The following is a 222,890-nucleotide window of genomic DNA, read 5'->3' on the forward strand; positions in this document are numbered from 1 at the left end:
TTGCCGATCCGTGGTGGTTCTTCCATGCCGGGTTTGAGCCGGTAGTGCAGGGTAAAATAGAGAATTCCCGATGATTCCTGCTCCTCTGAAAAGTGGGCCGATTCCTCCTTGATCTGATCGATCAGGAATCCGCTCTTGCCGGAACAATCGATAATGACGTCCGCTTCCAGCACAATTTGCTCACCACCGCACTCACCTGAAACCCCGCGCACATCGACAACGCCATCTTCCGAGATCTCGGTCACGAGGCGCCGCACCAGAAAATCCGGGCGGATTGTCACGTTTGGCAGCGTTCCGACATATCGGCGCATCACCAGTTCGAGCGTGGTTCGCCGGCTCGTAATGATGGTTAGTTCGGCATCACCGGCATCCGGCCGATAGGATCCGAGTTGCGCTTCCGTCAGCATCGACTCAAATGGCAGCTCGCGGACACCTGAAGCGAGCAGGTCTTCAAGCAATTGCGGGTGATCCCGTTTGAACATCTTTCTCATGCGGGCAAGGAAGGCATGACTTTGGCGCAACTGACCGACGCCCGTATGGCGCCAATCCTGAAACACGACATCAGGATCATCACCCGGCGGCGGCCCGTCGCGCTCCAGAAGGGTGATGGCTCGCCCTGTTGGCGCCAAAGTCAGCGCCGTACAAAGACCTCCAATACCTGCGCCAACAACAAGGACCGTCTCGCTCATCCGTCCAACTCTTCAAGGAAGGAAAGCATGAGATCGTTGACCGCCTCCGGTGCTTCCTGCTGGGTCCAGTGACCGATATTCGGGATCAGCTCATTCATCCGCAGGTCGGTGACAAAGTGTGGCATGATCTTGATTGCCTCCTGAGCCATCATGACAACACCATCATTGTCGCCCGCGATAAAGAACGCAGGCTGCGAAATCGTTTGCGGAGCGTCTTTGGTGAGCTCCCAGGTCAGGTCATGGTTACGATAGTAATTGAGCGGACCGCGCATACCCGAACGCCTGAACTCCCCCTCATAGAAATCGAGGTCCGCCTCTGTCACCCATTCAGGTAATTCATCCGGCTCAGGCAAATTGGAGAACATGTCATCGCCTTCCTGCTTGGCTGGAAGCGCAGACAGATCTGTCTCTCCCCCCGCCATGACGAGGAACTTCTTCAAGGCCATGCGTATGTCCGCTTCAAACTCTGCCTCGGCCACGCCCGGCTCGTAAAAGTACAGCTGGTAGAAGAACTGCCCCTTGAACATTTCGCGCAACAGCGACATTGGCGGCACGGGCGAACGCGGCATGAAGGGCACAGACAATCCCCCAACAGCGCGCACCACACCCGGATGATTCAAGGCACAGGCCCAGGCCGTGGGCGCGCCCCAGTCATGCCCGACCACGACGGCCGTTTCTTTTCCAAGTGCCGGAATCAGCCCGATGATATCATTGACGACCTCCACCTGGTTATAGGCTTCAATCTCCGCAGGCTTGTCGCTCTTGCCATAGCCGCGCATGTCGGGCGCAACGACGTGATAGCCCGCATCCGCAAGCGGCTTGAACTGATGGCGCCAGGAATACCAGGATTCTGGAAACCCGTGCAGCAGCAAGACGAGCGGCCCTTCCCCGGCTTCCGCAATGTTCAGCTCAATGCCATTGGTCGCGATACGCCGCTCGGTGACACCCGGCCAGCTCATGCGGCAACCTTCCGGTCTTCAGCACCGGGAAGAATTTCACCGCATGTTTCCTTGTACCCGTCTACAGCTGTCCAGGCCACGCCACCGCCAACGATGACTGTTTCCACACCGTGGGAATCGCGGACGTAGCGATATCCCTCACCGGGAACGTCATTGACAAACTTCTCTTCGCCGCGCTTCACGGTCGCAGGATCAAAGACCGTGATATCGGCGACGTAGCCGGCCTGAAGCAATCCACGCTCAGGGATTCCCCAAATGGCGGCCGTGTCAGACGTGATTTTCTTCACGGCAGATTCAAGGCTCATGGCCTTCACATCACGGACGAAGTGGGAGAATAGGTATCCCGTATCCCCATATGTGGAGAAGGACAGGATGTGCGCGCCCCCATCGCTCGCGCCGATATGGACGTGCGGATGGTTGAGAAGACCGCCGACGGCGTCTGAGTCATTGTGCCCCATGCTGGACGCCAGGAAGTGGGCATCCAGTTCTTCTTCGAGTGACAGGTCGATCATGGCATCAACGGGTGTGGTTCCGCGCTGCTTGGCGATTTCAGCCAGCGTCTGGCCAATATATTTCTGGTTCGCGTCCGTTTTCGCATGCCGGAAAACAAGGTTCGGCCACAGTGGCGCAAGCGCTTCTGCTTCCTGGATCAGTTTCTTGCGATTTTCCGTGTCCGCAAAGGCCGCCATGATCTCCTTCGGCGTGCCGAACCGCATGATGTGATACCAGGACGGGAACCGAATGAACAACAGGCTTGGAACGGCAAAGCTGAAACTGATGTCGATCGGCCGGGTCTGAACCTGGGGCCACACGCGGGCGCCCCGGGCGAACTGTTCATCAACCCTTTTCATTACCCGTGCAACAGCATCAACATTGTCCGCATTGAGGAAAAGGGGCGAGAAAGTCGTCGGGATATTGTATTTGAGCGAGGTTTCCGCCAGCTGGTCAAGCCGTGCGATCGTCAGGTCGGCATCGTAGAATTCAGGAACGATCTGCAGCACACGGCCATATTCGCCCAGGACGCTTGCCAGCGCATCGACTTCCCTGGCATCCGCAAAACGGCTCGGTACCGGCTGCAGGCGCTCATCCATGTCGACATAGCTGGTCGACAGGCCGACCGCACCCGCTTCGAGGCATTCACGCAGCACGCCCTGCATCTCGGCAATCTCCGCGTCGGTCGCGGTGCGCTCCATGGCAGCGTCATTCATGACCCAGAGGCGGATCACGCTGTGGCCGACAAGCGGCGCCACATTGATGGCCAGGCCCTTGCGGATGCGCGAGATGTATTCGCTGAACGTCTCCCAGTCCCACACGACGCCTTCCTTGAAGGCCTTCAGCGGCATCTCCTCGATCTGGTTGAACATCCCGACCAGTTTCATCCTGTGCTTGGCCTTGAGCGGCGCGAGCGACAGCGAACAGTTTCCTGAAACGATCGTGGTAACGCCATGCGACAGGGCCGGCTTGGCACATCCGTCCCACAGCAATTGCGCATCGAAATGCGTATGCGGATCGATGAATCCCGGTGCAACCACCTTACCCGCCGCGTCGATCTCTTCTCGCGCAGCGCCGGCTACAGTGCCGATTTCGACAATCCGGTTTCCCTTGACCGCCACATCTGCCTTGTAGGCAGGTGCGCCTGAACCGTCGACAATATTTCCGTTTCTGATGACAAGATCATACATTGTCATATCCTTCTCTCACTGATCATTTGAATTGGAATTCATGAATCTGTTCGAGGACGCTTCAAGCGCATCGCGCACGTGTCCCCACCCTTTCCCGACCAGCTGGTCGGGGTGCTCCACGCGGCAAGATTCCATCAGGACCCGTACCGCATGCTCGTCCAGCGCGACGGGCGACTCGCCGCCATTCTCGAAGCGCAGCGTCACCGTGAGTTCGGCTTCGCCATCATGGGCTGCGGCAAGCTGAACACGACTGATGACGGCGCCGCTCATCCGTTTGCGAGCGGCGGCTCGACGAAGATCACGTCGCTGGGGAGAATTGGATTGGCCGAGCCGGCCCGTCCCATCCCCGCGGCGGCGCGCATGAAGACGTGCAGGTTCCAGCTCTGCAGCTTTGACACCGCCTCATCCTCGGCGACACCGGGCAGCTCCTGGCCCGCAATTTCAGCCCAGGTGTCCCCCTCGGAAGGGAGTATCGATTTTCGAACCCGTGAAAGGCTTTCGACCGGCATGACTATTCCTCCAGATTATTATTCTTGTAACTCGAATTAGAACGCGTTCTAATTTTGTTGCAAGGCGTTCCCTTGCGGAACGGCCCGAAAAATTCCGAGGCCATCCCGGTCAGAGAATGGCCCACTGTCCATGGCGGAACGCGTGCGGTGGATGAGGGACACATACCGCCACACCGTTGACGCAGCAGGCCAGCCCATGTCCACTGGCGTGCGTTCCTCGCCCCCCACTCCTGCCGCCAATGGACCTGTTCATGACCCGACACACCTCGCTTCCCGGCCTTCCCCCGCAACCGAAAGCAACGCCATGGCCAACAGCGGACTGGCCGGTCGCGGATCTCTCTGACACGGTTGACGCGGCCGGGCTTGACGACCTGCTTGGTCTCGCCTTCAGCGACCCGGCCCCGGACATCATGGGCGAAACCCACGCCTTCCTTGCCGTCCACAAAGGCCGTATCGTCAGCGAGCGCTATTGGCGCGACCTGTCAGCCGAGAGCACTTTCCCGTCATGGTCGCAAGCCAAGAGCATCACGCACGCACTGATCGGCATCCTCGCACGCGACGGCCGGATCGACGTGAATGCGCCCGCCAATGTGCCCGAATGGCAGGACGAGGATGATCCGCGCCGCCACATTACACTCGACCAGCTTCTTCGCATGTCCAGCGGCCTGAAATTCACGGAAGTCTATGTCGAAGATAGCGGCTCGGATGTCGTCGAGATGCTGTTCGGCGCAGGCAAGACGGACGTGGCCGGCTTCGCCGCAAACTGTCCGCTCGAGCATGAACCCGGCACAACCTGGAGCTATGCAAGTGGAACCACGAACATCATCGCCCGCTGCGCGGCGCAAGCGGTCGGCGCCACCGGGGCTGCGTTCCGGTCCTGGATGTTCGACGCCCTGTTCCACCCCATCGGTGTTCGGTCGGCCCTGCCGAAATTCGACGCGCAGGGAACCTTCATCGGGTCATCCTTCTGCTACGCGACGGCGCGTGACTTCGCACGCTTCGGCCTGCTCTACATGCGTGACGGCGCATGGGACGGACAGCGCATCCTGCCCGAAGGCTGGGTAGACTATGCCCGCACACCGACTGAAACGCCGCCAGAGGAGACACTTGGCTATGGCGCGCACTGGTGGCTCGGCATGTGCGGACCAGGAAGTTTCTCGGCCAATGGCTTCAAGGGCCAGTACACGGTCCTTGTGCCGGAACTGGACCTCATCCTCGTGCGCCATGGCAATTCAGTGGATGAGCAAGGCGATGAAGTCAGGCGCTGGCTGGCCCAGGTCGCAGAGTGTTTCCGCTAGTCCCGGTCACGAACGGCCACTCGCCATCTCGCGCGACACCTTATCGGCAATCATGATCGTGGGCGTATTCGTATTCCCTGACACGATGGTCGGCATCACCGATGCGTCGATGACGCGCAAACCGTCAACGCCGTGGACTTTCAGGTTCACGTCAACCACCGCCATCGGATCATCGGCCTTGCCCATCCGCGCAGTACCGACCGGGTGAAAAATCGTCGTGCCGATATCGCCGGCTGCCTTTGCCAGGGCCACATCGTCATCGTCGACTGCGGGGCCGGGCAGAAACTCGTCTGGATGAAAGCGCGCCAGTGCGCGCTGCGACATCAGCCTGCGCGTCAGCCGGATCGCATCCGCTGCAACGGACCGGTCCTGCGCCGTCGCCAGGTAATTCGGACTGATCCGGGGCTTCTCGTCCACGGCAGGCGAAACAATCGCGACTTCCCCGCGAGACGTTGGCCGCAAGTTGCAGGCGCTGGCCGTTATCGCTGGAAAGCGGTGCAGCGGGTCTCCGAATTTGTCCAGTGACAGGGGCTGAATATGGAATTCAAGATTGGGCCTGTCCTGTCCTGCATCAGACCGCGCAAAAATGCCTAGTTGCGATGGCGCCATGGTCAGCGCCCCGCGCCGCCGGGCAACGTAGTCCAGCCCCATCCCGATACGTCCGATCAGGGAATGATAGGTTTCGTTGAGTGTCCTGGATCCGGTCACGCGAAAGACCGCGCGTTGCTGCAAATGGTCCTGCAGGTTTCTGCCGACACCTTGCCGGTCAATCACCGCCACCACGCCAGCGGCTGCCAGCCATTGTGACGGCCCGATGCCCGAGCGATGAAGAATCTGAACCGATCCGATTGCCCCGGCGCAAAGGATCACCTCGCCTTTGGCCATCGCGAGTTGCGGGCTCCCGTTCCGCAAATAGGCGACAGCTGTTGCGCGCCCATTCGCCATGACCAGACGATCCACAAGGCACCCGGTTTCGATACGCAGGTTCGGCCTGCGCGCTACCGGCTCCAGGAAGCCGCGCGCCGCTGACCATCGAAGGCCACGCTTCTGGTTGACGTGGAAATACCCCGCGCCCTCATTATCGCCGGTATTGAAATCATCCGTTGCCGGAACGCCCATCTGTGCGGCCGCCTCGCGCACGGCGTCCAGAATGTCCCAGCGCACACGCGGATACTCGACACGCCATTCGCCGCCTGCGCCATGATGGTCCGTTTCACCAAGGAAATGATCCTCAATTCGCCTGAACACAGGCAGAACGTCAGACCAGCCCCAGCCGGGCAGGCCCAGGTCCTGCCAGTGATCGTAATCCGCAGCCTGTCCCCGCATCGAGATCATCGCATTGATCGCTGACGAGCCGCCAAGCACCTTGCCACGCGGATAGGACAGCTTGCGCCCATTCAGGCCCGGCTCCTCGACAGTCTCAAACATCCAGTCGGCACGCGGATTGCCAATCGCGAACAGGTATCCGACCGGGATGTGAAACCAGATCCAGTTGTCTTTCCCGCCAGCCTCCAGCAGCAGAACGCGCTTGCGCGGATCGGCTGAGAGGCGGTTAGCGACGACACATCCGGCAGATCCCGCCCCGATGACAATGTAGTCGTATTCGCCGTCAATCAGGTCGGGTGCAGACAAGGCCATAGTCCTCAATGGTGGACGACCTGCCTACATCACGCGTCCGCCCGGCACCAGACGCACAACAGGTCAGCTCGCAATCCGCCCGGCCAGCCGCGCATCGGCGCGCATCCGGTTCAGCACGACGCCAATCACGCGTCCGCCCCGGCTCTCGATGGCAAATTGCGCCTCTGCAACCTCCTCAGCCCTGGTCACTTCAGCCTGCACAACCAGCACAACGCCATCCACTTCGCTTGCCACATCAAGCGCCACGTCAGAACGGTCCAGCGCCGGTGAATCCACGACAATCCAGTCGGTTGACCGTCGCAAGGCCTTCCACCAGCCAGGCTCAGAGCGCAGGTGCGCGCGCTGGCCCGCCGCGAGTCGCTCTGTCCGAAACCTTGTGACCAGCAGGCGCGTCCCCGTCACAGGACATGCCGTCAGCAACTTGGCACTGCCACCAACGCCTGCAGGCTGTAACGCATAGATCGGCGCGCATCCGAGCGACGCATCATAGGCTCGCCCCGGCCGCGCCAGTTTGCCCACAAAACCCCTGTCGAAGGACTGATGCGCCGCGTTGTGCATCAGGTCGAGGTCCACCAGCCAGGCCGTGCGCGTGACATGCTCTGCGGCCATCAGCGCAAAGGAGGCCGCCATGCTGCTGGTGCCTTCTCCCGAGCGCGCCGCGACGAACATGATGCTGCGGGCGCCCTGCGCCGGGCGCAACCGCGTCGCAACACTCCACAGCGTGGCCAGATCCGCTCGCAGATCACGCATCCCGGGTCAAACCTCCCGAACCGTCGCAAGCACGGGAAGGTCAAGCGTGCGCTCAACCGACCGCCGCGTCGCAAAGCCCGTGCGCGTCAGCGCCTTCATCAATCCGGCAATCAGCGCCGCAAGACAAGCCAGCACGAAGGCCAGTCCTGCCATGATCGACTGTGTCGGCACGGGCTCAACCGGAAGGCTCGCCGGTTCCAGAACCTTGATTCCGTCAGGGCGCTCCGCCCCCGGCACTTCGCCCCGCCCGGCAGCAACCAGCAGTTCGCCTTCCAATACGTCGCGTTTACGCATCAGCTCGCCATAGCGCGGCGCGAGACCGGCCAGTTCGGCCTGACGCGCCTTAAGGCCTGCAATCTGCTGCACCAGGCCGGCCTGCCTGTCCTTCAGCGCCGCCGCCTGCGCCCGCAACCCGTCGATCATCGACAATATCTGCTCGTAGCGTGGGTTGGGTCCGGTCCGCACGGTCCCCACGGGGCCGTCCAGCGTCGCTATGAAGGCCTCAACGCGTTCGATGCGCCGGTCCATGTCCTGCACTTCCTGCGATCCCGGATAATGATCCACGAGCATGGCTTCCCGCTGCAGTTTCAGGTCAAGCAGCGTTTGCGCGGTGGAATCCTCGACGAACAATTCCTGTTGAGGCCGGATTGACTTCAATTGCGTGCGATACGCCGTCAACTGGCTCTCAACCTGCTGCAATTGTGACCCGGCTTCCTGCAGGTCATGGCGAGCCGCCTGGTGAAGCGCGTTCACGGTTTCGCGCTCGGACTCAAGGTGTCCGATCTGCTGTGTTTCAAGGAATTTGCCCAGGGCCGTTTCGGCTTCCAGCAACCGCATTTCCAGACCCGTCCGGTCAATCTCGGGCGCAACCGCCTCCGGCGTCGCGAGCAGTTGCGTGCGATAGGCAAGATAGGCGCCGATCAGCGCGTTCAGCACTTCCGCCGATGTCTCTGCATCCTCATTCCGGTAACGCACGGCAATGACCGGCGCGCGCGAGGAGGCCGAGGCGCGAAAATCGCGTTCCATGGCCTCGATGCACAGTTGGCGGCACTCCGCCGCGAGCCGCCGAAGCCGCTCGGCATCCCCCCGAACGGCACGGCTGCGCGTCTCGCAGGCCGCGTTTATCTCAGGATACAGCCGTGACATCGGAAACCGGTCGAGAACGCGCTCGATAACCACCGGGCTGTGCAGGAATGCCAGTTCGGGCTGCACGAGCATGTCATTGTTTGCCGCCCCGGCCGGCGCAACCATCAGGCGCGCGCGCGATTCGAACTGGACGGGCCGCGACAGGGCCGCAGCCAGGCCCAGCGCCAATACCGGCACGAACACCAGCAGCATTAGCCACTTGGCCCGCCAGAACTGCACAATCAGGTCCGCGGTCCCCAGGCGTGGCCGCGATGCGGATACCCGCATCATGCCATGTCCCGCCGGTTCTCGGTTGGGGGCCTCGGAAACGGGCATGTCGATTGCGGCTCCTCACAGCGCGTGAAGTATCAGGATCGCATGCCGGCGTTTGATAATTCCTTAAGCTTAACAGCCCACCGGGACGGACGCATCCGCCCCTGGTCCGGCCGCAATGGCCTAGTTCATCAGCTTGAGCCATTCACGCGCCGACTGGAGCGCCTGTTTGACTTCATCCGAGCTCATCATGTCGGCCAGTTCAGCGCGCTGTATCTTGGCGTCGTCCGAACCGCGCAGCGCGGCCAGGTTGAACCATTTGTGCGCGGCAATCAGGTCCACGTCCACATTCAGTCCGGTCGCATAGACCAGTCCTGCCTGGTAAAGCTCCTCCGGGGCCGAATCCGGTCCCAGCATGGCTGCGAGGTCGATAGCGTAATCTGCAAAGGGCATTGTCTTGTTCCTGTTTCACCTTGCCGTCGCATGCCGGGATCATTCCCGTGTCCTGCTCTGGCAACCACCACCCGCCGTGTCCGGCGATGGATGCAGAGTGCCGTCAGAGATTTGCGTTATGGTTAACACCAGCCCCTCCCAAGAGGCAGAGCGTTAACGCGCGGACGGCCCAGGTTAACCTGCGATGGAAGGCCGGGCCAAAATGCCGTAGAGTCCCTAAATCCGCATCCGGGACACTGGAGCGCAGCGGGCCTCGGCTGAAATGCCTTTTCGCTCCGTCCGCAATCTGGCAAAACATTTCCATGACCGATTATTTCAAACCGATCCCTTACGCGCTCTGGCGCACTGACAAGGCCGCCTTTGCCGAAGCGCTGGGACAATCCTTCCGCGAGACAGGCTTCGCCGTGATCTCAGGCCACCCTGTTGACCAGCGCGTCATCGACGAAAACCTACGTGTCACCAAGGCCTTTTTCGCCATGCCCGACATTGCGAAAATGGCCTATGACGGCCGCGACGGCGGCGGCCAGCGCGGCTACACCGCCTTCGCCACCGAGAATGCCAAGGGCGCGGCGAAGGCCGACCTCAAGGAATTCTGGCACACGGGCCGACTCCTGCCGCCGGGCTCGCCTTATCGCGAGACCATGGCCGACACGCCGAGCGTCGAGGAAATCCCGGATTTCGATCAGGCTACCCGCGCGCTCTACGATGCGCTGGACGAAATGGGCCGAAATCTCCTGCGCGCGATCGCCCTTCATCTCGATCTCGATGAGCTCTGGTTCGAAGACCGCGTCGAGATGGGCAACTCCATCCTCCGCCTCCTCCACTACCCGCCGCAGCAAAACCCGCCGCCGGAAGGCACCGTCCGCGCAGGCGCGCATGAAGACATCAACGTCATCACCCTCCTGCTCGGCGCCGAGGAGGCTGGCCTTGAGGTCAAGCACCGCTCCGGCGAATGGCTTGCGGTCAACCCGCCGCCCGATGCCCTGGTCATCAATTGCGGCGACATGCTGCAGCGCCTCACCGCCGGCGTGCTGCCCTCGACCACCCACCGCGTCATCAACCCGTCGCCCGAACGCGCCAAGTTCCCGCGCTACTCGACGCCCTTCTTCCTGCACTTCAACCAGGATGTCGTGATCGAAGCCCTGCCAGGCTGCGTGGCCGAAGGCGGCGAACCTGAACCACCCATCACCGCGCAGGACTATCTCATGGAACGCCTCCGCGAGATCGGCCTCGTAAAGGCCTGACCCCGCGCCACCCCTTGCCTCGCCGCCGCATTGCGCCTGAATAGGCGCCACAGCTCGCCAGAAGCTGGCGACAAGGCAGGAGGAACGCATGTTCAACAATAATGAATGGCTCGCACAGGTCCGCGAAGAGGTCATCGACCCAGACCGCGAGATTATCGACCCCCACCATCACCTCTGGCCGAAACCCCACCTCAGCTATGACCTTGAGGAGCTCTGGTCCGACACTGAAGACGGCCACAATGTCACCCAGACCGTGTTCATGGAGTGCGGCTCCGCCTATCGCACGGACGGGCCCGACCGCCTGAAACCCATCGGCGAAACGGAATTCGTCGCAGCCGCTGCCGCCCGCTCTGCCGCAGACCCGGGCAAGGCGACCATTGCAGGCATTATCGGCCATGCCGACTTGCGCGGCGCCAGCCTCGACGAAGTTCTCGACGCGCATGTCGCGGCCGGCAACGGCCTGTTCCGCGGCATCCGCCACGCGGGCTCTTTTGATCCCCACAAGGACATCTTCTCAATCCCCGGCCGGGCGCCGGAGGGCCTCTATCGCGACACTGATTTCCGCCGCGGCGTCGCGCGCCTTGGCCAGCGCAATTTCACCTATGACACCTGGAATTATCATCACCAGATCCTCGATTTCGCCGATCTCGCCCGAGCCGTTCCGGAAACAACAATGGTGCTCGATCATTTCGGCACACCCATCGGCGTCGGCCCCTATGCCGGCAAGCGCGAAGAGATTTTCGCCCAGTGGAAAGACGATATCGCCGTCGTCGCCGAAAACAGGAACGTCTTCGCCAAGCTTGGCGGCCTGGCAATGCCCGACAATGGCTTTGGCTGGAATACGCGCGCCACACCGCCCACGTCCGACGAATTCGTCGCGGCGCAGGCCCGCTACTATCACCATGCCATCAAGTGTTTCGGCCCGGAGCGCTGCATGTTCGAAAGCAACTTCCCCGTCGACCGCCTGTCGATCAGCTATCATGTCCTCTGGAACGGCCTGAAGAAAATCGCCGCTGACTATTCCGACGCCGACCAGACCGCAATGTTCAGCGGCACGGCGCGTAAGGTCTACCGGCTGGGGGCCTGAAGCCAGTCTGACGCGCCCTCGCCAGCTGCCTTGCCGGTCGCCAGGCAGGCAGTGATGAGATAGCCGCCCGTGGGCGCGTCCCAGTCAATCATCTCGCCGGCGCAGAACACGCCCGGCACTTCGCGCACCATCAACCCATCATTCAGCGCCGCCCACGCCACACCGCCGGTCGTCGAGATCGCCTCGTCCAGCGGTGCCGTACCGCTAATCCGGATCGGCACGGCCTTGATCAGCCACGCCAGCGCCTCTGGCTCGCTGGGCAGTGCCCCGTCGGCTGTCTCATGCAGCAGCGCCAGCTTCACGCCTGACAGGCCCAGGCTCTTGCGCAAATGATTGGCCATGGACTGCTTGCCCCGTGGCCGCACCAGATTCGCAGCAATCGCTGGCAAGTCCGTATCTGGCAACAGGTCCACGAACAGCGTCGCCGTGCCTGCCCGCTGCAGCTCATCCACCAGCGCCGCTGACAGCGTGTAGATGCCGCCGCTCTCAACCCCGCGCTGCGTAATCACGAATTCGGATCGCGTCTCTACCCCGTCTGCCCACAGACGAACAGACTTGACCGGAGCCCCGGCAAACTTCTCCCGAATGTGATCAGACCATTCGACATGGAAACCGCAATTCGATGGCCCGAACGGCGCCACATCAATCCCCTTCGCGGCCAGAACAGACGCCCACGCACCATCCGATCCAAGACGTTTCCAGCTCGCCCCGCCCAGCGCCAGAATTGTCACATCGGGACTTGCCGTCACTTCCCCGACCGGCGTCCCGAACACTAGCGCCCCGTTTCCATCCCATCCCTGCCAGCGATGGCGGGCATGCAGCACCGCTCCCGATTCCTGCAATTGCACCAGCCACGCGCGCAGCAGCGGCGAGGCCTTCATCATTTCCGGAAATACCCGCCCCGTCGGCCCCGTATGCGCGGCAATGCCCAGCCTCGCCATCCAGTCCACAATCTCCGCCGACCCGAACGCCCGCACCATATCCTGCAGTAGCGCATTGCCCCGATAACGCGACAGGAACACGCCACGCTCTTCTGCATGGCTGATATTCAGCCCGCTCTTGCCCGCCATCAGGAACTTGCGTCCGAAGCTCGGCATCGCGTCATAAATGTCGACATCCACGCCCCGCGCGGTCAGCGTCTCAGCCGCCATCAGCCCGGCCGGTCCCGCGCCAATGACGGCAGCGCGCAACTAGATCAGCCCGGCGAGAGGGCTGCTCGGATCGGCATACATCTTTTTCGGCATGCGTCCCGCAAGGTACCCCTCGCGCCCGGCAATCACGGCATGCTTCATCGCGCTCGCCATGAGGATCGGGTCCCTGGCCGCCGCAATCGCAGTGTTCATCAGCACGCCATCACAGCCAAGCTCCATCGCGACGGCTGCATCGGATGGCGTACCCACACCCGCGTCCACGATCACCGGCACGCGCGTCTGCTCAACGATCAGCCGGATGTTCACCGGGTTCATGATGCCAAGGCCCGATCCGATCAGGCTGCCCAGCGGCATGATCGCGCAACAGCCGGCGTCTTCCAGCATTTTCGCGTAAACCGGATCATCCGAGCAGTAGACCATCACCTCGAACCCGTCCGCGATCAGCGCCTTTGCGGCGGTCAGCGTCTCCGGCATGTTCGGATAGAGCGTCTTCTGGTCGGCCAGCACTTCGAGCTTCACCAGGTTCCATCCGCCCGCTTCCCGCGCCAGCCGCAGCGTCCGCACGGCCTCGTCGGCCGTGTAGCAGCCAGCCGTGTTGGGCAAATAAGTGAACTCATCCGGCTTGACGAAATCGGTCAGGATTTCCTTGCCCGGGTCCGACAGGTTCACCCGGCGCAGCGCCACAGTGACAATCTCTGCCCCCGCTGCCCGTGCCGCATCGGCATTCTGCTGGTAATTGGCATACTTGCCCGTGCCCACGATAAGGCGGGAGGAATAGGATTTTCCGGCAATCGTCAAAGGTGTGTCAGTCATGTCCGCAGATCTGGCCGCCTTGTCCCCGTCCGTCAACTCCCCGTCCCTGTCAGCCCCCCCCCACAAACTGCACTAGCTCCAGCTGGTCGCCTTCTTCCAGCACGGTAAAGGCATGTTCGGACTTCGGAACGATCTCCAGATTGCGCTCCACGGCGATCCCGCGCGGGTCGCGGCCCGTGGCCTCGGACAACTCTTCCAGCAGCATTGACAGGGTCGTGCCCTGGTTAACCTGCCGTGCCTCACCATTCAGTGTGATCTGCATGTCTGCGGCCTCCAATTCAAAGCCCCTTGCCTTGCCGGGCGTTCCAGAGCAAGACGGGGCCCATGTCTAGACCGATATATGTTCTCGGTGGGCCAAACCTCAACCTGCTCGGTACGCGCGAGCCGGAGATTTATGGCCACGAAACACTCGAAGATATCCATGCCCGCCTGCGCACACTCTGCGGCAGCGTGCCCCTCGAGGCGCGCCAGACCAATCATGAGGGCGAACTGGTGGATTGGGTACAGGAAGCCTCCCGGGAAGGGTCGTCCCTTATCCTCAATGCGGGCGCCTATACACATACATCTGTGGCCTTGCATGACGCCCTGCGGGCCTGCAAGGTGCCAGTGATTGAGGTGCACTTGTCGAATCCGGCGGCGCGCGAGGCTTTCCGCCATGTGAATTATGTTGCACCTGTTGCAAAAGCTACGATTGCGGGCCTCGGCGCGTATGGTTATGAGCTTGCACTTCTGGCAGCCAAGTCCCTGACGGGCCAAGGAGATAATTAGCGTCCCATGAGTACTGCAAAGACAAAACTCGACACCGGCCTTGTCCGGGAACTGGCTGCCATCCTGCGGGAAGCCGATCTCGGCGAAGTCGAAATCGAACATGAAGGCCTGCGCATCCGCGTCAGCAAACCTGCGGCTCCTGTGATGCAGACGGCCCAGTATGCCGCCGCCCCGGCCCCTGTAGCCGCCGCAGCACCAGCTGCAACCGCCGCCGCTGCAGCCGCCCCCGCCGCGCCTGCCGTATCCGACAATGCCATCAAGTCGCCCATGGTCGGAACCGTCTATCTCGCCCCCGAGCCCGGCGCGAAACAGTTCTTCAATATCGGTGACAAGGTCAAAAAGGGCGACACGCTCATGCTGGTCGAGGCCATGAAGACCTTCAACCCGGTCGAGGCCGACCGCGCCGGTACGCTGACAGCGCTTTACGTCACCGATTCCCAGCCGGTGGAATTTGGTGAGCCGCTGGCCCTGATCGAATAGTCATGGCCGAGCAACGCACGATCAAGAAGGTGCTGATCGCCAATCGCGGCGAGATTGCCCTGCGCATTCACCGCGCCTGCAAGGAAATGGGCCTCTCGACGGTCGTCGTCCATTCGACCGCAGACCGCGACGCCATGGCTGTGCGCCTTGCTGACGAAAGCGTCTGCATCGGCCCTCCGCCCTCGTCTGAAAGCTACCTGAAGAAATCCCAGATCCTGGCCGCCGCCGAAATCACGGGCGCTGACGCGATCCATCCCGGCTATGGCTTCCTGTCGGAGAACGCCCAGTTCGCCGAAATGGTCGAGGCACACGGCCTCGCCTTCATCGGCCCGACGGCTGAACATATCCGCATCATGGGCGACAAGATCGCTGCCAAGGTGGCGATGATCGAGGCTGGCGTCCCCTGTGTGCCCGGCTCCGAGGGCGCCCTGTCATCCATTGCCGAGGCCAAGAAGGCCGCCAAGAAGATCGGCTTCCCGGTCCTTGTGAAAGCCTCCGCTGGCGGCGGTGGACGCGGGATGAAACTCGCGCGTACTGAGGCCGATCTCGAAAACGCGGTAAAAACCGCCAAGACCGAAGCAAAGGCGGCCTTTGGTGACGATGCCGTCTATCTCGAGAAATATCTCGAAGGCCCGCGCCATATCGAAATCCAGATCATCGCCGACACCCATGGCAACGTGGCCCATCTCTGGGAGCGTGACTGCTCACTCCAGCGCCGCAACCAGAAAGTCCTCGAAGAGGCGCCCTCCCCGGCCCTCAACCAGGCCCAGCGCGAAGACATCGGCGGCATCTGCGCCCGCGCCATGCAAAAGCTCGGCTATCGCGGCGCAGGCACGATCGAATTCCTCTACGAGGACGGCAAGTTCTACTTCATCGAAATGAACACCCGCCTTCAGGTCGAACACCCGGTCACCGAAATGATCACCGGTATCGACCTCGTGCGCGAGCAGATCCGCATCGCCGAAGGCAAGACCCTGTCCTTCCGTCAGGAAGACGTCATGCTTGTCGGCCATGCCATCGAGTGCCGGATCAATGCCGAACATCCCGAGACGTTCGTGCCATCCCCCGGCCTGATCTCCGATTTCCACGCGCCGGGCGGCCCGGATGTGCGCCTCGACAGCGCTGCCTATGCCGGATACCGAATCCCGCCCCATTACGACTCGCTGATCGGCAAGCTCATCGTGCACGGGCGCACGCGCCGCGAATGCATCATGCGCCTGCGCCGCGCACTGGCAGAGATGGTTGTCGGCGGCGTTTTCACCACGCTAGACCTGCATCGCCGCCTGGTCGAAAACGAGGACGTTCTGGCTGGAAATTACAATATCCACTGGCTCGAAAAATTCCTCGCGGAAAACAAGATCACCGTCGAATAGGCCGCAAGCCTTCTTCAAAACCCTTGTCGCCTGCCCCATGGACAGGCGCGCCGACGAGATTCATATTCAGCTGATGTCGTCCCGCTTTGGAACCCAGGATCTGCTTGCCTGCTATCAGCGGGGCGTGTTCCCCATGGCCGATGCGCGCGATGATCCGAACCTCTTTCTCGTCGATCCCGACATGCGCGGCATCCTTCCTCTGGATGCATTCCACATTCCACGCCGCCTGAAACGGACCGTCATCCGTGAGCCCTACCGCGTCACCGCCGACACCGCCTTCACGCGGGTCATGGAATACTGCGCAGAGGAAACAAGCGGCCGGGAAAGCACCTGGATCAATTCCGCCATCCTCAACCTTTACAGCGCGCTGCACCGTGAAGGCCATGCGCATTCTGTGGAATGCTGGGACGGCGACCAACTGGTTGGCGGGCTTTACGGGGTGGCGCTGGGAGGCGCTTTCTTCGGTGAAAGCATGTTTTCGCGAGCCACGGACGCATCAAAGATCGCGCTGGTCCATCTGGCCGCCCGCCTCATCGAGGGCGGGTTCACGCTGCTCGACGCGCAATTCCACAATCCACATCTGGAACAATTCGGCCTGATCGAAATCACCCGCGCTCAGTTCAAGGAACGCCTGCGCAAAGCCCTGACAGTCGAGGCGAACTTCTATTCCGGCGTTGGCTCTGTATCGAGCGATGGCGGCACGTCGTCCAGCATCGGCTCATCGTCCGGCGTCGTGACGGGCGCAGGCAGCTTCACCGGATCGGGCGCCGTGCAGCGGATCACCCAGATATCATAGACCGGGTGCTCAAGGGCGCTCAGGCCCGGCGACGAGGCATACATCCAGCCGGAGAACAGTTCCGGGTTCGCTTCATTGACCGTTTCGACACCTTCTGCTGACACGGCGGCTTCCATCGTCTCAACCGCCACGGGCTGGGTCGAATGGATCTTGAGGAAAGCGGCGCTTTCGGGCGCCTCTTCAGGCGGCGTCTGGTAGCAGGTTTTCAGTTCCACTTTCAGCGACCCGAATACAACCGGCTCACCGACTTTGACATCGATATCGGTCGACCGCCCGGTGATCTTGTCCAGGGCCCGCAGGGTTGCTGTGTCCTTCTGCGCGAATGTCGCCGCGTGTGCGCCGCCAAACAGGCTCAGGCCAATAATAGTTGCAGCCAGCAGTCGGATCATTGGCCATCATCTCCGGCAGGATCGGGATCGTCCACCGGATAGGGGTCCGCAGCCGGGGGCGTATCCGTGGCCTCAGGTTCAGCAGGCGTCTCGGTGACATCGGGCTCAGGCGTCACGACAGGCTGTGGCGCAGGCTCGGCAGGCTTCTTCACCTCCGGCTTTTTCGGCGCCACAGGCTCGGGTGCAGGCGCAGATGCAGGTTCGCCTACGGGTTCGTCAGCCGGTTGCACCTCTGCCGATGCGGCATCGCCGCCACCACCGCCCGCAAAGGAGGCGAACAGGGTCAACAGGTCAACGCTGCCGCGCGTATACATGATTTCGCCGGTGCCATCCTGGGCAATCGTGTCAAATCCGCCGCCCGGCTCCAACGCAATATAGGACCCGCCCAGAAGGCCATCGGTCGAAATGCGCGCGTCCGTATCGTCCGGAAGTTCCCATTTCTTGTCGAGCGACAGGGTCAGCATCGCTTCGAACCGATCCGGATCGCCCTCGATAGACTTCACCACACCTGCCTTGACGCCCGCGATGCGCACATCGGAGCCGCGGGAAATGCCTGACACATTATTGAAGCGCGCCAGCACACTGTACTGGTCACCCTTGACCTCGCCGTCCCCGCCAACCGCCAGCGCAAACCAGAGGAATATACCGGCAACAAGGATAACCAGACCGCCTACGAGGGTTTCAAAGACAGACTCACGCATCGGGGGTCCACGCCTCGTAATCATCATCAGATTTCTGGCGTGTTCCGCCGCTCGACATGCTGCCTTTCGGCTTCACCGCATAGGGTGTTCCCGTCATGTTGGGCATGTGATCCGTTTCCCAGTCGCGCCGCTCCAGCGGCATGTGCGTCGGCGGCTCGTTCACCGTATGGTGCAGCCAGCCATGCCAGTCAGCAGGTACTTTCGACGGTTCGGCCAGGCCCTTGTAGATAACGTACCGGCGACGACGGCCCTCGATGGAGGCTTTGCGGTCCTCGAAATAGCGATTGCCGTATTCATCGGTGCCGACATAGCCACTGCGCCGCTTGATATCGAAAGAGGCGCCCACGGTAATACCGCTCCACCAGGTGAAAATCTGATTCAGCATTGTTTGCCCGTCCTGACGTGACTTGATGGCCGCAATATGGCGTTACTCGGGCTGTTAATCCAGACCGCGCAGGCAGGCAATGCACGACATCGGCCGGATGCAGACTTTCGCCCCGGAATGACAGGCAGATCGGGCTGACTCGGCCGCCTTTCTCGCCTAGCATCTGCCTCTACACGCTCTGGCAAAGGACAGTATCGCATGATCGTGAACGACAGATGCGCGGCGTTCGCCCTCCTCTTCGCCACCAGCGCAGGCGCACATGCCCAGTCTCAGGTCCGGCCGGAATCGCCCCCGCCGCCGCAACACTTTCAGGTCTCGCCATGGTTCTATGTTGACGCGTTCGACACGGAAACCGTCCGGGCAGACAGTGCCACAGTGCAGAATGGACAGCCCGCTCCTGCATCCCTCAACAATGGCGCGGGTCAATTCACGCTGGCAGGTGGGCCGGAAGGCGATCCGATCAATGCCGCCCTCGCCGACATGGACGGCGACAGCGCCCCGGACCTCGTCATCTCCCGGCGTTCAGGCGCAAGCCTGTTTATGCGCGGCAACGGAATCGGGGGATTTTACCTCGCGACGCCCCTGCCCGGCACCGAATCGGGCGCTGTCAGCATCGCCGCCGCCGATATTGACGCCGATGGTGACACGGATATCGCCCTCGGCGGCATGGACGGGCAGGACAGCCTCGTCCTCCTGAACAATGGCTGGGGGGAATTCACGCCGCTCCCGGTCACTGGCAGCGCCGGAACCTATGTACAGATCGGCCTTGATGACTTCACCGGCGACGGGCAGATCGATATCGCGCTTTATGCCGCCGGCGGTGACAGCCGCCTCTTTGCCGGCAACGGCGCCGGCCAGTTCACGCAAAAAGGCTCACTCGCGGCCATGACCGAATTTGTTGACATCACCGGCATGGCCCACCCGTCAGACGGCCCGGACTTCATGGGCGAAGCCCCCTATGACCTCCCCTTTCGCATCCTGATCGAGCCCGTTTCCGGCTATGGCCCGGAATTCTCGGTCGGGCTGGCTCTCAGTGATGCCAACGGGGACGGCACGGCCGACCTGATCGCAAGCGAATCCGGCAATGAATGACGCGAAACCCGCCTTCCGGCCATAATAAACCGCGCAAGACAGTTGAAGCCGCCCCGCTCACCCGTCACGCTCTGCGTGAGTGATTCGCGAAGGAGCCGCTTATGCCTGACCAGAGCCGGGACGAAATCCTGATCGCCGCCGAATCCGACGGCCTCCTCTCACCTGAAATCCCGTTCGGCATCCTCTGCCGCGCCGCCGGTTACATGCCGGGTGACATGACGCCTGTCGCGTTGGACCACCTCGCCGCTGCGGCCTCCGCCGCCAGCCTGCAAAGCGTCTCGCAACTCGCCCTCGCCGAGATGCTAGAGCGCCTCGGCCCCGCCCCGCGCAATGCCGACCTGGCCGAGGCGCTAGCCGCCGGCCTGCCGCAGGACTTGCTGGAAGAGGCGCTCCGCCTGCCCGGCGGCATCCTGCGCACCGCAGACGCCCTGCGCGCTGCCGCGGTCGACACCCCTGCCCCTCCCCCGGCTGTCTTTGCGGCCCGCCCCCTCGATATCGCGCTGGAACCCTCCCTGCTCGCAGCCCTCAAGGAAGGCGGCGAAATCTACTTCCTGCAGGATGCCCTGCCCGCCGGCGATGCGCCTGCCCGCCTCGTCGACCTGTCACAGGCCGTCAGCCCGGATGGCTTTCAGGACGGCTTCCTCGTCTCGGCCATCGAAACCGCTGCAGCCGGCATGAAGGACGGCGTATTCCTTCTCTCGGGCCTTGGCGCCGCCGTCATGGCGCTTGGTCTCGACTATGCTTCCGACGCAGGCATCGCAGCGGGCGCAGCGCTTTCGGCGCTCGTGCGCTCGGCCGCGACCGGCACGGCCTTCAGCGCCGCCCATTCCCGGGCCCTGAACATCGAGCCGCGCAAGACGGGCAGCAAACGCGCCTGCCGCGTCCTGATCCTGCCGGTATCCGATCCCATGCTGGCCCTGCCCGATTGTGACAGCGACGGCGCAGCCCCGGTGCGCGCCGTACTCACCTATGGCGACGACGCGCCCAGCCTGTCGCGTGCCGCGCGTATCGGTCTCGCATCCCGCTCGCCTGAATCCCTGCCCCTTGTCCTCGACCGGATCGCCAATTCCGGCGTGCAGGATCTCGAAAGCTCGCTCGGCCGGGAACGCCTGCGCGATCGCGGCTTCACCGAAGCGGCGCTCGACCGGGTCAGCCGGGCACTCGGCGAAGGTCTGCCCCTCAACGCCGCCTTCTCCCGCTGGGTACTGGGCGACGAGATCATCTCGCATGACCTGAAACTGACGCCCGAGAATTTCGATGCCGACGGACGCGGCGTCCTCTCCGCCATGGGCTTCTCGCGCGCCGACATTGCCAGGGCGGAAGCCGCCATTGATGGCGCTGGCGAAGCCATTGCCGCCCGCGCGCTGGTCGAATGCGGCTTCATCGTGGATATCAGCCCGGACGATGAAATCCGTTTCGCGGCGGCGTGCAACAAGGCGCTCGGCGGCGGTGTGGTCGTTTCCGTCGGTGCGCGCGCCGGGCTCGACATGGCCGAAGCCGCCATCGCAGACGGCCTCTCCGCCCACCTCGTTGGCCACCGCGCGCCACCACCTGATGAGGTCCGCGACCGGATGGAGCATATTCTCGTCCTCGCTGAAGAACTCGCCGAAGAAGCCCATACGCCCATGGCTTCGCCTGAATTCGTCGAGCCGCGCTTTGCCGCGCGCACGCGCCTGCCGGACAGGCGCAAGGGATATATCCAGAAAGCCACCGTTGGCGGCCACAAGGTCTACCTGCACACAGGCGAATTCGACGATGGCAATCTTGGCGAAATCTTCCTCGACATGCACAAGGAAGGCGCCGCCTTCCGCAGCCTGATGAACAATTTCGCCATCGCCACATCCATCGGCCTGCAATACGGCGTGCCGCTGGAAGAATATGTCGACGCCTTCGTCTTCACCCGGTTCGAACCGGCCGGCCAGGTCACGGGCAATGACCGGATCACCCGCGCCACCTCGATCCTCGACTACATCTTTCGCGAACTCGCCGTCTCGTATCTCGGCCGCGACGATCTCGCCGAAGTCGACGTCACGCATGACGGTCTCGGCCGGGGCGCAGGCGACGCCACACGCGAGCCTGCCGAGTTCACCGAGGAAGCCGCCCAGATCATCTCGCGCGGCTTCTCACGCGGCCACCTGCCGGACAATATCGTCATCCTCGACAAGCGCCGCGCCGAAAAGCAGGCTGAAGCCGAACTCGACGCCGAAACCGAGGAACTCGAATCGCCCGCCTATCTCGAACAGGGCTGTGAATCCTGCGGCAGCTTCACGGTCTTTTCGATCAGCGACGAGGGCGACACGGCGTGTGACACATGTGGCGAAGAAGGGCGTGTCTCCAAATAATCGCAGTGGATTGACAGGCAAACACGCCGGCTCCCCCAAGGGAAAGCGTGCGCGGCAGTTTGGCAACACTTGTGGCTCTTATGCAGTTGTTACGGTTTGTTCAGTATAGCTGCATAAGACAACGCGATATTCCGGGGACATGACTGGTATGCCTCTTCGCCTGAACGTGCTTGCCGTGATCGCGCTGATTGGCGTGTCCATGACGGCTTTTGCGCAGAGCAAACCTGTCGCATGGCAACCCGGCTATGTTGGCTCGTGCGGGGGATGCAATCTCGCCGGCCGCAATATGTCCGGCTGGACCCTCAGCGGCGCGGACTATGCAGACGCCAATCTCGAATTCGCCTTCATGCGCGGCATTCAGGCTACCAGCACCAATTTTGAACGTGCCAACGCGGCCGGGGTCGATCTGCGCAGCGCCATGCTGAATTCCGCCCGGTTCTCAGACGCGATCCTCTCCAATGCCCGCCTCATGGGCATCCAGGCGTCTGGCGCAGATTTCCGCGAATCCATTATGCGCGGGGCAAACCTGCAGGGCGCGCTGATGGTCGGTGCCAATTTCTCGAATGCCGACCTCGGCGAGACCCAGCTTGATGAAGCAGACCTCTCGGGCGCCAATCTCACGGACGTGAAATTCGACAAGGCCGTGATGAAGGCCACCATCCTGAATGGTGCCAACATGACCGGCGTCATCATGACCGGCTCGGATGTTGCCGGTGCCTCGTTCCGCGATGTGCGCTTCATTCGTGCAGACCTGTCAGGCATGCACCATCATGACATGGCAGATTTCGACGGCGCCTGCAGCTCGATCGACACATTGATGCCGTCGGGCCTGCTGCTCCCGCTTTGCACCGAAGTCCTCCTCGCCACCAACGCCCCGAAACGCTAGTTCCGCTTCCCAAAGAGGATCATGCGCAGAAGCAACCCTCAGGTTTTCGCCTGAGGCGCGAGCCGGATGTTCAATTCCTTAAGTTGACGATCATCCACAGGGCTCGGTGCACCCATCAACAGGTCACGCGCCTGCTGGTTCATCGGGAACAGGATCACGTCGCGCAGGTTCTCGACCTCTGCCAGCAGCATCACGATCCGGTCCACGCCCGGCGCAATCCCGCCATGCGGCGGCGCGCCGTAGCGGAACGCGTTCAGCATGCCGCCAAACTTCTCTTCAACCACTTCGGGGCCATATCCGGCCAGTTCGAACGCCTTCAGCATCAATTCCGGCCGGTGGTTCCGGATCGCGCCGGAAGACAGTTCGATACCGTTGCACACGATGTCATACTGGTAGGCCTTGATCTCCAGCTGCTTCTCGACCGTGTCGGCCGCCAGCAGCTTCTCCATCCCGCCCTGCGGCATCGAGAACGGGTTATGGCTGAAGTCCACCTTCTTGTTGTCCTCGTCCCACTCGTACATCGGGAAGTCGACAATCCAGCAGAAGCGGAAGATGCCCGGCTCGATCAGGCCCAGCTCCTCACCCACGCGCGTGCGCGCCGCGCCGGCCAGCTTCACGGCCGCCGTCTTGTCGCCTGCCGAGAAGAACAGTGCGTCGCCAGCCTTCACACCCGCTGTGTCGGCCAGCGCCTGGAGGGCTTCCGGCGCGAAGAATTTGGCAATCGGGCCGGTGCCCACCAGCCTGCCGTCCTCGTCCACAAAGCGGATATAGCCAAGCCCGGGAGCCTGCATTTCCTTCTTTGCCCACGCGTCCATCTTGTCGAAGAAGCTGCGCGGCTGCTCGGCCGTGTTTGGCGCCGGGATGGCGCGCACGATGCCGCCGCCATCGACGATCTTCCTGAATACGCCCAGCGTCACATCCTCGCGCGTCGCAATGTCAGACACGTCGGAAATGATGATCGGGTTGCGCAGGTCCGGCTTGTCGGAGCCATATTTCAGCATCGCCTCGGCGAACGGGATATGCACGAAAGGCTCGTCCGGCACGGTGCGCCCCTTGCCGTCCCAATCGGCAAACTCCTCGAACACGCCGCGCAGCACGGGCTCAATCGCGTTGAACACGTCTTCCTGCGTGACAAAGCTCATTTCGATATCGAGCTGGTAGAACTCGCCCGGCGAGCGGTCGGCCCGCGCATCCTCGTCGCGGAAGCAAGGGGCGATCTGGAAATAGCGGTCAAAGCCCGACACCATCAACAGCTGCTTGAACTGCTGCGGCGCCTGCGGCAGCGCATAGAACTCGCCCGGATGAATACGGCTCGGCACCAGGAAGTCGCGCGCGCCTTCGGGGCTCGAGGCCGTCAGGATCGGCGTCTGGTATTCAGTAAAGCCCTCGGCCACCATGCGGCGGCGCAGGCTCGTGATCACGTTCGAGCGCAGGATCATGTTCTTGTGCAACGTCTCGCGGCGCAGGTCCAGGTAGCGGTGCTTCAGGCGGATGTCTTCCGGATAGTCCGGCTCGCCAAACACCGGCAGCGGCAGCTCGGCCGCCTCTGACAGCACCTCAACCGCCCCGGCAACCACCTCGATCTCGCCGGTGCCAAGGTTTGCATTCACAAGGCTCGAATCACGCGCCACGACCTTGCCCTCGATGGACACGACGCTCTCCGTGCGCAGGCGCTCCACGGTTTCAAAGCCAGGCGCACCCGGATTGAACACGACCTGTGTCAGGCCGTAATGGTCGCGCAGGTCAATGAACATGACCCCGCCATGGTCCCGGCGGCGGTGCAGCCAGCCCGAAAGCTTTACAGATTCGCCCACATGGGACGTGCGAAGTTCACCGCAGGAATGGGTGCGATAGGCGTGCATCGGATCGTTTCTCCGCAAAGACGGTCATTAGAAATCAGGGGCGCAAGGGCATTTAAGCCCTTTCACTTGTCAAGGGCCTGCGATACGCAACCCCACGATGACTGACAACACCTTGACTCCCATTACTGAGCAGTCGGCGCTCGAAGACCTGTGCGGCAAACTCGCCGAATCGGACTTCATCTGCGTCGATACCGAATTCCATCGGGAAACCACCTACTGGCCGGAACTCTGCCTTGTGCAGGCCTCTGCGCCAGGTGTGGAAGGCCTGATCGACCCTCTGGCCGAGGATCTGGACATCGGTCCCTTCCTCGACCTGATCGCGGCCGATAACCGGGTGAAGGTGTTCCACGCGGCCCGGCAGGACATCGAAATCTTCAATCGCCTCATCGGCCACCCCCCCGGCCCGATCTTTGACACGCAGATCGCCGCCATGGCGCTCGGCTTCGGCGATTCGATCTCCTACGACAATCTCGTCCAGCGCGTCGTGCGCCGCCAGATCGACAAGTCCAGCCAGTTCACAGACTGGATGCGCCGCCCGCTCAGCCAGAAACAGCTCATCTACGCCCTCGGCGACGTCACCCACCTGCGCGACATCTACCTGATCATGCGCGAGGAACTGGAAAAGACCGGCCGCATGGGCTGGGTCCGCGAGGAAATGGCCGATCTCGAGGATCCGGTGAAGTATGACACCGACCCGATGAATGCCTGGCAGCGCCTGAAACTGCGCAAGCCCAAGAAGGACTATGCCGCCGTGGTGGTCGCCGTCGCTGCCTGGCGCGAACGCCTCGCCCAGGACCTCGACAAGCCGCGCCGCCGCATCCTCAAGGATGACGCGATCCAGGAAATCGCCGCCCAGAAGCCCCGGTCAGAGAATGACTATGGCCAGCTGCGCGCCGTTCCCGGCGGCTTTATCCGCTCCAAGCATGGCCAGAGCCTGATGGAAGCGGTGCTGGAAGCCATCGACAATCCGGACAAGTTCGCCCCCGAACTGGAACCGCGTGTCCAGAACGCCCAGATCCCCGCCGGCGCGCCGGAACTGCTCAAGGTCCTGCTCAAGCATGTCAGCGACGAGCACAATGTCGTGCCGCGCCTGATCGCAAATGCCGCCGACATCGACCGCATCGCCCGCGGCGAGACCAGCGACGATATCGCCGCCATGACCGGCTGGCGATATGACATGTTCGGCAAGAAGGCCCAGGCCCTGCTTAGCGGCCAACTCGCCGTCTCCTTTGAAGGCGGCGAAATCCGCCTGTTTGACGTCTGAAGAGTTCCGATCCCGGATACTCGAACAGCGCTCATCCTGAGCGAAGTCGAGGGGCGGGCGCCTACCCCACCACGACCCTCGGTTTCAGGTGCAGCTGGTTCGCCGATTGCGTCAGGCGCCGCACCACCGTGTCCGACACCATCGGCGCGTCCACCTTCAGCACGTGCAGCTCCAGGTTCTCTCCATTCCGTGCCAGGCTGGCCCGCTGGAGGATCGGCCCTGACCGGCCGGAAAACACCGCGCCCAGCCGCATCGCGCTGCCCAGTTGCTTCGCCCGGTCAGCCTGCTCGTCCGTGGTCAAGCCAAGATAGTCGCCCGGTCGCTTGAAATCCTTCTCGTACCGGCAGCCGACGGCATAGGCGATGATCGCCCGCTCGGCATGACTGACGCCAGCATAGGGTGCCCGCAGCGCCTGTTCATAGGCCAGCAGCGCCCTGTGGTCGGGGTGGAACCGCCCGGCACTGTCGGCCATCATGCAGGCCGCCTTCTCGATCCGCGCATCGGCCGCGGGCGACCCCAGCAGGTCCGGCTCCGGCCCAAAGGCCGGGCTGACGAACTCATGCAAGGCCTGCCCGAACGCGATCTGGTTATGGTCCAGCCGCCCGAACGCAATCACGCCGTCCAGCAGCGGGTCGGTCACCGCCGCACCCGTGAGGTCGCGCAGCACGCCCTCGCGCACGCCAGCCGACGAAATCGTCACGCCTTCCAGCGGGCTGATCTGCAGCAGTTCCTCAAGGATGATCGCCGCAATCGGCAGGTGTTTCGCCCGGCGCCGGTCGATCTTCTCGATCATGGTCCGCGCAGTGGGATTGGTCACGCTGTCGAGGCAGAGCTTTGCCGCCCGCGCAACCTGTCCCTCGGTCATCTGGTATCCCTGCAGCACGTGCAGTGGATAATCCTCCACCGCCATGTTCAGGCGCGCAAACGAGCGCCACGCGCCGCCCACGGCGTAGAACCGCCCCGTCGATCCCGGCAGCACTTTTGATGTCTTCAGCTCGGCCCGCACCTTCTTGCGCAGCTCGCGCAGGTCATCTGCCTGTTCGGCCAGCGACAGCGGCCCAAGCAACAGGCTCTCGCCCTTTGACTTGCCAGACCCGATGCGCTGGAACTCGAGGCTCGACCCGCCAAGGTCGCCCATCACGCCCTTTGGCTGATGGAAGCTCGCCTCGACACCCAGGGATGACAGGCGCGCCTCGTCAGGGCCCGACAGCACGGTCACCGGCCGCCCGAGGACGCGCCCGGCCTTCCTGACGAAATCCGGCCCGTCGCTCGCCTCGCGCACCGCCGCCGTGGCAACGGCCGTATAGTTTCGCAGATTGAGCGCCCGCAGGATCGCGCGATACCGGCTCAAGGCATTCAGCGCCGACTCCCGCCCCGTGGGCGACAGGGTTCCGCGCTTGATCAGACCTTCGCCCAGCCCCGCCATGACCTTCTCGTTGAACGTCTGCAGGATAGACGCCCCCAGCACATCATAGATCACCAGGCGAACGGAGTTTGACCCGATATCGATGATGCCCGCGCGCTCTGATTTCGGGAACATCATGCGAGCTTGTCAGTGCGGTGCGACAGTCTCGGCGGCAGGGTGACTTCCAGTGCGCTGCCCCGACCCGACAGGCTGGGATTGTCCATGAAATACTGGTGCGCTTCGAACGCTGACTCCGGTTTTTCCGGCTTCACGCGGCGATAGGAGCCATTCTCCACCATTACCCAGCTTTGCAGCTCGTCATTCAGGTTCGCCACCATGATCTGGTTCAGGATCTGCCGGTGCACTGTCGGATTCTCGATCGGCACGAGCGCCTCCACCCGGCGCGTCAGGTTGCGCGGCATCCAGTCGGCAGACGAAATGAACACTTTCGCATTGGCAGATGGCAGCGCCTCGCCATTCGCAAAGCAAACGATCCGCGAGTGTTCCAGGAACCGCCCGACAATGCTCTTGACCGTGATGTTCTCCGACATGCCCGGCACACCCGGCCGCAGGCAGCATATGCCGCGCACAACCAGCGTGATCGGCACACCGACCTGGCTCGCCCGGTACAGCGCGTCGATGACTTCGCCATCCACCAGCGAATTCATCTTCGCCCAGATGCCGCTCGGCTGGCCTTTCTTTGCCGCCGCCGCTTCTGCCTCGATCATCTCGATCAGGTCGTGCTTGAGGCTAAGGGGCGACATGGAAATCTTTTCCAGTGCCGGCCCGACATCCGGCGGCTCGCGATAGGCGGTCACGAAATTGAACAGGCGGTTGGCATCACGCCCCAGAGCGGCGTCGGCCGTGAACAGTGACAGGTCCGTATAGATACGCGCATTGATCGGATGGTAGTTCCCGGTCCCGAAGTGCGTGTACGAACGAAGGTCCCCGCCCTCGCGTCTCACGACCAGCGATACCTTGGCGTGCGTCTTGTACTCAATATAGCCGTAAACGACCTGCACGCCTGCCCGCTCCAGGTCGCGCGCCAGCCGCAGATTGGCTTCCTCGTCAAACCGCGCCTTGATCTCAACCAGCGCTGTCACGTTCTTGCCGGACTCTGCCGCCTCGATCAGCGCCGCCACGACAGGTGAGTTGGATGTGGTCCGGTACAGCGTCTGCTTGATCGCCACCACGGCAGGGTCGGCTGCCGCCTGCCGGATGAATTGCACGACAACGTCAAAACTTTCGAACGGGTGATGAACCAGGATATCCTTCGCCCGGATTGCCGCGAAGCAATCACCGCCCATCTCGCGGATACGTTCAGGATAGCGAGGCTCATAGGGCGGGAACTGCAGGTCCAGCCGCTCGTCGACGATCAGTTCGGACAATTGCGCCATACCCAGGATACCGTCATAGAGAACGGTGTCGGCCTGCTCCGCGCCAATCTCGCGCGTGATGAATTCCCGCAATTTCTGCGGCGCACTCGACTGCATTCTCAGCCGCACGATCCGGCCCCGGCGGCGCTGCTTCAGCATCACCTCGAATTCGCGGATCAGGTCCTCGGCTTCTTCCTCGATCTCGATATCGCTGTCACGCACCACGCGGAACAGGCACCGGTCCTTTTCCTTGAAACCCGGAAACAGGTCTTCCAGGAACAGGCCGATCACGTCTTCCAGCGCGATGAACCGCAAATGCCCCTTGGCTGATTTCGGCAGGCGGATGAAGCGCCGCACAAAGGCGGGCAGCGGCACGATTCCGACATGCCCCTCACCGCCTGAATTCGACACGAGGTCAATGGCAATCGAAAAGCCGAGATTCGGAATAAAGGGGAATGGGTGGGCCGGGTCCACGGCCAGCGGCGTCAGGACAGGAAAGATATTGCTCTGATAGAACGCCTCAAGTTCGGCGCGGTCTTTCCTGGTCAGCGCCTCGGCGGAAAGGACGTGGATATTCTCCGCCGCCATCTCTTCCTTCAGCTTGCGCCATCGTTCCTGCTGGCCGGCGATCAGTTTCAGCGAGGCCGTCTCGATCTTCTCGACCTGTTCGAACGGCTTCAGCCCGTCCTGGCCCGGCCGCACGATGCCCGCCCGCACCTGCTCGCGCAGGCCCGCATAGCGGACCATCTCGAACTCATCGAGGTTGCTGGCCGAAATCGACAGGAACCTCAGGCGCTCCAGCAGCGGATGAGCAGGATTGGCCGATTCCTCCAGGACACGCTGGTTGAACTCCAGCCAGGACAATTCCCGGTTCAGAAAACGGTCCGGCGACGCCATCAGCGCCTTGTTAACTCGTCCTGTTCCATCCGCCATATCAGCCCCGTCCGCTTGTTCAGTACATCAGTCCGGCTTTGCCCGGTCTTCGGCGTCTGCTTCCATCGCATCCAGCACCTCCTTGACCAGCGGCACGCTCGGCGCCCGGCCCATGTCGGTCACGCCATCGCTCAACCGTTCAGCAAAGGTCTCAACGGCCTCATAGGAGAGATCAAGCCGCGGAACCAGATATTTGAGGACATCCGGCTCCAGTTTGAGGAAATGCCGCACCGCTGCAGCTTTCAGGCGGCCCAGCATCATCGCCTCGTCCGGCGCATATATCTCTGCCACAGGCATGGAATTGAGGCGTGACTTCAGGTCTGGCGACGGGGCCTGCCAATGGGGTGGCGGCCGGTTTGCCGTCAGCAGCAGGCGGCCCGCACCGGCCGACACAAGGTTGATCAGCGACAACAGGCGGTCCCCGGCCGGCACCCGGTCTGCGCCATCAATCGCGGTATAGGTGGCCGCGCGCGCATCTACGTCGCGCCCCCTGGCCGCTGCGAAGGCTCTCGCCTCGAAGACGTCACCACCAAACTTGCGTGCCCAGGCATGCGCAATCACAGTCAGGCCAGACTTGGGCGGCCCGACAAGGCACAGCACCGGGGTCGGCCAGTTTTCGGGCCGCTGCACGATCGCCAGTGCGCTCTCATTGACCGGCGAGTTGACAAGGTCGTCAAAGCCGAGCCCCGGGGCCGGAAATCCGAAACTCAGCTGATCTGGCATAGCGGGCCTGACAATGTCGCGCGCTACTGCCTCACCGCAGCCGACACAGCCGAGCGTATCACCAGCCCCTCGACATCCGGTGCAGCACCCAGCGAAACGCCGCGCTGAAGCAGGTCATTCTGTAGCCTCGGCTCATCGCCCGCATAGGAGAAGTTGACCAGCGCACCATCGCGGGCAATGGCCGTGATCTTGAAATCGGATACGAGCGGAGATCGCGCCAGCGCCGTGCGCAGCGTGTTCCACTCGGCCAGTGATGTGTAGCGCACGCTGGCGCTTGTCGCCGTGCGGGCGCCCTCGCGAATGATCGAGCGGCGCTTCCAGTCTTCATCCATGAATGCTGCCGCAGCCTCTGCTGCGCCCGCCAGGGAGGCTGCAGACCCCGTCGTGCCAAGCAATTCCGTGCCCGCGACCGTCACTGTCGACAGGGTCACCCGATAGGCACCATTGCTGCCGGACAGTTCGGCCAGAACGCCCCGGCGCGCACCCACGGTCGCGGCCTCAGCCGAAAAGGCTGACCAGTCGGAATAGGCAGTATATCCCGGATCGGACGCCGTCACGTATGGCGCCAGGGCATTGGCATTGCGAGCGCCCAGCGCGGTCCGCCAGGCTTCCTGTGTCTGGTAATCCCTCGCCAGCGGCACGATCAGGCTCGTCGGCCCCTGTGTATCGACATAGGGCACACCCAGCCCGTCCAGATGTGCGCGGACCATCAACGGGTTCAGCACCACCGAGAGTACGCCGCGATACCGCCCCGCACCCGCCGTCTCCTCCTGGACGTCCACGGCGGCCGACAGGCGCTCGGCCAGCGCATAGTCCACCGGCAAGCCACCCGCCGCGGCGCGGTCATCCGACAATGTGATCTTGGTCAACAGTGCCCGCGCGGCCTTCTGGCGTGCCACAGACATCGCCTTGTCGCGCGCTTCAATGACGCTCGCCGCCTGTTCATCCACTTCGATATCGCGCACCGTGTAGACCTCCCGCGTATCAGCGAAAGCGGGCAGCGTAGCCATGCAGGCAAGGATAACCGAAGCGAGAAGCAAGCGAATCATGGTCAACGACCTCCGTGTCAGCCTTCCTTGTAGCAAGCTGATGCGGTGGCTGGAACCGCAAGCAGCACTGGATAAGGCGATTTCCCCATGCTAACGCGCGAGACATCATGACCGAAACGCCTAAAACGCCCCTTTCTTACCGTGACGCTGGTGTCGATATTGAGGCAGGTGAACGCCTCGTCGGCGCCATCGGCCCCATGGCAAAAGCCACAGCCCGCGCCGGCGTGATGGGCGGCCTCGGCGGCTTCGGTGCCTTGTTTGACTTGAAGAAAGCAGGCTACGAAGACCCTATCCTCGTCTCCGGCACGGATGGCGTCGGCACCAAGCTGATGCTCGCCTTCGAGGCCGGAATGCACAGCACGGTCGGCATAGACCTCGTCGCCATGTGCGCCAATGACGTGCTCGCCCAGGGTGCCGAGCCGCTTTTCTTTCTCGACTATTTTGCCACCGGAAAACTCGAAGGCGGCATCGCCGAAGCCGTCATTTCCGGCATTGCCGAAGGCTGCCGCCAGTCAGGCTGCGCCCTTGTCGGCGGCGAAACGGCCGAAATGCCCGGGATGTACCCGCCCGGCCATTATGACCTTGCCGGCTTCGTCGTCGGCGCGGTAGACCGCGACAAGGTGCTGCCCCGCATGGACGACATGGTCGAGGGTGACGTGTTGATCGGCATCGCCTCCTCCGGCCCGCATTCCAACGGCTATTCCCTCATCCGCCGCATCGTCGAGCGCGAGGGCCTCACCTATGCCTCGCCCTCGCCCTTCAGCAACCAGACGCTCGGCGAAGCCCTGCTTACCCCGACCCGCCTCTACGCCGACCTCGCCCTGCCGCTGATCCGCACAGGCCTCGTCAAAGGCCTCGCCCACATTACCGGCGGCGGCATCACCGAGAACACGCCGCGCATGGTGCCCGGCCACCTCAAACCGGTCGTTGACCGCGCCGCCTGGACGCCCCTCCCGGTCTTCCAGTGGCTGCAAAAGGCCGGCAATATTACCGAGGACGAGATGCACCGCACATTCAACATGGGTATCGGCCTTATCTTCGCCGTCGCAGCCGAAGACGCCGACGCCGCCATAGCGCAGCTCTCCGAAACAGGCGAAACTCCCGTCCGCCTCGGCCATCTCGCCGCGAAATGAGCCGCCTCAACCTCGCGATCCTGATCTCTGGCCGCGGCTCGAACATGGAGGCGCTGATCAAGGCGGCCACCGCGCCGGACTATCCGGCCCGCCCCGTCCTCGTCCTCTCCAACCGCCCCGACGCCCTCGGCCTCGAAACCGCCCTCGCATCCGGCGTGCAGACCGTGGCCATCGACCACAAACACTATGGCAAGGACCGCGAAGCCTTCGAGCGCGCCATGGACACAGCCCTTATCGGCGCAGGCACCGAGATCATCGCGTTGGCCGGTTTCATGCGCGTGCTGACGCCTTGGTTCGTGAACAGGTGGCAGGGCCGGATGATCAATATCCACCCCTCGCTCCTCCCCAAATACAAGGGCCTCAATACCCACCAGCGCGCCATCGACGCGGGCGACACTGAGGCGGGCGCCAGCGTCCACTGGGTCAGCCCCGGCGTCGATGATGGCGAAATCATCCAGCAGGCCAGCCTTCCCATCCTTCCCGGCGACACCGCCGAAACCCTCGCCGCCCGCCTCCTGCCCGTGGAGCATGAACTCTACCCAGCCGCGCTGGCAAAGGCGTGCGCGGTCGTGGCCTCGGTGGGCTGAGCCACCCGAGACACCCGGACTTACGTCCTTGTTGATGGCGGCAGATGCGGTATGATCTTCTGATTGAGCCGGAGATTTTATGTCCCGATAATATTGGCGCGCATGGTGCGGCCAAAACAAGTTGCAGAAGATCAGTCTCGCCGTGCCTCGCAACGCCGAGCGCTTTGACTTGACCCACAAAATCCCAAAAACACGCGCCCGGCATTCGCCGGGCTGCAAACCATGAAAGAGGTCTCTGACAATGATCAGGCCCTATACTGACCACGATGCTGACGCCGTAGTGTCTATCTGGCGTGCTGCCAGCGAGCGCGCCCATCCGTTTCTGTCCATACCGTTTCTGGACAGCGAGGCGGAGAATGTGAGGAACGTTTATCCACAGTTCGCTGAAATATGGGTGCTGGAAGACGCTGACCAGCCCATCGGATTCATCGCGCTACTGGGTGCAGAAGTCGGCGCTATCTTCCTCCGCCCGGAACATCATGGGCAGGGCCACGGCCGCGCCTTGATGGATTTCGCGGTGGCGAAGAAGGGCGCCGTGACGCTGGACGTGTTCAAGGCTAATGCCATCGGTCGTGCCTTCTATGACCGTTACGGCTTCAGGCAGGTCGGTGAATACGTTCACGAAGCCTCCGGGCAGGAAACGCTGAAACTGGCATTCGCGCCCGCAGAAGGCTGACAAATCCGGGGCGCCGCTTTCGGGCGACGCCCCACCTACCCACAGCAAGCGTCCACCAGCACAGGCAGAGGAAGGCGTCTTCCCCTCCCGTTACCCAGCACCCATGATCCCTCCCACTTACCCAATTCAACCGCACCCGCCGCCATGCCATACTCCCCGTGCTGCCCGGCACCGTGTTGTCATCGGGGCGGCAGCAAGCGGGAAGGCCGGGTCGCAACCTGTCTACCCAAAACACCTTCAATGCCAGCGGCCCCGTTTGCCCCGCTCGCTTGCAACGCAAATAACCGGAGAGCATTCGCCCGTCCGGTTTCTGGTGCTGACTTGCTCCGCGCAAAATTTACTTCAGCTCACGCCGGGCAGCACGCCGTGAACCGCAGGCACACGGTCACTTGCGCGCGGCGGCACTCGCTTCCCGCAAGCCCTTGAACTCGGACGTCGGCTTCAGCTCCGGCCACTCTGTCGAATTGGCCAGATCGCGGGTCATGTCGAGGAACAGTTCCACATCCTGCGCGGCGCCCCGCAAGTCCCAGTCAGCATCCCAGGCATCGTTCTGATTGTGGTAGCGGTTGTCGATAAATCCCTTTACCCACGCGTCGCCTGCTTCGCGTCCGCCATCCTTGAGGTCAGACCCGCCGGCGATCCCCATGATCAGGAGCACTGGCACCCCGCGGCGGGCAAGTGAGAAATGATCGGCGCGATAGAACAGGCCATTCTCCGGCAGGCCTTCCGGTGAAACGGTTCTGCCCTGCGCTGCGGCCGCCGCCGCCATCAGCTCTTCAAGGTCGCTTTGCCCCTCGCCAACCTGAATCACATCATTGGCCGGCCCCGCCGTCTGCAGGATATCCAGCGTAAAATTGGCAACAGTTGTCTCAAGCGGATAGACCGGATCCTGCGCATAGGCTTCAGAGCCGAGCAGGCCGCTCTCCTCGCCTGTCCAGGCGGCAAAAACCACGGTGCGTTCCGGCGCAGGCCCGGCTTTGAGGTTGCGCGCGATCTCCATGATCCCGGCCAGGCCGAGGGCATCATCATTCGCGCCCGGCATCACAACCCGTCCCTGCGCATCGGGCTCGCCGATGCCATAGGCATCCCAGTGGCCTGACAGCATGATCGTCTCATCGGGCCGTGTCGTACCGGAAATCTTGCCAAGCACATTCTGGCTCTCGACCGTTTCAACACTCAGCGCCAGGTCCGCATTGAAGCGCAGGTCGCCCAGCGTGAAGGCTGTGAAATCCCGCGTCCGGGCCGCCGTCCGCAAATCATCCAGCTCATAGCCGGCCTGCGCGACCCATTGCCGGGCCATGTCCTCATGCAGCCAGCCCTGCAGGTCAACCGACGCTTTCGACTTGTTGCCGGCCACGGCATAATTCTCGCCTGGCGACGAGGCAGCGACATTCCAGCCATACCCGGCTGCCTTTGTCTCGTGGATCACGAGGGCCGCGACAGCGCCCCGGCGCGCCGCTTCTTCGAATTTGTAGGCCCAGCGACCATAATATGTCATCCGACGTCCACCGAAGAGGCCGCTGACGGCATGGTCTTCCGCCACGCCAAAATCTGGATCATTGACCAGGAACAGCGCGACCTTCCCCTTCAGGTCGATATCGCCGAAATCATCCCAATCCCGCTCCGGCGCGCTGACGCCAAAACCCACGAACACGACCGGCGCATCTTCAACCCTGATCACACCGCGCGCATTGGCCGAGCTGATCTCGATATCGCGGCCCTGCGCCATTTCGATCGCATGGCCATCCTGGTTTGCACTCAATGTACGAACATCCGTGATGACAGAATGCTTCATCGTGACAGCGTCCGTCCACGCACCATTGCGCCCGCCGGGCTCAAGGCCGAGTTCTGTGTAACGCGTGATCAGGTAATCAACCGTCTTCGTTTCCCCCTCGGTTCCCGGCGCGCGGCCCATGAATTCATCGGAGGCCATGATCCTGACGGTTTCCGACATTGTCGCCATGTTGATGGGAGACCCATCATCGCCTGCGACCGGGGCGGTCTGGCAAGCCGCCAGCACCATTCCTGCGCTCATCCATGCCGAGAGTGTCTTGATCATTGTTTTGTTCCCTATTCTGCTTGCGGCAGCACAACCGTTGCCCCCGTTGTAACTGAATTTCCCTGATTACCTATGATTGTTGCAGTGTGCGGGCTTGTCCACAGCCGGGCTCATGGCTTTTGCACGGCATTCTCCCATCGCCGCGCCCAGAACGCCGTACGATTGATGCGCAACCTTATCGCGGGCCATTTGTTACCCTCATGATGAACCAGCCAACCGCCCCGCCCGAAGATGGCAGTGACGACCATATCTCCGCCGAGGAACAGGTCGAAGCCAAGGAGCTGACGCGCCTGAAGTCGCGCGTCGTCTACGAAATCATCCGCCAGGAGGGCGAATCCGAACTCAGGCGCCCGCAATCTGCCATCTGGTGGTCCGGCATTGCAGCTGGCGGCGGCATCACGCTCTCCCTGATGACCGAAGCCATGTTCCGCACCTATCTGCCGGACGCGCCCTGGCGCCCGCTGGTGGAGAATTTCGGCTACACGGCGGGCTTCCTCCTGGTGATGCTGTCGCGCATGCAGCTCTTCACCGAAAACACGATCACAACCGTCCTGCCCAGCCTCGCCGAGCCGTGCAGGCGCACGCTCGTCGGCACGTCCCGGCTGTGGGTCACGGTCTTCGCGGCGAACATGATCGGCACATTCCTGGCCGCCTTGCTCATCGCCCATGGTGGCATCCTGACGCCGGACGTGACCGCCTCGGCCGTCGAAATCAGCCGCCATGTCGCCGGGTGGAGCGCCTCGGAAACATTCCTCAAGGCGATTCCGGCTGGCTTCCTGATCGCCGCCATCGTCTGGATGTTGCCGAGCGCCGAGGGCAGCGAATTCTGGGTCATCGGCTTCTTTACCTATATCATCGCCCTCGGCGACATGGCCCACGTCGTCGTCGGCTCGGCCGAGCTGTTCCTCCTCGCCATCATCGGCGAGGAAAACATCTTCAAGCTCGTCACCGTTAACCTCCTGCCCGCCCTCCTCGGCAACATACTCGGCGGCACCGGCCTATTTGCCCTGCTCGCCTGGGGCCAGGTCAGCAATGAAATGAGCGAAGACAAACACTAGCGCCGGTGCCGGGACGCACACCTTGCATCAGCCCCTTGCAGATCCGCACGTCCCGCGTTCTATTTACGGGCACAAGCCGGCACGCGCAGGCGCGATAACCGAAAACGGGGGAGGCCCGTCACATGACAGTCTTCCGCGTCTTCCTCATCGCCGCAGCGCTCCTGCTGCTGGCCCTCTTTGTAATCGCCCTGCTGGCAATGGCCGAGACACGGCAGAGGGTCGCCGCTCTGGAGGCAGAGCGGTCCACCGCCGACACCCGGCACGGCCCCATCGAATATGTCAGCTGGGGCGAAGGGCCACCTGTACTCGTCGTCCACGGCGCGGGCGGCGGGTTCGATCAGGGCCGCATCCTGGCGAGGGCCATTGGCGGCGACGGGTACAGATGGATTTCCGTTTCGCGCTTCGGCTATTTAGGCAGCGCTCTGCCCGAAACACCCTCGACAGCGGCGCAAGCAGAGGCCTTCGCCGATCTCCTCGATACGCTGAACATTGGCCGCGTCAGCATCCTCGCCATGTCGGGCGGCGTGCCCCCCTCCCTCCAGTTTGCCGCCATGCATCCCGAACGGACCGACCGCATGATGCTGCTGTCGCCAGCCCCGTTCACGCCCTTTTCGCCCGAAGTGGGAGACCGGCCGATCCCGACCTGGGCCTATTCGGCGCTGCTCGGCAATGACGTGATCTACTGGACGCTCACCAAACTGGCGCGCCGCCAGCTAGAGGCCGCCTTCGATGCCCGCGCCGACCTGCGCGAGGGCCTCACGGACGAGGAGGCGCTGTTCGTTCGCGATCTGATCGACGCCTTCCTTCCGGCCTCGCGCCGCCTCGCGGGGGTCAACAATGAGGGCGCGGCCGTCGATCCGTCAGCCACCTACAATCTGGAAGCCATCCGCGCCAACGTTCTGATCGTGCATGCGCGCGACGACCGGCTGAACCCGTTCGCCGTCGGATCAACCCTTGCCGCCCGTATCCCTCAGAGCCGCTTCCTGCCCCTGGATCGCGGCGGTCACCTCCTCCTCGGCCACCACGCCGACCTGCGCAGTGAATTCCACCAGCTGCTAGCTGAATGATGTGGGATTGGTGGTGCGACGCACCGGGGCCGGAGCGCAACGGACCCAATGACAAGCAGAAAGTCATTTTACGCGAACTGAACGGACGACGGCAACTGGCACAGAAGCAGTCAAAGGAAACGACACGTTATGCAGGCGGCCTTTCTGGATCCTGAAAGTCGGGTCTCCACTTGCGCCGGTCCAAACCAATTCTGCGAGACATGGTGATGATCACTGGCCTCCGCTAAAGGGCCGACGTCTCCGAAAAGCGACATCACGCGATAGCCGTGTTCGAAGCGCATGGTAGAACGTGCAGATCACAACGGCGACGACGGGCATTGAAAGAAAGAGCGGTGTCCTCAAAGCTGCTGGCAGCACGTGGTTATTGCCGAAGAAGAAGATGCCTGTGGCGAGGAAAAATGAAAACCCCAGACGCCAAGCGTGCCGTGTGATGCGACGCTGGTCGCTTGGTGTTCTTGTGAGGCAGAAAACAAGATCATAGTAACAAAGCAGGCAGCCGATCCCGGCGATCAAGTAAAACGCGGCTGGCGGCAGGCCATTCAGCGCGCCTCCCGTTGTCCCTGCCGCCTTTAGCCCCCCCAGAATTGCCCCTGTCGTCATCGCGCCTGCGGAAAACCCTGAGGCTTGCGTGATAGTCCTGGCAATCCTGCGCTGCAGCGCGGCTGCAGCCCAGCCGGTGACAAAGGCGTGAAGGGCAATCGCCGAGAGAAACACCGTGAACAGGATTTCGCGGCTGATCGACATCCACAGCCCGCTGAGTGTAAGCACAAGCATCGCCAAAAGGAAGATCTTGCCCGCTGCGCGGTGAGTTGCTTCGCCCTTTCGTGCTGCCAGCGCAGCGAAACCAGCCACGACCGCAGCGCACCCGACATGGAAGTGGAGCATACCCACCAATGCTGGTTCAGGCATCACACACTCCGCTGTCGGCGTGCGCCGGACCGGAAATAGGTGTTGCCCAGCCAGAAAAGCATCAGCGTGATGATGATCAACTCCGGCAAGGCGAGAAGGCCTGAGTGTCTTATTGCTTCGGGAAAAGCATCTGCTCCGGGGCCCGTGAATGCAGAACCCGCTGCTATGAAAAAGCCAAGGCACATGCGCCAGAGATGGCGAGCGATCCGATTTCGATTGGAGAAGTCTTTCCCGATCAGGACCTTCGCATCGCCGACAAGGGCGAGACCGGCCATGGCAGAGAGGAAGAAATAGTCTTCCGCAGGAAAGCCGAATAATGCGCCGTCCGTCATCGCCTGCGCCCGCAATCCGGCAACGATCAGGGCAATGGCGTTCATGGCATTGACGACACCGATGACGCGCATTGCGCGCGCCATGCGCCGACTGTGTATTCGGACCGTGGTCCAGCCACTGATAACCAGTGTGAAAGCCAGAATGCCGGCATGGGAGGTGATGTAGAGGGTTTCGAACTTCACCAGGCCCAGAATGGCGCCCAAAGTGCAGGAGAGAGCCATGGACGCGACAAAGAGACGACCGGCAAGAATATGAGCCCTTGCGCCCTTCCGAGCGATGAAAGCGACGGCGCCCGCCAAGACCGCTGCAACGCCAAGGCTGACATGGACCATGGAAAAGACAGTGTTGGGGTTGGATGCGATTTCCATATTTGCTCCAGATTGAACCGGCGGGAAGAAAACCCCGCGCATCCATCTCGCCTCAGATCATCGGTGTGTCGTCCTGGCGGGACGGCTCGAACTCATACGCTGTGGTCGCCAGAGGGTTGATCGTTCATAAGAGGCGCTGAACGCACGAGGTTAATTGAACACGATGCAGAGCACTGCCATGATTGCACTTTCGGCGACGGCCCTTGGCGTTGCGCTGACAGGTGCCCTATCGACCCTTCGCGGGATCGGCGCGCCGCTTGCGCCACGGCGCCTCTTGATCGTGTATGCGCTGATCGCGGGCCTGGCAGCGCTACCTCTCGTCATTGCATTCGTGCCAAGCCTTATGCCCACCTATATGGCAGCGACCTTACCTGTGCTTCTGGCTCTGCCCTCTGCGCTGTATTTCTATGTTGAGGGACTGACTTCGCCGCAGCACACGGGGCGGCCGACGCTGCTGCATGGCATCCTCCCTCTGATGGGCAGTCTGATTACATTCGGATACTGGTGTTTGCCCATCGCGGCGCAGCAGACGATGTTCATGAACGGATCACTACCGCCCGGTCTGTTCCCGGCAACCCTTGCTGTGAGCACGTTCGTGCTGATCGCCATTTGGTGTTTGGCCTCCCCGGCCTATCTGCTCATTGTGTTGAAGCGCCTCGCCAGGTTTCGCGCGCGGTTGAGAGACCTCTATTCAAATGTTGAGACGCGCGAATTGCGATGGGTCGAATGGCTGATGGCATTTCTTGTCGTGCTCTGGGTCGCAGTCGCCGCCACGCTTTTGAGCGACAATTTCGGACCCGGGCTCCTGGTCCCGGACGAATGGATAATGGCATTGACGGTCTGCCTCCTTGCGTTCTTGTTCTGCACCTCGCCAATCAGGGCTGTCGCTTTGGAGCCCGATCTTGCCATCGACAGTGCGCCGGATAAGCCCGGCGAAGTCGTGACGGAAAAGTATTCGCGCTCGTCGCTTACAGCCGATCACGCCCAGCGACTCGCAGAACGCATCGAAACGGCCATGCGCGAGCACCATCTTTATCTCGATGCGAATCTGTCACTCAGCAAGCTTTCCCGGCACGTCGCCAGTGCGCCCAACCTTGTCTCGCAGACCCTGAACGAGCGGCTTGGCGCGACCTTTTTTGATTATGTGGCCAGGTGGCGCGTCGAGGCAGCAGAACCGCTGATTCTCCGAGGACAACAATCGATCCTGACAATCGCACTGGACGTCGGGTTTAATTCGAAATCGACCTTCTACAAGGCGTTCAAAAAGCAGATGGGCATGACACCAACCGCGTATCGCGATGCGCGCAGCGAGGGTCAGATTTCGTAGCCCCGACGCTTGAAAAAATGTCGCCGCCCGAATCCCCGAGAGCCGCTTCCTGCCGCAGTACCGCGGCGGCCACCACGCCGACCTGCGCAGCGAGTTCGACAGCCTGCTGGATGAATGACGCGGTCATTCCTGAAGCGGAAACCGTAAGGCGGCGCAATGACATTCCAAACAAAAAGGGCCCAGCCTGCTGGCGGGCCCTTTCCTTAATCTCGCACCGACCCGTAAGGCGGCCGCGTGTCTCTAGCCGACGATCTGGTCGGCCGTGAAGAATTGCGCGATCTCGATTTCTGCGTTCTCGGCGGAGTCCGAGCCGTGCACCGAATTCTCGCCAATCGAAAGCGCGAACAGTTTGCGGATCGTACCTTCGGCGGCGTCGGCCGGGTTGGTCGCGCCCATCACGTCGCGGTATTTGGCCACGGCGTCGTCGCCTTCCAGAACCTGAACCACGACCGGTGCAGAGGTCATGAATTCCACCAGTTCGCCAAAGAAGGGGCGTTCCTTGTGTACGCCGTAGAATTCTTCGGCTTGCGCCTGGCTCATCTGGATGCGGCGCTGGGCGATGATGCGCAGGCCGGCCTTTTCGATCACGGCATTGATCGCGCCGGTCAGGTTACGATTGGTCGCGTCAGGCTTGATGATGGAAAAGGTACGCTGGACAGCCATGGGGAGGTTCCTGTTGTGTGGGAATGGAAGTGTTCGCGCGGCCTATAGCGGCGCCCGCCCGCCGGGGCAAGGACAGAGCGCCGCCTTGCGCAAACCGGATGCAGGGCGTAGGGCGCAAACAGCTTCCTATCCGCAAGGTTTCCCCATGACACCGCTCCCGCCCTGCCCCAAATGCCAGTCCGAATTCACCTATGAAGACGGCATGATGCTGGTCTGTCCCGAATGCGCCCATGAATGGGCCCCCGGCGAGGCCGCCGAGTCCGGCGAAAAGGTCATCAGGGATTCCAATGGCAACCCGCTCGCCGATGGCGACACGGTCACCGTGATCAAGGACCTCAAGGTGAAAGGCAGCTCCCTTGTCGTGAAGCGCGGCACCAAAGTGAAGAACATCCGCCTCGTGGACGGCGACCATGACATCGACTGCAAGATCGACGGCATCGGCCAGATGGGCCTGAAATCTGAATTCGTGAAGAAGGCCTAGACGCCCGCCTCGCTCCAGCCGCCCTTCGGTGTCTGCTGGAAATAGCGCGTCACCAGGCCGGCATCCTTCGCCGCCTTGAACTGCGCCCGCGCCTTGGTCCGCGCACCGCTGTCGCCATCGTCGAACATCACCATGCAGCGCGTATAGGGCGCGTCCACCGGCACCGTGACGCCGTCCATCAGCACCAGCGCCGCCGCGCCGTTCACATTCTCGGCCTTGGCTGACAGCAGCACCGGCTGGCGCGCGGCGTCCAGCCCCGGCGCCTCAGCCTGGCCGTGCGGCAGGAAGCTCTTGTCCTCATAGGTCCAAAGCGCAGCATCCAGCGCCGCCCGCCGCTCGGCACTGGGGCTGACGGCCAGCACGCGCCACCCCGCCTCCAGACATTTCGCCATCAACGGCGCCGCTGCCTGCTCCAGCGTCGTGCGGGAGAGATGGTAAAACCACCATTCAGGCGCGGGCGTGTGCGCCACAGGCTAGTCCTCGTAATTCTGCGCGATCCAGCGGTCGAGCAGGCGCGGGCCGAAGCCGGAGGCCCAGGTCACGTCAATCGCCTCCTTGTGCCCTTCGACCCAGGCGACGCCCGCAATATCGAGGTGCGCCCATTTCACGCCGTCCTTCACGAAGCGCTTCAGGAACTGCGCCGCCGTGATCGAGCCGGCCGCCCGGCCGCCAATATTGCGCATGTCGGCAAACTTGGATTTCAGCAGGCTGTCATATTCCGGCCCCATCGGCAGGCGCCACACGCGCTCGCCCTCGAAAATTCCCGCCTTGCTCAGCTCGTCGGCCAGGTCGTCGCTGCCCGTGAACAGGCCGGCATGATGGTGGCCGAGCGAGATCACGATGGCGCCGGTCAGCGTCGCAAGGTCGACAATGGCCTTCGGCCTGAAATGCTCCTGCGCATACCAGAGCACATCGCACAGCACGAGACGCCCTTCCGCGTCCGTGTTCTGCACTTCGATCGTCTGGCCGGAGGCGGATGTCAGGATGTCGCCCGGGCGGATCGCATCGCCGTCCGGCATGTTCTCGACGAGGCCAACGAGGCCCACGACATTCACCTTCGCCTTGCGCTGGGCCAGCGCGCGCATCGCGCCCGTCACCGCTGCTGCGCCGCCCATGTCGCCGCGCATGTCTTCCATGCCCGGTCCCGGCTTCAGCGAGATGCCGCCTGTGTCGAAGCAGACGCCCTTGCCGACCAGGATCACCGGATCCTCGCCCGGCTTGCCGCCATTCCATTTCATCACACCCAGCTGGCTTTCCCGGCGCGAGCCCTGGCCTACACCCAGCAGCGCATTCATGCCCAGCTTCTTCATCTCCTTCTCGCCGAGGATTTCCACCTCGACACCGAATTCGGACAGGTCTTTCAGGCGGCCGGCAAAGCTCTCCGGATAGAGGTCGTTCGGCGGCAGGTTCACCAGGTCACGCGCCATATTCGTGCCTTCGGCGGCGGCATCCAGCGGTCCGAACGCGGCATTGGCGGCCTTGGCATCATCCACCACCAGCGTCACGGAGGTCAGGCTCGGCTTCTGGTCGGCCTTCAGCTTGGTGAAATAGGTATCGAACCGATAGGCAGCCAGCTTTGCGCCCAGCGCCACACGCGCCGCATCCTCGGCAGACCCGGCATGCACGGCCAGCGACTTGAACCCGCCGCAGGCATGCGATTTCACCAGATTTGCACCAATCGACTCCCAGATGCGCGCATCGCGCTTCTTCACCTTGCCGCCGCCGATCAGCACGGCCCGGCGCGCTTCGCCGCCTTTCGGCAGCACGACAACCGCCTGCTGGTCCTTCTTGCCGTCAAAGCGGGCGCCTGAAAGTGCCTCGGTCAGCAGGCCGCCAGACGCCGCGTCCAGAGCCGCCGCTGCGGTCGGCAGGCCCTCTCCCTCATCAATGATGAATGCGACGATATCGGCCTTGGCGGCGTCGGCGAAAGAAATCTTCATGTGTGTATTCTCCATTTGTGACGGAAACTAAACGTCGACGGGCGCAGCGCAACTCGTTAGCTAAGAAAAAAGCATGCCCCATATCGGGCAGAATGCCGGAATTTATTGTCCACTTGAGCGTATGAGCAAAGTCCAGACCTATCTTTTCTATGAAGTCCTGCGCGCGGTCGTCATCATCGTCGGGGGTCTGGCCATGCTCGCCCTGCTCGCGCAAGGCCTCGCGCGCACCGATCTCATCCTCGAAAACCGCCAGTCGGCCCTGACTTACTTCTATATCGTCATGCTGGGCGCGCCGCAGGTTATCGCCCTGCTCACGCCGCTCGCCCTGTTCGTGGCGGGTGTCTGGTCGCTCAACCGCATCCACAAGGACAGCGAGATCGTGGTCGCCCAGGCCGCCGGCATGACGCCGTGGCAGATCGCCTCGCCGATCATGCGCCTCGCCGCCCTCTGCGCCGTCGCGCACCTGGCGGTCAATCTCTGGGTCCAGCCCTCGGCTCAGCGGGCCATGCGCGAGACCGTCTCGGAGGCCCGCGCCGACCTTGCCGCAGCCCTCATCCGCCCCGGCCAGTTCACATCGAACGGGGAACGCCTCACCTTCTATGCCCGTGACCTGATCAATGGCGAGCTGCGCGGCGTGCTCATCTCGGACATGACCGATCCGGAATTCCCGACCGACATTCTTGCCCGCAGCGCCGCCCTCGTCGAAGTCGAAGGGCGCCCCACCCTCCTCCTGCGCGACGCTACCAGCCAGCAGCTGGACGAAAACCAGCAGCTCTCGATCCTGGAATTCGACCAGTACATGTTCGACCTGACCGACTTCATGAAGGAGGATTCCGACCTCGTCCTGAAGGCGTCCGACAAATATCTCCACGAACTCTTCTTCGTTGACCGATCAAACTATTTCGAAGCCAAGGAAGCCGACAACCTGCTTGCAGAGGCCCATGCCCGACTGACCACGCCCATGCTGAACATCGTCATGGCCCTGATCGCGGTCTTCGCCGTTCTCGGGGGTGATTTCAGCCGCAAAGGCTATGGCAAGCGCATCGCGTTTGCCGGCGCGGGCGCCATCTTCGTGCTCATCGTACAACTCGCGCTGCAATCGGCCGCAGGCAACGACCCCACGCTGAACATCCTGCAATGGCTGCTGCCGGTCACCGTCATTGGCGGGCTCGGCTACATCTATTTTCATCGCGGCCGCAAGATCGGCCGGGTGGAGCCGCCGGACAGCAGCCGCCGCAGATCAGATGATCCGGTGCCAGCATGAGTTTCACCTTCTCCCGCATCCAGCGTTACATCCTGCGCGAATGCCTCTCCGGTCTCGCGCTCGTGCTGGGCGTGCTCCTGCTCGCCATCCTGATGATCGACGTGGTGGAACAATTGCGCACGATCGGCAGCGACGTGAAGCTCAGCCTTGCCGGCGCTCTGCGCCTGTCGCTGATGAAGCTGCCGCTGATCATGGAACAGACGCTGCCCTTCGCGATTCTTGTGGCCTCCATGCTGGCCTTCACGCGTCTCAACCGGCGATCGGAACTCTCCATCATCCGCGCCAGCGGCATCTCGGCCTGGCGCTTCCTCGCCCCGGTCATCGTGCTGGCGCTGGCGCTGGGCATTTTCACCACCACGATCCTCAATCCCTTTGCCGCCAGGCTGACGGAATCCTTCGAGCTTGAGCGGGCCCGCCTGCTGAATGAAGGCCGTATGGCAATGACCGTCTCCGATACCGGCGTCTGGCTGCGTCAGGGCGACGACACGAGCCAGATCGTCATCCATGCCGATCGCGTGGAAGATGGCGGAATCGTGCTGATCGACGTGAAGATGATTGAGGAAGAACGCCTTTTTTCAGGCAGCCGGCCAACCAATGACTATGCCTTCGTCCGCCGCATCGACGCGGACCGCGCTTACCTGCGCGATGGCTTCTGGCAGCTCGAGAACGTCGTCGAGAACGTCCCGAACCTTCCACCCGAGCGCAAACCGAACCTGGCCATCCCGACATCGCTCGATGCTGTCACGCTGCTCGACAAGTTCGCCTCGCCCAATACGATCGGCTTCTGGCGCCTGCCGCGTTTTGTCAGCCAGACACGGGCCGCTGGCCTTGATGCCTCGCGCTACACGATGCGCTGGTACACGTTGATGGCGACCCCTGCCCTGTTCGTCGCCATGGGCCTGATCGGCGCGATCGTCTGCCTGCGCCTGTCACGTCTTGGCGGCACATCGCAGCTGCTCGCAGTCGGCACGATGCTCGCGGTCGGCCTCTATTTTTTCACGCAGTTTTCGTCGAGTCTCGGGGCCACAGGCGCAGCACCGCCAATTGTTGCGGCGTGGAGCCCGCCCTTGTTTGTGCTCTTCTGCACCCTCACATGGCTCGCCTATCGGGAAGATGGCTGAACCAGTTCCGGCCTTGACATATAGCGCCCGCACCCCCCATCACTCCCGCCCTTGAAGAGGTGCCCCCATGAAACTTGTCGTCGTCGAGTCGCCCGCGAAGGCTAAAACGATCAACAAATATCTCGGCAAGGACTACAAGGTTCTCGCCTCCTACGGACACATCCGCGACCTCCCGTCGAAGAACGGATCGGTCGATCCCGAGAATGATTTCGAGATGGTCTGGGAGGCTGATTCCAAGTCTGCCAAGCGCATCACGGACATCGTGAATGCCCTCAAAGACTCCGACACGCTCATCCTCGCGACCGACCCGGACCGCGAAGGCGAAGCCATTTCCTGGCACCTGGTCGAGGCCCTCAAGAAGCGCCGCGCCCTGAAGAAGGACGTGCATGTCGAGCGCGTCGTGTTCAACGCGATCACCAAGAACGCCGTTACCACGGCCATGGAGCACCCGCGCCAGATCGACCAGGAACTGGTTGACGCCTATCTGGCGCGCCGCGCCCTCGACTATCTTGTCGGCTTCAACCTCTCCCCCGTCCTCTGGCGCAAGCTGCCCGGCAGCCGCTCGGCCGGCCGCGTGCAGTCGGTGGCCCTGCGCATCGTCTGCGACCGCGAGAACGAGATCGAACTGTTCCGTCCGCAGGAATACTGGAATATCGCCGCCACGCTGCGCGCCCCGGACGGCACCGATTTCGAGGCCCGCCTCCACGCCATGGATGGCGACACGCTGAAAAAGTTTACCCTCGGCAACAAGGGCGACGCTGACAAGGCGCTCGAGATCGTCAAGACCGGCGGCTATTCAGTGTCCAGCGTGGAAGCCAAGCCCGTCAAGCGCAACCCGCCACCGCCCTTCATCACCTCGACGCTCCAGCAGGAAGCCAGCCGCAAGCTCGGCTTTGGCGCCAAGCGCACCATGCAGGCGGCCCAGAAACTGTATGAAGAAGGCCGCATCACCTATATGCGGACCGACGGTGTCAACATGGCCGAAGAGGCCTATGCCGCAGCGCGCACCATGATCAAGTCGAACTATGGCGCCCGCTACCTGCCGGAAAACACGCGGCGCTATTCCTCCAAGGCCAAGAACGCGCAGGAGGCCCACGAGGCCGTCCGCCCGACAGATTTCAACGTCCGTCCGGAAGACTATCACGGCGACGGCGACCTGAAGAAGCTCTACACCCTGATCTGGCGCCGCGCTGTGGCCAGCCAGATGGAAACCGCCCTCTTCGAGCGCACCACGATCGACCTCCTGTCGAAAGACCAGCGCGCCCAGCTGCGCGCCACCGGCCAGGTCCTCGTATTTGACGGCTTCATCAAGCTCTATACCGAAGGCCATGATGCCGGCGACGATGATGACGATGCCGAAGGCCGCCTGCCCAAGATGGAACAGGGACAGCACGCAGACCTGCTCAAGGCCGACGCCAACCAGTCCTTCACCCAGCCGCCCCCGCGCTATACCGAGGCCAGCCTTGTCAAGCGCCTCGAGGAACTCGGCATCGGCCGGCCGTCCACCTATGCGTCCACAATGTCGACGCTGGAAGACCGCGGCTATGTCCGCATCGAAGGCAAGGCCCTGATTCCCGAAGACAAGGGCCGCCTAGTCACCGCCTTCCTCGAAAACTTCTTCGCCCGCTATGTGGAGTATGATTTCACCGCAGGCCTGGAGGAGAAACTCGACGTCATTTCCGATGGCAAGCTCGACTGGAAAGCCTTCCTGCACGAGTTCTGGAAACAGTTCGCGTCAGATATTGACGGCACCAAGGAGTTGCGCGTCTCTGCCGTGCTTGACGCCCTCAACGAGACGCTTGGCGCCTATGTCTTTCCGCGCCAGGACGCTGACGGTAATCCTGTCGAAAACCCGCGCCAGTGCCCGCTCTGCAAGGAGGGCGAACTCTCGATGAAGCTCGGCCGGTTCGGCGCCTTCGTCGGCTGCTCGCGCCACCCGGACTGCAAGTTCACCCGCCAGTTCAGCGCCGATGGCGACGCCGCCGCCGCGATCAATCCCGACGGCAACGAGATCGGCCTGCACCCGGAAACCGGCGAGATGATCTATCTCAAGACCGGCCGCTTCGGCCCCTATGTCGAAATGGCGAATGGCGAGAAGCCGAAACGCGCCTCGCTCACCAAGGCCGAGAAGGAAAAGCCGGAGGATCTCACCCTCGATCGCGCCGTGGAGCTGCTGATGCTGCCGCGCGAAGTCGGCCGCCACCCGGAAGACAATGAGCCGATCCTCGCCAATTTCGGCCGCTTTGGCCCCTACGTTCAGCACGGCAAGACCTATGCGAACCTGAAAGACCCGGCGGATGTCTTCGCCATCGGCCTCAACCGCGCCGTGGCGCTGATCGAGGACAAGAAGGCCAATCCGGGTCGTGGACGCGGCGGCGCCACGCCGCTGAAGGAACTCGGCAAGCACGCAGACGGTGAGCCGGTCCAGGTCTTCGCCGGCCGCTACGGGCCGTATGTGAAGCATGGCAAGGTCAACGCCACGATCCCGAAAGAGATGGCGCCCGAGACGATCACGCTGGAACAGGCCGTGGAACTGGTAAACGCCCGCGCGGCGGCCGGCCCTGCCAAGAAAAAAGCCCCGGCGAAAAAGCCTGCAGCCAAAAAGAAACCGGCAGCCAGGAAAAAGCCCGCCGCGAAGAAGGCCGACTGATCCGGGCCGGGCCCGCAAGGCACGGCATGGACATAACGCGATGCGCCTCTCGCCCCGCCAGATCTTCCCCTATGCGGCCATTGCGGCCTGTGTGGCGTGGATCCTTGCGCTGCAGGGCCCGCCATCGCTGCCTCCCCTAATGGAAGAGGTCATCGTTGCCACGCCGCCGCCCCAACAGGCCCTGCCGGTAATCTACGACTTCCCCGTCTCCCTGTCGCTCTGCCCACGGCTCGGCATCGCCAACGCCCCGTCAGCGGACCTCGCGCTGCACATTATCGGCTACACCGCCACCGTCCGGGTCAATCAGGTCACCCTTGCCCGCGCGCCGGTCGAACGGGCCTGCTTTTCCTCAGGTTTCGGCCACCGCAATGGCCAGGTCCATGCCGGCATCGACCTCTACCATCGCGATCCGGTCGCCATCTTTGCGGCGGGCGACGGCGTGGTACGCGAGGCGCATTACCGCAACGATTACGGCAACATGCTGGTCATCGACCATGGCCACGGCGTCTTCACCCGTTACGCCCATCTCGCAAGGCCCACAGGCTTCTCCGAAGGCGACACCGTCACCTCCGGCCAGATCATCGGCACCATGGGCAACACGGCGGCCTACCGCATCCCCCGCCACCTCCACTACGAAATCCTCACCGGCACCTGGGGCCGGCAGGCCGGCGCCTTCGCTCTCACGCCTGTGGACCCGCTGACACGGCAAGACGAACGCGAATAAATTTCTCTTTCTAGGAGACTTTTTAATCCACTGATTGTATAGGCCCGCTCCATGGGCGGACAAACACGACTCGACAGTCAGATAGGTGCGGCCCTCCCGCTTGCGGAGAAACTGTCGATTCCGCGACAGAAACGGCTGACACGCCTTGTCCGGCAATTCCTGCATGATGTCGAATTCCGCGATGCCTGCCCAAAGGACCCAACGCCGGACGCTCCCCTAAAAGTTGCATCCCACGCCTGCCTTCTGCTCTTGAACCGCCAACAGGATCGCTTCCATATCGGCCTGCGCATCGTCATCCATGCGAACGGCATTAGCCCGCGTCCGGGCGGAAAGGCGCGCCATTTTCGCTGGGGCCACATGGACATTGACTGGGCCGAAATCAGGCGGGATGGCGCCACATCCGCCGCAGGCATCACGCGCATGCTGCACGAATTCGCCCACCGCCTCGACAGCCCGCCTCTGCGCACCAACAGCACACCGGCCTTGCTTTCCACCCAATGCCACGCCACATGGGCCAAAGTGATGGAGGAGGAACGCGACGTCCTCCGCGCACGACTGGACTATGGCGTCCCGACGCCGATTGACCCCGCCGCTGCGACAAGTCACGCCGAATTCTTCGCACGCACAACGGAAGCCTATTTCGAGCAACCGGACATGCTGCAAGACCATTTTCCGCGCGTTTACGCACAGCTGGCCCATTTCTACGAGGACGGCGCGTAGGCATTTCCCACAAGCCTTTCCTGTAAGAATCCCCTATATCCACACACATGACATTTCCAGATAAACAGACTGTCCTCGATTACATTCGGGACAACCCCACCGCCACCACGAAGCAAGCCATCGCCAAGGGCCTCCGGGTCAAGGGCGAGGAACGCAATGTTCTTCGCGCCATCCTCAAGGAACTCGAGGCTGAAGGCACGCTTGAGCGTACCGGCAAGCGCGCCTGGGCCCAGGCTGACCGTCCCCCGCCCACCGGCGTCGTCGAGTTCACCCATGTCGACAAGCAGGGCGACCTGATCGGCAAGTCCATCGGCGACAATGGCCCGTTCGGCCCCGACATCATCTATGCCGGCCCGTCCGGCAAGCCGAAGGCGAAAGCCCCCGGTATTGGCGACCGGGCGCTCTGCAAGATCAGCGAACGCGACGGCGAATGGCGCGCCCGCTCCATCACGATTTTCGAAAAGCGCCTCTCGGACCGTCTGATCGGCCTCTATTCCACGGGCCCGCGCGGCGGCAAGGTTGCGCCCGCCAGCCGCAAGGAGCGCCGCGAATTCGTGATCCAGGAGGCTGACACGCTCGGCGCCAAGGATGGCGACCTCGTGATCGCCGAACCCAAGCCCCAGGGTCGGCGCCATTATGGCCCGGCGCTCGGCGAGATCACCGAGATCATCGGCCACATTTCCGATCCGCGCTCGGCCAGCCTGCTCGCCATCCACGCACATGACATCCCCACCGAATTTCCGGAAGCTGCCCTCGAACAGGCGCGCAACCCGCACCCGGCACCCAGCGAGCGTGAAGACCTCACCCAAATCCCGCTCATCACCATCGACCCGCATGATGCGCGCGACCATGATGATGCCGTCTATGCCGAGAAGCTGGACGATGGCTGGCGGGTCATCGTGGCCATTGCCGATGTCGCCGCCTATGTCACCGAGGGCTCGCCCCTCGACAAGGAAGCCCTCAAGCGCGGCAACTCTACCTATTTCCCCGACCGCGTCGTACCCATGCTGCCCTTCGAGTTGTCGGCCGACGAATGCTCGCTGAAGGAAGGCGAACTGCGCCGCACGCTGGCCGTCGAAATGATCTTCGGCAGTGATGGCCACAAACGCTCCCACCGCTTCATTCGCGGCATGATGAAATCGGCTGCCAAGCTGTCCTACGAAGAGGCGCAGGCCGCCATTGACGGCAAGCCCGGCGGCAAGGCCGGCGAGATGCTGGAGGAGGTACTCAAGCCGCTATGGGGCGCCTATGCCGCCCTCGCCAAGGCGCGGGACAAGCGCGCCCCGCTCGATCTCGACCTTCCTGAACGCCGTATCCAGTTCAAGGCGAATGGCGAAATCGAAGGGATATACACCAAGGAACGCCTCGAGGCTCACCGCCTGATCGAGGAAATGATGATCCAGGCCAATGTCGCCGCAGCCGAAACGCTGGAGCGCCAGAAAAGCCCGCTCATCTACCGCGTCCACGACACGCCGACCGATGCCAAGATCGCAGCCTTCGCCGAATTCCTGCAGACCATCGAACTGAAATGGTCGGTTGGCGAACGGCCCCAGACGCATAAGTTCAACAAGCTGCTCGGCGAACTGAAAGACGGCGAATACGACCAGATGGTCACCCAGATGATCCTGCGCACGCAGGCCCAGGCCATCTATAGCGAGGAAAACCTTGGCCATTTCGGCCTCAACCTCGTGCGCTATGCCCACTTCACCTCACCGATCCGCCGCTATGCCGACACGATCGTGCACCGTGCCCTGATCTCGGCCCTGAAGCTCGGCCCCGATGGCCTCAGCAAGGAAGCCGCCTCGCAGCTGGAACAGACCGCCCAGCACATTTCCGATACAGAGCGCCGCTCGATGGCTGCCGAACGTGAAGCCACCGACCGCTATCTCGCAATCTTCCTGAAAGACCGGGTCGGCGTTGAGTTCGAGGGCCGGATCACCGGCGTCACCGGGTCTGGCCTGTTCGTCCAGCTCGCTGGCGTCGGCGCGGACGGCTTCATCCCGATCTCCTCGATCTCGAATGATTACTGGGTCCAGGACGAAGCGGCGATGGCGCTCTATGCCCGTGGCAGCGGCGACACTTACAGCCTCGGCCAGACCGTCCGGGTGAAGCTGAAGGAAGTCACACCCCTGCAGGGCGGCCTGCTGCTGCAGATGCTGTCCGATCCCATGCCCGCACCGGAAGGCCGCAAGGAACAGCGGCGCAACATGGATCTTGGCCACGTTCCCCGCCGTAAGGGTGGACCTCCCCGTTCCGGCAAGCCAAAGTTCAACAAGAAAACGCTCCCCAAGCACAAGAGAACAAGCCGGGCCAAGGGACCAAAAAGATGAACACGCGCTTGCCGGGTCTGAAATCTGCCTATGACAAGGAGGATGATGGCGACGTCATCCTGACCAGCCAGCGCAGCCCGCGCCCAAAGGATGCCGCTACGCTGATCCTGGTCCGCCGCGACGGCCCCGCGCCGCGCGTCCTGCTCGGCAAGCGGTCCGGCCGGCACAGCTTCATGCCGGACAAGTATGTGTTCCCAGGCGGCCGGGTAGACCCCCACGACGCCCGCGCGCCGACGCTCACACCGCTTGCCACCCCCGTCGCCACCAAGCTCGCCATCGGCACCCGCCGGGCCCCGCACGCCTTCGCCCTGACCGCCATCCGCGAGACGTTCGAAGAGACGGGCCTGATTGTCGGCCGCGAGGGCCAGGCGACGGGCAAGCCGCCCCAGGGCTGGGACCGCTATTACAGCGAGGGCGTGATGCCCTGCCTCCAGTCCTTCCAGTTCATTGGCCGCGCCATCACCCCGCCCTACAGGCCCAAACGCTTTGATGCCCGGTTCTTCATGGCCGACGCGGAAGACGCCCTGATCGACACGCGCCCGCCCGTCGACGGCGCCGAGCTGTCAGACCTGCAATGGGTGACCTTGTCTGATGCGCTGGACCTCGACCTGCCCTCGGTTACACGCTTCATGCTGGGCGAGATCGACGAACGGCTGGCCAGGCCTACGGCAGACAAAGGCCCGCCCTTCCTGCGCTGGACACGCAATGGCCATACGACCGACAGGCTTTAGCGCAGGAACACTGCTTGACTTCCCGGCCGGGCCCCGTCATTAAGCCGCTTTCCAGTTTCAGACGCTAGCACAAGCGAGCCAATCCCATGGCCAAACCAGCCACTATCAAGATCCGCCTCAATTCGACGGCCGACACCGGATTCTTCTACGTCACCAAGAAGAACCCGCGCACGAAGACTGAAAAGCTCGTGCTCAAGAAGTATGACCCCGTGGTCAAGAAGCACGTCGAATTCAAGGAAGGCAAGATCAAGTAAGATCCTTGTTTATCCATGTATTTTGTGAAGGCCCGCTTGCGAAAGCGGGCTTTTTGCAATTGCGGGCTCAGGTGTCCGGATTGCCATCATGCAGGTTGCGCGCCTTGCGGATGCCGGGGAACAGGGCCGCCCATGCTGCCGCCACGCCCACCGCCGCATAGCCCCCCGCCACAACCGTGAACACCGCCCCCCACTTGGCCGCCATGAATCCCGCCCTTGCCTCGCCCAGCTCGTTCGATGCGCCCAGGAAGATGGAATTGACGGCATTGACCCGCCCGCGCACCTGGTCCGGCGTCCACAGCTGCAGCAGCACTTCACGGATATAGACCGACACCATATCGAACGCCCCGACACAGACCAGCGCCAGGATCGACAGCCATGCCGCCGTCGAATGCCCGAACACCACGGTCGACAGGCCAAACAGCGCCACGCAGACGAACAGGATGATCCCGGCATGGTCGCGGATCGGAAACGCCGTGATCACCGCCGTCACAATCAGCGCGCCTATGCCCGGCGCCGCGCGCATCAGGCCCAGCCCCGTCTCGCCAACCTGAAGGATGTCGCGCGCATAGACCGGCATCAGCGCTACCGCGCCGCCCAACAGCACGGCGAACAGGTCCAGCGAGATCGCCCCCAGAACGATCTTTTGCTTCCAGACATAGGCAAACCCGCCCAGCACCATGCCCAGCGTCTTCGGCTCGCTCGACACGTTCTGCGGCGGCTTGGGGATCGAGAAGATCAGCGTCGCCGCCACAGCGAACAGTGTCACCGCCGTGGAATAGGCAATCCAGGGGGCCAGCCCGTACAGCAGGCTGCCCACGACCGGGCCGATGATCGATGCCATCTGCCAGGCAGACGCCGTCCACCCGACTGCGTTGGCAAAGTCTTCCTTCGGCACGACATTCACGGCGAGGCTGGCCGAGGCCGGCGACAGGAAGGCCCGCGCCACGCCGAACACGGTGAGAATGGCCAGCACCCAGACCGGATGGAACTGCTGTGTCACCGCCAGGAACAGGATGCCCGCCGCACACGCCATCTCGACCAGGATCGACAGGCCCATCACCAGACGCCGCCCGAACGTGTCGGCGGCAAAGCCCGTTACGAAGACCAGCACAAGCGCCGGCAGGAACTGCACCAGCCCGATCCAGCCAAGATAGATCGGGTTCAGCGTCTCGTCATAGATCTGCCAGGCGACAGACACCGAAACGATCTGCGCGGCAAAGGCGGTAAAGAAGCGGGACGTGAAATAGCGGCTATAGGAAAGGTGCCTGAACGCGGCAAAGCGGTCTGTCATGTCCTGCAACCTGCGTCAGCCATTTTGACGGCCCAACTGGGCCGCATCGCGCGTCAAGTCAATCAGGCGGCAAGGCTTTCGACACGGTTCCGGCCCGCTGACTTGGCCTGGTAGAGCGCCGTGTCCGCGCGCTTTGTCAGTTCGGCCATTGTGTCCTGCTCGCCGGCAATCGTCGAGACGCCCGCGCTCAGCGTTATTGATATCTCGCGCTGTCCGCCGCTGACCCTGAACGGCTGGCTGGCCACGGCCCGGCGGATGCGTTCTCCGGCCGCGCAGGCAAGGTCACCCGGCGTGTCGGGCATGATCACGAGAAACTCCTCGCCGCCCGGACGGCAGACAACGTCCATTGGCCGCACATTCTCGCGCAACCGGCCGGCCACTTCGACCAGCACTTCGTCACCCGCATCATGGCCGTACGTATCATTGACCGACTTGAAATGATCGATGTCGCACATCAGGACCGACACGGGCTTGCCGCCCATCACCGCGCGATGCATCAGCTGCTGCAGCTGGCTCACCATGTAGCGGCGATTGTACAATCCGGTCAGCTGGTCGATCACTGACAGTTCCAGGCCCCGGTCCACACGCTTGCGAAGCAGGTCGATATAGCGTGACCGCCGCGCCTGCGTGCGTACCCGTGCCATCAGCTCCTGCCGGTCGACCGGCGAAATGATGACATCGCTCGCGCCGATATCCAGGCCCTTGCCGGCCTTGATCCGCTCGGACTGGTCGCAGACAAGGATGATCGAAATTGCCCGCGTCGCCTCGGTCATCTTGAAGTGCGCGCAGAGCTTCAGAGGGTCGAAGACCTGTGCCGAGAGCGACAGGATCATGATATCGACGCCCAGCTCTGCCAGGTTCGACATGTCCCCTGCCTCAAGCAGGGTCGTCGCCACATGACCGGCTTCGCGCAGCATGTTGGCCATGCGCAGCGAGGTGCGGGGATTATCATCGACGACGAAGACACGCGCCGGGCGGTTGAGCTCTTCTTCGCTGATCACGTCAACGGCACCGGCCTTCAGGCCACGCGCCTGACGCTGGCGCAATTCAGAAGCAACGGCATTGTAGCGCATCAGCGCGCCCATGCGGGACATCAGCGCGAAATCATCCACCGGCTTGGTCAGGAAGTCTTCCGCGCCCACATCCAGCCCGCGGATACGGTCCTCGGCATCGCTGAGCGCCGTCACCATGACAACGGGAATGTATGATGTACGCGGGTCGGCTTTCAGGTGCAGGCATGTCTCGAAACCGTCCATGCCCGGCATCATCACATCAAGCAGGATGATTTCCGGCAGCTCGGCGCGGGCAATGTCCAGCGCCTGCTGGCCATTCTCGGCGTGCATGACGGTGAAATAGTGCGCTTCAAGCTTGGCCTGCAGCAGGCGGCGATTGGCTTCGATATCGTCAACAACCAGGATACGGGCACTCATGCCGGCTCCTTCGGCATCAGCGATTCGACCGCCTTGATGAAGGTCATGATCTGTATCGGCTTGGACAGGTAGCCTTCGCAACCGGCTTCGCGCACGCGCTGTTCGTCGGCGCGCATGGCAAAGGCCGTGACGGCCAGCACCGGAATGTGCGCCACCTTGTCGTCATCCTTCAGCCAGCGCGTGATATCCAGGCCCGACACTTCCGGCAGCTGGATGTCCATGATGATGAGGTCAGGCAGTTCCCGGCGGGCAATCTCGACCGCCTTGGCGCCATCGCGGCACTGATACGTGTCGAATCCATAGGCATCGAGCAAGTCGCAAAACAGGCGCATGTTGAGTTCATTATCCTCAACAACCAGCACTTTTCTGGTGCGCTTCTCCGCCATAATTCCCCGTAGCTGCTAATGATTCGGCCGGATATTAATCGATCCGGTCCAGCTATACCCCAAATGCTTAACACCGCTTTACGCGGGGTCGTACACTTCATTGCCCTGAATCGCGGAACATGGCATGAACATTCTTGAAATGTATGCACTTTGCCGCGAATGCCTGCATCTGCAGCAGGGTGCTGCAGCCGCCTGTCCGAATTGCGGACGGGGCCGCATTCTGTGCCATCCTGCCCTGAAACGGCTCAGCATAGCCCATCTGGACTGTGATGCCTTCTTCGCGGCCATCGAGAAGCGCGACGATCCGAGCCTCAGGGACAAGCCGGTCATTGTCGGCGGCGGCCAGCGCGGTGTCGTCTCCACCTGCTGCTACATCGCCCGCCTCTACGGCGTGCGCTCGGCCATGCCGATGTTCACGGCGCTGAAGCTCTGTCCGGACGCGGTCGTGATCGGCTCGCACTTTGACAAATATCGCGAGGCCGCCACCCTTATTCGCGAGAAAATGGACGCTCTTACCCCCCTGGTTCAGCCCGTGTCGATTGACGAAGCCTATATGGACCTCTCCGGCACCGAGACCATGCACCATGCCCCGCCTGCCGTGAGCCTTGCCCGCCTCGCCCGCGACATCGAGCGCGATGTCGGTATCACGGTCTCGATCGGCCTCTCCTCCAACAAGTTCCTCGCCAAGACAGCCAGCGAACTCGACAAACCGCGCGGCTTCGCCGTCATCGCACCGGAAGAGGCCGAGGCGCTGCTTGGTCCGAAACCCATCGACTTCCTGCACGGGGTCGGCCCGAAATTCGCCCAGAAGCTCACGCGCGACGGCTTCGAGACCGTGCACGACATCCAGAACACGGAGCTCAAGGCCCTGATCGCCCGCTATGGCGAGACCGGAATGTGGCTGAAACAACGCGCCCACGGTCTCGACAACCGCCCTGTGCGCAATGACGAGGAACGCAAGTCCGTCTCCAGCGAGACCACGTTCCGCACCGACCTCAGCGATTCTGCCGCCCTGGAAGACCAGCTCTGGCAGCTCTGCGTCAAGACGGCCGACAGGGCAAAATCTGCCGGTGTCGTGGGATTTGTCGTCACGCTGAAGCTCAAGACAAGCAATTTCCGCGCCCTCACCCGCCGCATCTCGCTGGCCGAGCCGACCCAGCTGGCGCAGGAGATGTTCCGCGCCGCACGGCCCCTTCTTGCCCGCGAAGCCAATGGCCGCGAACGCTTCCGCCTCATCGGCATAGGCCTCGCGAACCTGCACGATCACCGCTCCGATTCCGTTGACCTGCTCGATCCCAGAATTGCCAAGCGCGCTGCCGCCGAACGCGCATCGGACGCCGCCCGTGCGAAGTTTGGCAAGGATGCCGTCGTCACCGGACGCGCGGCGCGCATCGCAAAAGCGCGCGAGAGCGACGCCTGAACTTGCCCCGTCCGGCGAGGTGCGGCATGCAGGTCGCACGCGACATTCACGAACCGGAGCCTGCCCATGTCCACACCCGAAAACCGCCTCGACGCGCTCGGTATCGAACTGCCCACGCCCATGGCGCCCGTCGCGAACTATGTGCCCTTCGTGATCACGGGAAACATGCTGTTCGTCTCCGGCCAGGTCAGCGCCACGCCCACGGGCCGCATCAATGGCCGCCTTGGCGACGACATGGAACTCTCCGCTGGCCAGCATGCCGCCCGCCAGTGCGGCATCAACCTGATCGCCCAGTGCAAGGCCGCTGTCGGTGATCTCAGCCGCATCAAGCGCGTCGTGAAGCTCGGCGGCTTCGTCAATGCGGCGCCGCACTTCACTGACATACCGCAGGTCATCAATGGCTGCTCCGACCTGATGGTCGAAGTCTTTGGCGATGCCGGCCGTCACGCACGCTCCGCCGTGGCCTGTCCCGTCCTGCCCATGGGCGTGGCGGTCGAAGTCGATGGTGTGTTCGAAATCACAGGATAATCCGATATGGCGCGGCATTTTGACCTGACAGCTTTCACCTATGCCCATCGCGGCCTCTGGTCTGCTGACGGCCACCCGGAAAACTCGCTGGCCGCTTTCAAGGCTGCCGCCGAAGCGGGCCTAGGCATCGAATACGATGTGCGCCCGTCAAAGTCCGGCGAGATCATGGTGTTCCATGACCCGACCCTGGCTCGCATGACGGGGGTGGAGGGCGACTTCCAGGACCAGGACATGTCCCTGCTGGACTCGCTGCGCCTCGCCGGCACCAGGCAGCCGATCCCGACCCTCGACGCCCTGCTCGACATCTGGCCGACCTCGCTGCCCTTGCTGACGGAAATGAAGATTGACGGCGACACGGACCCCGAGGTCTTTGCCCGCCAGGTCGGCGATCACCTGACCCGCCATATCGGGCCGGCCGCCGCGATGAGCTTTTCCGAACCGGCCGTCGATGCCCTGCCCGAAGCCGTCATGCGCGGCCAGCTTATCCACCCCATCCATCGCACCAGCGAGGCCGGGTTCGACGCCAAACTGGCGCGCGCTGTGGACCGCAAGGTCGACTATCTCGCCATCAATGTCGCCGACGCCGAGCGCGCCGCGGTCAGGCTTGGCGGCAAGCTGCCCTTTGTCGTATGGACCGTGCGCACGATGGCAGATGTGCGCCGCATCCGCCTTCTGCATGGCGCAGTCATTTTCGAACACCTGCCCGTTCCGCTGGCATCATGATGCCGCGCGCCCTAGATTGACGGGCATGGACGACAGCGCGCTCAAGATCACCATCGTCCCCGGCCTGGCCGAGGTGTCGCCCGATGAGTGGAATGCCGTCGCCAATCCGCCCGGTGAACGCTACGATCCCTTCCTGACATGGCAATTCCTCGAAGCGATGGAAAGCTCTGGCGCCGCAGCGCCAACCACCGGCTGGGTGCCGCGCCATCTCCTGATCCGGGGCGGGAATGGCCGCCTGCGCGCCGCCATGCCGCTCTACGCCAAGATGCATTCGCGCGGCGAATTCGTGTTTGACCAGAGCTGGGCCGATGCTTATGAGCGCGCGGGCGGGGCCTATTACCCGAAACTGCTCTCGGCCGTGCCCTTCACCCCCGTCACCGGCCGCCGCCGCCTCGTTCCCCGCGGTCCGGACGAGGCCCAGCTGAAGGCTGCGCTCCTGGCCGGTGCCATCCAGCTCGCCGAGGAAAACGACCTCTCCTCCCTCCATATCAATTTCGTCGACACGCAAGACGCCGAAATCCTCGCCAATACCGGCCTCCTCTCGCGCACCGACCAGCAATTCCGCTGGGTAAATGACAGTTACGGGACCTTCGACGACTTCCTCGCCGCCCTCTCCTCAGCCAAGCGCAAGAACCTGCGCAAGGAGCGCGCGAAGGCGCAGGAAGGCCTCGAGTTCGTCCACCTCACCGGCGATGCCATCACCGAGGACCATCTCGACCATTTCTTCCATTTCTACATGGACACCGGCAGCCGCAAATGGGGTTCGCCCTACCTCACGCGGCGGAGCTTCTCCCTGCTTCGCGAGCGCATGGCCGGTGACCTCCTCTTCATCTTCGCCATGGAGGACGGCGAGCCTGTCGCGGGCGCCATGAACCTGATCGGCTCGGACACGCTCTATGGCCGCTACTGGGGCTGCAGCGAACAGCGCCCCATGCTCCACTTCGAGACCTGCTATTACCAGGCCATCGATTTTGCGATTGCGCGCGGCCTGCAATATGTCGAGGCAGGCGCCCAGGGCGGCCACAAGCTCGCCCGCGGCTATGTCCCCGTCCTCACCCGGTCGGCTCACTGGATCGCCCATCCGGGCCTGCGCAACGCCGTCGCCGACTACCTCACCCGCGAACGCGACGCGGTTGAATCCGACATGGACTATCTCATCGAACGCACACCCTTCAGGAAAGACACATGACCCTTCACGATACGTACGACCCGACCAACATCTTCGCGAAAATCCTGCGCGGCGAGATGCCTGCCGTGAAGGTCTACGAGGACGACACCGCCCTTGCCTTCATGGACGTCTTCCCGCAGGCCGAAGGCCACACGCTGGTCATCCCGAAAGACGTGACAGCCCGCAACCTGCTCGACATGCCGCCGGAAAAGCTCGGGCCCTGCATGCTTGTGGTCCAGAAAGTCGCGAAGGCCGTCGAGGCCGCGCTGACGCCGGATGGCCTTGTCGTCACCCAGTTCAACGGCGCCCCCGCCGGGCAGACCGTCTACCATCTCCACTTTCACGTGATCCCCCGCTGGGAAGGAATCCCCCTCGGCCGCCACGGCGGCGGCATGGCGGACATGGGAGAGCTGGAAAAGCTGGCGGCGCGGATTCGGGCGGGGCTTTAAGCGCGCCCCTCCACTCCTTCGGGGCACCTCCTCCGCAAGCGGGGGAGGAAATGGAGAGCGGTTGTCCTCCCCTGCGATACGGGTGAGGTGGCTGGACGCAAAGCGGCCAGACGGAGGGGGCTTATACGCCCTAAACTCCCAGCTTCGCCTTCAATATCTCGTTCACAGCCTTGGGGTTGGCCTTGCCGCCTGAGGCCTTCATCACCTGGCCGACGAACCAGCCGAGCGTCTGCGGCTTGTCCTTCACCTTTTCGACCTGTTCGGGGTTCGCCGCGATGATCTCGTCGACGACCTTCTCGATGGCGCCAGTATCGGTCACTTGCTTCAGGCCGTGTTTCTCGACAATCGCCGCCGCTTCGCCCTCGCCCGCAATCATGCGCGCGAACACATCCTTGGCGATCTTGCCGCTGATCGTGTCGTCGCTGATCAGCGCGATCAGGCCGCCCAGCGCATCCGCCGAAACGGGGCTGTCGCCCAGCTCAAGACCTTCCTTGTTGAGATAGCCGAATAATTCCTGCGTCACCCAGTTGGCGGCCAGTTTCGCGTCGCGCCCCTTGGCGACAGTCTCGAAATAGGCCGCCTTGTCGGCGTCCGCGATCAGCACGCCGGCGTCATAGTGCGAGATGCCATATTCGGATTCAAAGCGCGCGCGTTTCTCGTCCGGTAGTTCCGGCAGGCTGGCCCTGATCTCGTCGATCCAGGCCTGCTCGATTTCCAGCGGCAACAGGTCCGGGTCCGGGAAATAGCGGTAATCGTGCGCATCTTCCTTTGAACGCATGGACCGTGTCTCGACCTTCACCGGGTCGAACAGGCGCGTTTCCTGGTCTACCGTGCCGCCGCCCTCGATGATCTCGATCTGGCGGCGGGCCTCGTATTCGATCGCCTGCTGGATGAAGCGGAACGAGTTCATGTTCTTTAACTCGCAGCGCGTGCCGAGATGGCCGAAATCGCCCGTCTCGCGGAATTTCTCGTACTGGCCGGGGCGGCAGACGGACACGTTCACGTCGGCGCGCAGATTGCCCTTGTCCATGTCGCCATCACAGGTGCCGAGCGCGATGACGATGGCCCGCAGCTTCTTCACATAGGCGGCCGCCTCGGCAGGCGAGCGCACGTCCGGCTTGGACACGATTTCCATCAGCGCCACGCCGGAACGGTTCAGGTCCACATAGGTCGAATTCGGGTCCATGTCGTGGATCGACTTGCCGGCATCCTGTTCCAGGTGCAGGCGCTCGATGCGGCAGGTAAAACTGTACGCCTCGCCGCCATGCGCGGGCTCGACATCCACCTCGATCTCGCCTTCGCCGACAATCGGGTGGGCGAACTGGCTGATCTGATAGCCTTGCGGCAGGTCGGGGTAGAAATAGTTCTTGCGGTCAAACCGGCTGTAATGATTGATCTCGGCCTTCAGGCCAAGGCCCGTGCGCACGGCCTGTTCCACGCATTTCCGGTTGATCACCGGCAGCATGCCCGGCATCGCCGCATCCACCAGCGAGACATTGCAGTTCGGGTCTGCACCAAATTCCGTCGAGGCGCCCGAGAACAGCTTGGCATTCGAAGCCACCTGCGCGTGGATCTCAAGCCCCATGACGACTTCCCAGTCGCCGGTGTCGCCTTTGAGTACGTAGGGTGTGCGCGCTGACATGACCTGCCCTTATGACCAATTCAAACAAGCCGTCCTTCTAACGGCAAGCGGCCCGCTCTGTCGAGCGGACATGACCGCACGCTGGCGCGAAGGCTTTTCTTTTTCGCCGCACTGATCAAGAATGCGGCAAGCGCAATAGCGCACGGGGAGGAAAGCCATGTTGTTCAAGATGATTCTGGACGGTTCAGGCGAGGACGAACGGCCGATTGTCCGCGGCCTTCTCAAGCACCTGATCATCGGGTTCGGGTGCGGCCTGATGGTCGGCGCCGTGGGTCTGTTCCTCGTGCTGCAGGCGCTTGGCAATATGCGGCTCGACATGCCGATCATCTTCGTTGCAGCCATGATGCTGCAATTCGGCCCGGTTGGCGGGCTTGTCGGCGTCGGCATCTATCTCTCGCGCATTACCGACAGGTCGCGCAGCGACGAGGATGATAATGATGACGGCCCCGGCGGCGGCAGGAAAGTGCATGTCGCAGGGCCGGCCGCGCCCCGTGCGGCCACGGTCACGCTCCGGCCTGCCAGCGCCTGAGCGCTATATCTTGCCTTCTTCCTTGGCGCGTTTGTAGCGCTCGCGCCGGGCGTCCATCCGCTCCTTGACCGAAGCGGTCTGCGGCACCCGTGTGGGCACTTCGCCCTCCGGCACCGGCGGAGTCTCGGGCTCGGCGGGTGTGTCGTCTTCCAGCTTGCCCTCGGAGATCAGCTGCTTGCGCCGCGCGGCCACACGGGCTTCGCGTGCCTGCTGGGCCGGGCTCTTGGAATTGAACAGGCCGGACAGTTTCGATTTCTGCGCGCCCTTCAGCGGCGAGCCGTCATGCTCCCGCTCCGCCCGCTTCGCCAGGATCCGCGAGATCCGGAACGCGACATAGGCCGCCACCAGCACGGCCACGAGCAGCATGCCGCTCATCTCCGGCGCAAACAGATCATACCCGTTCTGCGCCATCATCCCCCACATCAGGGCGAGACAGATGACGAGCATGACGGCGAAAAGGGCGAGAAAGCGTTTCATGTGTGCCAGCCTACCACCAGCGGTCAGGTTTTGCCACGAAGCCAGCTGCACGTTCCAGTTCGCCGCCGACGCGGAAGCAGGCTGCCTCGTCCAGCGCCTTGCCGATCACCTGCAGGCCGAGCGGCAGGCCGCTTTTCGACAGGCCGGCCGGCACGGAAATGCCCGGCAGGCCGGCAAGGTTCGCCGTCACCGTGAACACGTCATTGAGATACATTTCCACCGGGTCGCCGCTCTTCTCGCCAAAGGCAAAGGCAGGTGACGGGCAGGTCGGCGTCAGCACCGCGTCGCAGCTCTCAAAGGCATCGACGAAGTCGTTGAGGATCTTCGTGCGCACTTTCTGTGCACGCAGGTAATAGGCGTCATAATAGCCGCTGGAGAGCACATACGTGCCGATCAGCAGGCGCCGCTGCACTTCTTTGCCAAACCCGCTGGCCCGCGTGCCTTCATAGGTCTGCGCCAGGTTATTGCCCTCGACGCGCGCGCCATAGCGCATGCCGTCATAGCGCGCGAGGTTTGACGAGGCCTCCGCGGGGGCCACGATGTAATAGGCCGGCAGCGCGTATTTCGTGTGCGGCAGGCTGATATCCACGATCTTGGCCCCTGCAGCCTTCAGCCAGGCAATACCCTGGTTCCACAGTGCGTCGATCTCCTCCGACATGCCGTCCATCCGGTATTCCTTCGGAATGCCGATCCGCATGCCTTTCACGCCCTTGCCGACATCGCCGCGCCAGTCCGGCGTGGCAATATCCAGCGAAGTGGAATCCTTCGCGTCATGGCTGCACATCACTTCCAGCAGGATGGCGCTGTCTTCCACGGTCTTGGCAATCGGCCCGGCCTGGTCGAGCGAGGAGGCGAAGGCCACCATACCGTAACGGCTGGCCCTGCCATAGGTCGGCTTGATGCCCACGGTGCCCGTGAAGGCGGCTGGCTGGCGGATCGAGCCGCCGGTATCGGAGGCTGTCGCCGCAAGGCAGAGGTCCGCCGCGACGGAGGCCGCAGAGCCACCCGACGAGCCGCCCGGCGTCAGGCCCTGATTGTCGCCTGCGCGGCGCCATGGGTTCACCACATTGCCAAAGTGCGATGTCTCGTTGGACGAGCCCATGGCGAACTCGTCCATGTTGAGCTTGCCCAGCATGACCGCGCCTTCATCCCACAGGTTCTGCGTGACAGTGGATTCATAGGTCGGGGTGAACTCGCCGAGAATGCCGCTGCACGCCGTGGTGCGCACGTCCTTGGTGCAGTAGAGGTCCTTGATGCCCAGCGGCGCGCCTTCCAGCCTGCCACCCTCGCCCCTGGCAAGTTTCGCATCCGACGCATCGGCCATGGCCAGCGCCTTGTCCGGCGTTTCGACCACATAGGCGTTCAGCACCCGGGCGCCCTCGATGGCGCTCACGAAGTCCTGCGTGATCTCGCGCGACGAAAACTGCTTGGCTTTCAGGCCATCAAGCGCTGCGGCGAGGGTGAGTTTGGTCAAATCGGTCATGTAAAATCCCGCGAAGAAATCTGCCCGCCTGCTATGACGGCTTGAGGGGAAAGTTCAAGTCTCCGTGAGCGCGCTTGTCAGTTCCGAAGGCCCGGCGCAACACTTGGGAACGGAACATTTGCCCGGGTTTCCACGTTTTTCCAGGCAGCAACCCGAAAAGGATCTCCCATGCGCCTTGCTCTCCTTGCCACAACTTCAGTCCTCCTCGCTGCCTGCGCCAGCCAGGCCCCCGCAGACGCAAAGCCAAAGGGTGTCGCCCAGTTCGCTGGTGATGCGCGCCTTGGCGAAGAAGTCAGGAATGTCTGCTTCACCTCGACGATTTCCGGCTTCCACGATGCCACGGATGACACGGTTGTGATCTCGAAAGGCTCAAAAGACTACCTGATCGAAGTGCATGGCAGCTGTTTCAATCTCGATCATGCCCAGCAGCTCGCCGTGGATTCCACCACCGGCTGCCTCAGCAAGGGCGATTATATCATCACCTCTGATTCCATTGCAGGGTTTCACGATGATACGGGCTTTGGCGGGCAGCGCTGCATGGTCAAATCGGTCCATGAATGGGATGGCAAGGCTAAGGCCCCGGCAGATGCCGAAGAATCTGAATAGCGCCCGGACACAGCTGTGCTAGATACGGGCGCATGCCACAATCCGCACAGGCTTCGTTCGTCGAGGTAAAAGATTCGCCCTTTCATGGCCGCGGGCTGTTCGCAGCCCGCGCCATCGTCCCCGGAACCGTTATCGCAGTCTATCCGCTGCTGGTGCTTTCGACGGAAGACACCGCCACCGTGCGCTCGACGCTGCTCCACCATTATGTATTCTATGTCGACGAGAACGCTGAGGGTGAGATGCGCGGCGCCGTCGCCTTCGGGGAAATCTCGATGTGCAATCACAGCCGGAAGGCCAATGCCGATTTCACCATCGACGCCTCGGCCCGAACAGTCACCCTGACAGCCAGGCAGGCGATCGCACCCGACGACGAAATTCTCATCGATTACGAGGAATTCGCCGATGAGATCATCTGAGCGCCGCCCATCATGCGAGCATGCAGGCGGTATAGGCTGCCAGCGTGAAAACCATCGCGGATGATCGCAAGGTAAAACAGCGCCGTGTCTATCGCGGCGATGACCTGTCCAAGCTGGCCTGACCGGCGTGTTTTCGCTTTCATCTGCCTGTCTTCTCTTTGGCGTGTTGACACACCGAGAAGTACGCCTGGACGGGCGGGCAAATCGTTCTGGGTCTGGAGCGATCCGCTTCAGGATATGAAACAGCCTACTCACGATTGCGAAGCGTCAGTCGCCAGCCGCAGCCTTGACCTGCGCGCGCAGCTCTCGCCGCACCACTTTGCCGATCGGCGATTTTGGCAATTCATCGACAAAATGCACCTTGCGCGGACGCTTGTAGGCCGTCAGGCAGGAGGCGCAGTGCGCCATCACTTCAGCCGCTGTCAGGTCCGGGTCGCCCCGCACAATGAAGGCATGCATCGTGTCGCCCATGTTTCCGTCCGGCACGCCTGCCACGGCGGCCTCTGCGATCCCCGGATGCGTGGCCAGCACGGCATCAACCTCGTTCGGGAACACATTGAAGCCCCCGACCAGAAGCATGTCCTTGATACGGTCGACCAGGTAGAGGAAGCCGTCATCATCGAGATACCCGACATCGCCCGTTTTCATCCAGCCGACATGAAACGCCGCCGCCGTTGTCTCGGGGCGGCCAAGATAGCCTGCCATCACCTGAGGCCCGGCCACGACGATTTCGCCTGTCTCGCCCGGCCCGGCAAAGCTGCCATCGTCACGCAGGATCGAGACGGCCGTTCCCGGCAGGGGCATGCCCACAGACCCGGCGCGTGTGCGCGCGTCTGGCGGGTTCACGCTGATAAGCGTCGTGGTCTCGGTCATGCCGTAGCCCTCGATCACGCTCGATCCTGTCAGGCCGATCCATTGCTTGCGCACTTCGGGGTTCAGCCCCATGGCGCCGGAAATGGTCAGCGTCAGCTGCGGTGGGTTTTCGTAGAACCACGCCTCGTCCATCAGTTTGGCAAAAAGGGTGCTGACACCGGGAAAGGCGTTCGGGCGGAACTTGCGGAAAGCCGCCTTCAGGTTCGACAGCGGCTTGGGGCTCGGCACCAGAACCAGGTGCGCCGCATTGCGCAGTGCGATGATCGAGGAAAACAGGCCAAACACATGATATACCGGCAGCACCAGAAGCATGGTCTGGGAAGGCGCATCGATCATGTGCGGCGACAGGCTGGCAAACTGTTCGACATTGGTCACAACACCCGCTTCGGTCAGGCGCACGCCTTTCGATATGCCGGTCGTACCGCCGGAATACTGGAAGATCGCATCTTCGTTCGCATCCCGGTCCTTCGCATACAGTGACATCGGCGTGTCGTGTGCCGCGCCGCGCTTGAGCGCATCGGCCATGGGCACATTGTGAATCTTCAGGGGGCGGCCCATCTTCTTGACGTGCTGCAGCACGAAATCCATCACTGTTTTCTTCAATGGCGAGAAAAAGTCGGTCAGCGACAGGCTGATCACGGACACAATTCCGGTGCCCACAACGGCCTCCTCGGCCACGTCCGGAAACAGGCTTGACGTGATCAGCACCTTGACCTCAGCATCGCGCAGCTGGCGGCGCGTCTCGTGGGCCGTGTAGAGCGGATTGATATTGGTCAGCACAAGGCCGGCCCGCAGCACGCCCAGCATGGCCAGCACGTTGGAAATGCAGTTCGGCGCCTGGAGCGCAACGACGTCACCCTTCTGAAGTTTCAACTCTTCGCGCAGGTAGCGTGCAAGGTTTGCAGAATGCCTGTCGACTTCGGCAAAGGTAAGGGTCGCACTCGCGCCATTCGGCAGCGCCGTCGTCAGGAAAGGCTTCTTGCCAGACCCTGCGGCAGCCTGCTCCATCAGTGTTTCGATCCGTCGCGGGACATATTCTCCCAGCTGCGACTGGAACGCGGCGGCTTCCGGATTGTAGAAGTCCAGGATCGGCTGGTCTTCGAACGGAACAGGCGAAAATTGCGATACGGCAGACATAACTTTTCGGCCCCCAACGGCTTTGGTCATGTCCCTTACTGACACATCAGCTTTGACTTATGCTGAAACCGATCGGTGAAATTTCATCGATCCTGTATCTACCGGCCTGTAAACACTGGCTTTCGCTTTTCCAGAAAAGCGGCAGCGCTTTCGGCAGCGTCCTCTGTTTCCATCAGGGTCCGGATTTCCTTGATCGCCCAGTTGCCAACATCGCGCCAGTCGGGGTCCAGCGTGCGCCGCAGGCCGGCCTTGATCGACTGCACCGCACGCGGCGGGTTGGTGGCAATCTTTGCCGCAATCTCCATGGCTGCCGGCAACAGATCATCCGGCGCCACGACCCGCGAAACGAGGCCGATCTCCTTCGCTGTCTGCGCATCGATGATCTCGCCCGTGAACAGGAGTTCCGCCGCCCGCTCGCGGCCCACCACCTGCGCCAGACGGCCAAGGCCCGGCGCATCGCAGCACAGCCCGCGCTGCACGAACAGCTCGCCGAACCTTGCCGCCTCAGACGCGACGCGGATATCGGCCATCAGCGCCAGCTCCATGCCCCAGCCCAGCGCAAAGCCGTTCACCGCTGCAATCACGGGAATGTCCGTATAGAGCAAGGCGTCTGCAGCCGGCGTCAGGCCGCCGGTGCGACGACCGCGTGCCTTCATTTCCGCCGGCCCCTTCGCCTTCTGGCTCAGGATTTCCTTCACATCGTCACCGGTACAGAAGCCGCGCCCCTCTCCGGTGATGACAATGACCCGCGCATCGCTCTCCCGCACGGCGTCTTCCAGCGCCATGTAGAGTTCGTAATTCAGCGCGTTCATCACCTGCGGCCGCCGCAGCGTCAGCAGGGAAACATGATCCCTGGTTTCGATCGTCATCACGGACATGGCATCCTCCCGGTTTGTGTCAGGAGACTATGCCGCCGGTCAGCAGTCACCGGCAATCACGGACGCAACGTCAGGTCCGGTCAGGGCAGCCTAGCGCTTGAGGTGCTCAAGCCCCTTGATGGTGCCTGGTTTGACCGAGGGGTTGGACGCGTTCGTCTTCACTTTTTCCGCCTTCGGCTTGCGGACTTCCTTGTTCGTCTTCTTCTGACCCTTGGCCATGATATGCGTTCCTGTGCAGGGACCCAAATCGGATCCTCTCCAACAGGTGGGGGGTCACGGCGCCTTAAATAAGGCCGTTCCGGCACTTCATTTATGGGTGAAGTCGCTGCGCGCCTACTCGACGGCCTTGGGCACGATGAAGAACCCGTCTTCGCTGCGCGGCGCATTGGCCAGAACCTGGTCCTGGATGTTGCCATCCGTCACCACATCCTCGCGCATCGGCAGCTTTGTCTCGACAACCGAGGTCATCGGCTCAACGCCCTCAATGTCCACTTCGTTCAGCTGGTCGATCCAGCCGAGAATGCCGTTCAGCTCTCCGGCCATTTCCTCGAGGCGCTCCTCGGGCACGGCAATGCGCGACAGGCGGGCAACCTTGCGGACATCATCCTTGGTAACACTCATGGCGCGGGCTCCGGTGACATGGCTTCGATCCGGCCCGAATACGCGATAGGCAAGGGCGTATCAAGCCGCTATAGCGCTCATCCTGAGTTGACCTCTATCCCGGACAGGACCGTTTTGGCCGTAACTGATCTTGCCTCCCTGCCGCGCGTCGGCGTGCTTGTCGGTATCGACCCCGGCACACGGACCATGGGCGTCGCGGCGACTGACGCCACGCGCATGATCGCCAGCCCCGTGGAAACCATAAGGCGAGGCAAGACGCTCGGCCCCTCCATCACGCGCCTGTTCGAGATCTATGACGACCGCCAGGCGGTTGCGCTGATTGTTGGCCTGCCGCTCCATATGGACGGCACCGAAGGCCGCCGCGCCCAGTCCACCCGGGCGCTGGTCTACAATATCCTGCTGCGCCGCGACGTGCCGGTCGCCTTCCAGGACGAACGCCTGTCCAGCGCCGAGGCGGAAAGCGTGATGATCCAGGCCGACATGTCAGCGAGGCGCCGCGCCGAACGCATTGACGCCTCGGCCGCCGCAATCATCCTCAAATCCGCGCTCGACGTGCTGGACCGCCTTGGATGAGCGGCTTCCTCTACGCCCTGCTGCCGGTCATCGCGATCGTGGCGCTGGGACACGTTCTCTCAGCCCGCAAGTGGATTCCTGCTGAAAGCTGGCGCGCCATCGAGCGGCTCTCTTATGTCGTCCTGTTTCCGGCGTTGATCATCCGCACCCTTGCCAACACACCGTTCGAGACCGCGCCCTGGCGCCTCGCCGCCGCGCTGATCCTCGCCCAGCTTGTGCTGGGTGCCGTCGGCCTCGCCGCCCGATTCCTGCCCGGCATGGAACGGCCGGCCGTCGGCACCATCATCCAGTCGAACGTCCGCTGGAACACGATGATCGCGCTCTCAATCGGCAGCCTGCTGTACGGGCAGGAAGGCCTCGCCCTCGTTACCATCGCTGCCGCCGTGATGATCCCGACCGCCAATGTCCTGTCGGTCTACGCCCTCATCGCCCATGCCGACACGCCTCATGGCCCCACGCCCCGGCCCTTGCTCGCCCTGGCACGCAACCCGATCGTACTCGCCTGCATCATCGGCCTCGTTCTGGCCGCGGCCAGTATCGACCTGCCCCGCCTCGCCAATGACATGCTGCGCATCCTGGGCGACGCGGCGCTCGCGCTCGGCCTCCTGTCTGCCGGTGCAGGCGTTGACCTCTCGGCCCTGAAGCGCGCCGGGCCTCGTACGCTCGCCTGGTCACTCGTCCGCCTGCTTGGCCTGCCCGCCCTGGCGATCGGCTTCGGCCTCGCCTTTGGCCTGTCGGGCATGGCCCTCACCATCGCGGTGATCTGTGCCGCCACCCCCACCGCCACCAGCTCCTATATCCTTGCCCGCGAACTCGGCGGTGACGCCCCCCTCGCGGCCAACCTGATTGCCGTCCAGACCGTGCTCGCCATGGTGACGCTGCCGCTGTTCTACTTCCTCGCCAGCGGCTGACACTTGCGAACAGCCGGAAACGGGCCTAAACCGCCAAAAATCGAAAGGGCCTCCATGGCAATGGCGGGATACAGCTACAACTTCGATCATGAGCATCTGCTGGGAATCGAAGGCCTTCACCCCCTCGACATCACCCATATTCTCGATCTGGCCGACAGCTATGCGGATGCGACCCGGGCTGGCCAGCGTGCCGATCCGGTCCTCACCGGGCGCACCGTGGTAAACCTGTTCTTCGAGAACTCCACCCGCACCATGAGCAGTTTCGAAATCGCCGCCAAACGCCTCGGCGCCGATGTCATCAACATGCCGGTCGCCAATTCCAGCGTGAAGAAGGGCGAGACCCTGATCGACACGGCGATGACACTGAATGCCATGAAGCCGGACGTGCTGGTCATCCGCCACTCGGCCTCCGGCGGCGCCAAGCTGCTCTCACGCAAGGTCGACTGCGCGGTCATCAATGCCGGCGACGGCACCCATGAACACCCCACGCAGGGCCTGCTTGACACGCTGACCATCCGCCGCGCCAAGGGCCGCGTTGAGGGCCTCAAAGTGGTCATATGTGGCGACATTGCCCACAGCCGCGTCGCGCGCTCCACCACCATGGCGCTGCACCTGCTTGGCGCCGAGGTCCATCTCTGCGGGCCCCGCACCCTGCTGCCCCCCGGCACGGACACCTGGGGCGCCGCCAGCGCCACGACAGACTTCGATGCTGCCCTCAAAGGCGCAGACGTCGTCATGATGCTGCGCCTGCAGCTGGAACGCATGGACGGCGCCTTCCTGCCCAGCCGCCGCGAATACTTCCGCTATTTCGGCCTCACCGCAGACCGCCTCGCGCTCGCCTTGCCGGACGCAACAGTCATGCATCCCGGCCCGATGAATCGCGGTATCGAGATCGAAAGCGCCATTGCCGATGGCCCGCGATCGGTCATTACAGAACAGGTCGAAATGGGCGTCGCTGTGCGCGAAGCCGTGCTTGACCTTCTGGCGGGGACACAAAGATGAGCCTTTCCATCCACAATGCCCGCCTGCTGGACCCGGCCACCGGCATGGACGAGCCCGGCGCGATCTTCATCGACAAGGGCAAGATCAAGGACGTGGCCAGGGGCCAGTCCGGCCCGCACGCGGAGGCGAAGGCAACGCTCGATGCGGGCGGCCTCTGCCTCGCACCCGGCCTGATCGACCTGCGCGTCAAGACCGGCGAGCCCGGCGACGAGCAGAAGGAAACGCTGGCGACCGCGTCGCGCGCCGCCGTCGCCGGCGGCGTCACCAGTTTCGTCGTGATGCCCGACACGCGCCCGGTCGTGGATGATGTCGCGCTTGTCCGCTTCATTATCGAACAGGCCCGCAAGACCGCCAAGGCCCGCATCTACCCCTCCGGCGCGCTGACGGTCGGCCTGAAGGGCGAACAGATGGCCGAGATCGGCCTGATGGCGGATGCCGACGCCATCATCTTCACCAATGGCGACATGCCCATTGCCAGCGCCTCCATCATGAAGCGCGCCATGGCCTATGCCGCCAGCCGCAACACGCTGGTCATGTCGCGGCCCGATGATCGCAGCCTGTCAGGCTCGGGCGTCATGAATGCCGGGGCCTTTGCCGCGCGGTTCGGCCTTTCGGGCATACCGCAGGAAGCCGAATGGATCGGGGCGGCCCGTGACGTGATGCTGGCCGAGGCGACCGGCTGCCGGCTCGTGGTCGACCAGGTCTCGACGGCGCGCACGCTGCAGATCATCGCCGCCGCGCGTGGCCGGGGCGCGAAGGTGCACGCCACTGTCGCGGCCCACACGCTGTTCTTCAACGAGCGCGATGTCGGCGACTATCTCACCTATTGCAAGGTCAATCCGCCCTTCCGCGACGAGGACACACGGCAGGAACTGATCGCCGCCCTGAAACGCGGCGAGATTGACGCTGTCGTGTCGGCACATGATCCCCAGCCCCCGGAGGAAAAGCGCCTGCCCTTCGGCGAGGCTGCCTTTGGCGCTGCAGGACTCGAAACCACGCTGGCCGCGCTGATGAGCCTCGTTCACGATGAAGGCCTGCCCCTGCTCGACGCCCTCGCGCCGGTCACCTGCCGCCCGGCCGACCTGCTCGGCCTGCCGCAGGGCCGCCTGAAGTCCGGCACGCCTGCTGACCTCATCCTGTTCGATCCCGGCAAGCCCTGGCTCTGCGTGCGCGAAGACCTGCGCTCACGCTCGACCAACTCGCCCTTCGATGGCCGCCGCCTGCAGGGCCGCGTCAAGCGCACATTTGTGAGCGGCGAGACCGTGTTCGATTTGTAGCCGCATCCTGACCCCTGAAAGCCCGGCAAACCTGGCTGACAAAAAGTGATCGGCCCAAACTCCCTTATCGGGTGACTTGGCGTTGACCCGTCGCACTGCTGCTGTCAAATCCTCTCATGGGGAAATTGTACAACAGGTCCATGCGTGTTGTTCTCGCATTTGCGCTGACGCTGGCAGTCAGCGCGGCGTGCGTATCTGATCTGGGCCGCGTTGCGTACAAGCCCCCGGTTTCACCCGTGCAGCGCTGCATGAACCTGAGCGGCGCGCTGGAAGGCCCTTCCGAGGGTGTGTGGGGTTATACCGTGCGCATGTCGGATATCGACAGGATAGCGGACGCTGGTTTTGACACGATCCGGCTGCCCGTGCGCTGGTCGGCGCATGCCGACCACAGAAGGCCCTACGAACTCGACAGTGACATGCTGGCGCGGACTGACGAGATCATCGACCATGCCCTGGCAAAGGGCATGAAAGTCATCCTCAATGTGCATCACTATCACCATATCCACCACAACCCCTCCCGCCACGAAAGACGGCTGGAAGGCATCTGGAAACAGCTGGCGGCCCACTATGCCGCCTATCCTGACACATTGATCTTCGAAGTCCTCAACGAGCCCAACACGAAGATGACGGTCAAGCGCACCGACGCGCTGAACAAGCGCATCGTCGCTCTCATTCGCAAGACCCAGCCAGACCGCTGGATCATCCTCGCGACGGCTGAATGGGGCTCCCTGACCGGCCTCATCGAGAGCCAGCCACCCCATGATCCGCGCATCATTCTGTCATGGCATTATTACGATCCCTTTTCCTTCACCCACCAGGGGGCGGAGTTCTTCAAGCCGACACCCCCCGCCGGGGCGGAATGGGGTAGCGAGGAGGATCAGGCCCGCATGGCAGAGGATTTCCGCGCAGCTGCAAGCTTCCGGGACACGCATGGCATGCCGTTGCTGCTCGGCGAGTTCGGCGTATTTGATGCGGCATCGGTCGATGAGCGCGTGAAATGGATCAGCACGGTGCGTCACCTGTCTGAGTCAAACCAGTTCGGCTGGTGCCATTGGGGCTTCTCGTCCAACTTCCGGGCCTATGATCCGGAAAAGGAAGCCTGGATCGAACCGATCCGCGCCGCCCTGATGGACGATTGACGCAACGGGCCTTGCCGCGTGCGGGCCCTGTTCGTAGACCATTGCCAGGCAACACGGCAGGGAGTCGGTGGCATGCAGGCATGGATCGGATATGGCGCGGCGCTGGTGTGCGGCTATCTCGCAGGCTCAATCCCCTTTGGCCTGTTGCTCACCCGGGCCGCGGGCCTGGGTGACATACGCGACATCGGCTCCAACAGTATCGGCGCCACCAATGTGCTGCGCACCGGCCGCAAGGATCTCGCATTCGCAACCCTGCTCCTCGACAGCCTGAAGGCGGGCCTCGTGGCTTTCGTCTTCACCTGGATGTTTGGTCGCGAGATCGGTTTTGTGGCGGGCGCCATGGCCTTTGTCGGCCATTGCTATCCGGTCTGGCTCGGATTCAGGGGCGGCAAGGGTGTTGCCACCTATGCTGGCCTGCTGCCCTTCGTCTCGCTGCCCGGATTCTTCGTGGCTGCGCCGGTCTGGCTGGTCGTGTTTGCCATCACGCGTATCTCGTCCCTGTCAGCCCTTACGGCGGCCGTGCTGGTCCCGCCCGGCGCATACCTCCTTGGCGAGCACAACCTGTTCATCATCGGCGGCCTTGCCCTCTTGTCAGCCTTCGTGTTCTGGACCCACCGCACCAACCTGTCCCGCCTCCTGAAAGGCACCGAACCCAGGTTCGGCACATCAAAGGCCAAGCCCGAAGCATGAGCCCGGCATGGCCCCAGAATGTCGGCCCCGTCATTGCTGAAACGCTTTAACAGCCCGGCTGCCGCCCTGAGCGCCCGGCCCATCCGGCCCCGGTGGTCGCGATCGAAATCCTCTCATCCCTGCGCTTTGGCCACGTCTCCAGTCCTGACATGTCCGCTTTCGACCCCGAATCGCATGATGAGCCCCCCGCCATACAGCCAGGTTGCCAGGGTGAGCGGATCCTTCTCCGCCCATGCCGATTGACGAGATCGCCCGTACCAGAGGGCTGGGCGCGGCGCGTTGCGCAGCAATCCTTGCAGAACGAGACCTGTCTGGCGTCGCCCTCACCCTGTCAGGCGGCCCCGCAGTTCTCGGGGTCTGATTGACCGCCTGTGTCGCGAAAACACCGCCAAAAGCATGAAAATGCCGCCATCAGCCACCGATGGCTGGACGATCCGGGCCATCGCCTCTAAGCCTCCAGTCTGATTTGTGAACCCGGCGCCGGCACATCGTGCTCTCTCCCCGCGCCATTGTAACTGAGGTAACCCGGACTTGGCGAACTGGCTCCTCTACGCCGCAGCATTGGGTCTGGTTGCATCCGGAGCCGCCTCCGCACACGCGCAGGAGGCTTCAAGCCTTGCCCAGCCCGCCTCTGAGGCAAGTGAACACGTCGTACTCGAAGCCGATTACATCTACGAAATCCAGGAAGAAAACAGCATTGTCGCCGAAGGCAATGTCGAGGCGCTGTACGAAGGGCGTGTCCTGCGCGCCGACAGGATCGTCTACAACAAGATGACCGACCGTGTACGCGCCACCGGCAATGTCGTCATCGTCGACCCGGATGGCTCGCAACAATTCGCCGACGAGATCGAGGTTAACTCCAATCTGGCCGACGGCTACGCCATCGGTTTCTCGGCCCGCCTGCCGGATGGCGCAACGGTCGTCTCGAACGCGGCGATCCGCCAGACAGATGGTATCAACGCACTTGAGCAGGTCATCTATACAGCCTGTCCCGTATGCGAAGAGGATACGACGCCAACCTGGTCCCTGCGTGCCCGCCGGGCCGTGCTTGACCAGGAAAGCCAGATGATTTCCTACCGGGACGCAGTCTTCGAAGTCGCGGGCATCCCGGTCTTCTATTTCCCGTATCTGGCTCACCCGGACCCGACATCGGACCGGCGGTCGGGCTTTCTCGTGCCGTCGGGCGGCGTCTCGTCAAAACTCGGAACGTTCTACCAGCAACCATACTATTGGGCCTATTCGGACTCCTCGGACGTCACAATCGCCCCGATGGTCAGCGCCAACGTGAACCCTCTGCTCGGCCTCGACTTCCGAAAGCGGTTTTACTCCGGCGGCGTCAAATTCAGTACCAGCATCACGCGCGAAGCCGATTTCGACAGTGACGGCGAACGCTTTGGTGACGAGAAATGGCGCGGCCACATCTACGGCAAGGGCCTGTTTGCGATCTCGCCGGAATGGCAATGGGGCTTTGGTGTCGAGAACCAGACCGATGACCTCTATGACCGTCGCTACGATATTGACGGACAGGGTGAACGGCGCGGCCTCTATTCCAGCCAGCCCCGCCGGCTGCTGTCGCAGATATTCGCGATCGGACAGGGCGACAGTTACTATACGGATATCGCGGTGCTGGACTTCCAGGGCCTGCGCGCCGGCGATGTGGACGGCGGCCTTCCGACCCTCGCGCCCGTCTTCTTCGGCGAGAAATACTGGGATCTGGGCGATTACGGCTTTGCCGCCGTCAACGTGTCTTCCGCCATGCTGACCCGGGAAGTCGGCGCCGACAGCCAACGCGTCAGTGTGGGGGGTGACTGGTCGAAACTGGACATTCTTCCAGGTGGCTTCACATTTGAACCTTTCGCCGAAATCCGCGCCGATTATTACGCGCTCGATGAAAGCGTCTCAGGCAAGCCGGACGTCACACGCGCCGTCGGCAATGCGGGCGTGAAGATCGCCTATCCCCTGGTGCGACCGGGCAAGATTGTCGACATTGTTGTCGAACCTGCGATCATGGGCGCATGGGGTTTTTCCAATGTCAACGACCCGGCCATCCCGAACGAAGACAGCCTTCTCTATGAATTTGACGAGGGCGACCTGTTCGCCGCCAACGGGTTTGGCAATTACGACCTTTACGAAGGTGACGGCAAGGCGGCCGCCGGGGTCACGGCCCGCGCCCAGTTCAAAAGCGGCCCGGAATTCAGCACGACAGTTGGCCGGCGCTGGCGCTCGCGCACCGATCCCAATTTCGATGTGGCCAGCAACCTCGACGGCACATCATCGGACTGGGTTGCTGAATCCACGGCAGATTTCGGCAGTGCGCTACGTCTCGATACGCGCCTCAGGCTGGATGATGACGGGTTCAAGCTGAACCGAATCGACGCCCGGCTGAGCACGAATTACAAGCGCCTGCGTGCGGTTGGCCAGTATTACAAGATCAATGAGCGCGTCAGCCCGCTCGGCAGACCGGACGAGGGCATTTTCCTGCGCGGAGAAGTGCAGGTGACCAACCGTTTCTCGCTGGTTTTCGGCCAGCTGCGGGATATCGTGGGCGATCTGAACGCCAAGCGGGAAGTCGGCATCGCCTATGAGGACGACTGTTCGCGCTTCGAGATCATCTACCAGCGTTCGGAACTGACGGATCGCACCCTCGGCCCGTCGGAAAGTTTCCAGTTCCGCTTCTCGCTCAAATCCATCGGAGATTTCGGATCCAGTGAATTCGACTGATTCGGCCACCGGTCCGTTGCCGCGCCGCGATCACGCTCAACCCTAATTATCCGTAACGATTCAGGGAACACTGCCCTGATCCGTTGCACCTGCCCGCAGGACTTGTATGGTCCGCCTAACTTGAAAGACCTGGGGCCTGGCTGGGTGCCCAATGGAGAGACTACATGATCCGTCAGTTACTTGTTGCTGCCTCCCTGTTCGCTTTGTCCGCTACAGGCGTCGCCATGGCACAGGACGCTGCTGATCCCGGCCGCCTGCCGCTTGAAGGCGTCGCTGCAGTCGTCAATGACAAGCCGATCTCGTATTCCGACGTTCGCCAGCGCGCGCGCCTCCTCCTGCTCAGCGTTGGCGGCCAGCAGCCGTCTGCCGAGCAGATCCAGCAGATCACCGGCCAGGCTCTGGAGCAATTGATCGACGAAAGCCTCCAGCTGGAAAAAGCGTCCGAATTCGAAATGGAAATCGACGCCCGCGAAATCGCAGGCGCGGTCGAAGACATGGCCCGCCAGGGCGGCACGACGGGCGACCAGTTGAAAGCCCAGCTTCTGCAGTCAGGCGTCAACCCGGCCAGTCTTGAAGAGCAGATGCGGGCTGAAATCGCCTGGAACCGCGTCATGAGCGGCCTGTATGGCTCTCGCATCCGTGTTTCGGACAACCAGGTTGACGACCAGTTGGAGCGCATGCGCACCGCCTCGCAAAAAACCCAGTATCGCGTCTCGGAAATTTTCCTGTTTGCACCCGATCCTGAAACCCGCGAGCAGGCGATCACGGCGGCCAGTGCCGTCCTCGACCAGCTCAAGCAGGGCGCCGATTTCCGCGTCGCAGCGCAGCGCATCTCATCGGCCCCCACCGCCGCTACAGGCGGTGACATGGGCTGGATGTCCGCCGAAGACCTCGCGCCGGAACTGGCCGCCGCGGTCTCTGCTGCCGAACAGCCCGGCCTGCTGGAGCCGATCGTGGTCGACAATGGCGTCTACATCCTTCTGGTCGCCAACAAGCGCGAACCCAGCCAGGAAGTGACCAAGGTCAATCTCAAGCGTCTTTACGTGTCCGACGGGTCTGAAGCCGACCTCAAGGCCGCCATGGAAAAGATCACCAGCTGCGATGACGTTCAGAGCATCGCCAATTCCAAGACCAATCTGCGCGCCGCAGACCTCAACGAAATCAACGTCGAGGAACTTGGACCGGAGGGCAAGTCTCTCGTGCTGGCCACGCAAGTCGGCCAGGCGACGGACATTTTCGCGGCTTCGGGCGGCCTTGCCGTCATGTATGTCTGCGACCGTCAGGATGGCGCCGAAGCTCTGCCTTCGCGCGAAGACCTCAAGGGCAGCATCAAGAACCGCGAACTCGGCATGATCTCTGAACGCGAGCTTCGAAATCTGCGCCGCGACGCCACGATCATCTATCGATAGGGCTTGCACGGCCGGTCTTTTGCCACCAAACCTCCGCGCGTGACCCGGACACACACCCCCCTTCTTGCCCTGACCATGGGCGACCCCGCTGGCTGCGGCCCCGCTATCACGACGGCGGCCTGGGAGAAACTGCAGGCCGATCCCGCCCTCACCTTCTACGTGATCGGCGCGCCAGCGCTCTATGCCGCCCGCGTCCCGGTCCGCAAAATCGCTTCGCCCGCGGAAGCCCGCGACATTTTTTCCGATGCCCTGCCGGTGCTCGCGCTGGCCGATGTACCTGACGTGCGGCCCGGCCAGCCCGATGCGGATGCCGCGCCCGCCATCATCCGCTCCATCGCACTCGCCACCTCCCACGCGCTTGAAGGCATGGCAGACGGCATTGTCACGAATCCCATCAACAAGGCCCTGCTCTACAGCGCCGGCTTTTCCTATCCGGGCCACACCGAATACGTCGCCCACCTTTGCACCAACCCGAACGAGCCCGCTCCGCAGCCGGTCATGATGCTGGTCGGCGGCGGCCTCCGGGTTGCGCTCGCCACAATCCACATTCCCCTGATGAAGGTCGGCAAGGCACTGACCGTTTCCGGGCTCGTCGAACTCGGCCAGATCGTCAACCGCGCCCTGAAACAGGATTTCGGCCTCGACGCGCCACGCATCGCTTTTTCCGGCCTCAATCCGCATGCGGGAGAAGAGGGAACGATCGGTGCCGAAGAGCAGGCGATCATAAACCCCGCCGCCCATGCCCTGCGCCTCTCGGGCGTGGACATGTCCGACGCCCGCCCCGGCGACACCGTGTTCGCCGAAGCCTTGTCGGGCGCCTATGATGCCGTGATCGCCATGACCCATGACCAGGGCCTGATCCCGGTCAAGACTCTGGACTTCTGGGGCGGCGTCAATGTCACGCTCGGCCTGCCCGTGGTCCGCACCAGCCCGGACCATGGCACCGCCTATGATGCCGCCGCCGCAGGCACCACACGCGCCGACAGCCTCATCGCCGCCCTCCGCCTCGCTGCCTCGATGACCCTTGCAAGGACAGATGCTGCGTGACGGATCCCCAGCGCCCGCAATTGACAGATGCCCCCGCCCGCAAGGCGCTCGGCCAGCACTTCCTGTTCGACCCCAGCATCCTGCATCGCGCGGCCACTGCCGCCGGCCCGGTGAAGGACCGCGTCGTCATCGAAGTCGGCCCTGGCCCCGGCGGCCTGACGCGCGCCCTGCTCGACGAGGGCGCCGGCAAGGTCATCGCGGTCGAGACCGATTCGCGCTTTGCCGAGGCGCTCACCCTGTGGCCGGAAGCAAAGGATGACCGCCTGATCGTCGTCCAGAAAGATGCCCGCAAGGTCAATTTCGAAAAACTGGTGGAAGAGGCTGGTGCCACCCAGCCCGCCATGGTCATCGCCAACCTGCCCTATAATGTCGGCACACCACTCCTCGTCGGCTGGCTCAAGGCGGGCGACTGGCGCGGCGAGATGGCGCTGATGTTCCAGAAGGAAGTCGCCGAGCGCATCTGCGCTGCGCCCAATACGGACCATTATGGCCGCCTCGCGGTTCTCGTCCAGTCCGCGACCCGCCCCCACATCGCCTTCACCCTGCCGCCGGGCGCGTTCAGCCCCCCGCCCAAGGTCGACAGCGCCGTCGCCGTGCTGGAGCCACTGCCCGCCGATCAGCGCTTCGCCCATATCGACCTGCTCGAGCAGGTCACCGGCGCTGCCTTCGGCCAGCGCCGCAAGATGATGCGCGCCGCCCTCAAACCGCTGGCAAAAAAACGCGGCATGAAAGCCGCCGAATGGCTCGAAAGCGTCGGCATCGACCCGACCGCACGGGCTGAAACACTGTCGCAGGATGATTTCCGAAGGTTGGCGGCAAGTTTGGCTTAACAAGCTTCCCCCTCTCCCCTGATTTGCGAGGATCAGCCATAGCGCTGCGATTGCCCGAGCAAGTCGCCGGAGTGAAGGGTCACGGGACAAGCCAACACAGTCCCGCCATCTGCGGCGATGCCATCGCCCCTCACTCCCAGCCCTTCGCCCGGAGGAAAAGGCTGCGAATGACGGTCAGCGTTCAACAGGAAAGCCCCCTCTATTCTTTCCCGTCAAACGGTTCCACGACGATATCGGTCACTTCCTCGAACGTGTGCGTGCGGTCGAGGCCGCCGCGGATCACGTACCAGGCGGAGGTGACGATCAGGGCAAACGGCAAGAGCCAGAGCAGCCAGATGGCCTTTGCCTTGGGGCGGGGCGGCTGTTGCGGCGACTCGGGCGCCCGCTCATCCGTCTGCGGTTCATTATCATTTGTCATGCGCGGGCCTTTTCAGGGAAGACTTGCGAAAGGGTAGAACGTGCGAGCACGCATTCAGGCCTCTCCGAGGAGACGCCTGACATGGTCTTCAAGGTCCAGCTGGCGCAGCCGTTTCAGGCGCTCGACCAGCAGGATCCGGCGCAGGCGCTGATAGGCCTCGTCGAGATTGTCATTGACGATGGCGTAATCATAGCGGCGCCAGTGCATGATCTCGCGGCGCGCATCCACCATGCGGCGGGCCACATCTTCCGGCGTCGAGCCTGCGCGGGCGGCCAGGCGCGCCTCCAGCTCCTCAATGCTCGGCGGCAGGATGAAGACGGAAACCACATCATTCGGCATCTGGTCATGCAGCGCATCGGCGCCCTGCCAGTCGACGTCGAACAATATGTCCTCGCCGCTCTCCAGTTTTGCCACCGTATCGGCGCGCGGCGTGCCGTAATACTTGTCGAAGACATGCGCCCATTCGAGGAATTCGCGGTTGGCGATCATCGCCTTGAATTCATCCACCGACTTGAAGTGATAATGGGCACCATCCTGTTCGTTCGGACGCGGCTTTCGCGTCGTGGCGGAGACGGACAGGTTCACATCCTCAAACTCGTTCAGCAGCATGTGCGACAGCGTCGTCTTGCCTGCGCCCGACGGGCTCGACAGGACAAGCATCAGCCCCCTTCGCTTTCCCATTTGCTCATTCGACATTCGCAGCCTGCTCCTTGAACTGGTCGATCACCCCTTTGAGGCCCAGACCGGCATTCGTCAAATCCAGGCTGACCGATTTGGAGCAGAGCGTATTGGCTTCGCGGTTGAGTTCCTGTGCAAGGAAGTCCAGTTTCCGCCCGGCAGGAGAGCCACCTGCGATCAGCTCGCGCGCGCCAGTAAAGTGCGCCGCCAGCCGGTCGAGCTCCTCGCGAACGTCAGCCTTGGCCGCGCTCAGCGCAATCTCCACGGCGGCCCTGTCTGCATCGACGCGGCCTTCGGAATCCAACTCGTCGAGCTGCTTCTTCAGCCGGGCTTTTAGCAAGGCCGGCTGGCCGTCAGCCAGTTTCGCCGCATCGCCGGCAAAACCTTCCATCTCGCTGACAAGCCCGGTCAGAATTCCCGTCAACGACACGCCTTCGGCCCGGCGCGCTGCGGCCAGCTCCGTCAGCGCGGCTTCCGCAGCCCCGATCAGCAGGCGGATGGCCGCGGCATCCTGCGCCAGGTCCCTCAGAGAGCTACCGCCGGTTTCCACAACGCCCTTCAGCGTCATCAGCGTGGCGATCGCCTCGCCCGACAGGCCAGCGCCATGGATCGCCTGCGCCGCATCGGTCAGGGCCGTCAGCAGGGGTTCGTTGACCGTAACGGTCTCGTCGCCTGCGCTCATGTCGATCCGCAGGGACACCTGCAACGACCCCCGATTGAACAGTTTCGAGGCTGCCGACTTTACCGCGCGTTCGATGGCGTCAAAACCGGGTGGGGTATTCACCCGCACATCGAGGCTGCGTCCGTTAACGCTCTTCGCCTCCCAGGCCCAGCTTCCCCATGCCGCTTCTCCCGCGACACGGGCGAAGCCGGTCATACCCGACAATCCACCCATTACTCAGCCCTCTCCCGCGCGATCTCGCCGCGCTCATACTTCCGGTAGGCCGCCACATTGCGATTGTGCTCGGCCAGCGTCCTGGCGAAGAGATGCCCCCCTTTGCCGTCAGCCACAAAGAATATGTACTCCGTTTCGGGCGGATTCAGCACTGCAGCAATTGCATCCCGCCCCGGATTGCAAATGGGTGTCTTGGGCAGGCCGTCAATCTGGTAAGTGTTCCAGTCCGTCTTGCGGTCGATTTCCGATCGATAGAGCGTCCGGCGCTTGCCTGCCTTGTTATAGAGCGGCTCGCCCTGCGAAATCCCGTAGATGATTGTGGGATCGCTCTGCAGCCGCATGCCCCGCTTCATGCGCGCCGTGAACAGGCCGGCAATTTCCGGCCGCTCATCCGCAAGGCCGGTTTCCTTTTCCACCACAGATGCAAGGATCACCGCTTCGTAGGGACTGGCGAAAGGCAGGCCTTCCTGACGTTTGGGCCAAAGCGCCTTGAGAAGATCATCCTGCGCCTTGGCCATCCGGGCGATCAGTTTCGCCCGCGTCATGCCGCGATGGAAGAGATATGTGTCAGGCAACAGGCTGCCCTCGGCGACAGGCAGTTCAGGCATGGGCCCGATGAGCACGGGATCACTCTCGATGAGGCGCAGCAACTGGGCCGTCGTGCGGCCTTCCGGCAGCGTGATCTTGTGCATGACGGCCTTGCCCTCGATCAGGATGTCGAGAATCTCGCCCAGGCTCGCCTGCGGCTCAAGCGTGAACTCGCCGGATTTCAGCGCTGTTTCAGTGCCATCAATCCGGGCCTTGAGACGCATGACCCAGGCCGAGCGAATCACGCCGTCACTCTCCAGCCGGGTCGCTACGGTGGACATGCCCTCGCCGGGCTCGACAATGAAGAGCGTTTCAGCCGGCAACGGGCCATCCTTGGCCACTTCATTACCAAGCCATATCCAGCCAGCGCCCATAACGGCGCCTGCGAGGATCACGACCGCGACAATCAGCGATAACAGGCCTTTGATGAACTTCATGGAACGCCTCACACGAATCTGGCAAAGCCAGCCTACATGCCCGCCCCTGCCCGGCGATAGTGGCCTATTTCACTTCCCGCAGCACAAGCGACGCATTCGTGCCGCCAAAGCCGAAGCTGTTTGACATCGCAGCCCGCACACGGCCCTCCTTGGCCTTGTGCGGAATGAGGTCGAGCTTGGTTTCGAAGCTTGGATTGTCGAGGTTCAAAGTCGGCGGCATGATCTGGTCACGTATTGCCAGAGCACAGAACGCGCTTTCAATCGCACCCGCCGCACCCAGCAGGTGACCCACGGCCGACTTGGTCGACGACATGGACATGTTCGCTGCATGATCGCCATAGGCCCGCTCAACCGCACCGGCTTCGCCTTCGTCACCCTTCGGCGTCGAGGTTCCGTGCGCATTGATATAATCGACTTCGGTCGGGTCGATGCCGGAATTTTTCAGCGCCATCTTCATGGCGCGATAGCCACCCTCGGCACCTTCGGCAGGCGCCGTGATGTGATAGGCATCGCCCGTCAGGCCATAGCCCGAGACCTCGGCATAGATCTTCGCGCCGCGCGCCTTCGCGTGCTCATACTCTTCAAGCACGAGAACAGCCGCGCCGTCGCCCATGACAAAACCGTCGCGGTCCTTGTCATACGGGCGCGAGGCCTTTTCGGGCGTATCGTTGAAATTCGTGGACATCGCCTTGGCGGCGCAGAAGCCGGCAATCGCGATGCGGCCGATCACGGCTTCCGAACCGCCAGCCAGCATCACGTCGGCATCGCCGTACTTGATCAGGCGCGCCGAGTCGCCAATGGCATGCGCGCCGGTCGCACAGGCCGTGACGACCGCATGGTTCGGCCCCTTGAAGCCGTGCTTGATCGATACCTGCCCGGAGGCGAGGTTGATCAATGCCGACGGAATGAAGAAGGGGCTGACCTTGCGCGGGCCATGCTCGTGCAGGGTGACAGCCGTATTGTAGATGGATTCCAGCCCGCCAATCCCGGAGCCGATCATCACGCCGGTGCGTTCACGGCTTTCATCGTCTTCAGGGCGCCAGTCGGCGTCCTCGACAGCTTCTTCTGCTGCCGCAATCGCGTACAGGATGAATTCGTCGATCCGGCGCAGCTCCTTGGGGGAGACAAACTTGTCCGGATCAAATGCATGGGGATCGCCTGCGCCACCGCCGCGCCCGTTGGTCCATGGTACCTGGAACGCGATCTTGCACGGCATGTCCTCCGGATCGAAGACATCAATGCGTCCTGCTCCGGACTTTCCGGCAATCAGGCGTTCCCAGGTTGCCTCGCGCCCGAAAGCGAGCGGAGAGACAATCCCGATACCCGTTATAACAACGCGGCGGTCAGACATTCAGGACAGCTCCGTCTCAGACGTGAGCTTTGATGTGAGTCACCGCGTCACCGACGGACCGGATCGATTCCTGCACATCGTCCGGGATTTCGATATTGAATTCTTCTTCGAAGGCCATGACCAGTTCGACCAGGTCCAGCGAGTCTGCGCCGAGGTCGTCGATGAAGCTTGCGCTCTCGACAACTTTGTCAGCGTCCACGTCGAGATTATCGACTACGATTTTTTTCACACGCTCAAGAACGTCAGACATGAATACCTCTCTAGATATGCCCGAAAAGCCGGTCCATTTCTGAACCATTGTGTTGCGCCTAGCACACACTTGACGAAAGCGCCAAGCCCTAGTCGCAACGGTTACTGTAGCGAAATCAGATCATTGCCATACCGCCATTAACATGCAGCGTTTGCCCCGTCACGTAGGAGGCTTCGCTGGATGCAAGGTATACTGCCGCTGAGGCGATGTCTCCACCCTGCCCCAGACGGCCTGCGGGGATGCCTGCCAGAAGTGCCTCTTTCTGCGCATCGGGCAACCCGTCCGTCATGGGCGATTCGATGAAACCGGGCGCAATCGTGTTTGCCGTTATGCCGCGACTGGCCACTTCTTGCGCAATGGACTTGGTGAATCCGATCATGCCGGCCTTGGATGCGCAGTAATTTGTCTGGCCCGGATTGCCGGTCACGCCAACGATCGAGGTGATCCCGATGATGCGGCCGTAGCGGCGCTTCATCATGCCCCGCACAGCACTCTTGGTGAGGCGGAAATAGCTGCCAAGATTCACCTGCAGCACGTCGTTCCAGTCTTCATCCTTCATCTGGATCAGCAATTTGTCCCGGGTGATGCCCGCATTGGCAACCAGAATGTCGAGTGGCCCGACCGCTGCCTCCGCGCGGCCCACCAGGCCATCCACGGCTTCGGCGTCAGACAGGTTGCAAGTCACGATGGCGCTCTCGCCTTTAAGCGTGGCAGCCACCTCCTCCAGCACGCTTTCGCGCGTACCGGAAAGCGCAACCTTCGCGCCAGCCTCCGAAAGCGCTGTGGCAATCGCCCGGCCAATGCCGCCCGATGCGCCGGTAACCAGGGCCGTCCGGCCGGTGAGATCAAACATGGGCTTCTCCCTTGATAAAGGCTGCGAAGGCTTCAAGATCCTCGGGCGTTCCGAGTGTGAAGCCGTTCAATGATTTTTCAATGCGGCGCTGCATGACCGTCAACACCTTGCCAGCGCCAGCTTCGGCCGTTGCCGTGACGCCCCTGCCCACCATGAACTGGACGCTTTCGGTCCAGCGCACGCGACCTGTCACCTGGTCGATCAGGTTTTGCCGGATCGCCTCGGGATCCCTCGTCGGCCTGGCTGAAATGTTGGCAACAACCGGAACGTTCGGCGCATGGATCGTCACATCCGCCAGCGCGGCGGCCATGGCGTCAGCAGCAGGCTGCATCAGCGAACAATGGAACGGCGCTGACACGTTCAGCAGCATGGCCTTTTTCACGCCATTGGCCTTCGCATACTCGCATGCCGCATCAATGGCGGCCTGCGAGCCTGACAGCACAAGCTGGCCGGGGGCATTGTCATTGGCAATCTCGCAGGCGCCGCCCGTCGCCCGGCCCGCATCGCAGGCAGCTTCGGCCTGTACCAGGTCTGCGCCAAGCAGCGCCGCCATGGCCCCTTCACCGGCGGCTACCGCCCCCTGCATGGCGTTCCCGCGTATGCGCAGCAGACGGGCCGTGTCTGCGAGGCTGATCGCACCCGCCGATGCCAGCGCCGCATACTCACCCAGAGAATGCCCGGCCACGAACATAGCGTCAGACGCGGAAATACCAAACGTCGCTTCGAGCGCGCGCATTGCGGCAACGCTGTGCGCCATTAAGGCGGGCTGGGTGTTCGCCGTCAGCGTCAGTTCGGCAAGATCGCCCTCCCACATCAGTTTCGACAGGTTCTGGCCGAGAGCCGCATCGACTTCGTCGAACACGGCCCTGGCGACCGGAAATGCGTCCGCGAGGGCCTTGCCCATACCGATTTCCTGGCTGCCTTGGCCGGGAAAGATGAACGCCAGTCCTGTCATCGCGATTTCCTCCAGATTTTTGTCGTGCCTAATCGGGCTCGCCAATGTGTGCAAGCGCTTGAAATCTCCACCAATATAGGCTTAAGACGCGCCTTCACTCGCAGGGATGCGGTCCTCATTAGCCCGGAATGAGCCGGACGAAGAGGGGCCATCGCCAGTCAGTTTCCCGCTGTCTTGCGCCGCATGCCTCATTTTTGGGAATAAAAACATGGCACTATATGAGCACGTCGTGATCACACGACCTGACATTTCGCCGGCACAGGTCGACACATTTGTCGAAGAATTGTCCGGCTTCCTCAAGGAAAAAGGCGCAACTGTCGGCCGTACCGAGTACTGGGGCCTGCGCAACCTTGCCTATCCGATCAAGAAACAGCGCAAGGGGCACTATTCGCTCCTCAACATCGACGGCCCGGCTAATGCGGTCCACGAACTGGAACGCCGCCTGCGAATTTCCGATGATGTGATGCGCTACATGACGATCCGCGTCGAGTCGCACAGTGACGAGCTTTCGGCCGTCCTGTCGCGCAAAGAACGTCGTCGCGACTAGAGAGGACAGGAAACATGGCTCAGAAACTGAACATCACGAACATTCCTGCCCGTCGCCCGTTCGGACGTCGCCGCAAGGTGGACCCGTTTACCGGTGAACACGCCCAGGAAATCGATTACAAGGACGTGAAACTGCTGCAGCGTTATATCTCTGAAAAAGGGAAAATCGTGCCTAGCCGCATCACGGCCGTAAACCTCAAGAACCAGCGCAAGCTTGCCCAGGCGATCAAACGCGCCCGCATGCTGGCCCTGCTTCCGTTTGAAGTGAAGTAGGAGACACCGACATGCAAGTGATCCTTCTTGAACGCGTCGAGCGCCTTGGAAAGATCGGAGACGAAGTCTCCGTGAAGAACGGCTTTGCACGCAACTTCCTCATCCCGCAGGGCAAGGCCCTTCTCGCAAATGACAAGAACCGCGCGCGGTTCGAAGCTGAGCGGGAAATTATTGAACAGCGTAACGCATCGGCGCGTGCCGCTGCCGAAACCGAGGCTGAAAAGCTGGAAGGCCAGTCCTTCACGCTGATCCGCCAGGCTGGCGATACCGGCCAACTCTACGGTTCGGTCACCGCCCGTGACATCGCCGAAGCCGCTGTCGCTGCAGGCTCCAAATTTCCTGTCAGCGGCGTGCGTCTCGACAAGCCGATCAAATCGATCGGACTGTATGACGTTGCCGTCCGCCTCCACGCGGAAGTCACCGTGACCGTTCAGGCCAATGTGGCCCGTTCGACGGAAGAAGCTGAGCGTCAGGCCAAGGGCGAGGACATCGTCGCGGCGCTGCACGAAGCCAATGCCGCGTATGCCGACGAACAGGCCAGCGAAATGAAAGAGGCTGCGGCTGAACTTTCCGACATGATCGGTGGTTCGGACGACGAGTAAGCCCTGCTCGCAGGAACGAATGAAATCAGAAAGCCGCAGCTATCCACAGCTGCGGCTTTTTTTGTGACTCGATCCGATCTGCTGCCAGTTGAGGGGCGCATTGAGCGCGCATTTGAAGTAACATTAACCAATGCCTCTCGACGATCATTCCTCCGAACCGAACATCATCGCTCCGAACAACCTGTCGGCTGAAGCGGCCGTGCTGGGCGCTATCCTGTTTGATAATAATGCCTATCAACGCATCGCCGATATCCTGCGCCCGTCCGACTTTTACGCACCCGCGCATCAGGAACTATACGACGTTGCCGCGACGATGATCCAGCAGGGCCGCGTCGCCGACGGTGTGACGCTGCGCGAGCATTTCGAGAAGGCAGAAAAGCTGACTGAAATTGGCGGCGCGCGCTATCTGGAACAATTGCTCGACAGCGCGGCGTTCGGCCCTGAAGTGTCCGACTATGCCCGCATGATCCGCGATCTTGCGATGCGCCGGGCGCTGGTCGACATTGGCAGCGAACTCAAGGGCCGCGCCCTGACGCCCGGCCCCGACGAGAATGGTGAACGCCAGATCGAACTGGCCGAACGCCAGCTGTTTGACCTTGCCGAACGCGGCGCCACGGGCCGGGGCTTTACCAGTTTTTCGGAAGCGCTGACAGAATCCCTGAAGATGGCCGAAGCCGCGTTCAAACGCGAAGGCAAGATTGCCGGCATTCCGACCATGCTGCGCGACCTCGACGAAAAACTTGGCGGCTTCCACCGGTCCGACCTTCTCATCCTCGCCGGCCGCCCATCAATGGGGAAAACCTCGCTCGCCACCAATATCGCCTACAATGCCGCCGCAGCCTACCGGGCTGAGGTTCAGGATGATGGGTCGAAGAAAACCGTCGAAGGCGCAGTCGTCGGCTTCTTCTCGCTCGAAATGTCGAACGAACAGCTCGCCACGCGTATCCTCGCCGAGCGAACAGGCATTACCACGCACCGCATCCGGCAGGGCGATCTCGACAAATCTGACTTCGAACGCCTGCGTGAAGCGACGGAAGAGCTGCAGAATCTGCCGCTCTATATCGACGATACCGGCGGCATCTCGATCAGCCAGCTCGCGGCCCGTGCCCGCCGCCTGCAGCGTTCGGTTGGCCTTGACCTGATCGTGATCGACTATCTGCAGCTGATTACGGTCACCAATGGCAACGCGAATGCCAACCGCGTGCAGGAAGTTACCCAGATCACCACGGCCCTGAAGGCACTAGCCAAGGATCTCAACGTTCCCATCCTTGCCCTCTCCCAGCTCAGCCGAGCCGTCGAACAGCGCGACGACAAGCGCCCGCAACTGTCTGACCTGCGCGAATCCGGGTCTATCGAGCAGGACGCCGATGTCGTCATGTTCGTTTACCGGGAAGAATACTATCTCGCGCGTTCCGAGCCTGGCGCCGACCCGAATGATCCGTCATCGAACGAGAAATGGACCCAGTGGCGGGCCCGCATGGACCAGATATACGGCATTGCGGAAGTCATTATCGGCAAGCAGCGCCATGGCCCGATCGGCAAGGTCGACCTCGCCTTCGATGCGAACATCACGCGCTTCGGCGACCTGGAACGCAGCCGCCACCTGGAAGACACCAGCGAATAGGCGTTCTGCGGTCTCCGGCGTCGGGTTTTCTGGCCGTCTCGGAACCACTCGAGCCCATGCCAACAAGATTGCACGCCTCCGCGAAAGCCCGCATGGTGCGGCCAGCGAAATCATAAAATGCAGGATGGAAACGCATGACGGACCTCAACAGTGAACTCTTCGAACTCAGCATGTCGGAAAAGGCCAAGCCACTTCTCGCCCGTGTGATCAAGCACTTGGAAGAGAACGTGGCCCCGTGGCGCGACGAATTCGAGGCGCTGAATGCCGAGAAGGAGGATCGCTGGACGTGGCACCCGCGCCAGCTCGAGCTGATGGAAGCGGCCAAGACCAAGGCGAAGGAAGCGGGCCTCTGGAACTTCTTCCTGCCGGATGCCGAGACGGGCGAAGGCCTGTCAAACCTCGACTATGCCTATATTGCCGCCGAGCTGGGCAAGCATCCCTACGGGTCAGAGACGATGAACTGCAACGCGCCCGACACCGGCAATATGGAAGTTCTGGAACGGGTCGGCACGCCGGCGCAAAAGGAGCAATGGCTAAAGCCGCTGCTCGCCGGTGAAATCCGGTCGGCCTATGCCATGACGGAGCCGAACGTCGCCTCGTCGGATGCCAAGAATATCAGTACGACGGCTGTCCTCGATGGGGATGAATGGGTCATAAATGGCGAGAAGTTCTACATCTCCGGCGCCGGCAATCCGCGCTGCAAGATCATGATTGTGATGGTCAAGACCAGCCCGGATGCCCCGGTCAGCAAGCAGCAGTCACAGATCCTGGTGCCGATGGACACGCCCGGCGTGAAGATACTTGGCGCCATGGAAGTCATGGGTGAAGACCACGCCCCCATCGGGCACATGCACCTGAAATTCACCGATGTGCGCGTGCCGAAGGACAATATCCTGCTGGGCGAGGGGCGCGGATTCGAGATCTCGCAGGTCCGTCTCGGCCCGGGCCGCATTCATCACTGCATGCGCTCTATCGGCAAGGCCGAACTGGCTCTGGAAATGATGGTCAAGCGCGCCGGAACGCGCACCGCCTTCGGCCAGAAAATCGCAAAACTCGGCAAGAATCTCGAGGTGATCTCTCGCGCACGGATCGAGATCAATGCAATGCGCCTGGCCGTCCTGCAGGCCGCCAAGGCGATGGATGTGCTCGGCAACAAGGAAGCCCGCGTCTATGTCAGCGCGGTAAAGGCCATGGTGCCTGAGAAAGTATGCCTGATCATCGACCAGGCAATGCAGATGCACGGCGCCGCCGGCATGTCGCAATGGTTTCCGCTGGCCGGCATGTATGCCGACATGCGCCATCTTCGCTATGCTGACGGGCCGGATGAAGTCCACCACATGGTTGTCGGGCGCGCCGAGGTGCAGAAGCACGGCCTCTGGTAGACCGGGCTAGCTCGGACGGGCGCGCTGGGCCGGGATGACCGCGACGGTAAACCGGCACAGGCAGACAAGGCGATCGGACTCGTCGGTGATCCGGATGGTCCAGACCTGGGTCGTGCGGCCCAGCACCTCGGCTTTGGCTGTCGCATAGACAAATCCGTCCTTCACCGGTCGGACATGATTGGCATTGATCTCGAGGCCGACCCCGACGCTCTCACCAGAATCAAGCGCAAGGTTGGCCGCGATCGAGCCGACCGTCTCAGCCAGCGCGACGGAGGCCCCGCCGTGCAGGCGTCCGTGCGGCTGCAGCGTGCGATGGTCGACCGGCATGCGCGCGGTCAGCGTGTCGTCGCCGATGCTGACCAGCGTGATGCCGAGGACGCCGCCCATCGTGCCCTGCTGGGCTGCGGTGATTAGGTCGAGGTCTATGTTCGTTTGTCGCCAGATTGACATTGGCAAGCCTTTTCAAGTTCAGACAAGAGGATGCGCAAGCCCGCGTCCCCGGATGTGACCGGCACATGTGGCACACGCGCCGCCTGCCCCACAACCCGCTGGGGCCTTGCCGTTGCGGCATGCATGCCGGGCTCGCGAACCTCGTAGTTTCCCGTATTGCGGATCGCCGCCTGGCACGCCGTAATTGCCTCCCGCCCCGTCGAAGGGAGATTGACATGGATGGCAGCTTTCAGGCAACGCAACCGGCGACCCGGACCGCGGCGGACGGGCGTGCAGATCTCGCTTTCCGGGCCGAGGTGGATGCTTTCCTTGACGACGCCCTGACCGAGGAGCTCAGCGCAGCGGGCCGCGCGACGACCGGACTGAAATCCGCGCCGGACGCGTGCCGGGCATGGCGCAAGGCGTTGCACGCCCGTGGCTGGTACGCACCGTCCTGGCCGGTGGAACATGGCGGAGCCGGCTGGAGCACGGCGCAGCGCCTGTATTTCGAGAATGCCTGCGCCGCGCGCGATGCGCCTCTGCTCATGTCGTCAGGCGTCCGCACCATCGGCCCGCTGATCATCGCCGAAGGCACACCCGCCCAACAGGCGCACTACCTCCCCGCCATCCTGCGCGGCGAGCATGAATGGTGCCAGGGTTTTTCCGAACCGCAGGCGGGCTCTGACCTGTCCGCCCTCTCGTTGAGGGCGACGCGCGACGGCGCCGACTTTGTACTGACTGGCAGCAAGCTGTGGACGAGCTTTGCCCAGTACGCCACCCACATGTTCCTGCTGGCCCGGTGCGAACCGGAATCGACAGGTGGCGACGGACTGGTCTTCCTGCTGGTCGAGATGGACAGACCGGGCATTGCGGTGCGACCGATCCGCTTTATCGATGGCGAAGACGAGACCAATGAAGTCTTCTTCGACGGCGTCCGCACGCCAGCCGCCGACCGGATCGGCGAGATTGGCAGGGGTTGGAAAGCGGCCAAGCGGCTGATGGAGATCGCGCGCTCAAACAATACGACGACCGGACTGCTCCGACGCGCGCTGCGGGCGGCGCACCGTGGCGCGGTCGAGGCGGGTGAGGAGGACGCTTTCGGTCAGGCCCATCTGTCCGGCATCGCGCGGCGGATCGACGAATTCCAAGCACTTGAAGCGCATGCGGCTGCGGGACGGATTGCCATCGCCTCGGCGCCGGCGACATCCGCACTGAAGCTGCTCGCGACCGAGCTGCACCAGTCGATCACCGAAATCGGGCTGGAACTGGCGCCTAATAGCGCCTTCGCGCAGGCAAAGTATTTCGCCACACGGGCGGCGACGATCTATTCGGGCACCAGCGAGGTGCACCGGAACATCCTCGCGCGCGCGATTGGCTGCCCCTGACGGCCCACGCCGCGCTGCCCTACAGCACGCCGAGCCAGTCGAGCAGCAGGGCGTTGACCTCATCGGGGCGCTCCTGCTGGGTCCAGTGGCCGCAGCCTTCCAGCAGGGTCGCACCGCGCAGGTCAGACAGGTTTTCCCTCATCGCCGCCAGCATGTCGCCGGGTGACATCTTCAGCACAAGGTCTTTCGTACCGCCGATATAGAGCGACGGCTGAGCGATGGTCCTGGGCGCCGGATGAGCGGTGAGGAAGGCATGGTCGCGGTGCCAGTTGCGATAGCGGTTGAGCGGCCCGCGAAACCCCGAATCGCGGAACTGGGCATCATAATAGGCGACATCCTCAGCAGACAGCCATGGCAGCGGCATGGGCGGCTCGGGCAGGCGGTGCAACAGCGTGTCACCATGCTTCTTGTCGGTCGGCCAGGTGCCCTCCGGCGCGTCGCCTGAGATCGCATAGTAGAATTTGCGGATGGTTTCGGCCGGGTCATTCTCCAGCTCGGCCTCGGGTGGGCCTTCGTCCTGGAAATAGACCTGATAGAAGAACAGGCCGCGCGCGGTGAAAAAGGCGCGCACGGCATCGATGAACACAATTTCGTTCGGCGGAATGTAGGGCACTGACAGCCCGGCCACGGCCCGGAACCTGTCGGCATGGAGCCGGGCCGTATTCCAGGCGATGGGCGAGCCCCAGTCATGGCCGACCACGACGGCCTTCTCGCCCGGTGACAGAGCATGGGCGAGACCGGCAATGTCGCTGGTCAGGCTTTCCATGTCATAGGCTTCGACCGGGTGGGGCCGGTCAGAGCCGCCATAGCCGCGCACGTCCGGCGCCGCGACACGGTAGCCGGCCGCCGACAGCGCCTTGATCTGGTGACGCCAGGAATACCAGCTTTCGGGAAAGCCGTGCACGAGAATGACCAGCGGGCCGTCGCCCGCCGTCGCCACACGCAGCCGGATACCGTTCGTCTCGACGTGCTGAAGGTCTGGCGACATGGCGGTCTAGTCGTTGCCGCCAATCCAGGTGAATTCCGGATCTTCCCACCAGGGGAAAAAGTTCGGCATGCCGTCAGACACCTTCACCGGGTATTCAGGCTTGCGCTTCTCGAGGAAGCTCATCACGCCCTCCTTGGCGTCCGGTGTCTTTCCGCGGGAGTAAATGGCGGCAGAATCGACGATATGCGCCTCCATCGGGTGGCTGGCGCCCAGCATGCGCCACATCATCTGGCGCGTCAGCGACGTGGAAACGGCCGCCGTATTGTCGGCAATCTCGCGAGCCATTTCCTTGGCGACGTCCAGCAATTCGGCCTGCGGGTGGACCGACAGGACAAGGCCGCCGGACAGGGCTTCGGACGCCGGGAAGACGCGTCCGGAATAGCACCAGGCCAGCGCCTGCTGGATGCCGACGAGGCGCGGCAGGAACCAGCTCGACGCCGCTTCCGGGTTGATACCCCTTCGGTTGAACACAAAGCCGAAACGCGCATTGTCTGACGCGATACGGATATCCATAGGCAGCTGCATGGTCACGCCAATGCCAACGGCCGCGCCATTGATTGCGCCAATCACGGGCTTGAGGCTGTCGAAGATCCGCAGCGTCACACGCCCGCCGCCGTCGCGCTGGATATCAACATCAGCCGAGCGACCTTCCTCGCCGGTCGAGGCGCGGGCATCATAGTCGAACGTCTTGGCGCCCTCGGACAGGTCAGCGCCGGCACAGAAGGCGCGGTCGCCTGAGCCCGTAACGATCACGGCGCGAACGTTGTCGTCCGCGTCGGTAATATCGAACGCCTCGATCAGCTCGTACATCATCTTGCCGGTGAAAGCGTTCATCTTTTCGGGGCGGTTGAGCGTCAGGATGGCAATGCCGTCCTCGATGTCCAGGATAATCTGCTCAAACTTTTTCGGCTGTGCCATGTCGTGTCTCCCTTGGGGCAATCATTGGCCCCACACTGCCCGCCCGGCAGCAGAGGTCAAGCGCGCCGCAGGGGAAACCAGCCACCGGCTTGACCGGCTGGCGATTTCATCCTGATAGTTGCGCCGAATCCCAGCTGAACAGAGTGCACATATGACCATTTCCCGACTCCTCCTTGGTATCGTCGCCATCGCCGCAAGCGCCGCAGCCCATGCAGACCCCGTCTATGTCAAGGCCGGGGCCATCATTGATCCGGTCACGGGCAAGGTGTCGCAGGACGCTGCGCTCGTCATCGAGGCGGGGAAAATCATTGCCGCCGGCACCCAGCGTGCGACGAGATTGCCCAAAGGCGCGACGGTGATAGATCTGGGCGATGAGACAGTCATGCCCGGCTTCATCGACATGCACACGCACCTGACCGGCGACGCGGAAACCGGCGCCTATGAATCGCTTGGCCTGTCCGACGAGCGTATGGCCATCACCGGCGTCAAGAACGCGCGCCGGACACTGCTCGCCGGCTTCACGACGGTTCGCAATGTCGGCGCGGAAAGCTATGGCGACGTGGCCCTGCGGGACGCCATCAACGAAGGCGAGGTGCCCGGCCCGCGCATGTTCGTGTCCGGCCCACCTGTCGGCATTACCGGTGGCCATTGTTCGGACAACAATTTGCTGCCGGCGGAATACCGTCTCGAAGGGGAAGGCGTGGCCAACGGCCCGTGGGAAATGCGCGCCAAGGTGCGCCAGAACATCAAATATGGTGTCGACCTGATCAAGACCTGCTCGACAGGCGGCGTGTTCTCGAAGGGCACCAGTCTCGGCGCCGCGCAGGGCACGCTGGAAGAGCTGACAGCGGTAGTCGAGGAAGCCCATGCGCGCGGCCTGAAAGTGGCAAGCCACGCCCATGGCACAGTCGGCATCCGCAATGCCATCCTGGCCGGCGTCGACACGGTCGAGCATGCCAGCATCCTTGACGAGGCGACGATCGAGCTGGCGAAGGAGCGCGGCGTCTTTTTTTCGATGGATATCTACAATACTGAATACACGCTGGCTGAAGGCGAGAAGAATGGCGTGCTGCCGGAATCGCTGGAGAAGGAAAGATCGATCTCGAAAATCCAGCGCGACAGCTTCACGGCGGCCCATAAAGCAGGCGTGAAAATGGTTTTCGGTTCAGACTCCGGCGTCTATCCGCATGGTGATAACCCCAACCAGTTCTCACGCATGGTTCAGTTCGGCATGACGCCGATTGAGGCGATCACGGCTGCCACGGCCACGGCCGCCGAAGCGCTCGGCAAGGGTGGCCTGCTTGGCTGTGTCGATGTTGGCTGCGCGGCCGACCTTGTTGCCGTCACCGGTGATCCGCTCAAGGACATTTCTATGCTCGAGAACGTCAACTTCATCATGAAGGATGGCCACGTCTACAAGCAGGCCGGTGCCATCATCGCGGAACCGAAGTAATGCCCGAATGGCTCGCAACCATACAGCCCACAACGCTTGCAGCGCCCATCTTCCTTATTTCCGTCATATGGGAATGGTGGGCGGTCCGGGCGGGACACGCGAAGGGCAGATACGAGACCAGGGACGCCCTGGCCTCTCTGGCCATGGGTACCGGCAGTGTCGTCGTCAACACGCTGACCGGCATGATCACCATCTGGTTGATGATGCTGGCCTGGCCCTACCATCTGTCCATCTCGGCGATTTCCGGCTGGGGTTTGGAGGGGATCCCGTTCACATGGTGGAGCGTTCTGCTGGCATTCGTCCTGTATGACTTAACCTATTACTGGAAACATCGGCTGGCTCACCGCATGCGCTGGTTCTGGATGGAACATGTCACCCATCATTCCAGCACGCACTACAATCTCACCACGGCCCTTCGCCAACCCTGGTTCGGCCCGTTCACGGGCCTGATCCTGGTCGGCGTGCCAATGGTGCTGATCGGCTTCCACCCCTACCTGATCTTCTTCGTCGGCGGCCTGAACCTGATCTACCAGTTCTGGATCCATACCGAAGCCATCGACCGGATGCCGCGCTGGTTCGAGGCGGTGTTCAACACGCCGAGCCATCACCGCGTGCACCATGGGATAAACCCGCGCTATCTCGACTCAAATTATGCCGGCGTCTTCATCACATGGGACAAGATGTTCGGTACGTTTGTGCCGGAACTCGACGCGGACAAGCCCGTCTACGGCATCGTGAAGCCCCTCGGCACGTTCAATCCGTTCATCATCGCCTTCCACGAACTTGGCGGTCTTGCACGCGACTGCGCCCGCGACGGCCTGCGGCCCGACCGCTGGATCCGGCGCGCGATCAATGCCCCCGGATGGAGCCCGGATGGCCAGCACAACCGCTCTGCCGAACTCAAGGCCGCCTATGTCGCACACTATCCGGAACAGGCCGGCACACCCGGCCTGCCGCCTGCAGGAACACACGTAGCATGAACCCTGCCGACCTGATCGCCCGCTATTACGCCGCGTTCAACGCCAAGGACTGGGACGGCATGCTGGCCTGCGTCAGCGACAATCTCAGCCACGACGTCAATGAAGGCGGGCGGCATGGCGGGAAGGGAAAGTTCGCGGCCTTCATCGCGCACATGGACGAATGCTACGATGAGACCCTTACCGACATCGTGATCATGGTCTCGGCGAGTGGCACGCGCGCCGGTGCCGAATTCATCGTCAACGGCATCTACAGGGAAACTGATGACGGACTTCCTGAAGCCTGCGACCAGGCGTACTGCCTGCCCGCCGGTGCCTTCTTCGAGATCAGAGATGACGAGATCACGCGGGTGACCACCTACTATAATCTCCAGGAATGGATCCGGCAGGTCTCATGATCGTCAGGTCATTGACAGGTGCGAACATGGAACAGGCCCTGCCTGCCCTTGCCCGCCTGCGCATCAGTGTCTTCCGCAGCTTTCCCTATCTCTATGCCGGCACTGAAGACTACGAGCAGGACTATCTCCGCAGCTTCGGCACCGCGCTGGACGCGTTCATCGTGGTGGCCGAGACAGACCATGGCAACATTGTCGGATGCGCCACAGGATCGGCACTGACAAGCCATCACGCAGACTTTGCCGGTCCGCTGCGCAAGGGCGGTTTCAATCTCGCCTCGACATTCTATTTCGGCGAGTCTGTCCTGCTGCCCGCCTACCGCGGACGGGGGCTGGGCCACGCCTTTTTCGACGCCCGCGAAGCTCATGCCATGTCCCGTGGCTATATCTCTGCCTGCTTCTGCGCTGTCGACCGCCCGCCCGGTCACCCCCTGCGCCCGCCCGCCTACCGCCCGCTGGACGCATTCTGGACCAAACGCGGCTACGAGAGGCTCCAGGACACGACCTGCACGTTTGACTGGCCCGAAACCGACGGCGGCCCGCCCATATCGCACATGATGCACTACTGGCTCCGCCGCTTCTGAGGTTTCCCTTGCGTCGGCAGTGGACGCAGGATGCAGGTCGGATAGATTTGGCCAAACCATTCGGCAGGCGCCGTGAACGGCGCCGCCCTTCCAACGGAGCGAAACGCAAATGCACCCCTTCCATCACGCCAGATCCCGGCCTGATCACCCCGCCTACACCATGGCTGGTAGTGGCGAAGTCGTCACGTTCCGCCAGCTCGACGAGCGCTCCAACCAGATTGCCCACGCGCTACGCGAAGCCGGTTGCCAGCCCGGTGACACGATCGCGCTGTTTGCCGAAAACTCGCCACGCTATTTCGAAATCTGCTGGGCCGCCCAGCGTTCGGGCCTGTATTACGTCTGTATCTCGTCGCGCCTGACCACACCGGAAGTGCAATACATCATCGAGGATTCAGGTTCGAAGCTGCTGATCGCGGATGCCCACAAGTCGGCCATTGCGCAGGATGTGAAGTCGGTTACCAAACTCGACGCGTACTGGTCGATTGACGGGGACATTCCGGGCTTCACGCCGATGGAAACATTGCAGAGCAAATTTCCTGTCACGCCAATCCCGGACGAGATGGCCGGCACCGACATGCTCTATTCATCCGGAACGACCGGCCGGCCAAAGGGCATCCGCCCGCCACTGGAGCGAGGCCTGCCCATCGACGCCGACAACGTGCTCGTGCAGATCTGCCGCGGCCTTGCGGGCGTCACGGAGGACTCCGTCTACCTGTCGCCCGCCCCACTCTACCATGCCGCGCCGTTGCGCTGGAGCATGTCGATGACGAAGCTCGGCGCGTCACTCGTCATCATGGAGAAATTCGATCCGGAGACTTACCTCCAGCTTGTCGAGAAACACAAGGTGACGCATTCTCAGCTTGTCCCGACCATGTTCGTGAAGATGCTGAAACTGCCGCCTGAAGTGCGTGAGAAATATGACGTCTCGAGCCTGCAATTCGCTATCCACGCCGCCGCACCCTGCCCGATTCCGGTCAAGCAGCAGATGATCGAATGGTGGGGGCCCATCATCGATGAATATTATGCCGGCTCCGAAGGCAACGGGATGACCTGGGTCAAGTCCGCCGACTGGATGACCCACAAGGGCACAGTGGGCAGGCCTGTACACGGCGTGGTCCATATCTGCGACGAGGAAGGCAATGAAGTGCCGGTTGGCGAAGAAGGTCAGGTCTATTTCAGTGGCACAGTGCCGCCGACCTATCACAATGATCCGGACAAGACCAAAGGCGCCCTCCACGCGAAGCACGCCGATTGGTCGTCGCTCGGCGATGTCGGAAAGCTGGACCAGGACGGCTTCCTCTACCTGACAGACCGCAAGGCGTTCATGATCATTTCCGGCGGCGTGAACATCTATCCGCAGGAATGCGAGAACATCCTCATCACCCATCCGAAGGTCGCCGACTGCGCCGTGATCGGCGTGCCGGACGAGGAATTCGGCGAGGCCGTGAAGGCCGTGGTCCAGCCAATGCCGGGTCAGGCCCATTCGCCGGAACTGGCCGCCGAACTGATGGCGTTCTGCCAGGCCAACCTGTCGAAGATCAAATGCCCCAAAAGCATCGACTTCGATCCGGAATTGCCGCGCCATCCGACGGGCAAGCTCTACAAGCGCCTGATCCGCGACAAGTATTGGGGCAATTCCAAGAGCCGTATCGTCTGATCAGGGCGACTAAACGAAAACAGCCGCCCCGGAAGGAGCGGCTGTTTGAATAATCACGTCCGGTGGAACCGGATCAGAACATCCAGCTGCCGGGATTCTCGATCGCCTGGCCAGCGGACAGCGCCTGCATGCCCTTCACGCAGCGAATGATGTACCAGACCAGCGCAGCGAGCAGGATCAGCACGCCGATCAGGACCACTGTCAGCACCGCGCCGATCACACTGTAGAGGAAGCCCTTCCAGAAAATGTTGATCTGGTTGTTGTAATGGCTCTCCAGCACGGGATCGCCCTTGCCCTTGCCCATATAGGCCATGATGACGCCGACGATCGGCGTAATGCCAACCACGATGCCGAGAAGATAGAGAATATAGATCAGGTTGGCGTTGCCCTTTGTGTTCGGATCAACGGAAATCTGGTTTGGATCGGTCATGTGGCATCTCCCATTTCAGCCCATTCGCGCAGTATTTGCGAGAATCAGCTCTAGGTCCAGCAAATTGACGCTTGGTAAACCTTGCCGGAATGCCCTCCCCGCGCCAGAACTAGCGCCAGCAGAAACTCTGGAGGAAATCCCTATGGCCAATCCGAAAAAAGTCGCGTTTGCCGACCTTGAAACCCTTGCAGGCACTGAAGTCGGCGTGTCCGACTGGCACACAATCGACCAGGACCGCGTGAACCTGTTTGCTGAGGCCACTGGCGACCACCAGTGGATCCATGTCGATGTTGAGCGGGCCACCAAGGCCATGGGCGGCCCCATCGCGCACGGCTTCCTCACGCTCTCGCTCCTGCCGATGCTAGGCTCCGAAGTGCTCAGCGTTTCAGGTGTCACGCGCGGCATCAATTATGGCTCGGACAAGGTCCGCTTCACCAACATGGTACCGGTCGGTTCCAAGGTCCGCCTTCGTCAGAACTGCAAGTCCGTCACCGAGAAGTCCGGCGGCAAGCAGATGATCATGGAAAGCACGGTCGAAATCGAAGGCCAGGAACGCCCGGCCCTCGTCGCCGAATCGATCACCGTTCTTTACGGCTGACCGGCAGACCTCGCTGAATGATGTGCCCCATCTGGATGGGCAGGAATGGGAGGCCCCCCCGGGCTTCCCATTTTTCATGTCGGGCATACGCCAATCATTGCTCCCGGCATGGCTGGCAAAGGATGGCCGCCATCGTTGGCGGTATCGGCAGGACGGCCTATATATAGGGCAACCCGGCACAGGAGGCTCCCATGTCTGCCACAGGCACAAAAATCCAGCGTTCAGACCGCGAATGGCGCGACATCCTCACCGAAGAGGAATTCCGCGTCGGCGTGAAGGAGGGCACCGAACGCGCCTTCACCCCTGGTAACTACGAGGGCGAGAAGCGCAAGGGCGACTATCACTGCAAGGGCTGCGACACCGTCCTCTGGTCTTCCGAGCACAAGTTTGAAAGCGGCACCGGTTGGCCGAGCTATTGGCAGCCCGCGTCCGAAGGCGTCGTCGCCACCAAGACAGACTTCAAGATGATCATCCCCCGCACTGAATGCCACTGCGCCGTCTGTGGCCTGCATCAGGGCCACGTCTTCAAGGACGGCCCGCCGCCAACCGGCGAACGCTGGTGCATCAATGGCGTCGTGCTGGACTTCCGGCCCGCAGAATAGGTCTGGACAGGCGCAGGCCCGCCTGATCCACTCCGCCCATGTTCATTGCTCTAAACAAGACAGGAGCCGGCCGCATGCGCCTTTCAATTCTTCTCGCCAGCGCAGCCACGGCTGCCCTTCTGACCGGATGCACCATGACAGATACCAATCTCACCGAGACCGTGGCCGAAACACCGGCCGCAGCACAAGCGCCCCAGCCGCCGGTCGCCGAGCGTATTGACCACGAGATCACGCAGGTGAACCGCACCCGCAACGATCCTTATAACTGGATGAAGGATGATAACTGGCAGGAGGTCATGCGCGACCCGACCGTGCTGCGCAACGACATCCGCACCTATCTGGAGGCGGAGAACGCCTACACCAAGGCCGTTCTGGAAGAGCCGACAACGGAGCTGCGCGACGTATTATTCAAGGAAATGCGCGGCCGCATCAAGGAAGACGACAGCACCGTCCCGGAAATCGATGGCCCGTGGGCCTATTACACCCGCTACCGGCAGGGCGGCGAATATCCGATCATCGCCCGCCGACCGGCGGTCGATGCCTTCAATCCTGACGCGACTGAATCCATCCTCCTGGACGGTGATGCGATGGGCAAGGACAAGGAGTATTTCTCATTCGGCGGCATCGACACCAGTCCTGACCACAAGCAGGTCGCCTACGCGGTCGATACCCAGGGCAGCGAATTCTACAAGATCCATATCCAGGACGTCGAAACGGGCGCCGAAACCGCCGCCGTGATCGACGATGCCTATGGCAGCTTTGAATGGTCCGCCAACGGACAGGCCATTGTCTGGGTGCATCGTGACGAGAATGCCCGCCCTGACGCTGTCTACCAGCGCAACCTCGCCACCGGCGAAGACACATTGCTTTATCAAGAGCAAGACCCGGGCTTTTTCGTCGGTATCGACAAGAGCGCCAGCGAGGAAGTGATTTTCATCAATGCCTCCGGCCACACGACATCGGAGATTCACTGGTTCAAGGCCAGTGAACTCAACCCCACCCTGCACACAGTGGCGCCACGCCAGACCGACAATGAATATTCCGTCGTCCACTGGGACGGCCAGTTCTACATCTCCACCAATCTTGATGGAGCGGTCGACTTCAAGATCATGAAGGCTCCGATGGAGGCCACTTCCCGCGACCAGTGGGAGGAGGTGATCCCGCATCGTCCCGGCACGCTCCTGCTCGGCATGCAGCCCCAGAAGGACTATCTCGCCCGCATGGAGCGCGAGAACGGCCTGCCGCGCATCGTGGTGCGTGCCCGTGCAGACGGGGCCGAACACGAAATCAGCTTTGACGAAGCCGCCTATGATCTCGGTCTCGACAGCGGTTATGACTTCAACACACCCATCCTGCGTTTCGACTATGCCTCGCCCACCACGCCCGACCAGGTCATCGACTATGACCTCACCACGCGCGAGCGCATCCTGCGCAAGACACGCGAAGTGCCATCCGGCCACAATCCGGATGATTATGTCTCAGAGCGCGTTATGGCACCGTCATGGGATGGCGAACTCGTTCCGGTCACCGTGCTGCGCCGCAAGGATACGCCCGTCGACGGGTCTGCCCCGCTCCTGCTCTACGGCTATGGCTCATACGGCATCACCATTCCGGCAGATTTCCGCACCGGCCGTCTCAGTCTGGTTGATCGTGGCTTCGTGTACGCCATCGTCCACCCGCGCGGTTCAATGGCCAAGGGCTATCAGTGGTATCTCGACGGCAAGCTCGAGAAGAAAACCAATACGTTCAAGGACTATATAGCTGCCGGCCAGTTCCTTGTCGATCAGGGCTATTCGTCGAGGGGCAAGCTGGTCGGCCATGGCGGCTCGGCTGGTGGCCTGCTCATGGGCGCTGCGGCGAACATGGATCCGGAACTTTTCGCGGGCATCATCGCAGCTGTACCCTTCGTCGATGTCGTCAACACGATGTCGGATGAAAGCCTGCCGCTGACACCGCCGGAATGGCCCGAATGGGGCAATCCGCTCACCAGCGAGACTGATTATGACACGATCGCGGCCTACAGCCCGTATGACAAGGTCACCAGCCAACCCTATCCGGCCATGCTGATCACCGGCGGGCTGTCCGATCCGCGCGTCACCTATTGGGAGCCCAGCAAATGGGCGGCAAAGCTGCGCCACGAGGCACCCGAAGGCGGGCCCTACTTCCTGCGCATCAACATGGAAGCCGGCCATGGTGGCGCCTCTGGCCGTTTCGAAGGCCTGAAAGAAACCGCCATTGAATACGCCTTCGCCCTCGCCACCGTCGGCAAGACGGATGAGCTGGATCTAACAACGAAATAGATTGGCTTGAGGGTGCCCGGAGCCATCGCTGGCGCTTCGGGCATTTTCCCTCTGAAATCGATCCTTGATCGATTTCAGCGCCTCCGGCGCAACGTGTAAAAATGGTCGGAGCGATAGGATTCGAACCTACGACCCCTCGCCCCCCAGGCGAGTGCGCTACCGGGCTGCGCCACGCTCCGACTCTGGCGGCTTGTAGCCAAGCCACCGGCCTTCCGCAACAAGTGAATGCCGCTTTGGCTCATAGCAGGTTTCAGGTGGCCATGCTCGAAGTGGCCTTTGCCGGGAGCTCAGCTTGCCATGCTGTGTCACAGGCGTGATCGAGAGGGCTTGTGTCGTCTCATTCACAAGCAGCTCTATTTGAACAAGCGCGGCAGCATTCGCTTGAAGAACGGCGTGCTCACCAGCATGCCGTCATGCACAGAGTAGGGCATGTCTTCCTGAGGCGCTGGAAATGGCTTGCTGACTATAGCGATCGGCGCCCTGACCCGCGGGTCGAGTTCGCCGTTTTCAATGATCGTCATGCAAGCCTGTCGCATTTCCTCATACTCGTGCCCGAGCCCAAGCCGTTCGTTCAAAAAACCGATGCGGTCGCTTCGCTCGCACAGCGCTGTCAGGATTTCGATGAGTTCAGGGACCGATACGCCAGTCTCGAACATGGAAGCGTGATCACCGGTCAGAAATTCACGAGATGGCGACCACAGCAGCATCCACCCGGCTGTCGCCCGGTCCATTTGCGGCTGTTGCACGAGCCACGTGAGGAAGCCGTGCTCATCGCCCACATAGGCTAGTGCAGCGATCGCCGCCTCATGCCAGATCGCAGGGTCGGCTTGCGCTTTCAGCCAAGCGACATCGGCCTCTTTGGTAATGTCAATCTCGTCCGGCAGATCGGCGTCCTGATACAATATCGGTCTCCAAATCCGGCTTCATTCGCCTGCACAATGGTAGGGCTGTTTCGCGGCGAAAATTGTCCGCGCCGCCTAGGCTGCGCGCCTGACCCGCATGGCGTCGAGCCGGGCCTTCAGATCGGTCAGGCCGACCAGCGCCCCTTCGAGGCGCTCCTGCCGCTCTGGCGCGGTTTCGGATGGAATCTCGGCATTGAACGCCTTCGCAACCGTCCGCTGCAGCTCGCGCGCCGGGCTGGCGACCGTGCCATTGCCCAGTGTCGCAGCGCCCGACAGCACGGCCTGCAGGCCCTGTTCGGCCAACAGCGATTTCGCGCCTTTCAGCGTCAGGCCGCGCTCATGCACCAGTATCTGGATCGCGCGCAGGGCGTCGATATCCTGCGGACGGAACAGGCGGCGGCCGTCGCTTCGCTTGACTGGTTTGACGTCGCGCGGAAACTTGGTCTCCCAATAGCGCAGCACATGCGTCTCCAGACCCAGCTCGGCGGCCGCCTCGCCAATCGAACGAAAGGCCGTGGCTGATTTCTCGATGCGGTTCCGGGTGGCAGTCATGTCGCTATCCTTTTTGTGGGTCAGCCCTTGTCGACGCGGGCCTTGAGCATGGGGGATGGGCGGAAGGTCACCACGCGACGCGGCGCAATGACGGCTTCTTCGCCTGTCTTGGGGTTGCGGCCTTCGCGAGCGGATTTTGACCGCACAACGAAATTGCCAAAGCGGGAGAGTTTCACTTCGTCTTCATGCTCCAGCGCACTGCCGATCATGTCGAGTGTCCGGTCGAGCAGGTCCGAGGATTCCTGGCGGGTAACGCCCACTTCGCGGACGATGGCATCAGTTACTTCAGCACGGGTCAGGGTCTGGTTGCTCATAAGGGTCTCTCGCCTTTCGTTAATGGATAGCCAATGAAACTTAACGGATTCCTAGCGAAACCGTCAGCTTAATTCGTTGAGATGTTTTGATTTGTCCAAATCGCACCCAAAACTGTGGATCAATTTGAGGTCTATATCTTAAAGGCGGAACAGGCTGGCGCCCCAGGAAAATCCGCCACCCATCGCTTCAGACAGGATCAGGTCACCCTTTTTTGCCCGGCCGGATCGAACCGCATGGTTCAGCGCCAGCGGAATGGAGGCCGCAGACGTATTGGCGTGCTCGTCAACCGTGATCACGACCTTCTCTTCCGGAATACCGATCTTCTTCGCGACGCCATCAAGGATCCGCTTGTTGGCCTGATGTGGCACGAACCAGTCGATATCCTCGGCCGTCAGGCCCGTCTCGTCGAGAACGGCCTGAATTGCTGACGAGATGTTCGTCACCGCATGCTTGAAGACGCGATTGCCTTCCATGCGCACATGGCCGATCGTGCCGGTGGAACTGACGCCTCCATCGACATAGAGCAGGTCAGACTTTGTGCCATCGGTGCGGATATGGTGGGTGATGATCCCGGCATCGGCCGCGCCGGTCCATTCCTCGGCCTCGATAACCACCGCGCCGCCGCCATCGCCGAACAAGACAGCCGTGCCCCGGTCAGACCAGTCGAGAATGCGCGTGAAGGTTTCTGCCCCGATCACCAGAGCCCGGTTGAAAAGGCCCTGCTTCAGCAGGCCGTCAGCCGTCGCAAGGCCAAAGAGGAAACCGGAACATACGGCCTGAATATCGAAGGCCGCACCGGGGCCTGTGCCCAGCTTGGCCTGCACGGCCGTCGCCGTGGCCGGAAACGTCTGGTCCGGGGTGGTCGTGGCCAGCACGATCAGGTCGATGTCTTCAGGCGCAATCCCTGCCGCATCAAGCGCCTGGCGAGCAGCCGCGGTCGCAATATCTGATGTCAGTTCACCATCGGCTGCCACATGGCGCTGCTTGATGCCTGTACGCTCGCGAATCCATTCATCAGACGTGTCGAGCATTGTCGACAACTCATCATTGGTCAGAACCTTTTCGGGAAGGTAACCGCCTGTGCCGCGAATGAAACTGCGCCGTGCCATATGGTTCCTCTCTACGCCGGCTGCCCTATTCGGCAGCCATGCCGCCTTCCCTGATGCGGGCAAGGTTTGCAAGTATTTCGTCCCGATAATGGCTGCCCGCCAGATTGGCCGCCAACTGGCAGGCCTGGGCAAATCCACGCGCATCGGTACTGCCATGGCTTTTGACTGACACGCCGCCCAGACCCAGCAGGACGCCGCCATTCACATTGCTCGGGTCCATCTGCGCGCGCAGCTGCTTCAGGCCGCCCGACGCTAACACGGCGCCAAGCTTGGTCATCATGCTGGCCATGAAGGCCTCACGCACGCGGTTGCCCAGCATGCGGGCCACGCCTTCGCCCGCCTTCAGCGCCACATTGCCGGTGAACCCGTCAGTCACCACGACATCGACAGCACCCTTGGATATATCGTCGCCTTCAACAAAGCCGCGATAGTCAATGTCCAGCGTGGCCGCGCGCAGCCATTCATGGGCCTCGCGCACCTCGTCATGGCCTTTCATCTCTTCCGAACCGATGTTCAGGATCCCGATGGTCGGCTTTTCGATGCCCAGCGCCGCGCGGGCATAGGCTTCGCCCATGATGGCAAACGTCACCAGTTGCGCCGCGTCAGCCTCAAGGTTGGCGCCGACATCCAGCACCACGGTGCGCCCGCGCATCGTGGGCCACAGCGCCGTCATGGCCGGGCGATGCACACCTTCCATCTTGCGCAGGATCAGCATGGAAATCGCCATCAGCGCGCCGGTATTTCCGGCAGACACGGCTGCACCTGCCTGCCCGGTCTTGACCGCCTCAATGGCGTTCCACATGGATGATCCCTTGCCCCGGCGCAGGGCCTGGCTCGGCTTCATGTCACTGGTGATCACGCTGTCGGAATGCACAATCTGGCACCGGCCAGCCAGCACGGAATGCGCGGCAACCAGGGGCGTCAGCGCCGCTTCGACGCCGTGTAGAATAATGCCGATATCAGCGCGGTCTGCCAGCAGGCTTGCCACACCATCGACCACCACACCCGGCGCGGCATCACCGCCCATGGCATCAATCGAAAGTATTGTGCCTTTAGCCATTCGGGCCTTCCAGATACATCGGAAACCTGATGTTTCCTGTTGGGCGGTGTTTACGGCGCGTCAGGGGGGTTGGCAACGCTGCGCCTGTACCTGCTAAGGGATTTCTGACAGGGCATGCCAGGCAGGCTTCCCTGCCAGAATCTCGCTATCCGGCTGTTCTTTCAGGCGATCCGCAAGGCAGATCAGGTATCCTGTCAGTGCCGTCGCTAGTCCCTTTTCTGTAACGCCATTGCGTTCCAGCACAACGATGAGGGCTGATTCCCGGTCAGGATCGTCCAGCGCCCTCGTCACGGCCTTGCCCAGACCGTAATGCGCTTCGGCCAGCTTGCGCACTTTCCGGGCAATCGAGGAATCGCCAACGCCCTGTTCGCGATAGGCTGCATCGAACCCGTCCAGCACGCGTGCGTTCAGTGCTGCGGCGAGCCTCGCCGATTCGGCGCCTGCAATGGCATTGATCCGCCTGATCGCCAGTGCCGCATGGAGGGTGACCATCTGCGCGCGCCCCTCAAACGTATCCGCAACGTCTCCGGCGAGATAGAAATCCGGTGCCAGGGCGGCTTTCATCAGGCCGCCATAGGCCTGCCCGACGGCGGCCTTGCGGGCCCGGCGCCGCGCCAGCCAGCTGATTGAAAATCCCGTCACGATGTACTCCTGTGTTGCCAAGGGGGGGCTGCAACCGCTAGGTCTTTCGCGAAGCCTTATCAGGAGTTTCTCCATGTCGCGACGTGCGATTTTGGCCATTGGCCTTCTCATCCTGCCCCTCACCGCGTGCCTCACGCCGTCGCGGGACTTTCACGGCTATGTGGCAGACGACGCCCAGCCGCGCGACATGAAGCCGGACGAGGACACACGCTCCTCCGTGCTTGCCCAGCTGGGCAGCCCGTCAACGGAAAGCGTGTTCGACAACAAGACCTGGATCTACATGACCGACGTTCAGGAACGCGTCGCTTTCTTGAAGCCAAAAATCGCCAAGCGGTCGATTACCGCCATACGTTTTGGCGAGGATGACAAGGTCGATGAAGTGCTGGAATACAACGCCGCTGACGGCGAAGTCATCAAGTATGCCGCGCGCGAAACGCCGACCCGTGGCCGCGAACTGGGCCTCTGGGAACAGATCTTTGGTACGGTCGGCGGCGTACGCCTGCCCAACTCCGACGAAGCCACTCCGGGCAACCCCACCGGCCGCCGCCAGTAGCGCCCGCCCACCAATCAACTTATCCCAGGCCCTGGAACCCCCGGTTCCAGGGCTTTTTCGTTTCACCCAGATGCGGCTGGCATGCGGCCTCTGCAGGCGGATTCCGACCTATAGACACAGCCTATAATTCAAATCCCAATAATCGATTAGATCAATGCCATCGGGCAGGATACACTCGCGCACAAGGCGAAAGTGCCGCAAGCATAAGCAATGGGAGAGCAATATGGACGGAAATGATATGCCAAGTGCCGGCAAGTGCCCGGTGATGCATGGCGGTATGACCGCGATCGGCAGAACGGTCATGGAATGGTGGCCCAACGCGCTCAATCTCGACATCCTGAGCCAGCACGACACGAAGACCAACCCGATGGGCAAGGACTTCAACTATCGTGAAGAACTCAAGAAGCTGGACGTGCAGGCGCTCAAGCAGGACCTGCAGGACCTGATGACCGACAGCAAAGACTGGTGGCCGGCTGACTGGGGCCATTATGGCGGCCTGATGATCCGCATGGCCTGGCATGCCGCCGGTTCCTACCGCCTGTTTGACGGACGCGGCGGCGGCGGCACAGGCAATCAGCGCTTTGCCCCGCTCAACTCTTGGCCTGACAATGGCAACCTCGACAAGGCCCGGCGTCTGCTTTGGCCGATCAAGAAGAAATATGGCAACAAGGTCTCCTGGGCCGACCTCTACATTCTCGCCGGCAACGTCGCTTACGAATCCATGGGCTTCAAGACATTCGGCTTCGCCTTCGGCCGCGAAGACATCTGGGCACCTGAACAGGACGTCTACTGGGGATCGGAAAAGGAATGGCTGGCCGACAGCATCCTGCGCTATGCCAATGCGGAAGACCCGGCCTCGCTCGAAGCGCCGCTCGGCGCCGTCCACATGGGCCTCATCTACGTCAACCCGCAGGGCCGCGACGGCAAGCCCGATCCGCTCAAGTCTGCCCATGATGTGCGTGTCACCTTCAAGCGCATGGCCATGAATGACGAGGAAACGGTCGCACTCACCGCGGGCGGCCACACCGTCGGCAAGGCGCACGGCAATGGCCTGGAATCCAATCTCGGCCCTGCCCCGGAAGCGGCACCCATCGAGGAGCAGGGCTTTGGCTGGATGAACCACAAGACCCGCGGCGTCGGCCGTGACGCCGTCACCAGCGGCCTTGAAGGCGCCTGGACCACCCACCCGACCCAGTGGGACAATGGTTATTTCGACCTCCTGCTGAACCATGAGTGGGAACTGAAGAAGAGCCCCGCTGGCGCATGGCAGTGGCAGCCTGTCGACATCAAGGAAGAGGACATGCCCGTCGACGTCGAGGATCCTTCGATCCGCAAGATGCCGATCATGACCGACGCCGACATGGCGATGAAGATGGACCCCGAATACCGCAAGATTTCCGAGCGCTTCTACAATGATTTCGAGTATTTCTCGGAAACCTTCGCACGTGCCTGGTTCAAGCTGACCCACCGCGACATGGGGCCGAAGGCACGCTATTTCGGTCCCGAAGTCCCGCAGGAAGACCTGATCTGGCAAGACCCGGTCCCGGCTGGCAATACCGGCTATGATGTCGATTCCGTGAAAGCGAAAATCGCCGCCAGCGGCCTGTCCATAAATGAAATGGTCTCAACGGCCTGGGACAGCGCCCGCACCTATCGCGGCTCTGACATGCGGGGCGGGGCCAATGGCGCCCGTATCCGCCTCGCGCCCCAGAAGGATTGGGAAGGCAACGAGCCGGCCCGGCTCGCGAAAGTCCTGAAGGTCCTTGAAGGCATCGCTTCCGACACTGGCGCAAGTGTCGCCGATGTCATCGTGCTCGCCGGCAATGTCGGCATCGAGCAGGCCGCGAAGAAGGCCGGGGTCGACGTGAAAGTGCCGTTTGCACCGGGCCGCGGCGATGCGACGGCAGACATGACGGATGCCGAATCTTTTGAGCCGCTGGAACCCATCAATGACGGTTACCGCAACTGGCAGAAGGCGGAATATGATGTCAGCCCTGAAGAACTGATGCTCGACCGCACACAGCTTCTCGGCCTGACGGCGCCGGAGATGACGGTTCTCGTCGGCGGCATGCGTGTCATCGGTACCAACCATGGCGGCACAAAGCACGGCGTATTCACGGCCCAGGAAGGCGCGCTGACAAACGACTTCTTCGTCAATGTGACCGACACGGAAAATTACTGGAGGCCATCAGGCAACGGCATCTATGAAATCCGCGACCGGAAGACGGACGCCGTGAAGTGGACGGCGACTCGAATGGATCTTGTCTTCGGATCCAACTCCATCCTTCGCGCCTATTCTGAGCTCTATGCCCAGGATGACAGCAAGGCCAAGTTCGTTCATGACTTTATCGCCGCCTGGACCAAGGTGATGAACGCGGATCGTTTCGACCTCGCCTGATCTCCCCCAAGAGGCAGGTCTTCGATCCAGAGAAAAGCCCCGGTGCATTGCACCGGGGCTTTTTGATTGCGAGGGCAGATCGCCTTAGTGCGAGGCAAGCACCGCCAGAAGCAGCAAGGCCACGATATTCGTGATCTTGATCATTGGGTTGACGGCCGGTCCGGCAGTGTCCTTGTAAGGATCACCCACCGTATCGCCGGTCACGGCAGCCTTGTGGGCTTCGGAGCCCTTGCCGCCATGATTGCCGTCTTCGATATACTTCTTGGCATTGTCCCAGGCACCGCCGCCTGAAGTCATCGAGATGGCCACGAACAGGCCAGTCACGATCACACCCAGCAGCATGGCACCGACAGCTGACAGGGCGGCGCCGGCGCCGGCGATCACGAAGATCACGCCGAACAGCACGATGGGCGACAGCACGGGCAGCAGGGACGGCACGATCATCTCCTTGATCGCCGCCTGCGTCAGGATATCAACGGCCCGGCCATAATCAGGCTTCACTTCGCCTTTCATGATGCCCGGCATTTCGCGGAATTGACGACGCACTTCCTCGACCACCGACTGGGCAGCGCGCCCGACGGCCATCATCGACATACCGCCGAACAGGAAGGGCAACAGGCCGCCAAACAGCAGGCCGACTACGACATACGGACTGGAGATGTCGAAATCGACCACGACATTGTGGAAGAATGTTCCCGGATCGGCCTGGGCGATGAAGTATTTCAGGTCTTCCGAATAGGCCGCAAACAGAACCAGCGCGCCGAGACCCGCAGATCCGATGGCATACCCTTTGGTCACAGCCTTGGTCGTGTTGCCAACGGCGTCCAGTGCGTCGGTCGTCTGACGCACTTCCGATGGCAGTTCGGCCATTTCCGCGATACCGCCTGCATTGTCCGTCACCGGACCAAAGGCATCGAGGGCCACGATGATACCGGCAAGCGCCAGCATGGTCGTCGTCGCAATCGCAATGCCGTAAAGGCCAGCCAGGTTGAACGTCAGCAGGATGCCCGCCATGATCGTGATCGCTGGCAAAGCTGTCGACTCGAGTGAGACAGCCAGGCCCTGGATCACGTTCGTGCCGTGGCCCGATTCAGATGCTTTCGCGATTGACCGGACAGGACGGAACTTGGTCTCTGTATAATAGGCCGTGATGTAAACGATCAGACCGGTGACAACCAGGCCCGTCACACCGCAGAAGAACAGGTCGAGGCCCGTAATGTCGCCCACCATGCCAAGCCTTGCCCCGGCCTCGTTCAGCACGCCGAAACCTGCTGGCAGGACACTGTGGATGGCAATGGCAAGACCACCGACCGACAGAATGCCGGTCACGATCAGGCCCTTGTAGAGCGCCCACATGACATCCGTGGAGCCCTTGCTGAGGCGCACGAAGAACGTGCCCACAATCGAGGTAATGATACACACGGCAGCAATCGCCAGGGGCAGCATCATCACGGCGGAAATGTCCGGCGATCCTGTGAAGTAGATACCGCCCAGAACCATGGTCGCAACCAGTGTCACGGCATAGGTTTCGAACAGGTCAGCCGCCATGCCGGCGCAGTCTCCGACATTGTCACCGACATTGTCAGCAATGGTGGCCGCATTGCGCGGGTCATCTTCCGGGATACCGGCTTCCACCTTGCCCACCATGTCGCCGCCGACATCTGCACCCTTGGTGAAGATACCGCCGCCAAGGCGTGCGAAGATCGAGATCAGCGAGGCACCAAAGCCCAGTGACACGAGCGCATCAATGACGTGCCGCTTGTCGTCACGCACCGACAGGTCCAGCCCGAGCGGTCCGGTCAGCAGGCCGTAATAGAGTACGATCCCAAGCAGTGCGAGGCCGACAACCAGCATGCCGGTAATCGCGCCCGACTTGAACGCCAGCGCAAGACCGGCGCTCAGGCCGCTCTTGGACGCTTCCGTCGTGCGCACATTGGCGCGAACCGACACAAGCATGCCGATGAAACCGGCAGCGCCCGACAGGACGGCACCGAGGATAAAGCCGACAGCGGCCATCCAGCCGAGCAGCACAAGCAGAATGATGGCAACGACGGCGCCGACAATGGCGATCGTCCGGTACTGGCGCTTCAGGTAGGCATTCGCGCCCTCCTGAATGGCCAGGGCTATTTCACGCATTCGTGCATCGCCTGACGGGGCCTTCATGATCGAATTGATCTGAAGATAACCGTACAGAACCGACACAACGCCTGCGGCGAGTGCTAGATAAAACCACATGGGTACTTCCTTCCTTCCCTGAGCCTTTTTGCGGGTCCGGGTTGGTCCCGGATCTCCAAAACCTGGTTATTATGGGTAAATGCCTGCCAGCCCCTCCTGATTGAGGCAACCTGCCTCCCTTCATACGCGAGTCACTGGCGACCCGATTCATCCATGCTCGAACCCAAGGGTTTCGGGCAGGTTAACGCTCTGACCGCGCAGAATCAGCGACAGGCCTGATCCGCCTGAGATTTTCCCGATTCGGGCGAGTTGTATGCCCTTCTCGCTCGCCTCTTGCGCGATACTGGCCGATGCCGCCTCGGACGCCGTGAACAGGACCTGGTAATCGTCACCCCACGTCGCCAGCTTCAGCATCTCCGCCTCGCCATCCGCACCGCCCGCAAACACCACCGCCCCTAGCTCGATCTCCAGACTGACCCCGGAAGCCGCCGCCAGCGACCCTGCATCGATCAGCAGGCCGTCCGACACGTCCATGGCGGCGCTTGCGTGACTTGCGATGAAAGCGGCGGTGGCAAGCGGCGGCAGTTCCGGCAGCCAATAGGCATTGGGTGACCGATCAACATCCACTCCCTTGCCACCCCCGGAAACTGCCTCCCACCCCCTCGCGGCACTTCCGATGCACCCCGTCAGCCACACAGAATCACCCGGTCTGGCACTCGTCCGGCGCACCGGACCATCCGCCAGGCAGAGCCCTGTCAGCGTCAGGGACAGGAACAGGCCGTGGGGACTGGCCACCGTATCACCACCGATCAGCTGCGCGCCCCACGCGCTCAATTCGTCACCCAAAGCTGCAGCAAATGCTGCGATTTCAGCCTCTCCACGCGCCTTTGGCCAACCCAGTGTCAGCAATGCTTCGGCAGGCTCGGCGCCACTCGCGAGCAGATCCGACACGTTCGTCCGCACCAGTTTGCGCGCGACAGTATCAATCGGATCAGTGGCCAGGAAATGCACCCCCTCCACCATCGCATCTACAGTGATTGCTACAGACCCAGCCGTTTCAAGCAGCGCAACATCATCCCGCAATCCCGCCGCGCCCTGCCCCTTTGCCAGCGGCGCGAAGTGACGCGCAATCCATTCCTTTTCCGCCATTTTCAGTGGCCCAAAGGGTGTTTTTGACCCGCCATATTCAGGGAGTTTGCGTCTGAAGTGAAAAAATACAAGGAATTAACCTCCAACGATCCGGCATCAGCCTGACCGTTCGGGCGAACGATGACAAGCAGTGCCTAAGCGATCTCGCGGCCGATGGCATAGAATCGGTCGCGTCGCTGGCGCCGCAATTCCTGCGGTGACATGCCTTCGAGCTCCTTGAGGGCAGCATCCAGCGCCTTGGCCGCTGCCGCCATGGCCCGCTGCGGATCGCGGTGCGCGCCGCCAATCGGCTCCTTGACCACACCGTCGATCACCTTTGTCTTCAACAGGTCCGGCGCCGTAATCTTCATCGCTTCCGCCGCATCGCGCGCCTTGGCCGGATCGCGGTACAGGATCGACGCACAGCCTTCCGGCGAGATGACCGAATAGATCGCATGCTCCATCATCAGGACCTTGTTCGCCGCCGCGATACCGATGGCGCCGCCGGACATGCCTTCTCCGATGATCAGCGTGACGAATGGAACGCCCAGCGACAGGCCGCGCTGCGTCCCGCGCGCAATGGCTTCAGCCTGGCCGCGCTCTTCGCCGCCCTTGCCTGGATAGGCGCCCGCCGTATCAGGGAAACTGAGGACTGGCAGGTTGAACTTCTCCGCCATGTCCATCAGGCGCACGGCCTTGCGATAGCCTTCAGGGTGCGCCATGCCGAAATTGTGCTTCAGACGCTTCTCGGTCGTGCGGCCCTTCTCATGGCCCATGATGACCACAGAACGGCCCTTGAACCGGGCAAGGCCGCCGATAATGGCCTCGTCATTGCCAAACAGACGATCGCCGGCGAGTTCCTCAAAATCCTCGAAAATCGTGGCGATATAGTCAGACAGGTGCGGACGGTCAGGATGCCGGGCGACCTGCGTCTTCCGCCAGGCGGAGAGGTCTGAGTAGATATCTTTCAGCTGCTTGGTCGATTTGGCCTTCAGCTTGTTGAGCTCGTCCTTGATGGACGGCCCACCCTTCTGGCCGGAAAGGGCTTCAAGCTCGGCAATCTTGGCGTCGAGCTCGGCAATGGGCTTTTCAAAATCGAGATATGTGGTGCTCATGCGACTGTTTCTATCAATAGAGGCCTGACTCGCCTAGCGCCCATTTCATCAAAGAACTTCCTGGAACATCACCACTGCTGGCATGATCAGGACGCCCAGCAGAACCGGAAAAACGAAGAAAACCAATGGCAATGTGAGTTTTGCTGGCAAAGCCATCGCCTTTTCTTCGGCATAGAGAATGCGCCGCTGGCGCATGTCAGCCGAGAAGACACGTAGCGTCTGCCCCAGGCTGGTACCCATTTCCTCGGCCTGACGCAACATGGTCGCCAATGACCCGGCCTCTTCGATTCCCATCCGGTCGGCGAAGCTCCGCCAAGCTGTTTTCCGGGCCCGCCCGGCACGCAGTTCCAGTGATAGCGTCCTCATGAAGCCCGCTATGATCGGGTGGCGCAGTTCCAGCTCTTCACCGACACGCTGTACTGATGCATCAAGGCTAAGCCCGGCCTCCACGCAGGCAACCAGCAGGTCCATCATGTCTGGAAAGCCGGCTGAACATTCCTGCTTGCGGGCCTTGGCGCGTTTGTCGAGGTACATGCCAGGCGCTATCAATCCGATCATGACCAGCATTACAGAGATGATGAGTGGCGTGTTTCCTGGCAGGTCTGCCAGATAAGGTAGTGCCGCCAGCAGGCAGAGTTGCGGCAACAGGATGCAGACAAGCCTGGCAAAATAGTAGCGTCCAACGGCAGACTTGCCTGTAAAGCCTGCAGAGGCGAGGCGGGCCTTGGCGGCGCTGACGCCCTGCTCGTCATCGCCGGGCGCCATCTGGTCGGCCATCCCGGCCACCGCCTTGCCGATACGGCTCTGGTTCCGGCGTTGCTCAGGGTTGGTAATTTCAGGCCCGCGCCGCGCCAGCCTGCGTTCCACGCTTTCAATATCGCGGCGACTGCGCAGAAACGACAGCACGCTCGGAAACAATAGCGCGACCGCCGCGCCCAGCATCAGTACGGGTGCCCAGATTTCCGGAGAAGATGACAGGTCGAGATTCACTGCGGCGTCCTACATCTTGAAATTGATCATTTTGCGCATGACCAGGTTACCGATGAACATCCACGTAAACAGGCCAGCAAAACCGTAGCGGATGAGCGGATCGTGGATCACGTTGCCGTAGAATTCCGGGCGTGTCAGGTGGATGGCCAGCATCACGAGGAAAGGTGCGGCCGTAAGGATCAGGGCCGACATGCGCCCTTCGGACGATGCCGCATTCACCTTCAGGCGCATCGTCTGGCGCTCGCGGATGGTCGTCGTATTGGCTTTCAGCAGTTCGCACAAATTACCGCCTGTCTTCTCCTGCAGACGCACTGTCGCACCAAATAGTTCCATGTCGGGATCACCCGAACGCTCGGCCATGCGCTGCACGGCATTGGTCAGCGAAAAGCCATAGGATACTTCATCCGCAGTCATGCCAAATTCCGTTCCGATCGGATCCGGCATTTCCCGCGCCACGAGCGCAACCGCTGTCGCCACAGGATGGCCTGCTTCCAGACTGCGGCAGACAATCTGCAGTGCATCCGGCAATTGCGTCGCCAGCTTCTTCTGTCGTTGTCCGCCAACATGCTTGAGCACAACCAGCGGCCCGATCAGGAAGACCACAAGAGCAATGCCCGCAGCGGGCAGCCAGCCGCCGACAAAATGGATGTAAGCAATCGCTGCGACCAGCGCACCTGCGAGAGACATCGCAGCCCATCTCAGGGGCTGGTATGGCAGGCCGGAACGAACAACCAGACGGTTGAACCGCTCGAGCGTCATTGCAAAGTTTCCGTCCGCATCAAGGCCTCGGCTCTTGCGTAGCTCGACCATCGCTTCGCTCGTGCTCGCAAACTTGTCCTTGAACTGAAGCCTGCGGTTCACAATGCGCTGAGTCCGCGCCTGTGTGACGAGTTCCAGTGACGCCTGGATGACGAAAAAGAATGCGCCAGCCGCCATGATCGCGCAAATCACGAGGAACATGTTGTAACTGGTGAGGTCTGGCAGGCCGAACACGTTGCGAACCTCTAGAATACAGTCGCGGGGTCGAACATGCCGGCAGGCATGGGAACACCGCGCCGTTCCATCTCGTCCAGAAACTTCGGACGCAGCCCGGTCGCAACAAACTTGCCGATTACCTTGCCTTCCTCGGACGTGCCGGTTCGCTCGAACTTGAAGATTTCCTGGATCTGGATCACAGATCCTTCCATGCCGGTAATCTCGGCAATCGACATGACTTTGCGCGACCCGTCTGACAGGCGCGATGCCTGGACGATGAAATTCACGGCGGAAGCGATCTGGCCACGGATGGCTTCTTCGGAGATCTTCATTCCGCCCATCATGACCATCTGCTCAAGGCGGGTAATCGCATCGCGCGGGTTGTTGGCGTGGATCGTCGCCATCGACCCTTCATGGCCGGTATTCATGGCCTGCAGCATGTCAAATGCCTCTTCGCCGCGCACCTCGCCGAGGATGACCCGGTCTGGCCGCATGCGCAGCGCATTCTTGACCAGTTCGCGCTGACGGATTTCGCCCTTGCCTTCAATATTCGGCGGGCGCGTTTCCATCCGTGCGACATGCGGCTGCTGCAGCTGGAGTTCGGCAGCATCCTCAATCGTGATCATCCGCTCCTTAGGGCTGATCGCCGATGACAATGCGTTGAGAAGGGTTGTCTTGCCTGAGCCGGTACCACCAGAGATGACGGTCGACGCCTTGCACTTGACGGCTCCCAGAATGAATTCTGCGACCGGCCCCGGAATGGCGCCAAAGCTGACCAGCTTGTCCATCGTCAGCGGAGATTTGGAGAATTTTCGGATCGACACCAGCGGGCCGTCAATCGCAATCGGCGCGATGGCGGCGTTCACGCGGCTGCCATCCAGCAGGCGCGCATCGACCAGCGGCTGGCTTTCGTCAACGCGGCGGCCCACTGCAGACACAATACGCTGCACGATACGCAGCAAATGGTCATTGTCGGCAAACCGGACCGGTGCCAGTTGAAGCTCGCCATGGCGTTCGATGTAAACCTGATCGTAGCCGTTGATCAGGATATCAGCAATGGAATCGTCCTTCAGCAGGGGCTCGATGGGGCCCAGACCGGTCATTTCATCCATCACGGCATCGGCGAAGGAAATCTCTTCCGACGAGGAGAGCGCCATTTCTTCCTTGCGGATGATTTCCGAAATGATCCCGCGTACACGCTGACGCATCGTGCCATCATCCAGCTTGTCGAGCGCCGACAGGTCGAGTTCATCGATCAGCTTCGCATGTACGCGCAGTTTGGCATCCAGCAAGTCGAACGCCTTGGTTTCATCCTTCGCTTTCACCGTGGCCTGCGCTGGCGTAGCCTTTGGGCCGTCCGGTTTCACGACCGGCATGATGACCGGCGCAGCTGCTCCGGTATTCGATCCGAACCGGCTCATTTTGCACGCCTCCTGGCCAGGGGTTGTTCCGCGGAAGCGACGGCGTCCTCCGGCAGGAGCCGGTCGACGAACTTCTGGACGTCCAGCACGAGCTGGCTCCTGGGTTTCACGTCGGCAACCGGCTTGCCGAGATTGACCGCCGTGCGCGCCGCGTCCCAGTCTGACGCGATCGTGGTATGGATCTCCCGCTCGATGGCCTGTTCGGCCTTGTCGACCGCGAACTCGGCGCGGAAACGCTTCTTCGGGAACATGCGGTTGAGGACGAGTTTGGACGTGCCGCGATCACCGCGCAAAGCATCCGCTTCACGGCACATATCGGCGGCCGCGTGCAGGCTTGGCACGGTCAATTCACTGACGATGATCGCCTCGTCGACGGCGCTCAGAATGGGCTTTGTCCAGGGCATCATGTGCCGCGGCATGTCCACCAGCACGTATTCGAATGCGCTGCACGCCACGTCCAGAAGGCGCAGAATGGCCGGTTCGCCGGCCAGCAGGTCGGCATCGGGGTTGCGCGGCGCCGCGATCAGCGAGACACCGTCTGCGTGCTGCCAGCACCAGGCCGCAAGCAAGCGCTGGTCGAGGCGATCAGGCGCATCGGCGAGGGCGTAAAGATCCAGCTTCGGTACGGCTTCCAGAAAAGACGTGATCATGCCATCTGCGACGTTCAAGTCGACGAGGCAGACCTTTCCGGGACCCACCTTGCGTGCCAGCGCAAAGGCGCTCTCAATGGCAAGTGTCGATACACCTGCGCCGCCAACCGCGCCGCGAAACGCCCAGCATCTGGATGCCGCTCCGGCGCCCTGAACCGACTGCGTCTCACGCAATTGTTCGGCAGCATCAATCACTTCTTCAATGCCTGCCGAAACGGGCAGAATATCGGATGCATCGAGCTTCATCAGCGCCCTGACCATGTGGCCCGGCAATTGGTCAGATACAACGATGACCGCCGTATTGGGGCGCTCGACAGCCAGTGTCAGGATCACCTGATCATACCCGTCAACACCCTGCTCGACCAGCACAAGCCCCCCGCCGTGACGCAAGATGATGTCGGATGCCGAAAGCCCTGAAAGATCGGAAAACTCTGCGCAGCAGGCCGTGAGCGCCGCCATCCGTTCGGGGCTGGCCAATACGGCAAGTGAGGGGATCACCCGGTTCGACGGCGGCGGGGCCGGCTCTGGTTTCAAGACAGGTTCAAACATCTCAGCTGCCCGATCCGCTGTCGGATGCCTGACGCAGCTCTTTCGACTTGCCTTCGTTCAGCGCCTTCACCGCATTCGCCGCTCTCACACCGGATGTCGATTCGATCTGCCGCGAGTTCGGAAGGTTTACATCGCGCACTGACTGGGCGGCGATATTGGTTTCTGTCGCACCGCCCAGCAGGTACACGTCCTGATGGTCGTGGCTCGCGCAGGCAGTCAGCAGGGCAAGGGCTGCGATGGCGCCAGCAACCCGGTTGTGTTTGCTCATGTCGTGGCCTCCCTAGTTTGCCAGTGGAACGGTTGCCGTCTGGTCCAGCAGGAACAGTTCGGCTTCTGTCGGTTCAGCGAATGCGTCCAGCGGCGAGCCCAGCATGTCCGGGTGCGGTGCAGGCTGCACGAGACGCGGCGTGACGATGATCACAAGTTCGCTTTCATTTTTCTGATAGCGCTTGGACGAGAACAGCTGGCCCAGAACAGGCACATTACCCAGCCACGGCGTCTGGCGCACATCATTGGAGTAATCGTTTTGCAAAAGGCCCGCGATCGCGAACGCCTGGCCATCATGCAGCTCGATCGTTGTGTCGGCCCGGCGCACCGATATGCCCGGAATTTCAATGCCGGCCGACCGGATGCCATTGGCCCGGTCCAGCGACGACACTTCCGGACGCACACGCAGATTGACGAGGCCATCGCCCAGAACGGTTGGTGTAAAGTCCAGGCTCACACCAAATTTCTTGAACTGCACGGTGATCTGGTTGTCCTCGGTGGCAATCGGTATCGGATACTCGCCGCCCGCAAGGAAACTGGCCGTGTCACCCGACAGTGCAACAAGGTTCGGTTCCGCCAGTGTACGGATGACCCCCTTCTGTTCGAGCGCACGCAAAGTGATGTCGACATTCTCGTTTCCAACATTGGTGAAAAGCGCGACAGTCTTCTCGGCAATACCCGAAACAGTGCCGCCCTCGGTCACGCCGACAACGTCATTGGCATCGAAGGAATTGCCAAAGCCGATTTCCTTCACAGCACTGCGGCTGGCCTCGATAAAGCGCACTTCCAGCAGGACCTGCTGGCTCTGCCCGACTGAGAGTCCATTGGCCACACCGCCTGGCACATGCCGCTCCGCCAGCTGCAGCGCCATTTCGGCAGCCGCTGCCGTGGTCAGCTTTCCATCAAGGAAAACGCCATCATGCACCGCATAGACATTAATGTCCTCGCCGGGCAGAAGGTTCTTCAGGTCCGTTCTCAGTTCATCCAGGCCGAGTTCGACTTCGACCTCGATCAGTTCGGCGATTTCACCGGCAGCATTATAGATCAGAACGGTCGTTGTGCCGGGCAACTTCCCACGTAGGAAGAAGGATCGGTTTGAGGTTGCCATCGCGTCTGCAATCTCGGGATCAGCGACCACCAATGTCGCAAACTTGAGATCAGCTTCGACAACGGTCGAGCGGCCCTTTTCGAGCACGAGCACCTTTGCACCGTCAGGCGCATTACGCTGGACCCATGCGCCGGCACACGGCGCCACCAGAATGATCGCTGCAAAACAGGCAGCCAGAAGTTTCGGGAACGTTTTCATTTGCTGACGCCTCCAGCCGGAGCCTTTTCCTTGGCCACCGGTGTGGTGACTTCCGTTTCTGCATCGCCATTGATCACCCGGATACGCGCCGTCGATGGGGCCCGCACCACGCGGGGCCGCGAAACGACACGCGCCGGTTCCGGTGCCTTGCGGACCTCGGCAACAAGATTGGCTTCCTCACGGCGCCCGATCAGGGCCAGGCCGAGCGCACCACGCTGACTGGCCGCACTCAGTGCCAGCGCATCATCCGGCGTAACCTCCAGAGTCACCGTGCTGGAAGGACGTGCGCCCTCGAGCCCGGCTTCGAATGTCTGGTCGATGGCCAGGACATTCACGTTCCTGAGTACGGACCGCGCAATCACATCTCCCGATGCGCGCTCGCCGTCGCGGATGGAGAACCGGCCGCTGTCTTCACGCGGCACAAATTCATTTACGTCGACCCGGTCACCTGGAAGAACAAATCCTGCCACGCCCGTATCATTGCCTACCACAACCGACACGGCTCGCATGCCCGGCGTGATCGACGCGGCAAGCGTCAGAACTGACCCGGTTTGATCGAGCTTGGTTCGCATAAGGGGTTCGCCCGGCACAATCAGGCCGCGCGCATAAGCAACCTCATTGAGTTCATCCAGGCTGCGCAGCGCGTCGGCCGGAATCGAGTCCGCGGGCCAGGAGGTTGCCTTCAGCGCCGAGCGATCAATCAGGTCACCCGTCTCGATAACCGAAGTTGCAACGAGCACGGACGACATCTCGACAGCTGGCACGAGACTTGCTGCAGAGGCATCAGACGTATTCGACGTCATGTAGTTGCGGCCAAGGAAAACCGCACCTGCACCCAGCAAGAGCGATAGCCCCAGACTAATCAGGGTTGTTGGCTTCATCGTCGGATACCCTCTTTGCCCATGACCGCCACCTGGTCAGATTGGGACACTAGAGTGCAGGCGATAAAGTCTGTTGAAGAGCGCCGTCCAAATCTTGGACAGCGCCCGAACTCCCTGTTAACCAAAACCTAACAGGTATTAAGCGGTGTTGAATCATGCCGTTGCGGGGAAATCATCGTTCTGTCGATAGGGACGCAGGGTCCGTTTTCTTAGCTATGAAGGAAACGTGGTTCGGCGCCCGGCACCAGGATCGCCGCCGTCAGTTTCCCACCATATACAGCTCCGGTATCAAGGTTGATCCTGCGTCCATCGGCGGTGACATCGGGCTTCCAGTCCATCGTCGGCGTGTGGCCGTGCACCACGACCTGACCGATCAGGGCCGGCGCTGTCCAGCATCGCGTATCGAAGAACTCCCGGCGACGCGTCCACATTCGCACACGCTCTCCGCATTCGGGGAACGCGTCCGGGTCGACCCCGCCATGAACGAAGACAAGTCCCTGCTGTTCGTCCCTGTGGATGGTCGGCAAGGCGTGCAGCCAGTCAAGATGGGCATCCGTCGGCCCGTCCAGCCCCCGGCGGCGATAGCTCTCCATGGTTTCCTCACCGCCCCATTTCAGCCAGTTGCTGTGCGCCGCCTCATCGTCGAACCGTAGTGCTTCGATCATCATCTGCTCATGGTTGCCCCGAAGGGTAATACTGCGCGCGCCCATCCGGTCTTCCATCTCGATAAGGTGATCGACAACCCCACAGGAATCCTCGCCCCGGTCGATCAGGTCGCCGAGGTGTATCCAGGTCACGCCAGCGCCGTCCAGTTCCCTGTCGACGTAAAACCGGACCTGGTCGTGCAATTCCTTCAGGCGCTCAAGCTCACCATGGATATCGCCGATTGCAGCATAAACAGTTTGGGTCATGCCTTTCACCTAGTGGCAGACTTCGGGCAGAAAAGGGCCGCGCAGCCAAAAGGTGTCAGGGTTCGAACCGCCAGTGCTCAGGCCGTAAGCCCATACCCACAGCGCGGCCCGTCAACCCGCGAAGCGGCGCAACGGCGTCCAGAACCTTCAGGAAGAAGGGCACCTTCACGGCCGCCGCCCTCTGAATTGCAGGCACCAGCACCCGGTTCTGGGCAGCAAGCTGTACACTTTGCGTCATGCGTGCCGGCAGGGCGCGGCGTTTCTGGACACGGGCAAGCACCTCATCAGGCGCCTCATTCCTGCGCAGGGAGGGGGCGAGGATCCGCGACGCTGCGGCGGCATCCTGAACAGCGAGGTTTATCCCGACACCCCCGATCGGTGACATTGCATGTGCTGCGTCGCCGATGCACAGGAATCCCGTGCGCCACCATTTCTCCAACCGGTTCACCTGAACGGTCAGCAGTTTGACATCATCCCAGCTCGTGATGGAACCGGTCACATCTGCCAGCCACGGCGCCAGACGCACCAGGCGCGCCCGGAACGCCTCAATGCCGCCCGCCCGGATCGTATCGGCCGCACCCTTTGGAAACGGCAGCGCGCATTGCCAATAGTCGCCGCGATTGATCAGCACCAGAAACCCGTCCGCGCCAACCTGGCCAAGGGAATCCGGGGGCGCGTCAGGTGTGCGCGGCAGGCGCATCCAGAAAACATCCATCGGCGCGCCCAGATCCTTGACCTTGAGACCTGACTGGTCTCGCAGACGCGATCCTCGGCCATCGGCGGCGACCGTCAATACGCTTCGCACTTCAAGCGGTCCGTCCGCCGTGTGGCCCCGCAGACCAGCAACTGCTCCGTTCTCCACGACCAGTTCGTCTGCTTCGGCAGGCATCAACAACTGGAAGTTTGACAGTTCGCGCGCCGTATCGGCAACGAAATCAAGCACGTCCCATTGCGGCATCATCGCTATGAACTTGCTGTGCACGGGCAGTCGCGTGAAATCGGCCACAGCGAAGGAACGATTGTTGATGCTGACCGAAATCGCCTCCGTTTTTTGATAGGGACGCATCAGCAGTCCTTCCAGCAGACCGAGTTCATGGAACAGTTCCAGCGTCGATGGATGCACCGTGTCGCCGCGGAAATCCCGGAGGAAATCGGCATGCTTCTCCAGCACGATCACGTCGACACCGGCCCGTGCCAGAAGGTAGCCCATCATCAGTCCGGCCGGGCCACCGCCCGCGATGCAACACTGGCTTGTCAGCGAAGTCATGAGACGCTCCGGGAAGTGCGAACAAGAATTAACATGAGTTTGCAGGCCAGGTACAATCAGCCATCGGTGGACAGGATTTCGGCGAACAGGGCCGCATCGACATTGCCCCCCGTCACCACCACCCCCACACGGCTCCCGCGCCACGCCTCCGGTACCCCTTTCAATACCCCCGCAAGCGCCGCTGCCCCACCCGGTTCAGCGACGATTTTCAGGTGCCTGAATGCCTGCCGCATGGCGCGGCGCACGTCGGCATCGCTGACGGTCAGCCCGCCCGACAGAAGGCGCTTGCCGAGCGGAAACGTCAGGTTCCCAGGCTTCGGCGTCAGGATGGCGTCGCAGATTGACCGCGTACCCGGCGCATTCTCAATGATCTCACCAGCCGCCAGTGACCGGCCCCAGTCATCGTGACCCTCCGGCTCAGCCGCCCAGATTCGGGTTTCCGGGGACAACTGCTCGAATGCCAGCGCCACGCCTGTGATCAGTCCGCCACCACCCGCACAACAGACCAGGTAGTCGAGCGGCTTGCCCATGGCCGCGACCTGCCGCGCGAATGTGACGCCGAGCGTTCCCTGGCCAGCGATGATGTCCGGATCGTCGAAACTCGGCACCAGGATGGCCCCGCGATCTGCAGCCAGTTGATCTGATATCAATTCACGGCTTTCCGAATTCCGGTCGTAGAGGTGTACTTCACCGCCATCGGCAAGCACGCCGTCCACCTTCACCTGCGGCGCATCGGACGGCATGACGATAAGCGCGGGCATGCCAAGCAGACGCGCTGCCCGCGCGATGCCTTGCGCATGATTGCCGGACGAAAATGCGACAACGCCAGCCCTGCGACCTCGCGCGGGGATCTGGGACAGCCGGTTCATTGCGCCGCGTATCTTGAAACTGCCGGTGACCTGCAGGCACTCTGCCTTCACGAGCAATTCTGCGCCCGCAGCCGCGTCCAGTGCCGGATGGGTCAGGACAGGCGTTTCGCGCACGATGCCCGCAACCCGCGCTTCAGCGGCGAGGACATCATCAAAATCAGGTAGTTTGAAAGGCTGGCTCATGGACACAGCCCTACCCTGTCCCGGGCCTGCCTTCAAACCTGATTCAACCTGTTATTTTGTCAGACGAAGTTCCCGGGCAGCAATGGCTGAGAATGTCTTGTCCAGTTGCGATGACGTGATGTTGAACGTCCGGTCAGGGTCAGCTGCGCAGTCGCTCAGAAGCTTGGTGGCGGCGCTATCGGAAATGTCCACAGCAATCGTGTAAAGCTCGATCTCATAGTCTTCGCGAATGGCCTTGCAGGAATCCAGGGTCAGGCCATCAAGGCTGCCACCGTCGAGGCTTTTCACGCCCTTGGCCTTCCAGCACTTGCCCGCAGCACCTCGGTCGCTGGTTTCGTTACATCCGTAATAGCCTTCGAAATGGTACGGGGCCTCGTTCTTGCCGTCCGTCAGCAGGATCATGATCTTGCGAACGCCCGTATCCTTGAACGGTTTTGGTTCCTGATCACCTGTCGTCCCGAAGAAGCTTGCCCAGGTCGAACGGGGAGACAGTGCACGCAATCCCCACATCAGGCCAATGTCGGCCTGTGTGCCACCCTGTACCGGATACATATGATCGAGCTTGTCGAGAATCTGCCCCCGGTCACCTGACAGTCCAAGCATAGCAGTCGGACAGTTCATGTTTGGCCCGGAGACTGGCTTGTAGCTCGACCACGGGAAAATATCCTGCTGCCAGCCACAGGCTTTTCCGCCGTCGGCGAAATAGCCGAACTCCGTCGGGTCAGACACACATGCCGGTGACATGACACTTAGCGGCTTCTTGTAGGCGGTCGCACAAAGCTGTGTCTCATTCAGGTAGACGTTCCGAAGCCCGTCATAACCTGCCTGATTGCTGCTCTGAGTACACTTGAGCAAGCGATGGCTCGGAATATCGAGCGCAGCATTCTGGATGGGCGGCGCAAGGTCAAAGATCGACCCCTGCGGGCCTGGCACGGGCGGCTTAGGTGGCGCAGGCGGGGACGGCGGTGATGGAGGCGATGGTGGTTTCGGCGTCTTCGGCGGCTTTGGTGGTTTTGGGGGCGAAGGCGGCGACGGAATGCTGTAGGTCTGCAGCTCCGGTTCCAGCCAGGAGGCGTGCCAGCGCATGCCCGAGACTGCATCGTCGCTCAGGCGCTGGGTAACGAAGCCACCCGCGCTCACGACACGCTCATTCGGTGCCGACCGGACACAACCACGCCATTCGACCGGCGCGAAGTCACGCGCCATAGCGGCGGATGTGTAGGCCTTTTCAGCTTCCGGTTCATAAAGATACTTCCGGCGGCTTTCGAACGGGGCGTTTGGCGTGCGGGCCGAGCCGTATACTGGCGGCGTACCCGCCATGGCAGGCGCAGGATTCCACGCGCCCGGCGCTTCGGAATTGATGTTCACCACGGATGCCCACGGCACGACACCAATCGACATAAGCCCCGCAGCTGGCGTCTGGTCGAACATCGTGTTCACGAAGCCCTTCGAGGCTTCCCGCATCTTTGTGAAGCGACCCTCTTCGAACATGGAACTCGTATTATCCAGCGCGAGGATCACTTCGATCTTGCGGCTGTCACCAGCCTGAGCCGCTCCGGTAACGGACAACTCCTGAAAGGAATGACCAAAGAATCCACCGAACACCATCGGCAGGTCGGATACCGCAACCGCTGTAACTTCTCCCACTTCGCTGATGGTCGAGGTCACGATTGCCTTGCCGAGATCAGCGTGGGCGGTCGCAACGTCCTGATGGTACATGTTCTCGATCGCAGCCTTCGTAAGCGTCTCGCGCTCGGCATCATCCGTAGCAGCTTGGTTCACGAATTCACGCGCACCATTCAGCACTGCGGCGTCCATTGATGCCTGCATGTGTTTCCTGGCAGAAACCAGGCGCGCGCCATCTACTGCCACACCGACAACCATGGTCAGCGGCAGCAGGCACAAGGCATAAATCACCGCCGTGGCGCCATTGATGTCACGCTTGAAACCTCTGGCTTTCGCTCCGATTTGACGTTTCATGATAGAACACTCACCAAGCTAGTTCCCCTGACACGTGCAATACGCATGCCATGGCGCCCGCCTGAGGGGACAACCCGCAAGAACGAAAAATTGCGAATTTCCGAATATTTACAAAGCGTGACGAGTCCAATCCCCAGCGAAACGCGCTGCAGACCCATCAAAGCAGGCGATCAAATCAGATCAGGCGGGGTTGGCGCCTAAAGCGACGCGGCAAACTTGCGAATGAGGTCCCGCGCGCCTTCGGCCGTTTCCTCATTGTCGACTGCATGGGCCATGACAGCTTCGAAATAGCCGAGTTTCGACCCGCAATCATACTCACGGCCTTCAAACTCGTAGGCGTAGTAGCTCTGGGTTTCCATCTGGCGAGCCATGGCATCAGTCAGCTGGATTTCTCCGCCAGCGCCCGCAGCCTGGTCAGCCAGAAGGCCAAAGATTTCCGGCTGCAGAATGTAACGGCCCGTGATCTTCAAGTTCGAAGGCGCTGATTCCACGGGCGGTTTCTCGACCATGCCCGACATTTCGATCAGGCGTCCGCTACGCGATTTCGGCGCGATCACACCATACGACGACACCCGTTCCATCGGAACGGGATCGACCGCAACAATGTTCCCGCCCACTTCATCATAGGCCGAAACCATCTGCGCGAGGCAAGACGGGCTGGATTTGACGATGACATCGGGGAGCAGCACGGCAAACGGTTCATTGCCGATAATGTCACGCGCGCACCAGATCGCGTGGCCAAGCCCGAGCGGTGACTGCTGACGAACGAAACTCGCAGCACCTGCCGGCAGCACGGTGCGCTGCACTTGTGCAAGGATCGCGTCCTTGCCCTTTTGCTTGAGGGAGGCATCAAGTTCGTAATTGATGTCGAAATAGTCTTCGATCGCGCTTTTGCCTCGACCGGTGACAAAGACGATATGCTCGATTCCGGCTTCGAGAGCCTCGTCGACGACATATTGAATGGCTGGCCGATCAACGACGGGAAGCATTTCCTTCGGGATGGCCTTGGTGGCGGGCAGAACCCGCGTACCCATGCCCGCGACCGGTAAAACTGCTTTCCTGATGCGCATAGGCGGCTCCTGTTTCAGACAGTATTTGCGCGTCCCTATCGCCCAAAAAGGACAGCAAGGCCAGAGGACAATCCTCGATCAGAGCGCGGAATAGAGAACAAACCCGGCAAGCCATGTCGACAGGCAAAGCACGAGCAGTGTGGCAACGATCCTGCGCGCGGACCTGCGGCTTGGCCTGGACAGCTCCGACACGATCCGCGCCTGCAGGGCATGTGCCGGCGAGGCGACGTGTCTTGGAGAGTCGTGCGTATCAACAGCCTGAACGCCAGACTTGCCCGTAACGATATCCGCTTCAGGCACGTCCGCCTGTTGGGGCGCCTGTTGGGGCGGCTGATTGTGTACAGGCTGCGCAGCCATGGGGCTCTCCCGTCATTTCAGGGAGACAAATGGCATGGATGCCCTAAGTTTTGGCTAACACACTGTTGCAAAATGGTTTCGCGCCGATTCACCAATCGGGCCTTACACGATCGGATCAAACACGCCCTGATCGTTTCGGCGGACGCCAAATACGCGCGCCAGGCAGCCCCCGTCAAGAGCCTTGTCCGGCGCGCCGTCTGCAACCTTCATCCCCTGGTCGAGCACAATGATTCGGGTGCAAAAGCGCGAGGCGAGGTCAAGATCGTGCACCGCCGCCACGACAGCGCGCCCTGCATCGCACTGTTCCTGCAAGACACGCATGTGGGCCAGGCGGTGAGCGATGTCGAGCGCGGCGCCCGGCTCGTCCAGCAAGAGGGTGCGCGAGGGGGCGGCAAGGGTGCGGGCGAGGTGGAGACGCGCCTGCTCTCCGCCCGACAATGTCTGCACAGCGCGGTGGCGGTATGAGGTCGCCCCGGCGCGCTCGATGGCGTCGTCGATGGCTTCCTGATCGGCCGGGCCGCAATGCTCATATGGCGCGGGGCTGGTGACAAAGCGGCCAAGCGCGACAAGGTCTTCCGCGATCAGATTCCACGCGACGGGCCTCGCCTGAGGCAGCCACGCGCACAGCAATGCGCGCTCGCGATGGGTTAACGATGCAATATCGGCGTCGCCATAGCTGACCCGACCCTGCCGGGGCGCCAGCAAACCGGCCATCACGCGCAGCAGCGTACTCTTTCCGGCGCCATTGGGTCCGACGAGCCCGACGAACTCCCCTGGCGAGAGACCGAACGATACGTCGGTCAAAACCTGGCGGTTGCCGAGATTGACGTGGATACCCGACACAGTGATCATCGTGTGCTTCCCCCCAGTCGCGCGGCAATCCAGATGAACACGGGCGCACCGAACAGGGCGGCGGCCACGCCAAGCTTCAACTCTTGTGAAAACGGCAACACGCGCACCAGCATGTCGGCGCCAAGCAGCATACCCCCTGCCGCCAGCGCCGACGGAAGCAGGACACGCTGGGGATCATGTTTCACAAGCGGCCGAACGATATGAGGCGCGACCATGCCGACGAACCCGATCGTGCCAGCCACGGCGACACTCGCGCCGGCCAGCAGCGAGGTGCCGACAATGATCAGAAGGCGCGTCCGGGCAGGATTCACGCCAAGCGACGCCGCCGTCTCCTCGCCGAGCGACAGGGCCCGAAGCGACGGGCCCGCCATGATAACGGCTGCCGCGCCGAGGACCCATGCCGGAACGGCCATGGCGACATCCGTCCAGGACCGGTTGGCAACCGAGCCGAGCATCCAGTTTATCAGGTCTGACAGGCTATAGGGGTTCGGCGCAAGGTTCAGTGCGAGAGACGTGAGCGCACCCGCAAGGCTCGACAGGCCGATACCGACCAGAAGAAGTGTCACAGTGCTGGCACCGCGCCCGGCTGCAAAGAGCAGTAGCGCGACGGCCAGACCGGAAAAGAGGATGGCGGCCAGGGGAACGGCGAAACTGCCCGCTGCTGCAAGACCGAAATAAATAGCAATCACGGCCCCAAGTGACGCGAACGCCGATACGCCAAGGACGCCGGGCCCGGCGAGCGGGTTCTGCAACAATCCCTGCAAACCCGCACCTGACAGGCCAAGCGCCGCGCCAACACCGAATGCAGCCACAGCGCGCGGAAGACGGATTTCCCAGACAATGATGCGCGAAGCTTCCGTCCCCTGCCCGATCAAGGCAGCAAAGGTTTCGCCCAGCTCCATTGGCGCACTGCCAACCAGGGCGGAAAGCGAAAGCAGGACCACGCAGCCGGCCGCGAGGAAGAGGGAAACATGCTTCATGGCGCGGCCTGCAGCGCCGCAGCAACATCACGGGCTTCATCGGCGACAAACCAGGCAGGACAGGTCAGGCGGCTTTCGGTCATGCGCACGACCTTTGCATCCTTCAGCGCATAGGCAAGTGCCGGATGGCGTGCACTGCTCCATTGATCGAAAGCGTAATCATCAAATCCGAAAAAGGCCGTCAGGGCGACGGCGGGTGGCTGCATGACAAGTTTTTCAAGAGGCAGGCTGTGCCAACCGGCCCCTGTTGCGGCGTTCTCAAGTCCTGCCCGCTGCATAATCGCATCGACCATCGTGCTCTTGCCGGCCGTTACGCCTCCGGGTGTGATGTAAAGCGCGCTGGCACCGGTTGCAGGCACGGCGTCCGGCATCGATGCCACGAGTGCGTTCGCCCGCGCATCCTGCCCAAGTGCCGCACCGACTTCACGGGTCACACGCGCCGCACCGTCCATATCCGATGCGTATCCGATCTGGACCGTGCGAATACCCATACGCTCGAAGAATGCGAGGGCCCGCTGATCGCCGCCCCAGCTACGTACAACGATATCAGGCTGCAGCGCGATCACATCCTCAGCCGTGGCGCGGACTTTGGGCAATCCCTCGGCCCGTTCGCGCAGAAAGCTGAAAGGCCGCCCTGCATCCCTCGAAAGGGCGCGGACCTGTTCGCGATCGGCCAGGCCGAGCACAAACTGGTCCGCGCAATAGTCGAGCGACGCGACGGTGGGGCGCACCTCGCCTGCTGCCGCCAGGGGGGACAGCGCCAGCAGGCAAAGGAGCGCCCAACGCATCATCGCAGTTTCAGCCCGACCAAGGCTGTTGCGCCGGGCGTCTCATAGCCGAACACGTCAGTTGCTGTTTCATCGAACAGGTTCTCACCGCGCAGGGTGAAAGCCATGCGTTCGGTGATCGGATATTCGAAGCTGGCCGAGAACAGCGTGTACGCATCAAGCGCGACACGGCGCGACGGGAAGCTGCCAAAGTCAAAATCATCCTGCTCGCCGACATAGTCGAACGCGGCACCGATACGGTAGCCATCCGGTTCCGGCTGCCAGTCGACCGACACGGACGCCGTATTGTCGGGCACGCGGATCTCGTTGCTACCATCTTCGCTTTCGCTCTGCAGGAAGGTTACCTGCCCGGCGACGCTCAGTGCATCCGATGCGCGCCAGCGTCCGGAGAGTTCGACGCCGCTACGTTTGGATTTTCCGATTCGGTTCGCTGCGGTTGAGTTGAAGCTGGAATCAAACGCCGTGTAGATTTCATCTTCAAGGTCAGCCTCAAAGTAAGCCGCCGACAGTCTGGCCGGACCGAATTGCTGGTCCCAGCCGATTTCCCAACTCGTGGATTGCTCCGGCTTGAGATCGGGATTGCCGATGAAGCTTCCCGGGAAGAAGCCGAACAATTCCGTGAACGTGGGGTTTTTCACCCCTGTTCCGACCGATGCACGTGCCCGGCCCTCGATGGAATCGAATGCGTAACCTGCCCCGACACGCCATGTGGTCGCATCGTCGAACCGGCCATCATTGTCATCGAAGCGGCCAGAGGCGCTGAGATCGAGCGCATCAAGCTTCACGTGATATTCAAACGCAACTCCCACGCTTTCGAAGGTTTCCGACGCATCTGTCGCGCCAGCGTAAGCAACGTCCGTGCGGTCATAGTCTTCCTTTTCGTAATCGATAAGACCGATCAGCTTTTGATTACCAAACGTGATTGACGGGCTCCACGACGCCTTGAGGCGCTCACCTTTCGAATCGTCAGTTTTCGCACCGTCGGTCGTGTTCTCGCGGGTCACTTCATTATAGCTGGTACGGAAGACATGACCGATTTGGCCTGTCTTACCGGACAGCGACGCGCCGACAAGGTATTGATCAGCTTCTGTTTTCTTGTCGACATTGTTGAGCAAGCCATCAAAATCGGTGTCGGAATCGATATCAGCATTCGACCGGCGCGCCAGGGCGAGCCCCGAAAGCGTCCAGTCTGTATCGAGATCGATGGCGCCGCGTACGACACCGGAAAACGCGTCGGATCCGTCCTTTTCGCCGCCGAACCCCGAAACGTCCACGCCTGCTGTCGTGAATCCGCTAATGCCCACGCCATAGCGCGCAGCGCCGCTTTCGCCGGCATAGGACGCGCTGGCGCGGGCCGTGTCGTCCGTGCCGACCTCGCCGAACGCCTGCAGGCCCATGGCGCCATCGGTGGACAGGGACACTACGCCGCCGATGGCATCGGAGCCGTAGATTGACGAAGCTTCACCGCGCAGCACTTCGATGCGCGTAGCACCTATGCCGGTCAGCAGGCCAAAATCGGTCTCACCATTGACCGGATCGGACACTTCGATTCCGTCAAGCAGGACAAGCGTGTGATTGGCCTCCGCGCCGCGCAGGCGAACCTGGCTGAGAGCGCCGGCACCGCCCGAGCGCGATACGCCAACGCCGGGAACAGCGCGCAGCTGGTCAGCTGCGTTGGGCGACATGCGAATGGCGAGGTCGTCCGCGGTCAGCACGTTGACGCTGGCGGTGATGTCGTCGACCGGCGCTGGCCGCAGGCCGGTGACAGACACGATTTCGAGATTAAGGGCAGATTCCTGCGCCGACGCGGCACCGGATACGACGAGCACGGCTGCGCCGGCCAGAAGGTATTGTTTGAGCATCGCTCACACTCCGTTATCCCGGCGCACTGGCCGGGCGTTACACCAAAAGTGTCGCGTAGACGGAGTATTAGCCTCCGCTGCCATTGGCCTGAACCCGGACCAGGGCAAACGACGGCAAGAGGCAGGTCTCCTGGCTTGCGGATCGATGGAACAGGCCGCCTTCCCGGGAAACTCCCAGTGGCTTTATGGCCAGTCCCTCTCCGCTTACAGTTACGGGCATAGCGCCGGATTCTCACCGGCTTCCCTTTTCACCTGTGGCTAAACAGGCACCTTTTGCGTGGAGAAGGCTTTAGTCCGGTGATTCCGGGATGGCAAGATCAAAGCGGCATCAGCGTGTGACCGCCATCGACGACGACGGTCGCCCCGGTCATGAAACTGCCAGCATCAGACGCGAGCAGCAGAAGCGGGCCGGACAGTTCGGAAACATCGCCGATGCGGCGCTGGGCGATTCGACGAATCATTTTCAGGCCCTCCTCCGATTCGAGGAAATCATCATTGATCTCGGTCTTGAAATATCCGGGCGCGATCGCGTTCACCCGGATGCCGAAACGCGCCATCTCGACGGCCATCTGACGGGTCATGTGATCGACCCCGGCCTTGGAAACCGAATAGGCGGTTGTCATCATTTGCGTGCGCAGGCCCGTGATCGAGGCAATGTTGATGATGGAGCCAGGCAGTTTGGCATCGATCATCGCATTGGCGCCATGCTTGGCAACACGCCAGACACCTGTGAGGTTGGTATCGATGACGGCGTTCCAGTCATCTTCAGGCATTGCCGTGAACCAGCCTTCACGCGACATGCCGGAATTATTGACGATCACGTCGCACGGACGCCCCAGTGCATCAGCAATTTCCGCGAACGCGCCCGTCACACTGTCTTCGCTCGTGACGTCCATTTCCACTGGCAGGGCCTTGCCACCGCGCTTTTCAATTTCTGCAGCGACCGCTTCAAGCCGGTCCATCCGCCGCGCCGCCACGACGACATGAGCGCCAGCCTCCGCCAGAACGCCCGCGAAATGGCGACCAAGTCCGCTGGACGCACCGGTAACCAAAGCCGTCCGATTAGTTAAACTAAACATACCCATGCCCTCAACCTCCAAATTTCATGTTGCGTCACGCAATATTTTGCCTCTATCTCAGCGTCATGAAAATATCAGTGCTGAGGGAGCGACGCTCCGGTGAGACCCGTGTGGCCGCAACACCGGAGACCGTCAAGAAGTTGGTCGGTCTGGGACATTCTGTAACCGTCGAGACGGGTGCAGGCGTGGTAGCGGGCTTTTTGGATGATGCCTACAAGGCCGAAGGGGCAGAGATCGGCAGCGATGCCGCCAATGCGACCAAAGGCGCCGATGTAGTGTTCAAGGTGCGCGGCCCGGAGGTCGCCGAGATTGCGGCATTGCCGGACGGTGCGGCTCTGCTCGCCCTGATGGACCCGTTCGCGCTTGAGCCCGGCCTGCTGGACGCGCTCAATGGCAAGAAAATCGCGACCCTGTCGATGGAATTCACCCCGCGCATTTCCCGCGCGCAGTCCATGGACGCCCTGTCTTCCCAGTCCAACCTCGCGGGCTATCGCGCCGTGATCGAAGGCGCGCAGACCTATGGCCGCGCCATGCCGATGATGATGACGGCGGCCGGCACGATCGCGCCGGCCAAGGTGTTCATAATGGGCGTCGGCGTTGCCGGCCTGCAGGCCATCGCCACAGCCCGCCGGCTCGGCGCAGTCGTCACGGCAACAGACGTTCGTCCCGCCGCCAAGGAACAGGTGGCATCGCTGGGTGCCAAGTTCATCGCGGTCGAGGATGAAGAGTTTAAGGCCGCCGAAACGGCTGGCGGCTACGCCAAGCAGATGTCGCCGGAATACCAGGCCAAGCAGGCCGAACTGACGGCGTCGCATATTACCAAGCAGGACATCGTCATCACGACGGCGCTGATCCCCGGCCGCGCCGCGCCTGTCCTCGTCACCGAAGCCATGGTCAAGACGATGAAGCCCGGTTCAGTCATCGTCGACATGGCAGTCAGCCAGGGCGGCAACTGCCCGCTTTCGAAATCTGACGAGATTGTCGATGTGGGCGGCGTGAAAATCGCAGGCTTCTCTAACCTGCCAGCGCGTCTGCCAGCCGATTCCAGCTCGCTGTTCGCCAAAAATCTTCTGGCTTTCCTGCCGCTTGTCACCGCCGAGGACGGCGCGCTCAACCTCGATACCGATGACGAAATCGTCACCGCCATGCTGCTCACGCGCAATGGCGAAACCGTGAATGACAGGGTGAAATCATGAAACGCCTCAGCAGCCTCGCCGCGACGGCGTTCCTTCTCGCCGCACCTGCCTTTGCAGAGTCCGGCGGCGTGAACCCGACCATATTTCTCGCCGCAATCTTCGTACTGGCCTGCTTCATCGGCTATTACGTGGTCTGGAGCGTGACGCCGGCCCTGCACACGCCGCTGATGGCCGTGACGAATGCCATTTCGTCCGTGATCATCGTCGGCGCACTTGTCGCCGCTGCCGCAGCCGGCCTCACCGCCGACAACTGGATCGCCAAGATCCTCGGCGGCGTCGCTGTCATGCTCGCCAGCGTCAACATTTTCGGCGGCTTCCTCGTGACCCAGCGCATGCTGGCCATGTATAAAAAGAAGGGGGAGTAGTCTGATGGACAGTTTCCACTCCACCTGGGCGCCCGCGCTCTACCTCGTCGCAGGCGTGCTCTTCATCCTGGCCCTGCGTGGCCTCTCCAGCCCGGCCACCAGCCGCAAGGGCAATCGCAACGGCATGATCGGCATGGCCATCGCCGTCGGCACGACCATTGCCCTTCTCTGGAACCAGCTTGATCTTGCCACCTGGGCCATCATCCTCGGCGGCGTCGCCATCGGCGGTACGATCGGTGCCGTGATCGCCAAGCGCATCGCCATGACGGCCATGCCGCAGCTCGTTGCTGCCTTCCACAGTCTTGTCGGCCTCGCCGCCGTGCTTGTGGCCGGCGCTGCGCTCTACGCTCCACTCGGCTTTGGCATTGCAGACGCGCAAGGCATTCACGCCGCCTCGCTGATCGAGCTGTCGCTTGGCTCGGCCATCGGCGCGCTGACATTCACCGGTTCGCTGATCGCTTTTGCCAAGCTCAATGGCAATATGGGCGGCGCGCCGATCATGCTGCCAGGGCGCCATGTCCTGAACATCGCACTCGCTATCGGCATCGTGGTGCTGGTCGGCGTGCTGATGGCCAGCCACGGCCACGCGCACTGGGCCTTCCTGGCGCTTACAGCCCTCGCGCTGATCCTCGGCATCACGCTGATCATCCCGATCGGCGGAGCCGACATGCCCGTCGTCGTCTCGATGCTGAACTCGTACTCGGGCTGGGCCGCTGCGGCGCTCGGCTTCACGCTTGGCAACTTCGCCCTGATCATTACCGGCGCGCTCGTTGGCTCGTCCGGCGCGATCCTGTCGTACATCATGTGCAAGGGCATGAACCGCAGCTTCATCTCGGTCATCCTCGGCGGCTTTGGCGGCGACGATGCAGCCGCTGGCGGAGGCGGCGTGCAGGTCGACCGGCCGTTCAAGCGCGGCTCGGCTGAGGACGCGGCCTTCATCATGAAGAACGCTTCCAAAGTGATCATCGTGCCCGGCTATGGCATGGCAGTGGCGCAGGCCCAGCACGCCCTGAAGGAAATGTGTGACAAGCTGAAGGAAGAAGGCGTCGAGGTGAAATACGCCATCCACCCCGTTGCAGGCCGCATGCCCGGCCACATGAACGTGCTGCTCGCCGAGGCCCAGGTGCCCTATGACGAAGTCTTCGAACTGGAAGACATCAACTCCGACTTCCGCAATTCCGAAGTCGCCTTCGTCATCGGCGCGAACGATGTGACCAACCCGGCCGCCAAGACAGACAAGACATCGCCGATCTACGGCATGCCTGTGCTCGATGTGGAAAATGCGGGCACAGTCCTCTTCATCAAGCGCTCAATGGGCTCCGGCTATGCCGGTATCGAGAACGAACTCTTCTTCCGCGACAACACGATGATGCTGCTCGCAGACGCCAAGAAGATGGTCGAGGATATCGTCAAGAACCTCTAGGTTTTGAGACTTTGAACATGAAGGGCGCGCCGGAAGGCGGGCCCTTCATTTCGATTCGAGAACGGCCTTGATGAGGTCCGTGGTCTCGTCATCGACAACGCAGTCATTCGGACGCGCCGCCGCCTTCAGGGCCTTGGCGCGTGCGTCCATGCGTTGAGCGCCCAGCAACAGGTCCGGCGCGACTTCAGCCAGCGGAGCGATGACGAACAATCGTTCAGACATACGCGGATGCGGCAGGGTCAGAAGGTCGGTCCGCATCTCCACGCCGGGAATGATCAGCAGGTCGATATCGATCTCACGCGGTCCCCAGCGCTCCGATGCCGTGCGTCCCATCGACGCCTCGACGTCTTTCACCGCAACGAGCAGGTCTGTGGGCGAAAGGTCTGTATCGATCAGGGCACACATGTTGATGAACTCGCCCTGGTCTGTCTTGCCCCACGGGCGCGTCCTGTAGGCGGATGATACACGCGTCAGCCTGCAGCCCGGCAGCGCGTCGATGGCGCGCAGCGCTGACGCGAGGAACACCGCGCGGTCTCCAAGATTGGACCCGAGAGCGATCGCTGCCTCAGTCATCGCGACCTCTCGTTACGGACACACCGACATGGTCGACGATATGCTTTATGGGTGCAGACGGCTTTCGCACTGTGACCACCACTTCGTGCACCATGGCAAAACGCGACAGGATCGCCGCCGCGATATCGTGCGCCAGCGTTTCAATCAGGTTGAAATCGTCCTGGGCCGACACTTCAGCGGCAAGATCGCACAGATCAGCATAGTTTACCGTCCCGCCCAGCCTGTCGATAGCATCGGCTTGCCGAATGACGCGGCAATCAATATCGACCATGAATTTCTGGCCGAGGGACTTTTCTGCGTCCATCACACCGTGATGGCCGTGGAGCCTGAGATTCGAAACGAAAACCCGGTCTGTCATCCTGCCTCGCCTATCGCTTTCCACATTTTCAATGCGTCTGCGTGGGCGCCCACATCATGGACGCGTACGATTGAAGCGCCTCTCTGGACGCTTGCAAGACCTGCCGCAAGGCTCCCGGTCAAACGATCGTCGACATCACGGTCCAGCAACTTGCCGATAAAGGACTTGCGCGACACGCCGATCAGTATCGGCGCGCCATAGTCGAGTAATACGTCAAGACGGGCCAGAACGGCAAAGTTCTGCTCCCACGTTTTACCAAAACCGACGCCGGGATCGAGGATCACATGCTCACGCGGCACACCCGCCGCCTGCGTAACGGTGAACGCCCTGTCAAAAAATGCGCGCGTGTCATCGACAAGGTTCAGGTCCGGATCGGCTTTTCCGCGATTATAGGTCACGACCACGGCGCTTTCGGTGTCAGCGACCGCATGCGCCATATCGGTATCACGGGTCATCCCCCATACGTCGTTGATGATGACTGCGCCGGCGCCCGCTGCCTTGCGCGCGACACTGGCCTTGTAAGTATCGACAGAGACTACGCGCGATGCATCGGCGCACAGGCCCGGCAGAACTGACAGGACACGCTGCGCCTCGTCCTCAGCGCTGACAGGTGCTGCACCGGGACGGGTCGACTCCCCGCCAATGTCGAGAATGTCAGCGCCTTCGGTTTCCATCCTCTGCGCCTGCGCTATGGCCGCGGCCGAATCAAAAAACGCCCCGCCATCTGAAAACGAGTCCGGCGTGACATTCAGGATTCCCATCAGCAGCACGCGCTTGCTAGCCTGCTCCAGTATTGAATCCCGCAAGGCCGCTCGCCTGATCCTGCCTGCGTCCATCCGACTCGCCTGTTAGTAACGTGTGACAGGCTTATCGGATCGCTGCAGGCGCAGGCAAGGTGTCGCCTGCTCAGCTTTTGGTGTTCACGCCGGGATTGTTCTGGGAATAGGCGTCTTCAAGCTCGGTATTGTCGGGTGCGGGTGTCACCGCGCCGGGCGTCGCCTTCCGGCTGCCCTTGTCGGCATTCAGCGTTCCAGGCACATTCGGGGATCGGTCGTCATCCTGGCTGATCACGGGGCTGGACTGCGCATCAATATGCTCGCCTGCCTCACCTTTGGGGCGCGGCTGGCCATCATCCCGCAGGATGCCATGATCATCGCCCGCATCGGGGGTCTGCCCTGCACGATAGCCGGCTTCAGCCGTTTCACTGTCGCGGCCCGGCGTTTCGCCATAGCCGCGTTGCTCGCTTAGATCCTGTTCACGTTGAGGGTCGTTATCTGCTTTTGTAAGTTTCATTTGGGACTCCTGTGTCTGGAGAACCAATGGCTGAACGAGCGGGGCGTTCCGAATACCGGCAAACAGGGGCGCGCAGGTGCGCCGATCCTGTAGCGGATTCAGGGTTTTCTCGGTCGTAAAGGAGGGTAATGGTGTGCCCAGCAGGGTTCGAACCTGCGACCTACTGATTAAAAGTCAGTTGCTCTACCAGCTGAGCTATGGGCACGCCGAAGGCGCCATTTAGGCAACGGCGCTTCCCGGGTCAACCGCTACCTGCATAGCGAGGCTTGATGTCGCCATATTTTTCGCTTCACCCTCACCATATGAGCACAAGATTAATTTGTGCTGGCGCCTTTGCTGCGCTTGCCGCATGCGCCAGCACCCCACAGTCAACGGCCCCCGCCAATGGCAGCTTTGCCCCCTCCCTGGGCAGCAATGTCAGCACCGCAACGACCAGCGCGGTGGAAAAGACGCGCGAAGGCCTGCCGGACGCTGCATTGTCTCCGCTGGAAGACCTCAACCTTCGGAGAGACGAGATTCCCCCCCTGCTGGAAGGCATGGAGAGCCCCTACGAACTCTCGCCGGTTCTGACCTGTGACGAGGTGGAGGCCCAACTGGCACGGCTTGACCTTGTGCTGGGACCAGACTGGGACACGCCCAATCCGGACGAACGCCTGCGCACCGAAATCCTCGCCGATTCGGCCGCTGAAGCGACATTGAACGCGCTGGCATCCGAGGCCCGGGGCTTCATCCCTTTCCGTGGCCTGATCCGGAGAGCCACGGGTGCTGCAGGCCATGAGAAAAAATACAACAAGGCGTTCAAGATCGGCGCGCAGCAACGTGCGTATCTGAAGGGTTATGGGCTGGCCAAGGGCTGCCCGCCGCCTGCCCGTCCGGACTTCATGGTGCACCCGTCTGTAGACGAGGACATCATGTTCAAGGGCGATTTTCCTCAGCCGCCTCCAGCCGCGCCTACGCCTCAGTCTCCGCCTTCGGCGACGACTTTGTCCCAGCCCACCTCACCGCCAATTCAGAGCGAAGGGCTTCAAACCGTCCCGCCCGAATACTGAGACGGATTTCGGCCATCAGAGCCTGGAAGAAGGCTGTGTTGTGCCAGCTGAGCAGCATGGGCCCCAGATACTCGCCCGCCTTGAACAGGTGGTGGTAATAGGCCCGTGAATAGTCGCGGCTGGCCGGGCAATCGACTCCATCATCGAGTGGCGACAGGTCTTCCGCAAACTGCGCATTCTTGACATTGACCGGCCCGGCCCATGTCCAGGCCTGACCGTGACGACCTGACCGGGTGGGCAGCACGCAGTCGAACATGTCGATGCCGCGCGCGACGCTTTCCACAAGGTCGATCGGCTTGCCAACACCCATGACATAGCGCGGCAGGGCGTCAGGCAGGTGGGGGACAGTCATGTCGATGGTGGCGCACATCTGCTCATGCCCCTCACCCACCGCCAGTCCGCCCAGCGCGATGCCGCCAAAGCCCTGCGCGACGACACCCTTGGCGGACTGCTCACGAAGGTCAGCAAAGTTCGATCCCTGGATGATGCCGAACAGGGTCTGTGTCTCGCGGTCGCCGAAGGCGTCCAGCGAGCGCTGGCCCCAGTCGAGCGACAGGGTGAGGCTGCGTTCGGCCTCCCTGTGGGTGCACGGGAAATTCGTGCACTCATCAAGCTGCATGGAAATATCTGCGCCCAGCAGGTCGGCCTGGATCTCGATGCTGCGCGCGGGTGTGAGCCGGTGCGTGGAGCCGTCAATATGGCTCTGGAAGGTGACACCATCGGCGTCCATCTTGCGCAACTGGGCAAGGCTCCAGACCTGGAAGCCGCCACTATCGGTCAGCATCGGGCCTTTCCAGCCGGAAAACGCATGCAGGCCGCCAAGACGCTTAACCCGTTCCGCGCCTGGTCGCAGCATCAGGTGATAGGTATTGCCCAGGATAATGTCAGCCCCTGCCCCGGCCACCTGATCCATATAGAGCGCCTTGACGGTACCGGCGGTGCCCACAGGCATGAAGGCCGGCGTGCGGATCTCGCCGCGCGGCGTGGTCAGGGTGCCGGTGCGGGCCGCGCCTTCGGTTGCTTTGATCTGGAAAGGGAAAGTCGCCATGCGCGAGGCCTATAAGCGTTGTGGCCCTGCCTGCCTAGGCTTCCGATGCGTCACGGCTTGTCCTGAAGGTCCGTGCGTCGCAAGCTGAAAGAAAACGAGGGACGGAAATGAAAGAACTGGCTGGCAAGACGGCATTCGTGACGGGCGCGGCATCAGGCATTGGTTTGGGCATTGCCACGGCACTGGCGCAGGCTGGTGTCAAAGTGATGATGTGCGATATCGAGAAGGACGCCCTGGACAAGGCGTTAAGCGACCTGAAGCAAACGAATGCTGACGTCGACGGCGTGATCGCGGATGTGTCCCTTAAGGACCAGTTGCAGGCCGCAGCCGACGCCACGATCGAACGCTTTGGCAAAGTGCATATTCTCGTCAACAATGCGGGTGTCGGTGGCGCAGGCGGTTATGGCCAGTGGAACGATGCGGCCTGGGACTGGACAATCGGGGTCAACCTCATGTCCGTTGTCTGGGGCATAGAGATTTTTGGACCGCTGATCGAATCGCATGGCGAGGGCGGCCAGATCGTCTCAACGGCTTCGATGGCCGGCCTCGTGGCTGCTGTCGCACCGGCCTACAACGCCACCAAATATGGTGTCGTGGCGGTGTCAGAGGGCCTGCGGCCGGAACTCGCCGCGCGTGGAATAGGCATGTCAGTACTCTGCCCGGGCTTCATCCGCACGAAAATCATGGAATCGGCACGTAACCTTCCGGGGCGCTATGCAGACAAGATTGATGGGGACGCCGCGGCGGCTCAGGCAAGCGAATCTGAATTTGCCAAAACGGCGACCGACCTCATCAATAAAGGGATTGATCCGCTCTATGTTGGCGAACTGGTCCGCGAAGCCATTGAGGGCGATTGGCCCTATATTTTCACCGACACCCAGTTCGAACCTGGTGTCGACGCGCGGTTTGCGATGATCAAGGAAGGGTTCGATCGCATTCGCGACCGGACACCCCGGCACTAGAATTCGATTTCAGCGCCAATCAGTTCCGGCAATTGCAGGACGATCAGGAGGTCGCGCATTTCCTGGCGCGCGGCCACATGGCTCATCGTGAAGGACACGTTGGAGCCTTTCTCGGTGAGGTCAAGCAGGGTCAGCCCTGCCGGAAAGAGCTCGCGATAGATCACGCGCTCGGACAGGCCGGGTGCAAGGCGGAAACCAATGCGCTTGGACAGGTTTTCAAGCGCTTCGCCGACGCGTTCCTTGTTCTTGGCGGCCAGCGGCGACATGCGATTGCGCATGACGATCCAGTCAATCGGACGGCGACTGGCCTGTGCCTTTTTCTTGCGGCACGACCAGACCATCTCCGAATAGAAGCTTGGCCGGATCACTTCGAGCGTCTGCGGGTTCACGTCGCCCAGCAGGTCAAAGTCCACGAAGCTGTCATTCAGGGGCGTAATCAGGCTGTCGGCGCTGACATGCGCAAGGCGGGACAGGAACGTGTCACCGCCGGGCGCATCGACCAGAACGAAATCACAGGCCTTTTTCAGGCGCGCGAGGCTGGACAGGAAGCGCTGGGTTTCCTCGGCTTCTGCCTTGTCGAGATCACGCTCTGTGCTGGCATCGACGCGGATGATTTCCGGCATCGGCAGCTTGGCACCGGTGGAGGTCATCCAGCGCAGGCGGTTTTCGAGATAGCGGGTCAGGGTACGCTGGCGCACGTCAAGATCGATGATGCCGACCTTCTTGCCCATGCGCATCAGCGCAACGGACAGGTGCATGGAAACAGTCGACTTGCCGGCTCCGCCCTTTTCGTTTCCGATGACAATCACCCGTGCATCGCGTTGCTGCACTGACATGTCCGGGCCACCCACCTGACTTACCGGGGCGAATCCATCTGCGGGCATGTTGGGCGACTCCACACGATCTCAGGGGTTGAAAGAAAAGGAACGAATTCCTCAGGCGACTCGCGAAACTTCCTCGCTGCCGCGACGAGTCGCGGCTGGCAAGAAGGCAGGCCGGTCGTCGAACAGGTCAGCGTCTTCGACTGGTGCCGGACCGTAGCTCGCCGCCATGGGCTCGCCATCGAACAGAAACGCATCGCCCACGAGCGCACCGAATGGCACGCCTTCCGGCATCCTGTCGAGCACCGGGGCGTGTGCCGAGATCTGTGTGAGCAGGGACCGCAGGCCGCTGAGGGCACCCGATACGCGCGACATCTCGCGTGAGAAAACATAAGCCTCAGCCGAGACCGGCGTGGCGCGCGAATCAAACATCCATTCGTCGGACAAATGGTCCGGTTCAAAAGACCGTACGCGCGGCTCTGGTGCCACAGCTTCAAGCATTTTGGACCTGCCAGCAGCGACCCGGAGGGCTGCAGAAAGCGCGAAAGACTTAATCGGAGCGAGGATGCGGTGTGTCATGGCTTTAAAATTCCCTCGTTTGGGTTAACAACACGTTTACTTCATAGCCAGTCGGGGCCTTTTCAAAGTGAATTCGCGTACAGGTAAACCGGTCACGGTCGTTAACACACGTGCCCAGCTGTCACAGTGCATCCGGGCATGGAAGCAGACAGGTGAGACAGTGGGATTCGTGCCGACGATGGGGGCCCTTCATGGAGGGCATCTCTCCCTCATTGAAAAAGCACGGGAAAAGGCCTCCCGGACCGTTGCCAGCATCTTTGTGAACCCCACGCAGTTTGCTGCCGGAGAGGATTTCGATACCTATCCGCGCGACGCAGATGCCGACATTGCCAGGCTGGAATCTGTCGACTGCGATCTGGTGTATTTGCCGTCCGTCGAAGAGATGTATCCCGAAGGCAACACCACGAACGTGCGGGTCGAGGGCATGTCAGATCTGCTCGACGGGGTCTACCGGCCGCATTTCTTCTATGGCGTCACAACGGTGGTCGCCCGCCTGTTCCTGCATGTGCAGCCCGACGTCGCTGTGTTCGGCGAGAAGGACTACCAGCAGCTGCAGATCATCCGGCGCATGGTGCGCGACCTCGGATTTCCCGTCGAAATCCTGGGGGGGGAGACAACACGCGATGGCGATGGCCTCGCCCAGTCATCCCGCAATCTCTACCTCAAGCCGGACGAGCGGATCGCCGCCGGCGCGTTGCAGGGGGCACTGCACCGGGCGTCAGTGCGGCTGGCGATTGGCGTGACGCCATCGGTTGCGCTGGACGAAGCACGGGCCCTGATCATGGCGGCCGGCTTTCGCACGCTCGACTATGTCAGCCTTGTTGACCCCGACACGCTGCGCGACCTGCCGGATACGCCGCTGGCGCCGGGAACGGTCGCGCGGCTGCTCGGGGCTGCGTGGATGGGCAAGACGCGCCTGATCGACAATATCAGCGCGACGCGGTGAAGTCCCTGAGGGCGGCGAGAACCGCCTCATTGTCCTCGGCCGAGCCAACGCTGATGCGCAGGCGGGTGGGAAGGCCGTAACCACCAACCGCGCGCACGAGAATGTCACGCGCCTTGAGGAAGTCATTGGCCGCGGCCGCCCGCTCTGCCGAACCGAAATCCGGCAGCACGAAATTCGCTTCAGAGCCCGGCGTGGCGAGGCCCATTGCATTGAGGGCATCCGTCATTTTCGCCCGCCAGAGCGTGTTGTGCTCGCGGCTCATTTGGATGAAGGCCGGATCGCTGATGCTGGCAATGCCGGCGGCAACGGCAAGGCTGTTGACATTGAAGGGCCCGCGAATGCGCTGGAAGGTCTCGGCAATCTCCTCAGGCAGATAGGCCCAGCCGAGGCGGGCTGCCGCCAGTCCGTGGATCTTCGAAAAGGTGCGCATCATCACCGTGTTCGCCCGCCGATCGACGAGGTCGCGGATGGCCGCCTCATAGTGCGGGCCGACATATTCGCCATAGGCGCCATCGATCACGAACAGGACATGCGGCGGGAGCGCATCCTGCAAAGCCGTCAGCGCATCGACTGACATCATCGTGCCGGTCGGGTTGTTCGGGTTGGCGAGGAAAAGTATCCGGGTCCGCTCCGATATGCAGGCGAGTATGGCATTGGCACCGGCCGTAAGGTCTGTCTCCGGCGCCGAAATACAGGCCGCGCCGTGGGCGGTGGCCGAGACGGCGTACATCGAAAACGCGTGCTCGGTTTGCAGGATTTCGTCGCCGGGTCCGGCATAGCATTGCGTCAGCAGATGGATGATCTCGTCTGATCCGGACGAGACGACGATCCGGTTGGCATCCGTGATGCCCATCGCCCTGGCGATGGCGCCGCGCAATGCGCCATAGGTCGGATCGGGATAGACATGAACGCTGGCCGCCGCCTCGCGCATGGCTTCGATGGCGAGGGGATTGGGCCCGAACGGGTTCTCGTTCGAGGCCAGCATCACGACGGGACCTTTGGCGCCGGCAAGCTTGCCGCCGGGCACGTAGGGCTTTGTCTTCATGATGTGCGGCAGGGGACGAATGTCGGTCATTCCGGGCGGTTACACCAAAGCAGGCTGGCGGGAAATGCCGATTTCGTCGCGCCACCCAAGAAAGCAGGCCGCCTTGTGAGGGCGGCCTACCTGCAAAAGGACAAGTGGATCGCCTAGTTCACCGAGCCATAGTCGGCGCCAGCCTCGGTGAAGTAGGCGCGCCAGAAGGCCTTCACATCAGCCAGTGGCAGGTCGTAGATCTGGCGCGGCACGATGCGGGCGACGACCTGGACACGTTCCATCTGCGGCTTGGTCTGGGCGAGTTTCGAGCCAAGATAGGCGTCATAATCGGCGCCCACCTTGTACATCGAGAAGGCCTCGGAATGCTGCATCAGGTCTGACACAACCACGACCCGACGGTTCTCGTTGGTCGACTGGAAATCGGCCCGGTCAGCGATTGTGAACAGCGCCTCGAACAAGGGCGAGCTTGGCTGGCGCGTATCTTCAAGTGCGGTTTCAATCTCGGCGATCAGCGGCTTGTAGAACGTCGACTGCCATGCCTGCTCAATCATCCGCGGATTCTGCGTGATGGGATTGGCATCGGCGATGCTGCCCGGCGAGCACTTCACGAAAATGACCTTGGGGTCATACGGGCTCGCAGCGTTCGGCGTCATCACCGTGAGCCGACCGTATTTCGGCAAGGCCCGCGCTTCATTGTCGACGAATTCATGGACCCAATCCAGGTCGTTCGGATTGAACGGATCGGACTGGTCGAGCAGGATAATCGTGTGCGCCGGGTCCTTGCGGTCCATCCGGCAGGACGTGTCTGCCATGACACTTGGCGGAATGTTGAATGCGACCAGTGCGAACAGGCCGAACACGCCTGCCAGCATGGCCCCGATCATGCCTCGCCAGAACCAGGGCCCTTTTTCTCGTCTTCTCGCCATTGTCTCTGCCTCCTGCCGCCGGGCCTAAGCCCGGCGCGCTTCGTCCACGGATACGAAGGCCTTGCCGGCGCTCTTGCCGTCACGGACCTTCTCGATTTCTTCGCCCACTTTCTTGTCGATGCTAGAGAGGCCCTTCTGGACCTGCTGAATATGGGTCTCCAGCCACTCGCGGGTCATGTTGAGCGCTTTGAGGTTCTGGTCGATCGCCTTGATTGCTGCATTCGCCTGCTCGCGCTCTTTCGAATAGTCGAAAGGCGGCAATTGGGGCGTGACGATCTCGTCGAAATAGGCCGGGCAGGCTGCCTGCTCGCCGAGCTTGTCGCGCAGCAGGTTGCGCTGGCGGCGGTGCGCCTGGCGATAGGCGACTTTCAACGAGCGCTCCTGATCGGCCGCCTTCGCCGCGATCGAGACCGCCACATCGCGGCGCGATTCCAGTTCATTCATGGCCTTTTCGATTTCACGCTTGGCGGCCGCATGGCGCGAGAGCTGGGTCTCGAACCAGAGGCGGCACTGTGTGAAATAGTCTGACAGGTCATCGCGCACGCCATTGCGCACCTGCTGGCGGCGCTCATAGGCCTTGCGCTCCTTGCGCCATACGCGGCCATAGCCCGGATAGCGGTCGGATATGCGGTCATAACCTTCGTAAACAGCGAGGCCGAATACGGTGAGCCCCATGAACAGGAGGCCGAGGGCGATGAAGCTTTCGAGGCCAAAGATGTTCGGGAACATGCTGACCAGCACGGTGCCGGGCGCGATGTCGAACATCGAGAATTCCGCCATCGTTCCAGCTTGGGTGGCCGCAATCAGTCCTGTCTCCACGGCGTCACGGAAGTGCGCGACGAAGAAGTTCAGGAGGACGCCACCGACGAGGCCAAAGGCGGTCACGATGCCGCCCAGAATCTTGAGGGCAATATGCGGATGGTTCAGCGCGTAACGCAGACCGAAAAAGCCCGTGATCACGCCAAAGCAGACGTTCACGGCGCTGACGGCAAAGGCAATCATAAGGCCGCCCAACAGGCCGGATGCCTGTGCGTCCTTGAACAGGAGTGCGTTGAACCCACCTTCGAGCACCATGATGAAGATCAGGATGGCCACTGTCTGCTCGACATTCTTTTTGATGTCGGGCGTACGGTCGCCGATCCGGTCGCCATGACGGGCACGGAAGGTCTGCAGCTCGATGATGGCGGCAGAATGGCTCTCGCGGGCATCGGTCACGTCATCCATCTCGTGATGGCGGTATTCATTCTCTTCCGACTTGATCGCCTCGCGCAACTGGTCCGGGTAGATGTCGATCGGGGTGCAATCGTGAATGAAGTTGCGGACGCTCGCAGCCGTCGTGCTGAGCCAGGTGGTCAGGCCACGGCGCACGGTTTCGGCGCGTTCGGCGATCTGCTGCTCGCGTTCGCTCCACTGGTCCTGCGTGATGGCGTCGGATGCCGGGATGGCATCGGTGGCGTCCTGCTTGGCGTCGCGCTTGGTCAGCGCACGATTGAAGCCGAGCTCACCCTGGGCCAGCTTTCCTTTCAGACCGAAATCAGACAGTTCTGCCGTCGTCTCCAGCGGCTTGATCTTCGACTGGCATCCGACGTCTGCGCCCCAGCGCACAGTTTTCTTCAGCATCATATTACCTCTTAACAACGGAAGGCTTGGTATTAACCTTCGCCGAGAATGCGCCGGACCCGTAAACTAAGCGTGAAAGCCTGCGCCTTGTTGCAAATCGGTAATGATCGTTAACGCGGCCCCATATGCCGTGGGGCCGCGAGTTAATTTTCTGAATTTATTCAACCCATTGCGTTAACCGCAATCACAGCGAATCACACCTTTCGAAGGCGTCGCGGCCTCCAGGATTCTAACAAGGCCTGTAACAGTTTTTGCAGTGGCCAATTAGCAACACCTATTACAGGGCCAATGTCAGGTGCCCTGTTCGGCTGGCGCCGGCTCAATGATTTGCGGCACATCGGTGAAGGGCTTGATGCCGAAATAGGGATAAATCTCGCTCGGGAAATAGACGACACCGTCCTTGGCGACGAACGTAATCGTTTTGATCGCCTTCAGGTCCTCGACCGGATTGCCGGGCACGAGGAAGAAGTCTGCCTTCTTGCCGGGCGTGATGGAGCCAAGCTCATCTGCCAGCCCCATATAGGCCGCTTCCTCAAGTGTCGCCCGGGCGAGGATTTCTGCCGGGGTAAACCCGACATTCTGGTAGAGTTCGAGCTCGCGATGGAGGGTGAACGAGCCACCCATGTCGGTTCCGAAAAGGATCAGGATGCCGCGATCCTTCATGCGCTTCAGCGTGTCGGTGATCTGGTCGAAGGCACCGGCATAGGCTGCATCATCTTCCGGAGTCTCGATATTCGACCAGGCCGCGCGGGCATCGCGCTGGACGCCGACCGGCATGTGATCGACATAGTCGGCCATGCCGGGCTGGACTTCGCCATTGCGCGACAGGAGCAGCGCCTCGTGGATCGCATAAGTCGGGTCGATGGCAACATTGTTTTCCGCCATGAGATCCAGGGTGTGCCGCACGATATCACTGTCGAGATCGAGCCTGGGCAGGCGCTGGAGGGCGGTCAGGCGCAGCAAGGTGCGTGTGTCCTCGTCTTCGGCCAGCACCCAGCCGAGCATGACCTGGTTGATATGGGTCATCTCGTCATAACCGGCTTCAATCATGGCATCGGCATTGGTGAACGCCGGGACGTGTCCGGCCACACCGAGGCCGCGCTTGCGGGCCTGAGCGACCATGGCGGAAACCCAGGCCGGGTTCATCGAATTGTAAATCTTGATCTGGAAGAAATCGCCTTCATCGGCATAGGCATTCACGGCAGCGATGGCCTCGTCTTCGCTATTGACCAGCGTGCCATTGTTCGAGCTGAACGGGCTCTTGCCTTCGATGAAGCCATTCTTGACGACGCGCGGCCCGGCGAGGAGGCCGCTGTCCATCTTTTCGATCAGCGTGTTGAGCACACCATTGTCATTGCCCATGTCACGCACCAGAGTGATTCCGGCGGCGATATTGAGCAGGGCGTCGTCCTGGCCCAGATGGGCGTGCATGTCAGTGAGGCCGGGAACGAGGGTTCCGCCCTTGCCGTCGATAACGGCCTCTTCGGGATGACTGGCATTGGCTGCATCGATTGACTTGATCACGCTGCCTTCGACACGCACGGAGACCGGGCCGGTCAGTGCCTTGGTGACCGGATCGAAGATGCGGACATCCGCGATGCGCAGGGGGCTGTCGAACGTGTGGGCCGTCTTGGCCTGAATGGTTTCGAACCGGTTGGTCGAGAGGGACACGGCCAGATCGTTGAGCTGTTGCTCGGCCTCTTCATAACCGGTGCGGACAACTACGAAGCTCGGAGAGATCAGCGCGAACAGGGTCTCGGATTCGTCGAGCAGGAAATAGGTCGGGTCGAGGCTTTCCCCTGTCAGGGCATAGGCCGTGGCCGAGACGACGCCCGGCGTGCCGTCGACGGTGGCCGTTTCCAGTGCTTCAAGGCGCAGGGCGCCTGCGGGAAAGGCCGGCAGCGTCTGGTCTTCATCGGCCAGCAGGGCGCTGGAGTAGATGGCGAGCGAATAGGGCGTCGGGTTCTGCGCGATATAGATGGACGGCTCGGTGACCGGGGCACTGCCGGGGCCGGTCGTGTCGACCCAGCTGGCCGTGCCTTCGGCGCGCGAGAAGCTCTCCGCGATCCTGTTACCGAACGTGGTGTTGCCATCGACGGTCCAGCTGACCGGCAGGCCGTCGTCGCCGAGCGTAATGGATTCAGCGAGTGTCGGGCCACGGCCATTGTTGCGGTATTCGTAATTGACCGAGATGTCGTCGCCAGTGCGGGTGGCCGTCAGGGCGCCGATCCTGGTCTTGTTGGTGAGGATGGAATAAGTCTCGACCGTCGGCATGGGCGCCTCGGCGACGGGCGCTTCGACCAGCGTTTCATCCCGGGTGGAGGCCGCATGCGTGCAGGCGCCAAGCCAAAGCGTGCCACCCAGCGCGGCCAGTGCAATCCGGTTCATCATCGCGAAAATCTCCCGTCGCCGCGCGCCCCTTGCGCTGCAGCTCTGGAGATTGGTCGCACAGATGATGACGCGGCGCTAGGTCAGGCCCAGCACGTGCGGCGCCTGTGAGGGCGCTTTGGGGTAGAACTGGCGTGTCAGGATCAGGCGCAGCGTCCGCTGTCGGGGATGGGATCGATCCGGCCTTGCCCTGCGCGCGCTTGGGCCTGCTTCGGGGTCGTCGCGGTGCGCTGGTAGATCGGTTCTCAGCTCCGTCGTTCGCCGGGGATACGGAGTCTCTTCCGAGCTCAGGGCGAGCCTGAGCTGATCCGATAGTGGTGCACGAATGAGACTGACGCGCCCTGTCTTTGTGAGCCACCGGAGCATCTGGCTGCCGGAGCCGCCGTTTTCCCTGAACCGTGCCTTGAGGCGCTGAATCGGGAAGAAGATCAGCGGCGAGAGCAGGGAGAAGGTTGGCATTGGTGGGCAATGTACACCGGGTCAATCTGGGTGGGGAAAGAGGCCCTCACCTCCCACTGCCTTCGTCAGCGGGTCCCTCCTCTCCCACGCGCGGGAGAGGGGCTGACCGCGCTGAATGACCTGCCCCCTCTTCCTGTAGGAGAGGAAGGGCCCGTCGCACAGCCATCGGAGGTGAGGGCCTTTCGGCCTTACGCCATTTCGATGATGGTCACGTTGGCGATGCCGCCGCCTTCACACATGGTTTGCAGGCCCCAGCGCTTGTTACGGGCTTTGAGGCCGTAGACCAGCGTGGTCATCAGCTTGGTGCCGGTGGCGCCGAGCGGGTGGCCAAGAGCGATGGCGCCGCCATTGACGTTGAGCTTGTCCGGGTCGGCGCCGGTATGCTTCAGCCAGGCCATCGGGATGGAGGCGAAGGCCTCGTTGACCTCGTACAGGTCAATGTCGGCCATCTTCATGCCGGCGCGCTGGAGGGCACGGTCGGTGGCGAAGAGTGGCTCTTCCAGCATGATGACCGGGTCACCGGCGGTAACGGTGAGATTGTGGATGCGCGCCAGCGGCGTGAGGCCATAGCGCTTCACGGCCTCGGCCGAGGCGACGAGGACGGCGGACGAGCCGTCGCAAATCTGGCTGGACGTGCCGGCCGTGAGAATGCCGCCTTCGGCCATTGTCTTCAGGCCCGCAAGCGCTTCACGCGTTGTTCCGGGGCGAATGCCTTCATCGACCGTGTGCATTTCGATCTCGCCTTCGGGCGTGATGATTTCGACAGGCACGATTTCGTCAGCGAAGGCACCCGCCTCTGTCGCGGCGGCAGCACGGCGCTGGCTCTCGACGCCGAAGGCATCGGTGTCGTCGCGCGTGAAGCCATGCTTCTTGGCGACCATTTCGGCGCCGACGAACTGGCTGAAGCCCTTGATGCCGTATTTCTGCTTGATCGTGTCGGAGATGGGCGAGATGCCGGAGCCCGGCAGGTAGTTCGAGCCCATCTGGGCGCGCGACATGGATTCGACGCCGCCCGCGATGACGACATCCTGTGTGCCGGACATGATGGCCTGCGCGGCGAACTGGATGGCCTGCTGGGACGAGCCGCACTGGCGGTCGATGGTGACGGCAGGCACGCTGTCGGGCAGGCCCGAGGCGAGCACGGCCATGCGGCCGACCTGGCCAGCCTGTTCGCCAGCCTGCGTGACACAGCCGAAGATCACGTCCTCGATGACGGCGGGGTCAATCCCGGCGCGGGCGACGACGGCGTCCAGCGCGCGTGCACCGAGATCGTTGGCGTGGATGCCCGAAAGGCGGCCATTGCGGCGGCCCCCGGCGGTGCGCACGGCGGCGCAGATATAGGCTTCAGCCATGATTGTGTTCCTTCCTTTGCGCCGCCGGGCGGCGTGTTCCGTGGTGATGGAAGGAATGTAGGAAGGGTTCCCTAAGGGCGAGCAAGGGGGGGATTGGGCGGCGGCGTGTTTTGCTCAGCCGAGCCGCTTTTCCAACAGAAGCGTCGTCAGCCCGCTGTTCCATTCCTTGTCGGGATAACGACCCGTTTCGACATAACCGCGCGCGGCATAGAAGGCCTGGCTGCGCGTATTGAACGTGTCGGTTTCGAGCCGGGCGGCGGGGAAGCCTTCGCGGGCGATTTCGCCTTCGGCGCGATCCATCAGCGCCGTGCCGACGCCGGAGCGGGCATGGGCGGAATGGACGTGGAGCGCATGCACGAAATCATCCTGCCAGTCGACAAAGCCCACGACGGCGCCCGCGCGGGTTGCAACCTGGAAGATATGGCCGCGCACGGCGACATAGGCAGCGGGGCGGCTGCCTTGCCGGTAGGCCGCCACGGCCGCGGGCGTGATCTGGGGGCGCCATGTGGAGTCGAACGTGTCGTGCAGGATGGCGACGAGGGCGGCGCTGTCTGTGGGGAGCGCGAGGCGGAGTTGGAGAGACTGAGACATTGGGCGATGGTGAGGTAAACCGGCGTGGCGGGCAATGGAGCGTATCGCTGCGTTGAGCCCACGGTTTGCGGACTGGAAGCGGATTTCGCGGAGCGAGTCCGCCCGACCCCTGCCTGACCTCCCCCTTGCTACGCTTGCCGGACAGTTAAATCCGCACGGCATGAGCCGACCAGGTGATCAACGGAGCCCTACTGCTTGACGCGTCCCGCAAACTCTAGCGTTCGAAAGCTCAGTCATGCATTCCTGATTGCCGACGAATGCGCACGCCTGAAGGAGCTACTTTCCTGTGTCGAGCGATGATTGCTCGCCAAGCCGATGCTCGACATGCAGTCTGCCTGGCGACAACATGGCCAGGCTCTCGCTTTTCGCTGCTGCGTGCTCGAGCCAATAGGACGCCAACGCGTCGTTCTGCTCGACGTTTTGGTAACAGTACATCAGTGCCGCCCCGATCTCGCTCAACCCAAGCGCGCAGTCTTTCTCGGCGCTCTTCATCAGCAAGTACATCAAAGTCCTGCTTTCAAGGTCTTCATCGTCCTTGCTTGTTTCAGCGCACCTGAACGCCATGCGCGCGATCTCGTCTCCGCTCTAGACGGTGACGCTATCGTGCCAGGAAGCAGATTCTTCCGGTGGGAGACGTGTCACTTCCTCAAGAGGCTTCAGGTTTGTCGAGCTGCACGATTTGGATTTCAACTTTTCGGTCAATGTTTCAGTCAGGGCATCCAGGTCCATCGTGGGCACATGTTGCGATGATCGCTCTCGCACTGCCTGGTTGTCACAACCAGATGCCAACAAAGCAGTCATAATTGCCGCGAGCACTACGTTGCTCCGCATACGAAACACAAAAAACACTACAGCGGAATGTTATCGTGCTTCTTCCACGGATTTTCCAGCTGTTTGGTGCGCAGGGTGCGGAGGGATTTGGCGATGCGGCGACGGGTGGAGTGGGGCATGATGATGTCGTCGATATAGCCCTTGCGGGCGGCAACGTAAGGATTGGCGAAATTGTCTTCGTATTCCTTGGTGCGCGCAGCGATCTTGTCCTTGTCGCCCAGTTCCTTGCGGTAGATGATCTCGACCGCGCCCTTGGCGCCCATCACGGCGATTTCGGCCGTGGGCCAGGCATAGTTCACGTCGCCGCGCAGGTGTTTGGAACTCATTACGTCATAGGCGCCGCCATAGGCCTTCCGTGTAATGACGGTGACCTTGGGCACGGTGGCCTCGGCGTAGGCGAAGAGGAGTTTCGCGCCATGCTTGATGAGGCCGCCATATTCCTGCTTGGTGCCCGGCATGAAGCCCGGCACGTCAACGAAGGTGACGACGGGAATATTGAAACAGTCGCAGAAGCGCACGAACCGGGCTGCCTTGCGCGAGGCGTCGATGTCGAGCACGCCGGCAAGCGTCATCGGCTGGTTGGCGACGAAGCCGACCGTGGAGCCCTCGATGCGGCCGAAGCCGCAGATGATGTTGGCGCCGAAATTCGGGCTGATCTCGAAGAAGTCGCCTTCGTCGGCGACCTTAGTGATCAGCTCCTTCATATCATAGGGCGTGTTCGGGTTTGGCGGGATCAGCGTGTCGAGGCTTTTCTCCACGCGGTCGATATCGTCATGCACGGGCCGCAGCGGCGCCTCTTCGCGGTTTGACAGCGGCAGGAAATCGACCAGGCGGCGCATCTGGGTGAGCGCCTCGATATCGTTCTCGAAAGCGCCGTCAACGACGCCGGACTTGTTGGCATGCACCGACGCGCCGCCAAGGGATTCGTGGGTGACTTCCTCATTCGTCACGGTTTTCACCACGTCAGGCCCCGTGACATACATGTAGGACGTGTCCTTCACCATGAAGATGAAGTCTGTCAGGGCGGGGGAATAGACATCGCCGCCCGCGCAGGGGCCCATGATGACGGAGATTTGCGGGATAACACCGGAGGAAAGGACGTTTTCCATGAAGATGTCGGCATAGCCGGCAAGCGAATCAACGCCTTCCTGGATGCGCGCGCCGCCGGCATCGAAGATCCCGACGACGGGCGCGCCGTTCTGAACGGCCATTTTCTGGACCTTAACGATCTTGGCTGCATGGGCCTTTGACAGCGAACCGCCGAAGACGGTGAAATCCTTCGAGAACACATAGACGAGGCGGCCATTGATGGTGCCCTGGCCGGTGACGACGCCGTCACCAGGTATTTTTTGCTCAGCCATGCCGAAATCGGCGCACTGGTGTTCCACGAACATGTCGAATTCCTCGAAACTGTTCTCATCGAGGAGAACAGCGACGCGTTCGCGCGCGGACAGTTTGCCCTTTTCGTGCTGCTTCTCGATCCGGGCGGCGCCGCCACCCTGACGGGCTGCTTCGCGGCGTGCTTCCAGTGCGTCGATTACATCCTGCATTCGGGGCCTCTCCCTGCCATAAACCTGTTGTCCAGACTGATAAACGGCGTGGCTGGCTTGGCAAGTGCGGCAATCGATGACGGCGCGTCAGCATGAGGCCGGGCGCCGGGCAGGAAAAAGGCCCCGATCGCGAGACCGGGGCCTTGTACGGGCAGGACGGGCCTAGTAGCCGCGCCGCCCGTTTGCGTGACGGTAGCCGCGCTTGCCATGGGCCGGGAGCCCCTGAATATCGACGACCTGACCGCGCCGGATGGTGCAGGTCACGTCGCGCTCGATATCCCGGCGACGGTTTTCGAACTCGACATCATCCAGCACGACCCGGAAGCCATGGGGGCCGATCTGGCGGACGCGGCGGTCATTGTCGAAATCCACGTCGCGATAACCGATACGATAGGCTTGTTTCGCCACCACACGGCGGCAGGCCTGTACGGCATCCCGGCGCAGGGCGCGCACTTCCCGCTGGGACTGGCCCCACTGGTTGACGCGGTAGTCGCGCCGGTCGTGGCGGCCGTACCGGTCATTCTGGCCGACCTGGACCACGAGGGACGTGTTGGCGCCGAGTTTCTGCTCGAGTTGAACAATCGCCCCGCGAACCGGGTCTGCACCAGCAGGGGCAGCGAAGAGCGCCGGTACAGCAAACGCTGCAGCAGCCACTCGAAAGGTCATGATACGCTTTATCATGGGTGCAGGAAAACACGGGGCATTGGAACCGGGTGTGAAGCGAGCATTCATCCTGCGTTCGGCCACGGAGGGCCTGCCGGAAGGCGGATCAGCCCAGCGCGCGGAACCAGACGCCGAGCGCCTTGGCCTCCAGCCGGCGGGCTTCCGTGGCGGCCTTGGCCTCGTCATCCTCGCCCCATTGGTCGGCCTGCCAGGCCTCGTCAATGCGCGAGACTTCGAACGCATCCTCGGCATTCATCGCCTCCTGCTCAACCGCCAGCGCCAGAAGCGCGGAGCCGAACAGGCCGGCAGCATAGAGCAGGCCGGTCAGCCTGAACGCATCGAGACCGAGCGCATGCTGGCGGGCCGCCTCAAGCGAGGCGTCCGGCTGCGGCGAGGCGATGATGCCGATAACGGGCACAAGATTGACGCCGAGCGTATCGCCCGCCCAGTCGCGTACAGGCGCCCAGTGGGACTCTTCGGCCCCGGCAAGTTCGTCAGGCGTTTCGGCGATGTGGCAGATGAGGTCCGTCTCGCAATAGCGGGCAAGCTCGTCAGCCATATCGTCTCGCGCGTCTTCGACCCGGTCGATGGCCACATTGGCAAGGCGGGTCAGGTGCATGGCCGCGAGGTCGATATACTCTTCCTGCGCATTCCATTCGGCGGCGATCGCCTTGGCAAGGCGCTCAGCCGGGAGCGTGAGCGGGAGGCGCGCGGGCGTCTTGATACTGCGGCCATCAAGCATGACGGTCCAGCCGCCGTCGATCTTGTCTATGGCGGCCTGCTTGTAGAAGCGTTTCGGATTGTCAGAAGATGGTTTGGTCATGCTGCAGGCTTTAGGCCCGCTGGCGCTTTGTTCCAAGGGGGATTTCAGACTTTTGGCTCCAGGCGACTGTTCTGGGCAGATACGAAATCCGGCGCAGTGAGGTGCAGCACGTCCTGGACATAGCGCGAACCGGGCTCCACCAGAGCCAATGTCTGCCCGTAAGCCACAGTGCGGAACTGGTCTGCCTTGAGGCTCGTTTCCACGACGACACGGAACTGTGTGCCCATATCCGGAATATAGTCTGGCAACGGTTCACCCCGAACGATGTCGCTCTCCATCGGTGATTTGTGCATGCAGATTTTCTGTTCGACCAAACCCAGTTCGCAGCGCGCACCTTCCAATTCGAAATTGCGGTCAAACGCATCATAGTCTGACTGGACGAAGTGATCGACAGGTTCTGCACGAACAGCTTCCTGCTTCATCATCATGTATGTAAGGAAAGCAGTGAGCGTCAGCGCGGCGACGCCGACAATGCCGGCTTCGAACTTCCAGCTGCCTGTCGTTTCTCTCTGAGAGGGTGTCATGTAAGCCATGACAACCTAACGTAGGCTTGACCTATTGGTTCCCTATGGCGTTGCCAAAAGCGGCAAGACTGTCTTGCAGGGTCGCGTAGCTGTGGTGAACTTCGTGCGCACCCACCTCTTCCAGTTCCTGTGCCGTGCCGAAGCCCCAGCTGACGCCCAGCGTGCGGACGCCCGCGGCATTGCCCATGTTTATATCGTGGATGGCGTCGCCGATCATCAGGCTCTGATGCGGCGCGGCGCCGAGCGCGCCCATGGCCTGTTCCACCATGAACGGGTGGGGCTTTCCCGGGCCGTCATCGGCGCACCAGATTGTATCAAAATAGGATTCGAGGGGATGCATTTCGAAGATGGCACGGATGCCGCGATGTGATTTTCCTGTCGCCATTGCGATCAGCCAGTTGTCATCGCGCAGCCGCTGCAGGGTTTCCATTGCGCCGTCATAGAGCGGCTCGAAGAAACCGGGCTCGGTACGGCGCAGGATGAAGGCATCCCGATAGGCGCTGACCAGGTCTTCCAGCTTCGCGTCGGAGATTTTGTCTGGCGCGAGAATGCGGCAGCCATCGTGCAGGCTGAGGCCGACAATCCTGCGGGTCTGGTCGTGGCTTGGCGGGGCGAGGTCGCAGGCCTCGAAGGCACGTGTCATCGCCGTCAGGATGACGTCCCGGCTGTCCACAATGGTGCCGTCGATGTCCCAGATTGCCAGCTTCAGCATCAGACGAAAGGCGCCAGCGGGTTCTTGCCCGCTTCCTGTTCAAGGAATCCAAGCGTTTCGAATGTCTCCTTCATGTGCGGGGAGAGCGGCGCAACAATACTGATCGGCTTGCCGTGTTCGCGCGGAATGATGAGGGCGCGGGCATGCAGATGCAGGCCGGGAGCGAGGCCGTTGGGCACTTCGCGCCGGCTCTGGTATTTGAAGTCGCCGAGGATGGATGTGTCCATTTCCAGCATGTGGAAACGCAGCTGGTGCATGCGGCCTGTGAGTGGTTTCAGCGCGACCCAGGCCGCCTTCTGGCCCGCCGTGGAAATGACGGCATAGTCCGTAATCGAATGCTTCGCACCTTCGACGCCCTGCGCCGTACGGATCATGCGCTCACGGTCGGCATCGCGGCGTTTGACGTTCGGGCTGACGGGGCGCCAGCCGCTTTCTTCGCGGTCGTCGGGCACGCCCTTGACCATCCAGCAGCGGATCTGGCCGAAAGGCGGGTTGGGCACGCCCACGGTGACGGCCCAGTAGACCTTGTCCATTTCGCGGCCCCGGAAGAGTTCGCCGAGGCGCGCGGCAGCAGCCGGATACTTCGCGACCAGCAGGACGCCGGATGTGTCCTTGTCCAGCCTGTGAACGAGGACCGGGCGGTGTTCACCTTCGGAGAGGGCCGGCAGCATGCCGTCAATATGGCGCCCCTGCCCCGACCCGCCCTGCACGGCAAGCCCGGCGGGCTTGTTGAACGCGATCATCTCATCGTCTTCGTAAATGATCAGCTCCTTGAGGAATTCGCGGTCTTTCTGCGACGCGTTTGCAGCAGGGTCGCGCTGGCGCGGCGCTTCCCCATCAAGGATCGGCAGGCGCACGGCCATGCCGGCCTCGAGGCGCATGTTCGCCTTGGCACGGCCGCCATCGACGCGGATCTGCCCCGTGCGCAGCCATTTCTCGACCTGGCCCTGCGTGACAGGGACGCGGCGCTTGACCCAGCGGTCGAGGCGCGTGCCTTCTTCCTTGGTGGTGACGGTTTCGGTAATGATCTGGCCGCTCATGCGAGCACCTTCCGTGTAATATAGAGTGCCACCATCAGCGCGAGTACGGACACGATGACCGACACGAGCGCATAGCTGAGCGCGCGCATGTAAGCGCCGGTTTCCATCATGATCACGACTTCACGCGAAAAGGCGGAGAATGTGGTGAAGCCGCCGAGCAGGCCAGTGCCGAGGAACATCAGCCAGGCGCCCTGAGACGGACCCTGGCGATGCATCAGCCAGGCCAGCAATATGCCCATCAGGGCGCTGCCGATGACATTGACAATCAGGGTGGCACCCGCAGCGCCGCCCAATGGCAGGCGCAATGCGGCCAATCCGACGCTGTGCCGGAGCATGGCGCCGAGCGCGCCGCCTGCTGCTACGAGTAAAAATCCGTTCATGCCGGGCCTTCTACGCCGACAGGCCGCAAATCGCCAGAGACAATGGCAACGGGCCTTGCGCAGGCCGGTTTTCACGGTCAAATGGGGAGGCACGCGGGTGTAGCTCAATGGTAGAGCAGCAGCTTCCCAAGCTGAATACGAGGGTTCGATTCCCTTCACCCGCTCCAGCAGCCCGTTAAGGAAGCCGGGAGATCAATACCGTCACCATGGTGGCGTAGATGACCATCAGGGACAGGGTCTTGGCCGCAGCGCTGGCAATGTAGGGTTTCAGGTCGTCCCACGAGGAATGGCGGGCAATATCGGCGACGGCTTCGGCGATTTCCTTGTGCAGGGCATCGCGATTGTGGCCGGACAGGCTGATGAGCAAATTGTGCGAGCGCGATTGCGCCAGCGCCTGGGCTTCGGCGAGGACTTCCTCGAAGACCAGCGCAGCAACGGTTTCGCGCAGGGCCCGCAACGGGCGCCAGCCATTGCGCACAAGCGTACTGATCACGAACCGGGCAGTCGGGTAGATCACCCAGGCATCGCGGATAAGGAAGGCCACCAGTGCAACGCCAACCGAAATCGAGATGGCCTTGTCGCTGAGGCCATGCGCAACCCAGATGATCCAGAGTGTTGCCAGGATGGCCGCTTTCACACCCGTTGCGGTGGCGAAGTGGAGGAAGCTCTTCTTCAGGAATTTATGCGCCTCGCGCCGGATGCGGATGCGCGCCTCCTGCGCCGCTGCTTCGATCGCCTTGTGCTTGCGACTGGTGACTTCGCCCGAGAGGAGTTTGCGCGCAAGCGCGGCGCCCGCTGTAAGGGCGGAAACAATCAATATGGCAGGGTGCATGAATCTCCTGTCGGGGCAGCTCACTTATTTCAGAGCAAGCCTACCATGAAACGCTGGGCATGGCGCGCCACACCTGCAGGATCACGCGCGAACGAATAGCCTGCGATCAAGGCGAGCGCCGCCACAGTCAGCGGGCGCTTTTCGATGATCGACTGGATGGCGTCAAATGGCAGGTCTGCCAGCGCATCGGCGGCGGCATCCTCCATGTTGTCCACTTCATCGGACGAAGATGTCTGCGGCTGGAGAAACAGGTAGAGACAGAGACAGGCGACCGACAAGAGCAGCGCGGCCACTGTGAAAGCGGCGCCGACCAGGCCCATGACACTTGCAAGGGCAAGTGTCGAAGCCACGGCAAGCGAGAATACGCCGCCGAGACCGAACAGGATCCCGGCGACTGCTGCGAAGAGACGAAGTTTCGTCGTGTCCATTGAGACTTAGTTCCGGCGCATCATTGCGAGGACGAGTCCTGCTCCGAAAGCGATACCTATGGCTGTCAGCGGATTTTCCCGGATGCGGGTCTCGACCGCGTCCTTGGCTTCTTCCATCTCGGTGCCGGCTTTCCGGGCCAGTTCAGCTCCTTTCTCTACGCCTTGCTGGGCGCGAACGGATGCCAGCGAGCGCATGTCCTTGACGACTTCACGCAGATCGTTGCGCAAAGCGGCAATGTCGTTTTTCAGCGCGTCCACGTCATCATTGATCTCTGATTTGAGCGCGGTGCTGGTTGCGGTCTTGGTGTTCATTCTGAGCTCCTTGTTGGTGTTATCTGGCGCCTCATCAACGGCCCGGCAGGCGCTATGTTCCATACTGACGAAAAGGAATTTACCGGGAATACGCGGAACTCCGTAGTGCCGTGTGCGACGCCATGGCCCATGCGCCGGAACCATCAGCCCCCCTGCGCGTCAGTCCCGACAAGGAGGCTACATGATGGAACACGAAGAAAAAAAGATATCCAAGGACGACGCCCGTCAGGGACAGCGCATTCTCGGCATGCCCAGCACACTCGTCGCAAGCCTCGTGCTCGCGCTCGTTGGCATGGCGGTCCTGCTCGCGATCTTTCGCTAGCGCCTGACCTCAGGCGGTGACGTTGGGCGATTTGGCCGGATTGAAGAACAGGGCCTGTCCGATTGCCGCCTTCACCGTGTTTTCCTGGAAGGGTTTGGGAATAAGGAAGGTCGGCTCCGGCCGCTCACCTGTCAGGAGACGTTCAGGGAACGCCGTAATAAAGATGATCGGCACGTTCATGACAGCCAGAATGTCATGCGCGGCATCAATGCCCGAAGACCCGTCAGCCAGTTGGATGTCACACAGGATCAATCCCGGCGGATTGGCCTTGGCCATGTCGACGGCTTCCGAGCGGGTCGTGGCATTGCCGGTCACTTCATGCCCGAGATCCTGGACCAGATGTTCCAGATCTGCCGCAATAATCGGCTCATCCTCGATGATGAGGACTTTTGTCTTGAGATCCTGCTCAATATCCCGGTGCGCCGCAGCGACCAGCTCGCCATGCTCATCCTCTGAAATGCCGAGAATATGGGCGGCCTCCTTCACGGAGAAGCCTTCCAGGGCTGTCAGGAGGAATGCCTGGCGCTGAATTGGCGCCAATGCCTGCAATCGCGCATCGGCGGGACTGTTGCGGCTTTGCGCATCAGCCTCGAGCCGCGCACCGGTTCCACCCCATATGACATGGAAAAACCGATAAAGCGCGATGCGGGCATCGCCTTCGCGGTCTATCTGGCCGGGATCTTCAACAAGTGCGGCGAGAGACGCGCGGATATAGGCGTCGCCACTGTCCTGGCTTCCTGTAAGCGCGCGCGCATAGCGTCGCAGCAACGGCAAATGTGGAGCGAAGTTTTTTACCAAATCCATAGGAACCCTCTTGCGGTTAGTCTGGTTCTTAACACGCGTCCGGGAGAAAGGTTGCACGCGCTGCAAAATTATCATCGTATGAGCGGAACCAAACCCGGACAGTGCAGTTGTTACGCCGTATGATTTAGACAGAACGAATTTTACAGCAGGCACAATCCCTTGATAGAATCCAGAGTCCCGCCAATGAAAAAGAAGCCACCAAGTCAGCAAAAAAACGACGCTGACCTGAAGCGGCGAGGTGCGAAAATCGGCGACCAGCTTCGCCGGCTTTACGACGACGTCGCCCAGGAAGACGTGCCTGACGAGTTTCTGAAACTGCTGGAAGAGGCCGACAAGAAACAGTCGTCAAAACCTTCCGCATCGGACAAGTGAGCGGACATATGACCGAGGAGCAGGAAAAACTTGATAATGCCACTTTCAAACGCGAATTGACCTTGCTCATTCCGCACTTGCGTGCCTTTGCGCGCAGCCTGTGCCGGGATGCGTCACTGGCAGATGATCTCGCGCAGGATGCGATGTTGAAGGCGTGGAATGCACGCGAAAGCTTTCACCCCGGTACGAACATGAAAGCCTGGGCGTTCACCATTCTCCGAAATGCCTTCTATTCGGAAAAGCGCCGCAGCTGGCGCCGCCAGCCCCTGGACCCGGAAGTTGCTGAAGCCACACTGGTGTCAAGCAGCAATCCGACGGACGGCCTTGAACTGCTTGCCCTGCGCAATGCGCTTGCAAAACTGCCCGTCGACCAGAAGGAAGCTCTGATCCTGGTGGGGGCGGGCGGCATGTCCTATGAAGAAGCCGCCGAAGTCTGTGCCTGTGCCGTCGGCACGATCAAGAGCCGTGTATCGCGGGCCCGCAAGGCAGTGATCGAAATACTTGAGACAAACGACACCGGCTATAACACGGACCCGAACATGTCGGCCGGACAGGCGTTTGATGACATCATGAAACAGGCGGACGAGATAGCCGGTGCCTCATCAGTCTGAGCCCGGAGCGGATCAGCCGACATCCAGAACTGGATCGCTACGCAAACGGCTGGTGATGACGCTGGCTGTGGCTCTGACACCGATTCTGGTGCTATCAGTCATTTCCGCCTACCTTGATGCCAGCAAGGGGCTCGACGCACGCCGGGCGAACCTGCTGCTTCTTGCTGATGCGTCTCTGGACAGCATCGAGCGATCGATTGATGAAGCCGCCCTGCTTCTGACCCTGCACCGTGAAGATCTCGTCAGGCGCCGTTGCAAAGGCGTTTATAGCACGCTGACGGAAGTTGTTGTGCCACTATCTAACGTAGCGCGGTTTGACGAAGATGGTGTTGCGATCTGCTCAGCAACATCAGACCCGGGCTGGAAGCTGCCCAACTCCGCCATCAATGAGCGCCTCAAGCGCGGCGAGAAACTAATCCGCACAGATACATACTATAGCGAACGTTCCCATGAATGGGTGTTTGCCATATTGCTTCGCCTTGAGGATTCCGAAGAGGCTTTTGCAGGGTCAGCCGGCCTGGAGCTGCGCGCCGACCAGCTGGCATTACTTTCGCGGGACGTTGACCTTCCGGAAGGCGTGGAAATTGCGCTGCTCGATGATCGTGGTGAGGCTTTCGGCAGTGCGCGTTTCGGAAAAGTCGATGCCAACTGGATAAAACAGGTGGAGCAAGTTCAAGCTGCAGAACTCTACGTCATGAGCAACAAGGGTGGTCCGTCACTGGATGTTGTGATCAAGCCGGTCGGAACCGGCAATGTCTTTGCCGCGATTTCCCGAAAGTCTCCCGGCTTCTGGAGTGAATTCACGCTGCGCCCGATTTCGTCAATCGGCCTGCCACTGATCGCGTTCAGCGTTGCCCTGCTCGCAGTCTGGCTGGCAATTGACTCGCTGGTCCTGCGCTGGCTGTCCCGGCTGACGCGCACTGTTCGTGTGTATGGCGCCGGGCGTTACCAGTTCAAGGCAGGGCAGACTTTCGACAAGGCGCCTGACGAGATTGCGGGCCTGGCCCGCGCAATGGATGTGATGGCGAAGGATATCGGCGAACGTGACCAGGATCTCAAGCTGGCCATTGCCAGCCGCGACGCTGCGGTGCGGGAAATCCACCATCGCGTAAAGAACAACCTGCAGATCGTCACCAGCTTCCTCAACCTCCAGGGACGCCAGCTGCAGGACCCGAAGGCCAAGGCGGCAATCTCTGCTGCGCGCCACCGGATCGACGCACTCGCGATTGTCCACCAGACACTTTACCAGAACGAGCGCCTGGAGCAGGTACATCTGAAGCCATTCCTCACCGGCCTGGTCACCCACCTGTGCGAGGCGCTCGGAATGGAAGATCTCAGCGTGAGTGTCACGCAGTCCTACGATGACGTCACGCGTCCGGCCGATGATGCGATTCCGATGGCCCTGTTCGTCGTGGAAGCGATCACGAATGCGATGAAGTATGCCTTCGACAAATGGGGGGGTGAGATTCACATCTCGCTGACCGTGGATGAGACCGAAATCAGACTGAAGATTTCCGACAATGGGCGCGGCTGCGATGCCGCCACGGTTTCCGGGCAGCCCGAAGGCACGGGATTGGGCTCCAAACTGATGAAGGCGTTTGCGCGGCAATTGTCAGCTGAACTCATTATCGACACCCGCGAAGGTGACGGCTGTCGCCTGACACTGGTGATCCCGGAAGCGTACTCGGATCAGAACTGACGACGGGGCTCGTTCGCCGACCACGTTCCGAGACGCCTCGGCTGGAAATCTGTTCCATCGAAATCGTGCGTATTCACACGCAACGCGCCATCTGAAATGTCGAGACTGTTGAAGGCAGCCGGTGCGCTGCGCAAGCGGGTAGAAAGCGTTCCGGCCGTGATCGCCAGATAGGAGCCTGTCGCTTCCGTGATCAGTTCGGCATGCGGTGTGTGGACATGTCCTGTCAGCAGGACCGAAACGGGGCTGGCTGCGAGCAGCTCGCTGGCCGCGGCACCGCGGCGCGTTCGCGTCCGCAGCGGTGCATCCCTGGGTGACCTGAACGGGTGATGGCAGGCCAGCATACGGATCGTGTCGTCACCGGCGTCCTCATCGAGAATATCCACAAGGTGCGCGAGGCGAACGGACCCTTCGGCCCAGTTCGACCTGACTTGCCAGCCGCGCGCCGTGTTCAGGCCGTCAATGCGGATGTCACCGACGCATTGCGGCGCCGAATGGTCTTCAAAATAGCCGTGATGCCGCTGGAACGGGCTGCTCGCCCGGGAAACCAGGTTGAGTAGCGGTGTGTCGTGGTTTCCGGGCACAATCAGCGTCGGACGATCCAGGGCATCAATCCAGTTGCGGGCAGCCTCGAATTCGTCATGCTTTCCACGCTGGGTCATGTCGCCGCTGACCACAATGACGTCGGGCTCAAGATCTGCAATTTGTGCGGCCGCCGCATCCATCGCCCGCGGATTTTCAGCACCAAAATGCAGGTCGGCCAGTTGCACGATCCGCATCAGGCTCTCCGGGCGCGCAGCACATTGGCCGCGTGACGCTTCAGGCTGATCACCGTACCACTGGGCATAATGACGGATTCACCATCAATCGTTGCCGAGAACTCGCGGCCGTCAATATCGGTAATGAGAACATTGCGCGTTTCATCCATGTCGATCGACTCCGCATCGCGCCAGCCATTCATCAGGGCGTCGAAGGCAATTGCCATCCAGTCATATGCAGAGCTCGGTTCGATTGCCGCAACTTCCAGCCTCGGTACGTCGCCGTCGCCAATCACGACGGCTGCAGCAACAGCGTCGAATGTCTGGTTCCCCGAGGCATGACGCGATTCAAGTCGCAGGCGTCTCTCAACGCTCATGGCATCGGATTGCACGGCCACTTCGGCCGCCTTAAACAAGTGTCCCTGTCGGACCGCTTCGCGGGACTCAGCCAGCAGCGTCACCTGGCCCATCATCGCCGCAACAAAGAACTGGTGTTCAGCCACGCAGCCTGCGGCGAATGGCTCTGACACAGGCGATTGCATCGCGGCGGCCACGATCGTCTTCCAGTCGGTTTCGCCATAGTGGAGCCGTTTGTGGACGAGATTCATCGTGCCACCGGGCAGCGCCAGCACCGGGGGACCGGATGGGCCGCTTGCTGAGAGCGCGCAGGCCACCGATCCGTCACCGCCCCACACGATCAGGGCGTCAGGCTTGCTATCAAGCGCCTCCTTGACTGCCAGTACAATATCACCGCCGGATGCCGGCAGGACATCCGCTGTCAAACCCAGTTTGCCCAGTTCTTCCAGCAAGGCTTCCTCGGCGTTGCCCGGGGTTGAACCGGATTCGCCGTTGATCAGTGCACACAGTTTCAATGTTGATCCTTTCGTCATGCCAGGCAGAAAACAGCCGTTTTGGCGCGCGCCTGTCATCTCGCAGGAAGCAGAAGAGAGGCACGCGCGCGCACGTTCTGGTTACATAACGCGGCCGTCATTGCGATGGTTCCCTGAACAATTTCCGGAACTGATTCATCATCGCCCGAGTTGATCCTGTAACGGCGCAGCAAGCCGGAAACAGTCACATAAGGAGATTTATCATGCTCGGTTGGGCACTCGCATTTTTCATTTTTGCCGTTATCGCCGCCGCACTTGGTTTCGGCGGGATCGCTGGCGCTTCGGCAGGCATCGCACAGATCCTGTTCTTCGTATTCCTCGCACTTCTGGTCCTGACCTTTGTCGTCAGGGCAGTTCGCGGCAGGAATGTGGTCTGACATCCAGGCTGATCGCAATGGAACAAGGGCGCTGGAATCCCCAGCGCCCTTTTTGTTACAGCGCACAAGGCTGATGACGGGATCAGGAATGGCTCTGCCCAAGTGGCTCCGAGACGGTATTGCTGGCCAAAAAAATGTGCCTGTACGGGCATTGATGCGGGAACCGGGTGATCAGACACGCGTTGGGTCTGAAGGTTAACTTCAAGGAGAATGAAAATGAACAATGTACTTAAAGTCGCGGGAACCATAGGCGCTGCAGCCATGGTCATGTTCCTCACGGCCTGCAACACGGTTGAAGGTGCTGGCCAGGACATCGAATCGGTTGGTGAAGAGATTGAAGAAACGGCTGACGAGAACAAGCCTGACTAGTCCGGCCATCTTGGCCTGGAATGGAGAAGCGCGCTGGCACTGCCGGCGCGCTTTTTTTTGCCCATGAACTGCAGGCACAAAAAAACCCGCCTCACGTGTGAGACGGGTTTCTGTGTTTGGGTGCGGGAACAGGATTTGAACCTGTGACCTTCAGGTTATGAGCCTGACGAGCTACCGGACTGCTCCATCCCGCGTCAACTGTTGTACATTTAGGAGACTGGCCCCTGAAATGCAAATCCGGCCCGCCATTCCAGGCTGAGCCGGACAATACCCGCGCCGGACCTGAGCCCGTCACGGTAGGCCATCGCGAAATGGCCCTTCGAAGTAAAGGAAAGATGTTGTCTGCAAGAGGCATTATTTTACTGATTTCTGCGGACCCGGCAGCGACTTACTCTCCCACGCCTTAAGACGTAGTACCATCAGCGCAAGGGGGCTTAACGACCGAGTTCGAGATGGGATCGGGTGGGGACCCCCTGCCATAACCACCGGGTCGGCGGAAATCAGCAAGGTATAATGCAATATGAAACCAAAATGTCTTTTCGAGGCCCACGTATGAGCGAAAGCGATGCGCTTTCAACTACACACGAGTTTCACGATCAAGCCTATCGAGCAATTAGTACTGGTTAGCTCCACGCATTGCTGCGCTTCCACACCCAGCCTATCGACGTGCTGGTCTTGCACGGCTCTCAGGGAGACCTAGTTTTGAGGTTAGTTTCCCGCTTAGATGCTTTCAGCGGTTATCTAGTCCACACATAGCTACCCTGCAATGCGGCTGGCGCCACAACAGGTCCACCAGAGGTGTGTTCATCCCGGTCCTCTCGTACTAGGGACAAATCCTCTCAAGTCTCCAACACCCACGGCAGATAGGGACCAAACTGTCTCGCGACGTTCTGAACCCAGCTCACGTACCACTTTAATTGGCGAACAGCCAAACCCTTGGGACCTGCTCCAGCCCCAGGATGTGATGAGCCGACATCGAGGTGCCAAACGATGCCGTCGATATGGACTCTTGGGCATCATCAGCCTGTTATCCCCGGAGTACCTTTTATCCGTTGAGCGATGGCCCTTCCACTCGGGACCACCGGATCACTATGACCGTCTTTCGACTCTGCTCGATCCGTCGATCTCACAGTCAGGCAGGCTTATGCCATTGCACTCAACGAGCGATGTCCGACCGCTCTGAGCCTACCATTGCGCGCCTCCGTTACACTTTGGGAGGCGACCGCCCCAGTCAAACTACCCGCCACACAGGGTCCCGGACCCCGATAAGGGGCCGCGGTTAGACATCAAAGAAGACAAGGGTGGTATTTCAAGGTTGGCTCCACACGATCTGGCGACCATGCTTCAAAGCCTCCCACCTATCCTACACATATATTCTTTAATGCCACTGTGAAGCTGTAGTAAAGGTTCACGGGGTCTTTCCGTCTGACCGCGGGTACCCCGCATCTTCACGGGGAATTCAATTTCGCTGAGTCTATGTTGGAGACAGTGGGGAAGTCGTTACGCCATTCGTGCAGGTCGGAACTTACCCGACAAGGAATTTCGCTACCTTAGGACCGTTATAGTTACGGCCGCCGTTCACCGGGGCTTCAATTCAAAGCTTGCACTTCTCCTTTTAACCTTCCGGCACCGGGCAGGCGTCAGACCCTATACGTCGCCTTGCGGCTTCGCAGAGCCCTGTGTTTTTGATAAACAGTCGCAACCCCCAGTTTTGTGCCCCTCAGCACTGGTTGCCCAATGTGAGGCCTCCTTCTCCCGAAGTTACGGAGGTAATTTGCCGAGTTCCTTCAACATAGTTCTCTCAAGCGCCTTGGTATGCTCTACCTGACCACCTGTGTCGGTTTCGGGTACGGTCTAATAGGGAGGCTATTTCCTGGGACTTCCAGGCCGCATCCTCAATCCAATAAGAGGATACAACTTTCGAAATCCGTCACTCATCCCTTGGCCCACGAATATTAACGTGGTTCCCATCGACTACGCCTTTCGGCCTTGCCTTAGGGGCCGGCTAACCCTGCGCAGATTAACTTTACGCAGGAACCCTTGGTCTTTCGGCGAGAGGGTCTCTCACCCTCTTTGTCGCTACTCATGTCAGCATTCTCACTTCCGATACCTCCAGCAAACCTCACGGTTCACCTTCACAGGCTTACGGAACGCTCCGCTACCGCTCATTACTGAGCCCGCGATTTCGGCGTATAACTTTAGTCCCGATACATTTTCCGCGCAGAGGCGCTTGATCAGTGAGCTGTTACGCTTTCTTTAAAGGATGGCTGCTTCTAAGCCAACCTCCTGATTGTCTCAGCACCTCCACATCGTTTCGCACTTAGCTATAACTTGGGGGCCTTAATCGGCGGTCTGGGTTGTTTCCCTTTTCACGACGGACGTTAGCACCCGCCGTGTGTCTGCCACGCATAACTTCTGGGTATTCGGAGTTTGAGAAGGTTTGGTAAATCGGTGAGATCCCCTAGCCCATTCAGTGCTCTACCCCCCAGAGTCTCATCGTGACGCTCTACCTAAATAGATTTCGCGGAGAACCAGCTATCAGCAAGTTTGATTGGCCTTTCACCCCTAGGCACAGGTCATCCGAGAGCTTTTCAACGCTCAACGGTTCGGCCCTCCAGTGCATGTTACTGCACCTTCAGCCTGCCCATACCTAGATCACTTGCCTTCGGGTCTAATGCTACGTACTCAGTCGCCCTATTAAGACTCGCTTTCGCTGTGCCTACACCTAACGGCTTAAGCTTGCACGCAACACTAAGTCGCTGACCCATTATACAAAAGGTACGATGTCACCCCTAAGGGCTCCATCAGCTTGTAGGCATCCGGTTTCAGGATCTGTTTCACTCCCCTCATCGGGGTGCTTTTCATCATTCCCTCACGGTACTTGTTCACTATCGGTCGGTAAGGAGTACTTAGGCTTGGAGGGTGGTCCCCCCATGTTCAGACAGGATTTCACGTGTCCCGCCCTACTCTAAAAGGTCTTCATTTTACGGCTACGGGGCTATCACCCACTATGGCGCACCTTCCCAGATGCTTCGCCTTGTTTCAGACCAGGCCTGGTCCGCGTTCGCTCGCCACTACTAACGGAGTCTCAATTGATGTCCTTTCCTCCAGGTACTTAGATGTTTCAATTCCCTGGGTTTGCTTTTTAACCCTATGTATTCAGGTTAAAATATCTCACTATTGAAATGTTAGACAGGTCGAGCGCCGAAGCGCTCGAATTATCCAACATCTCGGAGATGGGTTTCCCCATTCAGAAATCACCGGATCAAAGGGTGCTCTCGCCTCCCCGGTGCTTATCGCAGAGTGCCACGTCTTTCATCGCCTCTTACCGCCAAGACATCCCCCGGATGCCCTTTTGACGCTTGATCGTTTTTGAAACCCATGTGCAGTGGAAAACGCATACGCGCCGCCACAAACATGGATCTCGATCAGACATGTTGGTTTCTTGCAGACTGACCCTTTACCAATACCACGCATTGCTGCGAGGCCGGTTATTCGGCTGAGGCTGGTGACGCACGCCCACGAGGGGTGGCGGCCAGCCGGATCAATCTTTCCCTTACAATGACAAATATCCCGAGACCCCAGGGGGCCCGGAAACGGTAAACTTCTTTCGTTCGTGTCGAATAGCGGATGGTGGAGCCTAGCGGGATCGAACCGCTGACCTCCTGAATGCAAATCAGGCGCTCTCCCAGCTGAGCTAAGGCCCCAAACCGGGCATCCGCAAGCGCGCTCCCTACCCTGCCGGAACAGGTTTCGATGGTGGGCCGAGGAAGAGTTGAACTTCCGACCTCACGCTTATCAGGCGTGCGCTCTAACCACCTGAGCTACCGGCCCGTGACCAGCAACTCATCAGAGCCACACAGTCAAAGTCGAAGACAGGCGATAACAAGCGCCCGCGGGGCTCGCTTACTTTCCGGACTGCGCGAAGCAGCCCGAAGTACGAACGAAGGAAGAGAAACGAAGACGGCGTGAAAGCCGCTATAGTTTTGCCTCTCAAGGAGGCGATATGTTCTTTAGAGCTCCAGAGCCTGGCGAACCAGACAATCCAAAGCATCCTTAGAAAGGAGGTGATCCAGCCGCAGGTTCCCCTACGGCTACCTTGTTACGACTTCATCCCAGTCACTGATCCTACCGTGGCTCGCTGCCTCCGAAGTTAGCACACGATCTTCGGGTAGAACCAATTCCCATGATGTGACGGGCGGTGTGTACAAGGCCCGGGAACGTATTCACCGTGGCATGCTGATCCACGATTACTAGCGATTCCACCTTCATGCCGTCGAGTTGCAGACGACAATCCGAACTGAGACAGTTTTTGGGGATTATCCCATTGTCACTGCCATTGTAGCACGTGTGTAGCCCTACCCGTAAGGGCCATGAGGACTTGACGTCATCCCCACCTTCCTCCGGCTTGCCACCGGCAGTTTCCTTAGAGTGCCCACCCAAACGTGATGGCAACTAAGGATGAGGGTTGCGCTCGTTGCGGGACTTAACCCAACATCTCACGACACGAGCTGACGACAGCCATGCAGCACCTGTATCCGATCCAGCCTAACTGAAGGAATCCATCTCTGGAAACCGCGATCGGTATGTCAAGGGTAGGTAAGGTTCTGCGCGTTGCTTCGAATTAAACCACATGCTCCACCGCTTGTGCGGGCCCCCGTCAATTTCTTTGAGTTTTAACCTTGCGGCCGTACTCCCCAGGCGGAGAGCTTAATGCGTTAGCTGCGTCACTGACAGGCATGCCTGCCAACAACTAGCTCTCATCGTTTACGGTGTGGACTACCAGGGTATCTAATCCTGTTTGCTCCCCACACTTTCGCACCTCAGCGTCAGTACCAGTCCAGTTAGCCGCCTTCGCCACTGGTGTTCCACCGAATATCTACGAATTTCACCTCTACACTCGGTATTCCGCTAACCTCTCCTGGTCTCTAGACTTCCAGTTTCAAATGCAGTTCCAGGGTTGAGCCCTGGGATTTCACACCTGACTTAAAAGTCCGCCTACGTGCGCTTTACGCCCAGTAATTCCGAACAACGCTAGCCCCCTTCGTATTACCGCGGCTGCTGGCACGAAGTTAGCCGGGGCTTCTTTACTAGGTACTGTCATTATCATCCCTAGCGAAAGAATTTTACAACCCTAAGGCCTTCATCATTCACGCGGCATGGCTGCATCAGGCTTTCGCCCATTGTGCAAGATTCCCCACTGCTGCCTCCCGTAGGAGTCTGGGCCGTGTCTCAGTCCCAGTGTGGCTGATCATCCTCTCAGACCAGCTATAGATCGTCGCCTTGGTAGGCCATTACCCTACCAACTAGCTAATCTAACGCGGGCCGATCTTTCACCGATAAATCTTTCCCCCGGAGGGCGTATACGGTATTACCACTCGTTTCCAAGAGCTATTCCGTAGTGAAAGGTACGTTCCCACGCGTTACTCACCCGTCTGCCACTATATCGTTCGACTTGCATGTGTTAAGCCTGCCGCCAGCGTTCGTTCTGAGCCAGAATCAAACTCTCAAGTTGAGTGTTGATCTGACGATCCGTCCTTTGGAATAAGGACGGCAACTGTTGCTATATAAGCATCAAGTAATTGCGTTCTTTGACGAGAAACCCTTAGTCACAAAGACCAGGCCGAAACCTGATCGATGGAAAAAGAATTTTCTCAAGAAACGCATCCGTCGTGATCGTTTGGACCGTGGCCGAAGCCCGTGTCCGCAAGCCGTCACGCCGCCTGCGTTTCTCTTCCTAATCTCTTACAATGTCAAACAGCTGGAACCGAAGTTCCGGTAGGCCATCTAGGGCGCCGCCCCTTCCGGAAGAGGCGGCTTATATGGGCCACCTTATTGCCCGTCAACACCCTTTTTCGCGCCTTCTGCAGTTTCGTGTTTGACCACGTTTTCTGCTAAACTCAGGCACAAACGAATTTGTCGACCGTTGTGACGGCCTGCAAATTCAGGCATTTCGAGGAGCCGCATATATAGCCGCTGTTCGGGGGAAAAAGCAAGAACTAATTCACCTAATTAGCAGCCCGTCTGCGGGCCCCGCTTCAGAAACCCAAGGGCGTCTTCAGCGGAGGCCGGGGAATAGCCGCCATGAGGTATGGCCGCAACCCCCTAAAACAGCCTTTTGTCAAAAAACTGCAACTTTCGCTGCAATCAGATCAATACTGGGCCGAAAGATAGGATTTCATCGCCTCGGCTTCGGCTTCCGTCTCGGCGATTTTCCATTTCACGAGGTCGCCGATCGACACAAAACCGACGAGGCGCTCGTTCCGCAGAACCGGTAAATGGCGAATCCGGCGGTCGGTCATCAGCTGCATGGCGTGATCGATGCGCATGGTCGAAGGCACGGTCACGACATCGCGGGTCATGGCGTCGCCGACTTTCATCTCGAGGGCCGCATGCCCGAGACGTGCAACCTGACGCACAATATCGCGTTCCGACAGGACGCCGATAACGGATTCATCGGAATCAAGCGCGACCACCGCCCCGATTCTACGCAGATCCAGCACCTTGGCGGCCGCGCCAAGCGTGTCATCCGCGCCGACAGAAATCACTTCATTCCCTTTATCGTTCAGAATCTGGTCAATCGTCATTCATCATCCTCCAGGCCACAGTCGGTGAAGTCCGACTTCTATATACCTGAAGCGTACCACAACATGTGCGCCGAATCGAACACGAACAGGAATCAGGCTTCCACCCCCTCCAGCCGCCACATCAGGAACCGGAACACGAGCGCGCCTGCCACATAGCCGCCAACATGCGCCTGCCAGGCGATCCCCGCTCCCAGCATGGCCGGCCCGATGAAAGCGAGCACGAGGTTGGCGACAACGAACAGCGCAGAGGCTGTCAGGAAGGGCCGCGACAGCAGACGCCCCTCTGCCCCCTTCTGCCCCAGCAGGACGGCGGCTATCAGGCCCGACACGCCACCAGACGCCCCGACAGCCGCCTGGCCGACCGGATAATTGGCGATCAGGTGCGCAACAGACCCACCCGCCACGCTGATGAAGAACAGAAACAGGAACAATTCGGACGTGCGGCGCGATTCGCTGCCCCGCGCCCGCGCCAGATAGTCGTGGACCGGCTTGCCGACGCCCAGCAGCATTGCCGCATTCAGGCCGACATGCGCCCAGTCACTGTGGACAAAGGCAATCGAGAAAAGCGGCATCATGGCTGCAATGATGTTGGAATAGGGCTCGGGCGCGCCCGGAGGCAGGCTGGCGCCCACCCAGCCCCAGAATCGCTCCGGAAACAGCGCCGTGTGCCACAACAAGGTGCTCTGAAGCGACTCACTCAGCAATATCCGCGCGCCATGCGTCGCCAGGAGGGTCAGCGCCAGCGCCGTCACAAGAGGCGGTGCATTGATGATCGGCGGGCGTCCGGGATTGCGGGCCATGCAGCCTCCAGAATGGGGAATCGGGTTCTTCTCTATATAAACACGGTCTTGCACAATGGCAGGCCATCGGTGCAACACTCAGGAACCGGCTTTTCTCCCGGCCGCGTTGCCCTAGGTCCACTCACATGATGATCCGCATTTTCCTCGCCGCCATGGCCGTTTGTTTTGCGGCTTTCGGGCTGTGGTCACTCCTGAATCCTATTATGATGGCCTCAGGCCTCGGCGTGGAGGTCGGCGGCCCGAATGGCGCATATGAGCTGCGCGGCATCTATGGCGGTGTCAGCCTCGGCGCAGCCGCGCTCGCTGGCGCTGGCGCTGTCCGCTCCGTCATGACGCGCCCGGCCCTCTGGTTTCTCGCAGCCTATCTTGGCGGCTATGTCTTTGCCCGCGGCGCTGCCCTTGCGCTTGGCCCGCCACCGACAGCCGATTTCTACGTCTTTATCGGATTTGAAATCGCAGGCTTTATCCTCACCCTTTTCGCACTGCGTGCAAACGCTGGTCGCTGAATGCAGAAAAGCCCCGCCGCAATGGACGGGGCTTTCCGGATTTTCAGCAGACTGGCAGGCTAGAACGATTTGCGAACAGTAATGCCATAGGTTGCCGGCTGGTTCGGGTAGCCGCTGAGCGAGCCTGCCTGTGCCACAGACGGGAATGCCACCGCAACGTAGTCATCATCAAAGATGTTCCGCCCCCAGACAGTGACGCCGAGCCCATTCTCGGTGGTAAAGCCGGTCGACGCGTTCCAGGTATTGACCTCACGCTGGTTGCTGATCAGCGCCTGGTTGGCTGGATCGTCGAAATAGGTTGTCGGGCTTTCATACTGCCAGTCCGTGCGAATGAACGCTTCCAGCGTGTTGATATCGAACGTGTAGGTCGCCGATGTCGATGTTGCGGTGTCGGAAATACCAGATGGCGCCGAGCCGCTGATGTCGCCGCTCGCCGAGTTCGGGAACTCGTCATAGATCGGATCCTGGAACGTGCCTGCAAAGGTCAGCAGCAGGTTGTCGGTGACATTCCACGAGGCATCCACTTCAAGACCCTTGGTCGACTGCTTACCGGCATTGGCCAGCGCAAAGCCTGTTCCGGTGAACACGTTCGACTGGAAGCCTTCGATAACCTGGTCGAAATAGGCCACGTTGAACGCGAACGCGTCATAGGCGAATTTCGCACCGAGCTCGATCACACGGGCTTCTTCCGGTCCGGCGTAACGCGTGCCGGTCGTCAGGTTTGTCACGGCAAGGCCCGCGTCACGGATCGGTGACGAACCGGGGCTTGTCACAGGTGAACCGGGCGTGAAGTCTGCCGCAAACGGCCGGCTGTCACGCGACAGGTTCCACGACGTCGCCTTGAAGCCCGTGCCATACGAAGCGTAGAGGTTCAGGTTTTCGGTCGCGTCATAAGCCAGACGGAACGTGTAGGTCAGGTCATCATCATTCGACTGGCCGTCTTCAACAGCGTTCGGGAAGCCGAGGAATGGCGGCAGGAACTGAAGCGGCTGGAGGCCCAGCAGCGGGTTCGTTGCCGGATCCTGTGCGCCCGCCTGAATGGCCGCGAATGCACCGGGATTGGCGCCGGCGAAGGCTGCGACCTGTGCCGGGTCCGTCGCGTCAACGCCAAAGCCGCCAAGCGCCTGTGCGAAACCAATCGCGACCAGGTCCAGGCCCGAGAACACGTCCGTGTTCACGATGTTGCCATACGCGTCTTTCTCGTCTTCCGTATAGTTCAGGCCCAACGTGGCCGTGAAACGGTCCGTCATGTGCCAGTCAACCGTACCAAAGACCGACCAGGCCGTGTTGTCCTGACCGAACTCCTCGACCAGGCCTTGCCCTTGCTGGCCAAAGACAAGCCCAACCGGCAGACCAAGCGCGCCTTCGACAGTCGCCAGCGCACCACCCGACAGGAAGTCAGCATAGCCGCGGAAATCGGAGCCATAGAAGAACTCGTTGTCGATGACGACCTTCTCATCGAAGTAGAAGCCGCCGACCATCCAGTCGACAGGGCCGTCACCACCCGACGTCAGGCGAACTTCCTGCGTGAATGTCTCGATATTGGTCTTGTTATAGTTGCGCCCGATCAGGTCGGCTGATGTGAAGTCGGAGTCAGCATTCTGCTCGAGATCGGATTCCCGATAGGCGGTGATCGATGTCAGCGTCATGGCGCCAAGATCGAAGTCGCCCTGCAGCGACAGGCCGGCATTGTCGATCTTGTTTTCGGAACCGAAATTGTAGGCCACTTCATAGGAATACGGGTCCTGGGGATTGAATGTGCCCCCCAGCGCATTGATGATCGCACCGGTCGGACCGTTGACGATATTCGCCGCAGCGCAGCAAAGCTCGTCAATCGTGTCATAGTCACCGATCAGGCGGAGGGACGTGTTTTCGTTCGGCTCGAACAGGAGCTCGCCGCGCAGGCCGTAACGATTGCGCTCATTGGTTTTGTCGCCCGTACCAATGTCGTCGACATAACCGTCGCGCACATTGTAATTGCCGCCGAGGCTGAATGCGAGCGTGTCGCTGATCGGTCCGGTGACGTAACCCTTGGCACGATAGCCGTTAAAGTTGCTGACCGTACCTTCCACATTGGCGCCGAACTCGAATGACGGCTTCTTGGTCACGACCGAGATGACACCGGCAGATGCGTTCTTGCCAAACAGGGTTGATTGCGGTCCGCGCAGTACTTCGACCCGCTCGATGTTCGGAAGGTCGGAGATCTGCGAGGCAGAGCGCGAACGGTACACGCCATCGATGAACACGCCGACCGAAGGTTCGATACCGGCATTGTTGGCGCCGTTGCCGAAGCCCCGGATCACGAAATTGGTATTGGCAGATGACTGCAGCTGGCTGACGCCGAGCGAAGGCACAACCGACTGAAGGTCGTTGAGGTCCAGGATCTGGGCTTTTGCAATAACGCTCTCATCGACAACGGAAACGGCGATCGGAACATCCTGCAGCGTCTGCTCGCGCTTGGTCGCCGTGATGGTGACAGTCTGCAGCGTGCGTGCCGAGTCTTCTGTGTCTTCCTGCGCCATGGCGGGCATGGCAGCACTGGCAATGGCGGTAAATCCGACGCCGAGGCACAGCGCGGCTTTGAGATTCGTTTGCGCGCGAGGGCGCGAAGGTGTCTTAGACACTCGGTATTCTCCCTAATTATGTAGTCAAGCTTGAGAGGAGCCGCGTGATTCGCGGCGGCGGATAACTAACGGTCCGTGAGAACTAGCTGAGCCGCGTATCTTCGCAAGACCCCGACCTGACAATTCTGTTATAAATTCTGTCTCTTTCCGTGGGGTCACGCCGCCCGCAATCCCCTCACACGGAGGGAGCGGATGACCGCAGGAAGAGTGTTCCGCCATGACACGCCCAAGCCGGTCAATTGCGATTTCGACCAGCCGTGCACGCAATGCGCAATCCCTGAGAGGCGAAATTCGCGCCCTCCATGGCTGCTTTTCCCCAGACAGATGACGCTGCAACTGGAATGGATATTGCGAATGCCACATCCGAGCGGTCTGCACGGACCGATAGTAGAGCACGGAGAGAGCCTGTCATGAACGACCGGTCGATACACCCAAACACCCGGATCCTGATTGACGCGTGGCGCAGGATGAGCGCCAGCCCTGTCGCCAATGCCGTGGATGACCCGCGCGTGGCAGAGCATCCCGATCTCATCACGCAACTGTTTGTCGTCCAGCACGACCGCGAAGCGGGCTGGCTGTTTCGCACGGCGGGCCAGGGCCTGTCCGACCTGCTGGGCCGCGACCTGACCCATCATGACTTTCTCGAGCTATGGACCGGGCCTGACCGGTTCATGATGGCCCATTTCATGGAGGCCGTTCGCTATGATGGCGCGCCCGGCGTGATCCGTGGCCGTGGTGAGACTCTCTCTGGCCAGCGCGTGGAAGTCGAAATCACGCTTATGCCGCTGGTGCGCCCTGGCGCCCATACTGACACCCCGCGCCTGCTGGGCCTGTACCAGACCCTCGGCGGTGAGCCCATGCTGGGAGGTCGCCCGGTCTGGCGCCACCGCATCTCGATGCTGGTCCCGCCCGATACCCGTACCGAAGGCCGCCAGCTTCGCCTCGTCGCCAGCAACGCCTGATATCAGGCGGTCAAGAGCGCTTCCTCGCGCGCCAGAGCAGGCCGGCCGAGCATCATGTCGGCCGCCTTCTCCGCGATCATGATGGTTGGCGCATTCGTATTGCCGCCCACCAGTGTGGGAATCACCGACGCGTCGACAACCCGCAGCCCGTCAACACCGCGCACCCGCAGCTGACCGTCGACCGGGCTGTCATCGCCCGCCCCCATCGCAACCGTACCGACCGGATGATAGATCGTCTCGCCCATGCGGCGGATGAAGCTGTCAATGTCGTCGTCCGTCACAACGCTGGCGCCCGGCATGATCTCGGCGCCGCGCAATGCGTTCAGCGCTGATTGTCCGCATACGTCGCGCACCATCTTGACGGCCTCGCGCATGGCACGGCGATCCTCTTCTGCCGCCAGATAGTTCGGATCAATCGCCGGATGCGCGAACGCGTCGGCCGAGGCCAGGCAGACCGTGCCGCGGCTTTCCGGCCGCAACTGGCAGGCATGAACCGTGAAACCATCCTTTTGTGGATCATGGTTGCCATGGTCCATCATGATGGCGTTGACGAGGTGTAGCTGGATGTCGGGCATGGACAGGCCTTCGCGTGAATTGATGAAGGCGCCTGCCTGCAGGAAATTGTCTGCGCCGGCGCCTGTCTGGTTGAACAGGTATTGCAGGCCAACGCCCAGTTTCTTGATTCCCTTCTGCGCCGAATAGGCTGACACGGGCTGTGTCATCTCATGGATCACCGTCACATCGAGATGGTCCTGCAGGTTCTGGCCCACGCCGGGTGAATTCACCTTCGCCTTGATACCGAACCGGTCCAGGTGTTCCGGGTTGCCGATGCCCGACAGCATCAGGATTTGCGGAGACTGTACGGCGCCCGCGCATACAATGACTTCCTTGTCGGCATGGATCACCTGCGTCAGCGCGCCTTTCCCCTCGACAACTTCGACTCCCGTTGCCCGGCCATTTTCGATCAGCACCCGCGTCACCAGCCCGGTCGAGATCACCGTCAGGTTCGGCCGAACGCCCTCGATCGGGCGAAGATAGCCGTAGGAGGCGCTCCAGCGCTCGCCCTTGTGGATGGTGCGCTGGTAGCGGCCGAAGCCTTCCTGCTGTGCACCATTGAAATCGTCCGTGCGCTTGAAACCGGCCTGCTCGCCGGCCTGCACGAAGGCCCGGAAGACCGGGCTCGACATCGGGCTTTCCGACACGCGCAGCGGGCCTGCGCCGCCATGGAAGGCACTGTCGCCGCCTTCATGGGCTTCCGACCGTTTGAAATAGGGCAGCACATCCGCAAAGCTCCAGCCCTGCAGGCCCATCTGGGCCCATTGATCATAGTCGCCGGCATGGCCACGAATATAGATCATGCCATTGATCGAGGATGAACCGCCCCAGCCCTTGCCGCGAGGCCAGTACAGCTTTCGCCCGTTCATGTGTTTCTGGGCTTCGGTATAGAAGCCCCAATTATGGTCGTTCGGCTGCTTGATCAGGCTGCCGACACCGGCCGGCATGCGGATCATCAGCGAATTGTCCTTCTTGCCCGCCTCGATCAGGCAAACCTTGATCGCGGGGTCAGCCGACAATCGGTTGGCAAGCGTACAACCGGCGCTGCCAGCGCCGACGATGACATAATCATATGTTTCCATGGATTCAGGCTCCGGCTGAAATAGGTCTTGCAGGTTCGCCCGGAATGCGAATTCCGGCCTGCCTCTGCAACACTTTGTGAACCTAAATTGCCTAAGTAAAGCGTTCACGGTGCGACAGGCCCTGTAATTTTCGGGCCTCGGGGAGCAGCAAATGACCGGTCTGCGCAGTTCGGCGCTCAGCAATAGTCCGCTGATCAATCCAAATAAGGACCGCCGCCTGCACAAGCGCGTCCCGTTGCATCTCGACGGCCAGGTCCTCGACACTGACCAGGCCGATCACCCCATGAGCACGATCGACATTTCCTGTTCGGGCGCCATGATCCTGTCAGACTTCCGGCCGGAATCAGGCGCGCAGGTCGTCTGTTACTTCAACGAACTCGGACGCGTGGCCGCGACCGTCATTCGCGCCACGCCCACGGGTTTTGCCGTTCAGTTCCGGATCGTCGATCACAAGCGCGACAAGCTGGCCGACCGGCTGACCTGGCTGCTCAACAAGGACCAGCTGGATCTGGTCGAAGACCGCGCCGCAAGCCGCAAACCCGAAAGCGGCCCGGCCCTGCTGATTCTCGAGGATGGCCGCGAGATCAAATGCCGTGTGCTTGATATCTCGCTGACAGGTGCCAGCTTCGAGGCAGAAGATGCCACGCCAATGGTTGGCGATACGGTGTTTGCCGGCAATGTCCGGGGACAGGTCGTCCGCGTGGGCGGCAAGAGTTTCGCCATCCGCTACGTGCGCCAGTAAGGCTCAGTCGATCCGCCGGGTCCCGTCACGGTGCTTCTTCCAGTTCTCGACATAGTGCATCGCCGACATTTTCAGCATCTGCACCTGCGGGCCTGACAATTCCTTCACCACTTTCCCGGGCGCGCCCATCACCAGAGAATTGTCCGGGATCTCCTTGCCTTCGGGGATCAGCGTGTGGGCGCCGATGATGCAATTCTTCCCGATCTTCGCATGATTGAGGATCGTCGACCCGATACCGATGAGCGTCTCGTCGCCAATCGTACAGCCATGCAGCATCACCATATGGCCGACCGTCACATCCTTCCCGATCGTCAGCGGCGCGCCAATATCGGTGTGTAGCACGCTGCCATCCTGGATATTCGTGTTCTCGCCTACGGTGATCGGATCATTATCCCCGCGCAGAACGGCGCCATACCAGACAGAGGCATTCTCCATCAGGATCACATTGCCCATTACTTGGGCATTTTCCGCCACCCAGTAATTTCCACTGGCTGGCAGGTGTGGCCGTGCCTCTCCGATCTGGTAGATTGCCATTATGATTCGTCCTCTCGTTTCGCCTGCGGAATGTCGCGTAAAGGGTTTGATAACCCTGCTAGCATATCAACAGCAACAGATTCGGAAGTGGAGTCGGTCATAGGACGACCTTGCCTCACCTCGCCACCGGGACCGATTGTTTCCGGACAGGCCATGCCGCCCTCAGGGCGATCCGTCCAGCTTCCCCCCGTTTTCGCCAAGCCGTCCGCAATCCTGCTGACGGCTTTTTTCATGTCTGGAACCAAGGAGTCCTCCCATGGGTAAACGCAACGCCGCCAAGCGAATGAAGACAGCATCAGAGGTGAAAGCCACTGCCTGGATTCAGGAAGCCGGTCGCGGCCAGCCGCCCCTTCTCCACGCCATCGAAGGTGGTCGCAGCTGGCATCCCGACGATGCCGACACACGCAAGCGACAGCCCGATCATTCCGAGCCAGACCGCACCCAGCGCTACCAGAAAACCGTCAAGCCCCGCTCCGAAAACCAGGCTCAGCTGATGAACGCCATGGACACCCATGCCCTCATCGCCGCCCTCGGCCCGGCCGGCACCGGCAAGACCTATCTCGCCGTCTGCAAGGCGGTCGAAGCCCTGCAGAAAGGCAAGGTCGCCCGCATCATCCTGTCGCGCCCCGCTGTCGAGGCTGGCGAGCAGATCGGCTTCCTGCCCGGCGCCATGGAAGACAAGCTGGCCCCCTATCTGCGGCCGCTCTACGACGCCCTGTCGGACCGGCTCTCGCCTGCCCAGCTCAAGCACATGCTGTCGGAGGGCGTGATCGAAATCGCCCCCATCGGCTTCATGCGCGGACGCACGCTGAACAATGCCTTCATCGTCGTCGATGAGGCGCAGAACTGCACCTATACGCAGATCAAGATGCTGCTCACCCGCCTTGGCTGGCATTCCACGATGGTGATCACCGGCGATCCGGCCCAGACCGACCTGCTGCCGGAATTCTCCGGCCTTGCCAATGCCGCCGAGCGGCTGGAGAAACTGGCCGGCGCTGCCGTCATCCGGCTCGAAGGGGCTGACGTCGTTCGCCACCCGCTCGTGCAGGAAATGCTCGAAGTCCTCTAGGCAAACCAGATCCCCCGCCTCGCCCGTCCGGGAAACCGGGCGGGCTTTTTCCTGGCCCGGCGTCAGGCTTGACCGGTGCGCGCTCCGCGCGTCAGGTGCGCGCAAGAGAAGCGACACAAGGGAGAAACACATGATCCGCCTCGCCGCGCTGGCCCTCGCATTCGCCCTCCTTCCCTTCGCAACCACCCGTGCCGAGGAGGCCCCGGCAATGCACACTTACGACTCCTTTGACGGCACGCCGATCTCCTATCAGGAACTTGGCACCGGCCCCCTCGTCGTCCTGCTGCACGGCTTCACCGGCAATGCCGATCTCAACTTCTTCCAGCCCGGCATCGCCCAGAAGATTGCCGCGGCGGGGTATCGTGTCGTGGCGCCGGACCTGCGCGGCCATGGCGCGTCGCCCTACAATGCCCCGCCCGCAAACTGGCCTGCCGACGCCGTCGCCCGCGACCAGATCGCTCTCGTCGCGCATCTCGGGGATAATCCTTACGCCACAGTCGGCTATTCCATGGGATCAATATCTGCCCTGCGCTGGCACCTGCTCTCGCGCAATACCGGCCGCATGGCCCTCGGCGGCATTGGCGATTCTGCCGCAGACGAATTCAACACCGATCGCAACACCGCCTTCCGCGCGGCCATCAATCAGGCCATGGCGGGCGAAGACACACCCGGCGCGAAGGCCATGCTGGCGCGTGCCAGATCCACCGGCGGCACGCTCGAAGGCTATCTCGGTGCCCTGTCGGCCCGCACCTATACCCCCGCCGACCTCCTTGCCACGTTCGACGTGCCGGCACTGGTGCTGACGGGCGATGAGGACCTCGACAATGGCTCCGGCCCCGGCCTCGCCGCCCTCCTCCCCGGCGCAACCCATCACACACTGACCGGCACGCATCTTTCCGCCGTGGTGGACCCCGAACTCCCCCGCGCCGTCATCACATTCCTTGAGGAAGGCCGCCCCGCCGAATAAGCCTCATCACCGGATTGTTATTCCAAATCAGCCCGGCATCCCTACATGTAGACCCAGTGCCAAACCAGAAACCACGGAGCAAGCGACATGAGCGACCCGACCTACACCCCGCCGAAAGTCTGGACATGGGACAAGGAAAGCGGGGGCCGGTTCGCCAGTATCAACCGCCCCATTGCCGGGCCAACCCATGACAAGGAACTGCCTGTCGGCAAGCATCCCTTCCAGCTCTACTCTCTCGGCACGCCCAACGGCGTCAAGGTCACGATCATGTTCGAGGAACTCCTCACCGCCGGCCACACGGGCGCGGAATATGACGCCTGGCTGATCAATATCGGTGAGGGCGACCAGTTCGGCTCCGGCTTTGTCGACATCAACCCGAACTCCAAGATTCCGGCCCTGATGGACCATTCAACTAATCCGCCGACCCGCATCTTCGAATCGGGCGCCATGCTGCTCTACCTTGCGGAAAAGTTCGGCGCCTTCCTGCCAACCGACCATCACACGCGCACCGAAGCCCTCTCGTGGCTGTTCTGGCAGATGGGTAGCGCGCCGTTTCTCGGCGGCGGCTTCGGCCATTTCTACGCCTATGCGCCAGAGAAATACGAATACCCGATCAACCGCTATGCCATGGAAGTGAAGCGCCAGCTCGACGTGCTCGACCGCCGCCTCGCCGACAATGAATACTTGGCCGGCAAAGACTATTCGATCGCCGACATGGCCATATGGCCCTGGTATGGCGCGCTTGTCACGGGCGCCGTCTACGAGGCGGGCGAGTTCCTGCAAGTGCAGGACTACACCAATGTCATCCGCTGGATGAAACAGATCGGCGCTCGCCCTGCCGTCAGGCGCGGCCAGATGGTCAACCGCACCTTCGGCAAGCCTGAAATGCAACTTCGCGAACGACACGATGCAAGCGACTTCGACACGAAAACCCAGGACAAGCTCGAACCGCAGAGCTAGCCCTCCGGCCCTCTCCCGCCTATGGACGGGAGAGGGCCGTATCATCCGGACGGCCCCCTGAAGCACCACAGGAGCGGGCCCATGTCCCCCGAACTCATCCTCACCCTTTTTGACCGCGTCGGCGTGTTCGTCTTCGCCATTTCCGGCGGCATCATGGCCGTGCGCAAGGACATGGACCTGTTCGGCATCATTGTGCTCGCCTTCCTGCCTGCCATTGGCGGCGGTACGCTGCGCGACCTTATCCTCGACCAGCCGGTCTTCTGGCTGTCTGATACGCCGACCCTGATCCTCGCCATCGCGGGCGGTCTGACCGCTTTCGCCTTCCACCGCTTCCTTGAAAACTTCCGTCCCCTGCGCTGGGCGGATGCGTTCGGCATGTCGCTGTTCGCCGTCACCGGCGCGGCCAAGGCCATGGGCCTCGATCACGGGCTCGCCGTCGTGCTCATCATGGGCGCCCTCACCGCCAGCGCCGGCGGCCTGATGCGCGACGTGGTCGCCAATGAGGAACCGCTGCTCCTGAAAAAGGACGTCTACGCCACCGCCGCCCTGCTCGGCGCGGGAGTCTATTTCGGCCTCGCCTCTTTCGGCTTGCCCGAAACCGGCGCCTTCATCGGCGGCCTTGCCGCCGCCTTCACGCTCCGTGCACTGGCCATTATCTTCCAGCTATCCCTGCCAAAGTCGCCGTTCTGACGCACGCCTCAAGTCAGTCGCGCTGAGCGGTCACCAATGCGGCAGTTGAGAACGCAAGGCCCGACAGCCAGAGTGCAGGACCAAGCACGGCCTCGGGTCCGGCCATGTGGCCCGGCACCACAGTGAAAAGCACAAAGGGAATATCGGCGGCTGAGACAGCCAGCAGGTTGATCCACTACCCAACCCGGCTGTTCTTCCAGTTGAGCCTGAGGGCAACAATAATCGCAACTTCCGCAAAAAACCGCGACATAGATCGCCCCCCTTGAAAGACCGGTCTCACTGGCAAGTTTGTAATGGCTGCCAACGCTTTACCGGACGTCTTCGCGAGGTCGGAAGTATTCGAACTGCATATCGCTTGGGGCTCCCTGCCCCTCCCGGATCAAGATTGCTCAGAATGTCGGTTTTATACAATCCCTTAACGCCGACTGCCTGCACAAACGGTCATACAGGCATGGCCAGGTAAAGCTGGCAGCGGGGGCAAGGCATGAGACGACAACATCTGGCCGCCGGGCCTCGTTCCGTTGAGGTATGGGTGAAACACACAGTGTTGGCTATTCTTGCCACGCTTGCGTCTGCCGCGCTCCCTGCGATCGCGGGGCCTTCGACAGCGCAATCGGTCAAATCTGACAAGGCAGCCTGCACCCAGGCGAATGACAATGTCGCCTGTGAAGCGGCCTATGATTACCTGTATGCGGAGATGCAGAAGGCCAGGGGCAAGAGAGCTGAAAAATATTTCCCTGACTTACGCACCATGGCCGTGACAGGGTGTGCTGATGGGAATGCCTGGCTGTGTCAGGAGGTGGGCACCATGTACAGGAAGGGCAGCATGGGCGTTGCCGAAGACGACTCGCTTTCCATCCGATATTATACTCAGGCCTGTGATCTCGGGAACGGATATGGCTGCGCGCGCCAGGGTGTTGCCCTTGAGCTGGGCCTGACAATTCCCGTCGACCGCGTGGAAGCAGACCGCTTCTACAGGAAAGGGTGCGAGCTTAAGTCGAATTCTGCCTGTATGTGGAGGGCAGATTTGCTGCTTTCCAATTATGTCCAGGCCGCGCCGCCTCTGCCTGAACCGATTGTATTTTTGAAGGACAAGTGCCGCGATACCGATCTCGACGGGCCAGCCTGCGTCGCGCTGGGCATCGCCTATTTCAAGGGCGACACTGTGTCCAGGGATGAAGACCTTGCGCGCCAGTACTGGAGCAAGGGCTGCAACCGGGCGGTCCACGCGCCGGCCTGCTATCTCGACAGCCTCGGGATTCTGCGCGAGGAAGACATGGCTGGCGTGAAGTCAGGTGGTCTGTTCCCGGGCCTGCGGTCGCTGGTGAAGGCCTGTGATTTTGGCATACGTGAAGCCTGCGAGTTTGCCGTCTATGCCGGTCAGGATTTTGCCTGGGACAATGCGTGGGTCATTCTCAAGGGCCGGTATAATCGCTGCCTGTATAATTCAAATCAAGCAGACTGCGAATTCGCGGGCGACACCTACAAGCTTGCCAAGGTTCTGGGGTCGAACGGTGCTTTGCAAAGCATCGAGTATGATCAGGGCCGTGCGACGCGCGCATGGCTTACCGCCTGCCGCAACTTCAACACGCGCTGCGTGGAGGCGGCCGACATGCACCTCCAAGACTGGCACCTCAATTATGCCCTCGCGGCCCCTAACCTCGCCATCAGCATCCTCGACACAGCCTGCGAACGCGGAGACGCCACATCATGCGCAAGAAAGGACGAAGTTGTCGCTGAAACCGGTGGCGTGAAGGGCAGCTACATCGATCCGATGATCAGCGACGATGAGCGGTTCATGCTGGCCCAGTTCGACCTGCAACATGGCGACACTCAGCGCGGGCGGGAAACCATGCAATGGCTGGCCATGTTTGGCTATACAAGCGCTGAGATCGAGCTGGCGAACGCCTACCGCTCCGGACTCAAGCCGACCCCGCCAAAACCCGATGGAACGTATACAAACATGGCGATTTTCAACGCGTCCGACATGTCATGGGCCTTGTACGAAACACTCGCGAAGAAAGGCATTCCTGAAGCGGCCATGCTGGTCGCCTGGCGCAAGTACCAGGGACACGACGACAATTTTGATGGGGTTAGCTACGAGGAAGCCATTTACCGCGCGCTCTATCTTGGTGCGGAGGGTGCTGCTGAGCTTGATGCTGCCGAGAAGGCTCAGGACAAGGCGCGGACCGATGCGCAGATTGCAGCCATCCAGGAAATGAACCGCCAGAATATCCAGTCCCGCGACAATATGGACCGCCAAACGGTACAGCGCGCATGGGACCAGTACGCTGCCAATCGAAAGCGTGAGGCCGACGAGGCCGGTGGCACAGTCTGCGGCACGGTCTATGGTCCGGGCAACTCCACCCATCGCACCTGCATGTCCCGCGATACGGCCAGTAAATATTACCGAGGCAACTTCTAACCACTTCGCCTCAGCATGAGACCCGAGGAAAAGTAGGGGAATTCGACATCATCACTTAAATGCGCTCTCAGACAGCCAAGAGCCCGGTAACGCCATGAATTATCGTCGTTTCCGAATAATCTATCCCACACTTGCGCACTGCGCGTACAAAACGCCGCATGCATTTCACGCATGCCCTCCTCCTTGAGCTGATCGCTTTCAACTGGGCGCGGGCGCATTCATGTGTTCGGCTCCGGCATGGTCTGGCGTCGGCTTTCCGTCGAGGCGCCGCCATCCCCGCTGCCCGCCGCGCCCCTGCTTGCCCGCCTCGGCCGCCTTGGTGCCGTGCTGGCAGACTCTTACGCCCATGCCGGTCATCGCCCATGTCTGCTGGGGCGCGGAGACTGCGCTCGGGGGTGCGTGGGCGTCTGGCCAGTCTTGGCCTGGCTTTTTTTTCGTCAAAATGTGAACCGTTTGCACGCGCTTCCGTACAAAGGGCATGCGTACCTGTGCGCATTGCAAGGAGATTCACATATGCCCCTGAAAACCAACCTGTTGCTGGCCGGCGCTTTCGCCGCGTCACTGTCGCTCGCGGCCTGCGAAGATGCTGCCGACCAGGCAGACTATGATGCCGCTCCGGCTGCTGCGGCCGCCGAAACCGAAATGATGGCCGAGCCTGAAACACCGCCGGCTGAACCAATGATGGAAGAAGCCGCTGCCGAACCCGGTACGATCGTCACGATTGCCGCCGGCAATGACGACCTGTCGACTCTCGTTGCAGCCGTAACAGCGGCTGAACTGGTCGACACGCTGAACAGTGACGGCCCGTTCACCGTGTTTGCTCCGCCGAACAGCGCGTTTGCAAAACTGCCTGAAGGCACGGTCGAAACCCTGCTGATGCCTGAGAACAAGGCGACGCTCGCGGGCGTTCTCACCTATCACGTCGTGGCAGGTGAAGTCATGGCCGCTGATCTTGTCCAGGCCATCACCGACAATGGCGGCACCTACACGGTCACCACCGTCAATGGCGCAGCCCTGACCGCCTCCATCGTTGATGGCAATGTCATCCTGACCGACGCAGCCGGTGGAACGGCCACTGTCACCGCCACAGATATCGATGCCTCCAACGGTGTTGTTCACCTGATCGACACGGTTGTCATGCCGGGCTAAAGCCCCTCGTCCAGCATGAACCCCGGCCCCGCACTCCTCCCGGTGCGGGGCCACTTTTTGCCGCGCTTGCAGTAACGCGCCTCCCTGATACTGTCCCCGCTTCAACAGGATGCCGAGGGCTGAAAATATGCGTGGATTGTTGCTGGCCTTGTGCCTTGCCGTGTTCGTGACTCCGGGGTTTGCCGAAGAGAAGGCCGATGCCGCCAGCGACAAGCCGGACATTCCGGAAGCGCAGGCCTTCACCTCAGACCACACGCTGAAACTTGACGGCCAGACCATCAAGTACCGGACCGTCGCCAGCGAAACCTATCTGCGCGACGCCAAGGACGAACCAACGGCTTCCATCTTCTCGGTCGCCTATATCCGCGACGGCGTATCCGATGCCCGCCAGCGCCCCGTCACCTTCATCTTCAATGGCGGCCCCGGCTCGGCCTCGCTCTGGCTGCACATGGGCGCTTTCGGGCCAAAGCAGGTCATCACTCCTTCGGACGCGACGGATGTCGGCGCCCCGCCCTACATAATTCGCGACAACCGGAATTCCCTGCTCGACGTGACAGACATGGTCTTTATCGATCCCGTCGGCACCGGCTATTCCCGCCCGCTCGGCGACAATACCGGCGAGGAATTCTACGGCGTCAATGAAGACGCCGAGAGCATCGCCGAATTCATCCGCATATGGATCACCGAGAACGGCCGCTGGAACAGCCCGAAATATCTGGCCGGCGAAAGCTATGGCACCACCCGTGCCGCTGCCCTCACCGAAAAGCTGCAAGGTGGCTGGAACGGGATCGGCCTGAATGGTGTAGTCCTGATTTCCGCAATCCTGGACTTCCAGAATGCCCGCTTCGCGCCAGGCAATGACTCCGCCCACATTTCCTTCTTCCCCTCCGAAGCGGCCACCGCCTGGTTTCATGGCAAGGTCGACAAGACGAAATGGAATGGCGACTTCAACGCCTTCATCGAAGCGTCCCGCGCCTATGCCATTGAAACGCTTGCCCCCGCCCTGATCCGGGGCAACACGCTCGGCGCAACCCAGGAAGCCGCGATTGCCAATGAGATGAGCGCCTATCTCGGCGTCTCGGCGGAATGGATCCGCCAGGCAAAGCTGCGCGTTGACCCGACCCGCTTTCGCAAGGAACTGCTCCGCCGTGAAGGCTATACGGTCGGCCGCTTCGATAGCCGCTACAAGGGTATCGACAGCGAAGGCACGTCGGACACGCCGGAGAATGACCCGTCCGGCTACGGAATGGATGTCGCTTATGTCGCCGCCATCAATGACTACCTCACCCGCGAACTGAAGATCGACTTCACCCGTCCCTACAAGGTGCTGACCGGCGAACCGGGTTCGCAATGGAACTGGAGCATGAATGAGGGCGGCTGGCCGGCTTACGTCAATGTCACGCCATGGCTCGGCAAGGGAATGCGTGAGAACCCGCAGATGAAGGTGCTGCTCGCCTCAGGCTGGTACGATCTCGCCACGCCTTTCTTCGGCGCCGAAATGGCCCTGTTCAAGAATGGTGTCGTACTCGACCGGGTCCAGTTCGATTACTATGACGCGGGCCACATGATGTACCTGTCCGAACCGGAAGGCAAAAAACTGTCAGACGACGTGCGTGCATTCATCCAGGCAGGGCAGTAGGCTCAGGCCCTGCGCACGACCGCCGTGGTCATGCGCGCGCCTTCCACCACCACGGCGTCACCGGCTCGGATCGGCACATTGGGATCGGCTGCTTCTGCGCCCCAGACAGTGTCGCCCACCTTGATCTGGCCTGCTCCGCCGGCAAAATCGCCCGTCGCAATGCCGCGCTGACCAATCAGGCCTGCCATCCGCTTGTTGAGAGTTGGATGTTCGTCCACCGTTCCTCGCAGTCCGGAGAAAAGTGTCCGCCCCAGCGCCACCAGAACGAAGGCCGCCGCGCCGAAAATGACCAGCTGGCCCTGCCAGGTCGTATAGGCGTCCGGGCCGAAATAGGCGAAAGCGCCGGTCAGCCATGCGGCAATCGCCAGCATCATCAGGTCGAACGTCCCTGTCATCATCTCGATACCGAACAGGACAAGGCCCAGGGCCAACCAGTGCCAGACGGTCAGCTCGTTGAAAATCAGTTCCATGATCAAGGTCTCCCGGTTGGGGTTGAGATCGAAACCGGCGCCCGGCCGCTGACCGGGCACCGACAGTAGATCAGTATTCCGTCCGCGTCGGTGGAACGGCGCTACCCTGCGAACGTGCGCCCTGCTGTGCTTCCTTTGCCGCTCCGGTCAGGCCCTTGATGCCTTCGATGGCGCCAATGATGCTGGAGAATTCGGCCGGGATGATGACTGTCCGCTGCTGCGGGCTGGTTGCCAGTTTCTCGAACGCTGCGACATAGGCCTGGCCGAGGAAGTAGTTGATCGCATTGACATCGCCCTTGGCGATCGCCTCGCTGACCATGGCGGTCGCCTTGGCTTCGGCCTCGGCTTCGCGTTCACGGGCTTCGGCGTCGCGGAAGGCCGCTTCGCGCCTGCCCTCGGCTTCCAGGATTTGCGCCTGCTTCTGGCCTTCTGCCTTGAGGATGGCCGCTTGCTTGTCGCCTTCAGCCGTCAGGATTTCCGCTCGCTTGAGGCGCTCGGCTTTCATCTGGCGGTTCATGGCTTCGGTAATGTCGGCAGGCGGGCTGAGGTCCGCGATCTCGATCCGCGTTACCTTCACGCCCCAGGGATTGGTCGCCGCATCGATGACGTGCAGCAGGCGCGCATTGATGTCGTCGCGGTTTGAAAGAACCTCATCGAGATCCATCGAGCCGACCACGGTACGGATATTGGTCAGCGAAAGATTCTGGATGGCGTTGTGGAGATTGTTGACCTCATAGGCCGCCGAGACCGCATCGATCACCTGGATGAACACAATGGCGTCGCACGACACCATGGCATTATCCTTGGTGATGACTTCCTGCTGGGGCACGTCCAGCACGGTCTCCATCATGTTCATCTTGCGTCCGACCTTCTGGTAGACCGGCATGATGAAATGCAGCCCGGGAGTCAGGGTTTTCGTATAGCGGCCGAAATTCTCGACCGTCCAATTGTACCCCTGAGGGACCTGCTTGACCGTGGACACGATCAGTATGAGGCCGACCACTGCAATCAGCACCGGCACTGTCATTAGAAAATCCATGGAACCCTCTCCGTTTCAACTAACTTTCATGTGGGGGAGGATTTGCCGATAATCAATAATAAAGTGACGAAATCGGCGCGCCCGGTCCCCCCGAACGCGCCGATAATGGCTTGATTTGTTTAACAGATACTACGCAAGCAGCCCTAAAGCTGGCCGAGCAGATAATCGGCGCTGGAGACCTTGAATTCAGGCCCCTCTTCGACGTTGAGCTCTGACACCACGCCGTCCTTGACCAGCATGGAATAGCGCTGCGACCGCTTGCCCATTCCGAAGCCGGACGCGTCCATCTCGAGACCGAGTGCCGACGCGAACGCGCCATTGCCATCCGCCAGCATGCGCACGGTCTGCTCGGCGCCCGCCGACTTGCCCCAGGCGCTCATCACGAACACATCATTGACCGAAGTGCAGACAATCTCGTCAACGCCCTTGGACTTCATGTCGCCAGACTTGTCGATGAAGCCCGGCAGGTGGCGGGCCGAACAGGTCGGCGTATAGGCGCCCGGCACAGCGAAGAGCGCGATGGTCTTGCCATCGAAGACATCAGCCGTTGTGCGCGGCTGGGGGCCGTCATTGGTCATTTCCATAAAAGTTGCTTCGGGAAGCTTGTCGCCGACCTTGATGCTCATCTGTTTCTCTCCTTGCAGATTTCACTTTGCACATAAGGCTGGCGCGCTGCTGCGGCAAGGCGCATCGCCCTTGCCAAATGGCAACGCATGCCCCAGCCTTCCCCTCAATGGAGGCCCCTGGCGCATGAATACCGACCTTACCGGCAAATTGTTGATCGCCCTTCCCGGCATAGGCGACCCGCAATTTTCCCGTTCGGTCATCCTGCTGTGCGCCCACTCGCCGGACTTCGCGATGGGCATTGTCCTGAACAAGCCGATGGAAGGAATCCGCCTGCCGGAACTGTTCGATCAACTGGACGTGTCGACGGAACTCGGCGCCCCGGATGCCTGCGTGCTCAATGGCGGCCCGGTCAGCACAGAGCGCGGCTTCGTCATCCATACAGGCGACGTCATCAGCGAGGGGGCGACACTGGAAATCGATGGGGTCTTCTGCATGACCGCCACCCGCGACATGCTGGAGATGATCGGCTCCAGCGCTGCGCCGCGCAAGTCGGTGCTGGCGCTGGGCTATTCTGGCTGGGGCGCCGGCCAGCTGGAAATGGAGCTGGCGGCCAATGCCTGGCTGGTGGGTGATCCCGATGACGACATTGTGTTCGGCGATGATCACGGCCAGAAATGGACCCACGCGCTCGGCCGCATGGGAGTCGATTCCGGCCGGTTGCAGATCGATGGCGGCTCGGCCTGATCAGGCTGTCAGGAAAGCGGCCGCCGATTCCGCATTCATTGGACGGGCAAATGCGAAACCCTGAACATGGTCAAAACCCAGCCCGCGCAACAGCACGGCGTCATCCTTGTCCTCGACCCCCTCTGCCGTGCTGGTCATGCCAAGGCGGCTCGCCAGCAAGGTGATGGTGGAGAGGATCGTGTCGATGCGCTGCTGGCCCAGGCGGCATGTCAGACCGTGGTCGATCTTCAGGCTGTCGGCCGGCAGGTCCGCGAGCCACTCGAATGAGGAATGCCCCGTCCCGAAATCATCAAGCACCAGCCCGGCACCGACGGCTTTCAGCGCCATCGCCGCGGCCAGCGCATGGCTGGCATCGCGCAGCGCTGCCTGCTCGGTCAACTCGATCCTCAGGGCGCGGGGCGGCAGCTTGTAGCCGTTCATCAGCGCCTCGACCAGTGCCGGCACAGTGCCCCGCGCCAGGTCGCGCGCCGTCAGGTTCACGTGCATGAACACATCATCCCGCCCGGACCGTTCCCGCAGCATGGCCAGCGTCTCGGCTGACCGGATCAGCATATTGGAGGCCAGCGCCTCGTCTTCATAGCGGCTCGGCGGCGATGTCCCCTCGGCGCCATCCCACCGCGCGAGCGCCTCGAAGCCAGCAATCCGGCCATCGCGCAGCGAGATGATCGGCTGGTAGACTGGCGCAAGGTCCGGTCCGGGTTTCAGGTCTGACGGATCGATTTCCGGGAAATCATCTCCGACAAGCAGCATGCCGCGTGCCTCCGACCGCCCGATGAAGGCGCCGACAAGATGCACGTCCCGCCCGTTCGACAGGCGCAGCGCACAGCGCACCGGCCCTTCGCCTGTGCCAAGCGCTTTGCCGAGGCGGCCGCGGCTCAATCCCTCCAGCATCTGTTCCAGCGCCGTGATCGACCAGTCGCCCGACATATCTGACAGGAATGTCGCCTTCGGCGCGTTGATGGCGAGGCGCTGCGTCGGCGCATGCCAGTGCCAGTTGCCGTGAGGCTGTGAAGGTTGAGGCTTTGCCATTAAGTTGAATCTAGCCGTGATTTTGTGGCCTGACGAGGCCGAAAAGGACGTGATCGCGACGTTCGCCTGCAATCTCGAGGTAGCCACGCGCATAGCCCTCTTCCTCGAAGCCTGCCGTTTCAAGCACTTTGCGCGACCGGTTATTCTCTGCCAGCGTACCCGCATCGATGCGCCACAGGCCGAGGCGGTCGAAGCCCCAGGCGGTCAACGCGATCACGGCTTCGCGCATGTAGCCTGACCCCTCAAAATCGGCCCCGAGCCAATAGCCGAGGCTGGCGCTGGAGGCCGGCCAGGTGCGGACATGCGTCAGCGATGCCCCCCCGATCAACGTATTGTCGGATACGCGGCGGATCAGGAACACATAGGCCTGCGCGTTTTTCCATGCCGCGTTCCAGGCTTTCAACCGCCGTGCCCAGTCCGCTTTCGAGTTCGCGTCTCCCGGCCAGACAGGTTCCCACGGTTCGAGATGCGCGCGGCTCGCCGTCCGCAGTGCCGCCCAGTCCTCATAGTCGCTCTTGCGGGGTGGTTCGAGGACAAGGCGCTCGCTGGCAATCAGTGTATCGCGCTGGGTGACGGCCATCAGGGGACCGTGTGTGTCTTGGCTTCAATCGCGCCGCGTATGGCGGACAGGTCGGCCGGCAAGCGGTCGAAGACCTCGCCCCGCGCCAGCAGCGCGCCGCTCCGATGGGGCAGCGGCGCGTCAAGGCCCGTGGCCTCTTTCACGGTTTCCGGGAACTTGGCCGCCGCCGCCGTCGCCAGCACGATTGTCGCGATGTCGCTGCGCGGCAACTGGCGCGCCCGGAACGTGCCGACAGCCGTGTGCGGGCAGATCAGCCAGCCCGTCTCGGCTTCGAACCGGGCCATTTCCGCCAGCGTATCAGCGTTGCTCACGGTCGCCGCCGTGATGCCGACACAGCCCAGACGGCCGATGGCCGTCTCTGGCAACGCGGCTTCACCGGCCTGCTTGTAGCGGTCATAGACACTGCGCACGGCGTCGCCGTCCCGGCCTGTCGCTTCATACAGAAGCCGCTCGAAATTCGACGGTACGGAAATATCCATGGCTGGGCTCGGCGTGGCGACCGCCGGGGCGCGCGACATGACGCCTGTGTTGAACAGGCGTGCCAGCGCGTCATTCTCGTTGACCGCGCAGGCGATCTCGAAGCCACCGGTCATCAGGCCGCAGCGTGCGGCGACATAGCCGGCCAGCGCGTCACCCATGTTTCCGCTCGGCACAACGAAGCGGATCTTTCTGCCGAGCGCGGCTTGCGCGGTTGCATAGTAAACCGACTGGGCCGCAATCCGGGCCCAGTTGATCGAGTTGACGCCCGACAGGCCCACGCTATTGGCGAACGCCTTGTCCGCGAACAGCGATTTGACGATCGCCTGGCAGTCATCAAAGTCACCATCAACCGCCAGGTTGGTCACATTGGACGCTCCGGTCGTGGTCATGAACAGGCGCTGGACGGGCGAAATGCGCTCATGCGGATGCAGGATGAACAGGTCCGCATGCCGGGCGCCGGCAAAGGCCGCAGCTGCCGCGCCGCCCGTATCGCCGGAAGTTGCGCACACGATCGACAGGCGCTTGCCGCTCTTGCCCAGCATGTAATCGTAGAGCTGGGCGATGATCTGCATCGCCACATCCTTGAAGGCCAGCGTCGGGCCGTGGTGGAGTTCCATCAGCCAGAGGCCCGCGCCCGCCTGCGTCAGCGGGGCAACGGAATGGTGGGCAAAGCTGGCATAGGCGCGCTCGCACATGGCCAGCATGTCAGTCTCGGGAATCGCGTCGCCCGCAAAGGCGGACAGGATGCGTGCCGCGACCTGCGCGTAGGGTTCATCAGGTCCGGCCGGCGCAATCTGCGGATAGGTTTCCGGCACATAGAGGCCGCCATCGGGGGCGAGGCCCGCAAGGCAGGCGCCGACGAAATCAACCGGTGCGGCCTGTCCGCGTGTCGAAACATATTTCACGCATCGCTCCCTTTGCGAAATCTCAGGCGACCCTGCTGGTAGTGGAAGGCGAGATACACGCCGATCAGCGCCATGGCGAGCCCCCACCAGGTGATCGCATAGCCAAAATGGCGCTGTGGCGGCAATTCGCTGTCGGCCCGCACCCGGGCAAACGGATTCTCGCCCACCATGGTACGGCCATTCTCGGTCAGCTGAACCGTTTCGGGCTCGAAGACGCGCCCGTCGACACGGCCAGCCAGATCGGCTGGCAGCACCGCTGCCAGCACCGCCGGATCCAGCGTGTAATAGATGCCGGTCTGGGGACTGTCCTCACCGCTGAACGCATTACGCCCGCGCGGCACCTGGTAGAGCCCCCGCGCCGCATAGCGAAGGCCGGCGTTGCAATCGGGCCCTTCGCAGGGACTGGGCGGTTCGACCTGATAGATGATCTCGGTTGGCGTGAAGACCACGTCGGGTCCGGTATCAATGGCCACCACACGCCGCCAGGCTGCATTCGCATCGACATAGGCATAGACCATGGTTTCACTGCCCGGAACCACCGAGCCATCAATCAGGGCCCATTCCGGCTCTGCCCTGTCGAGCGCCATCTTTTCGGTGAAACGGCCATATTGCCAGTTCCCGAGCCAGACCAGGATGACCAGGCTGGCCAGCGTGAACAGCGTAAGCACAGGAAGCGGACGGAAAGTCATGGCGGGTCTTGAGGCCTTTTATGAAAAAGGCCCGCCGGGCGGTTTGACGCGCCGGCGGGCCTGGGTTCGGATCAGGTTCGCGTCAAGGCGCTTACTTGCCGCCTTCCATGATGAGGTAGGGCGCAACGTAGACGAACGCGAAGAGGAACAACCAAACAACATCAACGAAGTGCCAGTACCAGGCCGCGAATTCGAAGCCGAGATGCTTGGTCGGCGTCATGCCGCCCATCATCAGGCGCAGCAGGCAGATCGCGAGGAAGATCGTACCGATCACGACGTGCGCGCCGTGGAAGCCGGTGGCCATGAAGAAAGCCGAGCCATAAAGCGTGCCGTCATAGGTGAAGCCGGCATGGCTGTACTCAAGTACCTGCAGCGCGGTGAAGCCGAGGCCGAGCAGGACCGTCAGCAGCAGGCCGAGCTTGGCACCCGACCGGTCGCCATGCTGGAGTGCGTGGTGTGCCCAGGTCACGGTCGTGCCGGACAGGAGCAGGACCAGCGTATTGATCAGGGGCAGGTGGAATGGGTCAAACGTCTCGACGCCTGCCGGTGGCCAGTCATTGAACTTGGCCAGCGCATCCGCATAAAGCGGGTTGGTTGCGTCCCACGTGCTGCCGGTGCGGGCAGACTCATAGATCGTGAACTCAAAGAAGCCCCAGAACCAGGCAACGAAGAACATCACTTCGGACGCGATGAACAGGATCATGCCATAACGCAGGCCGATGCTGACAACCGGCGTGTGGTCGCCGAGCGCCCCCTCCTTGGCCACTTCGCGCCACCAGCCGATCATGACCCAGGCGACCATGGCGAAACCGATGGCCATGAGCCACCATGAGCCTGCTGCAAGGCCGAACAGGCCTTTCATATAGGTCACACCGCCCACCGCCAGCACGAGCACGGCCAGGGAACCGAGCAGTGGCCACGGGGAGGGATTTACGAGGTGGTAATCATGTTTGACATCGCCGCTGGACATGGCTTGGAAAACCCCTTGAAATTATCACGTATAGCTCTGCGCTGTTTAGCCCGCTCCGCGCCGGAAACGCAACAGTCTCAGCCTGGCGAGGCCGAATTCGCCGCACCCCGGGCTTCCTGATTAAGCGGTCCCTTATAGGTCGAACTGTCGAAAAACGTATAGCTAAGCGTAATCGTCTCGAGCTGGCTGGCGACATGATCTTCGATCATATCTGGCGAAACGAAGTAGACGATCGGCAGTTTCTTTGATTCGAACGGCGCAATGACGCGCTCCTCGAAACAGAAACATTCCAGCTTGTAGAAATACGGCCCGGCAAAATGCGGCGTCACATTATAGCTCGCGATGACGCGAATCGGCTTGTCGGTTGGATTTTCGACTTCATAGAAGGCGAGACCGTGCTGGCCGATCTTTACCGTCTGTTCGCGCTGCAGCGGACGGAAAATCAGCGCCGTGTCCGCCACGTTCGCGTCGAAACGCATGGTGATTTCCTGATCGAGGATCGTATCCGGCGCGCGCGTCGCAATCCGCGTCGTGCCCCCGAAACCCGTGATCTGGCAGAAACTTTTGTAGAGCGGCTCGGCCATGAAGGCGAGGCCCAGCATGCCAAGGAAGACGCCGCCGGCTGTCAATCCGATGGTGCGGTTCGAGAATTTCATTCGGGCGCCTCTTCGGGCTCAAGTCCGGCGGGCGGAGCCGCCTGTTCTTCGGTCATGCCGGGCGGCAGGGCCGGCGCCTCCTGCAATGGCGCTCGGGCCTTCTTGTTCGGGCTGTAATAGAAGCTGGCACCCTCGCTCAGGTCAGTGCTCGACAGGCGGATGACGGTTGTGACGCCGACCAGTACGACAAAACCGAACAGCGCCAGGCCGAGCCAGACATTCCGCTTGTTGCGCGCGGCGAGCGCTTCAGGGTCCAGCCTGGCCGCGGGCGTAAACTCCCCGGCATAGGGTTCTTTCTCGTCAGCCATCTAGAAGCCCTTCACAGCGAAAAACAGGCCGGTCGCATGCTCGAAAATTACCGCAGCAAAGACCAGGAACAGGTAGAGAATTGAAAACAGGAACATGGACTTTGCGAGCTTCTTCTCCGCGTCGCTGCAACCGGCATCGCCCGCATTCGACCGGAACACGCGCACGGCGTAGGACAGGAAGACCACGCCAAGCACAGCGGCCGTGACCGCATAGATCCAGCCGCCGAGGCCCGTGAGTACAGGTGTCAGCGCGAGTGGCACCAGCAGGATCGTATAGAGCAGCATCTGCAGGCGGGTGGCCTTCGCCCCATGGGTCACCGGCAACATCGGCACACCGGCCTTCTCGTATTCGCCATGGGCCAGCAGGCTGAGCGCCCAGAAGTGCGGCGGCGTCCAGAAGAAGATGATCGCGAACAGGATCCACGCATCCAGTGGCATATTGCCCGTCACGGCGGCCCAGCCGATCACCGGTGGGAATGCCCCTGCCCCGCCGCCGATGACAATGTTCTGCGGCGTCGAGCGCTTCAGCCACATCGTATAGATGACGCCATAATAGAAGATAGAAAATGCCAGCAGGGCCGCCGCGATCCAGTTCGAGGCGAGCCACATCAGCATGACCGAAACGCCGGACATGATGAGACCCATGGCAATCGCTTCCTCGCGCGGCACCGCGCCTGACGGGATTGGCCGGGTCGAGGTGCGCGTCATGATCGCGTCGATATCGGAATCGAACCACATGTTGATGGCCCCGGCCGCGCCAGACCCGAGCGCAACCGCCAGAAGGGCGATGGCGCCCATTAGCGGGTTGATCGGCGTGCCGGTAACGCTGGCTGCAGCGATCAGGCCGGCTGCCGCCGTGAAGACGACCAGCATCATGATGCGCGGCTTCATCAGGTTCACGTAATCGCTAGCGGTTGCATAGCGCCGTGCGGGCGTGGCGGGTGCATCGGTCATGGTCAAAGCCTTATGAGCCATTCAAGCGAAACGGCCCATACGCCTTTTCAGCGCAGGGCCGCCCGATTTTGTGTTGCCTGCCAGCGGCCGATACCGGGCGGGCGGCGCGAGCGAGCTAGTGGCCGCCCTTGGTCGTGACGTGCGGCAGCTCGTTATACTGGTGGAACGGAGGCGGCGATGGCAGCGTCCATTCCAGCGTTGTGGCACCTTCGCCCCATGGATTGGCGACACCCTTGCGGCGGCGGATCATCGCTTCGGCAAGGCCGATGAAGAAGATCAGCGTCGCGACCAGCGTGATGGCGTAACCAACCGACGAGATATAATGCCAGGTGGCGAAGCCGTCTGCATAATCGATATAGCGGCGCGGCATACCCTGCAGGCCAAGGAAGTGCTGCGGGAAGAACAGGACGTTCGAGCCCACGAACATCAGCCAGAAGTGCAGGCCGGCGATCATGCCATTATACTTGATGCCGAACATTTTCTCGAACCAGTAATACCAGCCGGCGAACAGGCCGAACACGGCGCCAAGCGAGAGCACATAGTGGAAGTGTGCCACGACGTAATAGGTGTCGTGCAGGGCGTGGTCGATACCGGCATTGGCCAGCACGACGCCGGTCACGCCACCGACCGTGAACAGGAAGATGAAGCCGATGGCCCAGAGCATGGGCACCTTGAACTCGATGGAGCCGCCCCACATGGTGGCGATCCACGAGAAGATCTTGATGCCGGTCGGCACCGCGATGACCATGGTCGCAGCGATGAAATAGGCCTTCAGGTCCACATTCATGCCGACTGTGTACATGTGGTGCGCCCACACGACGAAGCCGATCACGCCGATCGAGACCATGGCATAGGCCATCCCGAGATAGCCGAAGATTGGCTTCTTGGAGAAAGTCGACACGATGTGGCTGACAATGCCGAAGGCCGGCAGGATCATGATGTAGACTTCGGGGTGACCGAAGAACCAGAACAGGTGCTGGAACATGATCGGGTCGCCGCCACCCGCCGGATTGAAGAATTGCGAGCCGAAATTGCGGTCTGTCAGCAGCATGGTCAGCGCGCCTGCGAGAACCGGCAGGGACAGGAGCAGCAGGACGGCCGTGACGAGAACGCCCCAGGCGAACAGCGGCATCTTGTGCATGGTCATGCCGGGGGCACGCATGTTCAGGATGGTCACGATGAAGTTGATGGCGCCAAGGATGGACGCGATACCGGCCGTGTGCAGCGACAGGATGAGAAGGTCCATGGCCGGGCCGGGGTGGCCAGTCGTGGATGAGAGCGGCGGGTACAGAACCCAGCCACCGCCAAAGCCATTGCCAGCCGATGTGCCTGGAACCGTCATGGAGATACAGGCCAGCACGAATGCGGCCACCGTCAGCCAGAACGAAATATTGTTCATGCGCGGGAAGGCCATGTCCGGCGCGCCGATCATCAGCGGCACGAACCAGTTGCCAAAGCCGCCGATCAGCGCGGGCATGACCATGAAGAAGATCATGATCAGGCCGTGATAGGTGATTACGGTATTGTAGAAATGCTTGGCTTGCGCGATGGCCGCGTCGCCCTGAACACCCTGGAACTGCTCGACAATCCAGAGCATTGGGCCGATGCCCGGCTCAGCCAGTTCCCAGCGGATCAGGCCGGACAGCGCATAGCCGACAATGCCCGCACAGAGTGCGAAGATGAGGTAGAGTGTGCCGATGTCCTTGTGGTTCGTCGACAGGAACCAGCGCTTGAAGAAGCCAGGTGTGTGGGCGTGATCATCGTGGTGATGGTCGAGGGCGATTTCATCCATTGGCATGGCGTATCTACTCTTCTCTCAAAGCTTAATTGTTGGCGGCGAGCTGCGTGCTCGGCTCAAGTGCGGCCATTGTCCGGACCGACGCTGCGGCGGCATCATAGTCACCGGCCATCATCATCTCTGCCCAGGCATCGAACTGGGCCTGCGATACGACCCGCACCTCGATTGGCATGTAGGCGTGATCCACACCGCACAGTTCGGAACACTGGCCATAATAGACGCCCGGCTCGTCCACGAGGAACCAGCCCTCGTTCAGGCGCCCTGGCACGGCGTCCGTCTTGACGCCGAAAGCCGGAACCGTCCACGAGTGGATGACGTCCGCGGCAGCAGTGTAATAGCGTATGTAGCGGCCGACCGGTATGACCATGGGATAGTCGACGGCCAGGTTGCGCGGGCGCATGTCCGTGTCGGTCGGATCCGCCGAGGTTCCCTTGTGGATACCGTTGGAAACGAATTCGAGCGGAAAGCCGTCCGCATCGACGATGTCGGGATAGGAATAGGTCCAGTTCCACTGGTTGCCCTGTGCCTTGACGTTGACGAAGCCCAGCGCGGCCGCATCGGGGAAATTGTTCTTGGTGTAGCGCTCGTATTCAGCCGATTTGCCGTCGGCGAGCAGCGCCGCTGATTCGGTCTGGATCTTTTCGAGGTTCGGCACGACATCCTGATAATAGAGATTCGGGAAGGACAGGCCGGCGATCGCGACAAGGATGAGCGCCGGCACAACCGTCCAGATCACCTCGATCAGCGAATTATGGCTGAATTTCCGGGACACGGGGTTTGCCTTGCTGTTGTAGCGTACCATCACCCACACCAACAGGATCGACACGAAGATCGTGATCGCGGTGATGATCCACATGACATAGTCATCGTGGAAGAAGTGAACGCGCTCTGCAATGCGCGTAGCAGCAGGCTGGAAGCCGAGCGCACCGTCGACAGGCGTGGCAGCAAACGCCGGTGCAGCCAGAATTGAAGCGCACAAGGCGGCAATGAAGTGTCGCACGAAGGAATCCTCGTCTCGTTGGAATTGCTCCGCTGTATCTATATCAGACCGCCCCTGCAACCCAGCAGTTTTCGCGCTCAATATTGTCGCAGGCGCTCGCCGCTAACGGCCAAACATGCTATTATTGCCAAAACGAAAACATAAGGGAGACGACAATGAGGAAAATAGCGACATTCACTGCGATTGCTTTCGTTCTCTCAGCTCCGTTCGCAACAGCACAGGTCTCGATCATTGGCGGCGGTATCGCCAAGGACTGCTATGAAGCGGCCAAATACCAGCGCACCTCGCCTGGCGAGGGCGAGAAACTCTGCACCCGCGCCATCGAATCCGAGCTGATGAACGTCACGAACAAGGCCGCCACATATACCAATCGCGGCGTTTTGCGGATGCGATCCGGACGGCTCGACGCCGCCCTGTCCGATTATGACATCGCCAAGCGGATGCGACCGGAGGAAGGCGCCACCTATCTGAACGAAGGCGCGGCGCACATCCTGCGCAAGGACTTCAATGCCGCCCTCGTGTCGCTGGACAAGGCAATCGAACTCGATTCCCACGACCTTTACGCTGCATATTACAACCGGGCGATCGCCAAGGAAAATACCGGCGACATCCAGGGGGCCTATTTTGACTTCAAACGGGCAGATGAACTGAACCCCGATTGGGACCTCGCCAAACGCCAGATGGCCCGCTTCCAGGTGACAACAAACTAGACTTTTCGCGAGCGCTCTCGACCCCCGTCAGGGCGAGAGTTTTCGCGGAATGTGGAACCAAAATCTGCCATCGCCGTTCCCTTTCCAAGCCTCTCTGGAAAAGGAAAAAAACTCATGCTGCGCTGGGCTATCATCTTTCTCGTCGTCGCACTTGTTGCGGCCGTTCTTGGTTTTGGTGGAATTGCGGGCACAGCCGCCGGCATTGCCAAAATCCTCGCCCTGATCTTCATCGTCCTGTTTGTGGTCTCGCTGATCTTTGGCGGGCTGCGCAAAGGATGACCTCGGCGTCATCCGAAATCTCGGATGAGCCGAAGCGAGCGCCCAACCATCACAGCTGGGCGCTCGTTGGCATATTCTGGATCATGGCCCTGAGCGTCCTGACCATCGCCCAGGGCCTGATCGTTCCCATTGTGACAGCCATGTTGCTGGCGCTGATCTTCAGCCCAGTTCGCCGTGCCCTCGGGCGGATGGGCCTGTCCTCAGGCATATCAGCGGCGATTATCCTGCTGACCCTGCTCGGCAGCCTGGGCACACTCGGATATTTCGTATCGGACGCTGTGAAGGACAGCCTCGCGGAGGCACCGCACATGATCGGGGAGGTCGGTGTCAAGCTGAAGGAACTGACGGGCACCGTCCAGCCCGTCATGGACGCCTCCGAGCAGATCCAGGACATGGCCACAAGCGAACCTGCGACCGACACGGTGACAATCCGCGAGCCGGGTTTCATGGCCGGGTTTACCGACCGAGCGCCGATAGTTGCCGGCCAGATCGTGATCTGCCTGACGCTGACCTTCTTCCTGATTGCCTCCGGCAACCTGTTCTATGAAAAACTGGTGCAGGTCATGCCGACGCTGAAGGACAAGCGGCGGGCGCTGGCCGTCGCGCGGGCCATCGAGAACCAGCTCTCGGTCTATCTCCTGACAATCACCCTTATCAATATGGGACTGGGTGTTACGATCGGTCTCACCATGTGGGCCCTCGGGATGCCGGATCCGCTCCTGTTCGGGCTGGCAGCATTCCTGCTCAATTATATCCCCTATATCGGTGCCATGGCAGGCGTGCTGGCATCCTTTCTCGTGGCGCTGGTCACCTTCGACTCGGCGACGGCTGCGCTCCTCCCGGCTGCCTGCTTCTGGGCGCTGACCTCATTTGAAGGCCAGTTCGTCACCCCTGTCCTTGTTGGCCGGCGGCTGAGACTGAACGCTGTTGTCGTATTCGTCTCCTTCGCCCTCTGGGCCTGGCTCTGGTCCTTCATGGGCATGCTGCTCGCCACCCCGATGCTTCTGACCATGAAGGTCGTGTCGGATCATGTTCCCAGCATGGCCGCCTTTGGCAAGTTCCTTGCTGACCGGGATGACCTGTCACGATCGGACAGGCGCATCCTGAAATATATTTTCCGTCGTGATGTGCCCCTCAGCAAACGGCAGGAGGCGCGCGAAGCGAAAGAGGCGAGAAACGCGAAGACGAACACGCCCGCACGTCCCCTTCCGGATGCAAGCCCCGGCCCCGAAGCCAATATCACTGCGTGACAGGCTTTGCCCTTGCTGCGGGCGCCGATCACCCGCATTTAGGGTGCATGACCCAGACCCAATTGCCTTTCGATGTCGCCCGCGCTGCGGATATCCTTTCTGATGCCGTCTCTGGCGGCGACGATGGTGACCTGTTCATTGAGCGCTCGCGCTCTGAAAGTTTCATGTTCGATGACGGGCGGCTGAAATCGGCCGCATTCGACACCGAGCAGGGCTTTGGCCTGCGCGTCGTGGCCGGTGAAGCCCAAGGCAGCGGCTATGGATCGGAACTGTCACTTGGCGCCATCACACGCGCGGCGCAAACCGCCTCACAGGCCAAGCGCGGCTATTCCGGCAAACTGGCAGATGGCCCGCAGCCAACCAACCGGCGCCTCTACGCACCGATTGACCCGACATCCGCGCCTGATTTTACCGTGAAGACCGGCCTTCTGGCTGAAATCGATGCGTGGACCCGGGCCCTCGATCCGCGTGTGGTTCAGGTGTCCGTCTCGCTTGCCGGCAGCCATCGTGAGGTCGATATCATCCGGCCCGACGGCGCCGTATTCTCCGAGGTGCGTCCTCTGGTGCGTCTGAATGTGTCCGTCACGCTTGAGGAAAACGGCCGCCGCGAATCGGCCAGTGCAGGCGCCGGTGGCCGGGCGGCCTATGACGAATGGATCCAGCCGGAACGCTGGCAGGGCATGGTCCGCCGGGCGCTCGGCAAGGCCTCCGTGAATCTCCGGTCAATCCCCACGCCTGCGGGCGTGATGGAAGTCGTGCTCGGCCCGGGCTGGCCCGCCGTTCTGCTGCACGAAGCCGTCGGACATGGGCTTGAGGGCGACTTCAACCGCAAGGGCACGAGTGTCTATGCCGGACGGATCGGCGAACAGGTCGCCGCCAAGGGCGTCACGGTGATCGACGATGGCAGTATCGAAGCGCGGCGCGGCTCGCTCTCCTTCGACGATGAGGGCACGCCGACCCAGCGCACGGTCCTGATCGAAGACGGCATCCTGAAAGGCTATATGCAGGACCGCCTCAACGCACGCCTGATGGGCGTCGCACCGACCGGCAATGGCCGGCGCGAAAGCTATGAGGCGCAGACCATGCCACGCATGACCAATACGGTCATGCTCGGCGGCGACAGGGACCCGGACGAAATTGTCGCCTCGATCAAGCGCGGCCTCTGGGCCGTGGACTTCGGTGGCGGTCAGGTCGACATCACCTCCGGCAATTTCGTATTCCAGTGCACCGAGGCCTATCTGGTCGAGAACGGCAAGATCGTTGCGCCCGTGAAAAACGCGACGCTGATCGGCCACGGACCGACCGTACTGCAGCAGGTATCGATGATCGGTAATGACTTTGCCATGGATGATGGCGTCGGCGTCTGCGGCAAGGCCGGACAGTCGGTTCCCGTAGGCGTCGGCCAGCCAACGCTCAAGGTCGGTGCCCTGACCGTAGGCGGCGCAGGCTAAAATTCCTGTCATGATTAACGCTGACTCTTGCGGCCGCGCGAGGGTTTTGCCACTTTATCGCCACAATAGGGCGCGCCGCCGTTACGGATGTCGCGCCTTTTGCGTAAAGGGTGACACGACGGATGCGACGCAAATTCCTGACTTTGGTCTGTGCAACCATTGGACTGGGCAGTTCGGCGCTGGCCGACATCGAAACACTATCGGCCGATACGGCCTTCCAGATGTCCCAGAAAGGCGAGCTCATCCTGATTGACGTGCGCACGCCCTCTGAATGGGCAATGACAGGCATGCCCCGCGACAGCGTCGGTGCAACCCTTCAGGACATCGACTTTGTTGCGCGGGCGCGCGGAGCGGTATTTGGCGACCTTGAGCACCCGGTCGCGGTGATCTGCAAATCCGGCAACCGCTCAACCTCTGCGGCCCAGAAGCTCGTCTCGGAAGGCTTTGCCCACGTGTTCAACGTCACCGAAGGCATGGCCGGACACCTCGGCACCGACGACGGCTGGATCAAGCGTGGCCTGCCCACCGATCCCTTCAATCCTCCCATGCGATAGCCGGTCGGGCATCTGCAACGAAAAAGGGCGGCCCGCAAAGGCCGCCCTTTTGTTTTGAAGCTGCGGTGCGTCTAGACCATCTCGCCTTCATCGGTTTTCATCCAGCTCTTGATAAGCGGCGATATGAGCAACATCCCGACCGCAATGCCAACGCCGATATAGCCAACCGAGCTGTAGACGCTGACATAAGTCGCCTTTGCGGCTGCCATGTCCGTCAGCTGACCACCAATCGTCTCCGAGCCCGTCGAGCGGGCGATGACGCCCGCAAGGAAGTTTGAAAGGCCGGAATACAGGAACCAGGCACCCATTGTCATGCCGACCACCTGCGCCGGCGCCAGCTTGGTGACAGCAGACAGGCCGACCGGAGACAGCATGAGCTCTGCCATCGTGTGGATCCAGTAGATCAGGAAGATGAACAGGACAGGCGTCATGGCCGACGGCCCAACCGTCTGGATGCCTGCCACGAGCGCGAGGAAGCCGAGGCCGACGCCGAACACACCGATGGCGAATTTCACGGGCGTGGAAGGCTCCTTGTTGCGCTTGGCCAGCCATATCCATAGCCACGCAATGATCGGCGCGAAAATGAAGATGAAGCCGGCATTCAGTGACTGGAACACAGGCGCTGGCACCGACCATCCAAGAAGTGTGCGATCGACCAGTCGGTCAGTGAACAGGTTCAGCGAGGAACCGGCCTGTTCGAACAGCGCCCAGAACGGGATCTGCGCGAGGACAAAATAGATCGCCGCGAACATCCGGTTGCGTTCGGTCCCCTTCAGCCGAAGGAACGCATAGCTGACGAGGAACAGGAACATCAGGACGCCAATCGGGCCGAGTATGCCGCCAACGATTTCCTCGTTCATCACAAGCAGCATCGAGACGGCGATCATCAGGAGGCCTGCCAGGTAGCAGGCCCATTCCACGTTGATCGGACCAAGCACGGACTTCTTGAGTTTCGCCTCATCTGGCGGATCGGCGCGGCCGCCGAGGAATTTCTGCCCCCAAAGGAAAACGACCAGGCCGGCCAGCATGCCGATACCCGCGAGGCCGAAGCCCCAGGCCCAGCCATACACGATACCGAGGATGCCGCAGGTGATGGAGGACAGGAAAGAGCCGAGATTGATGCCCATGTAGAACAGAGTGAATCCCGAGTCGCGGCGCACATCGCCAACATTGTAGAGCGTGCCGACAATTGTCGAGATATTTGCCTTCAGGAAGCCGACACCGGCGATGATCAGCGCCAGTGACAGGAACAGGATGTTCTTGAACAGGTCCTGCGTAACGATCTTGGTCTCGTAGGTATCGCGATCAATCCGCTCTGGCAGACCCATGGCGTCCGGATCCGCGATGATGAGCTCATTGGTTTCATTGTCAAAACTGATCAGCGAAGTCTTATCGCCCTGAACGATGATCTGATTGGCATCGCCGCCGCGTCCGTCCAGTGTCAGTTCATATTCGGCGCCGTTAATCGTGGCGATCTGCTGCGAGCCCGACCCCTCGAATGCCATACCGAAATGCCCGAGTACGAGCAGGATGGCCCCGAACGTAACCGCCTTGCGCTGCCCGAGATACCGGTCAGCCAGCGTGCCGCCGATGATCGTCATCACATAGACCAGCGCGGTATAGGCGCCGTAGATCAGCGCGGATTTCTCGTCCGAGAACAGGAAATGCTGCGTCAGATAAATGATAAGCAGGCCGCGCATCCCGTAATAGGAAAAGCGTTCCCACATCTCGGTCAGGAACAGGATGAACAGGCCTTTCGGATGCCCGAAAAAACTGGTGTCTCCCGTAACGGGATCCGGTGTTGATACTGGAATGTCTGTCACAGTGGCCCTCCCCAGGCTCATTGCAGTCTGTGGCGCGCCAACAGCGCATGAGGCGCAGTTTGACCATGCGCCGCGTCAAGGCTCAAGGCAATTTATGCTTTCCCGAAGGCCCGGGAGCGCGAAAGCGTGCCCCTAATACGCCTCTTCAGCGAAAATTGGCCGTACGTCGCGGTTCCAGGGGCCGTAATAGCGGGCGAGGAGGCGGTCTGCGGGGGTCAGACCGCTGGTGGCGATCTCGTCGAGTTCGGTGAGATAGCCGGTCTCGTCATCGCCGGATGTGGAGAGATTCGCCCGGTTCCTGAGTCCCTGCCGCGACAATGCAAGCACCTGCTTGGCGAGATCCTGCATCGACCCGCCGCCCGGCACCGGCGTTTTCAGGCCAAGCGTGCGAACGCTCTGGCGCATCGCTTCACGGTCGGCATCCGTCCAGTCCTTCACCACGTCCCAGGCCGCATCGAGGCAATCGGGGCAATACAGGAGCCCGGTCCAAAAGGCTGAAAACGCGCAGAGGCGGCTCCACGGGCCGGCATCCGATCCGCGCATTTCAAGGAAACGCTTCAGGCGCACTTCCGGGAAGATCGTCGACAGGTGATCGACGAAATCATCCATCGCCGGCAATTCGCCCGGCAGGATCGGCAGTTTGCCAGCCATGAAGTCCCGGAAGCTCAGGCCGCTCGCATCGAGGTATTCACCCTTGCGGCGGACAAAATACATCGGAACGTCGAGCGCATAGTCGACATATTGCTCGAAGCCGAAGCCCTGTTCGAACACGAAGGGAAGCATGCCCGTGCGGTCAGGGTCTGTGTCCGTCCAGATCTGAGAGCGATAGGACAGGAAGCCATTGGGGCGCCCGTCGAGGAAAGGCGAATTGGCAAACAGCGCCGTGCCGAGCGGCTGAAGGGCCAGCGACACGCGGAATTTCTTCACCATGTCGGCTTCCGAACCGAAATCGAGGTTTGTCTGCACGGTGCAGGTGCGGAACATCATCTGGCGGCCGAGGCGCCCCACCTTGTCCATATAGGCCGTCATGATGCGATAGCGGCCCTTGGGCATGACCGGGGTTTCGGCAAGGCTCCAGAGCGGGCTCGCGCCGGCGCCCAGGAAGGCGACGCCCATCGGCTCTGCGATCTGGCGGACTTCCTCCAGGTGGCGGCCGACCTCGTTGCAGGTCTGGTGAATGGTCTCAAGCGGCGCACCCGACAGCTCGAACTGGCCGCCCGGCTCCAGCGATACGCTGGCCCCGTCCTTTTTCAGGCCGATCAGGTGCCCGCCTTCAACAATCTGCTCCCAGCCGAACGTATCACGCAACCCTTCCAGCATGGCGCGAATGGACGCCGTTCCCTCATAGGGCAGCGGTCGCAGGCCGTCCTTGATGAAGCCGAACTTCTCGTGCTCTGTGCCGATACGCCAGTCCGCCATGGGCTTTGACCCAGCGGCAAGGTACTCGACCAGTTCTGCCCTGGATTCGATGCGCGTGGAGGACTCGTCGATGTCCGAGGTCGGTGTGGTCATCTTAAGCCTCCCAAAAACGGCGATGGAAGTGCACATAGGGATGTTTCATCCCGACGCCAACCGGGTTATCGTCCTGCCTGAAATGAGAGTTCAGAGGGACTGACGTGAACAGACTGAAGGCAGACGAACGGGACGACCTGAAAATGTGGGCACATATCCACGTTCGGGGCGGCTACGAGGAAATTGATGAGATCGAGGATATTCTCTTCGAACTCACCGAGGACTTCGAAACGTCGATGTCCGACCGCGACCGCCGGATAGCCGTGCGTGACGTGCTGATCGCGGCCATCCAGACACTGGTGGACGAGCAGGAAAGCTGGCCCGTGCTGACCGATTACGACCGGCTGGAACTGGCCCTGGACACGCTGGAAGACAATGGTGTGGTCGCGCGGGCGAACTTCACCTGTTGCGGCAATTGCGGTGCAGCGGAAATCGCCACCGAAATCGAGGACTATGAAACCATGGGTCACCGCGCCCGCGGCTATGTCTTCTTCCACCAGCAGGACACTGAAAGCGCCGTCGAAGGCCACGGCCTCTATTTCAGCTATGGCGCCGCCCACTCCGATCTGGACGCAGCGCATATTGCGATTGCGCAGGAATTGTTCGACCTGCTGCAGGCGGTTGGCCTGAAACCGCATTGGGACGGCAAGATCGACCACCGTGTCGGTGTCGTGCTCGACTGGAAACGCCGCTGGGTCGATGACGTGCCGGTCCCGCTGAAGCGCTGGTCGTTCTAGGCTGGCCATGACGGCCGCGTCTGATCTGGTGATTCGCCCGCTGGCCGCGTCGGACGAGGCCGAATGGCGCAGGCTGTGGCACGCCTATCTCACCTTCTACGAAACCGAACGGCCCGAGGCTGTTTATGCCTCCAGCTTTGCGCGGATGCTGTCGGGTGCACCGTGTGAGTATCGTGGCCTGATCGCCCTTCAGGGCGGACGCCCCGTGGGCATCGCGCACTACCTGTTCCACCGCACAAATTGGGAGATTGGCGACACCTGCTACCTGCAGGACCTCTATGCCGACCCGGATGTGCGCGGTTCAGGCATCGGCCGGGCCCTGATTGAAGCGGTCTATACGGCCGCGGATGCGCATGGCGCCGCCTCGGTCTACTGGACAACGCAGGAATTCAATACCGTCGCGCGTCAGCTCTATGACCGGATCGGGACGAAAACACCGTTCATCAAATATGTGCGGGCATAGCGCACGGGCGCCTTAGCTCCAATCTCCGCAGAGGGCCTGCCAGAGCGTCATGGCCGAAACGGCAGCGGTTTCAGCGCGCAGGATTCGCGGGCCAAGGCTGACGGGATACGTATCGGCGCGGCCGCGAAGGAAGGCGCGTTCGGCTGGGCTGAAGCCGCCTTCAGGGCCAATCAGGATGGCGGCGGGGCGATTGCCCAGTTCTCCCAGCACGTCGGCCATGGGGGCTGCGCGGCCCGCCTGCCCGCCCCAGGGGGCATCCGCCTCATCGCCGGCCTCGTCACAGAAGACGACTGGCGTGCCCGACGGCAAGGCCTCCAGCGCTGCATCGAGGCTGACCGCATCGCTCACCTCCGGAAGATCCAGGCGCTCGGTCTGTTCGGCAGCTTCGAGGGCGATCTTGGCGAACCGGTCGAGCCGGACAGTGCGCGTCTGGGTCCGCTCGGTGATGACGGGCTGGATGCGGGCGGCGCCGAGCTCGGTGGCCTTCTCGACGATGAAATCCGTCTCCGATTTCTTGACCGGCGCGAAGAGCAGCGTCAGCCGCGCGCCGCCATGTGCCTGCTGGCTCCGCAAGCGCGCGACGGGCACAAGATCGGCGCGGCGGCCGTCGGCCTTGCTGATCTGCGCGCGCCACTCGCCATCGCGGCCATTGAACACGCGGACAGGATCACCAGACCCCAGCCGCATGACCCGGATCAGGTATTTCGACTGTTCCTCATTGAGCGCAAAGGCATCGCCTGCGACAAGATCACTGTTCACGAATAGGCGAGGCATGGAACTCATCGGGGTTCTATATGCGTATATAGGGTTCAAGTTAAGCCGAAGGATCGTCTCATGAGCAAGCCCGTCGTCACCTCCATCAACCCTGCAACAGGCGAGGTACTGCAGACCTTCACCTCGCTGGGCAGTGCCGAAGTGGACGCGGCGATCAAGCAGGCCGATGACGCGTTCCAGTCCTGGCGGCTGACGAGCTTCACCCAGCGCTCCCGCCTGATGCACAAGGCGGCCGACATCCTCGACGCCCGCAAAGAGGCCTTCGCCCGCACGATGACGATGGAAATGGGCAAACCGCTCAGCGAAGCCGTGGCCGAAGTGGAAAAGTGCGCACTGGTTTGCCGCCATTATGCCGACCATGCCGAGGACTATCTCAGGGACGAGGTGATCGAGACCGAGGCAAGCCAGTCCTTTGTCCGCAACCTGCCCCTCGGGCCGGTTCTGGCGGTAATGCCGTGGAACTTTCCGTTCTGGCAGGTTTTCCGCTTTGCCGCGCCGACGCTGATGGCGGGCAATGTTGGCCTGTTGAAACACGCGTCCAATGTCTGGGGATCAGCGCTGAATATTGCGAAAGTCTTCAGCGAGGCCGGATTCCCGGAGGGCTGTTTCCAGACGCTGCTTATCGGCTCAAAAGCCGTTGAAGGCGTGATCCGCGACGCGCGGGTAAAAGCCGTGACGCTGACAGGATCCGGCCCGGCCGGGCGCAGCGTCGCCAGCATTGCCGGGGAAGAGTTGAAACCCTCGCTGCTGGAGCTTGGCGGTTCGGACGCCTTTATCGTGATGCCGTCGGCAGACCTCGACAAGGCCGTGGAGACGGCGGTGAAATCGCGCACCCGAAATAATGGCCAGTCCTGCATCGCGGCGAAGCGATTCCTGGTTCACACCGATATCTATGACGCTTTCACGCAGGCCTTCGTGGCCCGGATCGAGGCGCTGCACGTCGGCGATCCGCTGCTGGAGGAGACCGATATCGGACCGCTGGCGACCGAGACGATCCGCGATGAACTGGCGGGCCAGGTCGAGGCGACACTGAAGGGCGGCGCGAAGCGGATCAGCAAGCTGGCACAGCTCCCCGACAAGGGCTGGTGGTTTGCGCCGCAGGTTCTGGCCGAGGCGCCGGACGGCACGCCGGGCGCGGAGCAGGAAATGTTTGGCCCGGTCGCCAATCTCTGGCGCGTCGACAGCCTGGACGATGCGATCGCGCGGGCCAATCGCTGCGATTTCGGCCTCGGCTCGGCCATCTTCACACAGGAGGCGGCCGATATCTCTCACGCCGTGCGTGATATCGAGGCCGGCTCGACCTTCGTGAATGCGCTGGTCGCCTCAGACCCGCGCCTGCCTTTTGGCGGCGTGAAACATTCCGGCTACGGACGCGAACTCGCCGCCGATGGCATCAGGGCTTTTGTGAACCGCAAGACCGTTTCGATAAGCTGAGCCGCGCCGGGCGCCGATTGCGTGCAAGTTACGCCCTTCTCCCTTGGGAGAAGGGTTGGGGATGAGGGAAAATCGGGACACCGTCACATGATGTCCCGGCATGCGCCGAGACTGCGGGCGGGGGGCTGGCCTCGCGCCGCCCTGCCCGTTAGGCTGGCCGGGAACGCAATCATCAGAGAGCACGCATCATGAGCACAACACCGCGCAGGCTGGGGTCTGACAGCGTCTATCCCGTCGGCCTTGGCTGCATGAACCTGCATCATGGCTATGGGCCGCCGTCGGATGAGGCGGAGGCCGCCGCGCTGCTGAATGCGGCGCTCGACCTTGGCTATGATTTTCTCGACACGGCGACGATCTATGGCCTTGGCAAGAACGAGACGCTGATCGGCACGGCGCTGAAACACCGGCAGGGCGAGTTCCTTCAGGCGAGCAAATGCGTGCTGCTGTTCGATGGCGACAAGCGCAGGATCGACGCGCGGCCGGAGAGCATCAAGGCGGCCTGCGAGGCGAGCCTGAAACGGCTGCAGCGCGAGACGATTGACCTGTATTACATGCACCGGCCGGACAGGAAGGTGCCTATTGAGGATTCCATGGGCGCGATGGCGGACCTGGTGGCCGAGGGCAAGATCCGCATGGTGGGCCTGTCGGAAATGGGCGAGGGCCTGCTGCGCCGGGCCCATGCGGTGCACCCGGTGGCGGCGATGCAGTCGGAATATTCGCTGCTGACGCGCAACCCGGAAATTGCCGTGCTGGACGCCTGCCGGGAGCTGGGCGTGACCTTCGTGCCGTTTTCGCCTGTCGGGCGCGGCTACCTCGCGGATAATCCGCCCGCGCCGAAGGATTATCATGCCAGCGACATGCGGCGGATCTTCCCGCGCTGGACCGAGCCCTACTGGAGCGAGAACCTGCCGCTGCTGAAACAGGCGCAGGCCATGGCGGGCGACCTCGGGATGACGACATCGCAGCTGGCGATTGCGTGGACGCTGGCCAAGGAGCCGGGCTGCGTGCCGATCCCCGGAACGACCAGCCGCAAGCATCTGGCCGACAATTTCAAGGCTGCAGAACTGGCCCTGACGCCCGACCAGGTCGCGGCGCTCGACAGCGTGTTCCAGCCGGAAGCGGTGAAGGGCCCGCGCTATTCCCCGGCTGCGCAGGCGAGCGTCGACACCGAGCAATATGCCTTCGAGGCCGCCGAAGGATGAGCGTTCGCGCGAGGGTTGCTTGAGGCTGTGAAAGGCCGAAATTCCCTGTATAAGCCGCGCCATGAACCAGATCGACACTTCTGGCAGGCCCGGCCTGCAAGCCATTCCGGCTGACAGCGCCCTGCCCGGCCTGCTGGCGAAACTGCCGGACTGGATGCAGCCCTATGCCATGCTGGCGCGGCTCGACCGGCCGGTGGGCATCTGGCTGCTCTACCTGCCCTGCCTGATCGGCCTCGCCTTCGTGCGGATGCGCACGGGGCTTTACCTGGTGGACCTGTTCTGGGTGCCGCTGTTCCTGCTGGGGGCGGTGGCGATGCGCGGGGCGGGATGTACGTGGAACGACATTACCGACCGGGATTTCGACGCGCAGGTAGCGCGCACGGCGCTACGGCCGTTGCCTTCCGGCGCGGTAACGCTGCGCGAGGCATTTGTCTTCCTGGGGGTGCAGCTGGCGGTGGGGCTGGCGGTCTGGGCCTGCCTGCCGGGGGATGCGAAACTGGCGGCGCTGTGCGCCCTGCCGCTGGTGGCGGCGTATCCGTTCATGAAGCGGGTGACCTGGTGGCCGCAGGCGTGGCTGGGGCTGACCTTCAACTGGGGCGTCTGGGTCGGCGCGGCGACGGCGGGCAGCCTGACAGTGCCGGTCTTCGTGCTCTATGCGGGTCTTGTCCTGTGGACGATCGCTTATGACACGATCTATGCCCTGCAGGACCGTGAGGACGATGCGCTGATCGGCGTGCGCTCCACCGCGCGCCTGTTCGGCAAGCGGGCCGTGCTCGTGAGCTTCTGTTTCCACATGGGCGCGGCAGCGCTGGTGGCGCTGGCGGCGGTGACGAATGGATCGGTGCGGGCCGGCGCCGTGACGGCGCTGGCCTTTCTGGCTCACGGCCTGTGGCAGGTTGTGCGCCTGAAGGGCAGCCAGGAACAGGCGGCACTGTCGGTGTTCAAATCCAATGTCTGGGCCGGAGCGATCATCGCGGGTGGGTTCACGCTGGCGGCGATGCTGCCGACGCCCGCGCCGCGCACGCTGTTTGCCGAGCATGAGATCGTGCCCGCCGGTCCGCCGGAAAAGGTGGCCCTGCCATTCGGCCTGGAGCTGAAGCGCACGCCCCAGATGGTCCCTGCAGACACATGGATGGCAAGCGATGTGCTGCGCGCGCTGGAAGCCGAAGGCGTGATGGTGCCGGAGCCAATGGGCGAGCCGGCAGAATAGCGCCATGGAAAAGGGTGCGGGAACGGAGTGCCTCGCCAAAGGGTTAGGAAAGCAAGCTGGTGTTTCACGCGCGCTGACTGAAACTTGAATATACCCCATGGGGGTATTAAATGGGCGTGTGAATGCCGGACCCGGAGCGCACACCCATGACCACAGACACATATTCCCACACTCATAGCCATCACCCTAACGATGCCCCGGACGAAGGGGACACAGCGCATGCCTGCTGTCATGGCAGCGCCAAGGCAGCAAAACCCGACAGCGCCTATGACCAAGTGCCCGAAGGCTATTCCGGCACGGTGTGGACCTGTCCAATGCACCCGCAGGTGCGCGAGACATCGAATACAGGCTGCCCGATCTGCGGCATGGCGCTGGAGGCCGAGACCGTCTCACTGGAAGAGGACCGGAGCGAACTCGACGACATGACGCGCCGGTTCTGGATCAGCACGGTCTTTACCCTGCCCCTGTTCCTGTATGCGATGGGCGACATGATTCCCGGCCGGCCGCTGCACGCCATTGTGCCGGCGGGTTGGGCGGCATGGATCCAGCTGGTCCTGGCGGCGCCGGTCGTGCTGTGGGGTGCGGCGCCCTTCTTCATGCGCGGGTGGCGGTCGGTCAAAACCATGAACCCGAACATGTTCACGCTGATCGCACTGGGCACCGGGATGGCGTTCCTGTTCAGCCTGGTGGCCACCGTCGCGCCGGGGATTTTCCCGGACAGCTTTCGCGGCATGAATGGCCAGGTAAATGTCTATTACGAGGCAGCGGCGGTCATTACGACGCTGGTCCTGCTGGGACAGGTTCTGGAGCTGAGAGCCCGCAGCGCAACCTCAGGCGCGATCCGGGCGCTGCTGCAGCTGACGCCGCCGACAGCGCGCATCATCCGCGAAGATGGCACCGAGCAGGACGTCAATCTCGATGAGGTGAAATCCGGTGACCGGCTGCGTATCCGGCCCGGCGAGAAAGTGCCCGTGGACGGCGAAGTGGCCGAGGGCAAGTCCAATATTGACGAGTCAATGGTCACAGGTGAGCCCCTTGCAGTGGCCAAGGCGGCCGGTAATGCGGTAACGGGCGGCACACTGAACACGACCGGGACCCTGGTGATAACCGCGACGCGCGTGGGCGACGACACGGTGCTGGCGCAGATCGTGCGCATGGTGTCCGAGGCGCAGCGCTCGCGGGCGCCGATCCAGCGGCTGGCGGACATGGTAGCGGCCTGGTTCGTGCCGGCCGTGGTGGTAATAGCTGTGCTGACATTCATCGTGTGGGCCGTGTTCGGGCCGGATCCGGCGCTGGTCTTTGCGCTGGTCAATGCCGTCGCCGTGCTGATCATTGCATGCCCGTGCGCCCTTGGCCTTGCCACGCCCATGTCGATCATGGTGGGCACCGGCAAGGGCGCGCAGAGCGGCATATTGATCCGCAATGCCGAGGCGCTGGAGACACTTGAGAAAGTCGACACAGTGGTCGTCGACAAGACCGGAACGCTGACCGAAGGCAAGCCGAAACTGGTGACGGTGGAGCCCGCAGACGGCTGGGATGAAGCCGGATTGCTGGCACTGGTTGCCGCGGTTGAGGCCGCGAGCGAGCATCCCCTGGCGGCAGCGATTGTCCAGGGCGCGAAAGACCGCGGCGTCAACGTGGCTGCCGTAAAGGATTTCGAATCCGTCACGGGTGAAGGTGCGCAGGGCAGCGTTGATGGCAAATCGGTCGCCATCGGCAATGCGAAGATGATGCGGCGGACGGGCGGCTTCGATGATGCGCGCGCCAAGGCTGCGCAGACGCACAGGAACGAAGGTCAGACGGTGATGTTCGTTGCCGTGAACGGCAAGGCGGCCGGCCTGATCGGCGTGGCTGACCCGATCAAGGCGACGACACAGGGCGCGATTACAGCACTGCACAAGCAAGGCCTGAAAGTCGTGATGCTGACCGGCGACAGCGCGGCGACGGCTGGAGCCGTGGCCCGGCAAGTGGGCATCGACGACGTGCGTGCGGACGTTTCGCCGGAAGACAAGCACCGGATCATCAAGGAATTGCAGGCTGACGGCGCTGTCGTGGCGATGGCCGGCGACGGCATCAACGACGCCCCGGCGCTGGCGCAGGCCGATGTCGGCATCGCCATGGGCACCGGCACCGACGTGGCGATGGAAAGCGCCAGCGTCACGCTGGTGAAGGGCGACATGGCAGGCATCGCGAAAGCCATCACGCTCAGCCATGCAACCATGCGCAACATTCGCCAGAACCTGTTCTTCGCCTTCATCTACAATACGCTCGGCATCCCGCTGGCAGCGGGTGTCCTGTACCCTGTGTTCGGACTGCTGCTGAGCCCGATGATCGCTGCGGCGGCGATGAGCCTGTCGTCGGTATCGGTGATCGCAAACGCCCTGCGCCTGCGTGCACTGAAACTCTGATGGGCATCTCATACGCAAGGAACCGACTGACGCCTGCCGGCATGGGCGGCATTTTCGCCCTGGAGCATTCCGGCCTTTCAATGACCGATGACGGCGACGATACTGCAGGCTCCCCGACAAAGGACACCGCTCCATGAAAACGCAAACGAGAGATGCCGCCGCAAAGCGCCTCGCCCGGATCGAGGGGCAGGTGCGTGGCGTCGCCAAGATGGTGGCCGACGACCGATACTGTATCGATGTCGTCCGGCAGGTGCAGGCGATCAAGGCGGCGCTGGTGGGCCTTGAGGGCCTCATCCTCGACGACCATATCGCGACCTGCGTGGACCATGCGCTGAAAGACGATGACATGGATACGCGGCGCGAGAAGGTCGAAGAGCTGGTGGCCGTTCTGGGGGGACGGAAAAAGTAAGATATGCGCATCAAGCCAAAAAGAAGCGCAACCCGATAACAGGACGGCCTACCCCTCCTGGTTGGTTTATTCTAGATTTGTTCACCGAGTACAAACCGGTACGTTTCAGTCCACCGAACAAGATAGCCCGGCCCCTCCCTAATGCCTGAGGGATGATTCCGTCGACACCGCCTCACCTGAGGATCGATCAAGATTTTCGACGATCCATTCAAAGGATCGATCATCCGCATTCGACCACACAATGTCGGGCATAACCCCGGCGCCACTCTCCTCGCCCGAAGCGCGTGTCAGAACGTAAAGCGGTGCCCGAACGTGAAACCCCGTTCGTGGCAGTGCAAAATGCTGGACTTGCGCAGTTTGGTTGGCCTTACCCTCTGTCTTTTCTCCAGCTACCGATCCAAGTTGGAAATCCTGGATGATCGTGGCAAATACGATGGCTTGCGAATAGGTCGCCGGGCCGACCAGTATGATTACCTCACCATCGAAAAGGTGGCCCATGGGGCTTACAGGCTCAACCCACTGGGCGAAGGGCATTGCCACCACAGCCCCCGGCTCGCCCCCCGGAATAAGCCCCATATTGTCTTCAGTCACACGGGCGCGGACCGCAGACATTGGCGTGTAACGCTCCGACGTGAGATAGCCGAGCAGTCGATCCGATAGTTCATGCGCGCCGCCGCCATTGCCGCGGAGATCAATAACCAGGCGCGTTGCTCGCGCACTTTCGATTCGCTCAAAACTCTCTTCAAGAAATGCAGTAAAGGCCGCCTCGTAATCTCTCTCGAAAGTATCAATCCTCATTACAGCTGTTGACTTCACAAGCAGCATGTCGAAAGGGGCGGTCTCCGAAGCGCCAACCGTTGATGATACATGCGCTACAAAACGCTCAGTACCGTCCGTTCCCTGCAGTCGAATCTCCACGGGCAATGCGCCGTCAAGATGAAGCGCAAGGAGCTCCCGGAAGCGAAGCTCAAGAATGCGCGATCTCAAGGAATCGGATTCGCCGCGCAACAGTGGCAAGGTCCGTACGATCATGTCCGAGACGGAAGCGCCGTTTACCGCGATGATCTCCTCGCGTTCCTCGTCGGGATTGCCCGCGGGAATGTAAGCGCGCGCATCTTCAATTTCGACGCGCCAGATCTCAGAGCCCCCGACTGCGGCAGGCAGATCCAGCCCCATGTGTGCGTCATCCAGATAAGGGTTCAGCTGCGCAAATGTGTGCCACACCTCAGACACGCCCATTTCATCACGCAACTGCGCGCGAACCCGATCGACCTGGCGCCCAAAAGTGTCCTGTTCGACGGCCAGTTCGAACGCCGGATGGGTCGAGCGTGTCCAGTCCAGCCAGGTATCGAGATCCGCCTCCAGTTCCGTCCGGCTCCAACCTGCATGCTCTCGCTGGACCTGAGAGTGTGCCACGCAGCCCACGAGCGCGAGAACGGTCGCGATCAGGGTCGCGGTGATCGCAGAATTCAGCATTGAAAATCACTCCTCATTTCATGGAAACCGAACTGAACCGATCGGGTTCACATCTTCTCTGACCACCTAAGCAGGCTTGCACCAGTCGGGCGGGTACATGCCCGTCGGATCTGCTGGGTGTGGCAGCAGCATGAAC

The 222,890-nt window shown here is 61.6% G+C and carries 222 protein-coding genes, 6 tRNA genes, 3 rRNA genes, 1 pseudogene and 1 riboswitch (2 of these 233 cut by a window edge); of the genes and pseudogenes, 97 read left to right on the top strand and 135 right to left on the bottom strand.

Annotation, left to right across the window (positions count from 1 at the left end):
• The 5 genes in view from ACQ66M_RS01445 to ACQ66M_RS01465 are tightly spaced (at most 15 nt apart) and all read right to left on the bottom strand, a layout consistent with a single transcriptional unit that may run on beyond the window.
• Positions 1-689 carry the 5' portion of an NAD(P)/FAD-dependent oxidoreductase gene (locus ACQ66M_RS01445; RefSeq protein WP_430401474.1) on the bottom strand. The gene continues 820 nt to the left of window position 1, outside the view, so the window shows 689 of its 1,509 coding nt (coding positions 1-689); the start codon lies at positions 687-689; its stop codon lies beyond the left edge, outside the window.
• Complete coding sequence (locus tag ACQ66M_RS01450) at positions 686-1,648, bottom strand: alpha/beta fold hydrolase (RefSeq protein ID WP_430401475.1); 963 nt, start codon at positions 1,646-1,648, stop codon at positions 686-688. Before ACQ66M_RS01450 ends, ACQ66M_RS01445 begins: the two co-directional genes overlap by 4 nt.
• Complete coding sequence (locus ACQ66M_RS01455; RefSeq protein WP_430401476.1) at positions 1,645-3,330, bottom strand: N-acyl-D-amino-acid deacylase family protein; 1,686 nt, start codon at positions 3,328-3,330, stop codon at positions 1,645-1,647. The genes ACQ66M_RS01450 and ACQ66M_RS01455 overlap by 4 nt, the downstream gene beginning before the upstream one ends.
• A gap of 15 nt (positions 3,331-3,345) precedes the next feature.
• On the bottom strand, positions 3,346-3,600 hold the full coding sequence (locus tag ACQ66M_RS01460; protein WP_350174930.1) for a hypothetical protein: 255 nt from the start codon (positions 3,598-3,600) through the stop codon (positions 3,346-3,348).
• Positions 3,597-3,839 carry a hypothetical protein gene (locus tag ACQ66M_RS01465; RefSeq protein ID WP_430401477.1) on the bottom strand — a complete coding sequence of 81 codons (243 nt, stop codon included), beginning with the start codon at positions 3,837-3,839 and terminating at the stop codon, positions 3,597-3,599. The genes ACQ66M_RS01460 and ACQ66M_RS01465 overlap by 4 nt, the downstream gene beginning before the upstream one ends.
• Before the next feature lie 251 nt (positions 3,840-4,090).
• On the opposite strand from ACQ66M_RS01465, the gene ACQ66M_RS01470 reads away from it, so the two are divergent.
• The gene (locus tag ACQ66M_RS01470; protein ID WP_430401478.1) at positions 4,091-5,137 is read left to right on the top strand and encodes a serine hydrolase domain-containing protein; all 1,047 of its coding nucleotides are present in this window, start codon (positions 4,091-4,093) and stop codon (positions 5,135-5,137) included.
• A 6-nt stretch (positions 5,138-5,143) separates the two neighbouring features.
• Here ACQ66M_RS01470 and ACQ66M_RS01475 read toward each other — a convergent pair whose 3' ends face one another.
• The 4 genes from ACQ66M_RS01475 to ACQ66M_RS01490 form a co-directional block, all read right to left on the bottom strand.
• On the bottom strand, positions 5,144-6,769 hold the full coding sequence (locus ACQ66M_RS01475; protein WP_430401479.1) for a GMC family oxidoreductase: 1,626 nt from the start codon (positions 6,767-6,769) through the stop codon (positions 5,144-5,146).
• Between the two features lie 69 nt (positions 6,770-6,838).
• Positions 6,839-7,525, bottom strand: a complete 687-nt coding sequence (locus tag ACQ66M_RS01480) for a hypothetical protein (protein WP_430401480.1) — start codon at positions 7,523-7,525, stop codon at positions 6,839-6,841.
• 6 nt (positions 7,526-7,531) lie between these two features.
• Positions 7,532-8,986 (bottom strand): GumC family protein, encoded by a 1,455-nt coding sequence (locus tag ACQ66M_RS01485; protein WP_430401481.1) that lies wholly within the window; start codon positions 8,984-8,986, stop codon positions 7,532-7,534.
• Positions 8,987-9,106: 120 nt separating this feature from the next.
• Positions 9,107-9,376: a hypothetical protein gene (locus tag ACQ66M_RS01490; protein WP_350174942.1), complete on the bottom strand. Its 270-nt coding sequence runs from the start codon at positions 9,374-9,376 to the stop codon at positions 9,107-9,109.
• Between the two features lie 302 nt (positions 9,377-9,678).
• On the opposite strand from ACQ66M_RS01490, the gene ACQ66M_RS01495 reads away from it, so the two are divergent.
• Together ACQ66M_RS01495 and ACQ66M_RS01500 are read left to right on the top strand one after the other, a co-directional pair.
• The gene (locus tag ACQ66M_RS01495) at positions 9,679-10,620 is read left to right on the top strand and encodes an isopenicillin N synthase family dioxygenase (protein ID WP_430401482.1); all 942 of its coding nucleotides are present in this window, start codon (positions 9,679-9,681) and stop codon (positions 10,618-10,620) included.
• Positions 10,621-10,708: 88 nt separating this feature from the next.
• Positions 10,709-11,707, top strand: a complete 999-nt coding sequence (locus ACQ66M_RS01500; protein ID WP_430401483.1) for an amidohydrolase family protein — start codon at positions 10,709-10,711, stop codon at positions 11,705-11,707.
• On the opposite strand, the gene ACQ66M_RS01505 is transcribed toward ACQ66M_RS01500, so the two are convergent.
• The 3 genes from ACQ66M_RS01505 to thiS are packed head-to-tail and all read right to left on the bottom strand — an operon-like array spanning position 11,689 to position 13,933.
• Positions 11,689-12,897 carry a TIGR03862 family flavoprotein gene (locus ACQ66M_RS01505; protein ID WP_430401484.1) on the bottom strand — a complete coding sequence of 403 codons (1,209 nt, stop codon included), beginning with the start codon at positions 12,895-12,897 and terminating at the stop codon, positions 11,689-11,691. The two genes, ACQ66M_RS01500 and ACQ66M_RS01505, sit on opposite strands and share 19 nt — an antisense overlap.
• Positions 12,898-13,671 carry a thiazole synthase gene (locus ACQ66M_RS01510; protein ID WP_350174950.1) on the bottom strand — a complete coding sequence of 258 codons (774 nt, stop codon included), beginning with the start codon at positions 13,669-13,671 and terminating at the stop codon, positions 12,898-12,900.
• Between the two features lie 49 nt (positions 13,672-13,720).
• Positions 13,721-13,933, bottom strand: coding sequence for a sulfur carrier protein ThiS (gene thiS, locus ACQ66M_RS01515; RefSeq protein WP_430401485.1), 213 nt, complete (start codon positions 13,931-13,933; stop codon positions 13,721-13,723).
• Between the two features lie 62 nt (positions 13,934-13,995).
• Here thiS and aroQ point away from each other — a divergent pair, with 62 nt between their 5' ends.
• The 4 genes from aroQ (at position 13,996) to aat (ending at position 17,088) form a co-directional block, all read left to right on the top strand.
• Entirely contained in the window at positions 13,996-14,439 is a 444-nt protein-coding gene (gene aroQ / locus ACQ66M_RS01520; protein WP_430401486.1) for a type II 3-dehydroquinate dehydratase, read from the top strand.
• 6 nt (positions 14,440-14,445) lie between these two features.
• Positions 14,446-14,919: an acetyl-CoA carboxylase biotin carboxyl carrier protein gene (gene accB, locus ACQ66M_RS01525; protein WP_350174956.1), complete on the top strand. Its 474-nt coding sequence runs from the start codon at positions 14,446-14,448 to the stop codon at positions 14,917-14,919.
• Positions 14,920-14,921: 2 nt separating this feature from the next.
• Positions 14,922-16,292, top strand: a complete 1,371-nt coding sequence (gene accC / locus ACQ66M_RS01530; protein WP_350174957.1) for an acetyl-CoA carboxylase biotin carboxylase subunit — start codon at positions 14,922-14,924, stop codon at positions 16,290-16,292.
• Between the two features lie 73 nt (positions 16,293-16,365).
• Positions 16,366-17,088: a leucyl/phenylalanyl-tRNA--protein transferase gene (aat, locus tag ACQ66M_RS01535; protein WP_430401487.1), complete on the top strand. Its 723-nt coding sequence runs from the start codon at positions 16,366-16,368 to the stop codon at positions 17,086-17,088.
• 35 nt (positions 17,089-17,123) lie between these two features.
• On the opposite strand, the pseudogene ACQ66M_RS01540 reads toward aat, so the two are convergent.
• The 3 genes and pseudogenes from ACQ66M_RS01540 to ACQ66M_RS01550 all read right to left on the bottom strand — a co-directional run.
• Positions 17,124-17,477: pseudogene (locus ACQ66M_RS01540) on the bottom strand (DUF2155 domain-containing protein); the annotation flags it as partial.
• Positions 17,474-18,178 (bottom strand): MlaD family protein, encoded by a 705-nt coding sequence (locus tag ACQ66M_RS01545; protein ID WP_430401488.1) that lies wholly within the window; start codon positions 18,176-18,178, stop codon positions 17,474-17,476. The gene ACQ66M_RS01545 and the pseudogene ACQ66M_RS01540, both read right to left, overlap by 4 nt.
• On the bottom strand, positions 18,171-18,563 hold the full coding sequence (locus ACQ66M_RS01550; RefSeq protein WP_430401489.1) for an NADH:ubiquinone oxidoreductase subunit NDUFA12: 393 nt from the start codon (positions 18,561-18,563) through the stop codon (positions 18,171-18,173). The genes ACQ66M_RS01545 and ACQ66M_RS01550 overlap by 8 nt, the downstream gene beginning before the upstream one ends.
• Positions 18,564-18,761: 198 nt before the next feature.
• Between ACQ66M_RS01550 and ACQ66M_RS01555 the strand changes: the two genes are divergently transcribed.
• The 3 genes from ACQ66M_RS01555 to ACQ66M_RS01565 all read left to right on the top strand — a co-directional run bounded on the left by ACQ66M_RS01555 (position 18,762) and on the right by ACQ66M_RS01565 (position 22,883).
• Positions 18,762-19,655, top strand: coding sequence for an FG-GAP-like repeat-containing protein (locus tag ACQ66M_RS01555; protein WP_430401490.1), 894 nt, complete (start codon positions 18,762-18,764; stop codon positions 19,653-19,655).
• Positions 19,656-19,756: 101 nt separating this feature from the next.
• Positions 19,757-21,997: a hypothetical protein gene (locus tag ACQ66M_RS01560; protein WP_430401491.1), complete on the top strand. Its 2,241-nt coding sequence runs from the start codon at positions 19,757-19,759 to the stop codon at positions 21,995-21,997.
• A 139-nt stretch (positions 21,998-22,136) separates the two neighbouring features.
• The gene (locus ACQ66M_RS01565) at positions 22,137-22,883 is read left to right on the top strand and encodes a pentapeptide repeat-containing protein (protein ID WP_350174967.1); all 747 of its coding nucleotides are present in this window, start codon (positions 22,137-22,139) and stop codon (positions 22,881-22,883) included.
• 38 nt (positions 22,884-22,921) lie between these two features.
• Here ACQ66M_RS01565 and aspS read toward each other — a convergent pair whose 3' ends face one another.
• Positions 22,922-24,745 carry an aspartate--tRNA ligase gene (gene aspS / locus ACQ66M_RS01570; protein WP_430401492.1) on the bottom strand — a complete coding sequence of 608 codons (1,824 nt, stop codon included), beginning with the start codon at positions 24,743-24,745 and terminating at the stop codon, positions 22,922-22,924.
• Positions 24,746-24,842: 97 nt separating this feature from the next.
• On the opposite strand from aspS, the gene rnd reads away from it, so the two are divergent.
• Positions 24,843-26,009 (top strand): ribonuclease D, encoded by a 1,167-nt coding sequence (gene rnd, locus ACQ66M_RS01575; RefSeq protein ID WP_350174971.1) that lies wholly within the window; start codon positions 24,843-24,845, stop codon positions 26,007-26,009.
• Between the two features lie 61 nt (positions 26,010-26,070).
• On the opposite strand, the gene ACQ66M_RS01580 is transcribed toward rnd, so the two are convergent.
• The 4 genes from ACQ66M_RS01580 to ACQ66M_RS01595 are packed head-to-tail and all read right to left on the bottom strand — an operon-like array spanning position 26,071 to position 31,495.
• Positions 26,071-27,552 (bottom strand): Ppx/GppA family phosphatase, encoded by a 1,482-nt coding sequence (locus tag ACQ66M_RS01580; protein ID WP_430401493.1) that lies wholly within the window; start codon positions 27,550-27,552, stop codon positions 26,071-26,073.
• A complete protein-coding gene (locus tag ACQ66M_RS01585) occupies positions 27,549-29,723 on the bottom strand; it encodes an RNA degradosome polyphosphate kinase (RefSeq protein ID WP_430401494.1) in 2,175 nt (724 codons plus the stop codon). The genes ACQ66M_RS01580 and ACQ66M_RS01585 overlap by 4 nt, the downstream gene beginning before the upstream one ends.
• Positions 29,724-29,750: 27 nt before the next feature.
• On the bottom strand, positions 29,751-30,446 hold the full coding sequence (locus tag ACQ66M_RS01590; protein ID WP_350174977.1) for a hypothetical protein: 696 nt from the start codon (positions 30,444-30,446) through the stop codon (positions 29,751-29,753).
• Positions 30,447-30,469: 23 nt separating this feature from the next.
• Positions 30,470-31,495, bottom strand: a complete 1,026-nt coding sequence (locus ACQ66M_RS01595; RefSeq protein WP_430401495.1) for a hypothetical protein — start codon at positions 31,493-31,495, stop codon at positions 30,470-30,472.
• A gap of 107 nt (positions 31,496-31,602) precedes the next feature.
• Here ACQ66M_RS01595 and purM point away from each other — a divergent pair, with 107 nt between their 5' ends.
• The 3 genes from purM (at position 31,603) to ACQ66M_RS01610 (ending at position 33,891) form a co-directional block, all read left to right on the top strand.
• Positions 31,603-32,628 carry a phosphoribosylformylglycinamidine cyclo-ligase gene (gene purM, locus ACQ66M_RS01600; protein ID WP_430401496.1) on the top strand — a complete coding sequence of 342 codons (1,026 nt, stop codon included), beginning with the start codon at positions 31,603-31,605 and terminating at the stop codon, positions 32,626-32,628.
• Positions 32,625-33,215, top strand: a complete 591-nt coding sequence (gene purN / locus ACQ66M_RS01605; RefSeq protein WP_430401497.1) for a phosphoribosylglycinamide formyltransferase — start codon at positions 32,625-32,627, stop codon at positions 33,213-33,215. Before purM ends, purN begins: the two co-directional genes overlap by 4 nt.
• 241 nt (positions 33,216-33,456) lie before the next feature.
• Positions 33,457-33,891, top strand: a complete 435-nt coding sequence (locus ACQ66M_RS01610; RefSeq protein WP_430401498.1) for a GNAT family N-acetyltransferase — start codon at positions 33,457-33,459, stop codon at positions 33,889-33,891.
• Between the two features lie 385 nt (positions 33,892-34,276).
• On the opposite strand, the gene ACQ66M_RS01615 is transcribed toward ACQ66M_RS01610, so the two are convergent.
• Positions 34,277-35,950, bottom strand: coding sequence for a M20/M25/M40 family metallo-hydrolase (locus tag ACQ66M_RS01615; protein ID WP_430401499.1), 1,674 nt, complete (start codon positions 35,948-35,950; stop codon positions 34,277-34,279).
• 200 nt (positions 35,951-36,150) lie between these two features.
• Between ACQ66M_RS01615 and ACQ66M_RS01620 the strand changes: the two genes are divergently transcribed.
• Together ACQ66M_RS01620 and ACQ66M_RS01625 are read left to right on the top strand one after the other, a co-directional pair.
• Entirely contained in the window at positions 36,151-37,008 is an 858-nt protein-coding gene (locus tag ACQ66M_RS01620; RefSeq protein ID WP_430401500.1) for a formate/nitrite transporter family protein, read from the top strand.
• A gap of 122 nt (positions 37,009-37,130) precedes the next feature.
• Entirely contained in the window at positions 37,131-38,075 is a 945-nt protein-coding gene (locus ACQ66M_RS01625; protein ID WP_430401501.1) for an alpha/beta fold hydrolase, read from the top strand.
• A 210-nt stretch (positions 38,076-38,285) separates the two neighbouring features.
• Here the strand turns inward: ACQ66M_RS01625 and ACQ66M_RS01630 are convergent, their stop codons facing one another.
• Together ACQ66M_RS01630 and ACQ66M_RS01635 are read right to left on the bottom strand one after the other, a co-directional pair.
• A complete protein-coding gene (locus ACQ66M_RS01630) occupies positions 38,286-38,984 on the bottom strand; it encodes a DUF2306 domain-containing protein (RefSeq protein ID WP_430401502.1) in 699 nt (232 codons plus the stop codon).
• Positions 38,984-39,685 (bottom strand): hypothetical protein, encoded by a 702-nt coding sequence (locus tag ACQ66M_RS01635; protein WP_430401503.1) that lies wholly within the window; start codon positions 39,683-39,685, stop codon positions 38,984-38,986. Before ACQ66M_RS01635 ends, ACQ66M_RS01630 begins: the two co-directional genes overlap by 1 nt.
• Positions 39,686-39,863: 178 nt before the next feature.
• On the opposite strand from ACQ66M_RS01635, the gene ACQ66M_RS01640 reads away from it, so the two are divergent.
• Entirely contained in the window at positions 39,864-41,012 is a 1,149-nt protein-coding gene (locus ACQ66M_RS01640; protein ID WP_430401504.1) for a helix-turn-helix domain-containing protein, read from the top strand.
• A gap of 240 nt (positions 41,013-41,252) precedes the next feature.
• Here the strand turns inward: ACQ66M_RS01640 and ndk are convergent, their stop codons facing one another.
• A complete protein-coding gene (gene ndk / locus ACQ66M_RS01645; protein WP_350174999.1) occupies positions 41,253-41,675 on the bottom strand; it encodes a nucleoside-diphosphate kinase in 423 nt (140 codons plus the stop codon).
• A 145-nt stretch (positions 41,676-41,820) separates the two neighbouring features.
• Between ndk and ACQ66M_RS01650 the strand changes: the two genes are divergently transcribed.
• Positions 41,821-42,156 (top strand): zinc ribbon domain-containing protein YjdM, encoded by a 336-nt coding sequence (locus ACQ66M_RS01650; protein ID WP_350175001.1) that lies wholly within the window; start codon positions 41,821-41,823, stop codon positions 42,154-42,156.
• Here ACQ66M_RS01650 and ACQ66M_RS01655 read toward each other — a convergent pair.
• Both ACQ66M_RS01655 and ACQ66M_RS01660 read right to left on the bottom strand, forming a co-directional pair.
• Entirely contained in the window at positions 42,153-42,626 is a 474-nt protein-coding gene (locus tag ACQ66M_RS01655; protein WP_430401505.1) for a DNA polymerase III subunit chi, read from the bottom strand. The two genes, ACQ66M_RS01650 and ACQ66M_RS01655, sit on opposite strands and share 4 nt — an antisense overlap.
• Before the next feature lie 3 nt (positions 42,627-42,629).
• The gene (locus ACQ66M_RS01660) at positions 42,630-44,096 is read right to left on the bottom strand and encodes a leucyl aminopeptidase (RefSeq protein ID WP_430401506.1); all 1,467 of its coding nucleotides are present in this window, start codon (positions 44,094-44,096) and stop codon (positions 42,630-42,632) included.
• A gap of 121 nt (positions 44,097-44,217) precedes the next feature.
• Here ACQ66M_RS01660 and ACQ66M_RS01665 point away from each other — a divergent pair, with 121 nt between their 5' ends.
• The 8 genes from ACQ66M_RS01665 to rpmG all read left to right on the top strand — a co-directional run bounded on the left by ACQ66M_RS01665 (position 44,218) and on the right by rpmG (position 53,890).
• Positions 44,218-45,360 (top strand): LptF/LptG family permease, encoded by a 1,143-nt coding sequence (locus tag ACQ66M_RS01665; RefSeq protein WP_430401507.1) that lies wholly within the window; start codon positions 44,218-44,220, stop codon positions 45,358-45,360.
• The gene (gene lptG, locus ACQ66M_RS01670) at positions 45,357-46,481 is read left to right on the top strand and encodes an LPS export ABC transporter permease LptG (RefSeq protein WP_350175007.1); all 1,125 of its coding nucleotides are present in this window, start codon (positions 45,357-45,359) and stop codon (positions 46,479-46,481) included. The genes ACQ66M_RS01665 and lptG overlap by 4 nt, the downstream gene beginning before the upstream one ends.
• A 67-nt stretch (positions 46,482-46,548) precedes the next feature.
• Positions 46,549-49,131, top strand: coding sequence for a type I DNA topoisomerase (gene topA, locus ACQ66M_RS01675; protein ID WP_430401508.1), 2,583 nt, complete (start codon positions 46,549-46,551; stop codon positions 49,129-49,131).
• 40 nt (positions 49,132-49,171) lie between these two features.
• Positions 49,172-49,855, top strand: coding sequence for a M23 family metallopeptidase (locus ACQ66M_RS01680; RefSeq protein WP_430401509.1), 684 nt, complete (start codon positions 49,172-49,174; stop codon positions 49,853-49,855).
• A 51-nt stretch (positions 49,856-49,906) separates the two neighbouring features.
• On the top strand, positions 49,907-50,575 hold the full coding sequence (locus tag ACQ66M_RS01685; protein WP_430401510.1) for a zinc-dependent peptidase: 669 nt from the start codon (positions 49,907-49,909) through the stop codon (positions 50,573-50,575).
• A 47-nt stretch (positions 50,576-50,622) separates the two neighbouring features.
• A complete protein-coding gene (gene rnr, locus ACQ66M_RS01690) occupies positions 50,623-52,905 on the top strand; it encodes a ribonuclease R (protein WP_350175015.1) in 2,283 nt (760 codons plus the stop codon).
• Entirely contained in the window at positions 52,902-53,636 is a 735-nt protein-coding gene (locus ACQ66M_RS01695) for an NUDIX hydrolase (protein WP_350175017.1), read from the top strand. The genes rnr and ACQ66M_RS01695 overlap by 4 nt, the downstream gene beginning before the upstream one ends.
• A gap of 86 nt (positions 53,637-53,722) precedes the next feature.
• Entirely contained in the window at positions 53,723-53,890 is a 168-nt protein-coding gene (rpmG, locus tag ACQ66M_RS01700; protein WP_350175019.1) for a 50S ribosomal protein L33, read from the top strand.
• Between the two features lie 67 nt (positions 53,891-53,957).
• Here the strand turns inward: rpmG and ACQ66M_RS01705 are convergent, their stop codons facing one another.
• From ACQ66M_RS01705 to ACQ66M_RS01715, 3 genes are all read right to left on the bottom strand, one after another.
• Positions 53,958-55,184: an MFS transporter gene (locus tag ACQ66M_RS01705; RefSeq protein WP_350175021.1), complete on the bottom strand. Its 1,227-nt coding sequence runs from the start codon at positions 55,182-55,184 to the stop codon at positions 53,958-53,960.
• A gap of 62 nt (positions 55,185-55,246) precedes the next feature.
• Entirely contained in the window at positions 55,247-56,614 is a 1,368-nt protein-coding gene (locus tag ACQ66M_RS01710) for a PleD family two-component system response regulator (RefSeq protein ID WP_350175023.1), read from the bottom strand.
• Positions 56,611-57,000: a response regulator gene (locus tag ACQ66M_RS01715; protein ID WP_045695059.1), complete on the bottom strand. Its 390-nt coding sequence runs from the start codon at positions 56,998-57,000 to the stop codon at positions 56,611-56,613. Before ACQ66M_RS01715 ends, ACQ66M_RS01710 begins: the two co-directional genes overlap by 4 nt.
• Before the next feature lie 124 nt (positions 57,001-57,124).
• Here ACQ66M_RS01715 and ACQ66M_RS01720 point away from each other — a divergent pair, with 124 nt between their 5' ends.
• From ACQ66M_RS01720 to ACQ66M_RS01740, 5 genes are all read left to right on the top strand, one after another.
• Entirely contained in the window at positions 57,125-58,420 is a 1,296-nt protein-coding gene (locus tag ACQ66M_RS01720) for a DNA polymerase IV (RefSeq protein WP_350175026.1), read from the top strand.
• A gap of 66 nt (positions 58,421-58,486) precedes the next feature.
• Positions 58,487-58,948 (top strand): RidA family protein, encoded by a 462-nt coding sequence (locus ACQ66M_RS01725; protein ID WP_430401511.1) that lies wholly within the window; start codon positions 58,487-58,489, stop codon positions 58,946-58,948.
• 6 nt (positions 58,949-58,954) lie between these two features.
• Complete coding sequence (locus tag ACQ66M_RS01730) at positions 58,955-59,671, top strand: glycerophosphodiester phosphodiesterase family protein (RefSeq protein WP_350175030.1); 717 nt, start codon at positions 58,955-58,957, stop codon at positions 59,669-59,671.
• A gap of 25 nt (positions 59,672-59,696) precedes the next feature.
• On the top strand, positions 59,697-60,860 hold the full coding sequence (locus ACQ66M_RS01735) for a GNAT family N-acetyltransferase (protein ID WP_430401512.1): 1,164 nt from the start codon (positions 59,697-59,699) through the stop codon (positions 60,858-60,860).
• Positions 60,857-61,288, top strand: coding sequence for an HIT family protein (locus ACQ66M_RS01740; protein WP_430401513.1), 432 nt, complete (start codon positions 60,857-60,859; stop codon positions 61,286-61,288). Before ACQ66M_RS01735 ends, ACQ66M_RS01740 begins: the two co-directional genes overlap by 4 nt.
• Before the next feature lie 130 nt (positions 61,289-61,418).
• Here ACQ66M_RS01740 and gatB read toward each other — a convergent pair whose 3' ends face one another.
• A complete protein-coding gene (gene gatB, locus ACQ66M_RS01745) occupies positions 61,419-62,930 on the bottom strand; it encodes an Asp-tRNA(Asn)/Glu-tRNA(Gln) amidotransferase subunit GatB (RefSeq protein ID WP_350175036.1) in 1,512 nt (503 codons plus the stop codon).
• Positions 62,931-63,087: 157 nt separating this feature from the next.
• On the opposite strand from gatB, the gene ACQ66M_RS01750 reads away from it, so the two are divergent.
• Positions 63,088-63,459 carry a hypothetical protein gene (locus ACQ66M_RS01750; RefSeq protein WP_350175038.1) on the top strand — a complete coding sequence of 124 codons (372 nt, stop codon included), beginning with the start codon at positions 63,088-63,090 and terminating at the stop codon, positions 63,457-63,459.
• Positions 63,460-63,462: 3 nt separating this feature from the next.
• Here ACQ66M_RS01750 and ACQ66M_RS01755 read toward each other — a convergent pair whose 3' ends face one another.
• Complete coding sequence (locus ACQ66M_RS01755) at positions 63,463-63,936, bottom strand: hypothetical protein (RefSeq protein WP_350175040.1); 474 nt, start codon at positions 63,934-63,936, stop codon at positions 63,463-63,465.
• A gap of 10 nt (positions 63,937-63,946) precedes the next feature.
• Entirely contained in the window at positions 63,947-65,419 is a 1,473-nt protein-coding gene (gene gatA / locus ACQ66M_RS01760) for an Asp-tRNA(Asn)/Glu-tRNA(Gln) amidotransferase subunit GatA (protein WP_430401514.1), read from the bottom strand.
• 168 nt (positions 65,420-65,587) lie between these two features.
• On the opposite strand from gatA, the gene ACQ66M_RS01765 reads away from it, so the two are divergent.
• Positions 65,588-66,025 carry a DUF6491 family protein gene (locus ACQ66M_RS01765; protein ID WP_350175044.1) on the top strand — a complete coding sequence of 146 codons (438 nt, stop codon included), beginning with the start codon at positions 65,588-65,590 and terminating at the stop codon, positions 66,023-66,025.
• A gap of 32 nt (positions 66,026-66,057) precedes the next feature.
• Positions 66,058-66,441, top strand: coding sequence for an SET domain-containing protein (locus tag ACQ66M_RS01770; RefSeq protein WP_430401515.1), 384 nt, complete (start codon positions 66,058-66,060; stop codon positions 66,439-66,441).
• On the opposite strand, the gene ACQ66M_RS01775 is transcribed toward ACQ66M_RS01770, so the two are convergent.
• From ACQ66M_RS01775 to gatC, 5 genes are all read right to left on the bottom strand, one after another.
• Positions 66,411-66,584 carry a hypothetical protein gene (locus ACQ66M_RS01775; RefSeq protein WP_430401516.1) on the bottom strand — a complete coding sequence of 58 codons (174 nt, stop codon included), beginning with the start codon at positions 66,582-66,584 and terminating at the stop codon, positions 66,411-66,413. The genes ACQ66M_RS01770 and ACQ66M_RS01775 overlap by 31 nt on opposite strands.
• Positions 66,585-66,708: 124 nt before the next feature.
• Positions 66,709-68,481 (bottom strand): AMP-binding protein, encoded by a 1,773-nt coding sequence (locus ACQ66M_RS01780; RefSeq protein WP_430401517.1) that lies wholly within the window; start codon positions 68,479-68,481, stop codon positions 66,709-66,711.
• A gap of 68 nt (positions 68,482-68,549) precedes the next feature.
• The gene (locus tag ACQ66M_RS01785) at positions 68,550-69,329 is read right to left on the bottom strand and encodes an enoyl-CoA hydratase/isomerase family protein (RefSeq protein WP_430401518.1); all 780 of its coding nucleotides are present in this window, start codon (positions 69,327-69,329) and stop codon (positions 68,550-68,552) included.
• A 90-nt stretch (positions 69,330-69,419) separates the two neighbouring features.
• Positions 69,420-69,548, bottom strand: coding sequence for a hypothetical protein (locus ACQ66M_RS01790; RefSeq protein WP_277812963.1), 129 nt, complete (start codon positions 69,546-69,548; stop codon positions 69,420-69,422).
• Positions 69,549-69,662: 114 nt separating this feature from the next.
• Entirely contained in the window at positions 69,663-69,950 is a 288-nt protein-coding gene (gatC, locus tag ACQ66M_RS01795; RefSeq protein ID WP_430401519.1) for an Asp-tRNA(Asn)/Glu-tRNA(Gln) amidotransferase subunit GatC, read from the bottom strand.
• A gap of 114 nt (positions 69,951-70,064) precedes the next feature.
• Here gatC and ruvX point away from each other — a divergent pair, with 114 nt between their 5' ends.
• From ruvX to rsmA, 11 genes are all read left to right on the top strand, one after another.
• Positions 70,065-70,523, top strand: a complete 459-nt coding sequence (gene ruvX / locus ACQ66M_RS01800; protein WP_430401520.1) for a Holliday junction resolvase RuvX — start codon at positions 70,065-70,067, stop codon at positions 70,521-70,523.
• The gene (locus ACQ66M_RS01805; RefSeq protein ID WP_430401521.1) at positions 70,520-71,434 is read left to right on the top strand and encodes an AEC family transporter; all 915 of its coding nucleotides are present in this window, start codon (positions 70,520-70,522) and stop codon (positions 71,432-71,434) included. Before ruvX ends, ACQ66M_RS01805 begins: the two co-directional genes overlap by 4 nt.
• Positions 71,435-71,488: 54 nt before the next feature.
• Complete coding sequence (locus ACQ66M_RS01810; RefSeq protein WP_430401522.1) at positions 71,489-72,436, top strand: aspartate carbamoyltransferase catalytic subunit; 948 nt, start codon at positions 71,489-71,491, stop codon at positions 72,434-72,436.
• Positions 72,433-73,713 carry a dihydroorotase gene (pyrC, locus tag ACQ66M_RS01815; protein WP_430401523.1) on the top strand — a complete coding sequence of 427 codons (1,281 nt, stop codon included), beginning with the start codon at positions 72,433-72,435 and terminating at the stop codon, positions 73,711-73,713. The genes ACQ66M_RS01810 and pyrC overlap by 4 nt, the downstream gene beginning before the upstream one ends.
• 140 nt (positions 73,714-73,853) lie before the next feature.
• Positions 73,854-74,852, top strand: a complete 999-nt coding sequence (locus ACQ66M_RS01820; protein WP_350175061.1) for a glycoside hydrolase family 5 protein — start codon at positions 73,854-73,856, stop codon at positions 74,850-74,852.
• Positions 74,853-74,924: 72 nt separating this feature from the next.
• On the top strand, positions 74,925-75,542 hold the full coding sequence (gene plsY, locus ACQ66M_RS01825) for a glycerol-3-phosphate 1-O-acyltransferase PlsY (protein ID WP_430401524.1): 618 nt from the start codon (positions 74,925-74,927) through the stop codon (positions 75,540-75,542).
• A gap of 232 nt (positions 75,543-75,774) precedes the next feature.
• Positions 75,775-75,903, top strand: coding sequence for a hypothetical protein (locus ACQ66M_RS01830; RefSeq protein WP_430401525.1), 129 nt, complete (start codon positions 75,775-75,777; stop codon positions 75,901-75,903).
• Positions 75,904-76,073: 170 nt separating this feature from the next.
• Positions 76,074-78,263, top strand: a complete 2,190-nt coding sequence (locus tag ACQ66M_RS01835; protein WP_430401526.1) for an LPS-assembly protein LptD — start codon at positions 76,074-76,076, stop codon at positions 78,261-78,263.
• A gap of 164 nt (positions 78,264-78,427) precedes the next feature.
• Positions 78,428-79,672, top strand: coding sequence for a peptidylprolyl isomerase (locus ACQ66M_RS01840; RefSeq protein ID WP_430401527.1), 1,245 nt, complete (start codon positions 78,428-78,430; stop codon positions 79,670-79,672).
• 39 nt (positions 79,673-79,711) lie between these two features.
• Positions 79,712-80,719, top strand: a complete 1,008-nt coding sequence (gene pdxA, locus ACQ66M_RS01845; RefSeq protein WP_430401528.1) for a 4-hydroxythreonine-4-phosphate dehydrogenase PdxA — start codon at positions 79,712-79,714, stop codon at positions 80,717-80,719.
• Positions 80,716-81,549, top strand: a complete 834-nt coding sequence (rsmA, locus tag ACQ66M_RS01850; RefSeq protein WP_350175073.1) for a 16S rRNA (adenine(1518)-N(6)/adenine(1519)-N(6))-dimethyltransferase RsmA — start codon at positions 80,716-80,718, stop codon at positions 81,547-81,549. Before pdxA ends, rsmA begins: the two co-directional genes overlap by 4 nt.
• 199 nt (positions 81,550-81,748) lie before the next feature.
• Here the strand turns inward: rsmA and ACQ66M_RS01855 are convergent, their stop codons facing one another.
• The 8 genes from ACQ66M_RS01855 to fabD all read right to left on the bottom strand — a co-directional run bounded on the left by ACQ66M_RS01855 (position 81,749) and on the right by fabD (position 87,974).
• Positions 81,749-81,967: a hypothetical protein gene (locus ACQ66M_RS01855; protein ID WP_350175075.1), complete on the bottom strand. Its 219-nt coding sequence runs from the start codon at positions 81,965-81,967 to the stop codon at positions 81,749-81,751.
• Between the two features lie 54 nt (positions 81,968-82,021).
• Positions 82,022-82,663, bottom strand: a complete 642-nt coding sequence (gmk, locus tag ACQ66M_RS01860; RefSeq protein ID WP_430401529.1) for a guanylate kinase — start codon at positions 82,661-82,663, stop codon at positions 82,022-82,024.
• Positions 82,653-83,540, bottom strand: coding sequence for a YicC/YloC family endoribonuclease (locus ACQ66M_RS01865; protein WP_430401530.1), 888 nt, complete (start codon positions 83,538-83,540; stop codon positions 82,653-82,655). The genes gmk and ACQ66M_RS01865 overlap by 11 nt, the downstream gene beginning before the upstream one ends.
• On the bottom strand, positions 83,540-84,565 hold the full coding sequence (gene mltG / locus ACQ66M_RS01870; RefSeq protein ID WP_430401531.1) for an endolytic transglycosylase MltG: 1,026 nt from the start codon (positions 84,563-84,565) through the stop codon (positions 83,540-83,542). The genes ACQ66M_RS01865 and mltG overlap by 1 nt, the downstream gene beginning before the upstream one ends.
• Positions 84,566-84,629: 64 nt before the next feature.
• On the bottom strand, positions 84,630-85,916 hold the full coding sequence (gene fabF / locus ACQ66M_RS01875; protein WP_350216545.1) for a beta-ketoacyl-ACP synthase II: 1,287 nt from the start codon (positions 85,914-85,916) through the stop codon (positions 84,630-84,632).
• 16 nt (positions 85,917-85,932) lie between these two features.
• A complete protein-coding gene (locus tag ACQ66M_RS01880) occupies positions 85,933-86,166 on the bottom strand; it encodes an acyl carrier protein (protein ID WP_045698220.1) in 234 nt (77 codons plus the stop codon).
• A gap of 115 nt (positions 86,167-86,281) precedes the next feature.
• Positions 86,282-87,019 (bottom strand): 3-oxoacyl-[acyl-carrier-protein] reductase, encoded by a 738-nt coding sequence (gene fabG, locus ACQ66M_RS01885; protein ID WP_430401532.1) that lies wholly within the window; start codon positions 87,017-87,019, stop codon positions 86,282-86,284.
• Entirely contained in the window at positions 87,012-87,974 is a 963-nt protein-coding gene (fabD, locus tag ACQ66M_RS01890; RefSeq protein WP_430401533.1) for an ACP S-malonyltransferase, read from the bottom strand. The genes fabG and fabD overlap by 8 nt, the downstream gene beginning before the upstream one ends.
• A gap of 208 nt (positions 87,975-88,182) precedes the next feature.
• On the opposite strand from fabD, the gene rpsF reads away from it, so the two are divergent.
• The 5 genes from rpsF (at position 88,183) to ACQ66M_RS01915 (ending at position 92,401) form a co-directional block, all read left to right on the top strand.
• Complete coding sequence (gene rpsF / locus ACQ66M_RS01895) at positions 88,183-88,521, top strand: 30S ribosomal protein S6 (protein WP_350170848.1); 339 nt, start codon at positions 88,183-88,185, stop codon at positions 88,519-88,521.
• Between the two features lie 14 nt (positions 88,522-88,535).
• On the top strand, positions 88,536-88,793 hold the full coding sequence (gene rpsR / locus ACQ66M_RS01900) for a 30S ribosomal protein S18 (protein ID WP_034737477.1): 258 nt from the start codon (positions 88,536-88,538) through the stop codon (positions 88,791-88,793).
• An 11-nt stretch (positions 88,794-88,804) separates the two neighbouring features.
• Positions 88,805-89,395, top strand: coding sequence for a 50S ribosomal protein L9 (gene rplI, locus ACQ66M_RS01905; protein WP_350170847.1), 591 nt, complete (start codon positions 88,805-88,807; stop codon positions 89,393-89,395).
• Between the two features lie 130 nt (positions 89,396-89,525).
• On the top strand, positions 89,526-91,019 hold the full coding sequence (locus ACQ66M_RS01910) for a replicative DNA helicase (RefSeq protein WP_350170846.1): 1,494 nt from the start codon (positions 89,526-89,528) through the stop codon (positions 91,017-91,019).
• A gap of 134 nt (positions 91,020-91,153) precedes the next feature.
• Positions 91,154-92,401 (top strand): acyl-CoA dehydrogenase family protein, encoded by a 1,248-nt coding sequence (locus tag ACQ66M_RS01915; protein ID WP_350170845.1) that lies wholly within the window; start codon positions 91,154-91,156, stop codon positions 92,399-92,401.
• Between the two features lie 6 nt (positions 92,402-92,407).
• Here ACQ66M_RS01915 and ACQ66M_RS01920 read toward each other — a convergent pair whose 3' ends face one another.
• A complete protein-coding gene (locus tag ACQ66M_RS01920; RefSeq protein ID WP_430401534.1) occupies positions 92,408-92,851 on the bottom strand; it encodes a hotdog fold thioesterase in 444 nt (147 codons plus the stop codon).
• 215 nt (positions 92,852-93,066) lie between these two features.
• Between ACQ66M_RS01920 and ACQ66M_RS01925 the strand changes: the two genes are divergently transcribed.
• The gene (locus tag ACQ66M_RS01925; RefSeq protein WP_430401535.1) at positions 93,067-94,215 is read left to right on the top strand and encodes an acyl-CoA dehydrogenase family protein; all 1,149 of its coding nucleotides are present in this window, start codon (positions 93,067-93,069) and stop codon (positions 94,213-94,215) included.
• Positions 94,216-94,234: 19 nt separating this feature from the next.
• On the opposite strand, the gene ACQ66M_RS01930 is transcribed toward ACQ66M_RS01925, so the two are convergent.
• Both ACQ66M_RS01930 and ACQ66M_RS01935 read right to left on the bottom strand, forming a co-directional pair.
• Positions 94,235-95,203 carry an alpha/beta fold hydrolase gene (locus ACQ66M_RS01930; RefSeq protein ID WP_430401536.1) on the bottom strand — a complete coding sequence of 323 codons (969 nt, stop codon included), beginning with the start codon at positions 95,201-95,203 and terminating at the stop codon, positions 94,235-94,237.
• A gap of 6 nt (positions 95,204-95,209) precedes the next feature.
• On the bottom strand, positions 95,210-96,121 hold the full coding sequence (locus tag ACQ66M_RS01935) for a crotonase/enoyl-CoA hydratase family protein (protein ID WP_430401537.1): 912 nt from the start codon (positions 96,119-96,121) through the stop codon (positions 95,210-95,212).
• Positions 96,122-96,272: 151 nt separating this feature from the next.
• Between ACQ66M_RS01935 and ACQ66M_RS01940 the strand changes: the two genes are divergently transcribed.
• The 5 genes from ACQ66M_RS01940 to ACQ66M_RS01960 all read left to right on the top strand — a co-directional run bounded on the left by ACQ66M_RS01940 (position 96,273) and on the right by ACQ66M_RS01960 (position 101,187).
• On the top strand, positions 96,273-97,574 hold the full coding sequence (locus ACQ66M_RS01940) for an amidohydrolase family protein (protein WP_430401538.1): 1,302 nt from the start codon (positions 96,273-96,275) through the stop codon (positions 97,572-97,574).
• The gene (locus tag ACQ66M_RS01945; RefSeq protein WP_430401539.1) at positions 97,574-98,554 is read left to right on the top strand and encodes a sterol desaturase family protein; all 981 of its coding nucleotides are present in this window, start codon (positions 97,574-97,576) and stop codon (positions 98,552-98,554) included. The genes ACQ66M_RS01940 and ACQ66M_RS01945 overlap by 1 nt, the downstream gene beginning before the upstream one ends.
• Complete coding sequence (locus ACQ66M_RS01950; RefSeq protein ID WP_430401540.1) at positions 98,551-98,949, top strand: ketosteroid isomerase-related protein; 399 nt, start codon at positions 98,551-98,553, stop codon at positions 98,947-98,949. The genes ACQ66M_RS01945 and ACQ66M_RS01950 overlap by 4 nt, the downstream gene beginning before the upstream one ends.
• A 26-nt stretch (positions 98,950-98,975) precedes the next feature.
• The gene (locus ACQ66M_RS01955) at positions 98,976-99,530 is read left to right on the top strand and encodes a GNAT family N-acetyltransferase (RefSeq protein ID WP_350170838.1); all 555 of its coding nucleotides are present in this window, start codon (positions 98,976-98,978) and stop codon (positions 99,528-99,530) included.
• A gap of 109 nt (positions 99,531-99,639) precedes the next feature.
• Positions 99,640-101,187 carry an acyl-CoA synthetase gene (locus tag ACQ66M_RS01960; RefSeq protein ID WP_430401541.1) on the top strand — a complete coding sequence of 516 codons (1,548 nt, stop codon included), beginning with the start codon at positions 99,640-99,642 and terminating at the stop codon, positions 101,185-101,187.
• A 73-nt stretch (positions 101,188-101,260) separates the two neighbouring features.
• Here ACQ66M_RS01960 and ACQ66M_RS01965 read toward each other — a convergent pair whose 3' ends face one another.
• Entirely contained in the window at positions 101,261-101,617 is a 357-nt protein-coding gene (locus ACQ66M_RS01965; RefSeq protein WP_350170836.1) for a DUF4870 family protein, read from the bottom strand.
• A gap of 142 nt (positions 101,618-101,759) precedes the next feature.
• Here ACQ66M_RS01965 and ACQ66M_RS01970 point away from each other — a divergent pair, with 142 nt between their 5' ends.
• From ACQ66M_RS01970 to ACQ66M_RS01980, 3 genes are all read left to right on the top strand, one after another.
• A complete protein-coding gene (locus ACQ66M_RS01970; protein ID WP_350170835.1) occupies positions 101,760-102,215 on the top strand; it encodes a MaoC family dehydratase in 456 nt (151 codons plus the stop codon).
• Between the two features lie 191 nt (positions 102,216-102,406).
• Positions 102,407-102,817, top strand: coding sequence for a peptide-methionine (R)-S-oxide reductase MsrB (gene msrB / locus ACQ66M_RS01975; protein WP_430401542.1), 411 nt, complete (start codon positions 102,407-102,409; stop codon positions 102,815-102,817).
• Positions 102,818-102,891: 74 nt separating this feature from the next.
• Positions 102,892-105,117 (top strand): S9 family peptidase, encoded by a 2,226-nt coding sequence (locus tag ACQ66M_RS01980; protein WP_430401543.1) that lies wholly within the window; start codon positions 102,892-102,894, stop codon positions 105,115-105,117.
• 102 nt (positions 105,118-105,219) lie between these two features.
• Here ACQ66M_RS01980 and ACQ66M_RS01985 read toward each other — a convergent pair.
• The 7 genes from ACQ66M_RS01985 to ACQ66M_RS02015 form a co-directional block, all read right to left on the bottom strand.
• Positions 105,220-105,296, bottom strand: a tRNA-Pro gene (locus tag ACQ66M_RS01985).
• Positions 105,297-105,470: 174 nt separating this feature from the next.
• Positions 105,471-106,019, bottom strand: coding sequence for a hypothetical protein (locus ACQ66M_RS01990; RefSeq protein WP_430401544.1), 549 nt, complete (start codon positions 106,017-106,019; stop codon positions 105,471-105,473).
• A gap of 75 nt (positions 106,020-106,094) precedes the next feature.
• Positions 106,095-106,571, bottom strand: coding sequence for a MerR family transcriptional regulator (locus ACQ66M_RS01995; RefSeq protein ID WP_430401545.1), 477 nt, complete (start codon positions 106,569-106,571; stop codon positions 106,095-106,097).
• A 20-nt stretch (positions 106,572-106,591) separates the two neighbouring features.
• Positions 106,592-106,885 (bottom strand): integration host factor subunit alpha, encoded by a 294-nt coding sequence (locus ACQ66M_RS02000; protein ID WP_350170830.1) that lies wholly within the window; start codon positions 106,883-106,885, stop codon positions 106,592-106,594.
• A 138-nt stretch (positions 106,886-107,023) separates the two neighbouring features.
• A complete protein-coding gene (locus tag ACQ66M_RS02005) occupies positions 107,024-107,995 on the bottom strand; it encodes a beta-ketoacyl-ACP synthase III (RefSeq protein WP_430401546.1) in 972 nt (323 codons plus the stop codon).
• A 25-nt stretch (positions 107,996-108,020) separates the two neighbouring features.
• Positions 108,021-109,055 carry a phosphate acyltransferase PlsX gene (plsX, locus tag ACQ66M_RS02010; protein ID WP_430401547.1) on the bottom strand — a complete coding sequence of 345 codons (1,035 nt, stop codon included), beginning with the start codon at positions 109,053-109,055 and terminating at the stop codon, positions 108,021-108,023.
• A gap of 93 nt (positions 109,056-109,148) precedes the next feature.
• Positions 109,149-109,697 carry a ubiquinol-cytochrome C chaperone family protein gene (locus tag ACQ66M_RS02015; RefSeq protein WP_430401548.1) on the bottom strand — a complete coding sequence of 183 codons (549 nt, stop codon included), beginning with the start codon at positions 109,695-109,697 and terminating at the stop codon, positions 109,149-109,151.
• Positions 109,698-109,770: 73 nt separating this feature from the next.
• On the opposite strand from ACQ66M_RS02015, the gene ACQ66M_RS02020 reads away from it, so the two are divergent.
• Positions 109,771-110,250, top strand: a complete 480-nt coding sequence (locus ACQ66M_RS02020) for an outer membrane protein assembly factor BamE (RefSeq protein WP_350170826.1) — start codon at positions 109,771-109,773, stop codon at positions 110,248-110,250.
• Positions 110,251-110,473: 223 nt separating this feature from the next.
• Positions 110,474-112,648 (top strand): catalase/peroxidase HPI, encoded by a 2,175-nt coding sequence (gene katG / locus ACQ66M_RS02025; protein WP_430401549.1) that lies wholly within the window; start codon positions 110,474-110,476, stop codon positions 112,646-112,648.
• Positions 112,649-112,732: 84 nt separating this feature from the next.
• Here the strand turns inward: katG and ACQ66M_RS02030 are convergent, their stop codons facing one another.
• The 21 genes from ACQ66M_RS02030 to ACQ66M_RS02130 all read right to left on the bottom strand — a co-directional run bounded on the left by ACQ66M_RS02030 (position 112,733) and on the right by ACQ66M_RS02130 (position 136,309).
• Positions 112,733-114,883 carry a sodium-translocating pyrophosphatase gene (locus ACQ66M_RS02030; protein WP_350170824.1) on the bottom strand — a complete coding sequence of 717 codons (2,151 nt, stop codon included), beginning with the start codon at positions 114,881-114,883 and terminating at the stop codon, positions 112,733-112,735.
• Between the two features lie 147 nt (positions 114,884-115,030).
• Positions 115,031-115,972 (bottom strand): thiamine-phosphate kinase, encoded by a 942-nt coding sequence (thiL, locus tag ACQ66M_RS02035; protein WP_430401550.1) that lies wholly within the window; start codon positions 115,970-115,972, stop codon positions 115,031-115,033.
• Positions 115,973-116,106: 134 nt separating this feature from the next.
• Positions 116,107-117,066: an acetyl-CoA carboxylase carboxyltransferase subunit alpha gene (locus ACQ66M_RS02040; protein WP_350170822.1), complete on the bottom strand. Its 960-nt coding sequence runs from the start codon at positions 117,064-117,066 to the stop codon at positions 116,107-116,109.
• Positions 117,067-117,114: 48 nt separating this feature from the next.
• Positions 117,115-118,056, bottom strand: coding sequence for a type II secretion system F family protein (locus ACQ66M_RS02045; RefSeq protein ID WP_350170821.1), 942 nt, complete (start codon positions 118,054-118,056; stop codon positions 117,115-117,117).
• 9 nt (positions 118,057-118,065) lie between these two features.
• Complete coding sequence (locus tag ACQ66M_RS02050) at positions 118,066-119,049, bottom strand: type II secretion system F family protein (protein WP_430401551.1); 984 nt, start codon at positions 119,047-119,049, stop codon at positions 118,066-118,068.
• Positions 119,050-119,060: 11 nt separating this feature from the next.
• Positions 119,061-120,452: a CpaF family protein gene (locus tag ACQ66M_RS02055; RefSeq protein ID WP_430401552.1), complete on the bottom strand. Its 1,392-nt coding sequence runs from the start codon at positions 120,450-120,452 to the stop codon at positions 119,061-119,063.
• The gene (locus tag ACQ66M_RS02060; RefSeq protein ID WP_430401553.1) at positions 120,449-121,600 is read right to left on the bottom strand and encodes an AAA family ATPase; all 1,152 of its coding nucleotides are present in this window, start codon (positions 121,598-121,600) and stop codon (positions 120,449-120,451) included. Before ACQ66M_RS02060 ends, ACQ66M_RS02055 begins: the two co-directional genes overlap by 4 nt.
• 52 nt (positions 121,601-121,652) lie before the next feature.
• Positions 121,653-121,919: a hypothetical protein gene (locus ACQ66M_RS02065; protein WP_430401554.1), complete on the bottom strand. Its 267-nt coding sequence runs from the start codon at positions 121,917-121,919 to the stop codon at positions 121,653-121,655.
• 12 nt (positions 121,920-121,931) lie between these two features.
• On the bottom strand, positions 121,932-123,224 hold the full coding sequence (locus tag ACQ66M_RS02070) for a type II and III secretion system protein family protein (protein ID WP_350170816.1): 1,293 nt from the start codon (positions 123,222-123,224) through the stop codon (positions 121,932-121,934).
• Complete coding sequence (gene cpaB, locus ACQ66M_RS02075) at positions 123,221-124,105, bottom strand: Flp pilus assembly protein CpaB (RefSeq protein WP_350170815.1); 885 nt, start codon at positions 124,103-124,105, stop codon at positions 123,221-123,223. The genes ACQ66M_RS02070 and cpaB overlap by 4 nt, the downstream gene beginning before the upstream one ends.
• Positions 124,106-124,314: 209 nt before the next feature.
• The gene (locus ACQ66M_RS02080; RefSeq protein ID WP_430401555.1) at positions 124,315-125,016 is read right to left on the bottom strand and encodes a metallophosphoesterase family protein; all 702 of its coding nucleotides are present in this window, start codon (positions 125,014-125,016) and stop codon (positions 124,315-124,317) included.
• Between the two features lie 55 nt (positions 125,017-125,071).
• Entirely contained in the window at positions 125,072-126,283 is a 1,212-nt protein-coding gene (locus ACQ66M_RS02085; protein ID WP_430401556.1) for an FAD-dependent oxidoreductase, read from the bottom strand.
• A 56-nt stretch (positions 126,284-126,339) separates the two neighbouring features.
• Positions 126,340-127,335 carry a threonine ammonia-lyase gene (locus ACQ66M_RS02090; RefSeq protein ID WP_430401557.1) on the bottom strand — a complete coding sequence of 332 codons (996 nt, stop codon included), beginning with the start codon at positions 127,333-127,335 and terminating at the stop codon, positions 126,340-126,342.
• A gap of 51 nt (positions 127,336-127,386) precedes the next feature.
• Positions 127,387-129,315: a TadE/TadG family type IV pilus assembly protein gene (locus ACQ66M_RS02095; protein WP_430401558.1), complete on the bottom strand. Its 1,929-nt coding sequence runs from the start codon at positions 129,313-129,315 to the stop codon at positions 127,387-127,389.
• A 197-nt stretch (positions 129,316-129,512) separates the two neighbouring features.
• Positions 129,513-130,385: a UTP--glucose-1-phosphate uridylyltransferase GalU gene (gene galU, locus ACQ66M_RS02100; RefSeq protein ID WP_350170810.1), complete on the bottom strand. Its 873-nt coding sequence runs from the start codon at positions 130,383-130,385 to the stop codon at positions 129,513-129,515.
• A gap of 78 nt (positions 130,386-130,463) precedes the next feature.
• Complete coding sequence (locus ACQ66M_RS02105) at positions 130,464-130,742, bottom strand: hypothetical protein (RefSeq protein WP_350170809.1); 279 nt, start codon at positions 130,740-130,742, stop codon at positions 130,464-130,466.
• 102 nt (positions 130,743-130,844) lie between these two features.
• On the bottom strand, positions 130,845-131,594 hold the full coding sequence (locus ACQ66M_RS02110; protein ID WP_350170808.1) for an ABC transporter ATP-binding protein: 750 nt from the start codon (positions 131,592-131,594) through the stop codon (positions 130,845-130,847).
• Positions 131,591-132,574, bottom strand: coding sequence for a FecCD family ABC transporter permease (locus ACQ66M_RS02115; RefSeq protein WP_430401559.1), 984 nt, complete (start codon positions 132,572-132,574; stop codon positions 131,591-131,593). The genes ACQ66M_RS02110 and ACQ66M_RS02115 overlap by 4 nt, the downstream gene beginning before the upstream one ends.
• The gene (locus tag ACQ66M_RS02120) at positions 132,571-133,362 is read right to left on the bottom strand and encodes an ABC transporter substrate-binding protein (RefSeq protein WP_430401560.1); all 792 of its coding nucleotides are present in this window, start codon (positions 133,360-133,362) and stop codon (positions 132,571-132,573) included. Before ACQ66M_RS02120 ends, ACQ66M_RS02115 begins: the two co-directional genes overlap by 4 nt.
• On the bottom strand, positions 133,362-135,224 hold the full coding sequence (locus ACQ66M_RS02125; RefSeq protein WP_430401561.1) for a TonB-dependent receptor plug domain-containing protein: 1,863 nt from the start codon (positions 135,222-135,224) through the stop codon (positions 133,362-133,364). Before ACQ66M_RS02125 ends, ACQ66M_RS02120 begins: the two co-directional genes overlap by 1 nt.
• Positions 135,225-135,327: 103 nt before the next feature.
• Positions 135,328-135,513: riboswitch (cobalamin riboswitch) on the bottom strand.
• Positions 135,514-135,541: 28 nt separating this feature from the next.
• Complete coding sequence (locus ACQ66M_RS02130) at positions 135,542-136,309, bottom strand: SDR family NAD(P)-dependent oxidoreductase (RefSeq protein ID WP_350170804.1); 768 nt, start codon at positions 136,307-136,309, stop codon at positions 135,542-135,544.
• A gap of 59 nt (positions 136,310-136,368) precedes the next feature.
• Between ACQ66M_RS02130 and ACQ66M_RS02135 the strand changes: the two genes are divergently transcribed.
• From ACQ66M_RS02135 to ACQ66M_RS02145, 3 genes are read left to right on the top strand one after another with little or no spacing between them, the layout of a single operon-like run.
• Positions 136,369-137,499 (top strand): Re/Si-specific NAD(P)(+) transhydrogenase subunit alpha, encoded by a 1,131-nt coding sequence (locus ACQ66M_RS02135; RefSeq protein ID WP_350170803.1) that lies wholly within the window; start codon positions 136,369-136,371, stop codon positions 137,497-137,499.
• A complete protein-coding gene (locus ACQ66M_RS02140; protein ID WP_430401562.1) occupies positions 137,496-137,864 on the top strand; it encodes a proton-translocating transhydrogenase family protein in 369 nt (122 codons plus the stop codon). The genes ACQ66M_RS02135 and ACQ66M_RS02140 overlap by 4 nt, the downstream gene beginning before the upstream one ends.
• Before the next feature lie 4 nt (positions 137,865-137,868).
• Complete coding sequence (locus ACQ66M_RS02145) at positions 137,869-139,287, top strand: NAD(P)(+) transhydrogenase (Re/Si-specific) subunit beta (protein ID WP_430401563.1); 1,419 nt, start codon at positions 137,869-137,871, stop codon at positions 139,285-139,287.
• A gap of 45 nt (positions 139,288-139,332) precedes the next feature.
• Here ACQ66M_RS02145 and folK read toward each other — a convergent pair whose 3' ends face one another.
• The 5 genes from folK to ACQ66M_RS02170 form a co-directional block, all read right to left on the bottom strand.
• Complete coding sequence (folK, locus tag ACQ66M_RS02150; protein ID WP_430401564.1) at positions 139,333-139,860, bottom strand: 2-amino-4-hydroxy-6-hydroxymethyldihydropteridine diphosphokinase; 528 nt, start codon at positions 139,858-139,860, stop codon at positions 139,333-139,335.
• On the bottom strand, positions 139,853-140,218 hold the full coding sequence (gene folB / locus ACQ66M_RS02155; RefSeq protein ID WP_430401565.1) for a dihydroneopterin aldolase: 366 nt from the start codon (positions 140,216-140,218) through the stop codon (positions 139,853-139,855). Before folB ends, folK begins: the two co-directional genes overlap by 8 nt.
• Positions 140,215-141,024: a dihydropteroate synthase gene (gene folP / locus ACQ66M_RS02160; RefSeq protein ID WP_430401566.1), complete on the bottom strand. Its 810-nt coding sequence runs from the start codon at positions 141,022-141,024 to the stop codon at positions 140,215-140,217. Before folP ends, folB begins: the two co-directional genes overlap by 4 nt.
• Positions 141,025-141,124: 100 nt before the next feature.
• Positions 141,125-141,511 carry a hypothetical protein gene (locus ACQ66M_RS02165; protein WP_350170797.1) on the bottom strand — a complete coding sequence of 129 codons (387 nt, stop codon included), beginning with the start codon at positions 141,509-141,511 and terminating at the stop codon, positions 141,125-141,127.
• A 129-nt stretch (positions 141,512-141,640) separates the two neighbouring features.
• Positions 141,641-141,716: transfer RNA gene (locus ACQ66M_RS02170), tRNA-Lys, on the bottom strand.
• 97 nt (positions 141,717-141,813) lie between these two features.
• Between ACQ66M_RS02170 and ACQ66M_RS02175 the strand changes: the two genes are divergently transcribed.
• Positions 141,814-142,560, top strand: coding sequence for a hypothetical protein (locus tag ACQ66M_RS02175; protein WP_430401567.1), 747 nt, complete (start codon positions 141,814-141,816; stop codon positions 142,558-142,560).
• Here the strand turns inward: ACQ66M_RS02175 and tgt are convergent.
• Positions 142,463-143,608, bottom strand: a complete 1,146-nt coding sequence (gene tgt / locus ACQ66M_RS02180) for a tRNA guanosine(34) transglycosylase Tgt (RefSeq protein WP_430401568.1) — start codon at positions 143,606-143,608, stop codon at positions 142,463-142,465. The two genes, ACQ66M_RS02175 and tgt, sit on opposite strands and share 98 nt — an antisense overlap.
• 107 nt (positions 143,609-143,715) lie before the next feature.
• Between tgt and ACQ66M_RS02185 the strand changes: the two genes are divergently transcribed.
• Positions 143,716-144,570 (top strand): SDR family NAD(P)-dependent oxidoreductase, encoded by an 855-nt coding sequence (locus tag ACQ66M_RS02185; RefSeq protein WP_430401570.1) that lies wholly within the window; start codon positions 143,716-143,718, stop codon positions 144,568-144,570.
• On the opposite strand, the gene ACQ66M_RS02190 is transcribed toward ACQ66M_RS02185, so the two are convergent.
• Positions 144,567-145,454 carry a division plane positioning ATPase MipZ gene (locus tag ACQ66M_RS02190; protein ID WP_299950732.1) on the bottom strand — a complete coding sequence of 296 codons (888 nt, stop codon included), beginning with the start codon at positions 145,452-145,454 and terminating at the stop codon, positions 144,567-144,569. The two genes, ACQ66M_RS02185 and ACQ66M_RS02190, sit on opposite strands and share 4 nt — an antisense overlap.
• A gap of 51 nt (positions 145,455-145,505) precedes the next feature.
• Positions 145,506-145,892 (bottom strand): hypothetical protein, encoded by a 387-nt coding sequence (locus ACQ66M_RS02195; RefSeq protein WP_350170749.1) that lies wholly within the window; start codon positions 145,890-145,892, stop codon positions 145,506-145,508.
• Positions 145,893-146,037: 145 nt separating this feature from the next.
• Between ACQ66M_RS02195 and panC the strand changes: the two genes are divergently transcribed.
• On the top strand, positions 146,038-146,916 hold the full coding sequence (gene panC, locus ACQ66M_RS02200; protein WP_430401572.1) for a pantoate--beta-alanine ligase: 879 nt from the start codon (positions 146,038-146,040) through the stop codon (positions 146,914-146,916).
• Here the strand turns inward: panC and hisC are convergent.
• From hisC to ACQ66M_RS02270, 14 genes are all read right to left on the bottom strand, one after another.
• Positions 146,900-147,991 (bottom strand): histidinol-phosphate transaminase, encoded by a 1,092-nt coding sequence (gene hisC, locus ACQ66M_RS02205; RefSeq protein WP_430401574.1) that lies wholly within the window; start codon positions 147,989-147,991, stop codon positions 146,900-146,902. The genes panC and hisC overlap by 17 nt on opposite strands.
• Before the next feature lie 113 nt (positions 147,992-148,104).
• Entirely contained in the window at positions 148,105-148,878 is a 774-nt protein-coding gene (locus tag ACQ66M_RS02210; RefSeq protein WP_350170746.1) for a hypothetical protein, read from the bottom strand.
• Between the two features lie 24 nt (positions 148,879-148,902).
• Complete coding sequence (locus ACQ66M_RS02215; RefSeq protein ID WP_430401575.1) at positions 148,903-150,498, bottom strand: hypothetical protein; 1,596 nt, start codon at positions 150,496-150,498, stop codon at positions 148,903-148,905.
• Between the two features lie 291 nt (positions 150,499-150,789).
• Positions 150,790-152,889, bottom strand: coding sequence for an amidohydrolase family protein (locus ACQ66M_RS02220; RefSeq protein WP_430401577.1), 2,100 nt, complete (start codon positions 152,887-152,889; stop codon positions 150,790-150,792).
• A gap of 644 nt (positions 152,890-153,533) precedes the next feature.
• Positions 153,534-154,697, bottom strand: a complete 1,164-nt coding sequence (locus ACQ66M_RS02225) for an acetyl-CoA C-acetyltransferase (protein ID WP_430401579.1) — start codon at positions 154,695-154,697, stop codon at positions 153,534-153,536.
• Positions 154,698-154,811: 114 nt separating this feature from the next.
• Positions 154,812-155,288 carry an N-acetyltransferase family protein gene (locus ACQ66M_RS02230; RefSeq protein ID WP_430401581.1) on the bottom strand — a complete coding sequence of 159 codons (477 nt, stop codon included), beginning with the start codon at positions 155,286-155,288 and terminating at the stop codon, positions 154,812-154,814.
• Positions 155,289-155,564: 276 nt separating this feature from the next.
• Positions 155,565-155,792, bottom strand: a complete 228-nt coding sequence (locus tag ACQ66M_RS02235; protein ID WP_430401583.1) for a hypothetical protein — start codon at positions 155,790-155,792, stop codon at positions 155,565-155,567.
• Between the two features lie 344 nt (positions 155,793-156,136).
• Positions 156,137-157,669, bottom strand: a complete 1,533-nt coding sequence (locus tag ACQ66M_RS02240; protein WP_350170740.1) for an acyl-CoA carboxylase subunit beta — start codon at positions 157,667-157,669, stop codon at positions 156,137-156,139.
• 162 nt (positions 157,670-157,831) lie between these two features.
• Entirely contained in the window at positions 157,832-158,335 is a 504-nt protein-coding gene (locus ACQ66M_RS02245) for a hypothetical protein (RefSeq protein WP_350170739.1), read from the bottom strand.
• Between the two features lie 103 nt (positions 158,336-158,438).
• Positions 158,439-159,155, bottom strand: a complete 717-nt coding sequence (locus tag ACQ66M_RS02250) for an ATP12 family chaperone protein (RefSeq protein WP_430401585.1) — start codon at positions 159,153-159,155, stop codon at positions 158,439-158,441.
• Positions 159,156-159,199: 44 nt separating this feature from the next.
• On the bottom strand, positions 159,200-159,679 hold the full coding sequence (locus ACQ66M_RS02255) for a hypothetical protein (protein WP_430401587.1): 480 nt from the start codon (positions 159,677-159,679) through the stop codon (positions 159,200-159,202).
• Positions 159,680-159,710: 31 nt separating this feature from the next.
• Positions 159,711-160,391 carry an HAD-IA family hydrolase gene (locus tag ACQ66M_RS02260; protein WP_430401589.1) on the bottom strand — a complete coding sequence of 227 codons (681 nt, stop codon included), beginning with the start codon at positions 160,389-160,391 and terminating at the stop codon, positions 159,711-159,713.
• Positions 160,391-161,431 (bottom strand): RluA family pseudouridine synthase, encoded by a 1,041-nt coding sequence (locus ACQ66M_RS02265; protein ID WP_430401591.1) that lies wholly within the window; start codon positions 161,429-161,431, stop codon positions 160,391-160,393. The genes ACQ66M_RS02260 and ACQ66M_RS02265 overlap by 1 nt, the downstream gene beginning before the upstream one ends.
• Positions 161,428-161,811: a fluoride efflux transporter FluC gene (locus tag ACQ66M_RS02270; RefSeq protein WP_350170734.1), complete on the bottom strand. Its 384-nt coding sequence runs from the start codon at positions 161,809-161,811 to the stop codon at positions 161,428-161,430. Before ACQ66M_RS02270 ends, ACQ66M_RS02265 begins: the two co-directional genes overlap by 4 nt.
• 93 nt (positions 161,812-161,904) lie before the next feature.
• Between ACQ66M_RS02270 and ACQ66M_RS02275 the strand changes: the two genes are divergently transcribed.
• Positions 161,905-161,978, top strand: a tRNA-Gly gene (locus ACQ66M_RS02275).
• Between the two features lie 8 nt (positions 161,979-161,986).
• Here the strand turns inward: ACQ66M_RS02275 and ACQ66M_RS02280 are convergent.
• Genes ACQ66M_RS02280 through ACQ66M_RS02290 form a run of 3 tightly spaced genes read right to left on the bottom strand, consistent with a single transcriptional unit; the run spans position 161,987 to position 163,383 of the window.
• Complete coding sequence (locus ACQ66M_RS02280; RefSeq protein WP_430401593.1) at positions 161,987-162,643, bottom strand: hypothetical protein; 657 nt, start codon at positions 162,641-162,643, stop codon at positions 161,987-161,989.
• A gap of 29 nt (positions 162,644-162,672) precedes the next feature.
• A complete protein-coding gene (locus ACQ66M_RS02285; RefSeq protein ID WP_430401595.1) occupies positions 162,673-163,071 on the bottom strand; it encodes a hypothetical protein in 399 nt (132 codons plus the stop codon).
• 6 nt (positions 163,072-163,077) lie between these two features.
• Positions 163,078-163,383, bottom strand: a complete 306-nt coding sequence (locus tag ACQ66M_RS02290) for a DUF883 family protein (RefSeq protein WP_430401597.1) — start codon at positions 163,381-163,383, stop codon at positions 163,078-163,080.
• A gap of 181 nt (positions 163,384-163,564) precedes the next feature.
• Between ACQ66M_RS02290 and ACQ66M_RS02295 the strand changes: the two genes are divergently transcribed.
• A complete protein-coding gene (locus ACQ66M_RS02295) occupies positions 163,565-163,705 on the top strand; it encodes a hypothetical protein (RefSeq protein ID WP_350170730.1) in 141 nt (46 codons plus the stop codon).
• Between the two features lie 9 nt (positions 163,706-163,714).
• Here the strand turns inward: ACQ66M_RS02295 and ACQ66M_RS02300 are convergent, their stop codons facing one another.
• Positions 163,715-164,509: a response regulator gene (locus tag ACQ66M_RS02300; RefSeq protein WP_430401599.1), complete on the bottom strand. Its 795-nt coding sequence runs from the start codon at positions 164,507-164,509 to the stop codon at positions 163,715-163,717.
• 183 nt (positions 164,510-164,692) lie between these two features.
• Here ACQ66M_RS02300 and ACQ66M_RS02305 point away from each other — a divergent pair, with 183 nt between their 5' ends.
• From ACQ66M_RS02305 to ACQ66M_RS02315, 3 genes are read left to right on the top strand one after another with little or no spacing between them, the layout of a single operon-like run.
• On the top strand, positions 164,693-164,881 hold the full coding sequence (locus ACQ66M_RS02305; RefSeq protein WP_350170728.1) for a NepR family anti-sigma factor: 189 nt from the start codon (positions 164,693-164,695) through the stop codon (positions 164,879-164,881).
• Positions 164,882-164,889: 8 nt separating this feature from the next.
• On the top strand, positions 164,890-165,492 hold the full coding sequence (locus ACQ66M_RS02310; protein ID WP_350170727.1) for a sigma-70 family RNA polymerase sigma factor: 603 nt from the start codon (positions 164,890-164,892) through the stop codon (positions 165,490-165,492).
• A gap of 55 nt (positions 165,493-165,547) precedes the next feature.
• Entirely contained in the window at positions 165,548-167,191 is a 1,644-nt protein-coding gene (locus tag ACQ66M_RS02315) for a sensor histidine kinase (RefSeq protein WP_430401601.1), read from the top strand.
• On the opposite strand, the gene ACQ66M_RS02320 is transcribed toward ACQ66M_RS02315, so the two are convergent.
• Together ACQ66M_RS02320 and ACQ66M_RS02325 are read right to left on the bottom strand one after the other, a co-directional pair.
• The gene (locus tag ACQ66M_RS02320) at positions 167,182-167,967 is read right to left on the bottom strand and encodes a metallophosphoesterase family protein (RefSeq protein WP_430401603.1); all 786 of its coding nucleotides are present in this window, start codon (positions 167,965-167,967) and stop codon (positions 167,182-167,184) included. The genes ACQ66M_RS02315 and ACQ66M_RS02320 overlap by 10 nt on opposite strands.
• Positions 167,967-168,818 (bottom strand): diacylglycerol/lipid kinase family protein, encoded by an 852-nt coding sequence (locus ACQ66M_RS02325; protein ID WP_430401605.1) that lies wholly within the window; start codon positions 168,816-168,818, stop codon positions 167,967-167,969. The genes ACQ66M_RS02320 and ACQ66M_RS02325 overlap by 1 nt, the downstream gene beginning before the upstream one ends.
• A 221-nt stretch (positions 168,819-169,039) precedes the next feature.
• On the opposite strand from ACQ66M_RS02325, the gene ACQ66M_RS02330 reads away from it, so the two are divergent.
• The gene (locus ACQ66M_RS02330; RefSeq protein WP_350170723.1) at positions 169,040-169,213 is read left to right on the top strand and encodes a DUF1328 domain-containing protein; all 174 of its coding nucleotides are present in this window, start codon (positions 169,040-169,042) and stop codon (positions 169,211-169,213) included.
• 216 nt (positions 169,214-169,429) lie between these two features.
• Positions 169,430-169,582, top strand: coding sequence for an entericidin A/B family lipoprotein (locus ACQ66M_RS02335; protein ID WP_430401607.1), 153 nt, complete (start codon positions 169,430-169,432; stop codon positions 169,580-169,582).
• A gap of 117 nt (positions 169,583-169,699) precedes the next feature.
• Here the strand turns inward: ACQ66M_RS02335 and ACQ66M_RS02340 are convergent.
• The 8 genes from ACQ66M_RS02340 to ACQ66M_RS02375 all read right to left on the bottom strand — a co-directional run bounded on the left by ACQ66M_RS02340 (position 169,700) and on the right by ACQ66M_RS02375 (position 176,969).
• Positions 169,700-169,776: transfer RNA gene (locus tag ACQ66M_RS02340), tRNA-Met, on the bottom strand.
• 181 nt (positions 169,777-169,957) lie between these two features.
• Positions 169,958-170,072: ribosomal RNA gene (rrf, locus tag ACQ66M_RS02345) — 5S ribosomal RNA — on the bottom strand.
• A gap of 102 nt (positions 170,073-170,174) precedes the next feature.
• Positions 170,175-172,950 (bottom strand): 23S ribosomal RNA (locus ACQ66M_RS02350).
• Positions 172,951-173,213: 263 nt separating this feature from the next.
• A tRNA-Ala gene (locus ACQ66M_RS02355) sits at positions 173,214-173,289 on the bottom strand.
• A 50-nt stretch (positions 173,290-173,339) separates the two neighbouring features.
• Positions 173,340-173,416: transfer RNA gene (locus ACQ66M_RS02360), tRNA-Ile, on the bottom strand.
• Between the two features lie 226 nt (positions 173,417-173,642).
• Positions 173,643-175,097 (bottom strand): 16S ribosomal RNA (locus tag ACQ66M_RS02365).
• The 16S, 23S and 5S rRNA genes sit together here with 3 tRNA genes alongside, the layout of an rRNA operon.
• A gap of 637 nt (positions 175,098-175,734) precedes the next feature.
• The gene (locus ACQ66M_RS02370) at positions 175,735-176,169 is read right to left on the bottom strand and encodes a CBS domain-containing protein (RefSeq protein ID WP_350171275.1); all 435 of its coding nucleotides are present in this window, start codon (positions 176,167-176,169) and stop codon (positions 175,735-175,737) included.
• 92 nt (positions 176,170-176,261) lie between these two features.
• Entirely contained in the window at positions 176,262-176,969 is a 708-nt protein-coding gene (locus tag ACQ66M_RS02375; protein ID WP_350171274.1) for a rhomboid family intramembrane serine protease, read from the bottom strand.
• 128 nt (positions 176,970-177,097) lie between these two features.
• Between ACQ66M_RS02375 and ACQ66M_RS02380 the strand changes: the two genes are divergently transcribed.
• Complete coding sequence (locus ACQ66M_RS02380; protein ID WP_350216199.1) at positions 177,098-177,475, top strand: DUF4345 family protein; 378 nt, start codon at positions 177,098-177,100, stop codon at positions 177,473-177,475.
• 59 nt (positions 177,476-177,534) lie between these two features.
• On the opposite strand, the gene ACQ66M_RS02385 is transcribed toward ACQ66M_RS02380, so the two are convergent.
• The gene (locus ACQ66M_RS02385; RefSeq protein WP_430401609.1) at positions 177,535-180,099 is read right to left on the bottom strand and encodes a TonB-dependent receptor; all 2,565 of its coding nucleotides are present in this window, start codon (positions 180,097-180,099) and stop codon (positions 177,535-177,537) included.
• A gap of 410 nt (positions 180,100-180,509) precedes the next feature.
• On the opposite strand from ACQ66M_RS02385, the gene ACQ66M_RS02390 reads away from it, so the two are divergent.
• Complete coding sequence (locus ACQ66M_RS02390) at positions 180,510-181,061, top strand: PAS domain-containing protein (protein WP_430401611.1); 552 nt, start codon at positions 180,510-180,512, stop codon at positions 181,059-181,061.
• 2 nt (positions 181,062-181,063) lie between these two features.
• Here the strand turns inward: ACQ66M_RS02390 and ACQ66M_RS02395 are convergent, their stop codons facing one another.
• Positions 181,064-182,698: a choline dehydrogenase gene (locus ACQ66M_RS02395; RefSeq protein WP_430401613.1), complete on the bottom strand. Its 1,635-nt coding sequence runs from the start codon at positions 182,696-182,698 to the stop codon at positions 181,064-181,066.
• 151 nt (positions 182,699-182,849) lie between these two features.
• Here ACQ66M_RS02395 and ACQ66M_RS02400 point away from each other — a divergent pair, with 151 nt between their 5' ends.
• Positions 182,850-183,440: a PilZ domain-containing protein gene (locus tag ACQ66M_RS02400; protein WP_430401615.1), complete on the top strand. Its 591-nt coding sequence runs from the start codon at positions 182,850-182,852 to the stop codon at positions 183,438-183,440.
• A gap of 3 nt (positions 183,441-183,443) precedes the next feature.
• Here ACQ66M_RS02400 and ACQ66M_RS02405 read toward each other — a convergent pair whose 3' ends face one another.
• Positions 183,444-183,974, bottom strand: coding sequence for a gamma carbonic anhydrase family protein (locus ACQ66M_RS02405; protein ID WP_430401617.1), 531 nt, complete (start codon positions 183,972-183,974; stop codon positions 183,444-183,446).
• A 256-nt stretch (positions 183,975-184,230) separates the two neighbouring features.
• On the opposite strand from ACQ66M_RS02405, the gene ACQ66M_RS02410 reads away from it, so the two are divergent.
• The 5 genes from ACQ66M_RS02410 (at position 184,231) to ACQ66M_RS02430 (ending at position 190,085) form a co-directional block, all read left to right on the top strand.
• A complete protein-coding gene (locus ACQ66M_RS02410) occupies positions 184,231-185,043 on the top strand; it encodes a PhoH family protein (RefSeq protein WP_350171267.1) in 813 nt (270 codons plus the stop codon).
• A gap of 130 nt (positions 185,044-185,173) precedes the next feature.
• Positions 185,174-186,010: an alpha/beta fold hydrolase gene (locus ACQ66M_RS02415; protein WP_430401619.1), complete on the top strand. Its 837-nt coding sequence runs from the start codon at positions 185,174-185,176 to the stop codon at positions 186,008-186,010.
• Positions 186,011-186,097: 87 nt separating this feature from the next.
• Entirely contained in the window at positions 186,098-186,970 is an 873-nt protein-coding gene (gene yghU / locus ACQ66M_RS02420; RefSeq protein WP_350171265.1) for a glutathione-dependent disulfide-bond oxidoreductase, read from the top strand.
• A gap of 81 nt (positions 186,971-187,051) precedes the next feature.
• The gene (locus ACQ66M_RS02425; protein ID WP_430401621.1) at positions 187,052-187,660 is read left to right on the top strand and encodes a trimeric intracellular cation channel family protein; all 609 of its coding nucleotides are present in this window, start codon (positions 187,052-187,054) and stop codon (positions 187,658-187,660) included.
• Positions 187,661-188,204: 544 nt separating this feature from the next.
• Entirely contained in the window at positions 188,205-190,085 is a 1,881-nt protein-coding gene (locus ACQ66M_RS02430; RefSeq protein WP_430401623.1) for a tetratricopeptide repeat protein, read from the top strand.
• Between the two features lie 198 nt (positions 190,086-190,283).
• Here the strand turns inward: ACQ66M_RS02430 and ACQ66M_RS02435 are convergent, their stop codons facing one another.
• Entirely contained in the window at positions 190,284-190,433 is a 150-nt protein-coding gene (locus tag ACQ66M_RS02435; RefSeq protein WP_430401625.1) for a hypothetical protein, read from the bottom strand.
• Between the two features lie 165 nt (positions 190,434-190,598).
• Here ACQ66M_RS02435 and ACQ66M_RS02440 point away from each other — a divergent pair, with 165 nt between their 5' ends.
• Together ACQ66M_RS02440 and ACQ66M_RS02445 are read left to right on the top strand one after the other, a co-directional pair.
• Complete coding sequence (locus ACQ66M_RS02440; protein WP_430401627.1) at positions 190,599-191,234, top strand: fasciclin domain-containing protein; 636 nt, start codon at positions 190,599-190,601, stop codon at positions 191,232-191,234.
• A gap of 127 nt (positions 191,235-191,361) precedes the next feature.
• The gene (locus ACQ66M_RS02445) at positions 191,362-192,873 is read left to right on the top strand and encodes a S10 family peptidase (RefSeq protein WP_430401629.1); all 1,512 of its coding nucleotides are present in this window, start codon (positions 191,362-191,364) and stop codon (positions 192,871-192,873) included.
• A gap of 2 nt (positions 192,874-192,875) precedes the next feature.
• Here ACQ66M_RS02445 and ACQ66M_RS02450 read toward each other — a convergent pair whose 3' ends face one another.
• The 3 genes from ACQ66M_RS02450 to ACQ66M_RS02460 all read right to left on the bottom strand — a co-directional run bounded on the left by ACQ66M_RS02450 (position 192,876) and on the right by ACQ66M_RS02460 (position 195,008).
• Complete coding sequence (locus ACQ66M_RS02450) at positions 192,876-193,343, bottom strand: NfeD family protein (protein ID WP_350171260.1); 468 nt, start codon at positions 193,341-193,343, stop codon at positions 192,876-192,878.
• 70 nt (positions 193,344-193,413) lie between these two features.
• The gene (locus ACQ66M_RS02455) at positions 193,414-194,382 is read right to left on the bottom strand and encodes an SPFH domain-containing protein (RefSeq protein WP_350171259.1); all 969 of its coding nucleotides are present in this window, start codon (positions 194,380-194,382) and stop codon (positions 193,414-193,416) included.
• 143 nt (positions 194,383-194,525) lie between these two features.
• Positions 194,526-195,008 carry a peroxiredoxin gene (locus tag ACQ66M_RS02460; protein ID WP_350171258.1) on the bottom strand — a complete coding sequence of 161 codons (483 nt, stop codon included), beginning with the start codon at positions 195,006-195,008 and terminating at the stop codon, positions 194,526-194,528.
• A 124-nt stretch (positions 195,009-195,132) separates the two neighbouring features.
• Here ACQ66M_RS02460 and ACQ66M_RS02465 point away from each other — a divergent pair, with 124 nt between their 5' ends.
• Entirely contained in the window at positions 195,133-195,693 is a 561-nt protein-coding gene (locus ACQ66M_RS02465) for a YqgE/AlgH family protein (protein ID WP_350171257.1), read from the top strand.
• On the opposite strand, the gene ACQ66M_RS02470 is transcribed toward ACQ66M_RS02465, so the two are convergent.
• The 10 genes from ACQ66M_RS02470 to coxB form a co-directional block, all read right to left on the bottom strand.
• Positions 195,694-196,722: an EAL domain-containing protein gene (locus ACQ66M_RS02470; protein WP_350171256.1), complete on the bottom strand. Its 1,029-nt coding sequence runs from the start codon at positions 196,720-196,722 to the stop codon at positions 195,694-195,696.
• 10 nt (positions 196,723-196,732) lie between these two features.
• The gene (locus ACQ66M_RS02475; protein ID WP_350171255.1) at positions 196,733-197,302 is read right to left on the bottom strand and encodes a GNAT family N-acetyltransferase; all 570 of its coding nucleotides are present in this window, start codon (positions 197,300-197,302) and stop codon (positions 196,733-196,735) included.
• A complete protein-coding gene (gene thrC, locus ACQ66M_RS02480; protein ID WP_430401631.1) occupies positions 197,302-198,687 on the bottom strand; it encodes a threonine synthase in 1,386 nt (461 codons plus the stop codon). The genes ACQ66M_RS02475 and thrC overlap by 1 nt, the downstream gene beginning before the upstream one ends.
• Positions 198,684-199,376 carry an SURF1 family cytochrome oxidase biogenesis protein gene (locus ACQ66M_RS02485; protein ID WP_430401633.1) on the bottom strand — a complete coding sequence of 231 codons (693 nt, stop codon included), beginning with the start codon at positions 199,374-199,376 and terminating at the stop codon, positions 198,684-198,686. The genes thrC and ACQ66M_RS02485 overlap by 4 nt, the downstream gene beginning before the upstream one ends.
• A gap of 91 nt (positions 199,377-199,467) precedes the next feature.
• Positions 199,468-200,346, bottom strand: a complete 879-nt coding sequence (locus tag ACQ66M_RS02490; RefSeq protein WP_350171252.1) for a cytochrome c oxidase subunit 3 — start codon at positions 200,344-200,346, stop codon at positions 199,468-199,470.
• A 77-nt stretch (positions 200,347-200,423) separates the two neighbouring features.
• Complete coding sequence (locus ACQ66M_RS02495) at positions 200,424-201,002, bottom strand: cytochrome c oxidase assembly protein (RefSeq protein ID WP_350171251.1); 579 nt, start codon at positions 201,000-201,002, stop codon at positions 200,424-200,426.
• A complete protein-coding gene (locus ACQ66M_RS02500) occupies positions 200,999-201,310 on the bottom strand; it encodes a hypothetical protein (RefSeq protein WP_350171250.1) in 312 nt (103 codons plus the stop codon). The genes ACQ66M_RS02495 and ACQ66M_RS02500 overlap by 4 nt, the downstream gene beginning before the upstream one ends.
• Positions 201,311-202,264 (bottom strand): heme o synthase, encoded by a 954-nt coding sequence (gene cyoE / locus ACQ66M_RS02505; protein ID WP_350171249.1) that lies wholly within the window; start codon positions 202,262-202,264, stop codon positions 201,311-201,313.
• A gap of 115 nt (positions 202,265-202,379) precedes the next feature.
• Positions 202,380-204,062 carry a cytochrome c oxidase subunit I gene (gene ctaD / locus ACQ66M_RS02510; protein ID WP_430401635.1) on the bottom strand — a complete coding sequence of 561 codons (1,683 nt, stop codon included), beginning with the start codon at positions 204,060-204,062 and terminating at the stop codon, positions 202,380-202,382.
• Positions 204,063-204,087: 25 nt separating this feature from the next.
• The gene (gene coxB, locus ACQ66M_RS02515) at positions 204,088-205,062 is read right to left on the bottom strand and encodes a cytochrome c oxidase subunit II (RefSeq protein WP_350171248.1); all 975 of its coding nucleotides are present in this window, start codon (positions 205,060-205,062) and stop codon (positions 204,088-204,090) included.
• Positions 205,063-205,217: 155 nt separating this feature from the next.
• Here coxB and ACQ66M_RS02520 point away from each other — a divergent pair, with 155 nt between their 5' ends.
• The 5 genes from ACQ66M_RS02520 (at position 205,218) to ACQ66M_RS02540 (ending at position 209,306) form a co-directional block, all read left to right on the top strand.
• Positions 205,218-205,772, top strand: a complete 555-nt coding sequence (locus ACQ66M_RS02520) for a tetratricopeptide repeat protein (RefSeq protein WP_350171247.1) — start codon at positions 205,218-205,220, stop codon at positions 205,770-205,772.
• Positions 205,773-205,886: 114 nt separating this feature from the next.
• A complete protein-coding gene (locus tag ACQ66M_RS02525; RefSeq protein ID WP_350171246.1) occupies positions 205,887-206,051 on the top strand; it encodes a DUF1328 domain-containing protein in 165 nt (54 codons plus the stop codon).
• Positions 206,048-207,301 (top strand): AI-2E family transporter, encoded by a 1,254-nt coding sequence (locus ACQ66M_RS02530; RefSeq protein WP_430401637.1) that lies wholly within the window; start codon positions 206,048-206,050, stop codon positions 207,299-207,301. Before ACQ66M_RS02525 ends, ACQ66M_RS02530 begins: the two co-directional genes overlap by 4 nt.
• Before the next feature lie 47 nt (positions 207,302-207,348).
• Positions 207,349-208,752, top strand: a complete 1,404-nt coding sequence (gene tldD, locus ACQ66M_RS02535; RefSeq protein ID WP_430401639.1) for a metalloprotease TldD — start codon at positions 207,349-207,351, stop codon at positions 208,750-208,752.
• 122 nt (positions 208,753-208,874) lie between these two features.
• The gene (locus ACQ66M_RS02540; protein ID WP_350171243.1) at positions 208,875-209,306 is read left to right on the top strand and encodes a rhodanese-like domain-containing protein; all 432 of its coding nucleotides are present in this window, start codon (positions 208,875-208,877) and stop codon (positions 209,304-209,306) included.
• A gap of 71 nt (positions 209,307-209,377) precedes the next feature.
• Here ACQ66M_RS02540 and ACQ66M_RS02545 read toward each other — a convergent pair whose 3' ends face one another.
• Both ACQ66M_RS02545 and ACQ66M_RS02550 read right to left on the bottom strand, forming a co-directional pair.
• A complete protein-coding gene (locus tag ACQ66M_RS02545) occupies positions 209,378-211,033 on the bottom strand; it encodes a peptide MFS transporter (RefSeq protein WP_430405112.1) in 1,656 nt (551 codons plus the stop codon).
• Between the two features lie 228 nt (positions 211,034-211,261).
• Entirely contained in the window at positions 211,262-212,641 is a 1,380-nt protein-coding gene (locus ACQ66M_RS02550) for a glutamate--cysteine ligase (RefSeq protein ID WP_430401641.1), read from the bottom strand.
• Between the two features lie 104 nt (positions 212,642-212,745).
• Between ACQ66M_RS02550 and ACQ66M_RS02555 the strand changes: the two genes are divergently transcribed.
• On the top strand, positions 212,746-213,378 hold the full coding sequence (locus ACQ66M_RS02555; protein ID WP_350171241.1) for a DUF6891 domain-containing protein: 633 nt from the start codon (positions 212,746-212,748) through the stop codon (positions 213,376-213,378).
• Between the two features lie 7 nt (positions 213,379-213,385).
• Complete coding sequence (locus ACQ66M_RS02560; protein ID WP_430401643.1) at positions 213,386-213,841, top strand: N-acetyltransferase family protein; 456 nt, start codon at positions 213,386-213,388, stop codon at positions 213,839-213,841.
• A gap of 12 nt (positions 213,842-213,853) precedes the next feature.
• Here the strand turns inward: ACQ66M_RS02560 and ACQ66M_RS02565 are convergent, their stop codons facing one another.
• The gene (locus tag ACQ66M_RS02565; RefSeq protein ID WP_430401645.1) at positions 213,854-214,615 is read right to left on the bottom strand and encodes a 16S rRNA (uracil(1498)-N(3))-methyltransferase; all 762 of its coding nucleotides are present in this window, start codon (positions 214,613-214,615) and stop codon (positions 213,854-213,856) included.
• Positions 214,616-214,675: 60 nt separating this feature from the next.
• Here ACQ66M_RS02565 and ACQ66M_RS02570 point away from each other — a divergent pair, with 60 nt between their 5' ends.
• The 5 genes from ACQ66M_RS02570 to ACQ66M_RS02590 all read left to right on the top strand — a co-directional run bounded on the left by ACQ66M_RS02570 (position 214,676) and on the right by ACQ66M_RS02590 (position 221,278).
• Positions 214,676-216,049 carry an NAD-dependent succinate-semialdehyde dehydrogenase gene (locus tag ACQ66M_RS02570; protein WP_430401647.1) on the top strand — a complete coding sequence of 458 codons (1,374 nt, stop codon included), beginning with the start codon at positions 214,676-214,678 and terminating at the stop codon, positions 216,047-216,049.
• Between the two features lie 188 nt (positions 216,050-216,237).
• Complete coding sequence (locus ACQ66M_RS02575; protein ID WP_430401649.1) at positions 216,238-217,251, top strand: aldo/keto reductase; 1,014 nt, start codon at positions 216,238-216,240, stop codon at positions 217,249-217,251.
• Positions 217,252-217,312: 61 nt separating this feature from the next.
• Complete coding sequence (gene ubiA, locus ACQ66M_RS02580; RefSeq protein WP_430401651.1) at positions 217,313-218,461, top strand: 4-hydroxybenzoate octaprenyltransferase; 1,149 nt, start codon at positions 217,313-217,315, stop codon at positions 218,459-218,461.
• A 146-nt stretch (positions 218,462-218,607) separates the two neighbouring features.
• Positions 218,608-220,869, top strand: a complete 2,262-nt coding sequence (locus ACQ66M_RS02585; RefSeq protein ID WP_430401653.1) for a copper-transporting P-type ATPase — start codon at positions 218,608-218,610, stop codon at positions 220,867-220,869.
• Between the two features lie 133 nt (positions 220,870-221,002).
• Positions 221,003-221,278 (top strand): metal-sensitive transcriptional regulator, encoded by a 276-nt coding sequence (locus ACQ66M_RS02590; protein WP_350171234.1) that lies wholly within the window; start codon positions 221,003-221,005, stop codon positions 221,276-221,278.
• A 138-nt stretch (positions 221,279-221,416) separates the two neighbouring features.
• Here the strand turns inward: ACQ66M_RS02590 and ACQ66M_RS02595 are convergent, their stop codons facing one another.
• Both ACQ66M_RS02595 and ACQ66M_RS02600 read right to left on the bottom strand, forming a co-directional pair.
• Positions 221,417-222,754 (bottom strand): S41 family peptidase, encoded by a 1,338-nt coding sequence (locus tag ACQ66M_RS02595; RefSeq protein ID WP_430401655.1) that lies wholly within the window; start codon positions 222,752-222,754, stop codon positions 221,417-221,419.
• A 66-nt stretch (positions 222,755-222,820) separates the two neighbouring features.
• Positions 222,821-222,890, bottom strand: partial view of an MBL fold metallo-hydrolase gene (locus ACQ66M_RS02600; protein WP_350171232.1) — the 3' end only. The gene runs 860 nt beyond the window's last position; only the last 70 of its 930 coding nucleotides appear in the window; its start codon lies off the right edge, out of view — the gene reads right to left on this strand; it ends in the stop codon at positions 222,821-222,823.

Origin of the sequence: Hyphomonas sp. (assembly GCF_965284475.1) — a bacterium.
GTDB lineage: Bacteria > Pseudomonadota > Alphaproteobacteria > Caulobacterales > Hyphomonadaceae > Hyphomonas.

Excerpts from the sequence above, each read along its gene's own strand:
- ACQ66M_RS02530 (WP_430401637.1), top strand. The coding sequence starts at position 206,048 with ATGACCTCGGCGTCATCCGAAATCTCGGATGAGCCGAAGCGAGCGCCC.
- gmk (WP_430401529.1), bottom strand. The coding sequence starts at position 82,663 with ATGTCGAATGAGCAAATGGGAAAGCGAAGGGGGCTGATGCTTGTCCTG.
- ACQ66M_RS02115 (WP_430401559.1), bottom strand. The coding sequence starts at position 132,574 with ATGAAGCATGTTTCCCTCTTCCTCGCGGCCGGCTGCGTGGTCCTGCTT.
- ACQ66M_RS02190 (WP_299950732.1), bottom strand. The coding sequence starts at position 145,454 with ATGCCCGCAGATGGATTCGCCCCGGTAAGTCAGGTGGGTGGCCCGGAC.
- ACQ66M_RS01820 (WP_350175061.1), top strand. The coding sequence starts at position 73,854 with ATGCGTGTTGTTCTCGCATTTGCGCTGACGCTGGCAGTCAGCGCGGCG.
- ACQ66M_RS02255 (WP_430401587.1), bottom strand. The coding sequence starts at position 159,679 with ATGACACCCTCTCAGAGAGAAACGACAGGCAGCTGGAAGTTCGAAGCC.
- ACQ66M_RS01740 (WP_430401513.1), top strand. The coding sequence starts at position 60,857 with ATGACCCTTCACGATACGTACGACCCGACCAACATCTTCGCGAAAATC.
- msrB (WP_430401542.1), top strand. The coding sequence starts at position 102,407 with ATGTCTGCCACAGGCACAAAAATCCAGCGTTCAGACCGCGAATGGCGC.
- ACQ66M_RS02195 (WP_350170749.1), bottom strand. The coding sequence starts at position 145,892 with ATGCTTGAAGCTGTGGCACCAGAGCCGCGCGTACGGTCTTTTGAACCG.
- plsY (WP_430401524.1), top strand. The coding sequence starts at position 74,925 with ATGCAGGCATGGATCGGATATGGCGCGGCGCTGGTGTGCGGCTATCTC.
- aspS (WP_430401492.1), bottom strand. The coding sequence starts at position 24,745 with ATGCACGCCTATCGCACCCATTCCTGCGGTGAACTTCGCACGTCCCAT.
- ACQ66M_RS02435 (WP_430401625.1), bottom strand. The coding sequence starts at position 190,433 with ATGGGCGTAAGAGTCTGCCAGCACGGCACCAAGGCGGCCGAGGCGGGC.
- cpaB (WP_350170815.1), bottom strand. The coding sequence starts at position 124,105 with ATGAAGCCAACAACCCTGATTAGTCTGGGGCTATCGCTCTTGCTGGGT.
- ACQ66M_RS01715 (WP_045695059.1), bottom strand. The coding sequence starts at position 57,000 with ATGGCGGAGAAGCGCACCAGAAAAGTGCTGGTTGTTGAGGATAATGAA.
- ACQ66M_RS02485 (WP_430401633.1), bottom strand. The coding sequence starts at position 199,376 with ATGACTTTCCGTCCGCTTCCTGTGCTTACGCTGTTCACGCTGGCCAGC.
- ACQ66M_RS02290 (WP_430401597.1), bottom strand. The coding sequence starts at position 163,383 with ATGAACACCAAGACCGCAACCAGCACCGCGCTCAAATCAGAGATCAAT.
- ACQ66M_RS02040 (WP_350170822.1), bottom strand. The coding sequence starts at position 117,066 with ATGAGCACCACATATCTCGATTTTGAAAAGCCCATTGCCGAGCTCGAC.
- ACQ66M_RS01560 (WP_430401491.1), top strand. The coding sequence starts at position 19,757 with ATGCCTGACCAGAGCCGGGACGAAATCCTGATCGCCGCCGAATCCGAC.
- ACQ66M_RS01630 (WP_430401502.1), bottom strand. The coding sequence starts at position 38,984 with ATGCCTGAACCAGCATTGGTGGGTATGCTCCACTTCCATGTCGGGTGC.
- ACQ66M_RS01980 (WP_430401543.1), top strand. The coding sequence starts at position 102,892 with ATGCGCCTTTCAATTCTTCTCGCCAGCGCAGCCACGGCTGCCCTTCTG.
- ACQ66M_RS02375 (WP_350171274.1), bottom strand. The coding sequence starts at position 176,969 with ATGGCCCGCAATCCCGGACGCCCGCCGATCATCAATGCACCGCCTCTT.
- ACQ66M_RS01615 (WP_430401499.1), bottom strand. The coding sequence starts at position 35,950 with ATGATCAAGACACTCTCGGCATGGATGAGCGCAGGAATGGTGCTGGCG.
- ACQ66M_RS01620 (WP_430401500.1), top strand. The coding sequence starts at position 36,151 with ATGATGAACCAGCCAACCGCCCCGCCCGAAGATGGCAGTGACGACCAT.
- ACQ66M_RS02210 (WP_350170746.1), bottom strand. The coding sequence starts at position 148,878 with ATGGCGAGAAGACGAGAAAAAGGGCCCTGGTTCTGGCGAGGCATGATC.
- ACQ66M_RS02095 (WP_430401558.1), bottom strand. The coding sequence starts at position 129,315 with ATGAAACGTCAAATCGGAGCGAAAGCCAGAGGTTTCAAGCGTGACATC.
- galU (WP_350170810.1), bottom strand. The coding sequence starts at position 130,385 with ATGCGCATCAGGAAAGCAGTTTTACCGGTCGCGGGCATGGGTACGCGG.
- rplI (WP_350170847.1), top strand. The coding sequence starts at position 88,805 with ATGCAAGTGATCCTTCTTGAACGCGTCGAGCGCCTTGGAAAGATCGGA.
- ACQ66M_RS01775 (WP_430401516.1), bottom strand. The coding sequence starts at position 66,584 with ATGAAAGCGAAAACACGCCGGTCAGGCCAGCTTGGACAGGTCATCGCC.
- ACQ66M_RS02120 (WP_430401560.1), bottom strand. The coding sequence starts at position 133,362 with ATGCGTTGGGCGCTCCTTTGCCTGCTGGCGCTGTCCCCCCTGGCGGCA.
- ACQ66M_RS02305 (WP_350170728.1), top strand. The coding sequence starts at position 164,693 with ATGAAAAAGAAGCCACCAAGTCAGCAAAAAAACGACGCTGACCTGAAG.
- ACQ66M_RS02585 (WP_430401653.1), top strand. The coding sequence starts at position 218,608 with ATGACCACAGACACATATTCCCACACTCATAGCCATCACCCTAACGAT.
- ACQ66M_RS02475 (WP_350171255.1), bottom strand. The coding sequence starts at position 197,302 with ATGGCCGTCACCCAGCGCGATACACTGATTGCCAGCGAGCGCCTTGTC.
- ACQ66M_RS01480 (WP_430401480.1), bottom strand. The coding sequence starts at position 7,525 with ATGCGTGATCTGCGAGCGGATCTGGCCACGCTGTGGAGTGTTGCGACG.
- ACQ66M_RS02570 (WP_430401647.1), top strand. The coding sequence starts at position 214,676 with ATGAGCAAGCCCGTCGTCACCTCCATCAACCCTGCAACAGGCGAGGTA.
- hisC (WP_430401574.1), bottom strand. The coding sequence starts at position 147,991 with ATGACCGACATTCGTCCCCTGCCGCACATCATGAAGACAAAGCCCTAC.
- tgt (WP_430401568.1), bottom strand. The coding sequence starts at position 143,608 with ATGGCGACTTTCCCTTTCCAGATCAAAGCAACCGAAGGCGCGGCCCGC.
- ACQ66M_RS02525 (WP_350171246.1), top strand. The coding sequence starts at position 205,887 with ATGCTGCGCTGGGCTATCATCTTTCTCGTCGTCGCACTTGTTGCGGCC.
- purN (WP_430401497.1), top strand. The coding sequence starts at position 32,625 with ATGAGCCGCCTCAACCTCGCGATCCTGATCTCTGGCCGCGGCTCGAAC.
- ACQ66M_RS02590 (WP_350171234.1), top strand. The coding sequence starts at position 221,003 with ATGAAAACGCAAACGAGAGATGCCGCCGCAAAGCGCCTCGCCCGGATC.
- ACQ66M_RS02295 (WP_350170730.1), top strand. The coding sequence starts at position 163,565 with ATGATGGAACACGAAGAAAAAAAGATATCCAAGGACGACGCCCGTCAG.
- ACQ66M_RS02285 (WP_430401595.1), bottom strand. The coding sequence starts at position 163,071 with ATGGACACGACGAAACTTCGTCTCTTCGCAGCAGTCGCCGGGATCCTG.
- ACQ66M_RS02140 (WP_430401562.1), top strand. The coding sequence starts at position 137,496 with ATGAAACGCCTCAGCAGCCTCGCCGCGACGGCGTTCCTTCTCGCCGCA.
- cyoE (WP_350171249.1), bottom strand. The coding sequence starts at position 202,264 with ATGACCGATGCACCCGCCACGCCCGCACGGCGCTATGCAACCGCTAGC.
- ubiA (WP_430401651.1), top strand. The coding sequence starts at position 217,313 with ATGAACCAGATCGACACTTCTGGCAGGCCCGGCCTGCAAGCCATTCCG.
- ACQ66M_RS01805 (WP_430401521.1), top strand. The coding sequence starts at position 70,520 with ATGAGCGGCTTCCTCTACGCCCTGCTGCCGGTCATCGCGATCGTGGCG.
- ACQ66M_RS01595 (WP_430401495.1), bottom strand. The coding sequence starts at position 31,495 with ATGATTCGCTTGCTTCTCGCTTCGGTTATCCTTGCCTGCATGGCTACG.
- ACQ66M_RS02495 (WP_350171251.1), bottom strand. The coding sequence starts at position 201,002 with ATGAAATTCTCGAACCGCACCATCGGATTGACAGCCGGCGGCGTCTTC.
- ACQ66M_RS02125 (WP_430401561.1), bottom strand. The coding sequence starts at position 135,224 with ATGCTCAAACAATACCTTCTGGCCGGCGCAGCCGTGCTCGTCGTATCC.
- ACQ66M_RS02110 (WP_350170808.1), bottom strand. The coding sequence starts at position 131,594 with ATGATCACTGTGTCGGGTATCCACGTCAATCTCGGCAACCGCCAGGTT.
- purM (WP_430401496.1), top strand. The coding sequence starts at position 31,603 with ATGACCGAAACGCCTAAAACGCCCCTTTCTTACCGTGACGCTGGTGTC.
- ACQ66M_RS01550 (WP_430401489.1), bottom strand. The coding sequence starts at position 18,563 with ATGCTGAATCAGATTTTCACCTGGTGGAGCGGTATTACCGTGGGCGCC.
- accB (WP_350174956.1), top strand. The coding sequence starts at position 14,446 with ATGAGTACTGCAAAGACAAAACTCGACACCGGCCTTGTCCGGGAACTG.
- ACQ66M_RS02185 (WP_430401570.1), top strand. The coding sequence starts at position 143,716 with ATGAAAGAACTGGCTGGCAAGACGGCATTCGTGACGGGCGCGGCATCA.
- ACQ66M_RS02065 (WP_430401554.1), bottom strand. The coding sequence starts at position 121,919 with ATGAGCAAACACAACCGGGTTGCTGGCGCCATCGCAGCCCTTGCCCTG.
- plsX (WP_430401547.1), bottom strand. The coding sequence starts at position 109,055 with ATGGCTAAAGGCACAATACTTTCGATTGATGCCATGGGCGGTGATGCC.
- ACQ66M_RS01510 (WP_350174950.1), bottom strand. The coding sequence starts at position 13,671 with ATGACTGACACACCTTTGACGATTGCCGGAAAATCCTATTCCTCCCGC.
- ACQ66M_RS02550 (WP_430401641.1), bottom strand. The coding sequence starts at position 212,641 with ATGACCACACCGACCTCGGACATCGACGAGTCCTCCACGCGCATCGAA.
- ACQ66M_RS02080 (WP_430401555.1), bottom strand. The coding sequence starts at position 125,016 with ATGACCCAAACTGTTTATGCTGCAATCGGCGATATCCATGGTGAGCTT.
- ACQ66M_RS01485 (WP_430401481.1), bottom strand. The coding sequence starts at position 8,986 with ATGCCCGTTTCCGAGGCCCCCAACCGAGAACCGGCGGGACATGGCATG.
- ACQ66M_RS02440 (WP_430401627.1), top strand. The coding sequence starts at position 190,599 with ATGCCCCTGAAAACCAACCTGTTGCTGGCCGGCGCTTTCGCCGCGTCA.
- ACQ66M_RS01750 (WP_350175038.1), top strand. The coding sequence starts at position 63,088 with ATGTTGTTCAAGATGATTCTGGACGGTTCAGGCGAGGACGAACGGCCG.
- ACQ66M_RS01950 (WP_430401540.1), top strand. The coding sequence starts at position 98,551 with ATGAACCCTGCCGACCTGATCGCCCGCTATTACGCCGCGTTCAACGCC.
- fabG (WP_430401532.1), bottom strand. The coding sequence starts at position 87,019 with ATGTTTGATCTCACCGGCCGGACGGCCCTGGTTACCGGCGCATCGGGC.
- ACQ66M_RS01810 (WP_430401522.1), top strand. The coding sequence starts at position 71,489 with ATGGCAATGGCGGGATACAGCTACAACTTCGATCATGAGCATCTGCTG.
- ACQ66M_RS02595 (WP_430401655.1), bottom strand. The coding sequence starts at position 222,754 with ATGCTGAATTCTGCGATCACCGCGACCCTGATCGCGACCGTTCTCGCG.
- ACQ66M_RS02300 (WP_430401599.1), bottom strand. The coding sequence starts at position 164,509 with ATGGATTTGGTAAAAAACTTCGCTCCACATTTGCCGTTGCTGCGACGC.
- ACQ66M_RS01455 (WP_430401476.1), bottom strand. The coding sequence starts at position 3,330 with ATGTATGATCTTGTCATCAGAAACGGAAATATTGTCGACGGTTCAGGC.
- ACQ66M_RS01725 (WP_430401511.1), top strand. The coding sequence starts at position 58,487 with ATGTCCACACCCGAAAACCGCCTCGACGCGCTCGGTATCGAACTGCCC.
- mltG (WP_430401531.1), bottom strand. The coding sequence starts at position 84,565 with ATGAAGTTCATCAAAGGCCTGTTATCGCTGATTGTCGCGGTCGTGATC.
- ACQ66M_RS02445 (WP_430401629.1), top strand. The coding sequence starts at position 191,362 with ATGCGTGGATTGTTGCTGGCCTTGTGCCTTGCCGTGTTCGTGACTCCG.
- ACQ66M_RS01580 (WP_430401493.1), bottom strand. The coding sequence starts at position 27,552 with ATGATGTTCCCGAAATCAGAGCGCGCGGGCATCATCGATATCGGGTCA.
- ACQ66M_RS01555 (WP_430401490.1), top strand. The coding sequence starts at position 18,762 with ATGATCGTGAACGACAGATGCGCGGCGTTCGCCCTCCTCTTCGCCACC.
- ACQ66M_RS02565 (WP_430401645.1), bottom strand. The coding sequence starts at position 214,615 with ATGCCTCGCCTATTCGTGAACAGTGATCTTGTCGCAGGCGATGCCTTT.
- folB (WP_430401565.1), bottom strand. The coding sequence starts at position 140,218 with ATGACAGACCGGGTTTTCGTTTCGAATCTCAGGCTCCACGGCCATCAC.
- ACQ66M_RS01710 (WP_350175023.1), bottom strand. The coding sequence starts at position 56,614 with ATGAGTGCCCGTATCCTGGTTGTTGACGATATCGAAGCCAATCGCCGC.
- ACQ66M_RS02220 (WP_430401577.1), bottom strand. The coding sequence starts at position 152,889 with ATGATGAACCGGATTGCACTGGCCGCGCTGGGTGGCACGCTTTGGCTT.
- rnr (WP_350175015.1), top strand. The coding sequence starts at position 50,623 with ATGACATTTCCAGATAAACAGACTGTCCTCGATTACATTCGGGACAAC.
- accC (WP_350174957.1), top strand. The coding sequence starts at position 14,922 with ATGGCCGAGCAACGCACGATCAAGAAGGTGCTGATCGCCAATCGCGGC.
- katG (WP_430401549.1), top strand. The coding sequence starts at position 110,474 with ATGGACGGAAATGATATGCCAAGTGCCGGCAAGTGCCCGGTGATGCAT.
- ACQ66M_RS02085 (WP_430401556.1), bottom strand. The coding sequence starts at position 126,283 with ATGACTTCGCTGACAAGCCAGTGTTGCATCGCGGGCGGTGGCCCGGCC.
- lptG (WP_350175007.1), top strand. The coding sequence starts at position 45,357 with ATGAGTTTCACCTTCTCCCGCATCCAGCGTTACATCCTGCGCGAATGC.
- rpmG (WP_350175019.1), top strand. The coding sequence starts at position 53,723 with ATGGCCAAACCAGCCACTATCAAGATCCGCCTCAATTCGACGGCCGAC.
- ACQ66M_RS02130 (WP_350170804.1), bottom strand. The coding sequence starts at position 136,309 with ATGGGTATGTTTAGTTTAACTAATCGGACGGCTTTGGTTACCGGTGCG.
- ACQ66M_RS02225 (WP_430401579.1), bottom strand. The coding sequence starts at position 154,697 with ATGGCTGAAGCCTATATCTGCGCCGCCGTGCGCACCGCCGGGGGCCGC.
- yghU (WP_350171265.1), top strand. The coding sequence starts at position 186,098 with ATGAGCGACCCGACCTACACCCCGCCGAAAGTCTGGACATGGGACAAG.
- ACQ66M_RS02235 (WP_430401583.1), bottom strand. The coding sequence starts at position 155,792 with ATGTACTTGCTGATGAAGAGCGCCGAGAAAGACTGCGCGCTTGGGTTG.
- ACQ66M_RS01770 (WP_430401515.1), top strand. The coding sequence starts at position 66,058 with ATGCCACAATCCGCACAGGCTTCGTTCGTCGAGGTAAAAGATTCGCCC.
- ACQ66M_RS02390 (WP_430401611.1), top strand. The coding sequence starts at position 180,510 with ATGAACGACCGGTCGATACACCCAAACACCCGGATCCTGATTGACGCG.
- ACQ66M_RS01765 (WP_350175044.1), top strand. The coding sequence starts at position 65,588 with ATGCGCCTTGCTCTCCTTGCCACAACTTCAGTCCTCCTCGCTGCCTGC.
- ACQ66M_RS01790 (WP_277812963.1), bottom strand. The coding sequence starts at position 69,548 with ATGGCCAAGGGTCAGAAGAAGACGAACAAGGAAGTCCGCAAGCCGAAG.
- ACQ66M_RS02105 (WP_350170809.1), bottom strand. The coding sequence starts at position 130,742 with ATGGCTGCGCAGCCTGTACACAATCAGCCGCCCCAACAGGCGCCCCAA.
- ACQ66M_RS02310 (WP_350170727.1), top strand. The coding sequence starts at position 164,890 with ATGACCGAGGAGCAGGAAAAACTTGATAATGCCACTTTCAAACGCGAA.
- ACQ66M_RS01465 (WP_430401477.1), bottom strand. The coding sequence starts at position 3,839 with ATGCCGGTCGAAAGCCTTTCACGGGTTCGAAAATCGATACTCCCTTCC.
- ACQ66M_RS01665 (WP_430401507.1), top strand. The coding sequence starts at position 44,218 with ATGAGCAAAGTCCAGACCTATCTTTTCTATGAAGTCCTGCGCGCGGTC.
- ACQ66M_RS02240 (WP_350170740.1), bottom strand. The coding sequence starts at position 157,669 with ATGCAGGATGTAATCGACGCACTGGAAGCACGCCGCGAAGCAGCCCGT.
- rpsF (WP_350170848.1), top strand. The coding sequence starts at position 88,183 with ATGGCACTATATGAGCACGTCGTGATCACACGACCTGACATTTCGCCG.
- ACQ66M_RS01680 (WP_430401509.1), top strand. The coding sequence starts at position 49,172 with ATGCGCCTCTCGCCCCGCCAGATCTTCCCCTATGCGGCCATTGCGGCC.
- ACQ66M_RS02330 (WP_350170723.1), top strand. The coding sequence starts at position 169,040 with ATGCTCGGTTGGGCACTCGCATTTTTCATTTTTGCCGTTATCGCCGCC.
- ACQ66M_RS02335 (WP_430401607.1), top strand. The coding sequence starts at position 169,430 with ATGAACAATGTACTTAAAGTCGCGGGAACCATAGGCGCTGCAGCCATG.
- ACQ66M_RS01880 (WP_045698220.1), bottom strand. The coding sequence starts at position 86,166 with ATGTCTGACGTTCTTGAGCGTGTGAAAAAAATCGTAGTCGATAATCTC.
- ACQ66M_RS01545 (WP_430401488.1), bottom strand. The coding sequence starts at position 18,178 with ATGCGTGAGTCTGTCTTTGAAACCCTCGTAGGCGGTCTGGTTATCCTT.
- ACQ66M_RS01755 (WP_350175040.1), bottom strand. The coding sequence starts at position 63,936 with ATGAAACGCTTTCTCGCCCTTTTCGCCGTCATGCTCGTCATCTGTCTC.
- thiL (WP_430401550.1), bottom strand. The coding sequence starts at position 115,972 with ATGGCGGAAAAGGAATGGATTGCGCGTCACTTCGCGCCGCTGGCAAAG.
- ACQ66M_RS02020 (WP_350170826.1), top strand. The coding sequence starts at position 109,771 with ATGTCGCGACGTGCGATTTTGGCCATTGGCCTTCTCATCCTGCCCCTC.
- gatA (WP_430401514.1), bottom strand. The coding sequence starts at position 65,419 with ATGACCGATTTGACCAAACTCACCCTCGCCGCAGCGCTTGATGGCCTG.
- ACQ66M_RS02280 (WP_430401593.1), bottom strand. The coding sequence starts at position 162,643 with ATGCACCCTGCCATATTGATTGTTTCCGCCCTTACAGCGGGCGCCGCG.
- ACQ66M_RS01730 (WP_350175030.1), top strand. The coding sequence starts at position 58,955 with ATGGCGCGGCATTTTGACCTGACAGCTTTCACCTATGCCCATCGCGGC.
- ACQ66M_RS02400 (WP_430401615.1), top strand. The coding sequence starts at position 182,850 with ATGACCGGTCTGCGCAGTTCGGCGCTCAGCAATAGTCCGCTGATCAAT.
- ACQ66M_RS01865 (WP_430401530.1), bottom strand. The coding sequence starts at position 83,540 with ATGGGTGGATTGTCGGGTATGACCGGCTTCGCCCGTGTCGCGGGAGAA.
- fabD (WP_430401533.1), bottom strand. The coding sequence starts at position 87,974 with ATGACAGGACTGGCGTTCATCTTTCCCGGCCAAGGCAGCCAGGAAATC.
- ACQ66M_RS01685 (WP_430401510.1), top strand. The coding sequence starts at position 49,907 with ATGGGCGGACAAACACGACTCGACAGTCAGATAGGTGCGGCCCTCCCG.
- ACQ66M_RS02545 (WP_430405112.1), bottom strand. The coding sequence starts at position 211,033 with ATGTGGGAACGCTTTTCCTATTACGGGATGCGCGGCCTGCTTATCATT.
- ACQ66M_RS02090 (WP_430401557.1), bottom strand. The coding sequence starts at position 127,335 with ATGAGCCAGCCTTTCAAACTACCTGATTTTGATGATGTCCTCGCCGCT.
- ACQ66M_RS01470 (WP_430401478.1), top strand. The coding sequence starts at position 4,091 with ATGACCCGACACACCTCGCTTCCCGGCCTTCCCCCGCAACCGAAAGCA.
- ACQ66M_RS02520 (WP_350171247.1), top strand. The coding sequence starts at position 205,218 with ATGAGGAAAATAGCGACATTCACTGCGATTGCTTTCGTTCTCTCAGCT.
- ACQ66M_RS02260 (WP_430401589.1), bottom strand. The coding sequence starts at position 160,391 with ATGCTGAAGCTGGCAATCTGGGACATCGACGGCACCATTGTGGACAGC.
- ACQ66M_RS02500 (WP_350171250.1), bottom strand. The coding sequence starts at position 201,310 with ATGGCTGACGAGAAAGAACCCTATGCCGGGGAGTTTACGCCCGCGGCC.
- ACQ66M_RS01935 (WP_430401537.1), bottom strand. The coding sequence starts at position 96,121 with ATGGCACAGCCGAAAAAGTTTGAGCAGATTATCCTGGACATCGAGGAC.
- ACQ66M_RS01915 (WP_350170845.1), top strand. The coding sequence starts at position 91,154 with ATGACGGACCTCAACAGTGAACTCTTCGAACTCAGCATGTCGGAAAAG.
- ACQ66M_RS01695 (WP_350175017.1), top strand. The coding sequence starts at position 52,902 with ATGAACACGCGCTTGCCGGGTCTGAAATCTGCCTATGACAAGGAGGAT.
- gatC (WP_430401519.1), bottom strand. The coding sequence starts at position 69,950 with ATGAGTGTTACCAAGGATGATGTCCGCAAGGTTGCCCGCCTGTCGCGC.
- ACQ66M_RS01995 (WP_430401545.1), bottom strand. The coding sequence starts at position 106,571 with ATGACTGCCACCCGGAACCGCATCGAGAAATCAGCCACGGCCTTTCGT.
- gatB (WP_350175036.1), bottom strand. The coding sequence starts at position 62,930 with ATGTCAGCGCGCACACCCTACGTACTCAAAGGCGACACCGGCGACTGG.
- ACQ66M_RS02000 (WP_350170830.1), bottom strand. The coding sequence starts at position 106,885 with ATGAGCAACCAGACCCTGACCCGTGCTGAAGTAACTGATGCCATCGTC.
- ACQ66M_RS01910 (WP_350170846.1), top strand. The coding sequence starts at position 89,526 with ATGCCTCTCGACGATCATTCCTCCGAACCGAACATCATCGCTCCGAAC.
- ACQ66M_RS02230 (WP_430401581.1), bottom strand. The coding sequence starts at position 155,288 with ATGTCTCAGTCTCTCCAACTCCGCCTCGCGCTCCCCACAGACAGCGCC.
- ACQ66M_RS02215 (WP_430401575.1), bottom strand. The coding sequence starts at position 150,498 with ATGCTGAAGAAAACTGTGCGCTGGGGCGCAGACGTCGGATGCCAGTCG.
- tldD (WP_430401639.1), top strand. The coding sequence starts at position 207,349 with ATGACCCAGACCCAATTGCCTTTCGATGTCGCCCGCGCTGCGGATATC.
- ACQ66M_RS01640 (WP_430401504.1), top strand. The coding sequence starts at position 39,864 with ATGATTGCACTTTCGGCGACGGCCCTTGGCGTTGCGCTGACAGGTGCC.
- ACQ66M_RS01500 (WP_430401483.1), top strand. The coding sequence starts at position 10,709 with ATGTTCAACAATAATGAATGGCTCGCACAGGTCCGCGAAGAGGTCATC.
- ACQ66M_RS01965 (WP_350170836.1), bottom strand. The coding sequence starts at position 101,617 with ATGACCGATCCAAACCAGATTTCCGTTGATCCGAACACAAAGGGCAAC.
- ACQ66M_RS02470 (WP_350171256.1), bottom strand. The coding sequence starts at position 196,722 with ATGGCAAAGCCTCAACCTTCACAGCCTCACGGCAACTGGCACTGGCAT.
- ACQ66M_RS01585 (WP_430401494.1), bottom strand. The coding sequence starts at position 29,723 with ATGGCGGATGGAACAGGACGAGTTAACAAGGCGCTGATGGCGTCGCCG.
- ACQ66M_RS02575 (WP_430401649.1), top strand. The coding sequence starts at position 216,238 with ATGAGCACAACACCGCGCAGGCTGGGGTCTGACAGCGTCTATCCCGTC.
- ACQ66M_RS01735 (WP_430401512.1), top strand. The coding sequence starts at position 59,697 with ATGGACGACAGCGCGCTCAAGATCACCATCGTCCCCGGCCTGGCCGAG.
- ACQ66M_RS02410 (WP_350171267.1), top strand. The coding sequence starts at position 184,231 with ATGGGTAAACGCAACGCCGCCAAGCGAATGAAGACAGCATCAGAGGTG.
- rpsR (WP_034737477.1), top strand. The coding sequence starts at position 88,536 with ATGGCTCAGAAACTGAACATCACGAACATTCCTGCCCGTCGCCCGTTC.
- ACQ66M_RS02270 (WP_350170734.1), bottom strand. The coding sequence starts at position 161,811 with ATGAACGGATTTTTACTCGTAGCAGCAGGCGGCGCGCTCGGCGCCATG.
- ACQ66M_RS01940 (WP_430401538.1), top strand. The coding sequence starts at position 96,273 with ATGACCATTTCCCGACTCCTCCTTGGTATCGTCGCCATCGCCGCAAGC.
- ACQ66M_RS01460 (WP_350174930.1), bottom strand. The coding sequence starts at position 3,600 with ATGAGCGGCGCCGTCATCAGTCGTGTTCAGCTTGCCGCAGCCCATGAT.
- ACQ66M_RS01625 (WP_430401501.1), top strand. The coding sequence starts at position 37,131 with ATGACAGTCTTCCGCGTCTTCCTCATCGCCGCAGCGCTCCTGCTGCTG.
- ACQ66M_RS02450 (WP_350171260.1), bottom strand. The coding sequence starts at position 193,343 with ATGGAACTGATTTTCAACGAGCTGACCGTCTGGCACTGGTTGGCCCTG.
- ACQ66M_RS02455 (WP_350171259.1), bottom strand. The coding sequence starts at position 194,382 with ATGGATTTTCTAATGACAGTGCCGGTGCTGATTGCAGTGGTCGGCCTC.
- ACQ66M_RS01490 (WP_350174942.1), bottom strand. The coding sequence starts at position 9,376 with ATGCCCTTTGCAGATTACGCTATCGACCTCGCAGCCATGCTGGGACCG.
- ACQ66M_RS01840 (WP_430401527.1), top strand. The coding sequence starts at position 78,428 with ATGATCCGTCAGTTACTTGTTGCTGCCTCCCTGTTCGCTTTGTCCGCT.
- fabF (WP_350216545.1), bottom strand. The coding sequence starts at position 85,916 with ATGTCTGACCGCCGCGTTGTTATAACGGGTATCGGGATTGTCTCTCCG.
- ACQ66M_RS02415 (WP_430401619.1), top strand. The coding sequence starts at position 185,174 with ATGATCCGCCTCGCCGCGCTGGCCCTCGCATTCGCCCTCCTTCCCTTC.
- ACQ66M_RS01855 (WP_350175075.1), bottom strand. The coding sequence starts at position 81,967 with ATGACAAATGATAATGAACCGCAGACGGATGAGCGGGCGCCCGAGTCG.
- ACQ66M_RS01495 (WP_430401482.1), top strand. The coding sequence starts at position 9,679 with ATGACCGATTATTTCAAACCGATCCCTTACGCGCTCTGGCGCACTGAC.
- ACQ66M_RS01610 (WP_430401498.1), top strand. The coding sequence starts at position 33,457 with ATGATCAGGCCCTATACTGACCACGATGCTGACGCCGTAGTGTCTATC.
- aroQ (WP_430401486.1), top strand. The coding sequence starts at position 13,996 with ATGTCTAGACCGATATATGTTCTCGGTGGGCCAAACCTCAACCTGCTC.
- ACQ66M_RS01635 (WP_430401503.1), bottom strand. The coding sequence starts at position 39,685 with ATGGAAATCGCATCCAACCCCAACACTGTCTTTTCCATGGTCCATGTC.
- ACQ66M_RS02560 (WP_430401643.1), top strand. The coding sequence starts at position 213,386 with ATGACGGCCGCGTCTGATCTGGTGATTCGCCCGCTGGCCGCGTCGGAC.
- ACQ66M_RS01705 (WP_350175021.1), bottom strand. The coding sequence starts at position 55,184 with ATGACAGACCGCTTTGCCGCGTTCAGGCACCTTTCCTATAGCCGCTAT.
- ACQ66M_RS02245 (WP_350170739.1), bottom strand. The coding sequence starts at position 158,335 with ATGACCTTTCGAGTGGCTGCTGCAGCGTTTGCTGTACCGGCGCTCTTC.
- ctaD (WP_430401635.1), bottom strand. The coding sequence starts at position 204,062 with ATGCCAATGGATGAAATCGCCCTCGACCATCACCACGATGATCACGCC.
- ACQ66M_RS02250 (WP_430401585.1), bottom strand. The coding sequence starts at position 159,155 with ATGACCAAACCATCTTCTGACAATCCGAAACGCTTCTACAAGCAGGCC.
- ACQ66M_RS01590 (WP_350174977.1), bottom strand. The coding sequence starts at position 30,446 with ATGCCAGATCAGCTGAGTTTCGGATTTCCGGCCCCGGGGCTCGGCTTT.
- ACQ66M_RS01960 (WP_430401541.1), top strand. The coding sequence starts at position 99,640 with ATGCACCCCTTCCATCACGCCAGATCCCGGCCTGATCACCCCGCCTAC.
- ACQ66M_RS01925 (WP_430401535.1), top strand. The coding sequence starts at position 93,067 with ATGGATGGCAGCTTTCAGGCAACGCAACCGGCGACCCGGACCGCGGCG.
- ACQ66M_RS01830 (WP_430401525.1), top strand. The coding sequence starts at position 75,775 with ATGCCGATTGACGAGATCGCCCGTACCAGAGGGCTGGGCGCGGCGCGT.
- ACQ66M_RS01955 (WP_350170838.1), top strand. The coding sequence starts at position 98,976 with ATGGAACAGGCCCTGCCTGCCCTTGCCCGCCTGCGCATCAGTGTCTTC.
- topA (WP_430401508.1), top strand. The coding sequence starts at position 46,549 with ATGAAACTTGTCGTCGTCGAGTCGCCCGCGAAGGCTAAAACGATCAAC.
- ACQ66M_RS02265 (WP_430401591.1), bottom strand. The coding sequence starts at position 161,431 with ATGAGCGGCCAGATCATTACCGAAACCGTCACCACCAAGGAAGAAGGC.
- ACQ66M_RS01920 (WP_430401534.1), bottom strand. The coding sequence starts at position 92,851 with ATGTCAATCTGGCGACAAACGAACATAGACCTCGACCTAATCACCGCA.
- ACQ66M_RS02370 (WP_350171275.1), bottom strand. The coding sequence starts at position 176,169 with ATGACGATTGACCAGATTCTGAACGATAAAGGGAATGAAGTGATTTCT.
- ACQ66M_RS02055 (WP_430401552.1), bottom strand. The coding sequence starts at position 120,452 with ATGAGCCGGTTCGGATCGAATACCGGAGCAGCTGCGCCGGTCATCATG.
- ACQ66M_RS02540 (WP_350171243.1), top strand. The coding sequence starts at position 208,875 with ATGCGACGCAAATTCCTGACTTTGGTCTGTGCAACCATTGGACTGGGC.
- ndk (WP_350174999.1), bottom strand. The coding sequence starts at position 41,675 with ATGGCTGTCCAGCGTACCTTTTCCATCATCAAGCCTGACGCGACCAAT.
- pyrC (WP_430401523.1), top strand. The coding sequence starts at position 72,433 with ATGAGCCTTTCCATCCACAATGCCCGCCTGCTGGACCCGGCCACCGGC.
- ACQ66M_RS01945 (WP_430401539.1), top strand. The coding sequence starts at position 97,574 with ATGCCCGAATGGCTCGCAACCATACAGCCCACAACGCTTGCAGCGCCC.
- ACQ66M_RS01565 (WP_350174967.1), top strand. The coding sequence starts at position 22,137 with ATGACTGGTATGCCTCTTCGCCTGAACGTGCTTGCCGTGATCGCGCTG.
- ACQ66M_RS02030 (WP_350170824.1), bottom strand. The coding sequence starts at position 114,883 with ATGTGGTTTTATCTAGCACTCGCCGCAGGCGTTGTGTCGGTTCTGTAC.
- ACQ66M_RS01720 (WP_350175026.1), top strand. The coding sequence starts at position 57,125 with ATGAACATTCTTGAAATGTATGCACTTTGCCGCGAATGCCTGCATCTG.
- folK (WP_430401564.1), bottom strand. The coding sequence starts at position 139,860 with ATGACTGAGGCAGCGATCGCTCTCGGGTCCAATCTTGGAGACCGCGCG.
- ACQ66M_RS02380 (WP_350216199.1), top strand. The coding sequence starts at position 177,098 with ATGATCCGCATTTTCCTCGCCGCCATGGCCGTTTGTTTTGCGGCTTTC.
- ACQ66M_RS01785 (WP_430401518.1), bottom strand. The coding sequence starts at position 69,329 with ATGTCCGTGATGACGATCGAAACCAGGGATCATGTTTCCCTGCTGACG.
- ACQ66M_RS01660 (WP_430401506.1), bottom strand. The coding sequence starts at position 44,096 with ATGAAGATTTCTTTCGCCGACGCCGCCAAGGCCGATATCGTCGCATTC.
- rnd (WP_350174971.1), top strand. The coding sequence starts at position 24,843 with ATGACTGACAACACCTTGACTCCCATTACTGAGCAGTCGGCGCTCGAA.
- ACQ66M_RS02315 (WP_430401601.1), top strand. The coding sequence starts at position 165,548 with ATGACGCTGGCTGTGGCTCTGACACCGATTCTGGTGCTATCAGTCATT.
- ACQ66M_RS02145 (WP_430401563.1), top strand. The coding sequence starts at position 137,869 with ATGGACAGTTTCCACTCCACCTGGGCGCCCGCGCTCTACCTCGTCGCA.
- ACQ66M_RS02135 (WP_350170803.1), top strand. The coding sequence starts at position 136,369 with ATGAAAATATCAGTGCTGAGGGAGCGACGCTCCGGTGAGACCCGTGTG.
- ACQ66M_RS02395 (WP_430401613.1), bottom strand. The coding sequence starts at position 182,698 with ATGGAAACATATGATTATGTCATCGTCGGCGCTGGCAGCGCCGGTTGT.
- ACQ66M_RS01450 (WP_430401475.1), bottom strand. The coding sequence starts at position 1,648 with ATGAGCTGGCCGGGTGTCACCGAGCGGCGTATCGCGACCAATGGCATT.
- ACQ66M_RS02005 (WP_430401546.1), bottom strand. The coding sequence starts at position 107,995 with ATGGCACGGCGCAGTTTCATTCGCGGCACAGGCGGTTACCTTCCCGAA.
- ACQ66M_RS02070 (WP_350170816.1), bottom strand. The coding sequence starts at position 123,224 with ATGAAAACGTTCCCGAAACTTCTGGCTGCCTGTTTTGCAGCGATCATT.
- thiS (WP_430401485.1), bottom strand. The coding sequence starts at position 13,933 with ATGCAGATCACACTGAATGGTGAGGCACGGCAGGTTAACCAGGGCACG.
- ACQ66M_RS02425 (WP_430401621.1), top strand. The coding sequence starts at position 187,052 with ATGTCCCCCGAACTCATCCTCACCCTTTTTGACCGCGTCGGCGTGTTC.
- aat (WP_430401487.1), top strand. The coding sequence starts at position 16,366 with ATGTCGTCCCGCTTTGGAACCCAGGATCTGCTTGCCTGCTATCAGCGG.
- ACQ66M_RS02490 (WP_350171252.1), bottom strand. The coding sequence starts at position 200,346 with ATGTCCAGCGGCGATGTCAAACATGATTACCACCTCGTAAATCCCTCC.
- ACQ66M_RS01930 (WP_430401536.1), bottom strand. The coding sequence starts at position 95,203 with ATGTCGCCAGACCTTCAGCACGTCGAGACGAACGGTATCCGGCTGCGT.
- ACQ66M_RS01970 (WP_350170835.1), top strand. The coding sequence starts at position 101,760 with ATGGCCAATCCGAAAAAAGTCGCGTTTGCCGACCTTGAAACCCTTGCA.
- ACQ66M_RS02175 (WP_430401567.1), top strand. The coding sequence starts at position 141,814 with ATGAGCACAAGATTAATTTGTGCTGGCGCCTTTGCTGCGCTTGCCGCA.
- ACQ66M_RS02405 (WP_430401617.1), bottom strand. The coding sequence starts at position 183,974 with ATGGCAATCTACCAGATCGGAGAGGCACGGCCACACCTGCCAGCCAGT.
- ACQ66M_RS02465 (WP_350171257.1), top strand. The coding sequence starts at position 195,133 with ATGAATACCGACCTTACCGGCAAATTGTTGATCGCCCTTCCCGGCATA.
- ACQ66M_RS02460 (WP_350171258.1), bottom strand. The coding sequence starts at position 195,008 with ATGAGCATCAAGGTCGGCGACAAGCTTCCCGAAGCAACTTTTATGGAA.
- ACQ66M_RS01780 (WP_430401517.1), bottom strand. The coding sequence starts at position 68,481 with ATGACCAAAGCCGTTGGGGGCCGAAAAGTTATGTCTGCCGTATCGCAA.
- ACQ66M_RS01650 (WP_350175001.1), top strand. The coding sequence starts at position 41,821 with ATGACACCGCTCCCGCCCTGCCCCAAATGCCAGTCCGAATTCACCTAT.
- ACQ66M_RS02165 (WP_350170797.1), bottom strand. The coding sequence starts at position 141,511 with ATGAAACTTACAAAAGCAGATAACGACCCTCAACGTGAACAGGATCTA.
- ACQ66M_RS02320 (WP_430401603.1), bottom strand. The coding sequence starts at position 167,967 with ATGCGGATCGTGCAACTGGCCGACCTGCATTTTGGTGCTGAAAATCCG.